This window comes from Peribacillus folii, assembly GCF_030271255.1.
Lineage (GTDB): Bacteria > Bacillota > Bacilli > Bacillales > DSM-1321 > Peribacillus.
On the sequence record NZ_JASJOM010000003.1, the window covers coordinates 1 to 230,686 of the forward strand.

The window sequence follows — 230,686 nt, forward strand, 5'->3', positions numbered from 1 at the left end:
ATGTTTTATTTTTGAATCTATTATATTTAACTAACATTCATGAAGACATATGCTTTAGAATTACATACGTTGTATACTCTACTCTATGTGTGTAGAATTTTCGCAGTTGGATAGTAGAGAATGTGTAGGTTAAATTTAAATTAAGTTGTCAAACCAACACTATTCTACTATAATATTAATATTGTTGATAAATAGGAGGTAGGTAAATGTACAATGAGTTCAAGCATATACATAACGATTTAACGGTGATATTTTGTACAGATACAATAGCAAAAAAGGATGTTAAGGTTTATATTGATACTAACATTTTCCATTATATCAATACATTTGACATAGAATGGAAAAGTTGGTCAAGTCCAAAGGTTAATGGTACTGTAGAAAAATTTATCGGTGGCACAGATAGAAAGACTGGAAAAGCTATTCGTCTTAGAAAAGTAATTGGTGATTACTTATTTGGAAGAGGAAAACAATACACAACAATCAATAAAAATTATTGTGACTTAAGACAATGTAATATTTTCGCTTTTAAAAAAGGAACATTAAAAAATCCATTAGTACAAGAAAAAATTGAAGCCATGAGAAAAAAATTATCAGAAATTAGTAAAAAAGAGGACAAAGCTACTACTGTGAATAGTAACTCTGTCCAAATAATTGAGTATGGTGAAATCATACTTATCTTAGACAATGAAAAAGTTGTTAGCGAATTAAAGAAAAGATTTTTAAATGTGATTTTGGTTAAGTATAATGATCAAATTAGTAAAGAAGAGGGCAAAGCTACTACTGTGAATAGTAACTCTGTCCAAATAATTGAATATGGTGAAATCATACTTATCTTAGACAATGAGAAAGTTGTTAGCGAATTAAAGAAAAGATACTTACACGTTATTTTGGATAAGTATCATACTCAATTAACTCTAGTATAAGAGGTAGAGCTTCTCTGTCAATATTAATTTCTCTACTCCATTCATACGGATCTCTACATCGTATAATTTCAAAGGACAATAGCGGTTTTTTTTCTGTTACTTTTGTGTTTTAAACATTATAAAAGTCTTTGAATTTGTTGGGAATTATGGATGTTTTTTTGGGGGTACTCTATGCTATTTAAATCATTTGGGAATATCCAAATTTGTGTTTAAAGGATATTTATATAATGAACATACCTTAATTTGTGTGTATGAAATACACCATAAAAATATTAGAGCCAGTGGGGCTTATTCCTCACTGGCTCTTTAACTTAGAAATTCAAATTGCATTACAGGAAACCCTTCACAAACAAAGTGTGAAATTTTTGGTCACTAATGCGGTCACTAAATGCCACAAATCACACGAAGTACTCCTTACCCTCTAACTATTCCTTCTGCCGAATCCTTTCCAAAATTGCCATCACATCATCAGGCTTATAAAATTCAATTGAGGATACGCCTTTTTCAAATACAATAGATTCTGCATCCACGAGCAAAACATAACGCCTATTAATTTTCCCTAAATGAACATTCTCCCCGAAATCAGAAAGCAATCCTTTCACAGAAGTATTGCCGATTGTCATCCGCCTCTTTGCATCAGGTGTATGTTCAACGATTTGTGCTGTGGCTTCAATCACTTGATGTGTGTCAAGACGTTCTTGAATCTCACGCTTTTCACTCGCTTCCCAAACTTCCATTGCCTGTTCAAATTGTTGTAGTTCTTCGCTGTTATCAGCGAATGTTTCGTGAACATGTTCCTGCACCATATTCATGACTTGTGCTTTCATAATTTCGGGCATGGATTCACCATAATCAACGAATTTCAAGAAGTCTTCGAAGTAGCGGGCATGTGAGGCTTGATGGATTTTTAGCTCTCCAGGTTCAATCATTCCATCTATCTGGCATGTAGGAATATTGAAAGGCAGTTATTAAGAAGAATGGTTGCAAGCTTGGATTGTAGTTCTGTTAAATTCTTATAGGATTATATAAAATACTACTAAGGGTAACTCTATTGGCTGTTGGGAAATCTAGGAGGTCTTTTAACAGTGAAAGGCAGTATCAAGAAAGACAAGAAAACAAGTAAGTATTTTTATGTAATCGATATGGGGGTTGACCCATTAACAGGAAAACGAACACAGAAAAGGAAAAGGGGGTTCAATAGTAAGAAGGAAGCGGAGCATGCTCTTAGTGAGTTTCTAAATGATGTTAGACTGGGTAACTATGTTGAACCAGTTAAAATGACACTAGGTGATTTCATTCAAGACTGGTTAAAGGAAATGAAACTGAATGTAGCGGTTAGTACCTATCAAAATTACATTAGCTTTAATAAGTGCCATATCAATCCCAGACTAGGTCATTTTAGAATGCAAAAAATTGAACCTTTGATAGTCCAAAGATTTATTTATGATTTGGTAGAAGAAACTGCTTTAAGTTCTAATACGATTAAAAAAATTACTGATATGTTAAAGGTTGTTTTTAGAAAGGCTGTTAGTTTAAAGCTTATAAATGAAAATCCAGTTTTAAAGGTGACATTGCCTAAGAGAAATAATCTTGAAATGACCGCTTGGGATACTGAACAAGTGGAATACTTCATACAGCACTCAAAAAAGCATCGGTTTTATACGGTCTTTTTAATTGCTCTATTAACTGGCATGAGAAAAGGTGAAATAACGGGATTGCGTTGGAAGGATATTGATTTTGAACAAAAAATCATTTATATCAGACAAATCTATGATATAAACGCAAAGCAGTTCAAAATTGGGGCTAAAACGAGTGCTGGTGTCCGGTCGATTCATATCCCTGACGTGTTGATTGAACAACTAAAAAAGGAGAGACTCGTGGTCGTTGGACATAAGCTCAAGCAAGGGCAAAATTTCAACGATTATGATTTAGTTGTTTGTACCCGCTACGGTAATCCGCTCGATTCTGCAACGCTTTCCAAACGTCTTAAAGCCCAAGCGATAAAGCTAGGGTTACCTACAATCCGCTTTCATGATTTAAGACATACACATGTTACCTTGCTAATCAAACAAAATGTGAATGTAAAAGTCATTTCAGAGCGAGTTGGGCATACATCCATTCAAATTACGCTAGACAAGTATAGCCACGTGCTTCCCAGTATGCAGAAACACGTGGCTGATGTTCTTGATGATTTGTTTTAAAATAATGAAATGTGACCATACCTATGACCACTCAAAGTTTTACTCCTTCAAAAACCTCACTTTACTTAAAACGCCCAATCTCCATTACGGAAGACAGGTTCGGAAGTGCCGTCCTGTTTGATGCCGTCGATGTTCATGTGTTCCGAGCCAATCATGAAATCGACATGTGCAAGGCTTTCATTCAGGCCATTTTCGGCAAGTTGTTCTTGACTCATGTCTTTCCCGCCTTCGATGCAGAACGCATAGGAGCTGCCGATAGCTAGGTGGTTTGATGCGTTTTCGTCGAACAGGGTATTGAAGAATAAGACATTGGATTGGGAAATGGGTGAGTTGAATGGAACCAGTGCCACTTCGCCTAGGTAGTGGGATCCTTCATCTGTTGCAACCAATTGCTTGAGGATTTCTTCCCCTTCTTCAGCTTGTACTTCGACGATCCGTCCTTCTTTGAAGGTGACGGAGAATTTATCGATGATATTTCCGCTATAACTAAGCGGTTTCGTACTGGAAACCTTTCCATTAACACCAGTTTTTAATGGAACCGTGAATACTTCTTCGGTTGGCATGTTGGCCATGAATTCATGTCCGTGTTGATTGACGCTTCCTGCACCGACCCAAAGGTGTTTGTCAGGCAGTTCGATGGTCAAGTCCGTTCCAGGTGCTGTGTAATGCAATTTTTGGTACCGTTTTTCATTTAGATAATCAACCTTTTCATGCAGGGTGTCGTCATGCTTTTTCCAGGCAGCGACCGGATCTTGCACATCCACGCGTACTGCTTGGAAGATGGCTTCCCATAGCTTGGCGACACGATTTCCTTCCGCTTCTTCCGGAAATACTTTGGCAGCCCAAGCCTCTGATGGTACGGCCACTATCGACCAGCTTACTTTGTCGGATTGCATATATTGGCGCCATTTTTTCAGGGCAGTGCCTGATGCTTTTTGGAAGTTTGCAATCCTTCCAGGCTGTACGCCCTTTAACAGGTCCGGGCTTGAAGAGATGACGGAAAGATAAGCAGCGCCGTTTTCGGCCAATTCAATCGTTTCTTCTGCCCGCCACTTCGGATACTCATTGAAAACCTCATCCGGCGCCATTTCGAATTTGGTGCGTGTAACGGTATCGTCATTCCAATTGACGATGACATTTCGGGCACCGCTTTCATATGCCTTTTTTACGATAAGACGAACAAGTTCCGCTCCTTCTAGCGTAGTGTTGACGACCAGCGTTTGATCTGGTTGGATATTAACGCCTACTTTAACGGCAAGTTCAGCGTATTTTTCTAAATTCGTTTGAAAGTCACTCATCACTTCAAAACCCCTTTTCCATTTTCTGTATTTATAATTGTGCTTATTGTCAGTAAAAAAAGAAAATTTTACGACATTCTGTGGGAAATTATGATGGTTAATCCCACAAGGGGCTCACGAAAACTGGCAGAAGTCAGATTCAATCAGCCGTTTATTGGAGCGGGATCATTTTTTCAAGGCATCAGGGTCCACATCACGTTCACCATTAATTGCACTGATGAGGTTAATGGCCACTCTGGCACCATCGCCGACAGTGACCATCGTATGCACTCTTACGCCGGCCCTTGCTTTTTTGTCCTGTATCTACCTTTCATTTTATCAAAATCAGAGAAGGAAAGACTATTGAAAAGAATCGAATAATCCAAATAATCTTAAAAAAAGAGGGGCCCATTCGGGACCCTCTTTTCTGCATAGGCGTCAAGGAATTCACTTACTCAAATTGATCCAGACGCTTTTGACTTCTGAGTAGTTCTCAAGTGCATACGACCCCATTTCACGTCCTATCCCGGATTGTTTGTAGCCTCCGAATGGGGAAGCGGCGTCAAATGCATTGTAACAGTTCACCCAAACCGTACCTGCACGGAGTTTTCCGGCAACATAGTGGGCATTGGCCAAGTCACTTGTCCACAAGCCTGCGGCCAAGCCATATTCACTGGCATTAGCACGATTGATGACATCGTCCAAATCCTCGAAAGGCATTGCGGCTATGACCGGTCCGAAAATCTCTTCTTTGGCAATGGTCATTTCCTCTTCAACTCCAGCGAATATGGTAGGGGAGACAAAGTAGCCCTGTTCCTCTGGTTTATGGCCGCCTACCAGAACTTCAGCACCTTCATTTTTCCCCTTTTCAATATATCCCATTACCCGATTCTGCTGCTCGGCGGATACGAGCGGTCCGATTTGTGTATTGGGATCAAGACCTGCGCCTTGTTTGATTTTCTTGGCGTGACTAGCCATATCGGCAACGACATTGTCATAATGCTTCTTTTGAATATAAACCCTTGAGCCTGCACAGCATACCTGTCCTTGGTTGAACATGACGCCATTTAGGGCACCGGGGATCGCTTTCGAGAAATCCGCATCGGGAAGGATGATGTTTGGCGATTTGCCTCCAAGCTCCAATGTGACCCGTTTCAAGGAATAAGATGCGGAACGCATGATCAATTTTCCAACCTCGGTCGATCCGGTAAAGGCAATTTTATTTACCAGAGGATGGTCGACAAGTGCTTGTCCGGCTGTTTCCCCAAAACCGGGAACGATATTGACGACTCCATCCGGGAACCCCGCTTCAGTGAACAGTTCAGCCAAGTAAAGGGCGGAGAGCGGTGTTTGCTCGGCTGGCTTCAAGACGACCGTACAGCCGGTAGCCAGTGCTGCCCCAAGCTTCCACATCGCCATCAAAAGCGGGAAGTTCCAAGGGATGATCTGGCCCACGACACCGACGGGCTCATGCTTCGTGTAATTAAAGTAGTTTCCGCTTACGGGAATGGTCTGACCGACAATCTTGGTGGACCAACCGGCGAAATATCTCATATGTTCAATCGCCAAAGGAATGTCAGCATTGGTGGTTTCACTGATTGGCTTCCCATTATCCAATGTTTCCAGTTGGGCGAGCTCGGTTTTATTTTCTTCCATTAGATCTGCTAGTTTATACATAAGCCTGCTGCGGGTGGCTGCGCTCATCCTTGACCAAGGACCTTCGTCGAATGCCTTGCGCGCAGCTTTGACGGCTAAATCAATGTCTTCTTTATCTGCTTCATATACATCGGCAAGTTTTTGGCCTGTGGCAGGATTTGGCGTGGAGAAGGTTTTTTTTGAAGCACTTTCTACAAACTGGCCATTAATATAGAGCTTTTTTGGCCCTGTTAAAAATTTTTGCAGCTTTCCACTTACTTCTAACGTTAGATTTGTCATTAATTACCCTCCTGAATTTGATTTCTTGGGCAAAGCATGATGACTTCTTGTTAACGCTATGATATATGCCAATTATTATCATAAAGGAAAAAGAAGGAATATTCAAACTTTATGTCGCGAAACTTTTTTGTCATGACAAGTGTATTTACTATAGCTAAAAAGAAAGTTAATAGGTAAAATGAAAAAGGATAAAATAATAGAAGATCTAACGGTGTTCAGGAGGATTATATGGGAAATGATGCGAAAACGATCTCGCAGCGGAAATTGCTTGGCGTTGCGGGGCTTGGTTGGATGTTTGATGCACTTGATGTCGGTATGCTTTCCTTCATCATTGTAGCCTTGAAGCAGGAATGGAGCTTGACCAGTGAACAGGTTGGCTGGATTGGAAGCATAAATTCCATCGGGATGGCTGTAGGGGCCGTTTTCTTTGGGATGATGGCCGATAGGGTCGGTAGGAAGAATGTCTTTATCATAACATTATTATTGTTTTCAATCGCAAGTGGTTTGTCTGCAGCAGTCAGTACACTCAGCTTGTTCTTGATTTTGCGATTTTTGATTGGAATGGGGTTAGGCGGGGAGCTCCCGGTGGCTTCGACATTGGTATCGGAAAGTGTTGAAGCAAGTAAGCGGGGGAGGATCGTCGTCCTGCTTGAAAGCTTTTGGGCGGTTGGCTGGATATTGGCGGCACTCATTTCCTTTTTCATCATTCCGGCCTATGGCTGGAGGGTTGCCCTGCTGTTAAGTGCCGCTCCTGCTTTATATGCCCTGTATTTGCGCTTGAAACTGCCGGATTCACCAAAATATAACGAGCTTGAAAAGAAGGCGAGGCCATCTGTATTCAGTAATGTAAAAGTTGTCTGGAAAAGGGAATATCTGCGCCAGACAGTCGTATTGTGGGTTTTGTGGTTTTGTGTGGTCTTTTCGTATTATGGAATGTTCTTGTGGCTGCCGAGTGTCATGGTCCTTAAGGGCTTCAGTATGATCCAAAGCTTTGAATATGTGTTGATCATGACACTTGCACAGCTTCCTGGCTATTTTTCAGCAGCGTGGCTGATAGAAAAGGCAGGACGTAAATTCGTCCTGATCACTTACTTGATCGGTACGGCCCTCAGTGCTTATTTCTTTGGCTCGGCTGAGGGGTTAGCTCTCCTAATCACATCAGGTATGTTTCTGTCATTCTTTAATCTGGGGGCATGGGGGGCGCTTTATGCATACTCACCTGAGCAGTATCCAACCGCGGTTCGTGGTACAGGCACTGGGCTGGCGGCAGGCATCGGCAGGATAGGCGGTGTACTCGGGCCATTGCTTGTCGGATATTTGGTTGCTTCAAGCACACCGATTTCCACGATTTTCACGATCTTTACAATCGCCATTCTCGTGGGCGCCATTGCGGTGGCCTTCGGAAAAGAAACGAAGAATACCGTTTTGACTTAAAGATGGAGGGGACTGAATTTCAGTCCCCTCTTTGGGTTATGTAAAATCCTTAATGTTATCCAAAAGAGATGCAGCGGCAAGCTTTGGATTTTTTGCATTCATGATGGCTGAAACGACAGCTGCGCCTGAAAGGCCTTTATCGGAAAGCGAGGAAATGTTATCGGCGTTGATACCCCCGATGGCTACGGCCGGTATCGATACGCTTCGGCAGATTTCCTCCAAGTCGCGAATCGCCATTGGCGTTGCATCTTGCTTTGTCTTCGTAGGGAAAATCGAACCTACGCCGATATAGTCGGCTCCATCTTGTTCCGCTTGAAGCGCTTCCCCTAGGTTGGATACCGACACACCGATAATCATTTCTTCTGGGACCATTTGTTTGATGACGGAAAGCGGGAGGTCATCCTGGCCGATATGTATCCCGTCCGCGCCAACAGCAAGCGCTATATCCACCCGGTCATTAATGATCAGTGGTGTGGACAATTCGTTCAATACCTGTTTGAGTGCAGCAGCTTTTTTATAAAAGGAGAGGGATGAATTATTTTTCTCCCTCAGCTGAACAGCCGAAACGCCTCCTGAAATCGATTCAGCGATGATCTTGGTCAAATTTTCAATGCCGATCGACTCTTCCGTCACTAAATATAGGCTTAAATCAATTTGCGATTTCTTCATTCAAATTCACCTCTTTCATCCACATTTCCTTATCCATTTTTGATATCGCATCCATTAAGCGTATCCGGAATGTTCCTGTTCCTTCATGATTTTTCTGGGTAGCAGCAGCGACCTCCCCTGCAATGCTCATCGTCGAGATGCCGGAGACTGCTGCAGCGTAATAGTCGTCCGTAATCCCGGAAAAAGCGCCGATCAGTGCGGTAGCCATGCAGCCTGTCCCTGTTACATCTGTTAATAGAACGTTTCCGTTATCAATGATGGATGTATGTTTCCCATTGCTGACGGCGTCGATTGCCCCGCTGACCACGACGATGCAATTCAAATGATTTGCCGCAGATGCAGCAAGTGCTGCATTGCTTATCGCAAGCTCCTCTGAGTCCACTCCTCGTGTAACGATATCGCCGCCGATCAAAAGGTGAATTTCGCTTGCATTACCGCGGATGATCTGAACGGAAACCTTTTTTAGAAGCTCACTGGCTTTCTCTGTTCGATATGGTGTGGCACCAACCCCCACCGGATCCAAAATGACAGGGATATTCAAGGAATTTGCCGTCCTGCCGGCTATCTCCATGGCTTCCAGTGATCTATCATCAATCGTACCGAAATTCAGGACCAAGGAATTTGCCAACCTCACCATGGCCTCCACCTCCTTTGGGCTGGAGGTCATCACAGGTGACCCGCCGATGGCCAGCGTGGCATTTGCACAATCATTGACCGTGACAAAGTTGGTAATCTGGTGAACAAGCGGTTTTCTTTCTCTGACTTTTTCAAACAAGGCAGCTGCCGAAAGCTTCATATTCATATGGATTCGCTCCGTTCTTTTTTTGAAAATGAATGAAAATGATGCACGGGCCCATGTCCCGCTCCTATAGAAAAACTATTGCGTATCGCTTCGGAGATATACAGCTTGGCCTGTTCAATCGACTCCTGCAGCGATAGTCCGTTCGCCAAATTGGATGCAATGGCGGAGGAGAGGGTACAGCCGGTCCCGTGTGTGTTCTTCGTATGGATCCTTTCTCCCTTGACCCAGTGAAAGCTTTTCCCATCATAAAAGAGGTCGTCTGGATTTCCTTCTGCGTGGCCTCCTTTAAGTAATACGGCTTTTGAGCCCAAATCAGCCAAGGATAGGCAGGCCTTATAAAAATCTTGCTCCGTACGAATCGTTAAACCTGTAAGTACTTCAGCCTCCGGTACATTTGGGGTGATGAGCGTTGCAAGCGGAAGCAATTTAGTCTTTAAGGCAGAAACGGCTTTTTCGTCAAGCAAATGGTGGCCGCTTTTGGAAATCATGACTGGATCAAGGATGACGATGGAAGGTACATACGTATAAAGAGCATCGGCTACTGTTTCGACGATTTCTTTTGAACCAAGCATCCCGATTTTTACTGCATCGACGTGTATATCTTCGAATACCGCAGCCATTTGATCATTGATGATAGCCGTTTCGATAGCTTGAACCGAACGAACTTCCATTGTGTTCTGTGCAGTGACGGCTGTAATGACGGACATGCCGAAGATCCCATGTGCAGCAAACGTTTTGATATCTGCTTGTATACCGGCACCGCCTCCTGAATCAGAGCCTGCGATGGTTAATGCTTTTTTCATGTAAAAACCCCTTCATATAAGTATTTTTTAATAATATGTTCAGTAACATGAAAGCGAGAAAGGCACCTGCCAATGAACTAAGCAGAAAAGCTGGCATGATCCCGAATAGAGCTGTTTTTTCTCCCAGGAGCAGGACTGCGATAGGATAACAGGCAAGCGATCCTAAAAGGCCTGTTCCCACCACCTCCCCTAAACAGGCGTATTTCAAGCTTTTTGTTTTGCGATAAAGGTATGCAGCCAATAATGCACCGATCATGCTGCCAGGAAAGGCGAAAATGGAGCCTGTTCCAGATAGGTTCCTAATCAAGGAAACCAGGAAAGCTTGGGTTACGGCATAAGCTGGACCTAGTAAAACAGCAGTCAGGACATTGGCCAGATGCTGGATGGGAAATGCTTTCGCGAATCCTGCCGGGATGAACAGAAAGGAACTGGTTAAAGTCGTAATGGCTGTAATCATTGCCGTCAAGGTCATTTTTCTGATAGGGTTGTTCATCTTGTCTTCGACCTACAGCGGCCAATCCTGCTCATTTTGTACCATATCCCAGAATAAATATTCATAGCGAGAAGTCACCAAGAAGTGTTTCTCCAATCTCTTCAGCTCTTTTTCAGGCATCCCTTCCGTCAATTCTTCCAATAAGCCAATCAGCCATTTATGTGCTTCACCGAATTCAGGAGAGGAATAGGATTCAATCCATTTTGCATAGCGATTATTACCCAGGTCCTTACCATTTCGTTCTTTCAAGATCAATCCAATTTCGTAATAGTCCCAAGCACATGGAAGCAGACAAACGATTAGATCTGCCAGCGTCCCATGCTGAGCTGCATTGAGCATGTAACCCGAATAGGCAAGGGTGGTCGGAGTAGGCTCCGTTTTTTCCAGCTGTGTGGATGTGATTCCGAATTCCAAGGCATAATGCCTATGGATATCCATTTCGACCTGCATTGTTTCATTCAAGATTTCCGCAAACCTTGCCATGGTTTCAACATTATGCGCTTTAATGACACCTAACGCGAAAAGCTTGGAATAATCCATCAAATAGATATAGTCCTGCTTTAAGTAATAAGCAAATTTATGCTCAGGAAGCGTGCCATTTCCGATTGCTTGGACGAAGGGGTGTGAATGGTTCCTTTCCCAAATATCCTTTGCGCGTTCATGAAGTCTGTCACTGAAGGCTCCTGTTTTGCTATTCTGCATGCTTCAACCTCCTAAAAATGAGTTCATTGTGTACATACAATAAAAAACCCCGCTCCTGAAAAACGGAACGGGGCAGATGGATATAGCCAAAAAGGACGATATCATCCACTTTCCTCCGCCGGTATGAGCCGGTTCAGGTTCAAAGGGTCCGGAAATACTTCCATCTCAGTCTTAACAAGACTCCCCTAGTGGTGTGCATTGTATGTAATTACTGCCATCATATCAGAAAGCCAAGAAAATGCAACCCGCCCTTGAAGGGATAAATGAAAAAGACAGGAATGAGTCAATTGACTTTTGTGAATTATTGGGATAAAATAAATTCACATCATTTATATAAATATATTCTTATCCAGAGAGGTGGAGGGACTTGGCCCTATGAAACCTCGGCAGCAGACCCATAATGGGAACTGTGCTAACTCCAACAAGCTTACGCTTGGAAGATAAGAAGAGCCGTCCGGACCCTGTCAGCCTCTTCTTTAATGGAAGAGGCTTTTATTTTTGTGAAATAGCGTTTAAGGACATAATAGAAAAGGTATATATAATTTGGTGAAATTGAAACTTGTGAAGATGGCTTAAGCTCTAAGCTGACAAGGAAAGGAGCCATTAACATGGCAGAAGTATTCAAGAGGATCGAACAGAGAAAGGCGTTGCTGATAGAAGAACTATTGGCGAAAGGAGTATACAAAACCTCTGATGAAAGGCACCTTTATGATGCCCCTTTACATGTATTGGAAGATGAATATAAGATTGTCATAAATAGGATCGAAAGCGAGTCTCCTACAGAATGGATGACCTAGCAAACGCAAACTATCATTTCGGAAGTGTAGCTGAAAATATATATTAGGATAGCATTCGCCGTGTGCATCGGTGAATGCTTTTTTTGTGTGTAAGAATGGGTGTCACAAAAAATACACATTTGAAGAAAAGTATAGTCGTTTTGTCACATTTACCCTTTGAAATAACATATTTTTACACAATAAAATAGTTGATTTTAACTATTATTTTCATTATGATGAAAGTGTAAAAAAATTGAATATCTGGGAGGTGTATATAAAGTGCTTTCCAATAAGGTAACCCCGGAAAGAATAGAAGAAAAAAGACGAGAAATGATTGAGTTGGCGGAAATTTTCGGCATAAATAGCCTTCTGACGATTCAAGCAAGTCAAGAATTGGATATCCTTTTAAATGCTTTAACCAAGAAAAGGAAAGCGGAATATATATGACATTGCGATTTGGTTCATGCATGATGATGTTTTTCCTTTAAAAGAAAAAAACTATTGCAAAAGGCAATAGTCTAAAAAATCATGCTTCAATTCGTTTACCAAGGATAACCAAGTCCCGTTCAATGCCATCGAGCTCGGCAACTTGCGGTAAGTGGGCCCATTCTTCAAAGCCAAACTTGGAGAATAGCTTCATGCTAGGTATATTGTGAGCAAATATGAAACCTAATAGATTCTTCACTCCTAATTTCGGGCTTACTTCAATTGCCTTTTGAATGGAAATCCTTCCAATTCCTTTTCCCCGGAAATAATCATCAATATAGATGCTGATTTCTGCCGTCGAATGATAGGCAGGACGTCCATAGAAAGATTGAAAGCTCATCCATCCCGCGGTTTTTCCTTCAACAGTAATGAGATATAGCGGTCTGTTTTCTGCATTATGCTCCTCAAACCATTTAACCCTCGATTGTACAGATATTGGATCCGTATCGGCGGTGACCATTCTTGAGGCAATTGTGGAATTGTAAATTTCCACAATCTCAGGCAAATCCGATAATTCAGCCTCTCTGAATTGTATGTATTCGTTCATCATTAACTCCCCAATCCATTACTTTTTTTCAACATCCAGAAGTGCCCATTTCATCGCTTGGTAATATCGTGGAATCATCTGAAAGTTTTATATTATCATACACTTTCTCCTCATTATTCTCCAATGCAAGTTTATTGTTACTTATGCTCATTTTTGGGTATGTAACATATAAAATGCTTCTAGAAAAAGGACAAAAGGAGAAAGAAATGAAAAAAATAACAGGAATTTTAATGATTGTCATCATTATATGTTTTATCGTATACCAATATCAGGAAGCGGAGTCGAACCGTGTAGAAAGGGTCATGGCCTTTGGCGACTCTTTGACATACGGTAAAGGAGATAAGCATGGAGAGGGCTATGTTAAAGGCTTAAGGGATGAACTGAACAGCCCTGAGTCGGATCTAAAGGTTAGTTTTTGGAATTATGGGATCAAAGGGCAGGAAACGGATGGCGTCATCAAACAGCTCAGTGAATACCGCATTCAAACAAAACTGGACAAAGCTGACGTATTCATCGTTTATATTGGCACGAATGACTTCATCAACAGTAATGGAGGTAAGTTGACGAAAATAAACGATCGGAAAATCAACGAAGGCAAGAAGGAATATATCAATCATCTGAATCAGATCACTTCAACACTTCTAAAGGAAAATGATAAGGCTGATATCCTGGTGGTTGGCCTGTATAACCCGATCATTGACAACCAGAACATTGAAGGGCACATCAAGGATTATAACCAATCCATCAAGGCTGTAGTGAAAAGGGATAAAAGGCTGATTTACATTCCCACCGATGATTTATTTAAAAAGAAAAAGAAAGCTGAATATTTCAGTGACGAGATTCATCCGAATGAAAAAGGGTATTCACTCATCACGAATCGTATTTTGGCCAGCTATGATTTTAAATGAAAGTCAAAGAATGCAGATACACTTTTTACAGTCTCTTGAAATTCAAACAACGCCCCAAACATTAAAGAGGTACTTGTTACCTATGTAGGTTTTCCCCATGTCATAAGTGTTATTATTTTACACATTACTATAGAACATGAAATAATTATTGGAGGTTAATCAGGCTTATAAGAGGAGATGCTAATCATGAATCAAAATGAAAAAATCAGGGAAGACGTTCTGAACGCAGTCAACGGGCTATCGGATGAACAGCTGAATGCCCATCCTGAAAAAGGCCGTTGGAGCATTATCCAAGTATTGGATCATTTATATTTGATGGAGCGAGCCATTACAAAGAGTATTGCTGATAAATTGAAAAGTGATGAGAGGATACCAGCAGCGGATAAGCCAATCGAGCTTACTGTGAATCGTGAAGTGAAGGTAGAAGCACCTTCATATGTTGTTCCCTCCGAATCATTCCAAACCTTGCAAGAGGTTAAGGGGAAGTTGGCCGAATCACGCAATGCATTGATTCAACTCGTCAAGAGTGCAGATGAAAATGATCTTGAGCAAAAGTCATTTCCTCATCCGTTATTCAAGGATCTAAGCTTGAAGCAATGGATCCCGTTCGTGGGCTTACATGAAAAAAGGCATTTGCTGCAAATTGAAGAGCTAAAGTCTAAATTATAAAAGAAGGAAAACTCATCCCCCCGTGGTTGAGTTTTTCACTTTAGAGAAAGGGTGTACTGTGAAAGCTAACTGGGTAAAGGCAAGTCTGGTCTTGTTTTTTTTCGGACTGTTGGCGGTTGTCTTGTACAAGAATATGATTCCCCCTGATTTAGACGAAATTAAACTGGCTGATGAGCTGCATCCAATCGTCGCTGAAAAAAAGGAAGAGCTCATTCAACGGGCTAACGAAAAAGGAATCCCTATCATCATTACGGCAGGATATCGTTCTTTGGAAGAACAAAATGAATTGTATGAAAAGGGCCGATTAAGTAAGGGGAATATCGTAACATATGCAAAAGGCGGCGAGTCGCTTCACAATTTTGGCTTGGCGATAGATTTTGCCCTCCTTAACAAGAAAGGCGAGGCGATTTGGGACATGGACCATGACGGAAATGATAATGGGAGATCGGATTGGATGGAAGTCGTCACCATTGCTAAAGGTTTAGGTTTCGAATGGGGAGGGGATTGGCCAGGGTTCAAGGACTATCCACATCTGCAAATGACATTCGGCCTGAGTTTGAGAGAGCTGCAGCAGGGCAGTCAGCCTGAAGGGCAGTGAAGTTGATCAGCTCATTTTCCTCCTCGGATCGTGTGGACGCGAAGCGGGAAAATAAGCATGTATATTGCTTTACAGACGAGAATTAGATAAAGTGGACTAGTGAGAAATCAGACATGAATGAAGGAGTGCAGTCACCATGGAAGAAATAAAGCATTGCCGGGACTCTTTGGTCATTAAAACAAGCCTTGTCCTCCCTCCCGATACAAATAACATTGGTACGATGTTCGGAGGCAAGCTAATGGCATATATTGATGATGTAGCGGCCATATCCGCCATGCGTCATGCAAGAAGCAACGTAGTTACCGCCTCTACTGATTCGGTTGATTTCCTGCACCCTATTCACGAAGGAAATGCAGTTTGTCTTGAAAGCTTCGTGACTTATACGGGCAGAACATCCATGGAAATCATCGTAAAGGTGATTGCTGAGGATTTAGTTACAGGAGACCGAAATTTATGTGTCATATCCTTTTTGACCTTTGTCGCCATCAATGAACAAGGGAAACCGATTCCTGTTCCGCATTTGGTTCCTGAAACCGAAATGGAAGTGAATCTGAATGAATCGGCAAAGCAACGGGCGCAAATAAGGAAAAAAAGAAGAGAAGATACACAGTTCATTGCCAGTACCTTTGGAGTGAAGCTGCCGTGGACCGAACAATCGAACCCAGGTTTATATAAAGATGATACCAATCATTGAATGATTTCTGCCCAATACGCAGACAAAAGGTTTCAGAGAGGTTCCCTCTTCCGAAACCTTTTTGATTTCATCGCACACATTAACCTTTGCCCCATTTTATAGGGTCGCTAAGCGGCGGCCGACGCTGGTAGACCAAATCAAAAGCGATTTGGTCTTTTTGTCCTGCGGTATATGCTATATCATAGTCGGGGATGAACGTAAAAAGACGCTTGGCTGCCACCAGGCGTCTTTGATCGGAACTAGTCATCACTTGCCAAAATACCAAAAAAGCGTAAAATATTTATGAACAGGTTAATGAAGTCAAGATAAAGATTCAAGGCCATGAGAGGAACTTCCTCGGCCGTTACACCGTAATGTTTCATTCGATTGAAATCATATAGGATATATCCACTGAAAACGAGTATCCCAATAAATGAAAAGACCAGCATGGCTGTCGAGCTTAATGGAAAGAAAATATTGAAAATGCCGATGACCACCAAGGCGAGCAAAGCGGCAAAGAGCATCCCGCCCAAGAAAGAAAGGTCCCTTTTGGTGGTCGTTGCATAAAGAGCCAGACCTCCGAATACCACTGTCGTCGTTACACCGGCTAAAATCACAACATTCGCACCTGCGGCAGCCAGGTAATGAGCGATGATCGGATAGGTGGTGATCCCGGAAATCAACGTGAAGCTATACAGAAAGGTGTATCCGATTGCTTTTTTCCTCCGCATGATGAATGCACCAATCAGCATGGCAATCTCCAAGATCGCTAATGGAAGGAACAAGGCTGGTGGTACAAAGGTGCCTATGGCCATTCCCAATACTGAAATGGCCAGTGATAAAGCGAACGTCCGCATCACGGATGGCATATAGGTTTGTACAGTTTGTGAATACATTTTTTTCACCTCATCAATTATCTTCTACAGTATCATACGAATCGTTTTTAAAAAGGTTTCATTTCCTCCAATGCCATTCAACACATTTTTATTGTCTTGAAATATATATGAAAGAATACTCGATATATGTCTATCCTACCTTCGGACTAATTTTTCTGAAATATTAAAATATTAAGTCGAGTTCTTTAGTCAGGGCCAATGGCCATAGTTTTTCAATCAATTCCATTATTTATCAATTTTTATATTTTGAAATAGTGATTTAGAATACATTTATTCCGAGCATCTTATCTAACTTCATAACTTTACTGTATAACAGCTATAAAGGAAATGATTTTTTATACCAGAAAATTATTCCTAAAGTTATAAAAAGATAAAAAAATGTAATTATTTTGCATAAAAGCTATTGTGTAAATGTAAAAAATTGATTAAAATCTTAACTAATTATCAGAAGATTAATTATTTTCCCGATAAAATAGTTTAGGGGGAGCACGGATGAATAAAGCTATTCTGAAAATAGAGAACCTGACAACCTCATTCCGGATCGGAAGCAACTATCATGCTGCTGTGGATGATGTTTCGTTTACGGTGAACGAAAATGAAATTGTAGCCGTTGTTGGAGAATCCGGTTGTGGTAAGAGTGCATTGGCCTTATCCATTATGCAGCTACATAATAAACAAAGGACTAAATCCGAAGGGACCATAAATTATAACGGGCAGAACCTGCTGACGTTGAATGATACACAAATGAATAAAGTCCGCGGCAAGGAATTAGGGATGATCTTCCAGGAACCTTTAACGGCTTTGAATCCGCTCATGACGATCGGGAAACAAATCGAGGAAAACCTTGATTACCATACAAGTCTTTCCAAGGATGGAAAAAAGAAACGAACGATCGAACTTTTAACCCAGGTGGGAATTCCTTATCCTGAACGGACGTACAAGCAATTTCCGCATGAGCTATCGGGCGGAATGCGGCAAAGGGCGATGATCTCAATTGCCATTGCTTGCAACCCTGCTCTTGTCATTGCCGATGAACCCACGACAGCGCTGGATGTCACGATTCAAGCGCAAATACTCGATTTGCTGAAGGATATCCAGAGCAGGACAAAGATGGGAATCATTTTGATTACACACGATTTGAGCGTCGTGGCAGAGGTTGCTGATAGGATCATTGTCATGTATGCGGGCCAGGTAGTGGAGACGGGGAGCGTTAAGGAAATATTCAACAATCCGCTTCATCCGTATACGAGGTCATTGCTGAATTCTATTCCTTCGGCAACACATGAGAAGAACCGTTTGCATGTTATTGAGGGAATCGTCCCATCCATTGCGAAAATGGACCGGGTTGGATGCCGTTTCCAAGACAGGATTCCTTGGATTCCTAAGATGGCACATGAACAGAGGCCTCAGCTTCACGAAGTGGCCGAGGGTCATTTCGTACGGTGCACCTGCTATCAAGATTTTTATTTCCAAGCTGAAGGAGATGAATCGACCCATGACATTACTCAAAGTAGATAATTTAAAAGTGCATTTCCCAATCAGGGGCGGATTTTTTCGAAGGGTGGTCGATCATGTAAAGGCAGTGGACGGTGTTTCCTTTGAATTGCAGCAAGGGGAAACATATGGTTTGGTCGGTGAATCGGGCAGCGGCAAGTCTACGACAGGTAAGGCGGTTGTTAAACTGAATGATGTGACATCGGGACAAATCCTGTTTGAAGGCAGGGATTTAGCAGGCTTAAGTAGAAAAGAGATTAAACCATTCCGAAAAGATATCCAAATGATCTTTCAAGACCCGTATTCATCATTGAATCCGAAGAAGCGGGTACTGGACATCATTGCCGAACCGCTGAGAAATTTCGAACGGCTATCACCGGCAGAGGAAAAAAAGATCGTTCAGGACTTTCTGGATAAGGTAGGGCTCAGTCCGGAATCAATCCATAAATATCCACATGAATTTTCTGGGGGGCAGCGCCAGCGGATCGGGATAGCCCGTTCTTTGACATTGAAACCTAAATTGATCATTGCGGATGAACCGGTATCGGCGCTGGATGTTTCCGTGCAAGCTCAAGTGCTGAATTTTCTTCAGGATCTTCAGCAGGAATTCAATTTGACATATTTATTCGTCGGCCATGATCTAGGTGTCATCCGGCATATGTGTGACCGGATGGGGGTCATGTATCGCGGTAGATTGGTAGAGGAAGGCAAAAGCGATGAAATCTATGAAAATCCCCAACATATCTATACGAAACGCCTGATTGCCGCCATTCCTGATTTAGAGCCGGAAGTTCGCGGGGAAAAGGTGAAGCTCAGAAGAAAACTTACGGCGGAATACGAGTCATCTTATTCAACATTTTTCGATGAGAATGGCAGGGCCTATGATTTGAAGCCGATCTCTTCGACCCATAGAGTCGCATTACTATAAGGAGGCGGAAGGAATATGTGGAAGTTTATCCTCAGACGTTTTTTAGTTATGATCCCGCAGCTGTTTTTATTGAGCCTCATCGTTTTCATGATGGCAAAGGCCATGCCGGGAGATGCGCTCTCAGGTCAGGAAATTAACCCTAGGGCCAATCCTGCGGAGCTTGACAGAATCAGGGAAGAGCTGGGATTGAATGATCCTTGGTATCAACAATATGCAAGGTGGGCGACGAATGCTGTACAAGGGGACTTTGGTATTTCCTATACGCATAAAACACCGGTGACGGATGTTATCGAGGACAGGCTATGGAACACGGTATTCCTGGCGTTTGTCACGCTGATCTTTACATATATGCTGGCGATCCCGTTAGGCATACTGAGCGGCAGGTATAACGATACCTGGATCGACAAATCGGTTACCGGCTATAGTTATCTTGGCTTCGGCACACCGATTTTCATCTTTGCTTTGATCATGTTATTCATTTTCGGTTTTGCCCTGGATTGGTTCCCATCTGGAGGCAGTGTCGACTCCAAGGTGGAGGAAGGGACATTGGCCTATTTCGTAAGTAAAATCAATCATGTGATTTTGCCTGCATTAAGTACGGCATTGATTGCCACGACGAGCACAATCCAATACCTACGAAATGAAATCATCGATAACAAAATCAAGGATTATGTCAGGACAGCCCGTTCTAAGGGAGTGCCTGAATCTAACGTATATTCACGGCATATCCTGAGAAATTCCTTTTTGCCGATTGCGGCATTTTTAGGATATGAAATTACCGGTTTAATCGGCGGCTCTGTCATAATCGAGACCATTTTCAGTTATCCGGGTCTTGGCCAGCTTTTCCTCAGTTCAGTGAGTCTGCGTGATTTCAGCGTCGTCACGGCAATCGTCATGATGACGGGATTTGCCACGCTGCTTGGCACACTTCTTTCGGACATCATACTTAGTGCGGTCGATCCGCGCATACGGATAGAATAGGAGCGGGGTGAGTCGTATGGAATTAAAGGTAGAAACAGGAAAGAACATACAAGTCCAGGATGCGAGCCCCTCAGGCATGAAAATCATCTGGCAGGAAATCAAGAAAGACAAGCTTGCCATGGGCTCATTGATTATATTGGCAGCTATCTTGATTTTTGTTTATGGTGCAGCTTTCTTCATGGATGCCAAGGAAATTGCCAAGGTCGACTTCCTCTCCATTTATATGGAGCCGTCTTCCGATTATTGGCTTGGAACCGATTATGGCGGACGTGATGTATTCGGGCAGCTAATTGTAGGTACAAGAAATTCATTCACGATTAGCTTGTTCATCACTTTATTCACGGCGATCATCGGGTTGTCATTTGGACTGCTTGCCGGATACTTCGGCGGTGCGACCGATAATGTGATCATGCGTGTCATCGATTTCGTGATTGCCCTGCCGCAATTGATGTTCATCATTGTGGTAGTGACGATTGTACCGGTATTCAATGTGTATGTGTTCATCTTGATCATGACGCTGTTTTTATGGACAGGAAAGGCGAGGCTGATCCGTTCCAAGGCATTGTCAGAACGTGAGCTGGACTATATCCATGCCTCACAGACTCTGGGCACGCCGCATTGGAAGATCATCCTTTTTCAGCTTCTGCCCAATGTCAGTTCACTAATCATCGTGAATTTCATTTTGAACCTGGCAGGCAATATTGGCCTGGAATCGAGTTTGACTTTCTTGGGGTTCGGCCTTCCGGAGAGCACACCGAGTCTTGGGACGCTCATCAGTTATGCTCGAAATCCGGATGTTCTGGAAAACAAATGGTGGATTTGGGTACCCGCATCACTCATGATTTTAGTGCTGATGCTGAGTATAAATTTTGTTGGCCAAGCGCTAAAGCGCGCCGCCGATGCAAGACAAAGAAGAGGATAAAAAAGGGGAGTGTTTGATATGAAGATCAAAGGCTATGTTAAAGTATTAAGTGCATTGGCTATTTCATCTCTACTGCTTGCTGCATGTTCGGATGATACCGAGAAATCGTCTACGAATGAGAAAAAGGGGAGAACGGTCGAACAGGTTGATGCTTCTAAATTCCCGACAAAGACGACTAATCAGGGAGAGCCTATCAAAGGCGGGCATCTGACATATGGGTTGGTATCCGATACACCGTTCGAAGGGATCTTGAATAAAGTTTTCTATCAAGGCGACCCCGATAATCAAGTTATCACTTTTTTTGACGAAGATTTATTGGATACGGATGAAAACTACGTATTCACGAATGACGGTGCCGCTTCCTATGAAATTTCAGACGATAAAAAAACGGTAACTCTGACGATTAAAGATAACGTCAATTGGCAGGATGGCAAGCCTGTGACTGGAGCCGATCTAGAATATGCATACCTTGTGATGGGCAGCAAGGATTATAAAGGTGTGCGCTATGATGAACAAATGGCTTTAATTGAAGGTATGGAAGAATACCATGCCGGAAAAGCGGATAGCATTTCAGGTATAAAAGCAGATGGTAAGAAAATCACCTTCACATTCAAGAAAGCCAATCCATCCGTAACGACAGGCCTATGGACATATCCGCTCCATAAAGAATACTTAAAAGATGTTCCGATTGCCGATTTGGAATCATCGGATAAAATCCGGAAAAACCCAATCGGGTTTGGCCCATTCAAAGTGAAGAAAATCGTTCAAGGCGAAGCAGTTGAGTTCGAAGCGTTTGAAGGATACCACCGAGGAGCGCCTAAGCTGGACAGTGTTACGTTAAAGGTCGTGAATCCGTCTGTAGCTGTTAAGTCACTGGAAAATGGGGATATTGATGTAGCTAGTATTTCTGCTGACCAATATGACCAGGCTAAAGCATTGGACAACGTGGAACTATTAGGCAAAGTCGATCTAGCTTATACCTATATCGGTTTCAAGTTCGGTCATTATGATGCGAAAAAATCAGAAAATATTATGGACAATCCTAAATTCGAAGATAAACGCCTTCGTCAGGCAATGGCATATGCCATCAATAATAAAGAAGTCGGCGAGAAGATGTATAAAGGTCTTCGGTTCCCGGCCAATTCAGTTATTACGCCTAACTTCAAGTACAACAATAAAGACGTTAAGCCATATGAATATAACGCTAAAAAAGCAAAAGAACTTTTGGATGAAGCAGGATTCGTGGATACGAATAATGACGGTCTTCGTGAAGACAAAGATGGAAAAGAGTTCAAAATCAACTTCGCTTCCATGAGCGGCGGGGATATTGCTGAACCGCTTGCCAGGTATTACATTCAACAATGGCGGGATGTTGGATTAGACGTTGAATTGCTTGACGGACGTCTTCATGAGTTCAATTCATTCTACGATCTATTGAAGAAGGATAACGAAGATGTGGATATTTATCAAGCTGCATGGGGTGTCGCTTCCGATCCAGATCCATCCGGCCTTTGGTCAAGATCTGCCGCATTCAATTATACCCGCTGGGTGAATGATAAAAATGACGAGCTTCTGGCGAAAGGGATTTCAGAGGATGCCTTTGATGATCAATATCGTATTGATACGTACAATGAGTGGCAAGAATTGATCCATGAAGAAGTCCCAATTATCCCAACCTTGTTCCGCTACACTACAACGGGCGTGAATAAACGTGTCTCTGGGTATGATTACCTTGCGGAGCGCCAATATAAATGGTTCAATGTCGGTGTCACGGAAGAAGCAAAATAATATCCAATCGGCTGCCTTTATTGGCGGCCGATTTTTTTGCGTTTCGAGGAGCTGCATTACGGTTATATAGATAATAGTAATTAATTGGAAGGGTGATTTGGATGGAAGTGAGAAATCCTAATGAAACAAAGAGAGAGTTAGAAATATTGTTTACTGAATCGGTAGGCAGAATATTGAAGCCACTCGAAGACGAAATCATTGCCGACATCGTTGCTTATCCGGATGAAAAGCGAATAGCCTTCTTGGAATTTATGAAGGAAATGTCCAACAAGCAAAGACCGTTAAAATAGTAGACGAACTTTCATCATCGAGGAGGGTTCTTATGAGCAGTGAAGATATGAGCAGATATAGAGTTTGGCGGGATAATCGGAAAAGGCAAATGAATATGGAGAATACCGCTTTATACGGGATTACGACAGTGGTACTGGCAATCATGCCGGTGCTGGCCCATATGTAGGTGAAGTGATCGGACCGTCCTTTGACGGTCCTTTGTATGTTAAAAGCTGGCAGGGAAAGCTATAATATATAGGAAGGGAGAGATATACATGATCAACGAAAAAGAAATCGTATCATACATAAAAGAGTTAGTGACGATACCAAGCCCCTCCGGGTATACGGAGGAAGCGATCAAATACGCGGCCGAATTCATGGAAAAAAGGAAGGTTCCATTCGAGATCACCAATAAAGGGGCATTACTTGCCTCCATAAAGGGCGAGGATGACAGCAGACATCGCTTGTTGACGGCACATGTCGATACGTTGGGAGCGATGGTTAAGGAAATCAAGCCGAATGGCCGCCTTAAATTGACGCTGATTGGCGGCTTCCGCTGGAATTCAGTGGAGGGGGAATATTGTAAAATCCATACGGCTGACGGGACAATCATCACAGGGACGATATTGATCAATCAAACCTCCGTACACGTTTATAAAAATGCCGGGGATGCCAAGCGCGATGAGGAGACAATGGAAGTCCGGGTAGATGCTGTCGTGAAAACGAAAGCGGAAATGGAAGCGATGGGGATTTCCGTTGGTGATTTTGTTTCCTTCGACCCAAGAGTGGAAGTCACAGAATCAGGATTTTTGAAATCAAGGCATCTGGATGATAAAGCAAGCGTCGGCATCCTGCTTCATATCGTTGACCTCATTTCTGAGCACAAAATAAAATTGGCCTGCACGACCCATTTCCTGATATCAAACAACGAAGAAATCGGTTATGGCGGTAATTCCAATATCCCTGAGCAGACAGTTGAATATCTGGCGGTCGATATGGGAGCGATCGGTGATGGACAAGCGACGGATGAATTCAGTGTTTCAATTTGCGCAAAAGATTCTTCAGGTCCATATCATTATCGATTGCGCCAGTATCTTGTCGCACTTGCCCAGGCAAATGCGATCGACTACCGTGTCGATATATATCCTTATTATGGTTCTGATGCTTCCGCTGCAATCCGCGCCGGCCATGATGTCGTCCACGGCTTGATTGGACCGGGCATCGATGCATCCCATGCCTTTGAGCGGACTCACCTTTCATCATTAAAACATACGGCCAACCTGATTTTGCATTATGTGGAATCAGAAATGATGTAAACATTAAAAACCCCGCACTCCGTGGATAAGAGTGTGGGGTTTTTAGGTGGCCAAAATAAATCGGTGAAGATTATTCCATTTTATAAGGATAGTTCTTGAGGCGGCTCGCCATTGTTATTCATCAATCGGATGCTTTCAGGCTTGATTTGCAAAATGATATAGTTGGGATCATTCGGCCCTTCAAACCAATGTTCAAATGACTCATTCCATAATTTATCTTTCAGTTCCTGTGAATCGCTCACTTTCGATGTGCCTGAAATTTCTAAGTAAGAATCCCCTAACCCTTCATTTTCATAGCCGATCAGGATATGGACATTAGGGTTTTTTTCGATTTCATCAATTTTTTCAGTTTCGGAACTCGATGGTGTGTATAAAGTCAAATCGTCGTTAAAAAATGTCATATAGCGTGAATGTGGTTTGTTATTTTCTACAGATGATAAAACTCCTGTCTTGGAATCACTGAGGATATTCAATACTTTTTCTTTTAATTGGCTTTGGCTCATCTTCGCACACTCCTTTTATTTTTTACTCTAATACTTTTCCTCTTTTTTCATTAAGTTAAACAAAATTCTGCAGTTTGCCAATTTAATGAATGAATATTGACTCAAGATGCCATACTAGTCATTATGTGTTTTGAAAAGAGTAATTAATGAAGTAAGGGTGAGTATAAAGAATGAATTGTGGTGAATTGCTTATCATTGGCGGTGCCGAGGATAAGTGCCTTGAAGGTGAAGTGTTGAATAAATTTGTCGAGCTTGCTCTCCGTCGTTCCGATGGCGGGATTGGGATACTGCCTACTGCAAGTGAAATTCCTGAAGAGATGAGCAATCAGTATATCAAGATCTTTAGTGCATTAGGAGTAGACAGGGTGGAAGTGATCAAGCTGGATTCGAGGGAGGATGCAGATGATCCCTTCATTTGCGGACAGCTGAAATCTCTTTCCGCCCTTTTCATAACTGGAGGCAACCAGAGCCGCCTGTCTGAACGGATCGGGCAATCCAAGTTTCACAAAGCCCTTTCCAAGGCATGGCACCAAGGAATGGTGATAGCCGGGACAAGTGCGGGTGCCTCCATCATTGGTAAGCATATGATTGTCGCTGCCGACACGATGCTCAATGATGATAAGTTAAAGGTCGAGATTGGAATCGGTTTCGGCTTCCTTGATGGTTTGCTGATCGATCAGCATTTTTCCCAGCGCGGACGCTTCGACCGCCTTTTAAGTGCCATAGCGGTAAACAAGGAGTTGCTTGGGATCGGCATTGATGAAAATACCGCCATTTTAGTTAAGGACGGGCTTTTTGAAGTCTTCGGGCAACATGAAGTCTTGGTGCTTGATGGCAGTGAAAGTGATTATATCCATGTCACGACCTCCGAAAATGGAAGTGAAGAGCTGACTCTTTCGGGATTCTGCCTTCATGCACTTACAAGGGGCTATCGTTTTGACCTGGCAACCAGGAAAATGTTGATGAAAAAGGGGATCCAACCATGATAATCAATCGAGTCCGTTACTTAAAAGGACCCAATTATTTTGCATATACACCGACGATCTGCATTGAATTGGATTTGGAGGGACTGGAAGAAAGACCTTCCGATACGATTCCAGGATTCAATGAAAAATTGTTGGAAACGCTCCCGAATATCGGGTGCCATACTTGCTCCAAAGGGTATAAGGGAGGCTTTGCCGAGAGGCTGCACCGAGGTACGTGGATGGGTCATATTTTGGAGCATATGGCGATCGAGCTTCAAAACTTGGCAGGAATTGATGTCATCCGCGGAAAAACGATCATGATGGGAAAGAAGGGACATTATCAGGTCACCTTTGACTACAAAGAGCCCCAATCGGGTCTTCAAGCTTTCTTGGCTGCAAAGGAAATCGCGGAAGCCATCCTGAATGAAGACGAAGAGATAGATGTCCAAGTCTATGTAAAACAAATAGAGGATCTATATTATCAAAATAAATTGGGACCAAGTACAGAAGCGATATTTAAGGCAGCACAGGAAAAGAACATCCCTGTCGAGCGAATTGGCGATGATAGTTTACTGAGATTAGGAACTGGTTCAAGGCAGAAGTATGTCCAGGCGACCATTTCAAGCCAAACTTCGAATATAGCCGTCGAAAATGCTTGTGACAAATCTTTAACCAAATCGATCTTGCAAGGATGCGGCCTGCCGGTTCCTGAAGGGGTAATGGCAGACTCGATCGAGGGCATATTCGACGCGGCAGACAGGATTGGTTTTCCGCTCGTCATAAAACCTTATAACGGGAGGCAGGGACAGGGTGTCATCACCCATATCAAGAATAAGGATGAACTTTTCAATGTCATCAATTGTCTGGAAGCGTATGTAAAGAAGTATATCGTCGAACGGCATATTGAAGGCCATGATTATCGTATGCTCATCGTTAATGGAAAGCTTATTGCGACCAGTCTCAGGCTTCCGCCATATGTAATTGGAAACGGAAAAGAAACGATACGCAGATTGATAGAAAAGGAAAACGGTAATCCCTTGCGGGGCGAAGGACATGAAAAGCCAATGTCTAAAATTCCGTTGACACATACCGTGACATGCTACTTGGAAAAAACGAATCGGACACTTGATTCGATCCCAAAGCAAGGGGAGCTGGTCCAAGTTGCCGGCAACGCGAATCTCTCGACTGGCGGTAAAGCGATTGATGTAACGGAACAGGTGCATCCCACCATTAAGAAGATGGCGATTGGAGCTGCAAAGGCGATTGGATTGGATATTGCCGGAATCGATTTTATTTGTGAGGATATTTCAATGCCGCTCGATCATTCACGGACGGCGATCATTGAAGTGAATGCCGCCCCGGGAATCCGGATGCATCATTACCCGAGTGAAGGGGAAAAAAGGGATGTAGGCAAAGCGATTATCGATTATTTATTCCCGTCCAGGGAAGATGCAGCCATACCGATCATCGCAGTGACGGGAACGAATGGAAAAACGACGACCACAAGAATGATCCATTATTTCCTTTCAACTGATAAAACCAAGGTTGGTATGACGAATTCCGATGGCGTTTATATAGGGGAAGAGGTATTGGATCAAGGTGATTGCAGCGGCCCTATCAGTGCAAGGATGGTTTTGGCCCATCCGGAAGTGGACGCAGCGGTTTTGGAGACGGCACGAGGAGGAATATTGCGTGAAGGCCTGGCCTTTCGCCAATGTGATGTGGGAGTCATTACGAATGTGAGTGAAGACCACCTTGGCAGTGATGGAATGGATACGATGGAGGATCTTGTGAAATTAAAACGACTGATAGCCGAAGTCGTTCTGAAGACGGGGTATTGTATCCTGAATGCCGATGATCCCAAGGTGGCCGCAATGGAAGCATATACCGATGGGGAAGTCATTTATACTTCGACGGACGCTAAGCAGCCAATTGTGGAGGAAGCGATTAAGCGCGGACAAACGGTTTGGTTCGTTAATGGACAAGGCATGATTTTTCATTCATCAGCTGGTGTCACGCAGCCGTTCATGGAATGCTCCTTGATTCCGATCACGATTTCAGGGATGGCCCGACATAATATCGCCAATTTGCTTCAGGCACTGGCTGCAGCCCATTCACAAGGAGTTTCCATGGAAGTGCTACGAAAGAAGGCTGTCACATTTATGCCAGATGCCAACTTGTCAAAAGGACGCTTTAACCTAAAGAAATTGAACGAGCGAACGATCATCATCGACTATGCCCATAATGAAGCGGGATTGAAGGCCATATACGAAACGGTGAATGCCTACCACAGAAATCGGCTGATTACCGTTTTGGCCGGCCCTGGAGATCGTGTTGATGAAGAGCTTATCAGGCTTGCCAAGGTGGCGGCCGTGCATTCGGATCTTTTCATCATTAAGGAAGACGATGATTTACGGGGAAGGAAGCAGTATGAAGTAGCCGAGCTGCTTCAAGAAGCGGCCGTAAAAGCAGGGCTGCAGAAAGATAGGGCCAAGGTAGTTCTGAATGAGTTGGATGCATTCGTGAACGCTTGGGAGGCTTCAAAGCCTGGGGACCTGTTACTTTTCTTCTACACGGATTTCGAATATGTAGAGCAGTTTTTTCAAAGAGTTTCCAGCAATCGCTTATCAAAAAAATAAAAGAACGTGCACTTCGCCCTGCGGAGTGCACGTTCTTTTATTTACGCTGATTATAGGGAAACGTACCCCGCAAAACAGCTTATACTTGAGCGGCCGCTCGAGGGTACGGTTTTCCGTGGATCAGCTTTTTTTGATGACCGTCTTGTTCCCGGCAGGGACATTGACATGGTCTTTTTTATAAACGCGTTGCAGGACAATCGTCTGAGCGATCATGAATAATCCGCCGATTGACCAATATAATGGCAAGGCGGCAGGGGCGGAAAAAGAAATGAACAAAATCATCACTGGCGAGAGCAGGCTCATCAGCTTCATTTGTTTCTGCTGTTCCTCGGGCATTTGTCTCATGGAAATGACCGATTGGAAATAATAGATGACACCAGCGATAATCGCCATGGCAATATTCGGCTGGCCAAGGCTGAACCAAAGGAAGTTATGTGTAGCAATTTCATGGGATCCTTTTATTGCATAATAAAAGCCCATCAAGATCGGCATTTGAATTAAAAGTGGCAGACAGCCCATGTTTAACGGATTGACTCCGTGCTTTTGGTAAAGCTGCATCATTTCCTGCTGCAGCTCCTTTTGTTTAGCCGGGTCTTTCGTTTCTTTTATTTTTTGTTGAATGGCTGTCATTTCAGGTTTTAGCCCATTCATCTTCGTTTTCATGCTGAGCTGTGTTTTATATTGCTTGGCAGTCAACGGAAGCAGGACAAGACGGATGAAAAAGGTCATCATGATGATGCTCAATCCATAGTTACCATCGAATAAATTTGCATTGAATTCAAGCATTTTTGTCATAGGATTGACCAGACCTGTATGGAATGGCCCGCTTGCAGCTGCAGAACAGCCAGACAAAAGAACCGTTGCCAGGATCAGTACCGAAATGAGTAACGCGCTTTTCTTCTTCAAAATAATTCCTCCTCGAATTGTTATTATTTAAACAATGAGTAGGAGGCTTGGCTCATCGGAATCATCAGGTGAATCCTTCTGCCGGATAAATGTGAAAAAGCGCTGTGCACCGCGCCAATCAAACGAGCTGCCTATATTGACAGGGGATTTACTTTGATTGGAGTGGGCGGAAGCTTGATATTTATCATTCAAGTGAGCTTGTTTTTTATTTAAGAAGTAAAACGCCGCCAGTGGAAAGACAAAGGTCAACAAGTAACCTGCCCATACCGCATGACGAACGGTTTGATAATCGAATTCTAATAATAATTCCCACATAGGAATCCCTCGTTTTTTCTAGGATAAGAAAATGTCGTAATAGCTGACCGTTAAATTTTAATCTGGTCATACTGAGTGTAATTCATTAAGAACACTATATCAAATTCTAATGCAATGATGTCAAAAAATATAGGGATATTTTCAAAAAATAAACAGGGAATTTTTTCACTCCGATGAAGTTGATGAGAAAGTCACATGGATATTCCAGAAGTATGAATGATTGGAGGCTCCCCTTGCACATACAATCATTCAACTACATAAGAATAAAAAGAAGTTCAATCATGAGGTGAAGATGGATGAAACCGTACGATTCGTTCGAGCAGCATCAACACTATGACCAATCTGGAAATGATGTTTATCAGGATGTACACCCGCAGCACAACGAAAAGTACTCATATCCAGTTGGGGACAAATGGGAGAAAAGGATGCCTGGCCCCCCTGGTCCGTCTGAATCATATCATGGCGGAGGGCAGCCAAAACCGCCACAGGGGGGAGGGGGACCGCCATATATGGCGCCGCCTTTATTCACTCCAAAGCTTACTGGAGGGATGCTTAATGCCATAGATCCAGGTTCAATGAAAGGGTGCCTTTATCAAAATACTTATGTGTGGTTAAGAAATGGCCGCTCGTTTTGGTTTTACCCCACGTATGTAGGCTATAATTCCGTTGCGGGCTACCGATGGAGAAATAGTCAGCAGAGATGGTCTTATTATGGAACCGATGCAAGTGAAATACAGGCCTTTCAATGCTTTTAGTAAAACATACCGCATCGGGCGGCATGTGTAAGGTAAGCGAATGGCTCCGAAAGTGTTAGACGTTTACGAGGTGTTTGTTTTTTATCGAAAGGTCTGTAGGATGAGCATTCCATTGCACCCCTTGCCCTCTCCTTTCCGCGGGCTCACGTAGAGGGAAACCAATTCTAGGCATTGGGCAACAATTTTAATCTGAAATCAAAAAAGGTTACGGAGGGCGTTTCCGTAACCTTTTGTTTACTAACCGAACAATGGATAGGTTGATTCCTTCAAGTGTTTCAATCCGAGAAATAATCGGGGAAATCGGAAATGATGCCATCCACCTTCATCTTCTCGAATAAACGCAGCCGTTGTTTATTGTTGACTGTCCAAGTAAATACTTTCATCCCATGTTTTTGGATACGCAGCTGAAGCTTTGGATTCAGGATCGTTTGCTTTGGATTTAAAAATGCAGCAAACTTTGCTATTTCCTTTAATGCTTCGTCATCGATCTTTCGCTTTATCAATACTCCGACTTGAATATCCGGCATCAGCAGGTGAAATCTTTTCATGGATTCCGCATCGAATGAATGAACCATGACCGGAGTATGAACCGAGGTAATTTCGGTGAACTTCCTTAGCTCTTCTGCAAGCCTTGCTTCAATGCCGGGATAGAGTGATGGATGTTTTATTTCGATCAAGAAACCAGCTTCTGACTGGAATCTTTCCAATACTTCACTCAATAAAGGAATCCGCTCGTTTTTGAAACGAGAATGATACCAGCTCCCGGCATCCAATTTCTTTAATTCGTCAGCTGTGTAATCACGGACGTTTCCTTTACCGCTTGTCGTCCGATTCAGCGTGGGATCATGATGAACCACAAGTACATCATCCTTACTGAGATGAATATCCACCTCAAGCACGTCAGCTCCCAATTCGATCGCCTTCTCATAAGAAGCGATTGTATTTTCAGGACAATATCCGGCAGCACCGCGATGTCCAATTTTGAGGGGGGCAGGCTGAAAATGGGAGTTCTCATGGCAAGGATCCTTCGAACCGTTCAGCTTAAAGTAAACGAGAAAAAGTATGATCAACACTATTATCAAGAAAAATCCAATCACCTTTGACACTCCTTTTAGTAAGAAAAATAAACTTCCCCGTTATCCTTTACCCAAGTGCTACAGAAAATAAAATAAGTTTGACCATCTTCGTCATTTTACCTACTTTGTACGGGAAAAGCAGGTATTTTCTGCAGGGATATTATCCAATGCCATAGAACGAAAAGGATTTATTGGCAAGTTATGGAATACATATAAAAGAATAATAAGGGGGGAAGCAGATGAAACTCAAACCTGAAAAGTGGAAAGGGAATCTTGGATTATATTTTTCGGTTCCGGTTCTCTCTTGGGCCTTATACGATTTTGCCAATACGATATTTTCTTCTAATATCAATACGATTTTCTTTCCGTTTTTCCTTCAGGAGCAAATAGGGGATAACGCCGTTCTCGACCAGATTGCCAGTACCTTCATTTCCTACGCAAATGCAATGGCCAGTTTATTTCTTGTTTTGTTTTCACCGCTGTTTGGCGTCATGATCGATCGGACCGGAAAGATGAAAAAATATATTGTGATTTTCACGCTCATTTCCGTTTTGAGCACTTTTTTTATGGGAGTTTTTGGGGGATTATCATTTGATTCGTTGTTTCTTGGCATTCCGACTTCCTTGGCAATCGTCATTTTATTATTTGTCATCGCTAAATTTTTTTATCATTCCAGCCTCGTTTTCTATGATACGATGATGAGCGATTTAGGTACAAAACAGCAAATGCCGCTTATATCAGGATTTGGGGTGGCCGTTGGCTACATGGGAACGCTTGTGGGGCTGTCCATCTATCCATTCATCAGTAAAGGAAGCTCACATGAAGCCTTCATGCCCACCGCGGTTTTATTTCTCGTTTTTTCCCTTCCCTTGTTCTTTTTCGTGAAGGAGACGCCAAAACCGCAAATAGCGAAACAACCGTTCATATCCGGATATAAGGAAATCACGGCAACATTCAAGGAGATGAGATCTTATCGCTCTATTTTCACTTTCATGATCGCCTATTTCTTTTTAAACGACGCCATTGCGACAACGATTGGAATGATGGCTGTATATGCCAAGACAGTGGTGGGATTTTCGTCAAGCGGGTTCATTTTGCTCTACTTGGTATCGACCATATCGAGTATCGCCGGATCGTTCCTTTTTGGATATATCACGCAGTCCAAGGGACCTCGGCTTGCCGTGACATATGTGGGGCTGTTGCTATTGGCCGCATTATTGATCGCGGTATTCGCACAAACCGCTCTTTGGTTTTGGATTGCTGGGAGTATGTTTGGCGTTTCTCTTGGTGCGATGTGGGTGACATCAAGGACGTATATCATTGAACTGACACCTGAGAAGAAGAGAGGCCAGTTTTTTGGATTATTTGCATTCTCAGGAAAGGTTTCTTCCATAATTGGGCCCTTATTATATGGGACGATTACGTTGGTTTTTCATGACTTGGGAACGTTGGCGAGCAGGCTGGCATTGGGGTCATTGATCATCATGGCTGTATTGGGGCTGGTCTTTTTGTTTAAATTAAAAAAAATGGAAGTGGTCAGATGAAAAGAGGGAATGTCCCCTTTTAACCGGGGGCATTCCCTCCTTCTGTATTCAGAGCTTATACCAAAATAAGGGTAACGTCGACATTCCCGCGTGTCGCTTTTGAGTACGGGCAGGTCGCGTGAGCCTTTTTGACAAAGTCTTGAGCTTCTTCCTTGCTCAGGTCAGGGATGGAAATATCCAGCCTTACTGCCAATTTAAAGCCCCCATCTTCCTCATCTTTACCGATTGTGACATTTGATGTAACGGAAGTATCGACTTTTTTCTTTTCCTTTTGCAGAACAAGATTCAAGGCGCTATCAAAACAGGCAGCATAGCCAGCTGCAAATAATTGTTCAGGATTCGTTGCCTTCTCACCGGAACCGCCTAGCTCCTTAGGTGACCTGACATCGAAGTCGAGGATCCCATCCTCTGACTTAACATGTCCCTCGCGTCCTCCATGTACGGTAACTGTAGCTGTATATAATGGTTTCAAAGAAAACATCTCCTTTTTTGATTGTTACTACCATTAGTTCCCCACTATCCGTCAGATTAAACAAAAACAATGGGAATTTATGAATATCAGACCCAGTGGGTAATGGAAAAATGGTTTTAAATTGGAAGATAATGTTTTATAATGAACTGTATGAGAACGTGTAATACACCACTATAAGAGGGAGGCTGCTGATGATTGAGTTGGATGTCCAAAGCCGGAAACCCCTATATGAGCAATTGATGGACAAGTTCAAGGAACTAATGATTCATGAGGTGTTACAGGAACATAATCAACTTCCGTCGATTCGGATATTGGCCCAGGAATTGACCATCAATCCAAATACCATTCAGAAAGCCTACAAACAGCTTGAATCTGACGGATATATCTATACAGTGCCAGGCAAAGGGAATTTCGTCGCCCCTCCAAGATCCATCAAGAATTCCTTGAAAGAAGCGAAAATCAGGAACGAGCTTGAAAAGGTGCTTGCTGAAGCCATGTATATCGGGATCGAGAAACATGAAATCCATCGATTGGTAAAGGATATCAGTCCATTGGCAAAGGAGGGAGCCCATGATCGAAATAAAGCAGGTGAGTAAATTATATGAAGGGAAGGAGGCAATCAAGAGCTGCTCCTTGACTATCGGAAAAGGTACCATTTTTGGTTTGCTAGGTTCCAATGGGGCAGGGAAAACGACTCTGTTAAAAATGCTATCTGGCAATCTGGTTCAGGATGCCGGCGAGGTACTGATTGATCGATCACCTGTATTCGAAAACCGTGAAGTGAAAAACCGTTGTTTCTTTCTACCTGATACGCCTTATTTCTTGGCAAACTATACGATTTTGCAGATGGCCGTTTTTTACAGCTGTGTATATGGGAAGTGGGATGAAGAACGCTTCTATCAGTTACAGGAAATATTTCCGATTCCCCTCCAGTATAAAATACATAAACTTTCGAAGGGGATGCAAAGACAGGTTGCTTTTTGGCTCGCCCTTTCTACGATGCCTGAAGTCCTGATATTGGACGAACCTTTTGATGGCCTTGATCCGGTCATGCGTAAAAATGTGAGGCAGCTATTGGTTCAGGATGTGGCGGAAAGGGATATGACGATCTTGATTTCCTCCCATAATCTCCGGGAAATAGAAGATTTGGCCGATCATGTAGGAATCTTGCATAATGGTGAGCTTGTCATCCAAAAGGATCTGGCTGATTTGAAGGCGGATGTACACAAAGTCCAAATTGCTTTTAAACATAAAATTCCTCACGGGATTTACCGCGGAATCCAAATCCTTGACAAACAAAGGCAAGGAAGTGTGATCGTCTGCATCGTTAAAGGAAAAGAAACGAGTATCAAGGCGCATTTCAATCAGTTTCAACCTGACATTTTGGATATGCTCCCCCTTACCTTAGAGGAGATATTCATTTATGAAATGGGGGATATAGGTTATGTCATCCAGAATAACCTGGCTTAATAGGGAACTGATTATCTATATTTTCAGGAGCACTGGCTGGATTGGCTTTCTCTACACCATTGGCCTCATGTTTGCCCTGCCGTTGGAAATATTGACTCTTATTTTGAATGAAAATCATTATGTGGAATTCGAAAACCTTTTTTCCAGTCAGCAAATGATTCAATTTGTCTTGGTCATCGTCATTCCAGTCTTACTTGCTATCTTTCTCTTCCGTTTTTTGCAGATTAAACAAGCATCGGACTTTATCCATAGTTTACCCATCACCAGGCGTACCGTTTTTATTCATATGGTGGGGATGGGGCTTTCGTTCTTAGCCTTGCCCATAATATGTACTGGTTCAATTTTAATCTTGTTTCAATCTGCCATTGATATCGAAAGACTTTATACGCTGGCTGATATTTGGTCCTGGATGGGAATCACTTTTATTTTGGAATCGGTCATTTTTTCTGTTGCCGTTTTTATAGGGATGATAACGGGGTTATCGGCTTTGCAAGGCTTGCTCACTTATATATTCTTGGCACTGCCTGTGGGCCTATTTGTGTTGTTTACAGCAAATTTGAAGTTTTTATTAACAGGATTTTCCGCAGATTATTATTTAAACGCCAACCTGAATGGAATTTCGCCTTTATTGGCTGCAACAGAGATGGAGAATATCACATTTTTCTCCTCTCAAACATTATTCTTTGCATTGTTGACCTTGCTTTTTTTGTCCCTATCGTTAGTGATTTATCACAGAAGGAAGATGGAGCATGTTTCGCAGGCCTTTGTTTTCCCGTGGATCAAGCCATTATTCAAATTTGGCTTGACGACATGCATGCTGCTGTTTTCAGGATTTTATTTTAGTGAAACGACAGGGAAAATGGGCTGGATTTTCTTCGGATACGTGATCGGCTCTTTATTAGGGTATTATATAGGGGAAATCGTCCTGCAGAAGACTTGGCGAATCAAGTTTAAATGGAAAGGTTATTTAGTATTTACGATGATTATCCTTTCGCTTGCGCTCATATTGAAAATAGATCCGATTCAGTATGAGTCCAACATACCTGACAAAAAGGAAATCAGCCAAATTTATATTGGCAATTCCCCTTTGTATTTTGAAGATGAAATCACGCATATCGGCCCAACATTCCTTAAAGAGAAGGAAAACGTGGAAGCGATCACGTTATTGCATCAGCAAATCATCGAAAAGGGAAATACGGTTTCCGTTGGTGAATGGAATGACGGCCACTCCGTATTCATCATGTATCAACTCAAGGATGGAAAACGATTAGCGAGAGAGTACCATTTGCAAAATTACGGATCGTACCTGCAGCTATTGGCCAAGATTTATGAGTCGAGTGAATATAAAAAAATGGTGAATGAATTGTTGAATGTGACAGCTAAAGATGTTTCTAAAATAACAATAAAAGCGAGCGGGCAGGTCGATAAATCCGTAACGATCAATGACGGACCTCAGCTCCAAGAAGCCTTCCAGGCTCTGTCCGAGGACCTCAATGATCAATCCTTCGCTCAAATGACGAATTCTATCGGCGATTTTGCTACGATTGATATTTATTTGGGAAAAAACAAAATCATTTATATGAATTGGGACTCCTCTTTCACTCAGTTTTCAAAATGGATGGAACAAACTGGGAGATCGGAAGAAGCTCGGCTAATGGCTAGCGACATCTCTGTTGTCATGATCGCCAAACCAGAATCAGAAATTGTCAATTCATTTTCAGCAGAGGAGATCGCCCAACAAATCGAACAAAATCCGAATAATCTGAAAATAAACACCCCGTCAGAAATCGATTCGCTCATCGATAATGCTCAAGTTGGTTGGAACGGGGAGTACGTAGCAGCTTTTCATTATAAAGCTAGCAAAGAGGTCGATATCAAGAGTTTTTCCGGTGAACATGTTCCCGATTTCATCTTGAATCATTTCAACTGAAAGAAGGGCTAAGGAACCGAAAGTTATTCGAGAAGGAACTAACGCTTAAGCTGTTCCAAAAAAAAAGGTAAAACAAAGTTGGTTGGAACGTAAGGTACGAGACTCCTGCGGGAAGTGCGAGTCACAGGAGACACCGGAGGCTGAAAGCCGAGGAGTCTCCCGGACCGCCCGCGGAAAGCGAGTGCCTGGAGAGGAAACCAACGGCCATATTGTATAACCCAAAAAAATAGACAAACTCGATTCTTATCGAGTTTGTCTACAGTCTGAGAGGATGCGCCCAATAAAGGGCGGCATCCTCTTCTTGCATTTGACCTATGTTGTTGTTTCCATACATTACAGTTTTACGACGTTTATCGCTTGAGGCCCTCGGCTGCCTTCTTCAATCTCGAATTCGACTTCTTGTCCTTCATCAAGCGTTTTGAAACCATCACCCTGAATTGCAGAAAAATGTACGAATACATCATCCTCATTCGGGACTTCAATGAAACCAAACCCTTTGTCGCTATTGAACCATTTCACCTTTCCAGTTACTGTCATTCGTTGAATCCTCCTAAAAATGTAAAAAATTAATGGTGAGGATTTTTCCTTGGGCGGAAGAATCCATTTCACACATTATCAAAAATCCTCTGTTAAGATGCTTGATAATAGGTAAATGGCCCAGGAAATTTCCGCTGGATATATTTCTACAGGTTTTTAATGTATACCCTGCTTTAATAAGGATAAAACAAATTGAAGTATTTTATACCCTTTTTAAGGGAATTAATATAACAACGAAATAACGCCAATGTCCATGGCCGGCCATAACTTGAAGGATAAAAAGGTACCCAATGCCGCAGTTTCAAAAAAAAAGAATAGCTCAAATACGTTTCCATCAGGAAGCAAGCGGGTAAAGGTTAAGGAAGAAAGGACTGATGAATAATGAAAAAACTTCTAAAAAGAGCCATCATTTTTGCTGCGCCAATCATATTCAAAGAGGTCAAGAAGCGCTGGAAAAATAAACGAAACCAAAAAGCGATGAAAACCGCGAGATAAATCTTAAAACCATAGAAATGGTTAAAAGGGGCGCTGATCGGGCGTCTTTTGTTTTGCCTTCCGAACAAATCCTCATCCAATGATTCATTCACCTCTACATCTTTCCTTCATATCGTGTTAAAATAGTAAGGTTGATTGAAATGAACGCTACGTGGCCAAGGCCTTGGCCTTATGATATATTCTTCGAACATATCTCGTGTATGATCAGAGTTTTACATACAAAGAAAGGTTGCCATTCCAATGTGAAAATACAATCAGATCACTTATAAATCATTAAGGACTCCACTAACGAAAGGAACATTTTATGACTACATTAAAAGATGAGGTCCAATCGCGTCGGACCTTCGCAATCATCTCTCACCCGGATGCCGGGAAAACGACTTTGACCGAAAAATTATTGCTGTTTGGCGGTGCGATTCGCGATGCCGGAACAGTTAAAGCGAGAAAAACTGGCAAGTATGCAACAAGTGACTGGATGGAGATTGAAAAACAACGTGGAATTTCCGTTACATCCTCCGTCATGCAATTCGATTATGATGATTTCCGTGTGAATATTCTTGATACACCAGGTCACCAAGACTTCAGTGAAGACACCTACCGTACACTGATGGCTGTTGATAGCGCCGTGATGATCATCGATTCGGCAAAGGGAATCGAGGATCAGACCGTTAAATTATTCAAGGTGTGCAAAATGAGGGGAATCCCGATTTTCACGTTTATCAACAAAATGGACCGTCAAGGTAAAATGCCACTCGAGTTGCTTGCCGAACTTGAGGAGGTATTGGGTATCGAAACGTACCCAATGAACTGGCCAATCGGGATGGGAAAAGACTTTGTAGGCATTTACGATAGGTTCAACAATCGGATTGAACAGTTCAAGACAGAAGGCGAGGATCGCTTCCTCCCTTTGAATGCCGAAGGTGAACTTGAAATCGATCATGCACTGAAGGATTCCCAGTTATATGAGCAAACTTTGGAAGAAATCATGCTATTGACTGAAGCAGGCAACCAATTCTCTGAAGAAAGCATCGCCAATGGCAAGCTTAGTCCGGTATTCTTCGGAAGTGCCTTGACGACTTTTGGTGTCCAGACGTTTTTGGATGCTTATCTGCAATTTGCACCTGCTCCTCAAGCGCGGATGACAACGTCTGGAGAAATGAGTCCCTTCAGTAATGATTTTTCCGGCTTCATTTTCAAGATCCAAGCGAATATGAATCCAAAGCATCGTGATCGGATTGCTTTCCTGCGCATCTGCTCCGGTAAATTCGAGCGAGGAATGAGTGTCAACTTGAGCAGGACGGGAAAACCAATCAACCTTTCTTCTTCAACCCAATTCATGGCTGATGATCGGAATACGGTAAACGAGGCGGTAAGCGGGGATATAATTGGTTTATATGATACGGGGAATTACCAAATCGGCGACACGATTACGACGAGCAAAGACATGTTCCAATTCGAAAGGTTACCACAATTTACTCCGGAACTATTCATGCGTGTAACAGCTAAAAACGTCATGAAACAGAAACATTTCCATAAAGGAATTAATCAACTTGTACAAGAAGGGGCGATACAGCTTTTTAAAACGGTCCGCATGGAAGAATACCTGCTTGGTGCCGTTGGGCAGCTTCAATTTGAAGTGTTCGAGCACCGGATGAGGAACGAGTACAATGTCGAAGTCCTGATGGAGCGCATGGGCAGTAAAATCACACGCTGGGCCGAAGATGAAAAGCTTGATGAAAATCTTCATAGCTCAAGAAGCATACTTGTTAAAGACCGTTTTGACAAATACGCATTCCTATTTGAAAATGAGTTTGCTCTACGTTGGTTCCAAGATAAGAATCCTGACGTGGAATTATATAATCCAATGGATCTGAAATAATGTGAAAGCCCGTGTCATTCATGTACACGGGCTTTTTCAGCGCACTCAAATGATCCTATTCACCCCAAGAACTCACTTTTCCAGGGGAGGACAGCATTGCACAACTCCAATATCTTCAACATGGCCCATTATTAACGAAACCGTCATGGCTTGCATTTATAGTATTGGTGTCTGCAGGCAAGCCCATGTTAGAGGCTTTTCTTGTTTTTATTTCAAATTTGTCAGTTGGATTGGAAATACATAAAAAATCATGTGGACGACAAAGTAATTCAAGCACAGAGGATGATTGGCGAGACGTCCCTCCTAAATTATACCTTTGACAAACGTCAGTAACTCCTTTATATTTAGCTGGTACTTTAACGCTTAAAAGCATATCAGTAGATAATAATAGTTTCATTACTTCATGGAACATACAAAATGAAAGCGGGGAAAATTCATCATGCGTCTTGAAGATGCCAAGCTAAAACTCTCTTTACTTGAAGCAATTTCTGTTTTAGCGATTCTGTTCTTAATCATTGCAATAGGAATCATACATTATGAACTCGTTCCTCATATTCCGATCATTGCAGCTATCTTATTTTTATTTGTTTATGGAAAAATCAAGAAGCTGCCATTTTCTATTATGGAGACTGCTATCGTCAAAGGGGCAGTTTCAGGTATGGGAGCGATTTATATATTCTTTTTCATAGGAATGCTCATCTCGATCTGGATGGCAAGCGGTACGATCCCCACCCTCATGTACTATGGCTTTGACTGGATTTCCGGTAAGTATTTCTATGCGGTAACATTTTTGGTATGTTCGCTGATCGGGCTCTGTATCGGGAGTTCACTTACAACATCAGCCACAGTCGGGGTCGCTTTCATAGGGATGGCGTCGGCGATGGATTTCTCGCTCGCGATAACAGCAGGTGCAATCATTTCCGGAGCATTTCTTGGAGATAAAATGTCTCCATTATCCGACTCGACAAACCTTGCTTCTGGAACGGTTGGAGTGCCGCTATTCGAACATATAAATAATATGCAGTGGACAACGATTCCTGGTTTTTTACTATCACTTATTCTATTTTACTTCCTATCACCGGATGTCAAACTGGCTCGTGTTGAGGAAATAGAAGCCATGACCAATGCCTTGCAAACGGAAACGAACATCAGCTTATGGAGCTTGATACCGTTTGTCATCGTTCTGGTCATGGCGTTGAAAAAGATGGCGGCAATTCCGACATTGTCAGCAGGAATCGTGTCAGCGGCGGTCATTGCCTTCATGCAAACGCCAAGTATGACCGTTGCAAAAATGGCGGATAACTTATATAGCGGTTTTGTACTGAAGAGCGGGATGGAACAACTTGACTCCATCCTATCGCGGGGCGGCATAGAAAGCATGATGTTCTCCGTTTCCATGGTGTTGCTGGCACTGGCGATGGGTGGTCTTTTGTTTGAATTGGGAGTCATCCCTTCCATCCTAAATGCGGTCCAGGGTTCATTGACGAGTGTAGCGAAAGTGATTTCAGCTACCGTATTTGCAGGTATAAGCGTGAACTTCCTAGTGGGGGAACAGTATTTGTCAGTTATATTGCCTGGGAAAGCCTTTCAGCAGAAATATGAAGCTCTAGGCTTGCAGCCAAAGACGCTTGGAAGGGTACTTGAAGACGCGGGAACAGTTGTCAATCCACTTGTTCCTTGGGGGGTATGCGGGGTATTCCTGACGCAGGTATTGGGAGTTCCAACCCTTGAGTATGCGCCTTTTGCATTCTTTTGCTTGATTTGCCCTTTGCTTAGTTTGATTTCTGGCTTTACGAAAATAGGTATCCATTATAAATGAAAAAACAGGCGGTCGGTCTCGACTGCCTGTTTTTTCACGTGAATCACTTATTTCATTGAAGCAATCTCATCCTTTGGAATGGAAATGACCTTTTCCTTCTGTTCCAATAAATTCATCCGCATGACGACATTTTGGAATATGCCCATGGAAAGCATCAGCAGCAATAAGGATGAACCGCCGTAGCTGATGAAGGGGAGCGTGATCCCTGTGATGGGAATGAGTCCAGTAGCACCGCCAATATTGATGCCAACCTGAATGCCGATCATGGATGAGATCCCGATCAATAGCAGGCTGCCGAAGGGGTCCTTACACCTTGCTGAGAGTATGAATCCCCTAAGGACGATAAAACCTAAAGATAGTAATACGAAGCCTACCCCGAATATTCCAAGTTCTTCTGCAATGACGGAAATGATGAAATCCGTATGTGATTCAGGGAGATAGCCGTATTTTTGTACACTGTCACCAAGCCCGACACCGGTAAGGCCGCCTGATCCAATCGCATACAATGAATTCACGAGCTGATACCCATTACCGCCCTCTTGACCGAAAGGATCTGCAAATCCCGTGAAACGGGACACTTTATTTTCAGAGAAAACCGATGACATATTTCCTGTCAGAAGGATCCCCAGTGCAAATATGGCAACGAATATCGAGGTGATCAGAGAGAGTTTGAATATACTCTTAAAGGACATGCCAGATGAAATGATCATGGTACTTGAAATTAGGAAAATGACAGCGGCCGTCCCATAGTCAGGTTGTATCCCGATTAAAAAGCAAATGAATACAAGAAAGAAAATCGGGGGGATGACGGCTTTATCAATACTGTTGATTCGATCCTGCCTTTTTCCATAAATGGCTGCAAGATAAATGATGATGGCAAGTTTCGAAAATTCGGCTGGCTGGATCGATTTTGTTCCTACCTTGAACCAGCTTGTGGCATTTCCTGCTGTATGTCCAAAGATAAACAGCAACAAAAGGATACCGGCCATTCCTAACATCATAAGCATTAAAAAGTTTTTGTTTTTGTACATCTTATAAGGTAGGATCATCGTAACGATCATTGCCAGGAATGAGATGATAAAGGCCACTTTTTGTTTCTCGAAGAAGAAATCCATGGGCTCCTTGTATCGAGCGACAGCCGTGACCATGCTCGAACTATAAATCATCACTAAACCAAACAAACATAGTAGTACGACAGCGATGAAAATCGGAAAGTCGTATGCTTTAATTATTCTTTTCACTTGTGCGCTCACCTCAAATATGTATGCGCGAAAAAATCGCCTTCTTCTATAGTACCGGAAAATCTGTTATTTAGATAATAATTTTTATTGTGTAACATGAATTTATCCTCCAAGAAACAATAGTAAACACTTAATCCGTTAATTTGACAGTAATTGGTCTTTTCATCCTTCGCGGAACATCAATTCTTATATCATTACGTTCGATAGTGAAAGAGGAAATCCTTTTAAAAAAAATTTTTTTTACTATATATTCCATTGAGATAGTACTATTATGACGAGGAGATAAAAGTCAAAGGTGGATGTGAGGGAGGATTACATGGAGCACATTTATTTTTTTACCGGGTTCCCAGGTTTCATCAGCAACCAATTGATCATGGAGCTAATAAGGCGTGATGAAGCGATCAACAAGATATACTTGCTTGTTTTACCCCAGCAAACGGCAAAAGCGGAAGTGGAAATCAAAAGGCTTGAAGAGTCGTCTGGAAAGAAAGTCGCCTTTGAGATTGTAATAGGGGATATTACAAAAGAGCACCTTGCCTGTTCATTGGATGTATACCATGAACTTCAGCAGCAAGTCACGCACCTTTTCCATCTTGCAGCGATATATGATCTGGCTGTACCGGAAAGATTGGCTAGGCTTATCAATGTAATGGGGACGAAGCAAGTGAACGAATGGGCCAAAGGGGTGACTGCACTCAAGAGGTATACGTATTTCAGCACGGCTTATGTAGCGGGGATGAGGGAAGGGTGTTTATATGAACATGAATTGACGCGGCCGAAGAGCTTTAAGAACCATTACGAACAAACGAAGTATGAAGCTGAATTATTGGTCGAAGAGCTTAAAAAAGAAATTCCCATCACGATAATCAGGCCAGGTATCGTAAAAGGTCATTCTCGGACAGGGGAAACGATTAAATTCGATGGCCCTTATTTTATCCTTAATTTTCTTGATCGCCTGAGTTTCCTTCCTTTTTTTCCATACATCTCAACGGAGAGAGAAACGGTCGTGAATCTTGTTCCCATCGATTATATTATACAGGCAACTGCATTTCTGGCATTATATAAGGAAGGGGCAGGTAAGACCTATCACCTGACCGATCCCAACCCGTGTACGGCTAGGGAAATATATGAGCTCTTCGTAGCGGAATTGCATAATCAAAAACCAAGGGGGCATGTACCTCTGTCACTGAGTAAGGCGTTTTTATCCATACCGTCATTACGTAGATATTTAGGTGTGGAAAAAGAGGCCCTTGATTATTTCACTTGGAAGGGGCGTTTCGACTGCTCTTTGGCGCAAGGAGATCTAAAAGCTTCAGGCATCATGTGCCCAGACTTCAGAGAAGGCGTCCCTGCCATGGTCGATTATTATATAACACACAAACATGAGAAAGAATATCAACTCAAAATAAGATGAAGCAAGGGGAGTATTTATGGAAGAAAAACATGACAAGTGGGAAGTGTTTTCCCCGGCTACAGGCGAAAAGATTGCCGAGCTGAAACCGACGCCACTGTCATCCATTCCTGATGTATATACAAAATCAAGACATTCCTTCCAATCATGGTCGAAGCTTTCCGTAAGTGAGCGGCTGAGGTATTTACGACAGCTTCGCCTGCTCATGGTTGAAAAAATGGATGAAATAGCTGAAGCCATCTCAAAAGATACGGGAAAAGTGAAAATAGAAGCATTGGTTGCGGATATCATGCCAACGATCGATGCAATCAAGCATATAGAAAAGCACGCGATTAAATCCCTATCCGGGAAAAAGGTCGCAACACCGCTCATGTTGGTCGGAAAGAAATCTTATATTGAGTATATGCCTAGAGGTATTGTGCTTGTCATCTCGCCGTGGAATTATCCGCTGCAATTGGCGATGGTGCCCATTCTTAATGCGCTTGCAGCCGGAAATACTGTCATTGCCAAGCCATCGGAGGTAACGCCGTTGGTTGGTGTATGCATGGAAAATCTATTTGTTGAAGCGGGGTTTCCTAAGGATACGATTCAATTTGCGCATGGTGGGAAAGAATTGGGCGCTGCGTTAACGCAGCAAAAACCAGATTATATCTTTTTTACTGGATCTGTAAGGACAGGAAAAATGATTGGTGAAGTGGCTGCAAAACAATTGATTCCGACCACCCTCGAGCTTGGAGGAAAGGATCCGATGATCGTCTTTCGTGATGCGAACCTGGAACGGGCTGCGAACGCAGCGCTATGGGGGGCGTTCACGAATAGCGGGCAGGTTTGCATGAGTGTCGAAAGGGTGTATGTGGAACGGCCGGTTTTTCGGGAATTCCTGGAGCTGCTTAAAGAAAAAACGAAGGCCATGAGGCAAGGCACTCATTTAAAGGATGATATCGGCTCGATGACGTTTCCGGCCCAGGTGGATATTGTCGCTGCACACTTGGAGGATGCCCTTGAAAAGGGGGCGATACTTGAAGCTGGTATACGGCCAAAAGACTGGAAAAAGGGGGAGACCCATTTCATTGCTCCGACGATTCTGTCCAATGTCGACCATTCCATGAAAATCTTGAATGAAGAAACGTTCGGCCCCGTGTTGCCTATCGTACCGTTCGACTCCGAGGAAGAAGTGGTCTTCTTGGCAAATGAAAGTGATTACGGCCTGAATTCAAGTGTATGGACAAATGATAAGGAAAAAGCAAGGCGAATTGCATCACAGTTAGTGACAGGAGCGGTGACCATTAATGATGTGCTCGTTACTGTCGCCAATCACCATTTGCCTTTTGGCGGTACAAAACAAAGTGGCATCGGCCGTTACCACGGTGAGCAGGGACTGAAGATTTTTTGCCATGAAAAAGCGATCATGATAGACAATGGTCGTAAAAATACGGAAATACAATGGTATCCATATGATGGGAAATATACGAGCTTCTTATCTTTGTTCCAAAATTACTTTTCCGGTAAAACGAACTGGATTAGCTTCAGCAAAGATTATTTGAAATTGATCAAGCTATCCAAAATGAAACGGAAAGATTGATCCAATCATAAAAAAGATTGTTATTTTCATATCAATGGCGTATACTAGTAATATACTTAATAACTGATTTTCCTTTTCAAAGGGGAGTAGCGTTAGGGTTCGCCCTAAAACAAAGTCGTCATTACGTGAATGGAAACATTCATCGGCTTTGTTGACATGTTATCATGTTCAGCAAGACCTTTGCCTATATGGCAAAGGTCTTTTTATTTATTTTGACGATGCCGATAGGAAGGAAATACAAACTATTGGAGGTTGAATGGATGGAAGCATCAATACTGTTGGAATATGGCTGGGTCCTTCTCATTTTGGTCGGGTTGGAAGGAATACTCGCTGCGGATAATGCAGTCGTCATGGCGGTCATGGTTAAACATTTACCAAAGGAGCAACAACGCAAGGCACTGTTTTATGGTCTCATGGGAGCTTTCGTTTTCCGATTTGCAAGCCTGTTCCTTATTTCCTTTCTGGTTGACGTGTGGCAGGTTCAAGCAATTGGGGCCATTTACTTATTGTTCATTGCTTTTCAGCACATTTACAAAAAGTACGCTGGCACAAATGAAAAGGAAGTCACTAAACCGAAAAAGCAATCCGGCTTCTGGATGACCGTGCTGAAAGTGGAAGCTGCAGATATCGCTTTCGCCATCGATTCCATGCTGGCTGCAGTTGCGTTGGCTGTTACGCTACCGGCAACAGGGTGGATGAAGGTTGGCGGCATTGACGGCGGACAATTCACGGTCATGTTCCTTGGCGGCATAATTGGATTGGTCATCATGCGATTTGCAGCAAATGGCTTTGTAAAATTGCTTCATCAGCGCCCATCCCTGGAAACGGCAGCATTCTTGATCGTAGGTTGGGTAGGGGTGAAATTAGCCGTATATACACTTGCTCACCCATCATTAGCCATCATCGACCATCATTTCCCGGAATCTACACTATGGAAATCGATCTTCTGGGTGGTTCTGATCGGCATAGCGGCAGGTGCCTGGATCATCTCAAGCAAAAAAGAGAACAAAGAGAAAAAAGAAAAACAAATACGTGAAGCATAAAAAACAGCAAGCCCCGGCTTGAAGGTGAAAGGGTTTTGGAATGGTCACATTCCAAAACCCTTTTTATTGTCCAGCATACATGCAGTCGATTCTAAAGATGCACTCTTTGGCATCCTTTGTCCTCATTTAAAGTGGAGAGTAACGAAAAGAAACGGTATTTTTCAAACACCAAATGGATTTATGGGCATTACCCACATAACGCGTGGAACATTTTCGAATGATATGTAAAAGCTGTAAATATTAAATTATGATTAGAAAAATGACAATTGTCCCATTCGTTTGGACTTGAAAGACGAAAAAAGATATTGTAATGTAATTGCACTGTAATAAATGAGAAAAAACTAAGTATTTTGTCATGTTACTTAATGATGTGATTTTAATAAAACGGCAAAAATAGTTCTTTTGGTACTGTCATTTAGACTTGCTCCGCTTAAGATAAGTATGTTGATTCCTATTTTTTATCAACAGGAGCGAGGTGAGCAAATGCTTGGATTGTTGTTTACAGCATTCAAAAAAAAGCGTTCTTTAGAAGAAACCGTATTGAAAATTCAGCGGGGCGACTTAAGCCTTCGTAATGATACCATAGAGTCATTCAAACCTTTTATCGCAAAAACCGTCTCGTCAGTGTGCAGACGTTACATATATGAATCAGATGATGAGTTCAGTATTGGCTTGATTGCGTTTAACGAAGCAATTGACAAATACTCACCTGACAAAGGCCGATCGTTATTGGCATTTGCTGAAACCCTTGTTAAAAGAAGGGTTATAGATTATTTAAGAAGCCAGTCAAAGCGGAAAGAAATCCTTCTGGATCTATCGCTTAATGATGATGATGATCAAAGCCATATATACATCGATAATGAAAATTCCATCCATGAATTTGAAAAGCAAAAGGAAACTGAAAAAAGAAGAGAAGAAATTCACCTATATATTACCCATTTACAGGATTTCGGGCTGTCGTTTGAAGACCTTGTTGAAAACTCTCCCAAACACGCTGATGCCAGGAGGGGAGCTATCCAGATCGCCAAGCGGTTAATGGATGATGATGAACTGAAAGAAATCCTGTTTGCAAAAAAGCGGCTGCCAGTGAAGCAGCTTGAGGGGAAAGTGGAAGTAAGCAGAAAAACAATTGAACGGAACCGAAAGTACATCATTGCTGTGGCAATCATAATAAACGGAGATTTCTTGTACTTGAATGATTATATAAAAGGGGCTATCAATGGATGAAAAAGGGAGTTATTCTGTCAGTTAATAAGCGTTTTGTTACCCTATTGACCCCCGAGGGTGAATTCCTGAAAACGAAAAGAGACGAAAGGATATATGAAGTCGGTGAGGAGATCACTTTTTCCCCGGTCATACAAAAGACAGCCTACACCATGTTCAGCTTCCAATCGACTTTCAAGAAAAAGGCCGTGTTAAGCATCGCCACCACCTTCTTGATCCTCTTTTCAATCCTTCCGTCTTATTTTACTGGGCATGTTTCGGCTTACATGACGATTGATGTGAACCCGAGTATTGAATTGGAGCTTGATGACCATTTGGAAGTGCTCAAGCTTACCGGCTTGAACGAAGACGGCAAGCTTGTCATCGGTCAGCTTAAAGATTGGAAAGGCAAGGGAATAAAGACGGTTACAAACCGAATTGTCGAAACGACAAAGCAACTTGGATATTTGAAAGGCCAAAAACAAATAGTCGTGTCAACAACGCTCTTGGATAAAGATAAAAAGCTGGATCGTAATTTGAAAGAAGAAATAAAAGAAATATCCGAGCAGGAAAACGTTTCAAAAACAAAGATGAAGGTGATCCAGGCAACGAAAAGTGATCGGGAGCAAGCCAAGGCAAAAGGCATCTCGACTGGTAAATATATCGAAAATAAATTGAAAAGTGATCAAGATAACGAAAAAGTCAACAAGAGGGACAATAAACAAGATAAACAGCCGGAAGAGAAAAAGGGCGCTTCCCAAAAGCAGGGCAACATTCCAGAAACGGATCCGGAAAATGAAAAAGTGAGCATTACGAATGACAGCAAACAAAAGATCTCATCTGAGTCCAAACTGCAAAAACCTGAAAATTCGGGGACAAAGCCAAACCAAAAGAAAGAAAAAATTATCCCGGATGATACTGGTAACAAACGCATGGAGAGCAATCGCGATCAGGAAAAGAGAAAAGAAGCGGAAAATCAACAAGCAAACGTCAGAAGCATTCAAAAAAAAGGTGGCAATCATGCAAATCGAAACAGCCAAACCATTCAATATAATCGGAACGATCAAAGTAAACGAAGCTTTCATGGCAAGCAAAGCAACCGTGATAAACGAAGTAACTATGCAAGAGATGAGCGGAAACAGGAAAAGGTCAGTCATGAAGGAAAAGGACGACCATCATTCCAAGAAAAGGGGGAGGGACGAGAAAAGGATCATATAGATCATGAAAGGCACAATCAAAAAAAAGGTAACCGGGAGATGGAGAAACGGGAACGGGATAATGATCATGAGGAAAACCGGCATAAATGGAATCATTAAAAAGAGTCCAGCAGGAAGCTGGACTCTTAGCCATGGATATTCAATTGTGATAAATTATTATTGTCCTTTAAGTTGTGATTGAGCTTGTTGTACAAGGCGTTTGGTTATTTCTCCACCAACTGAACCATTGGCACGTGCTGAAGTATCGGAACCTAGTTGTACACCGAATTCTGATGCGATTTCATATTTGATTTGATCCAGTGCTTGTTCGATTCCAGGAACAAGAAGGTTGTTGCTGCTGTTAGCCATTTGAATCTCCCCTTTACATTTTCAACGGCTTCTGCCGCTGTAATGATAGTATAAGTAGAATGAGGAGTTTTACTTATGGTGGCACCATCAAACTTTTTGGAAAAGCTGGCTTAATGTTGCAAGTAAGTCAGTTTCACAAGAGAATGGAAAAAAGAAAGAAAAAAGGGTAAACTATATATTTAATGGGTATGGGGTCCAAATAGTTATAAAGGAGTAAGAAAGGAAACTCTTAATGGTTGCTATCAAAAAAATATTATCAAAGTTAACACCTGCTCAGCTTATTGTCGGTTATTATTTTTTAGCTGTCAGCATTTCCACAATCCTACTAAGCCTGCCGGTTGCCCTGAAGCCTGGTGTGGAGTGGGAATTCATGGACGCGCTATTTACTGCTGTCAGTGCTGTAAGCGTAACTGGCTTGACGGTGGTCAGTACGCCTGATGTGTTCAGTGAAGCTGGCTACTTCATCCTGATGTTCGTTCTCCAATTCGGCGGAATCGGCATCATGACGCTTGGAACTTTTTTTTGGCTGATCCTGGGGAAAAAGATCGGTTTGAAGGAAAGGCAATTGATCATGACAGATCAAAACCAATCGAACCTTTCAGGGCTTGTGAAATTATTGATACAAATCATCCAAATATTTGTCGTAATTGAAATGATCGGTGCACTGGTTTTAGGGGTGTATTTCTTGAATTACTACCCAAACCCGAAGGATGCGTTCATTAACGGGCTGTTTTTGGCGATCAGTTCTACCACAAATGCTGGTTTCGATATAACCGGCATTTCAATGATTCCATTTAAAGATGACTACTTCGTCCAATTCATCACGATTATCTTACTTACCCTTGGTGCCATCGGATTTCCGGTCTTGATTGAGTTGAAAGAATTTCTATCCAATCGTGCCCGTACTTATAAGTTTCATTTTTCTTTATTCACAAAGCTGACATCAGTCACATTCTTTTCGCTTATCATCGGCGGCACGATCATGATTTTTTTGCTGGAAGTGAACGGATTCTTCAAAGACAAGAACTGGCATGAATCATTCTTTTATTCTTTATTCATGTCTTCCAATACACGCAGCGGTGGATTGGCAACGATGAATGTGAGCGACTTTTCGGAGCCGACGCTTTTATTGTTGAGCATCCTGATGTTCATTGGTGCTTCCCCGAGTTCAGTAGGAGGGGGTATCCGCACGACCACTCTTGCCATCATGATTCTTTTCTTATGGAATTTCATGCGTGGAAGACGTTCCATTAAAGTATTTAAACGGGAGATCCACCCCGATGATTTAAGGAAGGCAACAGCCGTCATGATCATGGGTTCGCTTCTATGCATAATCGCGATCTTCATCTTGACAATCACAGAGAATTTCACTTTAACCCAAATCATTTTTGAAGTATGTTCTGCTTTTGGGTCAGTAGGTCTTTCGATGGGAATCACACCTGATCTTAGCCATACGGGTAAGATTGTCATTATGATCATCATGTTTATTGGCCGTGTAGGGATAACCTCCCTGTTGTATATCATAGGCCACAAAGAAATTACGGAAATTTATCATTATCCAAAAGAACGTGTCATCATTGGCTAAACCGCTGGCTGAGCGTGGACCTTTCCTTCCAGGAAAGGTTTTTTGTGTTGGCTGCAGGAATCAATGATTAAATGTTGAAATTTACCTACCATAAAGTTATTTTTCATTTATATATACGTGCCTGACTAGCTTGTTATTGTGTTTACCTGTTTCGTAAAGGAGGTGGAGGAAATGAAGAAATATACTGGAAGGATCATGGTTCCCGTTCTGCTCTTCTTTTTAATTTCGCCGATGATAGGATGGATCGTCCTGAAAGAAGATGAAGTCTCTGCGTTAATGGGAATTTATTTATCCGTCTTTTTAGCCTTGGCCTGGTGTTTAGGTGCAATTTATGATGATAGAAGGAGGACAATTGCTCTATTGCAGGATAGCGAAGGACGTTATCGTATTTTCTCCAAGTACTCCAAGGAATTGATCAATAGCTTCAATGAGGTCATTTTCCAAACGGACCATAAAGGAAAATGGTTGTATTTAAATCCGGCTTGGAAGTCGATGAGCGGTGCAACCGTTAATGAATCACTTGGCCTGCATTTTTCGAAACATATGGATAATGCTTCGTATCAAGACGTATTAAAAGCCTTTGCGGAATCCTTTCAGCAAGGAAATAAATATTTTCGTGTTGACATTAAGTTACGTGACGGGAAAAAAGGAAGCAGCTGGGTCGAAGCATTCGTTAAGTTGATATATGATGAAGCAGGGAAATTTATTGGAACTGCAGGAATATTATCCGAAATCAATGAACGGAAGCATGCCGAAGAAAAGCTAGTAAGCCTGAACGAACATTTGGCAATCACGTCAAGCAAGCTATCCACGGCTGCCCAACTTGCCGCGGGCATAGCGCATGAAGTGAGAAACCCGATGACGGCAATATTGGGGTTCGTCAAATTAATCAGGGATGGAGGGGCAGACAAACAGGAATATTTTGATATCATTTTTTCGGAAATCAATCGGATCGAGCAAGTCTTGAATGAACTCCTCCTGCTTTCCAAACCGAGCGGAGCACTATTCCTTGAAAAGGATTTGAAAAAAAGCTGCAATCATGTCGTAACACTGCTTGAGACGAACGCCGTCTTGAACAATATCCAAATTCATAAAAATTATGACGAAGATCCGGTTTTCATGAACTTTGATGAAAACCAAATCAAGCAAGTGTTGATCAATATGATAAAAAACTCGATAGAGTCGATGCCGAATGGCGGAAATATATTTTTGGCCATATTTGAAAAAAACGGAGAAGTATTTGTGAGCATTGTGGATGAGGGGGAAGGCATCCCGGAAAATTCCCTTCAGAAAGTGGGAGAACCATTTTATACGACGAAAGCATATGGTACTGGTTTGGGATTATCGGTTTGTTTCAAGATTATCGAAAAGCATGGCGGCAAGGTTTTCATAACAAGTGAAATGAAAAAAGGTACGAAAATCGTCTGTGTATTTCCTGCTGTCCAGCCAAAGGAGAAAAGCGGCAGCGAAAAAGGGAAAAGGAAGAATGGTTAGGCTAAGAAAATAAGCGAATGAAATTGGTTGAAAAAATCTGAAAATTATGTATATACTGTAAAAGTGAGAACATACTAACCGGTCAGTTGGTAGAGGAGGAAATCAATTTGAACTTCGAACATACTCAAAAGGTGAAAGCTCTGGAAACCAAGTTAACTGAATTCATGGAAAAGTACGTCTACCCAAATGAAGCTGTATACCAAAAACAGCTCGAAAATCAGAAAAGCCGTTGGAGCGATATACCGCCGATACTATTGGAATTGACGGCAAAAGCAAAGGAAGAAGGATTGTGGAATTTATTCTTACCTGATAGCAGTTTTGGGGCTGGTTTGACGAATCTGGAATATGCACCGCTTTGCGAGATAATGGGAAGGTCGATGATAGGACCCGAAATCTTCAACTGCAATGCACCTGATACAGGCAATATGGAAGTTTTGGTAAGGTACGGTTCCGCTGACCATAAGGAAAGATGGCTGAAGCCGCTGCTTGCAGGGGAAATCCGCTCATGCTTCTCGATGACGGAGCCTGATGTAGCGTCATCCGATGCAACCAATATCGAGTGCAGGATTGAAAGGTCCGGTAATGAGTATGTCATAAATGGCCGGAAATGGTGGTCTTCAGGGGCGGGAGATCCGCGCTGCAAGATTGCCATCGTAATGGGAAAGACGGATCCTGAAGCATCGAGGTATGAGCAACAGTCCATGATTCTTGTACCGCTTGATACACCAGGTGTCAAAATCGAAAGAATGCTTCCTGTATTCGGCTATGACCACGCTCCGCATGGGCATGCCGAGATCAATTTTGAGGATGTGAGGGTTCCGGCAGAGAATATATTATGGGGGGAAGGAAAGGGGTTCGCAATTGCGCAAGGGAGATTAGGGCCTGGCAGGATCCATCATTGCATGAGGCTGATCGGCGCTGCCGAAAGGGCGCTTGAAGAATTATGTAAGCGCATTCAAGGTCGTGTCGCTTTTGGGAAGCCGTTATCGGGACAAGGCGTGATCATGGAATGGGTCGCCGATTCGCGAATTGAAATCGAGCAGGCGAGGCTGCTGACGTTAAAAGCTGCCTATATGATGGATACGGTCGGGAACAAGGAGGCGAAGTCGGAAATTGCGATGATAAAAGTGGTTGCGCCGAATATGGCATTGAAGGTGCTTGATCGGGCCATTCAAGGATTTGGCGCTGCAGGAATTTCCGATGATTTCCCTTTTGCGGCACATTGGGCCAATGCCCGGACGCTGAGGCTTGCTGACGGACCGGATGAAGTGCACCGGTCACAAGTGGCGAAAATCGAACTACGGAAATATCAACAAAAGCATGAGCTGAAAATATGAACGTTAAGGACCTATTCGATCTGACTGGAAAAACGGCCATCATAACTGGCGGCGGCAGGGGACTGGGTGAACAAATAGCGACCGGTTTTGCAGAAGCGGGAGCCAATGTCGTCCTTTGTTCGAGAAAGAAGGAGGCATGCGATGAAGTCGCTTCAAAAATCGAACGGCTTGGAGTCAGGGCGCTTTCCTTCAAGTGCGATATCACCAACCCTTCAGATGTACAGGAAGTGGTTAATGAAACGTTCCGTACATTCGGCTCCATCGATATTCTCGTCAACAATAGCGGCGCATCCTGGGGGGCGCCAGCAATCGACATGCCGCTTGAAGCCTGGCATAAGGTGATGAATGTCAATGTAACAGGAACCTTCATCATGAGCCAGACTGCAGCCAGGGTCATGATCGGCCAGGGATATGGAAAAATTATTAACATCGCCTCTGTTGCCGGATTAGGGGGGACGGACCCCAGGGTGCTCGATACGGTCGGATACAATACGAGCAAAGGGGCGGTGATTACGTTAACGAAGGACTTAGCCGTTAAATGGGGTCAGCACAATATTCATGTGAATGCGATCGCACCTGGCTTCTTTCCGACGAAAATGACGAAAGAGGTACTGGAGCAAGGACAAAATCCAATCTTGGATTCCACCCCGCTTAAAAGGTTAGGCAGTGAGGATGATTTAAAAGGTGCAGCCGTTTTCCTTGCATCAAAGGCATCTGATTATGTGACAGGAAACATCCTGATAGTCGACGGTGGTTCACACGCAAAATAAGGACAAGTAAATACATGGCTGGAGGGAATGGAATGATGAATGAAAAAAAATGGCTCTCGATGTATCCCGAATCAATTTCAAAGGAAATAATGGTGCCTGATTTCCCGATGCATAAAATTCTTCAGAATGCGTGTCAATCCTATCCAGACAATACAGCCATCACCTTTTATAATCAAAAAATCACCTATCAGGAGCTTTTTCTGGCATCGCAGGCTTTTGCTTCCTCGCTTCAGAAAAAAGGGGTCAAAAAGGGCGATCGTGCCGCAATCATGCTGCCCAACTGCCCGCAATATGTCATTGCATATTATGGGTGCTTGACAGCTGGTGCGATCATCACCCAAATCAATCCTATGCTGGTTGAAAGGGAATTGCAGCATATCTTGCAGGACTCGGGAGCCGAAACAATCGTTGTGTTGGATGGATTATATCCGAAAGTGAAGACTGTGCAGCGGCATACGAGTCTGAAAAATATCATAGCGGTGAGCTTGCAGCCATCGCAGGCCGCTTTCTCACCTGATACTTCATTTGATGCATTCATGGAGACTGGAGACGGCAGCATCGAGCCTGTATTGATCGATCCTGAACATGATATCGCCGTCCTTCAATACACAGGAGGGACGACGGGACGTTCAAAAGGGGCCATGCTGACCCATCGTAATATTTTGGCCAATGTCGTGCAGTGCTATGAGTTCTTTAAGCATGAATTAAAGGTTGGTTCACAAAGAACGCTGTCAATCATCCCGCTATTCCATGTTTTTGGAATGACATCCGCCATGAATTTATCCATTTATATAGCTGGTGATTCAATCATGCTGCCTCGGTTCGAAATCGATGAGGTGCTTGAAACGATAAAACGTGAACAGCCGACGACTTTTCCGGGTGTGCCGACCATGTATGTGGCACTGACGAATCACCCTAAAGCCGAAGAATACGGTATGGGTTCCATCAGCCTGTGCAATAGCGGAAGTGCGCCTATGCCTGTCGAGCTACTACGGGAGTTCGAGCGAAAATCAGGTGCGATGATCTTGGAAGGATATGGGCTTACGGAAGCTTCGCCAACCACGCATTGCAACCCGGCATTTGCCCAAAGAAAACCTGGAAGTGTCGGGATCGGTGTACCTTCGACCGAATATAAAGTCATGGACCTGGGTGATGGGACGAAAGAGGTGGCACCAGGAGAAATGGGTGAACTCGTCGTCAAAGGTCCACAAGTGATGAAAGGCTACTGGAACATGCCGGAGGAAACGGCAGTCACCCTTAGGGATGGCTGGCTATATACCGGTGATATCGCCAAAGTTGATGAAGAGGGATACCTGTATATCGTGGATAGGAAAAAGGACTTGATTATCGCAAGCGGCTATAACATTTATCCGCGTGATGTGGAGGAAGTGCTCTATGAACATCCGGCGGTCCGGGAAGCGGTAGTCATTGGAGTTCCGGATGCCTACAGAGGAGAGTCGGTCAAGGCGGTGCTCGTGCTGAAGGATGGAAAAATGGCGAGTGACCGGGAAATCATCGATTACTGCCGTGCAAACCTGGCTGCCTATAAGGTTCCGCATTACGTCGAATTTCGTGAGGAATTGCCGAAAACGAATGTCGGAAAGATTTTGAGGCGGGCCTTAAGGGAAGAACTTTCCAATAAATAATAGGATACGAGAGTACGACAGCGTATGATATTGATCAACTGAAATTTTAACAGATTGCGAGGGTGCATACATGAAGGAAAAAATGACAGAACATAGCATACGCTTATTCGAAAAGAAGGGCTTCAGTGCAACGTCGATTACGGATATCGTCGAATCGATTGGTGTTACGAAAGGTACATTTTATTATTACTTTACGAGCAAAGAGCAATTGCTGATGGATATTCACCTAGCATATATAGACGAGTTGCTCAATGAGCAGGCAAAAATCATTTCGACTCCGGGGAAAACCTGCAAGGATATCCTTTTCGATATCGTCCTAATGCTATTAAAGAGTATCAAAACGAAAAAATCGAGCGCAACGGTTTTTTTTCGGGAAATGAAAAATTTAAGTGATGAAAAATTGGCACAAATCCTCCCGAAACGAGATGAGTTCCGCAGCAAAATCGAGCAGGTGCTGATTAGTGGCATCGCAAGCGGAGAAATGCGTGGCAATCTCGATGCTTCCATCATCTCCTTTGCCATTTTGGGGGTGGCCAATTGGAGCTATCACTGGTTCGATCCCGAGGGTGAGAAAAATGAACAGGAAGTGGCCGACATTTTCATGGGGATGATCCTCCATGGAATTGAAGCATGATGTATGTTCGGCATACTGACTAGTTAGTAGAAGGGAGATTGAAGACATGACAAATGAGCAAATTCAATCGATAACCGTGATCGGGGCAGGCCAGATGGGGCACCAAATCGCGATGCTTGCCGCATTGGCAGGGTATGAGACGATCCTACAGGATATTCAGGAACGAGCATTGAATGAGGCCAAGGTAAAATTGGAAGCGATCATGACCAAATGGGTCCAAAAAGGTAAATTGTCTGAAGACCGGAAATTGGCGGCTTTTAGCCGGCTTCAATACACTACTGACTTGGAAAAGGCGGCTAAAGAAGCTGATTTGATCATTGAAGCGATTGTGGAAAAGCTTGATGTGAAGCAGAACCTTTTCGCTAATTTGGATAAGCTGGCACCAGCTGAAACCATCTTTGCCACCAATAGTTCCACGATTGTCAATAGCTTGCTCTCAAGCGTGACAAAACGTCCGGACAAGTTCATAAATATGCATTTCTTTTTCCCCCCTCTGGTAATGGACTGTGTGGAAGTGGTCATGAGTGATCAAACATCTGAAGAAACAGCGAAACAAGCGATGCTCGTCACACAGAAAATGAATAGGACCGGCGTTTTATTAAGGAAAGAAATATCGGGATTCGTAGCCAATCGGATTTTGGGTGCGCTTCAGCGTGAGGCCCTTCATTTGTATGAAGAAGGAATAGCCGATTATAAGGATATCGATTTAATTTGCCGAAAAGCGCTTAGCCATCCCATCGGTCCGTTTGAATTGATGGATTTATCGGGAATTGATGTGGGCTATTTCGTCATGCAGCAGCGATACAATGAAACTGGAAACCCTGAGGACAAGCCAAACGCCTGTATCGAAGAGAAGGTAAAGCAGGGACATTTGGGAAGAAAATCGGGTAAGGGCTGGTATGAATATCCAAATCAAGGGGTGAAGAATTGATGACAAGGTTCATTAAAGTGGAAAAGGGTAACAAACTTGCAATCATCACCATTGATAATCCGCCGTTAAACGTCATTAGCAAGCACGTATTCGAAGAATTGGGAGAAACCTTCACGGAACTTTCCCACGACAATGAAACGGTAGCAGTGCTTGTAACGGGCGCTGGGGATATGGCGTTTGCAGCCGGTGCCGATATAAAGGAATTCCCCAGCCTGATGGGAAATCCAAATATGAAAGAGACGGTCAAGGAAGGGCATGCTGTATTGACAATGATCGACCAGTTCCCTAAACCGACGATAGCTGTATTGAACGGCCTTACTTTAGGAGGAGGATGTGAACTCGCTTTGGCCTGTGACTTGCGTGTTGCCGAGGCTCAAGCTCAGATCGGCCTTCCAGAGGTAAAATTAGGCCTATTTCCTGGAGGCGGCGGGACACAACGCCTGTCCAGACTTGTTGGACAGGCAAAAGCGAAGGAAATGATATTTACCGGTGATCCGCTTAATGCCACAGAAGCGGAAAAGATTGGGCTCGTCAATAAAGTCGTCGAACAGGGCAGCGGTTTGGCCGAGGCGAAAATGCTAGCCTCAAGGATGACCAGGCACTCCCTGCAGGCACTTTCGAGAATCAAAAAGGCGATCGATGATGGCAGTGAGGTGACGCTTGAAGAAGGGCTGGAGCTAGAAACAAATCTATTCGTGGAAATCTTTCAAACTGAAGATGTCAAAGAGGGGGTTTCCGCTTTCTTGGATAAGCGTAAACCGTCCTTCGTACACCGTTAATCAAGGAGGGATCTTATGCATGAATTCGAAGTAAACGTCCGTTTTTCCGAAACGGATGCCTTTGGTCCGATCAATAACACCAGTTACTTCATCTATCTGGAAGAAGCGCGAATGAAGTTCTTTGAAGCTCTCGGTCTGGCGACCGATGATCAGCCATGGAGTTTTTTATTAGCCTCAACAAACTGTAATTTTATTGGTCAAGGATACTTCAATCAACTGTTGACCATTAAGACTTTTTTGACAAAGGTGGGGACAAAAAGCTGTGATATCAGGCACGAAGTCCTTTGTTCACAAACGGGTGAGATGATTGCGGAAGGGCATGCGGTTTTGGTCTGTTATAATTTTGCCACTCAAAAAAGTGAACCGATACCAGAAAATATGAAAGAAAAGCTCATTTCTGAGATTGTACTTCATTAGCTTGAAAATAATTCGAAAGGATTGAAGCATATATGGTGGACGATACGATACCGGTTCGGCCTGGCGAGGAGCTGGATAGTAGCGTTTTAGAAAATTTCATCAGGAAAAATGTCAAGGGTCTTCCTGATGAGCCGTTGAATCTGAAACAATTTTCGACCGGTTATTCCAACTTGACCTATCAGCTGAAAATCGGGGAATGGGAAGCTGTACTGAGAAGACCGCCGCTTGGACCTGTTGCTCCCAAGGCACACGACATGAAGCGTGAACATCATATCCTATCATCCATCCATCCCTATTTCCAAGCGGCACCTGAGCCTATCTTGTTCTCGGATGATGAATCGATTGTAGGGGCCCCGTTTTTCCTGATGGAAAGGAAGCATGGATTGGTCATGGATGGTGCATTCCCGGAAGGATTGATTCCGACTGAGGGGCACTGCCGCAATCTTTCGCATGTCATGGTCAATCGGCTCGCCGATCTTCATTCAATTCCATTTGCGAAGACGGGATTAGTGGAAATCTCGAGACCAGATGGATTCATGGAAAGGCAAGTGCACGGGTGGATTTCCCGATATGAGAGAGCAAAGACGAATGAAATCAAAGAATTGAAGCCGCTGATTTCTTATTTAAAGAAAACTATCCCAAAATTCAGCCAAACTTCGATCATCCATTATGACTACAAGATCAACAATGCAATGTTCAATCAAGACCTTACGGAAATGGTGGGGTTATTCGATTGGGAGATGGCGACCATTGGCGATCCGCTAGCCGACCTGGGGGTGGCATTAAGCTACTGGACGGAAAGAAATGACCCCGAGTTGATCAAAATTGGCCTGGGGCATGCTTCGCTTACGACCATCAAAGGTTTTTTTACAAGAGAGGAATTTATCCAGGAGTATGCAACCAGAAGCGGCAGGGATGTAGCGAACATCGATTTTTATGTAACATTCGGTTACTTTAAATTGGCCGTCATCCTTCAGCAAATCTATTCGAGATATAAAAAGGGACAGACCAATGATCCGCGTTTCTCGCAACTTGGACAAACGGTAAAAAGCTTAGTTACCCATGCAGCGAATGTTGCAGCGAAGGAAGTATAAAGGCATGGGGCATGTACAAAACATTCATTTACTTTTAAAAAAAGAAGAGATCCGGAGGGATAAGCTTTCCGAAGGAGAGAAAGTGGCGGTCGTTCTTGATGTGCTGTTAGCGACCACCACGATCATATCGGCACTTCATAGCGGAGCTCGCCGGGTGATACCCGTCATGGACCCAGCTGAGGGCTTGTTAATCAGCAAGGAGGAACAGGGTGAGTATGTATTGGCAGGAGAGCTTAATGCGGCGCCTGTTGATGATTTGATCTATCCAAGTCCGACGCTGTTGAAGAAGATGGTACGCGATAAGACGCTCATCCTGTCCACAACCAACGGAACGGTTGCTTTGAGAAATTCCGCCGCTGCCAAAAAGGTGTATATCGCTTCTTTGCTGAATAACCCGGCAGTTGCAGAAAATATCATACGGCAGCACCAGACCGAAACGATCATCATTGTGTGCTCGGGAAATTCGGGTGAATTCAGCCTGGAGGATTTTTACGGGGCAGGACATTTGATCGATTGCCTGATGCTTGGCTCACGGGGGAGCTACAGCCTTAATGATGCCGCAAGGGCTGCAAGCGCGCTCTACCGCACGAATATCGAAAATGCCTTCGATATCCTGCAATCATCATATGTCGGACAGCTGTTCGATAGTCACAAATGGATCGACGATTTGAAATTGGCTGCGGATAAAGGTTCAATCGATCTTGTTCCCGAGCTGGTCGAGGGAATAATCGAAACAGCTTCCAGCAGACAGGAAATGCAGCATCAAAATCCGGATACGAGGTGAAAGGGATGAGATTCTCACAGTCAATTGCCGTAGTGACAGGCGCCGGTTCGGGGATTGGGAGGGCCACTGCGCAACGCTTATCCGATGAAGGGGCAAACGTATTGCTGGTAGGGCGAACGAAGGCGAAGCTGAAGGAGGCTGCAGCTGAAATCAATGCCCGGCACACCAGGCCGGTCGCCGATGTTTTCCCGGCAGATGTGACGGACGAAGAAGATGTCATGGAGCTTGCGATGTATGTGAAGGAACAATATCGCGATCTTCATATTTTAATCAATAACGCGGGCGGATCAAGATCCTCTAAGCTTTTGGACACCTCAGAGGATGATTGGGACATGGTTCAGCATGTCAACTTGAAAAGTGTATTCCTTGTGTCCAAGCATTTGGGGAAAGTGATGGTGGAAGGAGCGAGCGCTGAAGTGGGCGACCGTGTAAATCGGGCAATCGTGAATGTCGCTTCACTATCCGGACATCAAGCAGGAGCGGTCATTCCGCATTACAGTTCAGCTAAAGCAGGAGTCATCAGCTTAACGAAATCCTTGGCATTGGAACTGGGCCATGCAGGCATCCGGGTCAATTCTGTTTCGCCGGGATTCATCGAAACACCATTGACGGAGAATGGACTCCAAAATGAAAAATTCGTGCAGTCCATCCAGCGAAACACAGTATTGGAACGAGTGGGGAAGGCCGAGGAAATCAGCCATGTCATTGCATTTGCTGCATCAAGTGAGGCCTCGTATATGACGGGGACCGACATTCTAGTCGACGGCGGCTGGTTGATCAAATAACGAAGGAGATGGAGAAATGATAAAAGAACATTTAATGACAGAGGTAGCAGGCAATGTATTGGTTTTGACTTTGAATCGGCCTGAAAGCTTGAATGCCTTCAGTCCGGAGATGATTTCCAACTTAACGAAGGAAATCAAGGAGATTAAAGAAAAGCCCCATATAAGAGCAGTCGTCATCAAAGGGGCGGGAAGGTCATTCACTGCTGGCGGCGACGTGAAATCGATGGGAAAAGCCTCTGCAGGCCAATTATATGACCATGTCGGGAGGATGAATGATTGCATATTGGCTCTTGATGCTGCCGAGGTTCCCGTGATTGCGGCTGTCCATGGATTCGCGGCAGGTGCTGGCTTCAACTTGGCCCTTGCCTGTGATCTGATCATCGCCTCCGAGGATAGTCAATTTGCCATGAGTTTTTCACAGGTTGGCTTAATTTCGGATGGCGGCGGTTCGTATTTTTTACCGAAGTTGGTCGGCCCCCATCTTGCAAAGCAACTCTTCTTCTCGGCTGAACCGATTTCAGCTGAGCGCTTATATCAGTTGGGCATCATAAATTATCTATGTCCGATGAGTCAGCTTGAGGAGGAATCTTTCAAGCTTGCGAATAAATTGGCAAATGGTCCGACGAAAGCATATGGAATGATGAAAAAGCTTGTCAGCCATTCATTTACAGCCACCCTTGATGAAATGCTTGAGCATGAGCGTATTACGCAAACGTTGATGGCCTCTACGGAAGATCATGTAGAGGGAGTCGCTGCTTTCAAGGAGAAACGAAAACCGGAATTCACCGGTAATTGAGGGGGTATCATGATGAGGGCGATACAATTTAAGGAATATGGCGGGCCGGATGTATTAAAAATGACAGATATGGAAAGACCGGTCCCAACTGGCCATGAGGTGCTTATTGAAATCGATTGTGTCGGCGTCAATTATGCAGATACAGCCAGAAGGGAAGGGCAATATGTTGTGCCAACGCCGCTCCCGTTCATCCCGGGTGCGGAAGTAGCTGGAGTTGTGGTCGAGGTTGGCGGGAAAGTGACGAAAATCATGCCAGGTACAAGGGTGGTGAGCCTGATTGAATCGGGGGGCTATTCCGAATATGCCTTATCCGACGAGTACTCTGTGATTCCGCTGCCGGATGAGATTTCATTCCATGAAGCTGCAGCATTGCCCCTTCAAGGGCTGAGTGCTTATCATATTTTAAAGACGATGGGACGATTGCAGCAAGGAGAAACGGTCTTGGTACATGCCGCAGCAGGTGGAGTGGGAACGATTGCGGTCCAGCTTGCGAAAATATTCGGTGCAGCTAAAGTGATTGCAACTGCCAGCACCAAGGAAAAGTTGGAATTGGCAAAAAAACTGGGCGCTGATGTACTGATCGATTACACGGAGGAAGGCTGGGAACTGAAGGTTCGTGAGGCTACAGGAGGGACGGGAGTTGACGTGGCGTTGGAGATGGCTGGGGGGGACATATTCAATAAAACGCTGAAGTGCCTGGCTCCGTTCGGACGCCTTGTTGTTTTTGGCAATGCCAGCCGTGAAGGCTATACAATGAATCCGCAGCAACTAATGAGACGCAATCAATCCGTTGTAGGCTTCTTCCTGCCGCAAATCATGAAAAATCCGGATTTGCTGTTGCCCAGCATCGGCGACCTTTTTTCCTATGTCGCATCAGGAAAGCTTAAGCTGACAATCGGGGGCATCTATCCGTTTGAAAAGGCTGCGAATGTTCATGAAGAATTGAATACACGTCAAACGACAGGGAAACTGATTTTGCAGGTTAAATGAAAGAAAGGGGTGGATTACCGGAGAGCGGTACACCCCTTTTTTTGATGTAATCCCTCAATCCGTTTCGTTGCCGACATCTTTCTCGGGATGCATGAAGGGTGGATTTGGAGCTTTTTTCGCTTCTAACAGTTCACGGTTTTCCGCTGAATTCCAGCCTATATCATTTGTAGGATGGATCCATTCATCCCCAGCCATGATTTCGGGATCGGTATCTTCACTCCAGTTTTCGAGGGGGGAGTTATCTGATGCATATTTACTGTCCCCGATCACCACCCCGTAATCATTAACAAATGGAGCTTGTGTTTTGATGCCCGTTCCTTTAAAGCTTGGGGCGTTGATTTGGTGCGGCTGTGTTTCATTGATGATGGGTGAATCCAATTTCTTTTTCTTTTTCATATCCTATCTCCCTTTTAATGTTTCAATTATTTTTCTCGTCTGTCCCTATATTATCCCTGAATAATTTCGGTCCGATTTACCCCATCATAAACCGAACACTTTATTGAAAAGGATGGATGAAAATGAAACGGAAAGCCAATGTGGATGGTGCTGTCAAAGCCAGTAAAACGCCAAAAAGAAATCAGGCTGAAAATGAATTCTCAAATGAGTTCGCGGCAGAGGAAAACCCAATGAAGGGTGCCAACCGCAATTCGAAGCAAGGCAGCAAAGGGAAAAATTAATGGAAAAAGATAAACAAGTTCCAGAGGAAAAACAACTGGGGGAACATGTGCGGACTGAATTTGGAATCGAATTCAGCGGTGACATGAATGCAACCAAAATTTATGAAATATTGGCGAAGGAAAATAAAAAGCGAGAGAAAGAGTAATAAACAAGGGCGTATCCATGTTATGGAAACGCCCTTGTTTTTAATATACGGAATTTCTTGATTTCGGCATTGCGAAGATCGTCGAGCCATTGCCGCCCGGATCGAAATAAGCGAGCATGATCGAAGGGGCTTCAATAATGCTTCCCCCAGCTAAATATGTTTCCAGATCAAAAGGAAGTTCCTCGATTAATGTGTGTTTGTGAATTTCCTTTTCATTAAGTTCAAGGGCTTTGAAGGAGTGTCCAATTAGCTCAGGCTGAGCTAAGATGGCATCATAAATCTCTTTCCGGCGTTGTTTATCCATCGATGATCCCCACCATGGTTTCCGCGGCTTGTATTTTTGGTTGTTGAAATAATCCAACTTCATCAGACCTGTAATGGTTTCCAGCTGACTCGACTCACGGGAAGCAAGAAACTGCTGCAGACGTTTGAATAAGTCTTCCAGTTGATGTCCGATGCGTGACCAGCCCTGTTGATCCCAATACGTACCGAAATCTTGAAAAAAGTCGAAAGGCGATTGAAAGATTGTGTTAACCAGATATTCAGTCGTATAATCCATCCTATGATCATTCCAGTACTTTTCAAGGACGTCCTCAACTTGCTTGATCCTCACGATATCATCAAATGATAAAACATTATTCCCAAGTATTTCATAAGGAGCATGTTCACTGTAAATATACTGGTGTTCATCGGCACGTATCCGCAACCCAGTTCCACGGAGCATTTTCAGGAAGCCTAGCTGCATTTCTTCGGGCCTGAGTGCAAAAACATCATTGAAGGTCTTTTTGAAGGTGAGATAATCTTCTTCAGGTAAACCGGCAATCAAATCCAGATGCTGATCAATTTTCTTGCCATCTTTCACCATCGTAACCGTCCTTGTCAGCTTTTCGAAGTTTTGCCTTCTCATGACAAGGTCATTTGTGTGGTCATTCGTTGATTGTACACCGATTTCGAATCGGAACAAGCCTGCTGGAGCATTGTCGTTCAAGAATTGAATAACCTCCGGGCGCATGATGTCTGCGGTGATTTCAAACTGGAAAACGACTCCCGGCAGATGCTCATCAATCAAGAATTGGAACATCTCCATCGCATAGCTTCGGCTGATATTAAAGGTCCTGTCAACAAATTTAATGGTTTTTGCACCATTTTTCATCAAGTACCTGATATCTTCTTTGATCTTTTCCCGATCAAAGTACCTGACACCCACTTCGATGGAGGAAAGGCAAAATTGGCAGCTGAACGGGCAGCCACGGCTCGTTTCGATATAGGTGACCCGCTTGGATAAGTCAAGGCGATCTTCGTCCAATCGATAGGGGGTAGGAAGCGATTTAAGGTCAACCTTTCCGTTCTGTGGCTGAATTATATTCTTTCCGTCCTCCCGGTAGGCAATGCCGCCTATCCGCTTATAGTCCTGTGATCCTTCAATCTCGGATAGAAGTGACTTGAAAGTGACTTCGCCTTCCCCAATCACGATAAAATCAGCTCCGGGAATTTGGTCAAGCCAGTCGGTAACATCATACGTAACTTCAGGCCCTCCGAGAATGATCACTAATTCTGGATTGATTTTTTTAAGCATGGCCACGACCTTCATGGTTTCCTCGATATTCCAGATATAGCAGCTGAACCCGATGATATCAGGTTTCTTGGAATGAAGGTCACCGACTATGTTCATGATGGGATCTTTTATCGTGTATTCCGCCAGCTGCACCTCATAATCGGGTTGTGCATATGCCTTTAAGTAGCGTATTGATAGAGATGTATGGATATATTTTGCGTTTAAGGTACTAATGATGATATTCATATAAAAAAACGCCTGTCTCCTTTCATGTTCAATTTAAGACAGTAAACACTAACGAGTAATTTTACCATAGCGTGCTCCATTTGAAAAACGGTAGTAGGAAGAACCGATTTCATTGACTTGATGATCATGAAATGGAGGGGGCTCATATCACCCAGACACGAATATCATTTTACTTGGAAAAGGGTATGAAAAAACTGCAGATGAACTCGAGTACCTTTGAGTTCACCTACAGCCGGAAAAGGGGGCATGCTTTTAAAATGCCTGTTTAATATATTCTTTGGTTCTGGACATGAGCCGTTTTGTTTTAGTGGCCTTCAATTCGATGATCGGCTGTGCCATAGTGGCGATCATCTCGCTTGATAATAAGACAGTGATCAAGAATGATAGGCAGGCGAGCATGATGAAACTTTCTGTATTGCTGAAGTAGTCCTGAAACGTGCTCTCACGGAAAAATCGAATGAAGAATCCATGCAGCAGGTATACATATAAAGTTTGCTTGCCCCAATTGGTAAAGAAATATTGTCCCCGGGGAATGAAGGAGAGGAAGCTGAAAACGGAAATCAGGCTCAATCCATAAAACCCAAGGCGTTTGAACATGGACACGATCGTCGCATCTTCCAGCTCGGCATATGGCTTGGAGCCGAGCAGCCATTTATAGTTGATATCAGTATTTAAATAAAAGCCGATGAAGATCACTATCATCACACCAAGGGAAGCGATACGGACCTTTGGAGTGAATAATTTTTTTAAATGGTCCTTGCTTAAATGATATCCGATCAAGAACATCGGGAAAAAAACGAAAGTCCTTGAAAGACTAAGATAATTGGAAATATGGTCCGCATACCCAACCAATAAAGCGATCATGATCGACAGACCTATCCCGGTCGATGGCTTTAGCTTTGAAAATCCAAGCAGCATGATGTTCCAGCAGAATAGACTGATCAAGAACCAAAGAGACCATTGCGGATCAAGCAAGTCTACTGTGAGAGCAGAGCGTTTATATAAGAAATAATAATAAACGGCATATATCAGTTGGAAAATGACGTATGGTAAAATCAATTTTTTTGTAATTTTGGCCAAGTACCCTTTTTGATAGAACCCTTTTGCAAAGAATCCCGAAACAAGGATAAAGGCTGGCATGTGGAACGAATAAATGGTTTTATATAAGGCGTAAATCGTTTCATTGTCATGTATATACGTATTGAGCAAATGTCCAAAGACGACGAATGCCATAAGTATGAACTTGGCATTATCGAAGAAAAAATCACGTTGTTTCATAGTTGCCTCCATTTAAGAGAATTTTAAGGTAGCTAGAAAGCATTGTTATTTTTATACCCTAATTTTGCCGTGCGGAATCATGATTTAACGAATTAATTTTATGATTTCAATCTTAAATTAAGCTTAACGTTAAATTTTATAGGATTCAACATACGATAATTTGACATTTAGGTAAAAAATGGATTTAAATAATTGCAGTATTTTTAAAAAAAATTGCGAGGAAATTCAATATGTATGTCGAATAAAGTTTGGTAAGTATGGGTTTTGATAAGGGGTGTGGATAATTATGAACATCGGTTTGGAAAATGAAACGGAATATAAACAAGAACTCGAAAAATTGAAAATAGAGCTTGAAGGTTTTCAAAACATTTTCAATTCAATGTCGGAGCCTTATGTCAGGATCGACCAAGAACTACGGTTTTCTTATGTCAATGATGCCGCCTGTGCCCTGCTGGGGACCCCTGCAGAAAAGCTTTGCACCATGAAGATTACGGATTTTCTCGACGTCATCCCTTTAAGTAATCAGGAAGAGTCCAGCTTACGAGGAAAACCGAAAGATGGAGAGAGGCAAATGATCCAGCTCCATACAGGAGATCTTAAACAAATTGAATTTATTCCTGTCGGTGCAGCTACCAATGACGAGCAAATGTATCGACTGGAAGATGTGACGTTGGAAGTGTCTGCATCCCGGGAAAAAAATACGTCAAGACAGATGTTTTTGGACATATTCGATACTTCGATTGAAAGCATCGTCCTTTTTGACAGTTCGGGAATAATTATGGAAGTAAATCATGCTTTCATCCAGGTATTGGGCATTCCGAAAAGGGAAATCGTCGGAAAGAATATGCTGGATTTCATTTCTCCCGATTATAAGAAATATTGGGTTCAATCTCTAGGTAAAGTCTTTGAAGTATCTACCTTCAAGGGGGAGGTAGAAATGATCATCAGGGATGAGCCGTATCACTTCACTTTTTCGATTAGTCCCACGGTAGCAAATAATTTATACATGTCCGTATTTCGGAGGCTTACGGAATCCAATCTGATAGAAAAAAGGTTGGAGACAAGCGAACGGATTTTTGCCGAATTATTTGACCAATCCATGGATGCAATCATATTCTGGAATGATGACGGAATCATCTTTCGAGTCAATCACTCCGCATGTAAAATATTCGAATCAACAAGGAAGGAAATGATCGGAAGTTATATCTGGAAATATGTATACAGCAATAATCAGCATTTTGAGCAGATGATGGAAACCTTTGAAAGGGACACGCAAGTGAGGGGTGAGCTGCTGTATAAAATGCCGAATGATCAAATTAAATTACTTGAATTGACGGCAAAAAAACATGAGGGTGATGGGTACAACGTCACGATTTTCCGGAATGTCAGTGAGCGCTGGCTGATTGAAAAGGAATTGAGGGATAGCGAGAAGAAATTCAGGAAAATTTTTGAGGGAACGTTGGACGGATTGATATTATGGAAACACGAGGGGTTCAAGGATATTAATGAAGCGGGACAGGAAATTTTGGAAATATCGAAGGATAGACTGCTTTCTTTTACAGTAAAGGAATTCATCGAGAAGATTCCTGGAAACGCCATTGACTTGAATGCACACATTGAGAATGTATACAAGCATGAGGTCTTCTCATCCATCATCCCGATAAAATTCGAAGATGGCCGTGTTAAGCATATTGAATTTTTAACGAGGAAAAATGTTTACTCGGGTCTGAACCTAAGTATATTTCGTGATGTGAGTAAGAACCTGGAAATGCAAGCGCAAATCCGCAAATCGGACACGTTGAATGTCGTCGGTGAATTGGCGGCAGGGATTGCTCACGAAATCAGGAATCCGATGACGGCTTTAAAAGGTTTTATCCAATTGCTTGAGGATGGAGTGGAAGGGGATTTCTCAACATATTTTCATGTCATCACATCCGAAATCAAACGAATTGAAACCATTATCACTGAATTCTTGGTATTGGCGAAACCGCAGGCGCTCAAAATTGTCAAACAAGATGTGCATACCATTTTGCGTGAAACACTTGAATTGCTTGCAGCGCAGGCTTTATTGGAAAATATTCAATTCGATACGTACTTCGAACAAGCTGAGCTGCCTGTCTTATGTGAAGCGAACCAGTTAAAGCAGGTTTTCATTAACATCGTGAAAAATGCTTTGGAAGTCATGCCTGATGGCGGATCTGTGCGAATTCAAACTAGACGATGCTCAGGGCAATACGTTTGTATATCAATTACTGACCAAGGAATGGGAATTTCATCGGAAAAACTTAAAAAATTGGGTGAGCCCTTTTATACGACGAAAGATCGGGGAACAGGGCTTGGGCTTATGGTCAGTTATAAAATAATTGAAGAACATAAAGGCTATATAGATGTCGAAAGTGTAGTCGATAGGGGAACGAGCTTTCATATATATTTGCCGTCGGAACCGTGAAGCCGAGAAGAGGCTTGCAACCATCCCTTTAAATGAAACTGAATAAACCATGAAAGGGAATCGGGAAATGGGTTCCTTTTTTTTTGCCTTTAGGGTTTCTATAAGACTCGATAGGGGGTCTGAATTCTCGTCATTTCCTGTCTGCTTGTGGGATATGCTTTATCGCAATTTAAGAAGTTTTGTCTTTTTTTGCGAATCTATTTACATATAAGGCATATTTTGTAATACTTCTTAAATATGATGTAACTATAAAAGGTCAGGAGTAGTGAATGAAGCTATGAATTCTAGGGGTGCAATGGAAATTTGTTCTGAGATTCGCATGAAGCGTTGGGAAATGATGGAGTTGGCAAAGGCATATGGGCTAGGTCATGAGTATACCCTTCGCCAGAGCGAGCAGCTTGATATACTGATAAATGAATATTTAATCCTTCAACACCATTCATCGGTGGAAGTGAGGAATAAGCGAGAAGACATGGTCGTCATTGTACAGAAGCCATTTTCCGATGACTTTGCATTGTGAATGGAGCAGCATGTTATCTCACCTATATAAGTTGGAAAAATATCTTTGTGCATGTGGGAATATCTAGGGAAGGCACCATGAGGTGTGCTGTCAGATGTTGAAGAAGCCAAATCGACAATTAGGCAGCGGAATTATAGATTATGATGACTAACGATACTTTGGAAGAAGCTGTATGGAACCGGTTAGATGAATTTACATGAAGAGCTGACCCAGGCGAGCCAGCCAATGCATCACAATATCTCCAATAATAGGACCATGAACAAAAGGCCTATAATGAAAGAATAGGTGGAGGTTCGTTCATTGCCATCTCCATGACTTTCCGGAATCAATTCCTTATAAACAATGAAAAGCATGGCCCCGGCCGCAAACGCCAGGCCGTATGGAACGAGGAACCCGATGTATGAGGTTAAGTAAAATCCTAATAATCCGGTAAATATTTCAATGGCGCCAGTTAAGGTGGCAATGATGAACGCAGTGAATTTACCGATTTTTTGATTGATTAGAAACAGGGCGACCAGCAAGCCTTCCGGGGCATTCTGCAGCCCGATGGCAAATGCGATCAGGTTACCCGTATCCGCTGTAGCCGATGCGTAACTCACCCCGACGGAAAGCCCCTCAGGAATATTGTGAAGTGTGATGGCAGTAATGATAAGCAGGGCCTTTTCATCAAATTGAATGCCGCTTTTCGTATGGCTGAGATCGATATGCGGGATGTTCTTTTCCATCATCGTCAATGTCATGACCCCGAGGAAAACTCCAATGACAAGCTGAATATAGCCTCCCGTGGCAAGAGCCTCAGGTATCAGGCTCAATAATGAAGCTGCCATCATGATACCAGCGGTGAATGCCAGAAGCGTGTCCCTGAACCGGTGTGTGATCGAGCCTTGAATGAACAAGATAGGTAACGCACCGAGCCCTGTAGACATAGCAGATAGGATACTGCCTAATAAAACTCCACTCATGAATGTCTCCTTTGCATGGTACTTATCGATTCGTATTCGTAAACAAAATGGTGAAACAATAATGTATTGTATTGAGCGGATGAGAAATAGGTTCCAGATAAAAGGGCAGTCCCATCAAGTTTGCGATCACTCTGCAGCGTACCATTTTTTTAATGTCGAATCCGTCGGCAGCAGCAAGCTGATGAGGCCTAGCAATGGCAAGAATCCGACAAGCTTGATCATGGATTCGATTCCGATTATATCCGCGATGGCTCCCAGTGATACCGACCCGATTGCGCCCATCCCGAAAGCCAAACCTACAGTCAAGCCAGCCATCGTTCCCACTTTGCCAGGGACCAATTCCTGAGCATATATGACGGTGACCGAAAAGCTGCTCATGATGATGAAGCCTCCCGCCAATAGCAGGACGAAAGCGACAGCTGGAGGCACGAATGGCAAAAGGGCGGTGATGGGTGTGCTTGCAGCGAAAGAAAGAAAAATCACATTCTTACGCCCGAATCTATCCGCAAGCGGACCGCCAAAAAAGGTCCCTACCGCTCCAGCTGCCAAAAAGGCGAACAAGAATATTTGAGCGGATTTTATCGTGAATGAATTCTGTTCGATTAAATAGAAACTATAGAAGTTGGTCATACAGGATACATACCAGGAACGGGCAAAAATAATGAATAAAATCAAGATCAATGCTTTTGCCACTTTATGGGAACGTTCTTTATTGATTACCTTTGCAGCTAGCTTTTTCGGTTGAAAGGAAACGAGTTTTTGTGAATACCACTTGGCGATATAGAGCAACAAGATTACGGCTGCCAAGGCAACGAGGGCAAACCAGAGTGCACCTTTTTGGCCAAAAGGGACAAGCACGATCGCTGTGATGAGCGGCGCTAGGGCCTGCCCGCTATTTCCTCCAACCTGATAAATCGATTGTGCCAAACCTCTCTTGGTGCCTCCGGCCATATAGGCGACCCTGGATCCTTCAGGGTGGAAAATGGCTGAACCGAAGCCCATCAGGATTACTGCCCCAAGGATGATGGTGTAGTTAGGTGCAAGGGCAAGTATGGTTACCCCGATCAGAGTACTTGTCAATCCAATGGGCAATGCATAGGGAATGGGCTTTTTATCCGTATAGAAGCCGACGGCAGGCTGAAGAAGCGATGAGACAATATTCAAGCAGAATGCGATCATTCCAAGCTGGGTATACGTCAGCGACATGGATTTTTCAAGAATGGGGAACATGGCCGGTACGACGGCCTGAAGAGAATCATTCATCAGATGGCAAATGCCGATGATGATCATGATTTTCAAAGTCATATCCTGTTTTTGTGATTTTGTTTTCACGGCGGTGATACTTCCCATTTGTATATTTCCTTCTTCCTGATTTAAGAATTTGACTATTCCATATATATGTAAAATGCAGATGCCTTATTAATGGGCGTCGTTCAACGATCGAGGATGTTTGGTAACTAGAGGCAAACTGATTGTAACGGTTGTCCCGATTAGCGGTTTGCTAGTAAGCTCAATTTTTCCATTAAATGATTCGATGATCCGTTTGCATACAAACAGCCCTAATCCGGTTCCTTCCTTTTTCGATGTGTAAAAAGGATCAAACACTTTACCGATTTCCTTTTCATTCAACCCTTGTCCCATGTCAATGATGTCAATTTTCGCATATTCATTTTCATGATATACCCGTATGCTTAATTTTTCGCCATCCTTCATGGCCTCGAATCCATTTTTGACAGTGTTGAGAATGATTTGTTTAAGCTGATCCTTCGTGCATTGGACCCAAATTGGCTCCTTCATGATATTCCATGCCACATCCATATTGAAATGCCGTGCTTCTGATTCTATTATTGGTCTTAATTCGGCAATGATACTGCGTACATCATAGATGGATAAATTCCTTGCCAAAGGTTTCCCTAAAATCAGAAACTCGCTGACGATGCTATTGATCCGCTCGATTTCCTTCATGATGACAGAGTAATAAAACTGATCTTGTTCTTCAGGATGCTTTTCAACCAGCAGTTGTATGAGCCCTTTTATGCCAGTAAGGGGGTTTTTGATTTCATGGGCGGTACTGGCGGCCAACGTTCCGACAAAATCTATTTTTTGCCTTTCGGTCAGTTCCTTTTGCCTTTTCGCCTCTCTGCGAACGAGTAGCTCCTCCACGGCCGTATAGATCATGTGAGTAAAAAAGAAGGTAAAAAAGACAAGCATTAAAAAAACATTCATGGTATTTGTGTTAAGCGTGTCGGGCTTTTGGACGGAAAGGGTCCAATCGACTTCTGACAAAGGGAAATCCACCCATTTCGAATGTCCGGAAGTGTTGTCGGCATTTATACTTAAGACGCGAATATGATCGCTCGTTTCAAGTTTCAAGGCTTGATCAGGGATCAGGATATTTAATATTTTTTCCATGCGGTCGATTGTGATTTGTGCCAATAAAAACCCGTGAGCTTTTTTCTCATGGTCGAGGATGGGGGCGAAAATGGAAAAATGATTAATTCCAGAATTATTCAACGCCTTCCCCTCTGCAACAACGGCTCTTTGCGTTATGATTGCTTTGTTAATATCAGCTTGTTCGATTAAATAGTAATGGTAAAATGCCTTATTCGTCCCCGACAAAGAGATTCCGTCCATATTGACCCAATAAACATCGGCATATCTCGGATCCGTGTCCAAAATCCATTTCATAAGGTGTTCGGTCTTTTTATCATCCATATAAAGAACTGAACTGCTAAGGCTTAGCAGTTCAAGCTTTTTTTTTGTTTCACCGATAACTTGGTCAATGTATTCCTGATAAACAGATCCGGCCCATTCTGCTTGCTCCTGCCTTTCCTTTTGGATGGACCTGTCTAAATGCCGCCAATAAATGATGGACATAATAATTAATGGTAAAATAACAATGAGAAGGTAGGTCGTGAATTTATGCCTCTTTTTCATGTTCGTCACTACTTTAACTTTTTTTTTCAAGTATAACAAACTGTTTGATTAAACAATACATTCTCGAGTCGTAAATTGACAAAGAAGTCAAAATGCCATATAATAACTTTTAATTCAAGATATTTTAATTAAAAATACTTTAAGGTTGTGAGTTTATGGAGAATAATAACATCCAACAGTCATTGAAACTGTTTATTGTGATGTCTAGAGCTCATCGCTCCATTAATGATGTTGTGAATAAATATATAGCAGAGGAAGGTTTGAATCCAACTGAGTTTGCGGTACTTGAATTACTTTATCACAAAGGCGATCAGCCTCTCCAGCAAATTGGCGGAAAAATCCTGCTGGCTAGCGGCAGCATCACATATGTCGTGGACAAACTTGAGCAGAAGGAATATCTTCAGCGGATTGCTTGTAAAGAAGACCGCCGTGTAACCTTTGCCAAGATAACGGATAAAGGAAAAGATTTTATTGAAGGGGTATTTCCCGAGCATGAAAAGAGAATCGATGACATCATGAGCGTACTTACCCAAGAAGAAAAAGCTACAGCTATTGAGCTGCTTAAAAAGATTGGTTATTCCGCTCAAAGCTAGCTTAAAAGCCAGCGCCCTTTGTTTAATGGGTGCTGGTTTTTTTATCGGAAGGTGCAATGCCGCAAATGAAAAGCTTCTTGTCAAGACTTGAAGGTTTTTAATATCATTTCGGCGAATGTAATGAATGTATGACAATACCCGCATCGGAATTTTGTGTAGCAGCAATATAGGGTTAGTAGGATAAGCGGGTGAAATGGGAAAAGGAGCGTGTACATATGAAATTTAACGAGTATGAATATAAACGTCCGGAAATGGATGAGATAAAGGCGAGGTTCATGAAATCCTTGGATAAGTTAACGGGAGCAAAGGATGCAACTGCCCAAATGGTGGCCATTGATGAAATAAATGAAATTCGAAATTATGTGGGCACGATGTTCAACTTGGTCCATATTCGCCATTCCATTGATACGAATGATCAATTCTATAAAGCGGAGAATGATTATTTGGATGACTTTTCCCCAGAAATGGAAGAGTTGACTTCAAAATTTTACAAGGAACTTGTTTTTTCGGCGCATCGGCAGGAGCTTGAGTCGAGGTGGGGCAGTCAATTATTTGATTTGGCCGAGGCCCAGCTTAAAACCTTCTCACCAGATATCATTCCTCAGCTTCAAAAGGAAAATAAATTATCCAGTCAATACTCGCAATTGATTGCATCCGCCAAAATCCAATTTGACGGCAGGGAGCTAACACTTGCTCAGCTACAACCTTTTATGGAGTCAGCGGATCGTGAGGAAAGAAGGAAATCAAGCAAGGCATATTATGGATTTTTCGAAGACAATCAGGCGGAATTGGATCGTATATTCGATGAACTTGTCAAGGTGAGGCATGAGATTGCGCTTGCGCTTGGTTATCGAAATTTTGTCGAACTCGGATATTATCGAATGAACAGGACTGATTATGATGCCAAAATGGCCGCTTCCTTCCGAAAGCAGATAAAGGATGAAGTCGTTCCGCTTGTCACCAGGCTGAAGGAACGGCAGCGTGAGCGTCTAGTCTTGGATACCCTGAATTACTATGATGAGGATTTTCATTTCAGGACGGGGAATGCGGTTCCTAAAGGTGACCCGGAGTGGATAATCGCGAATGGGAAAAAGATGTATCATGAGCTGTCGCCTGAAACGGATGAGTTCTTCAATTTTATGATCGACAATGACTTGATGGATCTCGTGGCCAAGAAAGGAAAAGAAAGCGGTGGCTACTGCACTTTCATTGAAGATTATAAGGCACCTTTCATCTTTTCCAATTTCAACGGAACCTCAGGGGATATCGATGTTTTAACGCATGAAGCAGGCCATGCCTTCCAAGTGTATCGCAGCCGTAACCTCGATATACCTGAGTATTACTGGCCTACCTATGAAGCGTGTGAAATCCATTCGATGAGCATGGAGTTTCTTACATGGCCATGGATGGAACTGTTTTTCAAAGAAGATACGGAAAAGTATAAGTATGCCCATTTGAGCGGGGCACTCATCTTCCTGCCGTACGGGGTGGCTGTTGATGAATTCCAGCATTTCGTTTATGAAAATCCCGAAGCCTCTCCACATGAAAGAAAACTGGCTTGGCGTAAAATCGAGCGGGAGTATTTACCGCATCGTGAATATGAGGAAAATGAATATTTAGAGAATGGCGGATTTTGGCAGCGGCAAAGCCATATCTATCAAGCGCCTTTTTATTATATCGATTATACACTGGCCCAAATATGTGCATTTCAATTCTGGAAGAGATCTGTTGAAAAAGATGAGACGGCCTGGCAGGATTATTTACACCTGTGCCGACTTGGGGGCAGCCAATCCTTCCTTGGTCTCGTTGAATCCGCGAATTTGAAATCCCCGTTTGTTGATGGCACTGTCGAGTCTGTCGTGAGGGTGATCGACGAATGGCTTTCCACCGTTGATGATAAAACACTATAATTACTAGAAATTACAAATTGCGCCAAAACAACGCTTGAGGATTTATCCTTGGGCGTTGTTTTATGTTAAAGAAACATTGAATTTAACAGGGCTGGCAGCCATACGACTCTGTGCACAGAAAAAAACCTGTCGCAAGGAATATCACTTGGCTTGTCTTAAAAGTATCTTCCTTACATATAGATGTAGGGAGGAGGGGAGCGCATGCTTTCAAGGTGGACAGGGGTCTTTCAGATTGCAGCCGTGTATGTGGGCACAGTGGTGGGGGCAGGGTTTGCAACTGGAAAAGAAATTGTTGAGTTTTTTACCCGTTATGGCTTTTATGGCTTTATTGGGATTTTAATAGCAGGGTATATTTTCATATTTAGCGGTACGAAAATCATGCTCATTTCTTCAAGAATCAACGCATCTTCCTATGAGGAGTTCAATCAGTTCCTTTTCGGGAAGAAAATAGCCGGCATCATCAATACCTTTTTCCTCATCATGTTATTGGGCGTGACAGCTGTCATGATCTCCGGAGCTGGTGCGGTGTTTGAAGAACAACTGGGCATACCGAAAAGTATCGGAAGCTGGTCGACAATCATCCTTGCATCGCTTGTGTTGATGATGGGGATGCGCGGGGTATTCACGGTTAATTCCTTTGTCGTGCCGATCATGATATGTTTTAGCATCATCCTCTTTTGCTCGACATTGGGAAACGGGGAGTTTGTAAGGAATCTTACCAAGATTCCGGATGAAGTGATCACCTTGAAAACGATTTTATCACCATTTGCCTATACAGCCTTCAATCTTGCATTGGCACAGGCAGTCCTTGTGCCCGTTGCATATGAAGTCCGGGATGAGAAGGTCATCAAGCATGGTGCGATTCTTGGCGGTGTTTTTCTGACGGTCATCTTGTTGACTGGGCATTTTTCACTCATGACACTTCCTCACGTGAATCGTTTTGAAATCCCTTCGGCGGTAATCATGAGGACAGCTGCATCCCAATTGTATTGGATGTTCATTTTGGTGATTTACGGGGAAATATTCACCTCGGTGATTGGCAATATATATGGATTACAGAGACAAATCAGCCGATATATTAAACTGCCAAGCATCTTGATCATTGCTTTGATTTTTTTTATTGCGTTAGGGATAGGTGAACTTGGATATGGCAGGTTACTAGGCTATATTTATCCGGTTTTTGGATATATCAGCCTGCTTTTTTTAATGTTGGTGTGGAAAAGCAAGGGAGGAAAGGGATAAGGAAGAACAGGGACGTGGCTTTCGCCTCCGTCCCAAGACAAGATGGTCATTCTTTCGAAATCGTTTGGGCCATTTTTAAAAAAGCATCCCTGTAATCCTTATCCTTCTTCGTGAAGAGGGTGAGGCGAAGGGGCTCATTTACATTTTTGATCAATATGGAGGTAATGACTTCATCCTCGTTCTTCACTTCAAATCCCGTTCCATTTCCGATATCAAGCCCTGGGTCCGTTATCGTTCCGGTAAGGCTTTTCAGTTGTACTTGAACATTTCTTTCTGCTTCGTCCCAATCGACATCACCTGTCAGCAGTTCAATACGCATAAAGACAGAGTCATCTGCATTTAAGGCTACTACATCTTTTCCGGGATCTTCGGCACTGAACTTAAACTGCTGAAGTACATAGAGACTAAATGGCTGGTTGTCACTTCTTTTTAGAAAGGCCGTTTTTTCTATCGTTCTGCCGTTATTCACATATTGCAAATTCTTTTCCATCAGCCTAATTTTGTTGCTCTTCCCCGTATCGCCATGTTCTCGATGAGCTGAATGGTTTTCATTATGTCCTTTCCCAGCATGTTCCTTGGGCGCGACCTGGCTATCGTCTTTAACCGTTCCACAGCCAGTTAACAAAATGCCAGCCAATGTGGCACAGCCCGTATAAATTCTCCAATTGGTCATGTTTGGCACCTCATTCTTCTGATTTGCGATGCGGAGGATAAAATTTCCGATATATGAATAGACGGTATGGACAGGAAAAAGTTACAAAGGATACTGTGAAATGAAAGCGGAATGGTCTGTTTAGTGACCATTCCGCTTAGCTATGATGAAGTTATCCGATAATTTTATAGTTTTTATGATTGACGACGGTTTTTTGTTCAAGTTCCAAATCACGATAATTCTCCATATACGTGACGTCCACGATTACGGAATTCTCGTTCACTTTCTCGACGATTCCTTTCAGGCCTTCTCTAAATTCAATGATATTTCCAACTTCCGCTTTCTTCATGGTAATCATCCTTTCTCATTTCGTTTCCAATGATTAAAAAGTAACTATGGAGTAATTGGATTATTCGAACATCTTGCCGTTTAGATTTTGACGTGGGGAGTGCAAGTAAGAGAAATGGATATCTTCTCTGTCAATACAGTAAGCTGAACCTTCAAAGGGAGGGCCTTTCTTGTCATGAATCAATTGTGATGATAAGGTATCATTTGGTAGATCTTGTATTTGGAGGTGCGCTGACCAGTATGTATTCCTATGTACAAAAAATGCCAAACATTTTACATTATGATATTTTACTATACAGTTTGCACTATTTTAAAGCATACGTAAAGAATAATGTAGCGAGTATGGGCAAAAAAATCAGATTTAAATGCAGTGCCCAGCTTATGATAGAATGGAAACGGAATTTCTCCTGTCCGATGGATGGAAGCTGATTGAGAAAAAGGGGGATCATATGATGAATGCAGAAGATGCCAAAGAAGTGCTGAATAAACTGGCAAATCGTGAAATGGATGAATACAGGATATCGAAGGAAGATTTCTTAGGGTTTCGTAAGGTGCTTGTGAACAGGGAAGATTTTAGGCATTTCCGCGGCAATGCACAGCATAACGGTGTGATCATCTATACGTATCTAGATGAAGCTAGAAGCTGATAACAGGAACAAGGGGAGGGTGGCTCACTATTTGAGCCACCCTCCCATCATTTACAGCCAACATTCATTTGCCTTCTTAATTTGACTAAAGCCGACCTTCGCCAAGATTTGACGGCGGAGGGGGATACTTCGTAAATCTCGGCGATTTCGGTCACTGTTCTATTATGCAAGTAGGTCTGCAAAAGCCATCTTTGCTGATTTAAGGTCAATCCTTCCGTGTAGGCGAATATATTTTCACTCTTGAAGGCCTCTTCGTGTAGGGAAAGGGGGGCCATGATTTCAAGTTTGAGGGCATCTGTTGGTTTGGTGTTGGCATCATATTTATGATGCTTCTTCAATTCATTCATGATCCGGCCCTTGATGACAGTATAGGCATAGTTATGGAATTTTCCGTGGTCCGCATTGAAATTCCGATAAGACTCCCAGAGGGCGATCAACCCTACTTGGAAATATTCTTCCTTATTTTTATAAATGGAAAGAGACTGGATGATGTGATGAATCATCGGGGTGAATTTTTCCGTTATCGCCGAAAAATCGGTCATAAAGCACAACTGCCTTTGGAAAGTGCACTTTCAAGTATTCCCGGGTGCTTTTACCATATACGATTAAAATTTTTTTAGCGAAAGGGCATATCCGAAGAATGAAAGCTCTAATGAGTAGGCTTGGATCCGGTTGAAGGCGATTTTCATCCCAGTAACTGGCCGTATCGTGATCAATTGGGAGTGAAATCCTACTCATGTTCCTTTCGATAGGCTTTTAGCTCCTGAACGATGATCTCTTCCAGTTCTTCCTCTGCATTCATGGAAAAACCGTAAACAAACGAAGAAGGGCCTTGCTGTTTCCAAAGGATTTTCCCCCGCAATCCAAGGTGATGGTCATTTAGTTTTAACGTAAGCATTAATTCGAAGTCAGCGTCTTCATGTAGATTTAGCGGGGTCTGGAATTTTACTCCCCTAGGGCTGATGTCGAGAACGGACATGGGCCCGATTCGGCTTTCATGTTCTAAGTTGGCAACCTTTGTAATGCTGAAAAAACCAGGAAGCGGTGGGGAGAAACTGAATCGAAATGCTTCATTCCGGTTATATTTCATTATGTATCCCCTTCAAATATTTCTACAGTACGTGCAGATGCTTCAGAAATCGCCCGTCTCAAGAAAACAGTGCGCATTACCTCTGCGATTTTCGGAATCCGGCATCTTGTGCTTCTTGTTCGGTACAAAACATTTCTTCCGCTTTGGTTATATCGTAGAATTGGCCGGAGGGAATGTGATAGAGTTTATCGCCTTTAGAATTTATATTCCCTTTAATCTCAGGTTTCGTGCATGTCAAGGCCTCGGCGGTTTCAGGTTTAGGTTTTGAGGTTTCGATGGTCTTCGAGTCATCGAAGCCTTTTGAAGTGGCGTAGTCTTCAAGAGACCAAATGCCGATTCTCTCTTTTTGGGCCTGTTTTTGAATCGATTGTAATTCATCCAGATATTTAGTATTTGGAGCATATACATAGGCCACTCTTGCAAGGCCTTTTTCAAGCAGGAGTTTATTCACCATTTTACCATCCACATAAAAATAGGCGAGCAGGCGACCATATTTATCTCTTTCGCCAATACCTGTTTCCACTTCAACTGTAGACCCCGCAGGCATTAGATTCTTGGTGAACTTGCTTGCTTCCGGACCAAACGGCTGTACTGGCTTGGAAGGGTGGACAGTTTCCGGTGTGTCGATCAACAAAAGCCTGACCGTTTCTTCATTGCCATTCGCCAGTTTGATTTTTACCGTATCGCCGTCAACAACCCTGACGATCTTGGCTGGGAAGGTCTTGCCCTTTTCTTCTTTGACAGGAGAATCTGTATGGGGGTGGAAGTCTTCATTGGACTTCGAAATTTCTTGTTTCGATCCGTCTTCCAGGCTATCTAATGTTTCCTGGCAGCCAGTCAAGAAGAATATGCAGAACGCACTCATGAGAATTGCGTGCAGGCAAGTTTGGAAAAAGGAATTTCCGTTCATTGGTAGTCCTCCATTTCAAAGGTGTTTTTCGTGATTCATGAATCTATATGGCAGGAATAATACTAACCTATAAAAAAGCGAATGAAAATGATAAAACCTGTAAATTTGCGTTTCTTTGCTACCCTAAAGTCTGATAGTTTCTTATAATGGAAAAGTGGAATAGAGGAGGAAGGCTTGAATCATGATATTTAGGCTCGAAAAAATCAGGTATAAAGGGATTCTGCATATCGATGAACTGAAAATAACAGCTGGTGCGGTTACCTGCTTGACTGGAGAAAGCGGAGCGGGAAAGACTTCTTTGCTCCGGCTGTTGAACAGGATGAATGATCCGGATAGCGGTTCGATCTTTTATCAAGGGCAGTTGCTAGAGAGTTTCAACCCGATCGAGCTGCGGCGTAAAGTCACGATGCTATCGCAAACGCCCTTCACCTTACCGGGAACGATTGAAGAGAATCTCCAGGCTGGCCTGGAAATGACGGAACGGAAAAAGAAGGATGAGGCAGAATTGTTTAACGTGCTGGAAACGGTTCAATTGCAAAAGTCTTTATCAGAAGGGGCGGAGAATCTTTCAGGCGGGGAGAAGCAAAGGCTTGCGCTTGCTAGATTGCTGTTATTGAAGCCTGAAGTGTATTTATTGGATGAGCCGACAGCTGCGCTTGATGAGGAAACCGAGCTGAGGGTGATGAGTTGTTTTTTGGAAGCAGTGAAACGGGATAAGGGAACGGTCATCATGATCACCCACTCCAAACAGCTTGCTGCAATATGCGCCCAAGAGACGATCACATTGAAAAAGACGAAAGAAGGTGAGTAGTTATGGATGAGAATGGAATAATAAATATTGAGTTCTGGCGTCTTTGTGCAGCTTATATCTTTGTTGTAGTCCTGCTAATCATCGTGAAATGGCGGGGGATTTCAAGGGAGAAGCAAATCATCCTCGCTACGGTGCGGATGACGGTACAACTTATCCTTGCCGGGTATGTTTTGACATATATCTTTGAAAATCCCCATCCATTGCTCTCCTTGGCTTTTTTATGCGTGATGGCCCTGTTCTCCATCCATAATATTTTTAAGCAAGTTCCATTTACGCCCAATAAGCAAATCAAAAGGATGGTCATCTTAAGCATGTTGACTGGCCCCATGGCTGCCTTGTTTTATTTTAATTTAGTCGTGATTCATTTCACCCCTTGGTACGAGCCAAGATATTTCATTCCAATCGCAGGAATGATTGTCGGGAATGCGATGACTGGTGTGACCTTGGCGCTTAAAAACCTTCATGGCGGGATTGTCGATAATCGGGACAAAGTCGAAGCGATGCTAATGCTGGGAGCCACTCCTGCGAGGGCTGTAAAAAGCTATGTGGATGCAGCTTTCGACTCGGCAGTGCTCCCGACACTGAACAATATGCTGGGTATGGGAATCATTTTCCTTCCCGGTATGATGACGGGGCAGATCATGTCGGGGATAAGCCCGCTCATTGCCATTGAATACCAGATTGCCATCCTTATCGGGATTCTCGGTAGTGTCTCACTGACGGTTGTTCTCTTCATCATGCTGAGCTTTAGGGCCTTTTTTACCAAAAATGCGCAGCTTTGCATTTAATCATTGAAAAATTCTAATAAGTAATAGTTGCAGTTCCATCTATATTTTTGTACTATTTTTAGGTACTGAATAGTTTTGGTTTGTTTGTTGGGTATGATAATGCTATTCTGATAAGGAAAAGGGCATTTCTTTTTTCATTTCTTTCCTGATTGGATCGAGAAACCCCCTTACATAACCTATTTTGTTAATTTATCTTAAAGGAGATTGATTCATATGGTAGAAAAAACATTTACGGTAACGGCAGAAACAGGAATTCACGCTCGTCCAGCTACATTGCTTGTACAAGCTGCAGGAAAATTCGATTCGGATATTAACCTTGCTTATAAAGAGAAAAAAGTGAACCTGAAGTCGATCATGGGCGTAATGTCCTTAGGGATTGGCAAAGATGCAGTAATCACGATTTCTGCTGAAGGAAGCGATGAAAACGATGCCCTAAATACACTGGCTGATACATTGAACAGAGAAGGATTAGCAGAATAATGTCCACTTTGATTAGTGGAATAGCAGCTTCAAACGGGATAGCCATCGCTAAAGCCTATCGTCTTACAGAGCCAGATTTAACGATTGAAAAAAGAAGCATTGAAGACGTTCAGGCAGAAATATCCCGTTTTAAGGAAGCTATTCAAAAGTCAACGGTTGAGTTAGAGGTAATCAGGGATAAAGCTGAAAAAGATTTAGGGGCCGACAAGGCTGCTATTTTTGATGCGCATCTGCTCGTATTGGCAGATCCGGAGCTTATTAATCCGATCTCCGACAAAATACAATCGGAAAAAGTCAATGCTGAGTTTTCTCTGAACGAGACAGCAAGCATGTTCATCACGATGTTTGAGCAAATGGATAATGAATACATGAAGGAACGTGCAGCGGATATCCGCGACGTTACGAAGAGGGTACTTTCCCATCTGTTAGGTGTCCATATTCCAAATCCGAGCTTGATTGCCGAAGAAGTGATCATCGTTGCCGAGGATTTGACACCTTCGGATACAGCTCAGCTGAATCCAGTTTACGTGAAAGGGTTTACGACTGACATTGGCGGCCGTACATCTCATTCAGCCATTATGGCACGTTCATTGGAGATTCCAGCTATCGTTGGCGCCAAAACAGTTACATCTTCCATTGAAAATGGAGATTTGGTCATCATAGACGGATTAAAGGGTGAGGTGCATATCAATCCTACTCCTGAATTGGTGAAACGCTACGAAGAGCAACAAGTTGCCTATGCTAACCAAAAGGCTGAGTGGGCCAAGCTGGTTCATGAAAAAACGGTTACGAAAGATGGCCATCATGTTGAATTGGCTGCCAACATCGGGACGCCGAAAGATTTGGAAGGCGTACATCAAAACGGCGGTGAAGGAATTGGGTTATACCGTACAGAGTTCCTTTATATGGGCAGAAATGACTTCCCTAGTGAGGAAGAACAGTTCGAGGCTTATAAAGCGGTACTGGAAGGAATGGCAGGAAAGCCTGTGGTAGTCCGCACCCTGGATATTGGCGGAGATAAGGAACTGCCTTACCTACAGCTTCCGAAGGAAATGAATCCCTTCCTTGGATACCGTGCAATCCGTCTTTGCCTTAATGAACAGCAGATATTCCGGACACAGCTCCGTGCGCTTCTTCGTGCCAGCGTTTATGGAGATTTGAAAATCATGTTCCCGATGATCGCCACATTGGCCGAGTTCCGCGAAGCGAAGGCCGTTATGGCCGAAGTCAGACAGGAATTGCTTGATGGCGGTGTTCAAGTTGCCGAGAACATTCAAGTCGGCATCATGGTCGAGATTCCGTCTACAGCCGTTATGGCAGACGTTTTTGCCAAGGAAGTCGATTTCTTCAGCATCGGCACCAACGATTTGATTCAATATACGATGGCTGCCGATAGAATGAATGAGAGAGTATCTTATTTATATCAACCATATAACCCAGCAATTTTACGTCTGGTCAAAATGGTCATCGATGCTGCTCATAAAGAAGGAAAATGGGCTGGAATGTGCGGTGAAATGGCTGGAGATGAAGTAGCCATCCCGATCCTGATCGGTCTTGGACTTGATGAATTTTCGATGAGCGCCACTTCGATCCTGAAAGCACGGTCATTGATCAGCCAACTTTCGCTTGAAGATATGAAAAAACTATCTCAGGACGTTTTAGAGCTGGATACGAACGATAACGTGAAAGAAGCGGTTATCAATGCTTTGAAGTGATAAATAGTGGCGAATAGGCTCCCTTTTCATGACTCGTTAGGAGGGGGGGCCGAGCCATCACTTATTTCTTTCAATTTTCGGAAATATGTTTATTGCAAAAAAAACGGGGTATATAAGAATCAAGCACAGTTGTTAGCTCTAAGTGGAACAGCTGACATTCTCATTTCCCCCTTTGACGCCGGTTGGATTATCCAGCCGGTCGTTTTTTTTGAGTCTATATTCATATGGAAGTACTAAAAAAACGCATCAAAATGATTATTCAGATTTTTCACTTTTCGTTTATAACGCTATAATGGAGTTATATTTGCTATATGGAGAATGGAGGATTTGAAATGGAATTAAACTTGCAACAGAAAAATGCTTTGATCTTAGCATCAAGTCAAGGGTTGGGGAAAGCGATAGCGGCAGAGCTGGTTAAAGAAGGAGCAAATGTTATGCTGGCCAGCCGCGATGAACAAAAGCTCGCTGCGGTTCAAAAGGAATTATCACTGCTTGGCGGCGGCAAAGTAGCATATGTAGCAACGGATCTTACGGATGCCGAAGCTATCAAAAGCTTGGTAAACCAAACTGCTGCAGAGTTTGGTGGCATAGACATCCTTATAAATAACGCTGGAGGCCCACCAGGGGGAAGCTTTACCGATTTCAATGATGAGGATTGGCAGCAGTCTTTCGAACTTAATTTACTGAGCTTCATCAGGACCATCCGTGAAAGCCTGCCGCATCTAAAAAAACAGGGTGGCAAAATCGTCAATATCGCATCTTCATCCATCAAGGAGCCCATTCCAGGACTGATATTATCGAATACCTTCAGGACTGCAATCGTCGGGTTGTCCAAGACATTGGCAACCGAATTGGCACCAGACAAGATCCTAATCAACACAGTTGGCCCCGGCAGGATCGCCACGGATCGTGTTCAGCACCTCGACAAAATGAATGCAGAGAAGCTGGGGGTCACACAGGAGAAGATTACAGAACAATCCATCGGAAAAATCCCCCTTGGCCGCTATGGGCAGCCCGAGGAATTCGCGAAGTTCGTGACATTTCTTGTTTCGGGTGCCAATACATATTTAACCGGCCAATCTTATTTAGTTGACGGGGGAATGGTGAAATCCATTTAAACGTATCATGTAACAAAAAGATTTGGAGGAATCGATAGTGACGCAATTGAAAAAGACAATAGGATTCATAGGTTTAGGAGTCATGGGCAAAAGCATGGCTGGAAATCTGCTTAAAGCAGGATATGAGGTTCGTGTATACACAAGGACAAAGGAAAAGGCGGATGAGGTGATTTCTCAGGGCGCCACATGGGACGCAGCGCCTAAGGAAATTGCACGGAAGGCCGATGTGATCATTTCCATGGTAGGTTACCCACGTGATGTGGAAGAAATTTATTTTGGAGAAGACGGGCTTATCGAACATGGCAGGGAAGGAACATATCTAATCGATATGACTACCTCGACCCCATCTTTGGCGATGGAAATCGCCGAGAAAGCCAAGAAAAAAGGCATGGCTGCATTGGATGCACCTGTTTCCGGAGGCGATATCGGTGCACGTGATGCAAAGCTTACCATCATGGTAGGCGGGGAAAGTGCCGCATTCGAAGCAGTTAAGCCCATTTTTGATCAGCTGGGCAGTAATGTTGTCCATCAAGGTCCTGCCGGATCTGGACAGCATACCAAAATGTGCAATCAAATTGCGATTGCTTCCAATATGATCGGAGTAACTGAAGCGATCTCTTATGCCAAGAAGGCTGGGCTTGACCCGGAACGCGTCCTGCAAAGCATTTCATCTGGTTCTGCCGGAAGCTGGTCGCTGTCTAATTTGGTGCCTCGGATGGTCAAAGGAGATTTTGAACCAGGTTTTTATATCAAGCATTTTATAAAAGATATGAAGATTGCCCTTGATGAAGCGGAAAGAATGGGAATGGACGCTCCGGGATTAAGCTTGAGTAAATCCCTTTATGAAGATCTTGCGGAAGCTGGCGAGGAAAATAGCGGGACACAGGCATTATATAAACACTATAATTAAGTGCTAGCTTTTCTTATTTTTGAATAAGCTGATAGCGACAGCCTTTACAATGAGGAGTGATCGTTATGGGCGAATTCGATGATATTCATATGAAATTCCAGGAATTAGAGGATGGTCGATATATTGTCAGGATTGAAGGGTTTAAGCGTGAAAAAACCATTCATCAAACAAAGCCCATTCGCTGGGACCTGAAATTGATGAATGAAAGTCCTCTGATCCTGCCGGTCAAGTTCAGTCATATTGAAACGAATGCCGGATTCCAGATCTTAATGCGGGAATTGAAAAACTTAGGCTTTTCAAAACCGCGCTCTGCAAAGGAATTCGAAGAAGTGATGGCTGATCTGCTCGGATCGATCGTTGAAGTGAGCCTTACGACGACGAACAAAGAAGAAGGATACCGGGAGATCCGTTTTTTACGGAGATTATATTGACCGCCATCTGGCATTCACTCAAAAAAATGCTTGAGATTGGCATACATCCGAATAATAGGGGCCTTCAATCACTGATCCGATTGAAGGCCTCTTTTTTGTATACCGTTAACTTAAAAAAGCCTCCAAACGGTCCAATGCCTTTTCCAGCGTGTCCATGGAATAGGCATAAGATAACCTGAAATACCCTTCGCCTAGAGGAGAGAATGCATCTCCCGGAACTACAGCCACCTTTTCCTGCTTAACCAGGCTGAGGCAAAAATCAAGCGAGGAGGAATACCCTCCAGGAAGTTTAATGAAGAAGTAAAACGCCCCATTAGGCTTCACTATTTCCAGCTTCATTGATTGCAATCGGCTGTATACATATTCCCTTCTCCTTGCGTATTCCTCCTTCATCGGAATGGCATCATCCTTGCCTGCGGTCAAGGCTTCCAGGGCCGCCCTCTGCGATATGGAAGAGGCACAGGTCACATTGTATTGATGAACCTTCAGGATATGCTTGGAGATGGACATGGGGGCAAAAAGAAGCCCTATCCTCCATCCTGTCATGGAATGGGACTTGGACAATCCATTCAAGACGATTGTTTGTTCCTTAAGGAATGCGGCAATCGAAACATGCTCCTGATCGAATACGAGTTCACTGTATATCTCATCGGCCAATATGAAAATATCCTTACCGCGAACTAGATCGGCAATGTCCTGGAGTTCACTGGCAGACAATGTCACCCCGGTTGGATTCGATGGGTAGGGTAAAACGATGCAGCGAGTGCGGTCGGTTATGTACGCTTCGATAATATCAGCTGTCAGACGGAACCCGTTATTGGTTGTATCGGCATAAATGGGGGACGCACCGCACATTTTGATGATTGGTTCGTATCCTGGATATACCGGTCCCGGCAAGATCACTTCATTTCCTGGGGTGAGGATCGTCCGGAATGTAATGTCGATGCCCTCACTGGCACCAGAAGTGACGATGACTTCATTCCCCGGATCATAGGTAAGCTTGTATTTTTCCATAACATAAGCAGCTGCAGCTTCACGTAATTCAAGATAACCAGCATTATGGGTATAAACCGTATGATCCTGATCGATAGCTTGTTTGGCCGCCTCTTTAATATGCAATGGGGTGGGGAAATCAGGCTGTCCTATCGTTAAAGAAATGGTCCCTTCGATTTCAGCGACCATATTGTAGAATTTTCGGATTCCTGATATTTGAACGTCTCTTACTAAAGGGTTAACCAAGTGTTCCATCTATGTATCCTCCCTTTTCATACTTCATGAAATACTGTACTTCGTTTCACTGTTCCATCCTATTTTAACATTTAGTTTGGAAGGGGGATAAATACTTTTTGAGATTCATGAAATAAAGGTATAATGAAAAATAAGAAAAAAATTGAGGGCTGATACATATGATAAGAACTTGCTCAATAATGACCAACCAAGAAGTGAATGTTGATTTACCGCTATCAGATTTGAATGATTCGAATATAGAGTGGTATTGGGTGGATTTTTCCAATCCCACAAAGGAGGAAATCGAGTTATTATCGAAGCACTTCCATTTTCATCCGCTGGCAATCGAAGATTGCCTCGATGACTTTAATCAACGTCCCAAGATGGATTTTTATGAAAACTATCAATTTCTTGTGCTTCATGCTCTGAGACAGAAGGTATTCAAGGCTGTTGAATTGGATATGTTTGTCGGGGAAAAATGGATCGTCACTTTCCATAAGGAAGAAATGCTTGAGCTAGAAAGGGTATGGGAAGAAATTTCTGGTAATAAAATGCTGAAGCAAGGCCCGTTTTTTTTGATGCACAGAATCATCGATAGGATCGTCGATGAATTTTTCCCTCCCGTTTATAAAATTGAAAGCGAGTTAGGGATCATTGAAGACAACACGGAAAATGAAACGATTAACGATCTGATGGATCAGCTATTCGATTTGCGGACGGATATGTCCAGGCTCCGGCGGACCATTTTACCGATGCGTGACTTATTATACAGGATGATTTCATCTGAGCGACTGAATTATTTGAAGGATCAGCATCTGTATTTCAATGATGTATATGATCACCTTTTGAAGTTAACCGAAATGCTGGAATCCTATCGGGATTTTTCCTCTGATATCAGGGATAGTTATTTATCGGTGAACTCCAATAACATGAATTCGACGATGATGACCTTGACCGTCATCACGACCATTTTCATGCCGTTAACCTTCATAGTGGGTATATATGGGATGAACTTTGAAAATATGCCTGAATTGACCTGGCACTATGGCTATTTCCTCATCCTTGGAATAATGGGTGGAATTGCTTTGATGATGTTTTTATATTTTGTCAAAAAAGGCTGGCTGAACCCAAGGAAAAAATAACGCATATCAGGGGGCTAAGGGAACACTCCTGCATTAGAATGTACGGAGGAAAATTGTAAGGAGTTTCATCAACGGGAGAGTGCGAATTCAAGGAAGGCCAACAAGCGCAAAAGCGACGAGGGGGCTTCCTACGGACTGCCCCTGAATTAGCGAGTGACAGCTGTGAAAGGAAATGATAAAAGGACAAAATCCTCCAAACTGGAGGGATTCGTCCTTTTATTTCATTTTCAGGTAAAGCGCCGCATCGTTGACCGTCCGCTTAAAAGCAAGCATCTTGTCTTCCATATAAGTCCATTTAATGAACCAATATGACTCTCTCCGCCAACACCGATTATCTACAAATTTGGAATGCTCAAGTTAAGTTTTTTTGTTTGGCTCGATTGAAAAATCCCCTGCGGATTCTTTTTTTTGTTGTTTCCTCTAAACAATAGCCATAATCAACCGAATTATTAGGTAAGAAAGCATTGATGAAAATCATGATCGACCCGGTTGAAAAGACGTTTTTTACTGCTTGGCCAAAGGATCGGATTCATGAATCGATAAAATGAAATGCAAGAGAAAGGCGAGATGAACAATTGGAAGCAAATAAAGGGATATTACTGGAAAGCGGTACGAATGAGCTGGAGATAGTGGAATTCGGCATCGGCAATAATAAATTCGGCATTAACGTAATCAAGGTGAAGGAAATCATTAATCCAGTACCAATCACTGTCGTTCCCCACTCCCATGTAAATGTGGAGGGAATCATTGAACTTCGGGGAGAGGTGCTGCCAGTCGTGAACGTGGCTGACGCGCTCGGGTTCCCGCCATCTGCAACTCCTGAACAGGACAAATTCATAGTAGCGGAATTCAATCAGCAAAAAGTCGTATTCCATGTACATACCGTGACTCAGATACACCGAATTTCCTGGTCACAAATCGAGAAGCCGTCGGATATGTATCAGGGCCTTGAAAGTCAGATTATCGGGGTCATTAAACTAAATAGCGAAATGCTATTATTACTCGACTTTGAAAAGATAGTGGTTGAAATCAATCCGGAATCAGGAATTAACGTCCAGCAGGTCAAGAAGCTAGGCATACGCCAAAACTCAGACAAGAGAATCCTGATCGCGGAAGATTCCCCACTACTAAGAAAGCTATTGTTCGATACATTATCAGAGGCTGGATTCAAATATCTGGAGTTTTATGAAAATGGACTTGATGCCATCGGGTATTTAGAAAGCTTGATTGAATCAGGAAAAGACGTAACGGAAGAAGTGCAATTGGTGATTACGGATATCGAAATGCCCCAAATGGATGGCCATCACTTGACCAGAAGAATAAAGGAAAACAGTGAACTCGCTGTATTGCCGGTAATTATTTTCTCTTCATTGATAACGGATAGCCTGCGCCATAAAGGGCAGATGGTAGGAGCCGACGCCCAAATCAGCAAACCGGAAATAGCCGAGCTTGTAAAATTGATAGACAGATTCGTCATATAACCATGAAAAACGGGCCTGTGAGGCATCACCTCACGGCCCGTTTATTTTATCCAAGATGTTCCCTTAATACTTGGAGCCTTTTCCTAAAAAGGAGGAGGGGAATGGATTGTGAAAAGGCTGCTTGACCGACCCTCGGCCGTATGCCTTTTTCTCGGTAGTGAGGCTAGGTTGTTTGTCACCGGCTTGTCCAACATAAGCTTGCAGGATTTGTTTTGCCTTGGATAAGGACAAGGCGGCTTTGGGATTGCGTATGGATGCTGCCCGGCTGCCAAGGTGGGGGAGTTTTTTCAAGTCTTCCTTAGTGGGAGGCAAATGAAAAACATACGATCCGCATTCCACGATGACATCAGATTGCTGCGCTGCAAAGCGGGGATTATCAGAAAAGTGCAGGCCGACCTTTTTCGCTTTGCCTTCTTGCATAAGCTTGCTTAATGCGATCCGTTTTAAATGATATAAATTCTTAGGCTCCAAGGCGGTCTTTGCATGCTTGTTAACGATAAACACGGCTTGGGCAAGGGAGTTAATCGAAAACTCATCCCTTTCAGAATGTCCTTTCGGTTGGTTCATTATGGAAACTCCTTTTCTTAATAAGGTCAGAAGGTATAGTGCACGGTTCCTTCAATAAAATACCTGTTTTTATATTGAATGCAATAAAGATGCGGTGCGATTTGGGCCTCTAGCCGATTAAAAATGAGGCATGTACATTTTTCGGGCTGGATAAATTTTTCCAACACTTTACCATCTATGCATTTCATATTATACCACTTCAAAATAGATAAGGAAGTAAAATTCAAACAGACGCGGTTTTGCCAAAGAAAAAGAAGGCGTTTCATGACGCCTTCTGTAAAATCCTTATTGTGTGTATATGTTGATATTTTCAGAAACGCCTGCCTGTGCACCGAATTGTTGCGGGTAACCCTGAAAACCTTGATAAGCTGGATAAGGAGGGTAAGCGTAAGCTGGCGGGTAGGGTGGATACGGAGGAGGATATGGCGGATAGGCTGGCGGGCGATTATTGAATAACAATGGCCCTACTGCCAATCCTGCAACAAAAGCAACAGGTGCTAATAGAGGAAAGAAAGGAAAAAATCGTTCATCATTCCAATATTCCGGTCCATATTCATTCCCATATCCACTCCTGAAATCGTTTTGCAGTGTGAAGGATTGAGGATAGTAGTGGTAAGGCAAATACTGTGCTTGCATAATTGGCCTCCTTTCCTATAATTCTATACATAGTATGGATTTTTTTTAGAAAAGAGCCTGTTTCACCTCAATCTGTTATAATGAATCTACTTATGAAAACAATTAGAGGTGACTGCAATGGATTTCTTTAAAAGCATTTTAGCTGTAGGATTTGGCGGGGCCGCAGGAGCTTTGTTGCGTTATTGCGTAATCTTGTCGACCGCACATACCTTCCTTCCGTTGGGAACCCTCTTAATAAATATAGTAGGCAGCTTTTTGCTTGGGGCGATTAATGGTTATTTCGCCTCGAAAAAGAAGTCGCTCGTTTTTTTAGCATTGGGCAGCGGGGTTTGTGGCGGCTTCACGACGATGTCCACCTTTTCACAAGAAACGGTTGAATTCCTGCAAACATCGGTGTTATATGCGGGAGTGTATGTGGGAGCCAGTGTTTCATTAAGCTTGCTTGCCGGTTTTTTCGGTCTGGTCCTTTTCAACAGACAAAGAGGTGAAATGCGATGATTCACGTTCTTTCCGTTTTTATCGGAGGTTTTTTCGGTTCAGCCTTAAGATACCTTTTGCAGTCGATTTTTAATAGAATATTGCCAGCTGGCACAATCCCTTTCAGTATTTTACTGATTAACCTGCTAGGTTCTTTCGGGTTGGGGTTTGCATTTCCGCAGAAAGAAGGGTGGGATCCATCCGTTCAAGTTTTCCTGACAATAGGTTTCTTGGGCTCTTTCACTACATTTTCCACATTTAGCTTGGAAACACTTGAGCTTATAAGAAAATACCGTTACATAGATGGCATCATCTATGTAACGGTATCGATTTTAGGGTGTATCGGCTCTTTCCTATGTGGATATTTACTATCTTTATAACCTATAAAGTGTTTGCCGATGCAGCTGGTAAAAAAAACTAAGTTTTCTCATTTATATTTCTAATGCTATAATTCATAAGAATCCATTAAAAATGATGATGGCTATTCTTGTCGCGCAGGTTTTGTTAATAAGTCTGGCGGCTTTCCCCTGTGATTCTTTCTATTTCTTCTCGACCTTGAATTCGTATACCGTAAGCTCAGGGCGTGAAAGAAAACGATAGGGAAGCCGGGTAGTGCCAAGCCCCCTATTGACATGCAAGGTAAGTGAATCGAGTTCATACGTGCCTTCCCGATACTTTTCAGCAAACGGAGGAGTGACAAGGGCACCGGCAAATGGAATCTGGACTTGGCCTCCATGGCTGTGACCGCTAATTTGATACTGGATATCATACGTGCGTGAGGTATCCGCCAGGTCAGGTGCATGCGAGAGCATGATGGTGAATGCTTCGTCTGGTATGCCTGAAAGAGCCTTTTCAAAATCCGGTTTTCCCAGCATGGCATCATCAACGCCAGAAATGAATATCTCTTCACCCGTCAATAAGGAAAGTTTGGTGGAGGTGTTTTGCAGCATGGTAAAATGCGATTCCTTCATGATGTTGCTGTAAATCGTCGAGCCGTAGCCGCCATGGTCATGATTACCGTAAATGCTGAATTTTCCAAGCGGAGCTTTGAGCTGATTCAAGACTGAGGGTATTTCCTGACGGGACCTATACTTATTGGGCTGGTCCATTAAATCCCCAGTAAATAAAATAACATCAGGGTTTAGTTGATTTATCTTATTGACAACTGCTTGAAGATCCTTAAGCTGAAATTGAAAGCCTAAATGCGTGTCACTGAATTGGACCATTTTCATCCCATCGAATCCTTTTGGGATAAGAGGGTGGCTAATGACCATATACTGCGTTTCTAACCACTTTGGCTCCAAATTGTGGGCATAATAGTTTCCGCCAATGCCTATACCGGTCAAGGCAGCCAATGTACCAATGCTTTTCTTTAAAAAAGTTCTTCTGGATATGGGTTTATTCAAATTAATCAACCTATCTGATTTAAAAATGTTACTTCCTCATACTAACAAACAAAATACAAAATATGAAGAAAATATCTTCTGTACGACTTTGAAATATGTAACCCTATACGGTTTGAAATTGAACATCTATACGGAGGTAACATGATGACCGAACCATTGTTTTTAACACTGATTATACTTCTATGCGCAATTGCGCTTTTTATACAAGGCAAATTTCGCGCGGATTTAATTGCGCTTAGTGCACTTTCCTTACTCGGTCTCCTGGGGATACTTACATTGGATGAACTTATCGCAGGTTTTGCCAATCAAGTGGTGATCATGCTGGCTGGGCTATTCATAGTCGGTGCAGGCCTCTTTAGTACAGGTATCGTGGAGAAGGCAGGAAACAGGCTATTAGGATTATGTGGGGGAAGTGAGTGGAAATCGCTGCTGATCGTCATGCTGACCGCTGGAATTTTGAGTGCGTTCTTAAGTGGCGCGGGCATCGTTTCCATATTGCTTCCGCTCGTTATGAGCATGGCATTGCAACAAAAGACCAGTCCGACAAGATATTTATTGCCTCTTGCCTATGCGAGCAGCATTGGCGGTCTGCTAACTCTTACCGGTACGCCTGCCAATATGATCGCCGCTGATGTCCTGCAGCAAAACGGATTGGAGACATTATCCTTTTTTGACTTTACACCGATTGGCTTAATCGCATTTGTTGCTGGCTTATTCTTCATGCTGACGCTTGGGCGAATGCTGCTTCCGGAAAAAACGATTGCTGCCAACAATAGTGTCAAGGGGTTGTCCGCAGGTGAGCTTGCCGGCATGTACAAAGTGTATGATCGATTGCATTATCTGCATATACCCCCGACATCGGATATTGTTGGTGAAAGGCTTTCAGACCTGCAGCTTCCGATTCAATACGAATTGACCTTGATTGAAATCCAGCGGAAGCCAAAGGATAAGCAATTACCGCTTTTACAAAGGCAGCTTACCATATCGGCGCGGGCGGATGAGGTGCTTCACCCGGACGATATCATATTGGTGTTCGGTGAAGAAGAAGCGGTTGAGAGGTTGGCACTTAACTATGAACTCGAATTTAAACACTTCAATACGGAACAAATAAAAAAGCATTTTCTTAGCAGCAGATTTGGTTTGACGGAAATTTTGATCGTTCCGAATTCCGATTATGAAAACCAAACATTGATCGATGTTCATTTCCGTGAGAAATACCAATGCAATGTGCTGGCCATCAATCGCAATGGTGAATATATTCAAGCGGATGTCGGAACGGAGCGCTTAAAACCGGGAGATGCCATACTCATACATGGAGAATGGGAAAACATCGAAAGGATTTCCACGGATTTGCAGGACGTCATCGTTATCGGGAGTACCTCGGAAGACGGCTCGCATGTATACTCCAAGGGCAAGGCCTGGATTTCCTTGGGCATCACGGCGCTGATGGTCATTCTTTTGTCAGTGGAGTCGATTCCCCCAGTGCTCTCTGTATTGACGGCTGCCTTGCTGATGATCATTACCGGCTGTGTCCGATCGATGGAAGATGCTTATCAAAAGATTAATTGGGAGCCTATCCTTTTGATTGCCGCGATGTTTGGCATAACGACTGCATTGGATAATACCGGCGGTGTGAGAATGATTAGCGATTGGCTGTCCGTACTATTCAGCAATATAGGTCCACATGGCATACTGGCGGTATTTTACCTCTTGACATTGATGCTCAGTCAATTCATCCCGTATGGAGCGGCTGTCGTGATCATGACGCCCATTGCATTGACATCTTCCGTTAATCAAGGGATCGACCCCATTCCGGTCTTCATCTGCCTAGCTGTAGCAGGGAGTTTGGCATTATCCACACCAAGGGTTGCCACTACAAACGCACTTGTCATGACTGCAGGCGATTACAAATATAAAGATTTCATCTTAATCGGGATTTCAATACAAATATTCATCGGCGTCATCATGGTGATCACGATTCCATGGATCTTCCCATTTTGATGGGGAAGGAGGCATTGTTCAATATAAGGACAATGCCTTTTTCATATGGTTTTGAACAAAATCGGGGATATAATTGGCTGAAATTGGATTTATGCTTATGTAATTAAAATTATTTATTATCAATATTAGAAACTAATGGTATAATTTTTGCATATTGGTGTTTTCGTAATTAGGGGGAAGATGCATCTTGGATACAGAAAAAATATTGAAAAATTTGGACAGGGTGACACCATTCTTTCAACCGATTTTCAGCGCAGATCAACATCAGGTAATCGGATATGAAATATTAGGGCGTTATGAGGAACAGTCGGAATATAAAAGTTTGGGCTCATTTTTTCATGACCCTGCAGTGCCTAAAGAGTATAGGGTGGAAGTGGATAACTACGTCCTTGAAATAGCCCTGGAACGAATAAAAGACTATGGGGAAGATTTCCTGATTTTCATTAACAGAGACCCGAATTTGCTCATGCTCGATCATGGGGAAGAGTTCATGGAGATCCTCCACCGTCATTTTCAGCCTGAGGAAATGCATAGGATTGTACTTGAACTATCAGACACGATCAGCCCTGAGAATTTTGATCCTTTACAGCATGTTCTAGCTTATTTTAAAACATACGGGATTAAAATAGCTTTCGATCATCTAGGTCAGGATACTAAATTAGATCAAATTGCTCAAATTTCACCGAATATTTTAAAAGTTAATCTGGACCAGCTTCGCATATCAGGTGGGGATGCTTATCAGGTCATCCTGTTTTCACTGAGTATGCTTGCACGTAAGATCGGTGCCAATTTATTATTTGAGAGCATTGAGTCGGAATACCAGCTCCGCTTTGCATGGAAGAACGGCGGACGATATTATCAAGGGTATTTCCTGGCGAAGCCAGAAGGTGAGTTCATCAATAAAGATTTACTGCGGGAAAAATTCCATCAGGAGTGTCAGTCCTTCATCTCACTTGAAACGAAGAAGCTGGAAGCGGTATATAAAAAGACCTTGCAATTCAATGAAAATATGCAAACCTTTTTAAAGCAGCAAAAGCGATATGGATCTCATGAAGAATTTCTCGGGACCATCGCGAAAAAGCTGGATTCCATCTGTTTTCGGCTTTATATTTGTGATGAAGAGGGGTATCAAAGATCTGCAAATATTCTCCAAAAGGACGGGCAGTGGATCGTCCAGCCGAATTACCTGAACAAAAACTGGAGCTGGCGCCCTTATTTTCTTGAAAACATTGTAAAGATGCGCAATGAGAAAAAGGGGATTTTATCCGATTTATATAGTGATATCGAAACAGGGGAAACCATCAGGACCTTTTCCTATCCGCTTAATAATAAGGAGTACATTTTCTTCGATCTTTCTTATAGTTACTTATATGAAAATGATGCTCTTTTATAATACGATCGATGTATATAAAAGCTTGAAATGAGTAAACCTAAGCAAAACGATGCGCTTGGAGGAGACAAATTTTGAGCACGTACATCTGGATTCTACTCATAGTCGTTACAGTGATGGCGCTATATCTTCTGTTTTATACATATTCTGTAGCCCGGGCACAGAAAGTGAAAGCGAAGTATGATTCGACAATCGATGATGCAGTCAAAGAACATCCATATTTGAAGAACCCAATATTCGTTTCCCTTATCGTTGGGACGCTCTTGGTTGCAGGGTTTATTTTCTACTATGCCTTTCAATGGTTATGAGAAGGAGATTTCATCATATGAAATCTTCTTTTTTATTGTTGAGGAAGCAATTGTACTTCATGACAATTTGTAGTTTCGCTTTGTCCTTGGAGGGTATTGATAGAATATAGGCAGTAATCGGAACCAAATTATTCTTTAGTGAGGGGATGATAGGAATGAGTAAATATGTAATAGCATGTTTCGCCAGTGTCCTTCTTCTTTTAGGTGGAGGATTCACAGCCTCAGCAGAGGGTTTACATAGGGAGGAAGCACTTAATTTAGTGAAGGCTGCCTCAGAGAGCCAAGGATCGATAAGCGGGGAGGTACGCACGAAAGAGGCGATTGAAGCAAAGCTGGAAAAGCACTTCACGGATGATTTCATCAGGTCGTTTGAAAAAGCGAATGTAGTGAAGGTCGATGGTGGGTATACTGCATTTGGATCTGACTTCGCACCTTATTATATCCCATTTTTCAGCTACGATGAAAATACTGAAGTTGTATATGGCGACAACGGTGATCTCATGTATGTGCAGGAGGAATTCGAGGACACAGAGGATGGGCCGGTATCAAGCTCGACACATGTAGAATCAGTAATATTGACAAAAGAAAATGGGACTTGGAAGGTAAAGGATGTAGAATACGAAAGCGATCATTAAAAAGAAAAAAAGTCTGGAGGGGACTGAACCTTCCAGACTTTTTGTTATATATTCAGTTCTTTTTTGATTGCATCCAGTTCAAAGCCAATGATGGCCTTCCCGTCGATGACGACCGTAGGTGTGGAATACGCACCATATTTATTCGTTAATTCTTTACGTGCATGTCCGTCTGCTTTAATATCTTTTTCATTATATACGACATCATGATCATCAAAAAACATTTTCATGATTTTGCAGGGAGGGCAATCAGGTTGGGTGTACAGCGTGACGTCTTTCATTACATTCCTCCATCTATATGCTTTAGGTAAGTTTCACTCTTTCATTATAGGCAAAGGTGCGCCATTTGGATAGAAAAAACTTAAAGAATCTACTTATTCCGCTCCTGCTTCATCAGGTAGTCTATCAATCCCATGGAACTGACATTCAGGTCCAAAGCTATGATATCAAAAACAGGATGATGTATGCTTATTCCCTTTTCTTCCAAATGAGCTGCCACTTCCTTAAAAATATGTTTACTGGTTGCAGCAACTCGTTCATCAAAGGCAGCATGTACCTTGAATGCCTTTTTTGCCGTCTCGACAAATATTGGCAGCCAGAATTGAAGTTGCCTATATACTTCCTTAGGGTTTTCCGAGACGCCGTAATGGCCGAAATATATTCGCTCGACGCCTATGCTTTCATACAATTCAGCTGCAGCAAGCATGGCTTCGGGGTTAAATTGATTGGGTGATGTCGACGGCAGGTAAAATTCCAAACCAGCCTCATCAAGTTCACGATAATAGATGCCGATGGTGTCACCAGAAAACATCCCTTTCGACTTCGAATCGAAAATGCTCAAGTGGTGGTTTGCATGGCCTGGCGTGTCATAAAAGGTAAGCGTGGAGTGATCGCCGATTTGCAGGGCTTCCCTATCATGCTTACATATCATTCTTTCAGGGGGAATAGGCAGGATCGGATCGAAAAGCTTGTTGAAATCATCCCCGTAAACCGCTTTAGCTCCAGCTATCAAACGGGTGGGATCTTCTAAGTGCCGTGCACCTTTTGGGTGAACGATCACTTTGGCGTTCGGGCAATGTTGCAAAAAAAGTCCGGCTCCGCCTGCATGGTCCAAATGAATATGGGTAAGAATGATATATGTAATATCCTCGGGGGCTATTCCAAGTTCTGCGAGCCCCTTTAGCAAATGGGGAATGGAAGGGCTGGCGGAGGTTTCTACTATAGTCATATCCTTATCGGCAATTACGTATGTTCCCGTTCGATTTCTTCTATCCAGATCGTAACCATCAATTAAAGAAATGCGATAACCAAGCTCACTAATGTTCTGCAATCGAATCAACCTCCAGAAAAATTTTTCATGTACAAAATCCATTCCTTATTTTATGCTGTTAATAGTGCCGTGTAAAGAATGAAGGTTTAAATTATTCTGAATTTATTTCAGCGTGGCTACTGCATAGAAAAGTATGGTATAGTGGAACCTATCGAAAAGGTTTTATTCAGAAAGGAGAGGAAGTATGTCTCAATTACAGGGCATCCTTACCAGATTGAAAAGTCTTCAAGAGCAAGCGAAGGAATCCGAATCTGCTCAACGTTTTTTTGAAATAGATGGTGTGAAAAAGTGCCAAGTTACATATTTCAGCAAAACAGAAATGTTCGAGCTTGAAGTATACAGTGATAAAGGGAAATCATCGAAATATCAGTTCGATAATATTGATATGATTACCATTGAAATCTTTGATCTTCTTCAATCTTAAAAAACATGAAAAAGCTGGCCTCCATTTGGGAAAGGCTTTCAGACCGTGGACAAACTCAGGTAATATGGAGTTTGTCCACGGTTTTTTAGATTTTCAATGGATCGCTTCATCCGATTTGCTTCGTGGAAAAAGATAGGATCGATGCCTCATTTTAAATGAACTCCAAGTTAAAACATAGCAGGACATTTGGCATTTTGAATGAAGAAGTGATTTTATCGACATCCTACCAATTGGAGGGATGAAAATGAAAAATCCAATCGTAATATGCCCTGCTTGCGGCGGGGAACGGGAAATGGGTCATGTATTGACGGCACAGTCCAATCAGAATGTGATTTATCAATGTCCTGAATGCGGTTACAAACAGGTTAACATCAAAACCAGCAAGGGCTAAGGACTTCACGTGAAAAACCCGCAGTTTGGGATTTTATTGGTCTGGGAATGAGCCTTTTCTGCTTACATATGTTAAACTATAAGGAGAGCTGTATATAAAAACATATGGTAAGGGGTTTTAACATGATCGGTACTCATGATGGGGATTTATTGGAATCCAGCGTTAAAGATTTGATGATTTCTTCTGAACGCGTGGCCCACGTGCAGGTAACCAATAATTTAGAACATGCACTTTTGGTATTGACAAAGAGCGGTTATACGGCCATTCCTGTGTTAGATCCGATGTATAAGCTGCATGGCTTGATTAGCACACCAGTCATTCTAGATTCGATTTTGGGTCTGGAACGAATTGAATTTGATAATCTTGAGAATAAAAAAGTTTCAGAAATAATGAATATAGACATACCTCGCCTGCATATTGAGGATACACTGACCAAGGGTGTGGAATTATTAATAGATCATCCGTTTGTCTGTGTGGAAAATGACGAACATGTATTTGAAGGGATTTTGACAAGAAGGGCGATCTTGAAAAAGGTATTTAAACAAAATCCACCTGAATAATAGGTTTGGCTGCGCATTATGTTTCCATCTGGACTCGCCAATTGGCGAGTTTTTATTGTTTAAACCGGATGATTTGGGCAAATCAATACGTAGTCGGAAAGGAGGGGAAAATGGCAGTACATTCAAAAGAGCAGCATGAAAAATTGAAACGGCCTTTCATTTTGACTGCCATCATGCTGGCCATGTTCATGAATGCCATTGAAGGGACGATCGTGTCGACGGCAATGCCGGCCATTGTAAGTGATTTAGGCGGTTTTTCCTTATACAGCTGGGTGTTTTCAGGTTATTTGTTAATGAATGCCGTGACGGTCTTGATATATGGTAAGCTATCCGACATCCTCGGGAGAAAACCGGTTTTATTATTTGGAATTGCTGTTTTCTTAATTGGCTCGCTCCTTTGCGGCTTTGCCGATAGTATGACTGAACTCATCATTTACCGGTTTATACAAGGATTTGGTGCGGGAGCTGTGGCTCCGGTGGCGTCTACGATCATTGGGGATATTTATAAAAATGAAGAGCGGGCACGTGTTCAAGGGTATCTTTCCAGTGTATGGGGCATTTCTGCGGTGATGGGCCCTGCCTTAGGAGGCTTGCTTGTTGAGAACCTAACGTGGAAGCTTGTATTCTGGGTGAATATCCCTCTTGGAATATTATCGTTTATCGGGATATGGTTTTTCCTTCATGAAAATATCGAAAAGAAAAAACGGGATATCGACTACTTGGGAGCCTCCTTATTGACATTATCAATCTCCACCCTCATGCTGATCCTGGTAGAAGGGGGAGTGAAGTGGTCATGGGCATCGGTACCGATCATTACCCTCATCCTTGTGGCCTTGCTTGCCTTTATCTTATTCATCCTTCAGGAAAAGCGGGCAGCCGAACCGATGATGCCATTTGAAATCTGGCAGGAGCGTTCCATCTTGATTGCGAACCTTGTGTCGCTTACGACAGGGGTCATGATGATTGGTTTGTCGAGTTTTCTTCCTACCTTCGTTCAAGGTGTAATGGAACGTTCGCCAACGGTGGCCGGTTTTACCCTGACTGCCATGTCGATTGGCTGGCCAATTGCATCAATGGTTTCAGGTCGGCTCTTGATGAAGATAGGATTCAAGGCGACTTCTCTCCTTGGAGGGGGTTCCTTGATCATGGGGAGTTTGATCTTGGTCTGGATGAAGCCAGAAGCCGGACCGCTTTTGGCAGCGATTGGATCTTTCTTTGTCGGGGTTGGGATGGGGCTTACATCGACCTCATTCATCGTGGTCATCCAAAAAACAGTCAGCTGGGAACGGCGCGGAATAGCTACGGCATCCAATATGTTCATGCGCAATTTAGGAAATACAGTAGGAGCTGCCTTACTTGGAGGAGTCATGAATACCAGGCTTCATTCGTATTTAAGCGAGCATGCACCAAAAGGGGCGGAAGTGACGATCGATACCGCGAATAAGTTATTGAACAGTGAAGAAAGGGAGTTGCTTCCTGACGCTGTCGTGAAGGTCCTGCAGGAGGGACTCACCTTATCGCTGCATACGATTTACCTCATTGTTCTCGCCTTTTCTGTAGTTAGCCTCATATTGCTTACAAGACTAAGGAAGGATGGATAAATAGGCATATATCAGTAAAGGCGGTCTCATTCATGGGGCGGCCTTTGCTTTTTTTGTTAAGGAAAGGCAACGCAGGAGATCATTTGAAGCAACAGGGCGATTGTGACTCCATGTAAAATGAACGCCAGCTGCCGATATTTTTTGCGCGACACGAATGGCTAGCTGCGAGCCAATCAGGGAACCGATCGTATAATAAAGGGCAATCTCCCAGGAGATGTTATCTGCGTGGAAATAAGTGATGAAGGCAGCTGTACAGCTTATGAAAGTCTGGAATCTGGTAAAGGCGAGTGATTGAAGATACGTGGCACCATTTCTTAAAAAGGTGTACATAAGCATGGTTGCCTGTCCGGGTCCGAACATGCCATCATAAACACTGATCCCGAATAAGGATGGGTACGCTTTTTTAGGCAGATGCCAAGCTGATCCTGAATCCGGATTTGTCCTCTTTACGACATTCATCAACATGGCAATCATCAATAGGCCGATGGCCAATAAGTTCATCATCTTTTCAGAGAAGGAATTAGCGAGCAGGCCGCCACAGAAGCCGCCAAATAAGGCAAAAGGAATCAACTTGAGTGCATTCGCCACATCCAGCTGTTTTTTCTTCAATAAAATATAAAAACTTGAAAATGAAGAAAACATATTAGAAAATTTGACTGAGCCGATCACCTGGTGAATCGGGAAGCCTATCAAAAGAAGGGAAGGCATGCAGATAAGGCCTCCGCTGCCAGCCAAGGTGCCGACAAAGGACGCGGCAAAACTGATGACCAGCAATCAAATGATCATCAATGGATATCACCCCGTTTCTTTTCCCTTGTATTATAAGCCGACTTTGTTGATAATAAAATGTAAATTAATTTAATCATCATGATAAGAAACAATTATCAAGAGGTTGGTGTGTATGTCTTTTTCAGAATTCCATCTATTATCCGTACTTGCTCAGGAAATGAATATGAGAAAAGCGGCTGAGCGGCTGTTTGTTTCCCAGCCGGCCTTATCTCAGCGTTTACAATCAATAGAAAAGGATTGGGGGTCGAAACTGTTCCTCCGTTCTCAAAAGGGGTTATCGATGACTCCTGCAGGAGAAGCGGTGATTCGATTGGCCAATGAAGTGATTGAAAAAGAAGAAAAGGTCAGGGAAAGTATCCAGGCAATGGATCATGAAGTGTATGGCACTTTGAAAATAGCATGTGCCTCGATCGTCGGCCAAAATTGGCTGCCGCAGGTCTTGAAGAAATTCGTCCAAAAATATCCCTATGCCAAAATTTCGCTGATCACCGGCTGGAGCAGTGAGATTTTAAAGTCTTTATATGAGGGGCAGGTACATATTGGCATCATAAGGGGAGCACCTGACTGGAAAGGGATCAAACAGCATTTATTTACCGATATGCTTTATTTGGTGGATACAGAAATGAAGGAACTGAATCAAGTATTCGAAACGGACCGTCCGTTCATTCAGTTTAAAAGTGATTCCAATTATTATCAGGAGATTCAGGACTGGTGGCATCGCCAATTTAAAACGACCCCAAAAAACACCATAGTCGTCGACCAAATTGAAACGTGCAAGCAAATGGTGTTCAATGGCATTGGATATGCCATTCTGCCGGCCATCACGTTACATGATAAGGATACGAATGTGTTCAAGATCCCGCTTCTTGATGGCCATAACCATTCAATTGAAAGAGATACATGGCTTTGCGGATATGAATCTGCATTCCAGCTTAAGCAGGTCCAGGCATTCACTGAAGTGGTGAAGGAACATATTCGTGAACAAGGCATGATATGAAGCGGCCAACGATCATGGAAGATAGCGCAGAATAATAAAATGGAGTGACATTCAACTTGTCTTGCCAGCAGTTGTCTGGTAAATTTAAGACGAGTAATGATACATAATTAGGAGGTTTTATCCGGAATGAATAAAATGGATGCAAACGAAATTATTTCTTTTATCTCAAATAGCACGAAATCCACACCAGTCAAGGTATATGTCAAAGGTGATTTAGAAGGCATGGATTTTGGCTCAGCTTCAAAAACTTTCATTACTGGCAATACCGGGGTCGTATTCGGTGAATGGTCTGAAGTGGAAGAGGCAATCAAAGCGGCCGGAACGAAAATCGAGGATTATGTAGTCGAAAATGATCGCCGTAATTCCGCCATTCCTTTACTGGATCTAAAAGGAATCAAGGCCCGTATCGAACCAGGTGCAATTATCCGTGATCAAGTGTCAATCGGGGACAACGCGGTCATCATGATGGGGGCATCGATCAATATTGGCTCCGTCATTGGCGAGGGTACAATGATTGACATGAATGCGATCCTTGGAGGTCGTGCAACAGTGGGGAAAAACTGCCACGTTGGTGCCGGTGCTGTATTAGCAGGCGTCATCGAGCCTCCTTCTGCACAGCCTGTCATATTGGAAGATGATGTGTTGATCGGAGCCAATGCAGTCGTTCTTGAGGGCGTTAAAATCGGCGAGGGCTCAGTGGTGGCCGCTGGCGCCGTTGTAACGAAAGATGTTCCTCCATACTCTGTTGCTGCTGGGATTCCGGCAAGGGTCATCAAGCAAATTGATGAAAAAACGAAATCAAAAACAGAGATCATGCAAGAGCTTCGTCAGCTTTGATTTCTTAAGAGAATATTGTTTAAAGCGTGGATAATTTTATCCACGCTTTCTGTATAGGGAGGAAAATCATGTGAAAATAAATGCTTTTGTCAGGATCCGGCGCGAATTGCATCAAATTCCGGAGATTGGCTTCAAGGAATTCAAGACCCAACAATATTTGTTGAATTACATATCTGGTTTACCCCCCGAGCGAATGGAAATCAAAATCTGGAAAACCGGGATATTCGTGAAATTGAAGGGAAGAAACCCGCGAAAAATGATTGGCTACAGGGCCGATATAGACGGATTGCCGATAAAAGAAAAGACTGACTTGCCCTTTGCCTCTGAACATGAAGGATATATGCATGCATGCGGTCATGATTTTCATATGAGCATCGGTTTGGGTTTATTGACTCATTTCAATGACAACCCGATCGATGATGACCTACTATTCATTTTTCAGCCTGCGGAAGAAGGGCCTGGCGGAGCGGAGCCGATGCTGAAATCGGAGGTGATGATGGAATGGAAGCCGGATATGATTCTTGCCCTGCATATTGCACCGGAATATCCAGTAGGGACAATCGCCGTTAAGGAAGGGCTGTTATTTGCCAACACATCCGAATTATTCATCGATTTAAAAGGGAAAGGCGGACATGCAGCGTACCCTCATGAAACGAGGGATATGGTCATTGCAGCCTGTTCGCTTGTCGGGCAATTGCAAACGATTGTTTCCCGGAATGTAAATCCACTTGATTCAGCTGTCATTACAGTAGGAAAGATTACCGGTGGCACCGTTCAAAATGTGATTGCGGAGACAGCTCGCCTGGAAGGCACGATACGCACGCTGAATCCTGAAACGATGATTAAGGTCAAGGCGAGGATAGAATCGCTTGTAGAGGGCTTGAAGGTTGGCTATGAATGCCTTGCAGAGATAGATTATGGTGCGATGTACCATCAAGTATATAATGATGAGCAATTGACCAGGGAATTCATGAAGTTCACGGAGGCTGCAGCCGGTGTTCATTTGCATTGTTGTACGGAAGCGATGACTGGTGAGGATTTTGGTTATATGTTAAAGGAGATCCCTGGTTTCATGTTTTGGCTGGGCGTTTCATCGGAATTTGGATTGCACCATTCTCAGTTGAATCCTGATGAAAGGGCGATAGAATTTGCCATCGATCATATTGGCGATTATTTAACGTTTAAAGGGAATGAAGCGTAAAGGGAATACGAAACACGGAGCGAATGAATGATGTTGGAGGGCTTATAGTGAAAAAAGAATTTGCAGTGATCGGACTTGGTCGTTTTGGCGGCAGTATTGTGAGAACATTAGCTGAAGAAGGACTGGGAGTGCTCGCCATCGATGCCGACGAAGATCGGGTGAATGAATTTGCGAGGATCGCTTCACATGCCGTAGTTGGAGATACGACAGATGAAAATGTGCTCAGGAACTTAGGGATTCGCAATTTCGATCACGTCATTGTAGCAATAGGTGAGAATATTCAGGCGAGTATACTGACGACACTCATGCTGAAGGAGCTGGGGGTCGGCAATGTTACGGTGAAAGCGCAAAATGATTACCATGAGAAGGTCCTTCGGAAAATCGGTGCCGATTTTGTCGTGCATCCCGAACGTGACATGGGGAGAAGGATCGCCCATAATATCGTTTCCAATAATATTCTCGATTATTTGGAACTGTCTGATGAACATTCCATCGTCGAAATAGTTGCAAGCCAAAAGATGAACGGAAACTCCATATTTGACCTTGATATCCGCGCCCGATATGGACTGAATATCGTCGCGATAAAAAGCGGTAATGAAATAAACGTCTCCCCGCAGGCGAATGATTTGATTCACAAAGGCGACATATTGATCGTAATCGGCGCCGATTCCGATATCAATCGTTTTGAAAAGAAGATTGTGGAATAAGATAGACTCTTGCGTCCGATTCAAAGGTGAAAAAAACCCCAAGCCATTTGAAATGGCTTGGGGTTTTTTGTTTATTGAACCTCCATGATGATCGGCAAGATCATCGGACGGCGTTTCGTTTTTTCATAAAGGAATGGAGACAATGTATCGGTGATTTCATTTTTAATTTCAGACCATTGTGTAGTTTTGCGGTCCATCACTTTATTCAAATGCTTTGTGATCAAGGATTGGGCATCACTGATCAGATCCCCCGATTCTCTCATATAAACAAACCCTCGTGAGATGATGTCAGGTCCTGAAGCAATTTTAAATTCCTTCATATTGATGCTGACTACGACAACCACAAGGCCTTCTTCAGAAAGGATGCGACGGTCACGTAAAACGATGTTACCGATATCCCCGATTCCGCTTCCATCGATGTAAACAGAGCCGGAAGGGATTTTACCAGCGATTTGTGCAGTATTTTCACTTAATGAAAGCACTTCACCGTTATCCATGATAAAGCAGTTTTCCTCGAGCACTCCGCAATCGACGGCATGGCGTGCGTGAAGTTTTTGCATTCGGTATTCGCCATGAATCGGCATGAAGAATTTAGGCTTGATTAAACGCAGCATAAGCTTTTGTTCCTGCTGACCGCCGTGTCCCGAAGTATGGATATCACTCAATGGACCGGAAATAACTTCTGCACCAGCGCGATACAATTGATTGATCGTTCTGGAAACACTGATCGTGTTGCCTGGAATTGGTGAAGAAGAAAATACGACCGTATCCCCCGGAATGATCTGGATTTGACGATGTGTTCCATTGGCAATCCTCGAAAGGGCTGCCATCGGTTCACCTTGGCTGCCTGTACATAGGATGGTAACTTTGTTCGCAGGCATACGATTTAATTGCTGTACATCAATGAATGTATCTTTCGGTGCCACGATATAGCCTAGGTCTTGACCAATTGAAATGGCAGAATCCATACTACGGCCAAAAACGGCAATCTTACGGCCATTTGCCACCGCTGCCTCGACCACTTGCTGAAGACGGTGGATGTTTGATGCGAATGTTGCGAATATGATCCTGCCATCGACCTTACGGAAAATGTCCTGGATCGTATCGCCGACACGGCTTTCGGACATAGTGAAATTCTGGACCTCACTATTCGTGCTGTCCGAAAGCAGGCACAATACGCCTTCTTTCCCGATTTCAGCCATCTTGGTCAAATTGGCTGGTTCCCCAACCGGTGTGAAATCGAATTTAAAGTCCCCAGTATGAACGATCTGTCCTGGCGGAGTCTTTACCACGATACCATAAGAATCCGGGATACTGTGGGTTGTCCGGAAGAAAGAAACGGAAGTCTTACGGAACTTAATCACTTCATCTTCGCTGATCTCGATCATCGTCGTCTGACGTAAAAGGCCGTGCTCTTCCAATTTATTGCGAAGCAATCCAAGTGCCAGTTTCCCGCCGTAAACAGGGACATTCACTTTTCTAAGTAAATATGGAATCCCGCCGATGTGGTCTTCATGGCCATGCGTGATGAAAACGCCTTTAATTTTATCTACATTTTTCTCTAAGTAGCTGTAGTCTGGAATCACATAGTCAATACCGAGAAGTTCATCTTCCGGAAATTTAATACCAGCATCAATGACGATGATCTCATCTTGAAACTGAACCGCATATGTGTTCTTACCGATTTCGCCTAAACCGCCCAGGGCGAATACAGCTGTTTGATCATTTTTTACGAATTTCATAAATTATAGCTCCAATACTTTGTAATCTTCATTTTGTTTTTCATAGTCTAAATAGGCTCCGGTTACAGGAAGTACGATTTCTACGTTGTAGGGTTCTTGCTTTAATTTTAAACGAACGTCGCGAACGGACTCTCCTTCGACGAACATTGTTTTAGTATTCTCCCGGATGGGAACCTCTGATATGGTTACTTGATAGTATACCTTAAAAACCATTTTAATCTCTCCTCACTTGTGTGCATTGCTTTTTTCATTATATATAAAAACAACAATTTTTACATGTTTTTCAACATCATGTAAAAATAAACCCAGTTCCGCCTTTAAAATGGAAGGGGTTTTGCTGAACTAAATATACTAATGTCTGACAAAGTATATAAAAAATCAATCGCCCGTTCATTTAGTCCTCTATCCTCTATCCTATCCGTTTTTACTTGGTGTAAAACTTAAATCGGCAAAGAAAGTTTCGGACAGCTCGTTTTCTGGCAATTTCAGCTCATCTTAATTACTGGAATCATTAACGCGTGATTCCTTATTGGAATAGTGCCACATGCAGCGTTTCAAAGGAAGACTAACCGCTCATATTCAAAACGAAATATGTATGATAGCCCATCGACTGATACATGGCCAATGGAAAGAATGCTTAACAAGAACTTTACAACAAGGAAGAAGCCCTCCGCAAGTTTTTGAAGGGCTGTCCGAAAAAAATTCGCAAATGGATGACAGCCATGGCAAGACGTGAATGGCAGATCATGCGATGGATTTTTTTCTTAAAAGATCATTCCATTGTTTTACAAGCTTTTTACGAAGCTTTTTTAACATGGCGATCACACTCCCTTAGTATTATTGTATAGGATTATTCAATAATGTAAATATGTCTTTACAAGTACTTGGACCATTTTTGAAAAAAAGGCTCGAACGACGGGTAACTCGGTTTTCAGAAGGGGAAAATTAGGAATGGAGGAATGAGTAGAACTCTTTATGATAGTATATGCACGTTCCTGAATAAAAAACGTGGATTTAGCGTGGAATTCGGCACAGTTACTTGACTTATCTTAATGACAATTATTAAATGGGTACATATTAGTAAAGGAAAAATCGAATGAATTGGAAGTGAAGGATTAGTGAAAATCGTATTTTTTGATATTGACGGAACATTGCTCGATCATGAAAAAAAGTTACCTGCCTCAACGAAAAAGGCGATAAAGCAATTGCAGGATAGCGGGGTGTTTGTGGCGATTGCAACTGGAAGAGCTCCATTCATGTTTGAGGCATTGAGGGAAGAGCTTGGCATTGATACTTTCGTGAGTTTCAACGGACAGTATGTCGTGTTTGAAGGGAAAGTTGTTTATAAGAATCCATTGAGTACATCAGAGGTGAAAAAACTTCATGAACATGCCGATGAAAATGAAATCCCGATCGTCTTCATGAATGAAGAAACGATGAAATCTAGTGTGCCCCATCATGAACGAATCGAGGAAGCATTAAGCACCTTGAAATTTCCCCATCCGGAGCATGTGGCCCATTTTTATGAAGATCATGAAATTTATCAGGCATTATTATTTTGCTCCGAAGATGAAGAGGGGGCTTATGTAGGGAATTACGATGATTTCCATTTCATTAGGTGGCATACGTATTCCACGGACGTACTTCCGTTCGGAGGTTCAAAAGCGGAAGGTATAAAGATATTAATGGAAAAAGTCGGGTTTGCTCTCGAAGATGTCTATGCATTCGGAGATGGTCTGAATGATATCGAAATGCTGAAAGCAGTGGGCTATGGGGTGGCAATGGGGAATGCCGGTCAACTTGTGAAGCAGGAGGCAGACTTTGTAACGAAGGATGTCGATGAGGATGGCATATTTTTTGGCTTGAAGGAGCTCGAACTCATTTAAAAAATGAAAAACTCCCGTCGGTCAGCAGGCGGGAGTTTTTCACACGAAGGTACTTATCGTTCCACTGCGATGGAATTATCCGGCACGGCAAAAGGATCTTCCTGGTTGATGTGATCATAAAACATGATTCCGTTCAAATGGTCGATTTCATGCTGAAAACAAATGGCGGGAATGCCCTTCAGCCGAAGCTGGATCGAATTTCCGTCCAAATCCGTACCTACAACCGTTATTCTGGCATAACGCGGTACATATCCGGTAACAGGGCGATTAACGGAAAGACACCCTTCTCCTGTGGTCAAATATGCTTTTTCGACTGAATGGCTTAGGAGTCTGGGATTGAAAAGCGCATAGCTGTAAAGTTTATTATCTTTATCTTTTAAATGAACCGCAATCATCCTTTTTGGAACATTCACTTGTGGTGCGGCCAAGCCAATTCCTGCCCGCAGGCCATATAGGGCGGAAACATCTGGCTTCTGGCTGTTTTGGACATACTCCAGCAAACTGGCCAGAAGCTGCTTATCAGCTTCCGATGCCGGTAATGGAACCTCCATTGCGACTTTCCTTAAGACAGGATCATCTTCTTTAACAAAATCATCCATAGTAAGCATCGTTTTTCACCCCCATAATATAGTTAATGATATGTATAGGGTCATTTTAACAAAAAACATGTCAAAAGTTAATGAAATGAATGGAACAATTAAAGAGAGTGGGATAGGCGATAACTCGCATCCCACCCATTGTTTAATTTGCGTGTTTAGGTCAAAAGAAAAAAATGCATCTTTTTTTGTGAATCAGGGTAAATGGATAACGTTTTCGGGTAAAGGAAATAGTGATTATCTGTTTAGCACAAGCAAGCGCCGACGATGATGAGCAGGATGAAAAGGACGATGATCAGGGCAAAGCCGCTTCCAAAGCATCCGCCACCGCCACCACATTGCTCACCATAACCATAGCTAGGTGCAGCCGACACCGGATAACAACATTCCTGGTTGTAACCTCCATACATAATTTCATACCTCCGTATTTGTATTGTTTTTTTGTTGACCACTCGATTTGAAACGGTCCCTACAGCCTATGCAGTACGGTTTAAAGGGTGTAGGCTAACGCCCAGTAATGAAAAAATCATGTTGTGAATATGAATGGTACGAGGTCCGCAGCTTTAACGGGAAGTCAAAGGAAATGAAATCTTCAAAGAACGATCAGAAGGAGCTGTTTATATTGAAGCGTTTTGGCGCAATTGTAGTTTTACTTTTTTCCACTTTATTGATTATGACCGGTTGTTTTAATGGAACACCCGAGGAAAGAATCCATAAGATTTTAGAAAAAACGGCCGAAAAGGAAAATGATTTCAACGAACATCAGGAGCCGCTTAATGAATTGGAAAAAAAGGAAAAAGAGCAGTATGAGAAAATCATAAAACTTGGAATGGACGAATATGAACAAATCGTGGAGCTTTCAGATGAAGCGGCCAAGAATCTCGATAAACGGGAAGAAATAATCAAAAATGAACAAACCAGTATGCAGGCCTCGAAAGAAGAATTTGATAAGATAGACAAGCAAATCGGAAAGATCGAGGATGAAAAAGTAAAAAAAGAAGCGACTGAAATGAAAAAGGTCATGACTGAACGATATGATACATACGACGATTTATATGAAGCTTATAAGCAAAGTCTGGCTAATGATCGTGAATTATACGATTTGTTCAAGAAGGAAGATTTAAAAATGGATGAATTGCAAGGCCAAATCAAGAAAATCAACGTCTCGTATGCAGAAGTTTTGAAAGCCAACAAGCAATTTAACGCCTTAACGGAGAAATCAAATCAAAAAAAAGAACGTTTTTATGATAGTTCAGGCATAGAAATGGCAGATTCGACAAATGAATAAATATTGATGGGCTGTGAGTCTCACTCACAGCCTTTTTTTTTGCATCAGGGTGAATTGGAGACTGTATATATTCAGGAATAACGATGCGAGCAAACTGAGAATTGTGGATATTCCAATGCCTGTACTAAAAAAAATTAAATGCTAAAAATCTAACAGCAATTTAAAATGAAAGCGTTTGAAGATTTTTTCTGAATATTCACTTAAATAGTTAAGATGCCTTTAGTTCAAGGGAATTTTGGATGGCAGCGATTTGCGGGCGATGGGAAATGATACGCTTTGTCCGGACTTAAATGAAAGCTGGGGCAATTTTAGTGATACAGTTATAATTGCAAAACTAATACAGAGGGGCGGATTATTTGCTTTGAGTTCTATAGAATGAAATAATTAAGGAACTTCAAGACGTTGACTGATGTCCGTTCATCTTGTAAATTAATATTTAGATATTCCTTGTATCATTTTCCTTGATTTTTTTTATGGTACAGAATAAGATTGAAGCATATTAAGCGTATCCACGTTTGGGGGATTAGTCTTAAGGGAAAAATAATTCAATGGATTGTTGAAGAAGCTAAAAAGCAAACAGGTTTGCTTTATAGAAGAATAATCACAAACCTTTTTAATGAAAGGATGAGGTGCCAAATGGCTCAAAAAACTAAACAAGCTAAAATTAATGTTCAGGATCAGCTTAAGAAAGTGGAAGAACAATTTGAAACTTTTCAAATTATAAACGAAGAGGGAGAAGTCGTTAATGAAGCGGCAATGCCTGATTTAAGTGATGAACAGCTGCAAGAGCTAATGCGTCGCATGGTTTATACACGTATCTTGGATCAACGTTCAATCTCATTGAACCGCCAAGGACGCTTAGGATTCTATGCTCCGACTGCTGGTCAAGAGGCTTCTCAAATCGCATCGCAATATGCTTTGGAAAAAGAGGATTTCATTCTTCCTGGCTACCGTGATGTGCCGCAAATCGTTTGGCATGGTCTGCCGTTATGGCAAGCATTCTTATTCTCCCGCGGACATTTCAAAGGAAATCAAATTCCTGAGGATGTTAATGTCATTTCACCGCAAATCATTATCGGAGCTCAATATATCCAAGCCGCAGGCGTTGCGCTTGGACTGAAAAAACGCGGTAAAAAAGCGGTAGCGATCACTTATACAGGTGATGGTGGTACTTCACAAGGTGACTTCTATGAAGGAATCAACTTTGCGGGTGCATTTAAAGCACCAGCTATCTTCATCGTGCAAAATAACCGTTTCGCAATTTCAACTCCTGTCGATTTACAATCTGCGGCGAAAACATTAGCACAAAAAGGTGTGGCTGCAGGTATCCCTGGTATTCAAGTTGATGGGATGGATGCATTGGCCGTTTATACAGCCGTTAAGGAAGCGCGTGAACGTGCAGTTAATGGCGAAGGCCCTACACTGATTGAAACATTGACATACCGTTATGGACCTCACACGATGGCTGGAGATGATCCGACACGCTACCGTACTTCCGACATGGATAATGAATGGGAACTGAAAGATCCATTGGTTCGTTTCCGGAAGTTCTTGGAAAGCAAAAATCTTTGGAATGAAGAATTAGAGAACGAAACGATAGAAAAAGCAAAAGAAGATATCAAAGATGCAATCAAAAAGGCTGATGCAGAACCTAAGCAAAAAGTAACTGACCTTATTGAGAACATGTTTGAAGAAATGCCTTACAACCTAAAAGAACAATATGAAATTTATAAAGAGAAGGAGTCGAAGTAAGCCATGGCTCAATTGACGATGATCCAAGCAATTACAGAAGCATTACGTACAGAACTTAAAAATGACGAAAACGTACTCGTTTTTGGAGAAGATGTTGGTCTTAATGGTGGAGTATTCCGTGCAACGGAAAATCTTCAAAAAGAATTCGGCGAAGATCGTGTATTTGACACTCCTCTTGCTGAATCTGGAATCGGTGGATTAGCGGTCGGTCTTTCTTTACAAGGTTTCCGTCCTGTTCCTGAAATTCAATTCTTCGGATTTATATATGAAGTAATGGACTCAGTAAGCGGTCAGCTTGCCCGTATGCGCTACCGTTCAGGCGGACGTTACAGTGCGCCTGTTACGATTCGTTCACCATTCGGAGGCGGAGTGCATACTCCAGAAATGCATGCGGATAGCTTAGAGGGTTTAATGGCTCAGCAACCAGGCTTAAAAGTTGTCATCCCTTCAACTCCTTATGATGCAAAAGGCTTATTGATTTCAGCTATTCGTGACAACGATCCTGTCATTTTCCTTGAACATATGAAATTGTACCGCTCGTTCCGTCAGGAAGTGCCTGAAGAAGAGTACACAATTCCTCTCGGCAAAGCGGATGTGAAAAGAGAAGGTACGGATTTATCCATCATAACTTACGGTGCGATGGTACAGGAATCCATCAAGGCAGCGGAGGAATTGGCCAAGGATGGTCATTCGGTCGAAGTTGTCGATTTAAGGACTGTATCTCCACTTGATATTGATACAATCATTGCTTCAGTAGAAAAAACGGGACGTGCCATCGTGGTCCAAGAAGCACAAAAACAAGCAGGTATAGCAGCGAATGTCGTTGCAGAGATTAATGAACGTGCCATCTTGAGCCTGGATGCTCCAGTATTGCGAGTGGCGGCTGCAGATACGGTATTCCCGTTCTCTCAAGCTGAAACGGTATGGCTCCCTAATTATAAAGACATTATGGAAACGGCGACTAAAGTCTTAAAGTTTTAACTTATCTTAAGTAATGCGAATGAAAGTGCTTGCTTGAGAAAGAATTAGCATTAGTGAAATGCAAGATAAAGGACTTTATTCGAAGCACTAAGTATGATTTAATATAGGAGGTTGAACTCAGTGGCATTCCAATTTAGACTCCCAGATATCGGAGAAGGTATACACGAAGGTGAAATAGTGAAATGGTTTGTAAAACCAGGAGATAAGATTCAAGAAGATGACGTGCTTTGCGAGGTTCAAAACGATAAAGCCGTTGTAGAAATTCCATCACCTGTTGAAGGTACCGTGGAAGAAATCCTTGTTGAAGAAGGAACGGTAGCCGTTGTCGGTGATGTTCTTGTGAAATTCGATGCTCCAGGTTATGAAAATCTTCAATTCAAAGGGGATCATGGAGACGAAGAGAAGGCTGAAGGCGATAAGGATACGGAGGCTCAGGTTCAAGCTACTGCTGAAGCTGGACAAGAAGTCAAGAAAGAGGCTGCTCCGGATCAAGCCAATAGTGCAGAAACGGGCGCGGGAGCACAACCACAGGTTGAAGTGGATCCTTCACGACGTATCATTGCCATGCCTTCTGTCAGGAAATATGCACGCGAACAAGGGGTAAATATTCGCGAGATTTCTGGTTCTGGGGATAATGGACGCATCATGAAAGATGATATCGATGCTTTCAAAAATGGCAAATCCGCTCCGCAGCAGCCAGCAGCTCAAAGTGAAGCTTCACAACAGCAAACCGATAAGGAAACGACAGAAAAACCTAAAGTGTCAATTCCGGAAGGGCAATATCCTGAAACTCGCGAGAAAATGAGCGGCATGAGAAAAGCGATTGCCAAAGCGATGGTTAAATCCAAGCAGACAGCTCCACATGTAACTTTGATGGATGAAGTTGATGTAACGCTTCTCGTCGCTCACCGCAAGAAATTCAAAGATGTTGCCGCTGCAAAAGGAATCAAGCTTACATTCCTTCCTTATGTTGTTAAAGCGTTAACGAGTGCATTGCGTGAATTCCCTATGCTTAACACATCTTTTGATGATGAGGCTAGTGAGATTATCCATAAACACTATTACAATATCGGAATTGCGGCAGATACTGACAAAGGCTTGCTCGTTCCTGTTGTTAAAGATGCAGATCGTAAATCACCTTTTGCTATTTCACAAGAAATCAATGAATTAGCCACAAAAGCCCGTGATGGAAAATTAGCTCCTAACGAAATGAAAGGTGCTTCATGCTCGATCACGAATATCGGTTCCGCAGGCGGCCAATGGTTCACACCTGTAATCAATCACCCAGAAGTTGCCATTCTAGGTATAGGACGCATTGCCGAAAAAGCAATTGTACGCGACGGGGAAATTATCGCCGCTCCAGTTCTGGCATTATCACTGAGCTTTGATCACCGCATGATTGATGGAGCAACTGCTCAAAATGCATTGAATCATATCAAAAAGTTATTGAACGACCCAGAATTATTGTTAATGGAGGCGTAAATAATGGTTGTAGGAGATTTTCCAATCGAAACAGATACTTTAGTGATCGGTTCAGGCCCAGGGGGATATGTTGCAGCAATTCGTGCAGCACAGCTTGGACAAAAAGTAACGGTCGTAGAAAAAGGAACAATCGGCGGAGTTTGTTTGAATGTAGGCTGTATTCCATCGAAAGCTTTAATTTCGGCGGGACACCGTTTTCATGAAGCTCAGCATTCAGAAGACATGGGGATCTTTGCAGAAAAAGTTTCTGTTGATTTTTCTAAAGTACAAGCTTGGAAAGGTTCTGTTGTCAAAAAATTAACGGGCGGTGTCAGCGGCCTGCTAAAAGGAAATAACGTCGAAGTTGTAACAGGCGAAGCGTATTTCGTTGATGAAAACAGCATCCGGGTCATGAATGAAGATTCAGCCCAAACATATACATTTAAAAACGCGATCATCGCGACTGGTTCATCGCCAATCGAGATTCCGTCATTTAAATATACAAAACGCGTAATTAACTCCACTGGGGCACTTGCTTTGGATGAAGTTCCAAAATCGATGGTAGTAATCGGCGGAGGCTACATTGGCACTGAGCTTGGCGGAGCATTCGCAAGTTTTGGCACTAAAGTGACCATTCTTGAAGGTACGGAAGAAATCCTTTCAGCTGGTTTTGAAAAACAAATGGCAGCACTTGTTAAACGTAACCTTAAGAATAAAGGTGCTGAAATTGTTACTAAAGCAAATGCCAAAGGTGTGGAAGAAACCGAAACAGGCGTAACCGTTACGTATGAAGCAAAAGGCGAAGAGAAAAAAGTAGAAGCTGATTATGTATTGGTTACTGTCGGGCGCCGTCCAAACACTGCCGAAATCGGTCTTGAGCAAGTTGGAATCAAAATGACGGACCGCGGTTTGATTGAAACGGATAAACAATGCCGTACAAGCGTGAAAAACATCTATGCGATTGGTGATATCGTTTCTGGACCTCAATTGGCTCATAAAGCTTCTTACGAAGGTAAGATTGCAGCAGAAGCCATTGCGGGACATTCATCAGAAATCGACTACCTTGCCATTCCGGCTGTTGTATTCTCAGAACCGGAACTTGCATCTGTCGGTTATAATGAAAAAGAAGCGAAGGAAGCTGGAATTGAGGCTCTTGCTTCCAAGTTCCCATTCGCTGCAAATGGACGTGCTCTTTCTTTAAACAATACCGACGGATTTGTGAAGCTTATCACTCGCAAAGAAGATGGATTGGTTATTGGGGCACAAATCGCAGGCCCGAACGCTTCTGATATGATTGCGGAGCTAGGCTTGGCTATCGAAGCAGGAATGACTGCTGAAGATATCGCGATGACAATCCATGCGCATCCAACTTTAGGGGAAATTACAATGGAAGCTGCTGAAGTGGCCCTTGGAACTCCTATCCATATCATTAAATAATTTTTCACCCACAGAAGCGTGCTGCCCTTGCAGCACGCTTTTTTCATTGGAAAGGTCAACAAACAGAATGTTCACACGGTTCAAGATATTTCTGCACACTATTTAAATGAAAAGGACAAAATGAGCATAAGCTATACAAAGGGCTTTATAATTTTTTCTCCATAAGGTTTGAAGTTGGAAAAAGAGGATAAAAAATAAGATGGGCAACGTACTGACCTACAGGGTTATTGCTTATAACACCATCAGGCCTGATTTATTCATTTACAAATGGGGTGGATCACTTGAAAAATTATCTGGTAATCCTCTTTCAACTAATTGTATGGAGCGGCTATACACTGGTTGAATGGCTTTCCGTTAATGATCGATTTGTCTTCAAGGTTGTCATGTTCTTGGTTTTTTCATATTTGGCCATTTACATAGGTAAAATGATTTTGAAATCGAATAAGCGAACCATGCTTATAACTGTGATCAGCCTATTATGCTACGGGCTGCTGCAAATCCTCTTGGAGACGTTAGTACCCGTTTATTGAATTTTTCGCAAGGCCTGTAAAGACACAAAAAACCACGGAGGTATCATGTTCAACAAAGTATTAGTATTATTAGCAAGTGTAGCCATTTTATTGATTGCTTGTAATTCCCAAGAGTCCGAACATGTGGAAAAAGAAAAACATAAAAGCGTGGAAACGGCAGCATCCATTCCAGATGAAAGCCAGCAAGAGAAAGAACAAGATGAAGGAACACAGATGAATGTGCAAGAGAAAGTTAAGCCGGAATACCGGATCAATCAAGAAACTTGGTCATTTGACCCGATTGCGGATGCAGATCCGAAGGTTGTCTTGCTGACATTCGATGATGCTCCTGATAAATATTCGCTTGAAATTGCCAAAACCCTTCACCGACTTAAGGTTCCGGCGATATTTTTCGTCAATGGCCATTTTCTTGAAAATGATGAAAATAAAGCGATGCTGAAAGAAATTCATGAACTGGGTTTTCCAATCGGAAACCATACATATTCTCATGTTAATTTAAAAGAATTGCCTGAACAGGAACAAGATAGGGAAATCGTTAAACTGAATAATTTGGTTGAAGGCATTATCGGGGAACGCCCTAAGTTTTTCAGGGCGCCGTTTGGATCGAATACCGATCATTCGAAAAAAGTTGCGAAGGAAGAAAAAATGCTGGTGATGAATTGGACATATGGATATGATTGGGAAAAGGAATATCAGAACAAAAATGCCTTAACTGAAATCATGTTAAACAGTCCTTATTTGGGTAACGGTGCGAATCTTTTGATGCACGACAGAAAATGGACAAATGAAGCGATCGAGGATATCGTGAAAGGTTTTCAAAAGAAGGGCTATAAAATGCTTGATCCGCAATTGATTGAAACGCCTGCATGAGCTGACTCAGCTTTTGCGGTTTTTTTCATTTCCTTGGATAGAAGTACATCACTCGTTCATTAAAGAGATGGAGCTGCGCCTTTAATTTTTTTGCGAGGAACTTGCATAGTTCATTAGCTTTTCCTTTATCTCCGAAGGTTGCCGTTTCCGGAAGGGTGAATTGGATATATGATTGAATGCGCTCCAGACCATCTTCATCCTGGATGACTTCCTGGTCTACGCCAATCAAGATCATATGGTAACGATCATCTTTAGCCTGAAGATATATGGCCTTATCTTTCATTCTTTCGGGTTCCCTCATTTCATAAGGGAATGCTTTCTTATCGTAGTCCCAATCCAGCTGCTTTCCGGTTTTAGAGGTGATCATTTGATAGTAAGTCAGTAATTCCTTTACATCTTCGATGGTTACGGTAGCTTTAACTGATTCGGGTACGAGCTTGATATACGCATTTTCTGCCATTAGGATCCCCCTTATTTCATAGGTTTACCAATATATTAACATCTCATGGTTGATTTATACAGTTATCTATATGTATATTTATGGGTAAAATTACTTTTTTCCCGTTTCTAAGTTATGTGTGTAATTGCGCAATTGTCTTTGATTTTTATCTGCTCTTCAACCGCCGTCTTCTAATCGGAAAATTAATTATGACATACTTTTTAACTTGAAATTATAAATGTGTTATATTATAATTCATTTAAAGCGGTTACATTAATTGATTATTGCATACAATATAGAGGAAGGGGTTGTAAAAATGGGAACTATCGTATGTCAGACTTGCAATAGCACGATCGAACATTTTGAAGATGAAAAGGTAAGTGTACTATATACACACAATCACAACTGCCACAGCTGTGATACAGCTGCCTCTGAGAAATAATACCGAAAACTTTCAAAGAGATTAATAGAATTCAAGAGTGCTCCTCGACTTATTGGTCTGGAGCGCTTTTTTTACCCACAAACATTGGCTGCTGCTTCAGAATTCCCTGAATGCATATAAAAACCAGGGCGGTTGACCACCCTGGTTTTTATATGCATTCAGTTTTTAATGATGCGTAAATATTTAATCTCTGGATCCTCTGGACCTTGAACTGGCAGGCCAGCCTCGATGTTTTTTTGAATATAACTGATATTATCTTCCGTAATTAGTTCACCAGGAATGAAGATCGGGATCCCTGGCGGATATACCATGATGAATTCTGCACTGATTTTCCCAACGGATTTCTCGATTGGCACCACTTCGGTTTCCGCATAAAAAGCCTCCCTTGGCGAGAGGGCAAGGGGTGGAGTATCAGGGAGAAGAACTTCGATTTTTCCATGTTCGGCCGCCATTTCCTTAAACTCATCGGAAAGGTCCTTGAGCGCCGCGATAAGCAGGTCAGCTTCCGTTTTGGAGTCTCCGGGTGTAATCAGACAAAGAATATTATACAAATCTGATAGTTCCACTTCGATATTGTGCTTCTCACGGAGCCATTTCTCGACGTCGTATCCGGTAATATTCAATTCCTTGATGGATATGATCAGCTTTGTAGGATCATAGCTAAAGGCCGCCTTGCTTCCAAGGATTTCACTGCCGACACAGTATAGATAAGGGATCTCATTTACGGCCTCCCTGATGTATCCTGCAAGATTGATGGCGTCATCGATCATTTGCCTGCCCACTGTCGCCAGCTGCCTTCTAGCCGTATCCAGTGAGGCCAGAAGGATGTAGGAGGTTGACGTGGTTGTGAGCATGCTTAAAATCGCTTGAACGCGATTGGCCGAAACCAATCCATCTCTCACATTTAAAATTGAACTTCCTGTGAGCGAACCTCCAAGTTTATGAACACTCGTTGCCGCCATGTCGGCTCCAGCCTGCATGGCTGACATTGGCAAGTCTTCATGGAAGTGGATATGGACTCCATGAGCTTCATCAACAAGTACAGGGATTTCATAGGAATGGGCAATTTCGACGATTTTTTGCAAATCAGCTGATATGCCGAAATAGGTAGGATTGATTACAAGCAATCCTTTCGCATCACTATGCTCCTTTAATGTTTTTTCAACGGCATCAATGCTGATTCCATGTGATATGCCCAGATCTTTATCTATTTCAGGATTGATGAAAACGGGAACCGCCCCGGAAAAGACAATCGCAGACATGACGGATTTATGTACGTTCCTTGGTACGATGATTTTATCTCCAGGACCGCAGACCGTCATGACCATTGTCATGATCGCCCCGCTTGTTCCTTGCACGGAAAAGAACGTGTGATCGGCGCCGAAAGCTTGGGCAGCCAGTTCTTGTGCTTGTTTAATGATTCCTTTTGGCTGATGGAGATCATCAAGCGGGGCAATATTGATTAAATCTATAGATAATGCATTTTCTCCAATGAATTCACGGAAATCGGCGTCCATTCCTTTTCCTTTTTTATGACCAGGAATATGGAATTGAACGGGATTTTTTTTGGCATGCTGCAACAAGGCAGTGTATAAGGGTGTTTCATTCTGTGACAATTCTTTGTGGCCCCTTTTCAATATAGTAGGTTCGAAATGCGGGAGAAAATGACTCCCTTTCTATAATAAGCGGATGTTTATCCGATTTTGCAACCATATCAATGGTTAGTTAGCCTATCGAAAGACATAAAACAAATGAATTATAGCACGTCTTATCATAAATGCCTAGCATGATTTTTCTTTTCCATCCAGAAAAATCGCCTTATTCCAGGAATGAAGATGAAAGAAAGGGCCGCCAATATCGTTGATGAATTCAGTGTGAAGCGTTGTGACTGAAGATACTCTCCTTGTGAAGCCTGGTTTCGAGGAGTGTAAAAATTGAATGGGCAAACAATATTTGCCATAATGTAAAGTGTCCATATATCATACATAAAAAGGGAGTGGGGAGTTTGAAATGGAATACGCGCGTGACCGATTTACTAGGAATACAATACCCGGTCGTACAAGGGGGGCTGGCTCATTTAGCTTATGCGGAACTGGCAGCCGCCGTTTCGAATGCAGGGGGATTAGGGCAGGTAACGGCGATGTCCTTGGACGGTCCGGAGCAATTGGTCGATGAAATTAGGAAAACGAAGGCATTGACGGATAAACCATTTGGTGTGAACTTTGCAATTGGCCAGCACGGAAGACCTTATGAACATATGCTTGAAGCTGCCATGGAGGAGGGGATTGCTGCCGTTTCCGTGACGGGAGGAAACCCTGCACCGTTTCTAGATTACGTCAAGGACATGCAGGTGGCAAAACTTGTTCTTGTTGCTGCAACCAGACAGGCAGTGAAGGCTGAACAGCTTGGTGCGGATGCCGTTATGGTCGTTGGCCAGGAGGGAGGGGGACATTTAGGACGGGAAGATATCGGAACCTCCGTTTTGATTCCTCAAGTTGTGGATTCCGTTAAGATTCCGGTCATAGCCTCTGGTGGCTTTGGTGACGGACGCGGTTTAATGGCAGCGCTGGCACTTGGGGCGGAAGGTATCGAAATGGGAACCAGGTTCATTGCAGTCAAGGAGTGTGTACATGCTCATGAATTATATAAAAAAGCCTTGGTTTCCGGCACGGAAAATGATACCGTTGTCATTAAACGGTCCATCGGTTCGCCGGCCCGGGTTATTACAAATGGCTGGACGGATAAAATCCTTGAAATCGAAAAAGGGAACGGCGGATATGAGCAATTGAAGGATTACATAAGTGGAAAAGCGAATCAGCGGTATATCCATGATGGTGTTGAAGAAGAAGGATATGCCTGGGCTGGACAAGTGATGGGTCTGATCCATGATGTTCCGACGACAGCCGAGCTGTTCACCCGAATCATTGGCCAGGCTGAGAAGATTCGCTCGAAATGGGCAGACTGAAGGCGGAGGGTCTCCTGCACAACTTGAAAAAACAATCTAGAAGGAGCGTGTTTTAGTTATGGATTATCAGTATCCAATGGACCTTGATTGGTCAACGGATGAAATCGTCGATGTAATTAAATTTTTTGAAGCGGTGGAAAAAGCTTATGAAAACAAAATACAAAAGGAAGCTTTCATGACGGCATACAGAAGATTCAAAGAAATCGTGCCTGGGAAGGCGGATGAAAAAAAATATACAGATGAGTTCGAGTCAGTCAGTACTTATTCAGCCTATCAGGTTATCAAGAAGGCAAAGGGGCTTGAAGACGGCGACTGGCTAAAAATGAAATGAAGGACATATAATTATTTGAAAACATTATTGACTTACTGAAAAGATTGTTTTAACATAATAACCAAGAAGAAGATAAAGGCAGTGACGAAGAAGAGTACCTTAATGATGTTCTGTAGAGAGCCAGTGGTTGCTGAAAACTGGTGAACGAATTTAAGCGAATGGACTTCCGAGCCCCAAACCGAAACGGATTGACGAAGTAGGCTTTGGCGATTATCTCATCGTTATTGGAGATAGGCATGGATATCATGCCGTAAAGTGAGCTGAATTAGCTAATTAAGGTGGTACCACGGGTTCCTCGTCCTTTGGATGAGGGGCCTTTTTGCGTTTTTTAGAAAATGATAATCAAATCGATGAGTAAGAGTAGTAATCCTTTTAGATTCGTCACAGAGAACCGGAATAGGTGGAAACCGGTACGATATGGAAGGGTGAATGGACTTATGAGTGGTTTCTTGAAATAAGTAGGGAAACCCGGCTTCCGCCGTTAACGGGGTTGGCAGGAAAACTGATTTCCTGCTTGAGAGGGAAAAATGATTTGTTTTTCCAACTTGAGGTGGCACCGCGGTATACCGTCCTCTGCAGACACATATTTGTGTTTGCAGGGGATTTTTTTATGGGTTTTATTCGATTGAAGCAGAAGCGCTGGCATTTTTTTACCAAACAGGCACAGCAATCGAGTTCAAATGTTATAGGAATTTGGAGGGGATTTTAGATGAACGAATTGAATGAAAAAAAGATGCTTCGCTTCAAAATGGAAACCATTGAAGGTGATGTTCACACACCCATCGCCATATTTCAGAAAATGGCTGGGGAACAGAGGTTTTTATTGGAGAGCTCGAATTCCCATCATGATAATGGACGTTGCTCGTACTTAGGTTCGGATCCGTATTTGGAGGTAACGTCACTTGCTGGGAACGTACATGTGAAAGATCCTGGGACGGGTGGCCGAATCGTAAAGAACATCAACATCATTGAGTTCCTGAAAAGTGAATTGTTGGTGGAGCTAGTGGACGCCCCAGCTAACATTCCGCCATTTAATGGCGGAGCGGTCGGATATATGGGGTATGATATCATTCGTCTATTCGAAAACATTGGTCCTGTGCCTCCAGATACCTTGAAAATGCCGGATGCCCATTTTCTATTTTATAAGGAACTGTATATATTCGATCATGTGCTTCAGAAGATTCACTTGTTGACAGCTGAAGCAGACAGTGAAAAAAGCTTATTGCGCATGAAGGAAACAATCAATCAGGCCAACATACCGTCAAAGGAAATATCGTCGGAATATTTGGAATTCGAATCGAATTTCAGCCAGGAAGAGTTTGAGCGAATGGTGCAAGAGGTGAAAGAGGCAATAGTTGCAGGTGAGGTGTTTCAGGTGGTTTTATCGCAAAGGTTCAAAGCGGATTTCGCTGGAAAGCCTTTCGATGCATACCGTCGGCTGCGTTTAGCCAACCCCTCTCCGTATATGTTTTATATAGAATTCGGTGATTATACCATCTTAGGGTCTTCTCCGGAAAGCTTGATCAGCGTTTCGTCGGGAATGGTCCATGTTAACCCGATTGCCGGCACGAGGCCGAGAGGAAAAACGGATGAAGAAGATAAAGACTTTGAAAGGAGCCTGCTGAAGGATGAAAAGGAACTTGCCGAACATAGAATGCTTGTCGATTTAGGAAGAAACGATCTGGGGAGGGTGTGTGAAATAGGGTCGATCCACCTTACCGAGGAAATGGAAATTCAAAGATATCAACATGTGATGCATATTGCTTCGAAGGTCAGCGGAAAGCTTAGGGAAGGATACACGAGTTTGGATGCGCTATCTGTCTGTCTTCCTGCCGGGACTGTATCAGGGGCCCCGAAGATTCGGGCGATGGAGCTGATTAATGAATTGGAGAATTGCAAACGCGGGTTGTACTCAGGATCGATAGGTTTCATGGGCTTTGGAGGAGATCTGGATATGGCTTTGGCCATTCGGACGATGATCATCAAAGAAGGCAAGGCCTATGTGCAGGCAGGGGCGGGAATCGTTTATGATTCAGACCCCAAGACGGAGTATGAAGAAACACAAAATAAGGCACGTGCACTAATGGAGGTACACAGAAGATGATTTTATTAATCGATAACTATGACTCGTTCACATACAACCTTTATCAATATTTAGGTGAAGTGGAGAAAGACATCATCGTGAAAAGGAATGACGAAATTACCATTGCCGAAATCGAGGGATTGAATCCGATGGCGATCGTCATTTCCCCTGGTCCTGGAAGGCCGGAGGAGGCTGGTATCAGCATAGAGATCATCCGTCATTTTCATGAGAAGGTTCCGCTTTTGGGGATTTGCCTCGGGCACCAGGCCATTGGAGCTGCTTTTGGGGCGAATGTGGTTGGTGCACAACAAATCATGCACGGGAAAACCTCGGTTGTCGAACATGATGGAACAGGCGTATTTGCCAATCAGGACGGTCAATTTCCTGTCATGCGTTACCACTCCTTGGTGGTGGAGAAAGGGAGCTTGCCAAAAGAATTGATCGTTACGGCAGCGGCACTGGATGATGGGGAGGTCATGGCATTGCAGCATGAAAAATTCCCGTTATTCGGTCTGCAATTCCATCCTGAATCCATAGGGACGAAAACCGGCAAGGAATTATTGCATGAATTTTATAAGATTGCCGGAACATTTCAATCGGAAAAGGAACATTTCATTTTGTAATTTCAAAAAACGACTGGGGGAGTTAGCGGTGAAGGAATATTTAGCAAAGTTAGCAGAGCGTCAAGCATTGACGGAAGATGAGATGAGCAGAGCAGCCCAAGCGTTATTTTCAAAAGACATCACTGAAGGCGAAATGGCCGCTTTCATCATTGCCTTGAAAGCGAAAGGGGAAACGGCAGGTGAAATAGCGAGTCTGGTTAAAGTCATGAGAAAGGAAGCAAGGAGCTTTACAACAAGCTCTCTGAATGTAATGGACAATTGCGGTACTGGAGGGGACGGATCGCAAAGCTTCAATATAAGCACTGCTTCGGCCTTCGTGCTTGCTGGAGCGGGGGTCAAGGTTGCTAAACATGGCAATCGCAGCATTTCAAGCAGAACGGGCAGTGCGGATGTATTGGAAGAGCTGGGGGTCAATTTGTCTTTGGAGCCAGGAATGTTGAAGGAGCTATTGGAGGAAAACGGGATAGCATTTTTATTCGCTCCTTCCGTTCACCCCAATATGGCACGGATCATGAAAGTGCGAAAAGATTTGAAAATCCCGACAATCTTTAATCTGATTGGACCCTTGACAAATCCAGTTCAACTTGACACCCAATTATTAGGAATCAATCGTCGCGATATGCTCGAGCTATTTGCAGAAGTGCTCCATAAGTTGGGCAGAACTCGTGCGATCGTCATAAATGGCGCGGGATTCATGGATGAAGCAAGCCTTCAGGGGGAGAATTCACTTGTGCTGTTGGAGCAAGGGGATATCATTCCGTTTACGCTTCATCCCGAAGAGGTGGATCTGCCCGTTTGCGATAACGAAAACATCAGGGGCGGAGATGCCAAGCAGAATGCCGATATCATGCTGCGCCTGCTGAAGGGTGAAAAAGGGGCATATCGTGATACTGTTTTATTGAATGCCGGGTTGGGATTATATGCACATGGCACGGCGAAAACGATCAAAAAAGGAATTTCCTTGGCCAAGGAAAGTCTTGATAGTGGCTCCGCTCTTTCTAAATTGGAAAATCTGATTGCTTTCGGCAATAGAAATAAGGTGGTCTTGTAATGGGCAATATCTTAACGGAAATTATCGAACGAAAAAAAGAGGAAGTCGCTAAATTGAAGGAAGCCAGTTTAGGTGAATCAGTCATGATAGACGTTTCCAGGCCTTCCCTCGTGGAAAGGCTGAAAACAGCCAAAACCATCGCGGTCATTGCGGAAATCAAACGGGCTTCCCCTTCGAAAGGGAACATTAAAATGGATGTAAATCCGCTCGAGCAGGCGCTGACCTATGAAAAGTGCGGAGCGTCAGCGATATCCGTTTTGACGGATGAAGCATTCTTCAAAGGATCGATTGACGATTTAAGGAGGGTGAGCGAATCGGTGAAAGTCCCAAGGCTATGCAAAGATTTCATCATCGATGAAATTCAGATAGATCGTGCCCATCAAGCTGGTGCGACCATCATTCTATTAATTGTGGCGGCACTTTCCCAAGACCGGCTTCATGAATTATATCAATATGCAAAAAACAAAGGGCTGGATGTATTAACCGAGATTCATGATGAAGCTGAATTGGAACGAGCATTAGAACTGAAGGCAGAACTCATCGGGATTAACAATCGGAACTTAAAAACATTCAAAGTGGATTTGGCTGTAACCGAACGGCTGGCGAAGCTGCTTGATCCAAAGCATCATCTCATCATCAGCGAAAGTGGAATCAAGACAAAAGAAGACGTTTTGCGTGTTAAGAAGGCTGGGGCAGTGGGCATTCTGGTCGGCGAGACGCTGATGACCTCCGCTAATCTTCCCGATACTATGGCTGAGTTGCAAATGAGCATGTAAGGAGATTGCTATGATAGTGAAAATATGTGGGATAAAGACATTGGCTGCCGCTCAAGAAGCCGTAAAACACGGAGCGGATTTCATAGGGTTCATATTTGCAGAAAGCAGCAGGAAGGTAGCGCCTGAATTGGTCGGTGAAGTCGGATCGGCGCTTCCCGGTCATATAAAAAAAGTCGGAGTATTTGCCAACCAAACCGAGCAGGAAGTGATAAGAATTGCGGAAGTGGCCGGCTTGGATTTCATTCAGCTGCATGGGAATGAGTCCGTCAGCTTCGCTCGCAGGATGCCCCTCCCGGTGATCAAAGCTTTCTCCATCCGGTCAGAAGCAGATCTCGAAAAGCTTCAGGAGTACCCAGCCGAATTTTACTTGGTGGATCTTCCTAAGGGGTCATCAGGAAAAGGTCTGACTTTGGATTGGGATATGATCGGTAAAGCGAACTTGCCACGCAAGAAACTGATTCTAGCGGGCGGGCTGACGCCCCAAAATGTTAGGAGCGCGATAAGTGCTGTTTCACCAATCGCCGTGGATGTAGCAAGTGGAGTTGAAACAAATGGAGTAAAAGATTCGCTGAAAATGAAAGCATTTATTAATGAAGCGAAATATACAGCGGGAAAAGGGGAATGATTACATGACTACTTATACATTGCCAGATGGAACTGGACATTTTGGAGCTTATGGAGGCAGGTTCGTTCCGGAAACGTTAATGGCCGCCATTACGGAACTTGAGGAAGTATATGAACAATCTAAAAAAGATCCCGAATTTCAAGAGCAACTGCGCTATTACTTGAAGCAATATATAGGACGTGAAACACCTCTCTATTATGCGGAGAATCTAACGAAACTTGCTGGCGGTGCCGATATTTACCTGAAGCGAGAAGACTTGAACCATACCGGGGCACACAAAATCAATAATACGATCGGCCAGGCGTTACTGACTCAGAAAATGGGCAAGAAAAAAGTGATTGCCGAGACTGGGGCAGGGCAGCATGGGGTGGCGACGGCAACTGTGTGCGCTTTACTGAAGCTGGAATGCACCATCTTCATGGGAGAAGAAGATATCAGGAGGCAGAAACTGAATGTGTTTCGGATGGAGCTTTTAGGCGCCAAGGTCGTATCGGTTTCCCAAGGAAGCGGAACACTGAAGGATGCAGTTAATGAAGCGTTACGTTATTGGGTGGCTAATGTGGACGACACCCATTACATAATGGGTTCCGTTCTTGGGCCGCATCCTTTCCCCGTCATTGTTCGTGATTTTCAAAGCGTAATAGGCAAGGAAACGAAGGGCCAGTATTTGGAGGAAAACGATTCCCTTCCAGATGCCGTAGTCGCATGCATAGGCGGGGGCAGCAATGCGATGGGAATGTTTTATCCGTTCATTGAAGATGAACAGGTGAAATTGTATGGAGTGGAAGCGGCCGGTCATGGCTTGGATACACATTTACATGCTTCCAGCCTGACGAAAGGGAAACCGGGAGTTCTGCACGGAGCATTCATGTATGTTTTGCAGAACGATGACGGCCAAATACAGGAGGCGCATTCGATATCAGCCGGGCTGGATTATCCAGGGGTTGGACCGGAACATAGTTACTTAAAAGATGCCAAGCGAGTGGAATATACCTCCGTTACGGATGATGAAGCCTTGGAAGCCCTGATGCTGCTATCGAGGGAAGAAGGGATTATTCCTGCCTTGGAAAGTTCACATGCCATATCCTATGGTTTGAAACTTGCCAAGCAAATGGATAAAGGAACGGGATTGGTGATTTGCTTATCAGGCCGTGGTGATAAGGATGTTGAGACGGTCCAATCGGTAATAGGGGGTAGTGAACATGAATAAATTGACAATGGCGCTTAAAGAATGTCAGGCGAAGCAGGAAAAAGCATTTATTCCTTATATAATGGCAGGCGATGGCGGTCTTGAACGTTTAAAGAGCCAGCTTCTTTTCCTTGAAGATGGCGGAGCGACAGCGGTGGAGCTCGGTATACCATTCTCGGACCCTGTTGCTGATGGACCGGTTATCCAGCAGGCGGGCATCCGTTCCTTGGAGAATGGCACCACCTTAAAGGATGTACTGAATAAAGTAAAGGAAATCAAAGATGAGGTGAAGATCCCCATCATCTTGATGGGCTATTCAAATTCCATCATAGCCTATGGCCTTAAAGAGTTTACCGAAGATTGCCTTAGTGCGGGAATATCGGCATGTATCATTCCGGATGTGCCAATTGAAGAGGAAGCGATGTTTTCTTCTATAAAAACGGCAGGAATTGTACTTATCAGGCTTGTGACACTCACCTCTTCGAAGGAGCGCATCACAGAGATTACGGCAGGGGCAGAGGGCTTTATTTATGCAGTTACAATCAAAGGCATAACCGGAGCACGGGATGCTTTTGGAGGGGAATTGGGGGGATACCTGAAGAAGGTGAAAGAGCTTAGCCCCGTTCCTGTTCTTGCTGGCTTTGGCATATCGACGCCGGAACATGTGCGAGATACGATTCAGTCATGTGATGGTGTCATTGTCGGCAGCAAGATCATTGAATGCTTTGAAACAGGTAAGGAAGATCAAATTAATGAATTGATACAAGCGAGTAAGGGATTGGTTCGAAAATAAACATTCCGGCCCCCGACATATTACCTGAGTTCGGATTCTTTATCTGTAGGTAATCGGAATTCCGCCATAGTTATAGTCTGATTGGAGTTCCTTCTATACTGTGGTCAGTGGATCATGATCTTCGTATTGATACAGAGTGGTGTGAAAAGAAAGGTTAGTGTACAAACCACCCAAAACCAGAATCCCTTTTTCAATTCATTGAATGGCTACTGCAGTTGCTTTTCATGATACGTGGATACGAGACTCTCAAGGAGTGGCTCAATCAAAAAATGCCCCGTAATTGTTAGTTTGGTGTCTAACATTACGGGGCATTTTTTCATCGGTTTAGCCTATAGTCTGGCGGACAGGGACCGAACTTCTTTTCACTTGCACGAAGCGCGGTGAATGTTCCGGAATTCCATGTCGAATCCTGATTAAATGTGTTTAATTTAATTTATATAAGGGTAAAAGATGGTCAAACGCATCTTGAATGGTCTTCATGAACTCATCATCATTCATTTGAATGGCATCATCACGTGAAACACTTATGCCGCATAAGATTTCGGCTTTCTTGACAGTTTGCAGCCGGTGGAACATGGAGGTTAGATCTTCCTTGCCAAGACCTTCATTAGAGATGACTTCAGGTTTTGTATGATCCATCGACCAAACATAATTGGATGGGATGCTTTTCATCAATTGGTCCGTCTGTTGCTCCAGTTTCTTTCCGATTTCCATTTTATTCGGGGCTTCATAAATGACGGCGTACCAAATGAACATATGCGTTTCCCATAAACCAATTTGAAAATGCGGCATCATTTTATATCCCCTGCTGTTTGCAGCGAAAGCTACCCATGTATCTTTAGGAGGATTCACTGTTCGCCGGGCATGCTTTGCTACATGAGGATGCATTTCATCCCCCGTCATTACGGATAGTCGTTGGGAAAAATGCTCGCCAAGAGCTTGTAATTTTGGCTGAATCCTATCCTTTAAAGCATCCATGCGCTGTTCCAATCCATCAATCGTAAAAACGTTAAAATCATCTGCAGTAAATCTTGATATATTCATTATCATCTCTCCTACCGTGGATATCTGCACATATTGTAGCATAAGTAAAAGTAAAAATTAATTAATACGATTATGGGGCGGCACGGCGAAATTTACTTCTAGGTTAAAACACAAATTAGTTGCTATTTGTTGTAGGAAGACATATGATAAAATATAAATAAATTCAGAAAATTAGTATAATTGAAGGGAGAATGTTAATTATGAAACAAGTCATGAACCAAGCATTAAAGGCTAAAGAAGTTGAAAGACATAGAGCTGCAGTGTTAAGGATGGAAATGGACTATGAATTAGCAACCCTTTTTGAAGCGATTGGTGAAGAGAATGATCAAATGCGGTCACAATGCAAACAAAGGCTTGAACGAATCCGGTTGGAATTGTTGAAGCTGAAAGCATTGTAGGAAGTTTGTCCGCAGAAATCATGAAGGGGAATGACTGAAGGAAAATGAATCAATTTCAATACATGGAATTTCATTATAGATGAACGGACACTTATTTTATTAAAAAAATAACGTGTCCGTTTTTCATTCAATGTCCAAACTAGTTGTGTCGGAATACAGGAATACTCCAAATTGCAAGATGTTAAAAACTTGAAGGAGAGCCATATTTGCTTTAATCTTGATAAGAAGATCATTTTAATGTAGTTTCTGATCATAAAGGACGGGGATATTATAATGGCATCGGTAAAAGAAATGGATACATATGCGAAATTATGGATGAAGGAAGCGGGAGCGAGGCTAAGGGCGTCCTTCAATACCAAATTGGATATTGAAATGAAAACGAATCCTAATGATTTGGTTACGAATATGGATAAGGGGATAGAAAAGTTTTTTTGCGACAAGATTGGCGAAGTCTTCCCGGATCACCGGATATTTGGCGAAGAGGGAATGGGAAATGATATTAAGGATCTAACGGGAACAGTATGGATCATCGACCCGATTGACGGAACATTGAACTTCATTCATCAACAGAGGGATTTTGCGATTTCCCTAGGGGTTTATGTGGATGGGGTCGGGACAATCGGCATGGTCTATGACGTGGTTAGCGATGAGTTATACCATGTGATCAAGGGTCAGGGAGCATTCATGGATGATCAACGCCTTCCTTCACTTGAATCGGCAACGGTAAATCGATCCATTGTTTCGATTAATGCAAGCTGGGTGACGGAAAACCGCAGGATAGATCCGCGTCTTTTAGCACCGCTAGTCCGTGATGCACGAGGAACCCGCTCATATGGTTCTGCAGCATTGGAGCTTGCCTTCGTGGCTGCCGGAAGGATTGACGCGTATATTACGATGAGGCTTATGCCATGGGATTTTGCCGGAGGCGTGTTACTTGTAGAAGAAGTGGGCGGAGAAGTAAGCAATATTAAAGGAGACAGCTTGGATTTTATAGGCGGCGATTCGCTTTTCGTTTCCAAGCCGGGACTGCACAAAGAAGTTTTCGAAAAATACCTATCAGGTAACCCCGATCTATGATGCAGGGGTGGATTTATCGAAATGATTAACAAAAAACTCGCTGTTTGCCAGCGAGTTTTTTTTATTATAATTTTCCTGCTTCGCGTAGTTTTTTCTTCTGAGTGAATCCATATCCCATCAATCCGCAAAGTACAACGATTGCAGCCAGTATACCAATCAAGCTTTTTTCAGCAATGAAGATGCCGATGGAGCCAATACTTGATGTTGCCAATATCGCTAATATTAAGAAATTCCATTTAATATTCATTAATATCACCCCTAATATATCTATTGTACATAATTTCTGTATTTGTTTCTAGTATGTTTGTGATATAATATGTAAGTTAATACTAGTGATACGTTATACACAAACTTTTTTAGGAGTGAATTTTTTGAAATTAAGAGAAAATATTCGTAATATAGCCATCATTGCCCACGTTGACCATGGTAAAACGACGTTAGTGGATCAGTTGCTTAAGCAATCTGGTACTTTCCGTGAGAACGAACATGTGGAAGAACGTGCGATGGACTCGAATGCGATTGAAAAGGAACGCGGAATCACGATTCTCGCGAAAAATACAGCAGTACAATACCAAGATACAAGGATTAACATTTTGGATACTCCAGGCCATGCCGACTTTGGCGGTGAAGTGGAACGGATCATGAAAATGGTTGACGGTGTTCTGCTTGTTGTTGACGCTTATGAAGGTTGCATGCCGCAAACGCGTTTTGTGTTGAAAAAAGCCTTGGAACAAAAAATCACGCCAATCGTTGTCGTGAACAAAATCGATAAAGATTCTGCGCGTCCAGATGAAGTGGTCGATGAAGTAATCGACTTATTCATCGAACTGGGAGCCGAAGAAGAACAATTGGAATTCCCTGTTGTCTTCACTTCTGGTATCGCTGGTACAGCAAGCATGGATTCAGATCCTGCCAAACAGGAAAAGGACATGACACCATTGTTCGAAACGATCGTTGAAACGATCCCTGCCCCAATTGATAACTCAGATGAACCGCTTCAATTCCAAGTGGCTTTACTTGACTATAATGATTATGTAGGCCGTATCGGTGTTGGCCGTGTTTTCCGCGGTAAAATGCATGTAGGTCAACAAGTTTCATTAATGAAACTTGATGGAAAGGTAAAACAATTCCGTGTAACGAAAATCTTTGGTTATATCGGCTTGAAGAAAGTTGAAATCCAAGAGGCCGTTGCTGGTGATTTGATTGCCGTTTCCGGTATGGAAGACATTAACGTAGGGGAAACGGTTTGCCCTACTGAACATCCCGATGCCCTGCCGATCCTTCGTATTGATGAGCCGACTTTACAAATGACTTTCCTAGTGAATAACAGCCCATTTGCAGGACGCGAAGGTAAATTCGTTACGGCGCGTAAAATCGAAGAACGCTTGAGAAGCCAATTGCAGACGGATGTCAGCTTAAGAGTAGAAAACACTGATTCTCCTGATGTCTGGATCGTGTCAGGCCGTGGAGAGCTTCACCTTTCGATCCTGATTGAAAACATGAGACGTGAAGGATACGAGCTGCAGGTTTCCAAACCGGAAGTTATCGTTCGCTTGATTGATGGCGTGCGTTGTGAGCCGGTAGAACGCGTTCAAATCGATGTACCAGAAGAACACACAGGCTCGATCATGGAATCGATGGGAGCACGTAAAGGTGAATTGTTGGATATGATCAATAGCGGAAGCGGTCAAGTCCGTTTGCTGTTCACGATTCCAGCGCGCGGATTGATTGGCTACTCAACGGAGTTCTTAACAATCACTCGCGGTTACGGTATCATGAACCATTCGTTCGACAGCTACCAACCAATGGCACAGGGTCAAGTCGGCGGAAGACGTCAAGGCGTGCTTGTATCCATGGAATCAGGAAAGACTACCCAATATGGTATCATGCAAGTAGAGGACCGCGGTGTGATTTTCGTTGAGCCAGGTACGGATATTTATGAAGGCATGATCGTCGGGGAACATAACCGTGATAGCGATTTGACAGTCAATATCGTGAAAGCGAAACAAATGACGAATATGCGTTCAGCGAATAAAGACCAAACTTCTTCCATGAAAAAACCAAGAATCATGTCTCTTGAAGAAGCGCTTGAATATTTAAACGATGATGAGTACTGCGAAGTGACTCCGGAGTCCATCCGCCTTCGTAAAAAGATTCTTGACAAAAATGAGCGTGAAAGAGCAGCTAAAAGGAAAAAAGTAGCCCTTGAAGAAAAATAAATAGCAAGAGGAGGAGTACAGATTGGATATCCAAGAGCGCTTATCATTTTTTGCAGCATTGTACAAAGTGGACGAAAACCCTGAAGCGGGAATGTGGTATTTATATTTAACGGTCTTTGGATTATGCATCCTTGTCTATCAGTTAGGATTTGCCAAAAAGTTACCTTTGCTAAAAAATGTGGTCATATATGCAGTAATGGCACTTGGATGTACCCTTCTTTCTTTCTTTGCTGTGTTTCTTCCAATGGGGGAAGCATTAGTCATCGCAGCATTTGTTCTGGGGATATATAGGATCCGCCTTCGCAACTCGAGGAAGGAAGAACGGGCATAAGATGATGAAATCATTACAGGATGCTTTATACAATTGGCTGACGATCAAAGTTGTCTGTGATGCAAGGCCCGAGGATACCGCGGCCAGGGATACTGAATCGTTTTTCAAGCAGTTGTTGAAAGATGATCATCGAGTGGTCATTGATTCGGTTTCACGTGCAGAGCCTTTTTACTTCGTCGAGTATACCTTGGATGAAGAAACAAAAAAGCAACGTTTCCCGATCGAATTGATTGATATCATGTTAGATCAAATTCAACTGGAACCAGAAAAGTATAAAAATATCAAGTAATGATAAAAAGAACCGTGCGAAAACTCGTACGGTTCTTTTTATATGGCTTTTGGGAGGGAAAGTGCATAAAACAGGTGCAGGCAGGCCCATACACTGAAGGCGCTAATATCAGAAGGAAGGGGAGTCCCCGCCTTGGACCATGCCGATAATGGAAAGTATAGGAGAACCGCTGGCGTGATCGTCAGGAATGCAAGTACGTATTCATTCCGGCCCCTGAAGTCTTTAAACGGAATGATAATATGAGCGTAACTGTAAGTAATCGCTATCGAGAGAAGCAAATGGAATAAGAACAGTGTTTTCTCGCCCCAGGGAAACGACCCGATTACGGGAAGGAAGTCCACCTCCAATAAAAGCGTGTATACTTTCATTCCAAAAAACATTTCCACCAACTTCATTGCCAATCCAAGCATGATCCCATTGATGATACCAATCACCATGGTTTTATAAATGCCTTTACCTTTACCACTCATCTTCTGTTTTGATCGTTCGGTAAAGCCTGAAGTTTCCCGTTGCTATCCGTTCATTCGTACGTTCTTCTATGCGTTGATTGCAAGCATTGCACATATAGGTATGTATAGGTCGGTTACGGAGCTTCTTTGCTTCTGGACTATCGTCAGGAATCGATTCAATTTTATCGCATATTACACATTTAACCTTCATATTATTTGAACCTCACTTCAATTTGAATATGCTCTTAAGTATACCAATATTTTAATGGTAAAACGAGGATAAAGTGCAGCGGTGACATGAACTTGAAAGGTTTTTTGAGTACAGCCATAAGCAAAAACCCGAAGTAGCACTTCGGGCCAGGGGGAACTATTCCATATGGTGGTTGGATTGATCATTTTGCTCCTTATTCAGCTCTTCTCTTTCCTGATTATCATCAAGCTTGTTCTTTTCCCTATCAATCGTTTTGGAGGGGGTCGGTTTCAATATATCACCCGGAACCTCAGGCATGACCCGGCTTGTGATGTCAGCCAGTTCATTTAGGATCCCTCTTACAGGTTTCCCATTTTTTATATCCTTCGCCACTTCCCGGATTCGTTCGTTTAAATCCGGATCAGCGACGATGATGGCACTTGCACCCTCAGGGTCATGCTTTAACGTTTCACCGACCGAATATTTAATCGACCCTACCTGGGAACGTTCAATATCCTGGTCAATATCTATCCCTACAATTGCATACTTGCCAAGAACGACTGCAGTGGCATCATTCACCTCAGGAATGGCTTTGGCCAAACCGGTAAGTCTTTTGGCCGTTTGCTGCCCGGTATCTCTGTCCGCCTCCTGGATGGTCGAGTTATTGACTTTCGTTATATGGTTTTTTTCATGATCTTCCGATGCTTGATCGTTATTATTCATTGAACAGCCCGCCATCAATAGCATGGCAGTGAGTGATAATATAATCTTTTGCAAAGTATGGCCCCCTTAATGTATTTCATTAGTTACAGCCTGTCCACACCGACTATTTCTGATGCATTTAAGCATGAAATTCAGCAGGCAATGTCATGTTCCATCTCAGGTGAAGGTATCTTTACAGGAAGTTTTCTTTATAGTCTGTAATTGTTCTTCTATCTTTATGCAAAGGAACATATATTTTATCAACAGTCTCGTCCGCTACATAACTGCTGAGTGTAGTTAATGGTAAGGCATATCCTAAAGAGCAGGCAGGAGGCGTCATATTGGGAAAAAAAATCTATGTTCTAGATACGAATGTCCTATTGCAGGATCCGTATTCGATTTACTCATTTGAAGATAATGAAGTGGTCATTCCTGCAGTCGTCTTGGAGGAATTGGATTCGAAAAAAAGGTATATGGATGAAATCGGGAGGAATGCCAGACAAGTTTCAAAGCTGATCGATAGCTTCCGCGAAAAAGGGAAGCTTCATCTTAGCATCCCGCTTCATAATGGAGGGAGTTTAAGAATTGAACTCAATCACCGTTCATTCCATGAGCTTCAAGAAATCTTTGTGGAGAAGACGAACGATAACAGAATATTGGCCGTTGCCAAAAACTTATCATTGGAAGAGGAAACGAAAGAAGATGGTAAAACCGTCATCCTTGTAAGCAAAGATACCCTTGTAAGGGTGAAAGCAGATGCGATCGGGCTTGAGGCAGAGGATTTCTTGAATGATCGCGTCGTTGAATTGGACCATATATATGCTGGGCATAAAGAAGTGTTCGTATCGATCGACAATCTGAATAAGTTTTACGAGAAAAGTTTTCTGCCGCTTCAGGAACTAACAAAAGATTCGTATTATCCCAACCAGTTCCTGCTAATGAGGGACACGCTAGGGAGTTCGGCTTCCGCGATCGGCATAGTCGATGAGAACGCCAGGTTCGTAAAGAAATTGGTCTATGAAGGAGAGCATATTTGGGGAATCAAGCCAAGGAACGTGCAGCAGACAATGGCCCTTGATTTGTTGCTTCGGTCCGATATACAGCTGGTGACGCTGATCGGGAAGGCGGGGACAGGGAAGACATTATTGGCATTGGCAACGGGCCTGATGCAGACGGAAGATTTATCCCAATATAAGAAACTTTTGGTTGCCAGGCCTATTGTGCCTGTCGGCAAAGATATTGGATATCTGCCTGGGGAAAAAGAAGAGAAGCTCCGGCCTTGGATGCAGCCCATTTTTGATAATCTGCAGTATTTGTTCAACACGAAAAAACCCGGTGAATTGGATGCCATTTTAGCAGGCATGAGTTCGATTGAAGTCGAGGCCCTGACGTATATAAGGGGGAGAAGCATTCCGGATCAATTCATCATTATCGACGAAGCGCAAAATTTAACGAAGCATGAGGTTAAGACAATATTGACGAGGGTAGGGGAAAGAAGCAAAATTGTGTTGATGGGGGATCCAGAGCAAATAGATCATCCTTATTTAGATGAATATAACAATGGCTTGACCTATGTGGTGGAAAAATTCAAGACGGAGCGCATTGCGGGACATGTAAAATTGATAAAAGGAGAAAGGTCCGGATTAGCCCAACTCGCCGCTACGTTATTATAAGGGAATCGGCAAGCGGGAATACCCCTTGCCGATTCCTTTTAAATATTTAAATCTCTATATTCCCTATCTTAAGGTGAAGGACCGTACATTCTTGATTGGATCATCGAGGTTTGTCGCATCTCCAAAATAAATCTCCAAAGGACCGCCCTCGGCTACTTTAAGCGGTTTTCCATTCTTGGAAAAACCAAGGAAAAATTGCAGGGCCGCTTCAAGCGGGAATGTAAGTTCTTTATCAGCGGTTGTAACGATGACTTCCGTTACCCCGTTTTTAGGTTCGGCATTTTTTAAAAAAGGCTCGAAGGGGATGCCGAAAGTCCCTTCCATCAATCTTTGCTTCTCGAATTTTCGTTCCGTTTTCAATGTAGGAGGCATGGTTGCTCCTTCTTGTATTTCTTTTTGCCAATGCTTGGAAGCAGCGATCGTATACTCTTCCAATTCATTGGTTTCTTCTCTTTCAGCGTGGAAGTATGTATCGATTTCAATTTTACGGTCATCAAAAATCCAGACACCGGGATCTAGCGTAATAGGATATTTCACCTTTCCATTAATAAACACGATGGGTTCCAAATATCTCATTCCTTTCTGTTGCACTTAAGTAATTATAATCAATTATAAATGAAATGTCACATCATCAAGGATGTCGGTTAAGATCGACGGCTGCCCATAGCTGACGCAGATGTGATTGTGGCAATCCAGCAGGAAATTGTTTGTCAATGTCCTTGCTTTTTCACAAAACTAAAGGTAGAATTTAAAGATAAGATATAATCGCTCTGAGCGGGGGGATTTAACATGGCATCTGATATGCTTGTCAATCATCGAGAAAAAGCTTATGCTTTATTAAAAGCAGATGCTGACAAGATTCTAAAACTGATAAAAGTTCAAATGGAGAATCTCACTATGCCTCAATGTCCTTTATATGAAGAGGTACTGGATACTCAAATGTTCGGTCTATCACGGGAAATCGATTTTGCCGTACGATTGGGCTTAATAGAGGATACGGAGGGTAAATCCCTTTTGGAAACACTTGAACAGGAATTGTCAGCTTTACATGAAGCATCATTGAAAAAATAATAGATAAAACATACTAACTCAAACAAATCTCGATGATTGTTTGAGTTTTTTATTTGTATACAACAATAGTCCATAGTGTTATACTATATTTAATAGTGACATACTAATTGGTGCGTTTAAAGCTCATATGGGGCTTTTTTTTACGGCCGTGAGAAATTATATCTAAGCATTCGTGTGCTATAAAATTTTCGAATGGCAGCTCTTGCGATATTTGACCAGGAAAAAAATCACGCCTAATTCCTTGTTTTTATATGCGAATATACATAATTTTTTATTTTTTTATTGTATTCAGTTTATTTTAGTATTATGGTTATATTAATTGATTCTCATTCCAACTGCTTATTAAAGATAATATATTATAATAGCTTAATATTCTGTTACTAAATGCTAGGGGTTATTTATCATTTGTGATAAGATACGTGAAAATAAAATCTAAAAATATATCGAAATAATTACAATGACGATTATATAGGCATTATCTGATCGTTCTCCCCCACATAGAGGGAATAACTTTGTGAATAAAAAGCGCTGTATCCATCACGCTTTTTTTCTATATATTCTATAAAAATACATATTGATTAGGGTGGTAGCAATGGGTAAACGTATAGAAAAGGTACTAGCGGCAAATCGTGGAGAAATTGCGATTCGGATTTTCAGGGCATGTACGGAATTGGATATTCATACAGTTGCAATCTATTCAAAGGAAGATTACGGTTCATATCATCGCTATAAAGCGGATGAAGCATATCTGGTCGGGGAAGGCAAAAAACCAATCGATGCATACTTGGATATTGAAGGCATCATTGCAATCGCCAAAATGAGCGGAGTGGACGCGATCCATCCTGGCTATGGTTTCCTGTCGGAAAACATCCAGTTTGCTAAACGCTGTGAAGAAGAGGGCATCATCTTCATTGGACCCGAATCGAGACATCTTGATATGTTTGGTGACAAAGTTAAAGCCAGAACACAGGCGGAGCTGGCAGATATACCGGTCATTCCTGGCAGTGACGGACCAGTGACCAGTGTTGAAGAAGTCAAGACATTTGGCGAACAATACGGTTTTCCGATTATAATAAAAGCATCTTTGGGCGGCGGCGGACGCGGCATGCGGATTGTCGGGAAGATCGAAGAAGTGGAAGAAGCATATGATCGCGCAAAATCAGAAGCGAAGGCAGCCTTTGGAAATGATGAAGTTTATGTAGAGAGATTCATCCAGAATCCAAAGCACATCGAGGTCCAAATCCTCGCTGATACGCATGGGAATATCGTCCATTTGTATGAACGTGACTGTTCGGTTCAAAGGCGGCATCAAAAAGTTGTCGAAGTGGCACCTTCTGTTTCCCTTTCCGATGAATTAAGGGAGCGAATTTGCGATGCAGCTGTCAAATTGGCGAAAAATGTTGATTATGTGAATGCCGGCACGGTCGAATTCCTTGTCGCCAATGGAGAATTTTATTTCATTGAGGTGAATCCAAGGGTTCAGGTTGAACATACGATCACGGAAATGATTACCGGTATAGATATCGTCCAATCGCAAATCATGATTGCCGAGGGACATGACCTTCATGGCAAAAAGATCGGGATTCCCGAACAAGCAGGGATAAAAACGCATGGATATGCCATCCAATCACGGGTAACGACCGAGGACCCCTTGAATAACTTCATGCCCGATACCGGGAAAATGATGGTATACCGTTCAGGTGGGGGCTTTGGGGTCCGTCTGGATGCCGGGAATGGATTCCAGGGAGCGGTGATCACACCTTATTACGATTCCCTTCTTGTTAAACTTTCGACACATGCGCTTTCATTCGAGCAAGCAGCCTCTAAAATGATTCGTAATCTTAAGGAGTTCAGGATCCGCGGAATTAAAACGAATATTCCCTTCCTTGAAAATGTTGTAAAACATGAAAAATTCATGACTGGCGAATACGATACATCCTTCATTGATTCGACTCCGGAGCTGTTCAGCTTTCCGGTCAGGAAAGACCGCGGGACAAAAATGCTTTCGTATATCGGAAATGTGACCGTAAATGGTTTCCCGGGCGTTGAGAAAAAGAAAAAGCCGGTTTTCGATCCAGCACCGATTCCCAATGTTGCCGGTTTGCCGCTGATTTCGGGTACAAAAAACATCCTTGAACAAAAAGGCGCAGATGGCCTCGTTAACTGGATTAAAGAGCAAAATGAGGTATTGATTACTGATACGACGTTCCGGGATGCGCATCAATCCTTGCTGGCGACGAGAGTCAGGTCCAAAGACATCCTTGATATCGCGGAGCCTACATCCAAACTACTGCCTGAATTGTTTTCAATGGAAATGTGGGGCGGGGCAACATTCGATGTAGCTTATCGATTCCTGAAAGAAGATCCATGGGACAGACTGTTAAGCTTCAGGAAAAAAGCGCCGAATGTCCTTTTGCAGATGCTATTGAGGGCTTCGAATGCAGTCGGTTATAAGAACTACCCTGATAATGTCATTCGTGAATTCGTGGAAAAATCCGCGGATGCAGGGATCGATGTTTTCCGGATTTTCGATAGCTTAAATTGGGTCAAAGGTATGGAAGTGGCGATAGATGCCGTCCGTGAATCAGGTAAAATTGCGGAAGCGGCGATTTGTTATACCGGCGACTTGAATGACCCATCGCGCAGTAAATACAATATCGAATATTATAAAAACATGGCAAGGGAATTGGAACTTGCTGGTGCCCATATCCTGGCAATCAAGGACATGGCCGGTCTCCTGAAACCGGATGCTGCCTACCGCCTTGTATCGGAATTGAAGGCAACGACATCCCTGCCAATTCACCTGCACACTCATGATACAAGCGGAAACGGGATATACATGTATGCAAAAGCGATTGAAGCGGGCGTGGATATCGTCGATACGGCAATTGGTTCTTTAGCTGGCCTGACATCACAGCCAAGTGTTCAAACCCTTCATTATGCACTGGAAGGATCAAGCAGACAGCCTAAACTGGAAGTGGATGCTCTAGAGCGTTTAGGGGATTACTGGGGTGAAGTGAGGAAGTACTATCATGATTTCGAAAGCGGCATGAATGCCCCTCATACAGAAGTTTACAAACATGAAATGCCCGGAGGCCAGTACAGTAACCTGCAGCAACAGGCTAAAGCTGTGGGACTTGGAGAACGCTGGCATGAAGTGAAAGAGATGTATCAGCGTGTGAATGCAATGTTCGGTGATATCGTCAAGGTTACACCATCTTCCAAAGTGGTAGGGGACATGGCCTTATTCATGGTGCAAAATAACCTATCGGAAGAAGATGTCCTGACGAAAGGCAAATCGATTGATTTCCCTGATTCGGTTATCGAGTTATTCGAGGGCTACTTGGGTCAGCCGGCTGGAGGATTTCCGAAGGAGCTTCAGGAAGTTATCCTGAAAGGGAAGAAACCTATAACGGTAAGACCTGGAGAATTATTGGAAGAAGTGGACTTCGGCGCCCTGAAAGAAGAGCTATTCAAGGAATTGGGAAGAGCTGTCACTGATCAGGACGTGCTGGCATATGCCTTATATCCAAAAGTGTTCTTAGATTATAATAAAACCATCGAGCTGTTTGGCGATGTTTCCAATCTTGATACCGCGACTTTCTTATATGGGATGCGGTTAGGGGAAGAAATCGAAGTCGAAATTGAAAAGGGAAAAACGCTTATCGTTAAATTGGTTTCCATTGGCCAACCATTGGCTGACGGGACACGGGTTGTGTATTTCGAATTGAACGGCCAATCTCGTGAAGTGGTCATCAAGGATGAGAATATAAAATCGTCCGTCATTTCAAAAATGAAGGCTGATCCAAAAAATAAAGAACAAATCGGTGCGACGATGCCAGGTACGGTAATTCGTGCCGTCGTAGAAAAAGGCGATCAAGTCAAGCAAGGGGATCACCTGATCATTACGGAAGCGATGAAAATGGAAACGACCGTCCAGGCTCCATTCTCTGGAACGGTTAAAGATATCTATGTAAAAGATGGAGAAGCGATCAGCACAGGGGATTTATTGATAGAAATAACCAAGTAATATCGCTTGCTCAGGTGTTGTGGGCGGTGGGGGTATATATGGGTATGCTTGGGCTTTCAAGCTGCCCTACACCCCTTCGTATACAACGTACGGTCATCTACAAACGTAAGTTAACTATGAAATTACCAATCTTTTTAATATTGATTGGTGGTTTATGCAGCAGACACTCTCGTGAAGGGTGCCTGCATTTTTTTTATCGTTAGAATCCGCATCACTATTGGCCCGGTCGGATACTCACTAAAGACCAAGTACCATAAAATAAGCGAAGGAGGGGAATGCTTTCATATTCCCCTCCTTCGCTTGTCTCTCACTATAGTAAATTATTAATTGAACAATCAGATATTAACGAACAGGTAGCGTTGGCGTCAGCTCATGATCATTCTGACCATTGACTGTGTGTGCGGAGGTCCCTTCCAATTTGGCGATGGCATTTTTTTTGCTTCTGGAAGTCAGCAGCATCAAATAGCTCATTACACCAAAAAAGCAAGCGATGAACAAGGCATGTGATAATGCGATGTAAAGGTTCTGCCTTGAGAAAATAATGAATGCACCTGCAGTAACCTGCAGAAAGACGAGAATGAATGCCGCGATCCATCCGCCGTAAATCACTTTTTGGTTTTTGTAATATTTATGTGCAATATACGTCACATAAGATACCCAAAGGAATATCATGCCTGCAAGTGCGCGGTGCCCCATTTGCACCCATTCATATAGGTTTGAAGGGAGCGCCGGGCTGTCATTAACACATAAAGGCCAATCCTTACAGATGAGGCTGGATTCTGTATGCCTTACAAGGGCGCCCGTATATACGACGATTAGACTGAAAATCAATATGCCGATGATATGGAACTTCATACGATTATCAACGATGAGTTTTTCAGCTTCGAACTTCTTGTCTACTTCAAAAATCAGCAGCGTCAATAAAAAAACGGCTGCGAAGGAAATCAGCGAGATGCCAAAATGAAGGGCGAGAACAAAATCGGATTGCGACCATAGGACGGCTGCGGCCCCTATCAACCCTTGCAATAACAGGAAGCCAAATGAAAGGACGGATAAAAATCGCGCTTCACGAATATGGCCAATTTCCCGCCATGACCTATACGATAATAATAATACCAAGAAACCTCCTGCACCTGAAACGAGTCGATGGGAAAGCTCAATGACCAATTCAAGCGTGATTTTATCAGGAATCAGTTGTCCATTGCACAATGGCCAGGACCTGCCGCATCCCATTCCGGAATCCGTCTTGGTGACCAGAGCTCCGCCCAGTAAGATGAATAGCATTACAATCGTAGTTAAAACAGCAAACCATTTAAGAGACGATTTCACTAGTAGCCCCACCTTTTTCTCTGTAGCCAAGTATTTTGTTTCATAATATTAATAATAGCATATGTTATTTCACAAATATTCGTAGAACTTCCTCGATATTACACAAAATAGAATGATTTTACAAGTTCGGATAATATTATATGACGGCAATTAAAATGCCTCAAATAGTTGAAAGTTACATAAGACTTTGATAGAAATAAAGGGAGTGTAAACCTTCAAGTAGGTGCAAAATAGAGATAGAGCCTAGGGGATGATGATAAGGACGTACAATTCGGATATTAAAGGAAAATTTGGCAGTGTTTTCGGCTGCAGTGAAAGTTATCGAGACACAAATTGGTCAAAAAATATCCGAAAATTTTTCACAAAAGCTTCCAAAAATGTGTTTTAATATATTGGAGAAATGATTTTACTAAATTTTACTGTTTGGAAACATGATATAAGAATAATAGCTCTCGATGCATTCCATTGACTACAGTCACTTGGTAAATAATTTACTTTTTGTTTTACGCTTCCTTGGTTACAAATGTCGAAAAGTATGAAATAATGTTCCTATAGCATATGCAAGTATTTTTTTTGCATTTGCGTCTGTGTTGAATGATTTAAAGGAGGAAAACAAATGTCAGAAACAAGGGGTTTGTCAGAAGCTGTCATGAAGGACAGTAAAGCCGCCCTTCAATCGGATATACCGGAAACAACAGCTTGGAAGGACTTTCTCGCTCTTATTAAAGTGGGGATTGTCAATTCAAATATCATAACAGCCTTTACCGGCGTATGGTTAGCCCTTCATTTTTCGGGCCTAAGCTTTTTAACTAATCTTGACGTAGTATTTTATACACTTGCCGGATCCGCGCTCATCATGGCGGGATCGTGCAGTTTCAATAATTATTATGACCGGGATATAGACCATTTAATGGAAAGAACGAAGAACCGGCCGACGGTAACCGGAAAAGTCCAGCCTTCAAAGGTTTTGGCGTTAAGCTTCGGCTTGATTGCTGCAGGGTTGATTTTACTTGCCTTGACCAATATGACAACGGCTTTGCTTGGTGCATTCGGCGTCTTCGCATATGTTGTTTTATATACAATGGTCTTCAAACGTAGATTCGTTTCGAATACGATCATTGGCAGCATATCCGGAGCGATGCCTCCGCTTATTGGCTGGGCTGCCGTCAATCCGAGCCTGGATATGATCGCTTGGGTGTTGTTTGCAATCATGTTCCTCTGGCAGCCGCCCCATTTTTATGCACTTGCAATGAGGCGGGTCGAAGAATACCGTGCAGCCGGTGTTCCGATGCTACCGGTCGTAAAAGGGTTCAAGGCAGCCAAACGATCCATCATGCTATGGATCATCTGTTTAATGTTCATTCCTTTCTTCCTGATTCCATTAGGAACTCCATTGGTGATCTTGGCCGCTTTATTAAGTACAGGCTGGCTTATTTTGGGAATCAATGGGTATAGAAAGAAAGACGACGTTAAATGGGCCACATCTATGTTTGTCTATTCTTTAAATTATATGACCATTTTATTTGTAGCGATGGTTATTGTCACACTCATCTAATTTCATTAAAGAAGCTGCAGCCTGTTCATTGTGCAGGCTGCAGCTTACCTATAAATAATGCATAACCGCCATACATACATATTAAAGTAATATCTTTTCACCACGGTCTTTCATAATAGCGGTTACATGAACCATCTAAAAAAATCCTTACACTAGGGATTCTTTCTTTTTAGAAATTGACATAGAGAGAATATTCGCAATTGCGCCCATTTTTATTTTTGTGAGAAAATTTTGACGAAAGAGGGGGTTTCTGAAGCTATGAAAAAAAGGCTGCACAAATGGCGCCTGTTTGCTCTGCTGGGTATTGTAGGGCTTGTCCTTTCGGGCTGCGGCGAACCATATCTATCCGCACTGAGGCCAGCTGGCGATGTTGCGCAATCTCAGTTCGACTTACTGATATTGAGTACACTAATCATGGTTTTGGTTATTATTGTCGTGATTGTTTTGTTCGTTGTAGTTTTACTGCGCTTCCGTCGGAAGAAAGGCGATGAATCAGTACCGAAGCAAATTGAAGGAAGTCATAAACTCGAAATTATCTGGACTGTCATTCCTATTCTTCTTTTAATTGTTTTGGCTGTACCGACCGTCGTCACAACTTTTGACCTCGCTGATACAAAAGCGATGGATAAGAAAGGCAAGGACGGCAAAACGAAGGATGCACTTGTGGTGAATGTCAGGGCGAACTTATACTGGTGGGAGTTTGAATATCCAGACCTGGGCATTGTAACAAGCCAGGATTTGGTGGTGCCAACCGATCAAAAAGTATATTTCAATCTGACTGCTTCAGATGTAAAGCATTCATTCTGGATACCGGCTGCCGGTGGAAAGATGGATACGAATACGGATGGAGTCAATAAGTTTTACTTAGAATTCGATAGTAAAAAGGCGGAAGATTCGAACAACTTATTTTACGGGAAATGCGCCGAGCTTTGCGGTCCTTCCCATGCCTTGATGGATTTTAAGGTTGTTCCGAAATCAAAAAGCGACTTTGATGCATGGGCAAAGGATATGAAATCCGTAAAAGAGCCTGTCGTTGCAGGTGATGCTGCCAAGCAGGGAGTAGCTGTGTTCAACAAAAGCTGCATTGGCTGCCATGCAGTGACGCCAAATGATAGCAGACCTGAAGCTGCCCGACAGGCTCCCAATCTGGCTACTTTCGGCGAACGTCAGAAAATTGCCGGGGTTTTGGATCACACGGAAGCAAATGTGAAGAATTGGATCAAAGATCCTGAGAAGTATAAACCGGGCAACACGATGACCGGTACTTACGGCGAACTTTCAGATTCAGATATAGATGCGCTTGCAGCTTATCTCTTACAGCTCAAGGTGGAAGAAAAATAGAAGTTTGACTAAGGAGGTTAAATCGTGAGTACGTACGCTAATAAAAAAGGATTTGGCGCTACGATATGGGATTATTTGACGACGGTGGATCATAAGAAAATCGCCATTTTATATCTTATTTCTGGCGGGTTATTCTTTGTAATCGGCGGTTTGGAAGCGATGTTTATCCGTATCCAGCTGGCAATCCCAAATAATGATTTCGTGAGTGCCGGTTTTTATAATGAAATCTTGACCATGCACGGTACAACCATGATATTCCTGGCGGCGATGCCCTTGGTATTCGCTGTAATGAATGCGGTCGTACCGTTACAGATAGGGGCCCGCGATGTCGCGTTCCCATTTTTGAACTCTTTAGGATTCTGGTTATTCTTCTTCGGGGGGGTCTTTTTGAACCTTTCCTGGTTTTTGGGAGGGGCTCCTGATGCAGGCTGGACGTCATATGCGTCGCTATCCCTGCACTCTGCTGGGCATGGCGTGGATTTTTATGTCCTCGGATTACAAATATCAGGTTTTGGAACACTAATGGCAGGGATCAATTTCCTTGTAACGATCATAAATATGCGTGCTCCAGGCATGACATATATGCGCATGCCGCTGTTTACCTGGTCGACTTTCGTCGTTTCTGCATTGATTTTGTTCGCTTTTCCTCCGCTTACAGTAGGATTGGTGCTAATGATGTTCGATCGAATGTTCGGTGCAAACTTTTTCGATGTTGCAGCAGGGGGGAATACCATCATATGGGAGCATTTATTCTGGATATTCGGTCACCCTGAAGTGTATATCCTGATTCTACCTGCGTTCGGGATTTTTTCGGAAATTTTTGCTACATTTTCCAGGAAAAGATTGTTCGGTTACTCTTCGATGGTATTTGCAACCGTTTTAATCGGTTTCTTAGGTTTCATGGTTTGGGCTCACCATATGTTCACCACTGGTTTGGGACCTATCGCAAATGCGATCTTTGCAGTGGCTACCATGGCCATCGCCGTACCAACAGGAATCAAGATCTTCAACTGGATCTTTACAATGTGGGGCGGAAGCGTCAAGTTTACGGTACCGATGCTTTATGCAGTCGCCTTTATCCCTACTTTCACAATGGGTGGCGTGACAGGCATCATGCTCGCATCAGCGCCGGCGGATTATCAGTATCATGATAGCTATTTCGTTGTTGCCCATTTCCATTATGTCATTGTCGGTGGGGTTGTATTGGGTTTACTAGCAGGAATCAATTTTTATTGGCCGAAAATGTTTGGAACGATATTAAATGAGAAATTGGGACAGATCACATTTTGGACGTTCTTGATTGGTTTCCATTTAACCTTCTTCATTCAGCATTTCCTAGGTCTGATGGGGATGCCTCGACGCGTATTCACGTTCATGGATAATCAAGGCCTCAATACTGGTAATATGATCAGTACTGTGGGAGCCTTCTTAATGGCCTTTGGCGTTTTGGTCATGGTGATCAACATCATCATCACATCCGTGAAAAATGAAAAAGTCGGTAACGATCCATGGGGAGATGGCCGTACGCTTGAATGGGCCATTCCATCACCGCCGCCATTTTATAATTTCAAGCAACTGCCGCTTGTTCGCGGTTTAGATGCTTACTGGGTTGAAAAGATGGAAGGTAAAAAGGAAATGACCCCTGCAGAACCCTTAGGGGATATCCATATGCCGAATTCGTCCTTCCTGCCCGTTACGATTGCTTTCGGTTTATTCGTAGCCGCATTCGGCGCCCTTTATCATATGGATGACAAGTCTTGGACATTGCCCATTATCATTCTCGGGCTTTTGATCACATTTGGATCGATGTTAATCCGTTCCATTAAAGATGATCATGGATACCATATCCATAAAGAAGACCTGATGGACGATACTGACAAGGGAGGTAAGGCATAATGCACGCAGATGAAAAATTCACGGATGCCACTTGGCCTGCTTCTCCCGAGAAAGCAACTTTGGAAGGGAAAAATAAGTATTTGGGTTTCTGGTTGTTTCTTGGCGGAGAGACAGTCTTGTTCGCCTCACTATTTGCCACTTACCTTGCCTTAAAGGATAAAGTGCCGAACGGTGAAGCGGCCTTGGCAAAAGATTTATTTGAATTGCCACTGACATTTGTTGCGACGATGCTATTATTGACAAGTTCATTGACAAGCGTGTATGCGATGTACCATATGAAAAATAACCATTTCAAACAAATGCAGGCATGGCTTGTTATCACAATCGCGCTTGGCTTCGGCTTCCTGGGGCTTGAGATTTATGAATTCAATCACTATGTTCATAAATTTCATCATACATTTACAAGCAGTGCTTTCGGATCCGCTTTTTATACACTAGTCGGATTTCACGGAGGGCATGTTGCGTTCGGATTGATGTGGTTCATCTCCCTAATGGTACGTAATGCCAGAAGGGGACTGAACTTGTACAATGCCCCTAAGTTTTATATTGCGAGTCTATATTGGCATTTCATTGATGTAGTTTGGGTGTTTATCTTTACAGTCGTTTACTTAATGGGAATGGTGGGATAACTGATGGCGAATGAACAATCAAATTCAGCGAACCCGAATGTAGATTTAAAATATCGCCGCAAGAAAAATGCCGAAGAGATGAAGCAACAAGTGATTACATTTGTCATGATGATTTTCTTTACAGTCATTTCATTCGTTGCAGTAGCAATGGAGGATTTTTCACATTGGTTCATCAAACCGGTCATATTATTGCTGGCAGTCATTCAGGTGATTTTCCAATTGTATTACTTCATGCATATGAAGCATAAAGGCCATGGTACGATAGCCTTGTTCTTGTTCTCCGGACTTGCAGTGGGGTTAATAACCGTGCTCACTTTCTTGACGATCGTTTGGTTATAAACCTTAAAGGAAATCGGCTATTGAAGGATAGCCGGTTTTTCTTTTTGTACCAATGATCCAAGTTTATCTATATTTGTTACTAAGTTTCATTTTAGGTATAATGGAGCAAGGGAAAAGTTGAGGAACGAGGTGGTTTTTTGTCTATTGATATTTTCGGATTTCGTGCTTTATGGAGTCCTTATTATTTTTGTGCACTCGTACTAATAACGGCAGGTTATTTTTGGATCCTGACAAAAAAAAGGGGACAGGTTTCGGGCGGGACATCGCTTTCCGGACGGCAAATCACGTATTTTTTATTGGCTATGATCCTTCTTTATATCGTGAAAGGCTCGCCGCTTGATTTACTGAGCCATATCATGTTCAGCGCCCATATGTTTCAAATGGCTCTGCTTTATCTTGTGATTCCCCCTTTATTCATCATTGCGATCCCAGCATGGCTGTGGAGATCTTTCATCAATTCAAGGGGGGTGCGTGGTTTCTTTCACTTCTTGACCAAACCTCTTTTTGCGCTTTTACTATTCAATGTCCTGTTCTCGTTATATCATATTCCGTTAGTATTCGACTTCATTAAGACGGGAATGTGGATACATGCAGGGTACACGGTACTTTTATTCACGACTGCCATTTTGATGTGGTTCCCGCTTGTCAATCAGCTGGCAGAGCACGAAAGCCTGTCAGGTGTAAAAAAGGTGGCATATATTTTCGGGAGTGGAATTTTGATGACGCCGGCTTGCGCCTTGATCATTTTTGCTAATGCACCGCTGTATGATACGTTTACGAACGCGGAATCCTGGGCGAGCGCGATGGAGCTTTGCGTACCTGCATCAGCATTGGCCAACTTAACGCTCAGCGGTCCGGAAATGTTCAATGGCTTGCCCTTGCTCGAGGATCAACAGCTCGGCGGGGTTTTAATGAAGGTGATTCAAGAGATTGTGTTAGGCTATGTTTTAGGTGTCATTTTCTTTGCTTGGTTTAAAAAAGAGAATGGCGGGCAAAATGATATCGATCCGATCCCTGCAAATTTTCAGACTGTCAAATAGCTGATTCATGTAAAACTTGCCTGGGGGAGGCAAGTTTTTTATCTGTTTCCGTCCGAACCGGTTCTGGTAATGTGGGTGGACAAGGTGAGCCTAAATAGCCAGTGATTTGTCTCGGCTTTTCTGTAAAAGTGAGCATTCTGTTAATAATGCTTGATTTTATTGAATTTTATGATTGCCTCTTATAAAATGAAAGGTGATTAATAAATATAGAGAGGAATACAATTCTTATGTCTTTACCAATCCTTCCAACCATAAGTACAGCCTTCATTGTATTAAGTGCCATCACTGTTGCAATAGGGTGGTATCAAATTAAACAACGTAAAATCGAGACTCATAAAAAAACGATGATGGTAGCAGCCGTTTTTGCGGTGATCTTTTTCGCCATCTACCTTTCCAGAACGGTGTTTATCGGCAGTACGTCATTTGGCGGGCCAGATGACATAAAAATTTATTACACGATCTTTTTGATCTTTCACATCACGCTTGCCACAACTGGAGCTGTATTGGGAATCATCATGCTTACCACTGGATTTAAAGGGAATTTTGCCATTCATAAAAAAATCGGACCTACGACGAGTATCATTTGGTTTTTCACAGGAATTACGGGTGTGGCCGTTTACATCCTGCTTTATGTCATATATCATGGCGGAGAGACAACCTCTTTGATAAAGGCGATTTTAGGATTTTAAAATGACGAAAAAGCCTGGTGCAAAAAGCATCAGGCTTTTGTATTAAGTACATATAGGTAGACGGGATTAGCTAATTCGCACTGAGCTTTTCTTGAAAGCTATTACAGGCCGTTGAACTGTGTAAGTTCTTCCTTCACCTGTGCAAGGATTTTTTCACATTGTTTGACAAGGGATGGAGGGAAATCCTCACCTTCGCCATATTCGACTCCGTGCGGATAATAGTGCTTTCCCAGGAGCGGAACCATTAGTTTGATGACCGCCCTGTGGGCCCCGACATCGCCTTCTGTAGCATAGCCAAGTATTCGCAGGTAAAAGGTGCCTTCTTTTAATTCGAATTTACGATCGTAGCTCACTCTTTCGTAATCCCATTGTTCTGCACGAATTAAACCATATTGCGGCATCAGGTCATCTAATCGGTTTAGGTCGGCTGTGATATTTTCGATTCCAAAGCTTTCAAATTTCACGAGTAGTACCTCCCATGTTCAGTATTTGAGAATGAAAATGACATACCGGGACAATATTATGTAAAGAATATATAAAAAATCTCCAAGTATGTTTATAATATACCATTTTATCCTATATTTTATAATAGTACGAATTGCTGGAAGTTGCAATGAACAAACCGATGTAATCCAATCATTCGCAAATGTGCCGCTTGTGGATAAATTTAATGAAGCGTCAGCTTATCGTAAATTAGAAAATAATGATTGAACAGTGATATAATCAAGTTAGGTAAGAATGGCTTTAGCATAGGATACATAAAATAGATAGAGAGAGGGTGTGTTCCTCTGCGCAGATTAGGTAAGGTTTTGGTGTTGATCATTATTTTTTTCGTTATCGGTATTTATCTTAACATCGGCAATGAAGATGAAGGAAACCCTCTTATTGATGGTGACAAAGGTGTCAACCCCAATGAACATATAAATGAAAAGTCCACTATCTCGGAAAAGGCGAGGGCGCCTGAAGCAACTGAAGGTCTTGCTGTAACAATCGGGAAAAATGCAAACGAGATTGAAGAGAAATTCGGCGAGCCTGACCGAATTGATCTGTCGGCTTACGGATATGAATGGTGGGTCTATAAAAAGGATTATAGCCATTATTTTCAATTAGCGGTTGAAGCGGGGAAAGTGGTGTCTGTATACGTAATCGGTGAGAAGGTTAATGTGGCTCCTTTTAAAATCGGGCAAACCCTTGATGAGATCTATTCCAGCTTGTATGTGGAACCAACTGTTGATATTGAAGTCGATGACAGTTCCTATCGATTTGAATTGTCTGAGGAAGATATGAACATGAGGCCGTTGATCAAACTGGGGAACATTCATGTTCAGCTGTATCTGGATAAATTCACAGGTACCGTATCGAGCATCCGATTCTTGAATGATTCCGCCCTTTTAAAGCAGCAGCCCTACGAGTTGACCTATCATGGTAAACTGCCGAGTGCCGAGCTGCTATCTCAAGAAGACTTGGAGAAGGTGGAGGATGGAAATGAACAGCAAATTTTCGATATCACGAATATCATGCGCAGCAGATTCGGTTTGAAGCCCCTGGAATGGGATGTTCCTGCAGCGGAGGTTGCATATCTTCATAGCAGGGAGATGACAGACTCGACTGAGGGAACCCATGTTTCGGAAGCGAAAGGCGATTTGGAAAAACGCCTTGATGCTGGTCATGTTACGTATAAGGCAGCCGGTGAGAATATTGCCGCTAAATATGTAGACGCAGCAGCGGTGATGGAAGGCTGGCTCAATAGTAAGGGTCATCGTGATACGATGCTGAGTGAAGAATTTACCGGTCTTGGTGTTGGCGTTTATAAAAAGTATTACACCCAGAATTTCATAAAAAAATAATAAAACGGATCCGCTCTGGGTCCGTTTTATTATTTTCTCGTTTCTTTCATTTCCAAGATGAAAAAATTCCCTGTTGAAACAGCGCAAAGTTCCCCATCATCACGGTGAACCTTCCCCTCGATGATGATCGTTTTGCTTCCCATATGGATTAATTCGCATGTACAAGTCAATACTTCTCCAATCGAAGGTTTAACATATCTTACCTGGATATCCGTAGTAACGGTCGCATACCCTATCGGAACGGTCGAACCGGCAAGTGTGCCCATGGCCGTATCAATGAGCGTGGCCAGCATCCCGCCATGGGTGATGTTCAACTCATTATGTACAAGAGGTGTATTGGGCATGGTCATCGTAAGTTTCGTCCCCTCATTGCTTACATTCTTATTTAATTCAAGCAGGCTGGAAATATAGGAATATTTATTTTGCACCCTTCTTGCTTTCAATCCTGAGATTAATCCGGCTAATATGGATAATTCCTTTGTGTCCGCAGACTCTGCAAGCTCTTGAAATTCTTTGATCAAATCAATTGAATCCGTCATGTAAATCCCTCCTTTATTCCTGTTATTATACTATAAAGAAATGAATTACATCAGGAAATGAAGGGATGCACTTTTTATTTACCTGCTGCATATGGTGAAATAGGCGATGTCTAAGTGTGAGGTGAGAGTAATGGCAAAAAAAAAGCGCCCCTCCGTGGATAGATTTCGGGAGTTTGTCAAGGAACATCCTTATTTAGTGAACGAAGTGAGAAGCAAGCAAGCGACATGGCAGGAACTTTTTGAGGAATGGTATTTACTCGGTGAAGAACATCCACGCTGGCGGGCTGAAGGCAAATTGCAGGATCCGATAGTGAATGCAGGATCCCCATCACAGCCGATGGAAAAGGAAGAGAGTACGGAGCTGCTCGGTTCGATCATGAGTGCAGTCAAAAATATGGATATGGGGCAGATTCAGCAATATATCACGAATGCCAATCAGGCAATTGGAGCCATCCAAGGAGTTCTCTCGGCTTTTCAGGGGAATAAATCAGGTGATTCCCCCCCTCCTTCAAAAGAAAAGGAGCAAAGATCCAACCCTTTTATATTCACAAAAGACTAAGGAGGGATTGGCATGCGTCAGAACATATATGAATTCATTCAAACCAATGAAGATATGCGAAATTACCTGCGAATTCAACCCGCTTGGTACAAAAGATTGATGCGTAATCCACATGAAGTGGATGTATTTGAAACCGAGGCCAAATATTACTTCGAGAAGTCGATCCCCCATCGTGTTTCCAAATTTTCGGAAAGTGTTCAGGTTGCCTCGATGATGCTTCATATGTTTCAAGCAATGAATACTTCAAGTGAATGAAGAAAAAAAGAGTAAATTACTCCTTTTGGCTAACAATAAAGGCAAAAGGGGGAAGATGGGATGAAAAAAATAATTTTGGGTCTGGCAGTGTTGATGGCAGTGGCGGGTTGCGGCAAGAAAATACCCGAACCTGAAAATGCAAAAGTGGCTATACAGGATGTATCAACCCTAAAAGCTGCCACCACTGTATCAAGCATTCGAAATTCAGATGAGGATTTTCGGGTGAAAACGTTTGTAAAGGGCAATGCCGTTTATGTAGAGTGCTACTTGAAAAACTATGGTTTTTCAAACGAGAATGGTGAAAATGCGGCAACGGTGTCCGTATATATTGATAATGATAAAAAAGTCGATATGAAAACGGCAGCATTTATTGTAAAGGATGTCCCGAGTGGCATGCATAAAATGAAGCTTGAGATATTGGATGGTTCTGGAAAGAAAACGGGACTGCAAAAAGAGTTTGAGGTACATATCACTTCTTCGCTCTAATTAAACCATTAGCATCTGTAAGGGAGTAATGGTAAAATGAAGGTGGAGGTGAGCTTGTTCATGCTTGCTACTATGGAAATCATCGACATTCTGCAACAGGCTGATGGATTGGCTGAAATGATCCTTCATTCTGATATAGGGGAAGAATATCTCCTTAGTTTATATAAATTACAAAGTGACAAAGAGGCACAGCGGAAAATCTCGAAGTTTACTTCTTTAAAGGATCTTTTTGAGGATGTTCAAAGGTTCGGTAAGTATCACCCTGATTATAAGCGCATCAATTTGGAAACGAGGGAAGCTAAACGAGATATGGATATGCACGATACAGTTGCCGATTTTAAGAGGGCGGAGACAGAACTGCAGTCCGTTCTTGATGAAATAAGCGGAAGGATCGGCCGTGCGGTTTCCGAGCAGGTCAAAACGCCTGCGGGCAATCCATTTTTTGTATCTTCGGGTGGGTGTTCTACCGGAAGCTGTGGCACGGGCGGAAGCTGTGGGTGCTCCGCTTAAATTGCCCGCTTTGACAGCAGCGCAACAAAGCCGCCGGATCTTCGTATCCGGTGGCTTTTTGTGTGCGGAACTTATAAAACGCCGATCATGGTCAACTGCGAAAAAGGATACAATCCGGACATAGGTTACCGCAGCAAAACATCTTTTTCTGAGGAACAAAAAAACGATGGCGAAAAACATGGATATGCTCTTCCTGCCTAACGAAAATGGTTTCGCAATGGAGCTGTTTGCCGCGCATTGAATGGCTTGCCGCTTTTTTTATGAGATAAATAAGCAACCGTTCATCGCCAGAATGATAATGGATATAAAGGAAGGGAATACCTGTGAACTTCTTCACCGAAGCCTCCGTTATTTCATCATGTGACAGAAGGCGAGTAATAAATTGATGCCAAATTGGATCTAAATCCATCGTTTTGTGAGCTCCCTTCCGGCATGTATATTCTTAATTGTGAGAGAATTTCGTTTATAATCTTTTTTCTTGGTTGAAAGTGAAGATTCTGCTATGCTACACTTAGTTAAAACCTTTATAAAAGGGAGTTATCGAGATATGCTTGGAGCGAGACAAGGAATCATCGTCTATTTACATACATTAAAACAAGCAAAAATGCTTAGGAAATTCGGGAATATCCATTATGTATCGAAAAAATTGAAATATGTGGTCCTTTATACGAATATGGATGAAGTGGAGCCATTAGTGGAAAAACTGAACAATTATTCGTTCGTAAAAAAAGTGGACCTTTCGTATAAACCCTTCTTGAAGGTGGAATTCGAAAACTCCAAACCGGATAAGGCGAAGGAATACGATTATAAGATGGGGATTTGAAAAAACTGACTCAGCAGGAGTCAGTTTTTTTTTAGCCTAAAGGTGGAAGGTACCTATTCATGCGCAAAATGCCGATTAAATGTTGATAGTAAAGCTCGGTTTCTGCAAAAAGCACCGAGGGTTTAACATCGATTTCAATGATGGGCTTTTCCAGTTCTTCAGCCAGCCCTTCAAAAAGCTCATAACGTTTATTTTTGGTAATATGCGGGTTTGGTATCCCTTCACGGCAAATGTAAAGCGGTTGGAATTTTCCTGGGTCTGTAGGCTGTAAGACGATGACCGGGGAGGTCACCTTTTTATCGTTTATGGTTGTATTCAGCGCTAAAAGCCTGATGACACGATGTTTTTGGTTGCGTCCTACCTCAAGCAGTTCATAGATATCAGAATGTCCATGTCCAAGTTCAATAAAACGTTGAATCAATTAAACCTCTCCTAACTAGCTTATTATTCATTACTTTATCATTTTCCCCCTTAAAAGAGAAGGGGGCAACTTCATTTATGGCTGAATCTTGGCATGGGATAAAATTAAAAAAAGCCCTGCAAAAAATTTGCAGGGTCCTTCTATGTCTAACTATGGACCAGAAGGCAAAGGGAGAGGAGAAACCGGAGGAAGAACTTATGGGGAAACGTAAGCCTTCTCCGCGGTTGGCAACAACACCTAAAAAGGAATGTTGTTAATCTTATTATGGCCAAAATTTGTTATCTTATTCAAATTGAAAAAGATTTCTAAAGAATGAATGTATCTTGTCGCCAAAAGTTAAACCGTAAGCGTGGACCTATCACGCCATAAAGGAATCGGAATAAATATTGGTTTGCTTTTTCGAATATGTTAGGATAGGAAAGTAACAGAAATTTGTCATAAAATGTGGTGAGAATGATGAGGGTCGTTTCCGGAATATGTAAAGGGAGACCACTTAAGGCTGTACCGGGTATGGGAACCCGGCCTACTACGGATAAAGTGAAGGAATCCATTTTTAATATGATTGGACCTTATTTCGAAGGAGGATTGGTCCTCGACTTGTTTGCAGGCAGCGGCGGCCTTGGAATTGAAGCGTTAAGCAGGGGCATGGATAAAGCCATATTTGTTGATCGCGACTTTAAAGCAAATCAAACGGTTAAGGCCAATTTGGAGCTATGTAGGTTTACTGATCGTGCAGAAGTATACAAAAATGATTCAGAACGTGCTTTGAAAGCCTTGGCCAAGAGGGAAATGGCGTTTGAGTTGATTTTTCTTGATCCTCCGTATAAGAAACAAAAGCTTGTGGAAATTTTGGAAGAAATACATAAATACCGATTATTGAGCGATAGGGGATATATTGTTTGTGAGCATGGCCATGATGTTACGTTGCCTGATTGTGTTGCTGGCTTTACCGTTAAGCGGAAAGAGGTTTATGGGGTCATCGCGGTTACGATTTATCAATGGGGAAACGTACACGAACAGGGGGAACTATGAATGTCCAAAATAGCGATTTGTCCAGGAAGTTTTGATCCGATAACATTTGGTCATCTTGATATCATTCAAAGGGGAGCGAATGTTTTCGATGAGGTATATGTCGTCATTGTGAATAATTCAGCGAAGAATTCACTTTTTTCCGTGGAAGAGAGGCTGGAATTGATTACGGAAGCAACGAAACATATGCCGAATGTTAAAGTGGATTTTTATCAAGGATTGACCGTCGACTATGCTGAAAGTGTATCCGCCAACGCCATCATCAGGGGATTAAGGGCGACCTCCGACTTTGAATACGAAATGCAGGGAACTTCGATGAATCGCTTCCTAAACAGTAAAATTGAGTCATTCTTTATCATGACGAAAAATCAATATTCTTTCTTGAGTTCAAGTATCGTAAAAGAGGTCGCGAAATATGGTGGAGATATCTCCGAACTAGTTCCGCCTGTCGTCCAGGAAGCCTTGGCCAAAAAGAATGCACAACAGTAAGAATGAAAAAAGAGCATTGCTGCTGCGCAATGCTTTTTTTTGTTTATGATAAGCCTTTGAATAGCCTTTTTGTGAATATGATAATGTAAAGGACGAGAAACATAAGGGTGAGGAGTGGACCTAGATCCACCATATATTGGTAAAGTGAGTTTGCCTGTTCGCCTGTCCCGCTTACTGGAAAGGCATGAACCGGGCTGCCGCCCTCCTTCGTGCTTCTATAGAATGGTCCCCAAAGCAATACAGTGATCATGGATGCCATAAAACCATGCGCTACTCTGGCAAGGAAAAATGGCAAGAAACGGATATCGGTGGACGCTATTATACTGGCAACCTGTGCCTGAATGCTGAAACCGTTGAATGCCAGGATGAAGCTTGTCATCACTGTCTGCTGGAAAAGACTCGCATCTTCTACGGCACTGGTCAACTTTGAACCAAGGGTCATTTCAAACATGCCTGAAATGAACGGGAGGCTTAAGGAGTCCGGGAAATTAAAGGTGTATAAGATACCCCCGACCCAGGATGCAAGCAGTCCGGTTATATTCATGTGAAATAAAAGCTTGTTAACCACCGAAAAGAGAATGATGAATCCCCCGATCATCAATAGCGTTTGAATGGAAGATAAAACGGCGTCCCCTAGCAAACTCCCAAAGGGTCTTGTTTCCTTTATTCGCGTTCTGTGCATCTCGCTAAAGGCTTGTCTGAGGGAAGGGAGCTTGGTCATGGATTTTGCATGGGATTGTTCTTCTTTTCGCCGGTAAAAACGCATGATGATTCCTACTAAAAAATTCCCGATATAGTGGGAGAGAGCAAGGATGATCCCTAAATGAGGATTATGGAAAAAGCCTACGGCTACGGCAACGAACAGAAACAACGGATTGGATGAATTGGTGAAACAAACGAGTCTTTCCGCTTCAATTCGGGTCAATTGCTCCTCCTGGCGCAGCCTTACCGTGAATTTTGCACCTGCCGGGAAGCCTGATGCGAGTCCCATTGCCCAAACGAATCCCCCCACACCGGGTACACGGAACAAGGGGCGCATGAGGGGTTCGAGCATGACCCCGATGAACTTCACTACCCCGAAACTGATCAATAGCTCCGATAAGATCAAAAATGGAAGAAGGGAAGGGAAAACAATTTTCCACCACATATTCAGCCCGCCTGTGGAGGCTTCAAAGGATTCTTGGGGGAAAATGATCAAGCCGACTGCCAGCATCGTGAAGAAGGTGGCCAACAGTATTGTTTTCGATTTTGATTTAAGCAAAATTCAGCCTCCTTTTGAAGGTTACTAAATAAGGGCAGTCCGTTACGTATATAATAAAATATGACCTTTCATTTTCTCGAAAAGAAAGGGGCAGGATGCAATGTGATCTGCACTGCTCACGTCCAATCAGGCAACTTCGTGCAGTGCAATGCAGAGTCAATTACTTCATTAAACCACAAGGGACAAATATTTCTTCGCCAAGCTTGTTTCACTGTCAATATAAATAATATGCTTCTATAAATCCGTTTAAGACCATAACTTTGAATGAGTTGTATTTTTAATCTTTTTCAACAGGGGGGATATCTTTGTCGGAACCAAAGATCGGGCTCGCTCTTGGATCGGGAGGAGCGAGGGGATTTGCACATATTGGAGTGATAAAGGTATTGAAGCAGGAAGGAATTCCAATCGACATGATTGCCGGGAGCAGCATGGGAGCGATGGTAGCGGCCTTTTATGGGGCTGGTTCGGACATTGAACGGCTGTATAAGCTTTCTCGTGCTTTCAAACGAAAATACTATCTGGATTTTACCATACCCAAAATGGGGTTCATTTCAGGGAAACGAACCAAGGAATTGATCAGGGTATTTACATATGGTAAGAATTTTGAAGAACTCGATATTCCTATAGCTGTTGTCGCCACTGATATAAAAACGGGAGATAAGGTCATTTTTCAGGAAGGCCCCATCGCTCCTGCAGTCAGGGCAAGCATTTCGATTCCCGGGATATTCATCCCCGAGAGGATTGGAACAAGGCTTCTTGTGGATGGCGGGGTCGTTGACAGGGTTCCCGTTTCTGTCGTGAAGGAGATGGGTGCCGACATCATAATCGGCGTGGACGTCGCCCATGTGAAACAGGATATGGAGATAAACTCGATTTACGATGTTATCATGCAAAGCCTCGACATCCTGCAGATGGAGCTTGTTAAAAGCAGGGAATTTGCTTCGGATATCATGATACGCCCAAGGGTCGAGAAATACAGTTCTAAATCATTTACAAACGTACAGGAAATAATTAGTATTGGAGAAGAAGCGGCAAAAGGAAAGATTGATCAAATTAAACAAAGCATTGTTACTTGGAAGGAGTCCTTTGAAGATGAACCGTAAAATGTATGTGCGCACTTTCCTGGTGGTTGTTATACTTCTCATAGCGTCGGCACTTTATTCCCTACCTTTTTATGTATCAAAACCAGGAATGGCAAAAGAATTGGAGCCGATCATAGAGGTTTCAGGCGGGGATGAAGCAAAAGGGAGCTTTATGTTGACTACGGTTAGGATGGGCAGGGCGAATATTTATTCCTATTTGCTGGCGAAATGGAGCAAATATCAGGAGCTTTATCCGGAAACCTCGATCAGGAGCGCAGACGAAACGGATGAAGAATATAACATTAGGCAATTGCACTTAATGGATGGTTCAAAAAATAATGCAATTCAGATCGCATATGAAAAAGCAGGTAAAGAAGTCGATTATGAATATTTAGGTGTATATGTTTTGGACGTGCTTAAGGGGATGCCTGCTGCAAAGGAACTGAAGGCGGGCGACCAGATCATTCAGGTCGATGATCTTAAATTCAAGTCTGCACAAGAATTCATGGCTTATATTAACGGGAAGAAAGCCGGCGAAAAAGTGGAGTTGGTGTATAAGCGGGAAGAGACGGAGAAAAAAGCCATTTTAACCTTGCAGCGTTTTAAAGATGATCCCAACAGGGTTGGCATAGGCATTTCACTCGATGACAACCGGAAAGTGACAACAAAGCCGGCAATCGCCATAGATTCGGAACAAATAGGCGGTCCTTCTGCAGGATTGATGTTTTCCTTGGAAATATACAATCAATTGACGGAAGGAGACCTTACGAAAGGCTATGATATTGCCGGTACTGGAACGATGTCGGATGATGGGTCAGTCGGCCCGATTGGCGGGATCCAGCAAAAAATCGTGGCTGCCGATAAGTCCGGAGCGGAAATTTTCTTTGCACCAAATGAAAACGGAGCATCGGGATCGAATTATGAAGATGCACTTATGGCAGCGAAGGATATCGGTACCGAGATGAAAATTGTCCCTGTCGATACCTTTGATGATGCTATAGTCTATTTGAAAAAGTTAAAAGAAAAATGAAAAAAAGCGCAGGCAGGTCATCTGTTTGCGCTTTTTTTCACATCCCGGTTTATGGGGAATGTTCGAATTCGTTTTGCATCATTAAATGATGATGGGTGCGGCATATTCCCTTTCCATCAGGCTGGCTTGAGAATGCCCGGATAATCCAAGTGCATATACCTGTGCTGCCCGTACGTCCATTTCAATGTCCTCCTTTTGATGGGCAGACAATTTCGATATGAGTGGGAGCGGCAAGTTCTTCTTGACGGTGTGCAAATACTCCCGTCCCCTGCCATTCATGCCAAGGAGCCTGAAATAGGTCGGGAGGTGAGTATCAGCCATTTGTTCTTTTAAAGTATGTGTTAATATATGGACACACATCCGTTGGAGCCGTGTCCATGTATAGCGTTTCGTTTTTAGCGCCGTCATGAACTGGGAAAAGGTAACAGCGGTTTTAGCCATCTGCTTGATTCGATGTTCTATCCCTTCCTCGATTTCATAAACCGTTGCCAATTCGGCTAAAGAAGTAGAAAGGATCCGGTACTTCAATAGCGGCCAATACATCTCCCAATCGTGCAATGAACGGTAGCTGGTTAGGTATTGCTCCAGCCCGCTTCTTGTCGGGTGGGGAACATAGCTTGAAACGGAATCCAAGCCTTTGCCCTGGTTTTCGTGGATCGCTTTACGAATCCCTGTCGCGCTGGCAATGGAATCATTCGATAAATCAGTATCATGGAACCCGGCAGCAACCCTTTGAATCGTATAGGGACGGATCGAAAAACCGTTAGTGAAGGCAGCACTTACATATTCCTTACCAAGGATGTTATTGGGCTTCGTTAAATCCAGGGCCCCCTCCTCCTTGATAATTGCTTGATAAGCCATGGCAGCACTTGCCGGATAGCTATTTCCGGCTTCCATGGCCAGCTTGACCGCATCATTGAATGGTGCCGATCGATCCGAAATGATTTTATGCGCGGTGATGAATGGATCAATCCTGCCATCCTCACTCCCGAAACAAAAAGAGCCGCAGCCAATATACTCGAGAAGGGCTATGGAACCTCTAGCAAAAATCTCCGCCTTCTGCGTTGCGAAAGCGTAAGGGAGTTCGATGACAAGATCGATGCCGCCTTGCAGGGCCATGGCGGCACGGGCCCATTTGCTGACCAAGGCAGGCTCGCCTCGTTGTAAAAAGGGCCCGCTCATGACGGCAACCACGATATCCGCCCCCGTCTCTTCCCTGCTTTTTCTTGCATGTAAAACATGTCCATTATGAAAAGGGTTATATTCGACTACTAATCCGCAAGCTTTCATTGATTCACCTCAGAGAAAAACTTTGTATTTTTTCAACTTAGTGCTAAAATAGTATTTCAAGTAAGATTCTATGATGTTTCATCGTGATTTTTCGTTCAAAAAGGAATCCGGAATTTTGGATAATCAGTTAGGATGACTACATTATAGTGTAAAGAAAAAATATTGACAAACTTATAATTGAAAGCTATAATTATTTTTGTTGCCTTGAGGTGATTTCATTTGAAATGGACGATTAGTCAACTTCAAAAAATTCGGGACAAAGATTTACGGTTTGATGAACTGGTGGATGTCTTAGACATTAGAGAAAGAGACCCGCAAATTCGCGATGTTTCTCCGATCAGAGTAGCAGGAAGGGCTGATATCAGCTCGACCGAGATTACTTTTCACTTGCATCTTACAGGTGAATTGACATTACCTTGCTCCCGTACACTGGTAGACGTAAAATATCCGATTGATATTGATACAAAGGAAACCTTCCTTTTGAATGCAGATGGCGCTGATTTCTTCGGAGATGATGTCACTGTTGTGGAAGGTGACGTTGTAGACCTAATACCGGTAATTAAAGAAAATTTATTGCTAGAAATTCCGATGCAGGTTTTTTGTGAGGATGTCGATTCAAATGAAGCTGCTCCTCAATCCGGAAAAGACTGGGCCGTTATTTCAGAAGAGGATAATGCGCATAAGGTTGATCCGAGATTTGCAAAGCTTGCCGACTTTTTTGACAACAATAAAGAATCTTGATTGGAACGAAAAATCGTTAATCCGATTTTTCCAGCTTTTTTATATTTTTTAAGGAGGTGGGAATAATGGCTGTACCTTTTAGAAGAACGTCGAAAACTGTAAAAAGAAAACGTCGTACACACTTCAAGCTTCAAGTACCTGGTATGGTAGAATGCCCAAGCTGTGGTGGAATGACTCTTTCACATCACGTTTGTAAAGAATGTGGAACATACAAAGGAAAAGAAGTTGTCGCAAAATAATTTCTTTTTCTTCTTGAAAGCTTTGCTTTCTTGATGCAACACGCTAATCAAAGCGCAGAGATTTTCTCTGGGCTTTTTTTATAAGCACATTTGGCGGAATATTCGGAACTGTATTGTCGGGACGATGCAGCTTAAGGAGGTGTTTATGTGAATCGGACGATTGAGGTCGAAAAGGATAGGCGCGGCTTTATGAAGGTCATATTTAATAGACCGGAGAAAAGGAATGCCGTTAATTATCGACTGATGGACGAACTGGAAACCGTATTGGCGGAAGCGGCCGATGATGACGAGGTTAAAATGCTAGTACTGACAGGAGCGGGTAACCAAGCCTTCTGCTCAGGTGGGGATTTGAGTGAGTTTCAAGATTTATATACGGAAGAAGCGGCCTTTACTATGTTATCTAGAATGGGCCGGATTCTGCATACACTAGCAGTTTTTCCAAAACCGACACTTGCCTTCATTAATGGCAGCGCTATTGGCGGGGGATGCGAAATAGCGACTGCCTGTGATTTCCGGTTAGCGAAAAGCGGTGTCAAGCTAGGCTTTGTACAAGGGACGCTAGGAATCACTACGGGCTGGGGCGGCGGTTCGCTTTTAGTTGAAAAAATACCAGGGCAAAAGGCGCTGAAGCTATTGATGGATGCAAACATACATAATGCGGAGGAAGCCCAACGATTCGGTTTCATAGATGAGATAGTCGGGGAAGAGGATTGGGCAGATTTTGCAGAGAATTTACTCCGCCGTGAAACAGGGGTATTGGCGGCTTATAAGAAATTGTTGGTCAATAAATGGCTGGAAAGCGGTCTTAAAGGAAGAATGGAGGCTGAGATCCGTGAGTGTGCCAAACTTTGGGCAAGTGATGCACATCATGCTGCGGTCAGCCGTTTCTTAAGCAAGAAAAAATAAAAAATTACTGCCTCTATATTTCTTCTATCTTTCCTAGCAGGTGCATATTATGAATTAAAACTTGCTTAGGAGGTAGAGAGATGTCGATTGCAAGACAAGATGCATGGACCCATGATGAGGATTTGCTGCTGGCTGAAGTGGTATTAAGGCATATACGAGAAGGCAGTACACAATTGAAGGCGTTTGAGGAAGTTGGGAAGCAATTATCAAGAACTTCGGCAGCTTGTGGGTTTCGTTGGAATTCTTGTGTAAGGAAGCAATATAAATCCGGAATCGAGTTGGCGAAGAAACAAAGGAAGGAACAGGCTGTCCCTGAGCCGGAAGCAGAGCAGGTTCCTGTTGCAGCAGCGGAAAATAGCAGGGTTGAACAAGAGGAGTCCCGAGAGGAAGTACAAGATTCTATTACGCTTCAGAAGGTAATAATGTATTTAACTAAAATGGATGAATTCTTCCAGATCGATAATGAGGAGAAGGAGAAAATCTCCAATCAATCCCAATATCTTGAACAGGAAAATTGCCGTTTGCAGGAAGAGAATACGCTATTGAGAGAAAACCTGAGAGCTGTGGAAGAAGATTATCGTGCGCTTATGCAAATCATGGAGCGTGCCAGGAAGCTTAGTGTACAAGAGGACGAAAAAACGAACCCGAAAGTGAGATTCCAGATGGATAAGAACGGGAATTTGGAAAGGGTCAACAAATAAAAAAGGCGGGTGGAATAATCCGCCCGCATTTCGTTATTTATTCTTTTGTATCTGTTTCCGTCGAAGCTTGGGTCTCAAATGGGCTCCAGATCAGCGGGTTTTCTCCAAGATCCCGGTCCATATCATAGGAAACGGCAGAAAATCCCATTTTCTTCCAAAAGTCCTGTGAGTGTACTCTTGGATTGGTTTTAATAGGCATGTTCAGGCTTTTGGCGAATTCGACCAAAGCTTTTCCGTAGCCTTTTTTCTGATAGTTAGGGAGGACTTCAAGTTTCCAAAGAACAAGGAAGTCCCTTGCTTGGTCAAAATACTGATCAAATTTAGCGCTTCTTTTGTACAGGCTCATCCTTGCTACAAGTTTGTCGCCGTAAAAGATTCCGTAAAAAGGTGATTGGCTGTCATTTTCAATGATGTTACCCTCTAAATCATCTAGCATTGACAGTTCTTGAATCCCGTATTCTTTGAATTTTTTGAATTCCTCAAGCGTTTTAAAATTTACAAGTAAGCGTTCCACCTTGTATTCCATAAAAAAGCTCCCCCTTAATTCTGATAAACCTCTTCGATAGTGACCTTCGAAAGTCATCCCGCCGCCAGGAACCCATTGGAAACCCGACTGAAGGCTAAATCGAGCATGACATCGATCAATCCATCGTGCTGACTCTTGCATGCAGCCATAGCCATCCATCCCCTCCTCTAGCCTTCGATTGCCTGGCTGGTTTTAGGCTGGAGGTGTTTGCATCCCCTAAAGAGTAAAGAATGGCTAAGCTTTTCGTATCTAATATACCATTAATTCTACGCTTAAAGAAGGAAATAAATCGCCAGTCGTTCAATTAGGGCACTTTCAATTGGATTATTTTCCAGGCTGGGCGCACCAAAGCTTTTTCATATGCCGGTTCCCTGATTTTCGAAGCGAATGGTATGATATTCGATGCAGGTTAAAAAAGAAAATGTGTTAAAATAGTAAATATATTTCAGAAAAGTAAGGAATGGTGACATGCGAATTGGAATCATTGGAGGAGGGGCGATCGGACTGCTATTTGCAGCTCAGTTGAGCGGCAAGCATCGCGTAACGCTCTACACCCGCACGACACATCAGGCTTCGATCATCAATCATGACGGTCTCAGGCTTATTGAAAAGGGTGAGTGCAGGGTACTGGATAACATCATTTCGAAAAACTTGGATGAAGGGATAACCGATCACGACCTTCTTATAGTGACGGTCAAACAATACCAGCTTCCGGACATCATGCATGCAATCGAACACCTTGAGCTACCATTGCTATTCTTGCAGAACGGTTACGGCCATATTGCCCATTTAACGCAGCTGAAATCTCAGGAGATTTATGTGGGGGTGGTGGAGCACGGTGCCTTAAGACATAATGAGAATACAGTGGAGCATACCGGACTTGGCCTTACCAGGGTTGCTTCCTTTAAAGGAGATTTGGATAGGCTCTCATTAGTGAGTGAAAAGAAGGAACGTTTTCCTTTTACGAAGAGCACGGACTATCAATCGATGCTTCTTGATAAACTTGTAGTCAATGCAGTCATCAATCCATTAACTGCTATCCTGCAAGTGGAAAATGGCGGCTTGATCGCCAATGCTTTTTATTATCAATTGTTTCAAGAGCTTTTCGATGAAATCTCCGCGATTCTTGAATTGGACAATAAAGCGGAGTCATTTGAACACGTTAAATCCGTTTGCATGGCAACTGCAGGGAATCGGTCATCGATGCTCAAGGATTTGGAAAAGGGCAGCCAAACGGAAATTGATGCTATATTGGGTCATATACTTTCCGTGGCAAAGGGCAAGGGGAAAGCTGATGGCCTGGCGTCTTCTCTATATAAGATGATCAAGGGGAAAGAGACTCAGGGAGGATGATGATGTGCCGTACGTTGTTTCAAGTCTAGCCGCGATTTTTATTACATTGCCTTTTGTAGGATATATACTTTTTTTTATAGGAGCCAAACAATTCACGAAGAACCATAGACGATCCGTTCAATTTGCGATGGACATGAGTGCGCTGCTTTTCGTAATATCCGTCCATTATTTAATCATAGCCATTTGGGATAAACAAATCCTTTGGGTAATCATGCTGATCATGATCGTCAACGCATTCGTGGTGGTCATGGTTCATTACAAGGTAAAAGAAGAAATCATTTTCCATAAGGTGGTAAAGGGATTTTGGAGGGTGAATTTCGCCTTCTTTTTCGTTGCGTATATTCTATTATTTTCAATCGGATTAATTACAAGTATTACAAAGATCTTTACTACATAAAATAGAATGCACATCAATTTTCTGCTGCTGGGCAACTTCTTTTGTTTTATTAAACCTGAATGTTATACTCTAAAAAGAATTGTAGTTGCAGAGAAAGGGAGAACAGAAATGGAGATGAAAGATCTCGCGTTACCATCTTTAAACCGTTTTGCATCGGACTATTTACAAAACCGTCTTGAAGCGGAGGATTATTTTCATTATGACTTGTCTAAGCAGGATATGTATCGTGATAGATATAATGAACTGATGAGCCGTGTTTTTTCACGTCATGAATTATCCGATTACATACAGCGATACATGTCCCGTCTTTCAAGCAGTGAGGCAGTTAACCGAAATATCGAAAGGTTGCGCAAGAATGATTCCGTTGTGGTGATTGGCGGACAGCAGGCTGGATTGTTATCAGGTCCCCTGTATACCATCCATAAAGTGATTTCGATCATCAAGCTTGCAAAAGAACAGGAGAAAGAGCTTGGAAGCCCTGTGATACCGGTTTTTTGGATAGCTGGCGAAGACCATGATTTGGCTGAGGTCAACCATGTGTATGTCATGAAAAACGGAAAGCCTCACAAAAAAACATATCCCTCCTATCAGCCTTATAAAACGATGGTTTCGGATGTGGAACTTGAAACGGAAAAGGCAGAGAAGTGGTTTGAGGAAATCATCGAAACATATGGAGAAACGGCCTTTACGAATAAACTTCTTTTCGATATGAAAGGAATGATCAAGGAATCGAATACCTTTACCGACTTTTTTGCCCGGCTTATTCATGAATGGTTTCGCGAATATGGTCTCCTGCTCGTCGATGCTGGAGATCCGGAATTAAGGCAAATTGAAAAGGGCCACTTTGCATCGATGATTGAAAAAAGTGAGCGAATCGCTGCAGTGGTCGAGGATCAACAATCTTTCATGCAGGCAAAAGGGTATCCGAAAATGATAGAAATGGATAAACAAGCCGCGAATTTATTTTATTATGATCCCGACAAAAAAGATCGATGTTTACTGGAACGTGTGGAAGGCGGCTTCAGCGGCAAAAACTCGGAGGCATCGTTTTCCGAGGCCGAATTGCTGGCGATTGCCAACGATCATCCTGAGCGGCTAAGCAATAATGTCATCACGCGTCCGCTCATGCAGGAAATGCTTTTCCCTGTATTGGCTTTCATATCCGGACCAGGGGAGATTGCCTACTGGGCAGAATTAAAGCGTGCCTTTGAGCTGTTTTCAATGAAGATGCCGCCAATCATCCCTAGGCTGAACATCACGCTTGTAGAGCGGGGAGTCCAAACGGATATAGAAGACATGGAACTTACTTTGGAAACTGTTCTGACTGAAGGTACCGCCAAGGCTGTGAAACGATTCCTGGATTCGGTTGAAGATGAGACGATTGCTGATCTGTTCCGGAAGCTGAAATCACAGCTTGAAGAGAACCATAAAAAGCTGGCGGACCATGCAGTTTCTTTAGATGGCGGCCTTGAGCCAATGCTGAAAAAGAATATTGAATTCATCCAAAAGCAATTGGAATTTATGTATGGGAAAATTGGTGACCGCACAAAGGAACGGCATGCGGTTATCTTGAAAAAATATGAACGGATCGCCCATTCACTTTATCCGCTTGAATCCCCTCAAGAGAGGATCTGGAATGCTTTTTATTACTTGAATCAATATGGGCCGGAATTCATCCGTGATATCATGAAGCTGGATTACCAATTCAATAACCAGCATAAATTGATTTTCATTTAGAAAGACCAGCCGTTTTTGACGGAAATTTAACGTGGAAAAAAGACTGGTGCTAAAGCTTGAATGTTTGTAGAAAAAGGGGCCCGGATTCATTAATTCCGGGCCCCTTTTAAAATTTGATTTGGCTCCGCAATTTTTACCCGCTCCCATTACATACAGGCACGGGAGTACGGTACCCCAGCAACGGAAATCACCGTTCAAGGAACGGATAATATACAGACGAATTTGGGACAGGAGCTAAAGCCTGTCTTTTTTTGTTTCCTGGCTCTTGTCGCGTATTGCTTCGACAGGAAATGCGTGACTGTGTCCTAGTGTGAGTCCATTCGCGTGAAATCCAAGTTTCTTGAATAATTTGGCTAAATAAAACTTGTAAAGAAAAGGAGGGAATTTTTACTTGGAAGGAGAAAGTAAAAACAAGTGGAGAAAGGTGGGGGATTGTGGTACATTGAGATTAGAATGTGGGGGTAATGGGTATGTTCATGGGAGAGTACCATCATAACATCGATATAAAGGGCCGTTTGATCGTCCCCGTGAAATTCAGGGACAATCTCGGGGAGCAATTTGTTCTGACCCGCGGACTCGATCAATGTTTATTTGGTTACCCTATGGAAGAGTGGAAGCTGCTTGAAGAAAAGCTGAAAGCCCTGCCGTTGACAAAAAAAGATGCCCGAGCCTTTACCCGTTTTTTCTTTTCTGCAGCTACAGAATGCGAAATTGATAAACAAGGGCGAATTAATATCCCCACGCCGCTTACTTCATATGGCCAATTGGAAAAAGAATGTGTAATTCTTGGTGTTACCAATCGTATTGAGATTTGGAGCAAATCCCTTTGGGAAAACTATTTTTCAGCTTCGGAGGATTCTTTCGCTGAGATAGCAGAAAATATGATTGGCTTTGATATTTAAGGCTGCCCTCAGAAATAGAGTCACTCAATAACCGATTGGAAGGATGTCTAGCATGTTTCAACATACGACAGTGTTATTAAAAGAGACGGTTGATGGATTGAACATCAAACCTGATGGAATTTATGTGGATTGTACATTAGGAGGAGCCGGTCACAGCGAATACTTGCTTTCACAGCTCTCTGACAAGGGCAGGCTTTATGCTTTTGATCAGGATGAAACGGCAATTCGGAATGCTAAAAAAAAACTGGAAAGCTATGGTGAACGCATCGTCCTGGTTCCTAATAATTTTAAATACTTAAAAGAAGAGTTGAATGCCAGGGGGATCGAGAAAGTCGATGGAATCCTTTACGATTTAGGTGTGTCATCGCCCCAGTTGGATACACCTGAACGGGGATTCAGTTATAACCATGATGCACCTTTGGATATGAGGATGGATCAAAGCGCAGCCATCTCTGCCTATGATGTCGTGAATACTTGGTCATTCCAAGATTTGATGAGGATTTTCTTTCAATATGGAGAAGAGAAGTTCTCCAAGCAAATTGCCCGGAAAATTGAAGCGGCACGCGAGATAAAACCGATTGAAACGACGTTCGAGTTAGTGGAGCTAATTAAAGATGGGATTCCTGCGCCTGCAAGGCGGAAGGGCGGACATCCTGCCAAACGGGTATTCCAAGCGATCAGGATTGCTGTGAACGATGAGCTTGGCGTCTTCGAAGATTCTCTGGAGCAAGCGATTTCGCTTTTGGATATGGAAGGCAGGATTTCAGTTATAACATTCCATTCGCTCGAGGATAGGATTTGCAAAACGGTATTCAAGCAAGCGAGCAGCATGCCTGATCTACCGCCTGGACTTCCTGTCATCCCGGAAGAATTCAAACCGACATTAAAAATTATTACGAGAAAACCGATATTACCTTCTGAGGATGAACTGGAAGGAAATAATCGTTCACGTTCGGCTAAGTTAAGAATTGCTGAAAAGCAAAAAATATAAAAAAAATCAGTAGGGGGGAACAGGAATGAGTTCCATAGCCAAAAAAATGCAAGAACAGCAATATGAAGACCAACATCAGCAACAGACACAACAAACCGTGGTCATCCGTAAAGCGAAGATATCCATTGGTGAAGTTTTCTTACTTTGTGCCCTTGCTATAATGGTTGCTTTCATGGGTGTGAAGATCGTTTCCAATCAAGCGGCCATCTATGAAACGAATAAAGAGATCCAGCTAGTTGAATCGAAAATCGACGAACAGGGCAAAGTGAATGACGATTTGAAAGTGCAAGTTGCCGAACTTAGTACATATGAAAGAATTTGGAAAAAAGCTGCAGCGCTTGGGTTCAAGTTAAATAAGAATAATGTGAAGGGTGTGCAGTGATAATGCAGAAACAAAAAAATATGAAGCATGGGGCAGCCGGATTATTCTTCTTATTCGGCCTGCTCTTTTTTGTTTTAATCTGCCGCTTCTTGTATATTCAGGTGACAGGAACGGCAGGCGGTGAAGTGCTCGCTTCGAAAATCGAAAAGAAATACGAAAAAAAGCAAGTCATTGAGGCAAAAAGGGGGAGCATCCTCGATGCTAAGGGGGAAGTCATCGCCGAAGACACTTCCTCCTATATCTTAAGGGCTGTCCTTAGTAAAAAGGAACCTGAGCATGTCAAGGATGCAGAAATGACCGCGAGAAAGCTTGCAAAATATATTGACATGGATGAACAGGAAATTTATGAACGTCTTTCGAAAGAAGGGCCCTATCAGGTCGAGTTTGGCAGCGCAGGCAAGGATCTGACCCAGGTCGTCAAACAGAAAATTGAAAACTTGGAGCTGCCGGGCATCACCTTCGGGAGGACGAATAAACGATTTTACCCAAATGGAATCTTCGCATCGCATTTGATAGGCTATGTAGAAAAGGATGAGAAAACGGGCGAAATGGCCGGTAAGTTCGGCATTGAAAGATACCTCAATAAAGAATTGCAGGAAACGAACGGGAAGCTGACGTATGACAGTGACTCATGGGGACTGCTATTACCAAATGCGAAGGAAAAAGTGGTCGCTCCGGATAATGGCAATGATGTGATGCTGACCATCGACAAGAAGATCCAAACCTTCTTGGAAGATTCGTTGAGCAAAGTGCAGGCCAAATATGATCCCGAACAAGTCATAGCGATCGTATCCAATCCTAAAACGGGAGAGATTGTGGCGATGGGACAAAGGCCCACCTTTCACCCGACTACGAAGGTAGGGCTAACCGATACATGGCGTAACCTAGCCATTGAAGAAACGTTTGAGCCGGGATCGACGATGAAGACCTTTACGCTTGCAGCAGCTGTCGAGGAAGGTGTCTTCAATCCTAATGACAGTTTTGTAGCGGGAACCTATAAAGCCGGTTCAGGGGAAATCCATGATCATAGTGGAATCGAAAGAGGAAAGAGCATGACATTCCTTGAAGGGGTTCAACGTTCTTCCAACGTCGCTTTTGCAACACTTGCCATGGACAAGATCGGGGCGGATACCTTCAGGGAGTACCTGACTAAATTCGGTTTCGATAACAAAACGGGGATCGATTTGCCGAATGAAATAACCGGTAAAATTCAATATAAATACAAGCTTGAAAAAGTGACGACCGCCTTCGGACAAGGATCGACCGTCACCCCAATCCAACAGATCCAGGCTGCTTCCGCGATAGCGAATGACGGAAAGATGATGCAGCCCTATGTGATCAAAAGCATCTCCGATCAGGATACAGGCAAGGTTTTGAAAACAACGAAGCCGAAAGTCACAGGGAACCCAATTTCTGCAGAGACTGCCAAGCAGGTGCGTGACTATCTGGAGACGGTCATATCCGCGAAAAAGGGAACAGGGAGCAAATATGCCATCGATGGATATGAAGTCGCAGGAAAAACGGGAACTGCCCAAATTGCCGGTCCGACAGGAAGGTACCTGGAAGGGAAAAACAATTACGTATTTTCCTTTTTAGGAATGGCTCCGAAAGATGATCCGCAATTGGTCATGTATGTGGCAGTGAAGCAGCCCAAGCTGGGGGCTTCTTATGTCGGAGCAGACCCATTGTCAGAGATTTTCAATCCGGTCATGCAGAATAGCCTGCAATATTTAAACATCAAACCATCTGATGTGAAAAAACAAAATGCAATTGAAATCGCCGATTATACGAACCAGCCTGAAAGTTCCGCCGCCAAGGAGCTGAAGGAACAAGGTTATGATGTCAACACGATTGGGAGCGGGCGTAAGGTTCTCGAGCAATCCCCGAAGGCTGGAAGCACGCTTCTGCAGGGTGAAAAAATCATTTTGAGAACGGAAGGCGAGATGAAGCTTCCTGATATGAAGGGGTGGTCCTTACGGGACGTCATGAAATTGGCTAAGGTTGCAAAACTAGACCTGAAAACGACTGGAACAGGATATGTGAGCAAACAGAATCTCGAAGCAGGGAAAAAGGTGAAGGAAGGAGATTCCTTCCATATTGAATTATCGCAGCCAGAAGGAGCTAGTGAAGAAATCTCTGCTGATGATAAAACCGAATGAGCGCTGAAGAGGGGAATCCATATTGGATCCCCTCTTTTTTTAATGGTTTCATAGTCTAGCTTCGAGTAGACAAGCATATATTGAAGCATGTATGAAATGGAGGTGCCTGTTTTTGCGTGTTTCGAATGTTACTGTCCGAAAACGGCTGGCAATCGCATTGGCAGTAGGTATCGTTGTTTTTTTTATCATTGATATCCGCTTGGGAATTGTACAGTTCTATCTAGGTGATAAGCTGACGGGTCTTGCTAAAGATTCCTGGAGCAGGAATATTCCTTTTGAGGCTAAGCGGGGAGAGATTTTGGATCGCAATGGTGTGGAGCTGGCTACGAATATATCCGCCCCTACGGTCTATGTCATCCCAAGGCAGATTGAAGATCCCGATCAGACAGCGGGACAGCTTGCTTCAATTTTGGATATGACCAAGGAAAAGGCTTATCAATGGCTGACGAAACAAGCGATGAGTGTCAGGATTCCCGAAGGCAGAAAAATATCCCATGAAAAGGCGAAGGAAATTAAAGCATTGGGGTTAAAGGGCGTGTATATCGCTGAAGATTCAAAGCGCCATTACCCATTTGGCGAATACCTTTCACATGTACTCGGTTTTACGGGATCGGATAACCAGGGGCTGATGGGGATTGAATTGTCTTATGATAAAGAGCTAAGCGGAAAGAAAGGGTTTGTTAAATTTTATTCGGATGCGAAAGGGAAAAGGCTAGAGAACATGGCCGATGACTATAAGCCTCCCGTTGATGGAGATAACTTGAAGCTGACGATCGATAGCAAAATCCAGACAATCGTGGAGAGGGAGCTCGATAATGCGGAGGCAACTTATGACCCTGATGGTCTTATCGCCATTGCCATGGACCCCAATACCGGCGAAATTCTAGCCATGTCGAGCAGGCCGACATTCGACCCTGCCAATTTCCAAAATGTACCATCTGAAGTGTATAATCGCAACTTACCGGTTTGGAGTATATATGAACCGGGATCTACATTCAAGATCATCACCCTGGCTGCAGCGCTGGAGGAAGGGAAGGTGGATTTACAGCATGAACATTTTTATGACTCCGGGCATGTTGAGGTGGCTGGAACCGATCTCCATTGTTGGAAAAGGGGGGGACATGGCGATCAAACCTTCCTTGAAGTCGTCGAAAACTCGTGTAACCCTGGCTTTGTGGAATTGGGCAACAGGCTCGGCAAAGATAAATTATTTAAATATATCAATGACTTCGGATTTGGACAAAAAACAGGGATTGATTTAACCGGGGAAGGAAGAGGGATCATGTTCAATATGGATCGAGTGGGTCCTGTTGAGCAAGCAACGACAGCATTCGGACAAGGTGTTGCCGTAACGCCGATTCAGCAGGTGACAGCGGTCTCGGCTGCCGTGAATGGGGGGACTTTGTATACACCATATATCGCAAAGGAATTGGTTGACCCCAAAACGGGTGAGGTGCTTATGAGAAAGACCCCGCAGGCCAAGAAAAAGGTGATTTCCGAAGCGACTTCGAAAAAGGTTCGTGAAGCACTTGAATCGGTTGTAGCGCAAGGCAGCGGTAAAGGGGCATTCGTCGAATCATACCGGGTTGGCGGGAAGACTGGTACGGCGCAAAAAGCGGAAAATGGCCGATACCTTGAAAATAATTATATTCTCTCATTCATTGGTGTCGCTCCAGCCGATGACCCGCAAATCGTCGTCTATATCGCCGTCGATAATCCGAAGGGGACGGTGCAATTCGGCGGTGTCGTTGCCGCTCCGATCGTTGGCAATATCATGGAGGATTCCCTCAGGGCGATGGGCGTCAAACCAAGGAAAAACCAAATTGAAAAGGAAACGGTCTGGACCGATCCCGTCATGGTCGAGGTGCCGGATGTAGTGGGGCTAAGCAGAAAAGAGCTGCAAACCCAGCAGGTCGATTTGAAGCTGGATATTGCCGGCAATGGGGACAAAGTCATAAATCAGGCACCAGACGCAGGTGTTAAGTTAAAAGAAGGCTCTACGATAAGAATTTATCTTGGCGAAAATAAAGATTAAGTATAATATAATAGATGAATAGTTAAAGCGGCTGAAGAATCATCAGCCGCTTTGTTTACGGAGGCGCGATAACCCCGTATAATAAAAATTGGTTTCTCGACAAGCCAAGGTTAATCACATATAATGAATCCTCAAATTAAGTTGAGAGGGATGGAAAAATGAAGCTTCAAAAATTACTATCTTATTTACACTCCTTATTTAGCCATGAAGGAGAAAATCCTGAAATCACCTCCATTGAAAATGATAACCGTAAAGTCAAGGACGGAAGTTTATTTGTTTGCATAAATGGTTATACAGTCGATGGTCATGATTTTGCCCAATCCGCTGTTGAAAATGGAGCTGCGGCGATCATTGCCGAAAGAGAGCTTGATCTTCCTGTACCCGTGATCGTCGTCAGGGATTCCAGCAGGGCGATGGCGGTCCTGGCAGATGCATTCTACGGTCATCCGACGCAAAAGCTGCGCTTGATCGGAATCACCGGCACGAACGGAAAGACGACAACCAGTCACCTCCTTGAAAAGATCTTCGAGGATAGGCATGAAAAAACCGGCTTGATCGGCACAATGTATACAAAGATAGCCGATAAGGTTTATGAAACAAAGAATACGACACCTGATAGCGTTACACTGCAAAAGGCTTTTCATGAAATGACCGAAGCATTGGTGTCTACGGCCATAATGGAAGTATCTTCCCATGCACTTGAACTTGGTCGCGTCCATGGCTGTGACTATGATATTGCCGTATTCACGAACCTCACGCAAGATCACCTGGATTTCCATAAAACGATGGACAGATACAAGCAGGCAAAATCCTTGTTTTTCTCGCAGCTCGGAAATGCTTACATAGAAAATCGTCCTAAATATGCCGTGCTTAACGCTGATGATGAGGCAACTGTTGATTTCATTAAAGCGACGGCTGCTGCAGTCGTTACTTACGGAATAGACAATGAAGCCGATATCAGGGCAAAGGATTTAAAGATTGATGCAAATGGCACATCATTCATCTTGACAGCGGGGAAGGAAGAACGTTACATTCAGCTGAAACTGATTGGTAAATTCAGCGTATATAATGTGCTCTCCGCCATCGCGGCTTCCTTATGCGCAGGGAACGATTTAGATGACACCATTAAATCGATCGAGGGGATAAAAGGTGTGGCGGGCCGTTTTGAATTGGTATCGGCGAATCAAGCATTCCCGGTCATCGTTGATTATGCCCACACTCCGGACAGCTTGGAGAATGTCCTCAAGACCGTCGCCGAGTTTGCTGAAGCGAAAATCTTTGTGATTGTCGGCTGCGGCGGGGACAGAGACAAGACGAAGCGCCCGATCATGGCTGAGATTGCCTGCAACCTGGCGACAGACCCCATTTTCACCTCCGATAATCCGCGCAGTGAGGATGCGGCCCAGATCCTTCGGGATATGGAAGCCGGAGTGGCAGGTAAAGAATACACGGTAATCGAAGACCGTAGGCAGGCAATAATCCATGCCGTTTCCAAGGCGGAAGAGGGCGACGTTATTTTAATAGCGGGGAAGGGCCATGAAACATACCAATTGGTTGGCGATGAAGTGCTGCACTTCGATGATCGTGAAGAAGCGGAAAAGGCGATTCTAAGCCGTTTCGGTAAAGCTTGAACCATCAAGCGTGAATGTGTCCGGTCTACAAACAAGAAAAGACATCATGCAGAATTTTATATTTGAATTGTGTTAGGAATGAGGGAGTAAGGAATGTTGGAACAAGTGATTTTTTATACGATTTTGGTGGCGTTTTTAGTAACTGTGCTTCTTTCGCCGATTTTCATCCCGTTTTTGAGAAGGCTGAAATTTGGGCAAAGCATCAGGGAAGAAGGCCCGCAATCGCATTTGAAGAAAACGGGAACGCCTACAATGGGCGGTTTGGTCATATTATTATCGGTTACCATCGCTACACTGGTGATGACTTTTAAATTTTCGGTGCCTTCCACCGAAACCTATTTATTATTATTCGTTACACTAGGGTTTGGATTGCTTGGTTTCCTCGATGATTTCATCAAGGTGGTAATGAAGCGTAACCTTGGCTTGACCTCAAGGCAGAAACTGCTTGGGCAGATTGTGATTGCGGTCATCTTTTACTTCGTTTTCAAGCAGACAGATCGTTTCAATCCGGAATTGACGATTCCAGGTACTGACTTTTCCGTCGATTTTGGCTGGTTTTACCTATTTATCGTGATTTTCTGGCTTGTCGGTTTTTCGAATGCCGTCAATTTGACGGATGGCCTTGACGGGCTTGTCTCAGGTACTTCAGCCATTGCCTTTGGTGCCTTTGCGATTTTGGCATGGAGTCAGTCACAATATGATGTTTCAATATTTTCAGTGGCAGTCGTAGGTTCTGTTCTTGGATTTTTGGTATTCAATGCACACCCTGCAAAGGTCTTCATGGGTGATACAGGATCCTTGGCTCTGGGAGGAGCCATCGCAACGATAGCCTTACTGACGAAGCTTGAAATCCTGTTAGTGATCATTGGCGGAGTTTTTGTCATTGAGACGCTCTCTGTCATCCTGCAAGTAGGATCTTTTAAAATGACTGGTAAACGTATTTTTAAAATGAGTCCGCTCCACCACCATTATGAACTGTCTGGGTGGTCCGAATGGCGCGTAGTCGTGACTTTTTGGACAGTGGGCTTGCTGTGTGCGGTACTCGGAATCTATTTAGAGGTGTGGATATAATTGAAAGAGACTGCAAGGTATTCAGAGAAAAAAGTATTGGTATTGGGCTTGGCAAAGAGCGGAGTGATGGCAGCATCGCTTCTACATAAATTAGGCGCCTTCGTGACGGTCAATGACATGAAACCATTATCGGAAAACCCTGAGGCTCAAGGGTTGCTGGAGCAGGGTATCAAAGTCATCTGCGGCAGCCATCCGATTGAACTGCTTGATGAAGGTTTTGAATTGATCGTAAAAAACCCTGGGATACCCTATCGTAACCCGATCGTTAAAGGAGCGTTGGAAAAGGGAATTCCGGTTATCACGGAAGTTGAGCTTGCTTATCAAATCAGCGAAGCACCATTCATAGGAATCACGGGCACAAATGGGAAGACGACCACGACAACTTTGATATTTGAAATGCTGAAGGCCGGTGAAAAGTCACCGCTCATCGCCGGGAATATCGGGACAGTGGCATCCGGTGTAGCTGAAAAGGCAACTGCGGATGACTCGATTGTCATTGAATTATCATCTTTCCAGCTAATGGGGATAGAGGAGTTTCGTCCTGAAATTTCCATTCTAACGAATTTGTATGATGCTCATCTGGATTATCATAGTTCCAAACAAGAATATGCAGAAGCAAAAGCGGCAATTGCAAAAAATCAGCTGGCCTCCGATTTCTTGATTTATAATGCAGATCAAGATGCCGTTGTTTCCATGGCCGAAAAGACCAAGGCTCAGCTTGTTCCTTTCTCGGCTGAAAGGAAACATGAAAGTGGTGCCTATGTTGAGGATGGGGCCGTGTTCTTCCGCGGTGAAAGAATCATTGGCATTGCCGATATAGCTCTTCCTGGTAAACATAATTTGGAGAATGTGCTCGCAGCGATTTCAGCGGCGAAGCTGAAGGGGGTTGCGAATGAAGCGATCCAGACAGTGCTGAAGACATTTTATGGTGTGGAACATCGCCTGCAGTTCGTAGCCATGATTGAAAACCGGAAATTTTATAATGATTCGAAGGCGACGAACATTCTTGCTGCCTCAAAAGCACTTACATCCTTTACGGAACCTGTCATCCTTTTGGCGGGCGGGTTGGACCGGGGAAATGAATTCGATGAGTTAAAACCGGCCATGAAAAATGTCAAAGCCGTGATAACATTTGGCGAAACGGCAGAAAAAATTGAGCGGATAGCCAAGGAAATAGGAATAACGAATATAAAACGTGTCGATAATGTAGAAAAGGCCGTACCGGCTGCATTTGAGTTATCAAATGAAGGCGACTGCATACTTCTCTCACCAGCTTGTGCAAGCTGGGATCAATATAAAACTTTTGAGCAAAGAGGAGACATGTTTATGGAGGCCGTGCATAAACTTAAGTAACAGCTTTCGCAGAAAGAAGTGACTCTGCTTCTACGTCGACACCTTGGAAAAAAGCGATAATGAGCCGTTATCGCTTTTTTTTTGGCTATAGTGCAGCATTGATCTTCAAATTCGTACAGGCTCGAAAAACTTCCTCGAGGTGGATGTCCGTGCCATTAAAAAAATCGAATCCTGATCTCATTCTCATTATCGTCACCTTAACTCTACTGACCGTTGGTTTAATCATGGTTTACAGTGCAAGTGCCATTTGGGCAACATATAAATTTGATGATTCCTTTTATTTCGCAAAACGGCAGCTGCTGTTTGCCTGCGTCGGGGTCGTCGCCATGTTCTTCATCATGAATGTCGATTACTGGACGTGGAGGACTTGGGCAAAGATCTTGATCATCATTTGTTTCATCTTGTTGCTGGCAGTATTGGTGCCTGGAATAGGGATGGCAAGAAATGGTTCACGGAGCTGGATTGGGGTCGGTGCCTTTTCAGTCCAGCCTTCCGAGTTCATGAAGCTGGCGATGATCGCTTTTTTAGCCAAGTTTTTATCCGAACGTCAAAAGCTCATCACCTCCTTTAAAAAGGGGATGCTTCCATCCCTGGGACTCGTATTCTTGGCATTTGGATTAATCATGCTACAGCCCGATCTTGGAACGGGAACGGTCATGGTGGGAACGTGTATCGTCATGATTTTTATTTCCGGAGCAAGAATCAGCCATTTTGTTGGCTTGGGGCTGATCGGTGTAGCGGGCTTCATCGGGTTGATTTTGTCAGCGCCCTACAGGATAAAAAGGATCACATCTTTCTTGGACCCGTGGGAAGACCCTTTGGGAAGCGGTTTTCAAATGATTCAGTCCTTTTATGCGATCGGTCCGGGGGGGCTGTTCGGCCTTGGCCTCGGGCAAAGCCGGCAGAAATTTTTCTATTTACCAGAACCGCAGACGGATTTCATTTTTGCGATCCTTTCCGAGGAACTGGGTTTCATCGGCGGTTCTCTCGTCATTCTGTTATTTGCGCTAATGCTTTGGCGGGGCATCAGGATTGCGCTTGGGGCACCTGACTTATACGGCAGCCTAGTTGCAGTGGGGATCATTGCAATGGTTGCCATCCAGGTGATGATCAATATCGGGGTCGTGACGGGCTTGATGCCAGTAACCGGCATCACCCTGCCCTTGTTAAGTTATGGCGGATCATCGCTGACCCTCATGCTCATGGCAATTGGGGTATTGTTGAACATTAGCCGCTATTCAAGGTTTTGAAAGAACTTTAAAAAAAGGGAGGCCCTTCCACATGCGGGGCTTCCCTTTTTAGGTTGAAAGCCTTTGCAGGAAACGAAGGGTGAAAGAAGCTTGGCCCGAATTAGAAATTTATGAAATGCCAATTAAATATTACCATGTACGAATGTTTGCGAATCCACAATAAATATTGGCAATACAGCTTTGTTTAGACTATAGTATAAGAGGGTTAGGCCGCATAGGCGCTTGCTTCTGTTCATTTTTTATGTTTTTTACATGCAAGATGTTATCATTCTTGGAAAATCAGTGACCTCATGAAAGAGGAAATGAAAATCATCAATTTGGAATTTTGGGAACAACAAGGAGGTTTATCATGGATAAAGTGATAAAGCAATTAACTGAAATGAAAATCGGCAAGGTTCTTGAACAAGAACCACTTGCGAACCATACAACTATGAAAATAGGAGGGCCGGCTGATTTATTCATCGTGCCATCTTCCATTGAAAATATAGAAAAAACGATGCAGGTCATCAAAGAAAATGATATACCTTGGCGAGCGATTGGCAGGGGCTCCAACCTTCTTGTAAGTGATGGGGGAATTGAGGGTGCCGTGCTTAAGTTGGGAAGAGGTCTTGATCACATCGAGATGAATGGAACGGAAATCAAAGCAGGAGCTGGTGTATCACTTGTCAGCTTATCCGTTCAAATCAGTAAAAAAGGCTATGCAGGGCTGGAATTCGCCAGTGGAATCCCTGGTTCCGTCGGCGGTGCTGTCTATATGAACGCTGGGGCGCATGGCTCCGATATGAGTGAGATTCTCAAGGAAGCGCATGTTCTGTTTGAGGATGGTTCGTTAGCCTGGCTTTCGAAGGAGGAAATGGATTTTTCTTATCGAACCTCCGTACTTCAAAAGAAAAGGCCAGGTATCGTGCTTGAAGCGGTTTTTCAATTGACCGAGGGCGATAAAACCGAAATCGTTGGAAGAATGCAGGATAACAAAAATTACCGTAAGGATACACAGCCGTATAACCTGCCGTGTGCAGGCAGCATATTCAGGAATCCACTTCCGCATCATGCCGGTAAATTGGTGGAAAATGCCGGTTTGAAGGGGCATTCGATTGGCGGAGCGCAAATTTCCCCGATGCACGGTAACTTTATCGTTAACACAGGCAATGGAAGTGCAGCGGATGTGCAGGCATTGATACAGCATGTGAAAGATACGGTGTATGATCAATTCGAAATTGAAATGGAAACAGAAGTAGAAATCATCGGCCGTAAATAAGAGGATTCAATATATCCAAATTTTGTGTTATAATGTGTTTCCTTTCAAAGTTTCATATAAACGGACTAAGCGTGTGTCCTGATGTCGTATTATATATAAACCATCCATTTTTTCAGGAAGAGGTGAAAGGGATGGAAAAGGGAAAAATCGTTTCCATTGAGGACCGCATCCCGAAATTAAAACAATTAAGAAAAAGCAAAGCAAACAAGCGACTGGTTCTTTTGCTTTCCCTTTTCTTCATTCTGGTTGCATGCGTGCTATATTTTTTATCGCCTTTAAGCTATGTGCAAAACGTGCAGGTGGAAGGGAATCGGTATATCACTTCCAAGCAAATCATTGAGTTGAGTAAGGTGAAGAAGGATCGAAGCATTTGGAAGATCGATACAGGGAAAGCGGCAGCCAACATTAAAAGGAACGAGGAAATAAAAAACGCCAAGGTAACGCCAGTATTTCCTAACTCGATTAAAATTACGGTATCCGAACATAACAGAATGGCCTATCTGTCTAATGACGGGAAGTATGCACCGATTTTGGAGAACGGGACCGTCCTTGAGGAGTTAGCTACAGGTGAAATTCCAGTATATGCCCCGGTTTTAATTGGTTTCAAAGAGGGTAAAGCATTAAAGTTGCTCTTGGAACAGCTGGATAAGCTTCCTGTCGAGATTCAAAATGCCATTTCGGAAATCCATTATGCCCCTACCAAAACCGATGGATATCATATCGTCATGTTCATGAATGATGGGTTTGAAGTGAGTGCGACAAGCAGGACGTTATTCGAGAAAATGATTCACTACCCCTCAATCGTCAGTCAGTTGGACCCAAAGGTAAAGGGAGTCATCGACCTGGAAGTGGGTTCTTATTTTAAAGCGTATAAAAACGCGGAACAAAAGGAAGACACGAATGGGCAAAATTGATGGCAGACGGGTGCTCTTATCCTTCGTTTGCGTCGTGCTTGGATTTATGATTGCCTTCTCTTACAACCTGACCAAGGATAATCGGGGAGTAAGGGAGGACAAGGCATGGAATGAAGAATACATGCTTAGGCAGCAATTGATCGAACAGGAGAAGCAGAACCGGCAATTTCAGAAGGAGCTGCTTCAAAAGCAGGAAGCCGTATCCAAAATAGAACAAGATCTTGCCCAGGAAAAACAGCTGTTTTTCAAGTTGGCCAAAGATACGGAAAAATTTCGGATGTATCTAGGTAAAGTGAAGGTGAAAGGCAAAGGCCTTCAGGTGACCCTTGAAGATGGTACGAATTCGGACCCGGAAGCCAATGTCAATAACTACTTGGTTCATGAACAGCATGTCTTCAAGGTCGTAAATGAATTATACATATCAGGTGCAGAGGCTGTTGCAATCAACGGCCAAAGATTGAACCATGATTCCTATATTATTTGTAATGGACCAGTCATCACGGTAGATGGGCACCAGCATCCAGCTCCATTCATCATCTCTGCAATCGGGGATGCGGATGTACTGGGGGATTCCCTCGACCTGCCTGGAGGCATAAAGGAACAGTTGGTTAACGAGAATATCATTTTTACCATGGAAAAGAAAAAGAACATCATTTTTGATCCCATTATTGGAGGATGATCAAATTCCTGTCCGATGAAAGATTGGTGAGAGACTGGAAATGAAAAAAAAGCTTTCTTTTAGTTTGCTTACTTTGATTGCGGGCTTCATGCTCGCTATTCAATTCAATTTGGTGAATAAACCTGTCGTTTCCGATACAAGGGATATGTGGGAACTGAAAAATGATTTATTGAAGGAACAACAGGCACAGGTTGAATTAATAGACGGCATCAGTAAGCTCGAGGGGAAAATTGCCTCCTATGAAACCGAGAGAAATGAAAGTAAGGAAGAATTGCTGCGGGAAACGCTTAATGAATTAAAGGCTGAGGCGGGTTTGACCGAAATAAAAGGTAATGGTGTCACCGTGTCGATACAACCGATAAAGGAGGGGATCCTCCTTGGTGAGCGAATTGAATACATTTCACCCGTATTGTTAATTCGGCTCCTTAATGAAATGCATAGATTTGGGGCGGGTGACATCTCCATTGCCGGACAAAGGTATATATCAACTTCAGTCATCCGTGACATAAATGGACAGCCGAAAATGGACGGATACCCTTTGATTGATTACCCGGTCGAACTGCAGGCCATAACGGATGATCCAAAGAAATTAAAGCAGCGTATTGAGGGCTCTGAATTAATGGACGATTTCTTCATCGACAATTTCGAATTACAAATAAAGTTCCCTTCTGGTGAATTGACATTGCCTGCCTACCAAAATGATGTAGTGGTTGAACGCATGATACCCATCATGGATGGGGGGAACTTGTAATGTGGCTGCCAGTTTTTGGGCTTTTGATCGGAATCGCCCTTGGCTTTTTGGTAGATTTGGATATTCCCCACGAATATTCAAATTACCTTTCCATTGCGGTGCTCGCGGCTTTTGATACCTTATTTGGGGGCATCAGGGCCCATTTGCAAAATCTTTATGATGAGGTTGTATTTGTATCGGGATTCTTCTTTAATATTGTTCTTGCCGCAGGTTTGGCTTTTCTAGGTGTACATCTTGGTGTAGACTTATATTTAGCCGCGATCTTTGTATTCGGGGTAAGACTGTTTCAAAATATTGCGATGATCAGAAGAATTCTGATTGAAAAATGGTCCATTTCCCGGAAAAAGCAGAAAAAAAATCAATAATTTTAAAGGGAATCACATCATAAATGACGAATAGTTTATGGCAGTATCTAGTTTAGCAGATTTCTCCATTAAGAAGAGAAACGAACGATATTTAGCTTTTAGGGAGAAATCTACGAGTTTTGCTTGAGAAATGCGAAATGTACCACTTATTATGACATTCATGAGTTGTTGAAATCAGTTCAGTTATTCTATAATGAATAGGTCTTTCGATATAAAAAAATGTTATTCTACTAAAACATGTATAAAACTGAAGGAGGTGCCATGGAGAATGAACAGCAATGAAATATACGTAAGTCTTGACATCGGTACATCCAGTGTAAAAGTTATCATTGGGGAAATGGTCAATGACACATTAAATATAATCGGCGTGGGAAATGTTAAATCAGAGGGGCTCAAAAAGGGCTCGATCGTCGGTATAGATGAAACCGTCCAATCCATCCAAAAGGCTGTGGAGCAAGCCGAACGGATGATAGGGATGGAGATTAAAAATGTAATCGTCGGAATAAGTGCAAATCACGTGACGCTACAGCCTTGTCACGGGGTGGTAGCAGTATCCAGCGACAATAAAGAAATTACGGAACATGACGTTTTCCGGGTTCGGGAAGCAGCGGAGCTAATTACGATCCCATCCGACAGGGAGATTATCGACGTGGTGCCGATCCATTATAAAGTTGACGAGCTTGATGAAATCAGTGATCCGAGAGGCATGATTGGTGTTCGCTTGGAAATGAGAGGGATCTTAATCACAGGTCTTCGGACAATCTTACATAATACGCTGCGGTGCGTGGAAAGGGCTGGGTTAGAAATAACCGATATCGCCCTACAGCCTTTGGCGGCAGGTTCCCTTGTTTTATCCAAGGATGAAAAAGAACTTGGTGTGGCGCTTGTCGATATTGGCGGAGGTTCCACTACACTGGCAATATTCGAACAAGGCTATTTACAATATACGTCTGTGATACCTATAGGCGGGGAAACCCTTACGAAAGACCTTTCCATAGTGCTAAGGACGACGATGGAAGAAGCTGAGAAAATAAAAGTAAAGCATGGCCATGCCTTTTATGATGATGCGTCTGAAGACGAGGTATTCCAGATTCCGATCATCGGCAGCGACCAGCAGCAGCCCTGCAATCAATTGATGCTTTCGGATATCATCGAAGCGAGATTGACCGAAATTTTCGAGTTGATTCAAGATGACTTGAGGAGACTCGGGTTCCAAGATATACCAGGAGGTTTCGTCCTGACCGGTGGCGTTGTCAAAATGCCGGGAGTCCTGGAGCTCGCCCAATATGTGTTCCAAAACCGCGTAAGGACGGCTGAACCGAATTACATTGGTGTCAGGGAACCTCAGTACACGACTGCAGTCGGCTTGATTAAACACGCTTGCAAGAAAGAGAGAATGCAAAAAAACACCGCTAATAAAACTCCTGTAGCAGTTGGTCAAACGCAGGAAGAGAATGACCAGCGCAGCCAAAAGGTTTCTCAGAAAAACAAAGAGAGCATACCGGCTAAAAAACAAGGTGAAAAAGGTGAATCTAAATTCAAAAAAATCCTAGGTTACTTTTTTGAATAACAATCATTAAGAATCGGGAATTTGGTCAAAATAGGAGGATTGTCATGTTGGAGTTTGATTCTAATCTAGAACAATTAGCAACGATAAAAGTAATAGGTGTTGGCGGCGGCGGAAACAATGCGGTAAACAGAATGATCGAGCATGGCGTACAAGGTGTTGAATTCATTTCCGTCAATACTGACGCACAAGCTCTTAACCTATCAAAAGCGGAAGTGAAAATGCAAATCGGCGGAAAGCTTACGCGTGGATTGGGTGCTGGCGCCAACCCTGAAGTAGGGAAAAAGGCTGCTGAAGAAAGCAAGGAACAGATTGAAGAAGCGCTCAAGGGTGCCGATATGGTTTTCGTAACCGCAGGTATGGGCGGCGGAACGGGTACAGGTGCTGCTCCTGTCATTGCCGGGATCGCTAAAGATTTAGGTGCACTTACCGTTGGTGTAGTCACCCGTCCATTCACTTTTGAAGGCAGAAAACGGGCAACCCAAGCTCAAGGCGGGATTTCATCCATGAAGGAATCGGTCGATACACTGATCGTCATTCCGAACGACAGACTCCTTGAAATCGTCGATAAAAGCACGCCGATGCTTGAAGCATTCCGTGAGGCCGATAACGTACTTCGTCAGGGTGTACAGGGGATTTCCGATTTAATTGCGGTGCCGGGTCTGATTAACTTGGACTTTGCCGATGTTAAGACCATCATGTCCAACAAAGGTTCGGCGCTTATGGGCATCGGGATTTCCTCAGGGGAAAACCGTGCGGCAGAAGCGGCGAAGAAAGCCATTTCCAGCCCATTGCTCGAAACATCGATTGATGGCGCCCAAGGTGTACTGATGAATATCACAGGCGGAACGAACTTAAGCCTCTTCGAAGTTCAGGAAGCAGCAGATATCGTCGCCACTGCATCCGATCAGGATGTAAACATGATTTTTGGTTCGGTCATCAACGAAAACCTTAAAGATGAAATTGTCGTGACGGTAATTGCAACGGGCTTTAACGAAGTGGAAGCTTCAATACGGCCTACTGGACGTCCAACACTTGGACAGCAGCAATCAAGGCCGCAGACACAGCAAGCGCCACAGACCAATGTGAAGCGTGAAGTGAAGAGGGAAGAAGTCAATGAGCAGCCTACGCGCAATGCGAACCAAGGTGAAGAGGCTCTGGATATTCCTACTTTTCTCCGTAACCGCAATAGACGCCGTTAATATGATCTTCAAAACCGTTCCCGATGGGAACGGTTTTTTTATTGGCCGTTAGATGGGAGGCTTATTTCAGGCATCCTTACATATCATTTGGATTAGATGATTAAATGATTCCTGCACGTCAGCCTTTTCCATGGACGGGAGCTTTAATAATATATAGAAAAAGGAAGAGGTCCCGAGAAAATCATAAACTTTTAAAACATAAATCGACAGTAGTAAAAGGGAGCAGGATAGTATATCCGGAGATATTGAAAATATCAAGAGCTGTTTTTCTACAAAAAGGGTAAAAATGACTGAAAAACTCTTACGTTTTCTGAACAAAAAGTGACACACTTTCTAGGGCTGGGTACGCTATACTTTTTGCTAGTGGAAGGTTAGTTCCTAAAGGGAGGGGAGGGTGTTTGACCTTATATTTAGATGTGATCTGGATGTTGAATTGGTTATTTGACTGCCTCCTTTTATATTGGACCGCAATCATTCTTAAACGAAGGGTCGCTCTTTGGCGGGTGTGTATCGGCGGCCTTATCGGTTCCTTCATTATCGTATTGGCATTCACACCTTTTTATGCCCTGGCGGACCAAGTGTACATGAAAATTCTTGTATCCCTGGTCATGGTGCTGGTCACCTTTGGATTTAAACGGTTGAAACTTTTCTTGAAATCGGTGGCCACTTTATACTTTGTGACGTTTTTATCCGGGGGGATCCTCTTGGGCCTCCACTATTTATTCGAATTTCAGATTGTAGCCAAGGACCCAGGGCATTATGCTGGAATCAATCGTTATGGTGACCCTGTCAGCTGGATATTCGTAATGATTGGGTTTCCCATCGCTTGGCAATTTTCCAGGCGGACACTTGAAGGGATGGAAATGACGAAGCTGACACATGAACAAATGGTTTTGGTCACAGTCAAGATTTCTGACTTTGAAGGAACATTTCATGGACTGGTGGATACCGGGAATCAGTTGTATGATCCCATCTCACGCTCGCCGGTGATGATCATTTCTCTTTCAGGAAGGGAAACGGGAATTCCGGATGATATGTTAGAGCTTTTCAAAAACCCTGATAACCTGATCAAGCAGGAAGAACAACCTGAGTATTCATGGACGGGACGAATGCGGGTCATCCCGTATAAGGTCGTAGGGCATGAACATCAGCTTTTGACCGCCATCAAGCCGGATTCCATTAAAATCATTCAAGGGGAAAATGAATATCACGTGAAGCAAGGGCTCGTTTCTTTCACCTTTTCCCAACTCTCTCCCGACAATAGCTATCAATCTATTGTTCACCCGAAAATGTTAACCGGCATCCCGGTGCAAAATGCCTCCTAAACCATTGAGTCACACTTGAAATTTGACCCATAATCCATTTATTTAGAAGGGAGAATTATTTTGAAGAAACTCATTCTTCGGCTCACTTACTTTTGGTACAAACTATTGTTCAAGCTTGGATTGAAGACGGACGAAATATTTTACATTGGAGGAAGTGAGGCGCTGCCACCGCCCCTTTCGAAGGAAGAAGAGGCAATCTTGATCAATAAATTGCCGAAGGGCGACGAAGCAGCACGATCGATATTGATCGAACGAAATTTGCGATTGGTCGTTTATATTGCAAGGAAATTCGAAAATACGGGAATCAATATCGAAGACCTCATCAGCATAGGCACCATTGGTTTGATAAAGGCCGTGAATACATTCAATCCAGAGAAGAAAATCAAATTGGCTACATATGCCTCTAGATGCATCGAGAATGAGATCTTGATGTATTTACGGAGGAATAACAAAATCCGTTCTGAAGTTTCGTTTGATGAACCGCTGAATATCGATTGGGATGGAAATGAGCTTCTCTTATCGGATGTCCTTGGCACTGACGATGACATCATCACGAAAGATCTTGAAGCCAATGTGGACCGCAAGCTGCTGACGAAGGCACTTACGCAGTTATCGGAGCGTGAAAAGCAGATAATGGAACTGCGATTTGGTCTCGCAGGCGGAGAGGAAAAAACGCAAAAGGATGTTGCCGATATGCTGGGAATTTCCCAGTCATATATTTCGCGTTTGGAAAAACGGATCATCAAGAGGCTTCGTAAGGAATTTAATAAGATGGTGTAAAAAAAATAAGTGCCCGAATGCCAAGCAAATCAATACTTTGACAACGGTATAAAAAATAATGGCGATTTTCTGTTCTGGCCAAGTGCATATTTTTCCCTCCCTCGGAAATACTGTTTTTTGTACAGCGCTCCTGTGAGGAGGGAATAATTTTGTCTCGTAATAAGGTTGAAATCTGCGGTGTGGATACATCAAAATTACCGGTTTTAAAGAATGAGGAAATGAGAAAACTCTTTAAAGAATTGCAAGATGGCGATATTTCAGCAAGAGAGAAACTGGTAAACGGGAATCTTCGACTCGTTCTAAGCGTCATTCAGCGCTTTAACAATCGGGGAGAGTATGTGGATGATCTATTTCAGGTAGGCTGTATAGGATTGATGAAGTCGATAGACAACTTTGACTTAGGTCAAAATGTTAAGTTTTCAACATATGCTGTACCGATGATTATTGGGGAAATCAGAAGATATCTTCGTGACAATAATCCGATTCGGGTTTCCCGTTCTTTAAGAGACATCGCTTACAAAGCTTTGCAGGTTAAAGAAAAGCTCATAAGCCAGACCCTTCGTGAGCCGACAGCTGAAGAAATCGCCAAGGTGTTGGAAGTAACTCATGAAGAAATCGTTTTTGCACTTGATGCGATACAAGATCCAGTTTCACTTTTTGAACCGATTTATAATGATGGCGGGGACCCGATTTATGTACTCGACCAACTGAGTGATGAAAAAAATAAAGACAGTACGTGGATTGATGAAATAGCAATAAATGAAGGCATGAGACGGTTGAATGACCGCGAAAAAATGATTCTTCGCAAACGGTTTTTCCAAGGGAAGACGCAAATGGAGGTAGCCGAGGAAATTGGCATTTCACAGGCGCAGGTGTCCAGGCTGGAAAAAGCGGCAATAAAGCAAATGAATAAAAATATCCAACAGTAGAAGCTGAGCATGAGAAAAGGTAGCTTAAGCGGGTAATGCAAATTACCATTATCCGCCTAAAGCCGCCTATCCGTAGCCGCTTTTTTATTTTGTCTAAAACTCACGCTTCTTGCAGGGAGGAATCGATGAGGGTAACGTTTATTTACCGTATCCTTCATCCTTGAGTCAATCATGTCATATACATATGAATAAGACCTTCATCTATGATGAAATTATGAGGAGCTGAGTGAGATGACCAGAATTTCCGAATTTCAAATCAAAGATATCGTCAACATAGCGGATGGTAAGAAGCTTGGGAATATGTCGGATCTTGAAATCAATACGGCTACAGGGAAGATTGAGGCAATCGTCGTTTCAAATGGCGCCAGGTTAATGGGTTTATTCGGCAGGGAGCAAGATATTGTGATTCCATGGCAAAAAATAAAAAAAATTGGTGCGGATGTCATTCTTGTCGAACATCAGACAGTATTTCAAGCAGAACTGAAAGATGAACGGTTTTAAAGGTGCAGTGAACAAATATATGATACACTAGACTAAAAATGAAGAGGTTAAAAGCATGAAAGAGCCATTTGTTTTAGTAGATGATCAATATATGCTCATTGACAGCTGGAGACAGCAAAATCTCCAGCTTGTAGCGGGCTTCACCACAAAGAATGGGGGAGTCAGCTCAGGGGATTTTCAAACATTGAATACCGGTTTCCATGTTGGTGATCGCCTGGGGGATGTCCAGGAAAATCGCAGGATTTTGGCAGAAAAGCTTTCTTTTCCACTGGATCGCTGGGTAGGTGCGGAACAGACGCATGAAACGCAAATCCTGCAAGTGACCAGCCTAGATGGCGGAAGAGGCGCAACGGATTATGATACTGCCTTCAAATCAACGGACGGATTTTATGCAAAGGATCGAAATGTTCTTTTGACAATGTGCTATGCAGACTGTGTTCCCCTCTACTTTGCGGCTCCGGCACATGGTATGATCGGTGTTGTGCATGCCGGCTGGAAGGGCAGCGTAAACGGAATAGCAAGAAGAATGGTTGAGGCGTGGCGGGGGAAGGGTATAAAGGAAACGGAGATCTTTGCCGTAATCGGCCCGTCCATTTGCCCGAAGTGCTATGCAGTTGATGACAAAGTGATAGATTTAGTGCAGAATTTGCTGGAAGATAATGACGAAAAGCCATATAATTTAATCAGTGAAGGACAATATCAGCTAGATCTTAAGCGACTCAATGCATTGGTTCTTCAGAAGACTGGGATTCCAAACAGTCAGATTGGCATTACGTCTTACTGTACAAGCTGCGATTCCGACCTGTTTTTTTCACATCGACGGGATAAAGGGAATACAGGCAGGTTAATGAGCTTTATCGGTTGGAAGGAGGATGTAAGGTAATAGTGAAAGTAATCGACAATTTAAATAACATCGAAGAAAAGATAAATTTGGCATGTGAAAATAGCGGCAGGCGCCGTGAAGATATAAAGTTGATCGCCGTGACGAAGTATGTTTCGGTCGAGAGGGCCAAGGAAGCTTTGGAAGCGGGAATCAGCGACTTAGGTGAAAACCGGGATGAAGGTCTCCTGAACAAGTACGAGGTGCTGAAGGACAAGCCAAACTGGCATTATATCGGCTCCTTACAGACACGGAAAGTAAAGAATGTCATCGATAAAGTCACCTATATCCATTCATTGGATCGCATTTCTTTGGCAGAAGAAATTCAAAAACGCGCAAAAGAACCGATAAACTGTTTAGTGCAGGTGAATGTTTCGGGTGAGGAATCCAAACATGGCCTGGACCCAGAAGCAGCAATGGGCTTCATAGAAGAGCTAGCTGCTTTTGATAAGGTGAATGTTGCAGGATTGATGACGATGGCTCCTTTGACGGATGATGGACAAGTCTTACGTCAGTGCTTCCGGAAACTGAAAAATTTGCAGTCGGAGATTCAAGATGCCGGGCTTAAGCATGCGCCGTGCACGGAATTATCCATGGGAATGTCCAATGATTTCATGATTGCCATCGAGGAAGGCGCTACAATGATCAGGATTGGTACAGCACTTGTAGGCGAATAATTTTAAGGAGGTACGCTAAAGATGTCGTTCGTATCAAAATTTAAATCTTATTTCGCACTGGATGACGAGTATGAGTACAAGGATGAAGTGACGGAAGAAGAGGAGGCTGAACGAAAGATCGTGAAGTCAGCAAAACAGCAGCAGCCAGCTTCAGCAGGGAATAATGCCAATCAGAATATCGTAAGTTTGCAAAGCGTCCAGAAATCTTCTAAAGTAGTATTATTGGAGCCTCGTGCCTACGCAGAAGCCCAGGAGGTAGCCGACCATCTTAAGAATAGGCGGGCTGTTGTCGTGAACCTTCAACGGATCCAGCATGATCAAGGCAAGCGGATCATCGATTTTCTGAGCGGGACTGTCTATGCAATCAGCGGGGATATCCAAAAAATCGGAACAGATATATTCTTATGTACTCCTGACAACGTCGATGTTTCTGGTAATATTACCGGCTTCGCCGTCGATGAGGATTATGAAGAAGCGAGGTGGTAATGATTAATGAGTTCAGTGCTTCAAGGTTTATATTACTTAATTGAAATTTATTCAATGGCATTAATCGTATACATATTGATGTCATGGTTTCCAAATGCAAGGGAGACATCCATCGGTCAATTCCTGGAAAGAATTTGCGAACCATATTTAGAGCCTTTCAGAAAGTTCGTACCACCGCTTGGCATGATTGACCTTTCGCCGCTAGTTGCCCTTCTGGTGCTTAACTTTGCGAGTGGCTATGGCATTCATTACCTTCAGACGCTGGTGGGTTAAACCGGATTCTGTGCTACACAGCCGGAAGGTCCTCCGCTGTGTAGTGGCAACAGAGGAATAAAGAAGAACGTCCATTAACTTGATACTTAAGGAGAAATTATACAATCATGAGTATTTATCAGCATTTCAGGCCGGAGGAAAAAGATTTCATCGACCAGGCAATGAATTGGATCGAGCAGGTGAAAAATTCTTACGCTCCGAAATTATCTGATTTTCTTGATCCGCGACAGCAGGAAATCCTTATTTCCTTATTGGGGAATGATCTGGATGCCAAACTGCAGTTTAATGGCGGGAGCGAATTCGTTGAGCGAAAACGTGCGCTCATTTACCCTGATTATTACTCTCCTGAACCATCGGATTTCAATATCTCCTTATACGATATTTCCTATCCAAAAAAATTTGTAACGCTTGAACATAGGCAAATACTTGGGACATTGATGTCACTTGGGGTAAAACGTGAAAAATTCGGTGATATAATCGTGACGGAGGAGCATATTCAGTTCATTGCGGCCGGGGAGATGGATGCTTATCTCACAGGAAATCTCGAGAGGATCGGCAAAGCTTCCGTTGCCATCAAGCAGCTTCCCATCGGAAATATCATCCAGGTCCAAGATAAATGGGAAGAGCTTGTCACCACCGTCAGTTCCCTAAGATTGGATAGCGTGCTTTCCGCCGTGCTTAATATGTCACGGCAAAAAACGCAATCCTTGATAACGTCAGGTAAAGTAAAGGTCAATTTCAAGCAGACGGAAAATGTTTCTGAAGAATGCCGCGAGGGCGATGCCTTATCCATCAGGGGATTTGGCAGATGCAAAATAATGTCGATAGATGGAAAAACCAAGAAGGATAAGTGGAGAATCTCGTTAGGCAGGCAAAAATAATTAAAGATTATGCAGGATTTAAACATTTAATGTCGAATATAGAGTGTTAATATACTAGAGTAGAAACCGTTTTGGAGGTGCCGTAATGCCCTTAACCCCGATAGATATACATAACAAGGAATTCAATAAAGTATTTCGAGGGTATGATGAAGATGAAGTCAATGAGTTCCTCGACCAGGTCATTAAAGATTATGAACTGATTTTGAGGGAGAAAAAAGAACTTGAAGATAAACTGAACGAAACGTATGATCGTTTGGGACATTTTACGACAATAGAGGGCACACTTAATAAGTCGATTGTTGTCGCACAGGAAGCAGCCGAGGAATTAAGGCGCAATGCCCAAAAAGAAGCGAAGCTTATCATTAAGGAAGCCGAGAAAAATGCTGACCGGATCGTCAATGAGTCGCTTGTGAAGGCAAGGAAAATAGCGATGGACATCGAAGATTTGAAAAAACAGTCCAAAGTGTTCCGGACCCGTTTTAAAATGCTTGTCGCTGCACAGCTGGATTTGCTGGACAATGATGATTGGGACCATCTTCTTGACTACGAAGTCGATGCGACTGAAATAGAATTAAATGAAAGAGTGGAAGAGGAAATTTAAACGATTCCTTGACTTTCAACACTTTTTTCGCATATAATTTTTTAACAATACAATTCATGATGACATTAGACGATGACAGGGAAAGTAAATTCTTCACAAACTTATTAATAGCGACCGGGGATGGTGAAAGCCTGGAATAAGCGAAGGATTGAAGATCACCCTCGAGTTCTGAGTTGAACCTGCTTTTGCAGTAAGTAGACGATGCGTTTCATTCACGTTACGAATGCTCAAGAGGTTGGATTCACTTGTGAATCCTTCTAGCAGGGTGGTACCGCGGGAAGCAAAGCTTTCTCGTCCCTTTTTTAGGGATGAGAAGGCTTTTTATTTTGCCTGGATGAGTCTGGGGTTCCTATGAATTTGTGTAAAGACGGATGGAGGATGTAATGATGGAATACAAAGATACCCTATTGATGCCAAAAACGGAATTTCCAATGCGCGGAAATCTACCAAAACGAGAGCCGGAGATCCAGGATAAATGGAAAGAAATGAATATCTATAAGAAAGTTCAAGAGCAAACGGAAGGACGCCCTTTATTCATTTTACATGATGGACCGCCATACGCTAACGGTGACATCCACATGGGTCACGCAATGAATAAGGTTCTAAAAGATTTCATTGTCCGCTTCAAATCAATGAGCGGCTTTCAAGCACCGTACGTTCCTGGCTGGGATACCCATGGCCTTCCAATCGAAACGGCCCTGACGAAAAAAGGTGTAAAGCGGAAAGAAATGAGCGTTGCTGAATTCAGGAAGCTATGTGAAGAGTATGCTTATGGCCAGATCGACAATCAACGCGAGCAGTTTAAAAGAATTGGGGTTCGCGGAGATTGGGATAACCCTTACATCACATTAAAGCCTGAATATGAAGCCCAGCAAATCAAGGTCTTCGGTGATATGGCGAAAAAAGGCTATATTTATAAAGGGAAAAAACCTGTTTACTGGTCTCCTTCCAGTGAATCAGCTCTGGCAGAAGCTGAAATCGAATACCAAGATAAACGTTCTGCATCCATTTATGTAGCTTTTGAAGTGACGGATGGCAAAGGTGTAATCGAAGAGGGCGTTAAAATCATCATTTGGACGACAACTCCATGGACGATTCCTGCCAACCTTGGCATTTCCTTGCATCCTCAATTAAATTACGTTGTAGTTGCAGTCGAGAATGAGAAGTTTTTGATTGCAGAAGCGCTTCTTGAGTCAGTTGCGGAAACGCTAGGCTGGGATAACCCAGCCATCGTGAAAACGGTAAAAGGGAGCGAGTTGGATCGCGCTGTTGCCAAACACCCTCTTTACGGTCGCGAATCTTTAGTGATGCTTGGTGAACACGTTACGACAGAAGCTGGCACAGGCTGTGTGCATACCGCTCCAGGGCATGGTGAAGATGACTTTATCATCGGACAAAAATACGGCCTGGATGTACTTTGCCCTGTGGATGAAAAAGGGGTCATGACAGAAGAGGCAGGGGAATTTGCTGGATTATTCTATGATCAAGCGAATAAACCGATTACAGAAGCATTAACGGAAGCTGGAGCGTTATTGAACTTGACGTTCATCACCCACTCTTATCCACATGACTGGCGGACGAAGAAACCGACGATTTTCCGAGCAACGGCACAATGGTTCGCGTCAATCAAAGACTTCCGCAGTGAACTCCTTGAAGCCATTGAAGAAACGAAATGGGTTCCAGCTTGGGGCGAAACGCGGTTATTCAATATGGTCCGTGACCGCGGAGATTGGTGTATATCCCGTCAACGTGCATGGGGCGTCCCTATTCCTGTCCTTTATGCAGAAAATGGCGAGCCGATCATCACGGATGAAACGATCACCCACATTTCAAACCTGTTCCGTGAACACGGTTCAAACATCTGGTTCGAGCGGGAAGCGAAAGATCTGCTTCCGGAAGGGTTTACCCATGAAGGCAGCCCAAATGGCAACTTCACAAAAGAAACGGATATCATGGACGTATGGTTTGACTCCGGCTCCTCCCATCAGGCTGTCCTTGAAGAACGAGAGGAGCTGCAGCGGCCTGCCGATCTTTATCTGGAAGGTTCCGATCAATACCGCGGCTGGTTCAACTCCTCACTATCAACAAGCGTTGCCGTTACAGGAAAAGCACCATACAAAGGCGTGCTGAGCCACGGATTCGCTTTGGATGGAGAAGGTCGCAAAATGAGTAAATCGATCGGGAATGTTGTCCTGCCATCCAAGGTGATGAATCAGCTTGGTGCAGATATTCTACGCCTTTGGGTCGCTTCTGTCGATTACCAATCAGATGTCAGGGTTTCAGATCCAATCCTTAAACAAGTCTCGGAGGTGTATCGTAAAATCCGCAATACCTTCCGCTTCCTATTAGGGAATTTGGATGGATTCAATCCAAAAACCGATAAAGTGGCAATCGAGGAACTGCCTGAAGTCGATCGATACATGCTCGTTAAATTGAATAAGCTAATCACTCAGTCCAAATCAAGTTATGAAAATTATGAGTTTGCGACCATTTATAATATGGTCAATAATTTCTGTACTCAGGATTTGAGCTCGTTTTATCTTGATTATGCGAAAGACATTTTATATTGTGAAGCACCAAACGGCAAAGAACGTATGGCGATTCAAACTGTCCTATACGAATCATTGGTTAGCTTGACGAAATTGGTGTCGCCAATCCTATCGCATACGGCTGATGAAGTATGGGCGTTCATTCCTGGTGTCACGGAAGAAAGTGTCCAATTGACATTGATGCCTGAGGAAATTTCCGTTGATGATGCACAAGCCATTGAAGAAAAATGGACGGCATTCATGAACGTGCGTGACAATGTACTAAAAGCATTAGAAGAAGCGCGCAATCAAAAAATCATCGGTAAATCGCTGAACGCGAAAGTGATGGTTTACGTGAATGAAGAAACGAAAAACCTGCTCGATAGCATCAGGGAGAGCTTTGAACAATTATTCATCGTTTCAGAATTTGAACTTGCTGGAGATGTGTCAAGTGCACCATCAGAAGCAGTTAAGCTTGAAGACATCGCAATCGTGGTCACAAAAGCTGAAGGTGAAACATGTGAGCGTTGCTGGAATGTTTCCAAGCAAGTTGGCCAAGTGAAAGAGCATCCAACCCTCTGCCCGCGTTGTGCAACAGTTGTCAAAGAGCATTATGTGAATCAATGATTCCAAGTGAAACACGGGACCCTTTATGAAGGGTTCCGGTCAGTTTGCCTACAAAAAGGCTTCGAAATGAACATATTTCGAAGCCTTTTTGATTTATCATTGGAATTTGGGTCAGGTAAGCCCATTCCAGGTTTAATGCATACATGTCATTTTTGCGAAAGGATTCTTTTGTTAGTAAACATGTATAAGATTAATCTCTTTACAATTTCCTTGTTTAAGTGGAAAGCGGCGTGCGAAGTCGAAACTCAAAACTGTCGGCAATTAAGGAAACTGGCTTTTGTTCAAATGCAGATAGAATGGACAAAGTACCGATTGTCCAATATGTGGCAATCACAATTTTCACTTGTTTACGTGAGGCACTTCAGGCAAAAAGCCGAGAAGGCTCACGGACCGCCCGCGGAAAGGGAGGCCTACCGTGGTGTGGAACGATCTAAGGTATAAACTGCAAAACTGTAGACAAACTCCATTATTACAACTTTTTCTACCATGTTGTTGTTCCCTATAAATACGATATGGAATTTCATGTTAATTTAATGGTGAGAATGAAAATAAGGCGCACCCTATAACAGATAATGCTATGCTTTATACTTTTCGTATTAGTCATTATTTCTAGTTTATGCTACAATTCAAAAGTGAAGATTTGATTAGTTTGGGGGAAAAAATGTGTTTTATTATTTAATTGCCCTTTTGGTCATTGCTCTCGATCAGCTGACAAAATGGATGATTGTGAAAAAAATGGAGTACGGAGAAAGCATTGAAATTATTGAAAACCTTCTATATATTACCTCGCATCGTAATCGTGGGGCAGCATGGGGAATTCTACAAGGACAAATGTGGTTTTTCTACATCATCACCATCGCTGTCATTATTGGACTTGTCTACTATATTCAGAAAATGGCAAAGCAAAGCCGTTTGCTTGGAGCGGCCCTTGCCCTCATGCTAGGGGGCGCAATCGGTAACTTCATCGATCGCATCGCTCGCCAGGAAGTGGTGGATTTCGTTCATACCTATATTTTCAGCTACAGTTTTCCGGTATTTAACGTTGCCGATGCATCGCTTTCGGTTGGAGTCGGACTGCTCGTGATTCATATGTTTTTAGAAGAAAAAAACGCTAAGGAGAAAAATAATGGATAAAAGGTTATACAGCATCGATGAAACACTAAAAGGTGTCAGGATTGATAAGGCACTTTCCACTTTGAACGAGGAATGGTCGCGCACGCAAGTCCAGCAATGGATTAAAGATGACCTCGTATTAGTGAATGGCCTGGCCATAAAAACGAATTACAAATCAATCCCTGGAGATACGATCGAAGTGACGATTCCCGACCTTGAGGAATTGGATGCAGTGGCAGAGGAAATGGACCTGGATATCTATTATGAAGATGCAGATGTCCTTGTAGTCAACAAACCGAGCGGAATGGTCGTCCACCCCGCACCTGGACATGTAACAGGTACGTTGGTAAATGGTTTGATGGCCCATTGTAAAGACCTGTCGGGCATTAACGGCGTGATGCGTCCCGGCATCGTCCATCGAATTGATAAAGATACATCCGGTCTATTGATGGTTGCCAAAAACGACATGGCGCATGAAAAACTTGTCCAGCAGCTTGTTGACAAGACGGTCACCCGTAAGTACCAAGCAGTTGTCCATGGCGTGATTCCGCATGATTTCGGAACGATCGACGCACCGATCGGCAGGGATAAAAAGGATCGTCAAAGCATGACCGTGACGGACTCGAATTCCAAAAATGCCGTCACACATTTCCGTGTCATCGAACGCTTTAATGCTTTCACTTTGGTGGAATGTCAATTGGAGACAGGAAGGACACATCAGATCCGTGTTCACATGAAATACATTGGCTTCCCGCTTGCAGGGGATCCTAAATATGGACCGAAGAAGACATTGAAGCTGGATGGACAAGCGTTGCACGCCGGCCTTCTGGGATTCATCCATCCCCGGACAAATGAATATATGGAATTCGAAGCCCCGGTTCCGGAAGAGTTCGAACAGTTAATTCAACAGTTACGCAGAAGTAAGGATTGACAAATCCTCCTTTATGATATATTATAATAACAACTTAACAAGAACCTTTAACACAGTTCAGAGAGACTGAGAAGGAAACGGATACGCGAGTGGGATAATTATACCTACTTCGTCAAAAATCCTCATGCCTTCTTGGCATGAGGATTTTTTGTTGAAGGAACCTATCAGGAAAAAGGACCGAGGTGGCCGAGATGTTGAATGAGAAAGCGATAGTACTTGATGAACAGGCCATTGGCAGAGCCTTGACGAGAATTGCCCACGAGATTATCGAGAAAAACAAGGGAATTGAAGATTGCGTATTAATCGGGATTCGTACCCGCGGGATTTTCCTTGCCGATCGGCTGGCCAGGCGCATCAATCAAATAGAAGGTAAGGCTATCCAGCTCGGTGAACTTGATATTACGCTATATCGCGATGACCTTTCCAAAAAAACGAATGATGGCGATCCCGTCGTAAATGGATCCGACATTCCGGTCAACATCAGCGACAAGAAAGTGATTTTGGTTGATGATGTCCTTTTCACCGGCAGGACCGTCAGAGCGGCAATGGATGCATTGGTGGACCTTGGAAGACCTTCGCAGATCCAACTAGCCGTATTAGTTGACCGAGGGCATAGGGAACTTCCGATACGTGCTGATTTCGTCGGGAAAAACGTTCCTACATCACAGTCCGAGAAAATAACCGTAACACTGACTGAAGTGGATGAAGTAGACCAAGTCACTATATTAGAAAAATAAATAAGCTGAAAATTTCATATAACCCTTTTAAAGACAGTCCAGAGAGGCTGGCAAAGGGGAGTCAATCGGGAAAATGTGTGCCTATCTATGGGTATGCACATTCCGTGAAGCCCTCTTTGTCTAAACAAAGAGGGTTTTTGCCGTTTTAATGCATCATGAGGAGGATACGGAAATGGGAGAAGAGAAACGGGACATCGTACTTGATGTCGAGGATGTGCCAAAGGTTGGTCAATGGATTACACTAAGCATCCAGCATCTGTTCGCCATGTTCGGCGCGACGGTGCTTGTGCCATTCTTGGTAGGATTAAGCCCGGCGGTTGCATTGGTTTCGAGCGGGTTGGGGACATTATCTTACTTACTGATAACGAAGGGGCAGATACCTGCTTATCTTGGCTCATCCTTCGCTTTCATTACGCCGATCATCGCTGCAAAGGCGTTGGGCGGACCTGAGGCCGCGATGATTGGCTGTTTTGCAGCAGGATTCATATATGGGATAGTAGCCTTGGTCATCCAAAAGGCCGGCTTGCGCTGGTTAATGAACATACTTCCTCCAGTCGTGGTAGGTCCGGTCATCATCGTAATCGGGCTAAGCCTTGCCGGAACGGCCGTAGACATGGCCATGTATGATCCGAAGCATGAATACAGCGTGACGTATATAGTAATAGCGCTTATTACATTGGCGGTAACCATCATTTGCAACGTATTCTTTAAAGGGTTCCTTAACTTGATTCCAATATTAATGGGGATCATAGTCGGCTACGGCTGTTCGGCCATTGCGGGAATTATCGATTACGCGCCCATCCAGAAAGCGAAATGGTTTGAAATGCCTGATTTCATGCTCCCATATGTCACCTATACTCCGACCTTCTCATGGGAAGTCATTGCCATCATGGTGCCCGTTGCCATCGTCACCTTATCCGAGCACATCGGACACCAGATGGTTTTAAGTAAGGTAGTCGGCAGAAACTTCTTGGAAAAGCCCGGCTTGCATCGCTCGATCCTGGGTGATGGGGCTGGTATCATGATAGGGTCCTTCATTGGAGGACCGCCGCTGACATCATATGGTGAAAATATCGGAGTTCTGACGATGACAAAGGCATACAGCGTGTATATCATCGGCGGGGCAGCGCTGGCTGCAATCTTCTTTGGCTTCAACGGTAAGATTTCAGCGGTCATCAGTTCGATACCTACAGCGGTTATGGGAGGAATTTCAATCCTGCTCTTCGGGATCATCGCTTCAAGCGGACTGAGGATGCTGGTTGATAATAAAGTAGATTTTGACAAAAAAAGAAACCTGATGATCGCTTCAGTCATTCTGGTATTGGGAATCGGGGGAGCATTCGTGCAGCTTTCGGAAACGGTATCGCTTTCCGGAATGGCACTTTCGGCAATCGTCGGAATCGTTCTCAACCTGATCTTACCCGACCGGAAGAAAATTCCGGAGGATATCTTTGGAAAATAACTAAACCGAATAAAAATAGATCACCTTTTAAAAGAAGTCCAGAGAGGCTTAAAAGGGTGTTGCTGTAAAGATGAATGAGAACGGGATAAAGCTATAGTCACATGCCCTTGTTCTCGCTCGTCTCTATGACCTACACCCTGTCCTTGAAAGGCGGGGTGTTTTATTATGCCCCGCAGCACGATTGTGAAAGGAGCAGGAGTAATGAAAAAATTATTCACAATGAATGAGCTGACCGTAACGGAAATTGAAGGAATTCTCCATGAAGCAGAAACTTTTGCCAACGGGTCGAGCTGGAATCCTAAGCTGCAAACGATGGTTGCCAATCTTTTCTTTGAACCAAGCACACGGACCAAATCAAGTTTTGAAATGGCGGAAAGGAAACTGGGCCTGGAGGTCATCCCTTTTGATGCCGGCACATCATCGGTATTAAAAGGAGAAACCTTGTATGACACGGTCAAAACGCTTGAGGCAATAGGCGTCCATGCCTTGATCATCAGGCATGAACAGGATAATTTTTTTGACGAATTGAAAGAGAAGGTAAGGATCCCGATAATCAATGCCGGAGATGGATGCGGTAATCACCCAACCCAGTCATTGCTCGACTTATTGACGATAAAGCAAGAGTTTGATAGTTTCAAAGGTCTGAAGATTGCGATAATCGGCGATGTGAGGCATAGCCGTGTTGCCAAATCCAATGCTGAAGCATTAACACGTTTAGGGGCAGAGGTCGTATTCTCAGGTCCGCCTGAGTGGTTTGACGGAGACAATGGCTTGGGCAGGTATGAAGACATCGATCAAGCGATAGCGACTTCGGATGTGGTCATGTTGCTCAGGATCCAGCATGAAAGGCATAGTGAACAATACGAGCACGCAAATGGAAACTATCTCAAACGCTATGGCCTGACGAAGAAACGTGAAAAAAATATGAAACAGGATGCAATCATCATGCATCCTGCACCAATAAACCGCGGTGTCGAAATTGACAGTGATTTAGTCGAATGCAGCCGCTCAAGAATTTTCAAACAAATGGAAAATGGCGTGTTCATCAGAATGGCCGTATTGAAAAATGTGCTCGAACAAACCGAAGGGGGAATGTACCATGAAAACTGTCATCAAAAATGGAGTATTGCTAGATAACCATAATTCATTCAAAAAAGCGGACATTGAAATGGAAGGTAAGGTCATCACGAAAATCGGCGAGGATTTGGCAACGGATAATTGCAGCGTAGTGGATGCAAAAGGGATGCTCATTACAGCAGGGTTCATTGACCTCCACGTCCATTTACGCGAACCGGGCGGCGAGCATAAGGAAACGATCGAAAGCGGTACGCTTGCAGCAGCAAGGGGCGGTTTCACGACGGTTGCTGCGATGCCTAACACAAGGCCGGTCCCGGATACGGTGGAGCACTTAGAAGCGCTTAATCGGAAAATCGAAGAAACGGCACATGTACGGGTCCTTCCTTATGCATCGATTACGATAAGGGAAGCGGGCAAAGAATTGACGGACTTTGCTTCCTTGAAACAAACGGGTGCCTTCGCTTTTACGGACGACGGCGTAGGGATTCAAGAAGCGGGGATGATGCTTGAGGCGATGAAACGGGCTGCCGCCCAAGATATGGCGATTGTCGCTCATTGTGAAGATAATAGCTTGATCAACAAAGGCTCCGTCCATGAAGGAAGATTCTCCAAAGAACAGGGAATCAATGGAATTCCGTCTGTTTGCGAAGCTGTACATATTGCCAGGGATATCCTCCTTGCGGAAGCGGCAGACTGCCATTACCACGTTTGCCACATTTCGACGAAGGAATCGGTCAGAATCGTACGCGATGCAAAACGTGCAGGCATTCGGGTCACCGCCGAGGTTACCCCGCATCACTTATTATTGTGTGAGGATGATATACCGGGGCTTGATGCCAATTATAAAATGAACCCTCCATTAAGAGGGCGTGAAGATCGAGACGCATTGATTGAAGGGCTGCTTGACGGAACCATCGATTTCATTGCAACGGACCATGCTCCACATGGAGCCGAGGAAAAAGCACAAGGAATGCAGCTGGCTCCTTTTGGCATAGTAGGGTTGGAAACAGCCTTTCCGCTGTTATATACCGAATTGGTCATAAAGGAAGTTTTGACTTTAAAGCAATTGGTCGACTTCTTGACGATCAAGCCATCTGAAAGCTTCTCCCTTCCATATGGGGAACTGAAGGAAGGTGCTATAGCCGATATCGTGCTCATCGACCTGGAAGTTGAAAAAGAAATTAATGCAGAAGAGTTTGCATCAAAAGGTAAAAATACACCTTTCAATGATAAGAAATGCTATGGCTGGCCGGTCATGACGATTTCTGAAGGAAAAATAGCTTGGGAAAAAGGACGTGTTCAACAATGAAAAGACAGCTAATTTTGGAAGATGGAACGATTTTCCTTGGAGAAGCATTCGGCGGGGACGTGGAAAAAATCGGCGAGGTCGTGTTTAACACAGGAATGACCGGATACCAGGAAATACTTTCCGATCCATCATATTGTGGCCAAATCGTCACACTGACATACCCATTAATTGGTAATTACGGGATCAATCGAGACGACTTTGAATCAATAAACCCAGCGATAGCAGGCTTTATCGTCAAAGAGGCGGCAGACCATCCTTCCAACTGGCGCAGCCAAACATCACTAGATGAATTTTTGAGAATGAAGAACATACCTGGAATAAGCGGAATCGATACAAGGAAGCTGACAAGGATCATCAGGAAATCAGGTGCCCTGAAAGGTGCGATCTGCAACATTAACAAAGATGCCCAAGAAGTCATTTCCCAGTTGAAAGCAACCGTGATCCCAACGAACCAAGTGAAGCAGGTTTCTACGAAAGCGCCATATTCAAGCCCAGGCAGGGGGCACAGGGTCGTTCTTGTTGACTATGGCATGAAGCATGGAATATTACGGGAACTGACGAAGCGCGGCTGTGATGTAGTCGTCGTCCCTTATAACGTCACGGCTGAGGAAGTGTTGCAATACCACCCGGACGGCGTGATGCTTTCTAACGGACCTGGAGATCCGAAAAGTGTACAAGAGACGATTGAAATGATACGCACGATCCAAACAAAAGTGCCGTTATTCGGAATCTGTTTGGGCCATCAACTTTTCGCCCTTGCAAATGGAGCAGATACGGAAAAACTAAAATTCGGCCATCGCGGCTCGAACCATCCAGTAAAGGATCTTCGTACCGGAAAGGTATCCATCACTTCCCAAAATCATGGATATACGGTTGAACCGCTTTCCATCGAGCGGACGGAGCTTATGGTGACCCATAAGGCATTGAATGACGATACAATCGAAGGCCTGCGACATAAGAAATATCCAGCCTTCACGGTACAGTACCATCCTGAAGCTTCACCTGGACCGGAAGACGCCAACTACCTATTTAATGAATTTATACAAATGATCGAGACTGCAACTACCAAGGGGGAAAAAACATGCCAAAACGCAATGATATAAAAAGCATCCTAGTGATCGGCTCGGGTCCGATTGTCATCGGGCAGGCCGCCGAATTCGATTATGCAGGAACGCAAGCATGCATGGCCTTGAAGGAAGAAGGATACCGAGTAATCCTGATTAACTCCAACCCTGCTACGATCATGACAGACAGTGAAATGGCTGATGCGGTTTATATCGAACCGATCACATTGGAATTTGTCAGCAAAATCATTCGTAAAGAGCGTCCTGATGCACTGTTACCTACGCTTGGCGGACAGACCGGGCTGAATATGGCGGTTGAACTGTCAGAAGCGGGAATCCTGGAAGAATGCAATGTGCAGATTCTTGGGACGAAGCTTTCCGCGATTCAGCAAGCGGAAGACCGGGACCTTTTCCGAACTTTGATGAACGATCTTGGGGAACCGGTTCCTGACAGTGACATCATTCATAACCTGGAAGAAGCGTATAAGTTTGTTGAACGGGTAGGTTATCCGGTCATCGTTCGCCCGGCCTTTACGCTTGGCGGAACGGGCGGCGGGATTTGCGATGACGAAGAGCAACTGATCGAGATCGTGGAGGGCGGCCTGAAAAGCAGTCCCGTTCACCAGTGTCTGCTCGAGAAAAGCATTGCCGGTTTCAAAGAGGTGGAATATGAAGTGATGCGTGATTCGAACGATAATGCCATTGTCGTTTGTAATATGGAGAACTTCGACCCTGTCGGCGTCCATACGGGGGATTCAATTGTTGCGGCACCAAGCCAAACATTAAGTGATAGAGAGTACCAAATGCTTAGAAATACATCCTTGAAAATTATCCGTGCCCTGAAAATTGAAGGAGGATGCAATGTTCAGCTAGCCCTGGATCCAAATAGCTATCAATACTACGTTATTGAAGTGAACCCGAGGGTGAGCCGTTCGTCAGCGCTTGCTTCAAAGGCAACCGGGTATCCGATTGCCAAGCTTGCAGCAAAAATCGCGGTTGGCTTGACACTTGATGAAATGATGAACCCGGTCACGGGCAAAACCTATGCGAATTTTGAACCGGCATTGGATTATGTTGTAACGAAAATCCCGCGCTGGCCATTCGATAAGTTCGAAAGTGCCAATCGCAGGCTCGGTACCCAAATGAAGGCGACGGGAGAAGTCATGGCCATAGGCCGTACCTTCGAAGAATCGATCCTGAAAGCTGTGCGTTCCCTTGAAGCCGGCATATATCATCTCGAATTGAATGACGAGTTTGAGGATGAAAAAATTGAAAAACGGATCCGTAAAGCTGGAGATGAGCGGTTATTCTATATCGGCGAAGCGCTAAGAAGGGGCAAAACGATCGAAACCATTCATGAATGGAGCCAAATTGATTTATTCTTCCTCCATAAGCTGAAAAAAATCATTGACTTTGAAAAGGAGCTGCTGGAGCATTCCTTTGATTGTGACGTGCTGCAAAAAGCCAAAGAACTTGGTTTTTCTGACAAAACGATTGCAGAAATCTGGAACGTTCCCGAAATTGAAGTATATGAATATCGGAAACAACGAGGAATCGTCCCGGTATACAAAATGGTCGATACTTGTGCTGCGGAATTCGAATCGGAAACACCGTATTTCTATGGAACATACGAAGATGAAAATGAATCCATCGTAACTGATAAGAAAAGCGTCATCGTCCTTGGTTCAGGTCCGATCCGGATCGGCCAAGGCGTTGAATTCGATTATGCGACTGTACATTCCGTCTGGGCCATCAAAGAAGCAGGCTATGAAGCAATCATCGTCAACAATAATCCAGAGACGGTTTCAACGGATTTCAGCATCTCCGACAAACTTTATTTTGAACCTTTAACATTGGAAGATGTGATGCATGTCATCGATTTGGAAAAACCGGAAGGAGTCATCGTCCAATTTGGAGGACAAACGGCCATCAACCTTGCGGAGGGATTGGTTGAAAGAGGCGTGAAGATACTCGGCACTTCATTGGAAGATCTCGACAGAGCGGAAAACCGCAATAAATTCGAGAGGGCCCTAAAGGATTTGGGCATACCGCAGCCTAAGGGCAAAACCGCTACATCCGTTGCCGAAGCAATCGTCATTGCGGAAGATATCGGCTATCCCGTCTTGGTCAGGCCGTCATATGTACTCGGCGGAAGAGCGATGGAAATCGTCTATAAGCAAGAAGAATTGCTGCATTACATGAAAAATGCCGTGAAAATCAATCCGGACCATCCCGTTCTGATCGATCGCTACTTGACGGGTAAAGAAGTCGAAGTCGATGGGATATCTGATGGAAAAACGGTCGTCATACCAGGGATTATGGAACATATCGAGCGTGCGGGCGTCCACTCGGGAGATTCAATTGCCGTCTATCCGCCACAGAATTTAACGGAAAAACAAAAAGAAGTGATCATCGACTATACAACAAGACTGGCAAAAGGCTTGAATATCATTGGTCTTCTGAACATTCAATATGTCATCAGCAACGATGAAGTATATGTCATTGAAGTCAATCCGCGTTCAAGCAGGACGGTCCCATTCTTAAGTAAAATTACGAATGTGCCAATGGCAAATTTAGCCACGAAGGTAATCCTTGGCCACTCGCTGGAAAGACAAGGTTACCAATCCGGATTAGTGACAGAACAATCGGGGGTTTACGTAAAAGTGCCGGTCTTCTCTTTTGCAAAATTAAGAGGTGTAGATATTTCCCTCGGACCTGAAATGAAATCGACCGGTGAAGTGATGGGAAAAGATAGCACGCTTGAAAAAGCCTTATATAAAGGGCTGGTCGCCTCCGGGTTCAAAATTAAAGGACATGGCTCGGTCTTATTAACAATATCGGATAAGGATAAGCAAGAGGCACTGCTATTGGCAAGACGGTTCCATAATATTGGCTTTAAGCTGATTGCCACAAGCGGTACTGCGTCGCATTTGAAGCAATCGGGCATCCCTGCTGCGATTGTCGGTAAAATCGGCGAAGAAGGCAGAAACCTGCTTGATGTCATCAGAAACGGGGAAGCTCAGTTCGTCATCAATACTTTGACAAAAGGAAAACAGCCTGAACGTGATGGATTCCGGATTCGCCGTGAATCGGTTGAAAATGGAGTGACATGCCTAACATCACTCGATACGGCCGAAGCGATTTTAAGAGTGATCGAATCCATGACCTTCTCTGCAGAAGCGATGGGCAAAATGGAAAAAAGCCGTGAGGTGAGCTATATATGATCAAGAAGGAAAGAATGAAGGTGTTAACTCATAAAGAACTGGCCCCATCCATCTTTGAACTTACCCTGCAAGGTGAACTGGTAGCAGAAATGTACCAGCCTGGCCAGTTTGTCCAAGTCAAGACAACAGAAGGCACAGAGCCATTGTTACGACGCCCGATTTCCATTTCTTCTTATGACAGCAATGAAAAACGGTTTACGATGATATACCGGGCTGAAGGAAAAGGAACGACCCTGTTATCGCAGCGTAAACAGGCTGAAGCGGTCGATATCCTTGGTCCGCTTGGCAATGGGTTCCCCCTTCATGAAGCGAAAGAAGGGGAAACGGTGTTATTGGTAGGAGGCGGGATTGGGGTTCCCCCCCTTTATCAACTATCACAAATGCTCGTCGCCAACGGGGTGAAGGTCATCCATGTATTGGGCTTTCAAACGAAGTCGGCGATCTTTTACGAAAAAGAGTTTAGTGAATTGGGTGATACGTATATTGCCACAGTGGATGGTTCATATGGAACGGCAGGGTTCGTTACGACTGTGATAGACAAGCTCGAGCAGGTATTCACTACGATCTATTCTTGCGGGCCGACGCCGATGCTGAAAGCTTTGGAAGCAGGCTATCGCGAGAAAAAGCTATACCTGTCCCTTGAGGAAAGAATGGGCTGCGGAATAGGCGCCTGCTTTGCCTGTGTGTGCCATACAGGAGATGATCCAGCTGGATTCAGTTATAAAAAAGTGTGCAGTGATGGACCCGTGTTCCGGGCAGGAGAGGTGGTATTATGAGCAGACTTTCAGTTGAGCTACCCGGCTTGCATTTGAAAAATCCGATCATGCCTGCCTCTGGCTGCTTTGGATTCGGTCGTGAATACAGCCAGTTCTTCGATTTGGATGTTCTAGGGGCCATCATGATTAAAGCGACAACACCGGAGCCTAGGTTCGGAAATCCGACCCCGCGTGTTGCGGAAACCTCATCGGGCATGCTGAACGCCATCGGCCTGCAAAATCCAGGCCTCGACAAGGTAATCCATGGAGAGCTGGCTTGGCTTGGAGGGTACGAGGTCCCAATCATCGCTAACGTTGCAGGGTCACAAATAGCTGACTATGTAAAGGTCGCCCGTGAAATCAGTAAGGTTGGGAATGTCAAAGCACTCGAATTGAATATTTCCTGTCCTAACGTAAAGGAAGGTGGCATCGCTTTCGGTACGGTACCAGAAGTTGCCAAAGAGGTTACCAAGGCCGTCAAGGAGGTATCATCTGTGCCAGTATATGTGAAGCTTTCCCCGAATGTCAGTGATATCGTGGAAATGGCCAAAGCGGTAGAACAAGGCGGTGCCGATGGGCTGACAATGATCAATACCTTGGTCGGCATGAGGTTGGATTTAAAAACGGGTAAGCCGATCCTTTCGAACAGGACGGGCGGGTTATCAGGTCCTGCTATAAAACCCGTTGCCCTCCGGATGATTTATGAGGTGAGCCAACAAGTGTCGATTCCGATTATCGGCATGGGCGGAATCGCTACAGCGGAAGATGTCATCGAGTTTTTCTATGCTGGTGCCAGTGCGGTAGCTGTCGGAACAGCGAACTTCGTCGATCCTTTTGTATGCCCGACCATCATCGATGAATTGCCGAAATTGCTGGACGAGCTCGGATATGACCATATTTCACAATGCACAGGAAGGAGCTGGAAGCAGAATGAAGCAGTCGCTAATTATCGCCCTTGATTTTCCTGATATCATCGAAACGGAACGATTCCTGAGTCAGTTCCCGGCGGAAAAACTGGCACTTAAAGTAGGGATGGAACTATTTTATCAAAATGGACCGTCCATCATTTCCTCGATTAAGGAACGGGGCCATGATGTATTTCTTGATTTGAAGCTGCATGACATTCCCAATACGGTCAAAATGGCCATGGCAGGTTTGGCCACTTTAGGTGCCGATATGGTTAATGTACATGCAGCGGGTGGCCAAAAAATGATGGAAGCAGCTTTGGAGGGTCTTGATAAGGGGACTCCTGCAGGGAAAGAACGTCCGTTATGCATAGCGGTAACACAGCTGACGAGCACTTCCGAGGAACAAATGAACATGGAACAAAACATCGCCGGTTCTCTTTCGGAGTCTGTCCTCCGTTATGCAAGGCTTACGCAGCAGGCTGGCTTGGATGGCGTTGTATGCTCCACTCATGAAGTGAAGGAAATCCACGATCGCATCGGCCAAGGATTTCTAACCATTACACCTGGAATCAGAAGTGCCGGCGCCAAGGTGCATGACCAAACTAGAATTGCCACACCTGAACAGGCAAGGGGCTTTGGAGCGGATGCCATCGTCGTAGGTAGAGCGATAACAAAGGCACATGATCCATTGAAGGCGTATTTGGAAATGAAAGCAGCTTGGGAGGGAATAACATGTTAAACGAAACGATTGCCGAACATCTATTGGAAATAAAAGCAGTGTACCTGCAGCCGAATGACCCTTTCACTTGGGCATCAGGAATTCAATCACCGATTTATTGTGATAACCGCTTAACCCTTTCTTACCCAACGGTGCGTACGGAAATCGCGGAAGGATTAAAGGGTTTGATTGAGCAGCATTTCCCGGAAGCTGATCTGATTGCAGGTACCGCTACTGCCGGCATTCCGCATGCAGCCTGGGTGAGCGAAAAATTAAATGCACCGATGTGCTATGTCCGCTCTAAAGCGAAGGGGCATGGAAAGGGAAATCAAATCGAGGGCAGAGCCGTTCCGGGACAAAAAGTGGTGGTCGTGGAAGATTTGATATCAACCGGAGGCAGTGTGATCACCGCTGTAAATGCACTGAAAGAAGCGGGATGCGAGGTTCTTGGAGTCGTTTCGATCTTTACCTACGAATTGGAAAAGGGAAAAGAAAAGTTAAGTGCGGAAGGCATCACGAACCATTCATTGAGCGACTATTCAACATTGATCAAAGTCGCTAATGAAAAAGGATACATCACGGCGGATGAATTGGAAAAGCTTAAAAAATGGCGCGAGAATCCAGCGGATACAGCTTGGATTTCCGCATGAAAATGAAGGCGTCCCAATCACTCATGATTGGGACGCCTCCATTTTTTTACTGTTTTATCGCTTCCTTTAAGCGGATGACAGTATCGGCATCCGGAGTGATGTATACGGTTTGCTGCTGTTCATAGATTACGAAACCGGGCTTGGAGCCATTCGGTTTCTTGACATGGCGGACTTGAGTGAAGTCAACGGGAACAGAGCTCGATTGTTTGGCTTTACTGAAGAAAGCTGCCAAAACGGCTGCCTCTTTTATCGTTTCTTCGCTGGGTGATTCATTTCGGATCACGACATGTGATCCCGGGATGTCTTTCGTATGAAGCCAGATTTCATCCCGGCGTGCAAATTTGTTCGTTAAATAGTCATTTTGTTTATTATTCTTTCCGACAAAAATGAGATCCCCATCTGTAGCATGATAGGTTTCAAGCTGCGGTTTGGCATTGGCAGGCTTTTTCATGCCTTTTTTCTTTTTTTGGCGTATGTAGCCTTCTTCCTGGAGCTCCTCGCGTATTTCCTCTATATCCCTGGGCGAAGCTGATTGAAGTTGCTGGTGCAGGGCTTCGAAGTAGGATAATTCCAATTTCGTCTTTTCGATTTGTTCTTGGACCACTCCGACCGCATTTTTGGACTTTTGGTATTTGGAGAAGTATTTTTGGGCATTATCGGACGGGTTTTTTAACGGGTCAAGCGGAATCGTAATCGTACCTTGCTCCTCATCATAATAATTGGAAACCTCAATCTCCTTCATGCCTTTTTGCATTTGATAAAGATTAGCTGTAAGCAGCTCACCGAACAATTGATACTGTTCACCGCGTTCCGTATCTTTTAACGTACGTTCGAGCTTGCCGATTTTTTTTGAATTCTTTTCGATTTCATTTGAAATGAACCGTTCCACATCCTGGCTCTTCTGTTTAACTCGATCTCGTTCAGCCTTGCCGAAGTAATATCTGTCCAGCATTTCGCTTAATGAAGGAAACGTCCGTTGTGTTTCACCCAGGTGTTCAAGTGGAAGCATATAAAAAACTTCTTTATTGCCATCTTTTTTAATCGTCGCCGTATATTTTTGTGCCGATATTTCTTCAATAAGGCTTGAAAAAGCGGCAGGAAGGGTGATGCTGTTGGCCAAATCAGCACGGTAGACGGCTTCCTTTGCTACTAAAGGTGAAATTCCTGAAAAGCTGGCGACAAGCTGTCTGTCAAGCCTCCCTGCATTGAAATCCAGTTTTTTTCTGATATCGTCTTCCGTGGCCTCGAAGGGATTAATCTTCTCTTGGGCTGGAGGCACTTTATATTCCTGACCTGGCAATATGGCACGGTAACTGTTCACCGCATATGAGACATGCTTAATGCTGTCCAATATCATGTTCCGTTCTTTATCAACTAGTACAATGTTGCTGTGACGTCCCATAATTTCAATGATCAGTTGCTTTTGCGAAATATCCCCAAGCTCATTACGGCCCTTCACTTCCAAAATGATCATCCGATCGAGTTCATATTGATAAACATCTTCTATTGTATAGCCTTCAAGATGTTTTCGCAGAAGCATGCAGAACATGGGTGCTTCTTTTGGATTTTCATAGCTTTCTTCCGTCAATTGCACTCTTGAATAGCTTGGATGTGCTGATAAGAGGAGCTTATGGTTCTTCCCTCCTGCACGAACCACCAATATCACTTCATTTTTGTATGGCTGATGTACCTTGTTGATCCGACCGCCTTTTAATATAGAAGCGATTTCTTCGGTCATCGCTTTTGTAAATAATCCATCGAATGACATTCTATTTTTACTTCCTTTACATAAGATTTTCTATGATACTCCATTTTCTAAATGTGCTAGCATGGTCCGGCAATATTTCTTAATCCTAATTACCGCGTTACTGGAGTTATCAGGCTTGATGCCCTTGCTACTTGCAAGGGTTCGAATAAGCCATAATTATGGGGACCATTCTTCTTTCCGCAATTCTGTTTAATTATAGCATTATTTTGGACGAGTCTGAATAATCATGGAAGAAGAGCAGGTTGTTTTATGTATCGATAAGCGGGCAGGTGTTTGGTGAGTAAAGAAAAAGCGCCTGTTTAAGATGTATACAGGGGCCTATATCATTCTACTCAAAGGGATGTGTGATACTTGATGGAGTTCAAGGAAATGAATAATCAAGAGATGGAAAAAGCGCTTCAAACAAACGTTACACACGGTTTGGACGATGATGAAGTAAAGGACAGGCTGCATAAGCATGGGTACAATGAATTGAAGGAGGGCGAAAAACAGTCAGCCATCCTATTGTTTTTTGCACAATTCAAGGATTTCATGGTCATCGTTTTACTTGCCGCTACCTTAGTATCCGGGATCTTGGGAGAATATATTGATGCGATTGCCATCATGGCGATTGTTTTTTTAAATGGATTGCTCGGTTTCTTCCAAGAACGGAAGGCTGAAAAATCTCTCGATGCCCTTAAGGAAATGGCGGCGCCGCAAGTGAATGTACTACGGGACGGCAGTTGGCTGAAGGTACCTTCAAGAGAGGTTGTCGTGGGGGATATCCTGAAATTTTCAAGCGGTGATAGGATAGGGGCGGATTTACGGATCGTCGGCCATTCAAGCCTTGAAATTGAGGAATCGGCACTTACTGGGGAATCGCTTCCTGCCGTTAAATGCTCCGAACCATTGCTGAATGAGGATGAAGGTATCGGAGATCAGGAGAACATGGCTTTTATGGGGACGATGGTCACAAGGGGGAATGGAGTGGGAATTGTCATCGCTACGGGGATGGACACGGCGATGGGCAAGATTGCCGACTTGCTGCAGACTGCAGAAACGAAAGAAACGCCACTGCAACGCCGGCTGGAGCAATTGGGGAAAATATTGATCATCACCGCCTTGATATTGACGGTCATTGTCGTACTCACAGGCGTCATTCAAGGACATGACCTTTATACGATGTTTTTAGCTGGGGTATCCCTTGCCGTTGCCGCAATTCCGGAAGGCTTGCCTGCCATCGTTACTGTAGCCTTGTCCTTGGGCGTTCAGCGCATGATCAAACAAAAAGCGATTGTCCGCAAACTTCCTGCTGTTGAAACGCTTGGGTGCGCCACCGTGATTTGCTCGGACAAGACGGGGACACTTACGCAAAACAAGATGACGGTTACGAAAGTCTGGAGCGGGGGGAAAACATGGGATGTCAGCGGGACTGGATACAATCCGGTCGGCGAGTTTTCCTTAAGGGGTGTTTCTGTTGCGCCGAAAAACCATAATGCCCTGCTTCAGATCATCACGTTCGGGATGCTCTGTAACAAAGCCGAGTTGAATGAGAAGGGAAAACGGCATGTATTGGACGGAGATCCGACAGAAGGGGCCATGTTGGTCGCGGCGATGAAAGCAGGCTTGACGAGGGAGCACCTCTCCAAAAGGTTTACGATCGTGAAGGAGTTCCCGTTTGATTCAAGCCGTAAAATGATGAGTGTGATTGTGAAGGATGAAAAAGACAATCATTTCGTCATCGTAAAAGGAGCGCCTGATGTTTTGATGGCAAAGTGCGACACGATTCTTTGGGAAGACAGGTCGGAAATATTCAACCGTGAAAATAAGGAAAGGGTGCAGCAGGACATGAATGAGCTTGCTTCACAGGCACTTCGGATGATTGCGGTCGGTTATAAGCCTCTTCCGAAAGGGACGATCCTGCTTCATGAAACGGAAGCTGAGCGTAATTTGACCTTCATGGGACTTCAGGGCATGATTGATCCGCCGCGTCCGGAAGTGAAGCAGGCTGTCAAGGAATGCCGGGAAGCGGGAATCAAAACCGTCATGATCACTGGCGACCATGTCATCACCGCAAAGGCAATAGCTAAAGAATTGGGCATATTAAAAGGAAAAGACCTTGTCCTTGAAGGACGGCAATTGGCCGACATGGATGTAGGGGAGCTTGAGGAAATAGTCGAAAGTGTTTCGGTATTTGCCCGTGTCTCTCCGGAGCATAAATTGAAAATCGTAAAGGCGCTCCAAAATAAAGGACATGTCGTGGCGATGACAGGAGATGGAGTCAATGATGCTCCTGCGATCAAATCGGCGGATATCGGCATATCGATGGGTATAACCGGGACTGATGTTGCCAAGGAGGCTTCTTCCTTGATATTGGTGGATGATAACTTTGCTACGATCAAATCGGCCATTAACGAAGGTCGGAATATATATGAGAACATCCGGAAGTTCATCCGTTATCTGCTTGCTTCCAATGTAGGTGAAATATTGGTCATGTTTTTTGCCATGCTATGTGCCTTGCCCCTTCCGTTGATTCCAATCCAGATCTTGTTCGTGAATCTTGTTACGGACGGCCTTCCTGCCATGGCATTGGGACTGGATTCAGCTGAAGAGGATGTAATGAAACGAAACCCGAGAAATGCCAACGAAGGAGTTTTTGGCAGAGGACTTGGATGGAAGATCATCTCACGCGGCTTCCTAATAGGAATTTCAACACTGATCGCTTTTTATGTCGTATATCGGGCAAACCCGGAAAACCTGGCATATGCACAAACGATTGCGTTCGCCACCCTAGTCCTTGCCCAGCTTATTCATGTTTTTGATTGCCGGAGTGAACGGTCGATTTTCTCTAGAAACCCGTTCGGTAACATGTACCTGGTGGGTGCGGTCCTTTCGTCGCTGTTGCTGATGCTTGCAGTCATGTATGTGCAGCCCTTGCAAACGATCTTCCATACAGTGCCGATTTCAGGAAGGGATTGGCTATTGGTGATAGGAATGGCCTCCATCCCAACTTTTTTATTGGCCGGAACTTTTTTAGCAAGAAAAGCACAGTGAAATATGTTATAATCTTTAAGGTGGTAGAGTCTTGCTCTATTGCCTTTTTATTTTTGCAGTCCTTATTTGCAGGCTAAACTTATGATGCAGCAGCTGATATATAATCAATGTAAGGCGAAATCACTACAATAAGCTTGAATGGAAGTGGAACCATGGTTACCAGTATGACGGGCTATGGAAGAGAAGAAGCGGGAAACGGACAGGTCAATGTCTTTGCCGAGATTAAGACGGTGAATCATCGTTTTTGCGAATATACGATTAGAATGCCGCGCCAGCTTTTGGTTTTGGAAGAAAAAGTGAAGAAAAAAGCGAATCAATACATAAGAAGGGGACGGGTGGAAATCTTCATTACAGTCGAAGGTGGAAGCCTCATTTCCAAAAAAGTGAAGGTCGATTGGGATCTTGCCGATCAGTATGTAGGTTTGATGGCTGAAGTCAAGGACAAATACAAACTGGAAAGCTCCATTACATTACAGGATATGCTCCAGCTTGAATCGATTTTCATGACGGAAGAAGTGCCCATGGTTCCTCAAGACTTGGAAGCCTTATTATTGAAGGCAGTTTCGGGTGCCTTGGGGAACCTAATAAAAATGCGGGCTCAAGAAGGGCAGGAGCTGGCCCTGGACATGATCAGCCAGCTTAATAGGTTTGAGGAAATTGTAGCAGGCGTCAAAAACCATGCGCCTAGTGTTGTCGAGAAATACAAAGCCCGTCTGGAAACCAAACTGGCTGAGTTAACGGATGGACTGATTGAAGATGGCCGGATTGTGACAGAAGCGGCCATTTTCGCTGATAGATGTGATATAAATGAAGAGTTGACGAGGCTTGAAAGCCATGTCCAGCAATTCTCAGGGACGCTTTCAGAGAATGAAACGATCGGCAGGAAACTCGATTTCCTTGTTCAGGAAATGAATAGGGAAGTCAATACGATTGGTTCGAAGGCTAATGATTCTTACATTACCAAAGACGTGGTGGAAATGAAAAGCCTGCTTGAAAAATTAAAGGAACAGGTTCAAAATATCGAGTAGTCGGTTTATGATGAACGTAAAAAGGTGACAATAGAATAGGATTGGGGGACTAAAATGTCAATTAAGCTCATTAATATTGGATTTGGGAATATCGTATCCGCAAACCGGATCGTATCCATCGTGAGCCCTGAATCGGCTCCGATAAAAAGGATTATCCAAGATGCCCGGGACCGCGGATCCTTAATAGATGCTACATACGGAAGAAGAACCAGGGCCGTTATAATTACAGACAGCGACCATGTCATCTTATCCGCCGTCCAACCGGAAACGGTTGCTGCACGGCTTCAGGATAAAGATGACAGCGTAGAAGAGGGGTAACTGAAACAATATGAGAGAAAAAGGTTTATTAATCGTTTTGTCCGGACCATCCGGTGTTGGTAAAGGTACAGTAAGGAAGGCAATTTTTTCTCAGCCTGGAACGGCTTTTGAATATTCCATTTCGATGACGACAAGGCTGCCTCGCCAAGGTGAAGTCGATGGAGTGGATTATTTCTTCAAGAAACGCGAGGAATTCGAAGCATTGATCCAGGAAGGCAAACTGCTTGAATATGCTGAATTCGTCGGTAATTATTATGGGACGCCAGTGGATTATGTTCGTGAGACGATCGATTCCGGAAAAGATGTTTTTCTGGAAATTGAAGTTCAAGGCGCAAAACAAGTCCGCGAGAAGTTTCCTGAAGGGCTATTCATTTTCCTTGCCCCTCCAAGCTTGACTGAACTGGAAAGCCGGATCGTCACACGCGGTACCGAGACGGAGGAAGCAATAAAAGGGCGGATGAAAGTGGCCAAGGAAGAGATAGAACTTATGGATCTTTATGATTATGTCGTTGAAAATGATCATGTGGATGCAGCATGTGCTAGAATTAATGCAATAGTGATTGCCGAGCATTGCCGTCGGGAAAGAGTTGCTATTTTATATAAAAAAATGTTGGAGGCGGAATAAACTATGTTATATCCATCAATTGATTCCTTATTGTTGAAAATCGATTCTAAATACTCGCTTGTATCTGTGGCAGCCAAACGTGCCCGGGAAATGCAAATCAAAGATAATTGCCTTATCACCAAACCAGTTTCCCATAAAGCGGTGGGCCGCGCCCTTGAAGAAATTCATTCTGGCAAATTGACCTACGACAATGCTTACGAGGAAAACTAAGCGAGAACACATAAGCTTGACCTATCGGGCCTGACACCCTAAAGCAAACAGGATGCGTTACATGTGAAAGTTGCTTCCTTCCTGCGGCCAAGGTGTCAGGCCTGTTTGTTTTGATTTTTCCAATAAATGAAGCAGCGGGTGTGATGAAGGTGGGGAACCCTATATTTATTGCGCATATCAAATGATTTTTCTACAGTTTTCCTTCATAATTAAGAAATCTAGAATGTATAGTTAGGGGAAGTTTGCATGCTTATCGAGAAAAAAGTACTTCTTTGCGTCACTGGCGGTATTGCTGTATATAAGGCTGCTGCCCTGACCAGTAAATTAACACAGGAGGGTGCGCACGTAAAAGTGATCATGAGTGAATCGGCACGTCAATTCGTGACGCCCCTCACTTTCCAAGCGCTTTCGAGAAATGATGTGTACACGGATACGTTTGATGAAAAGGATTCTTCCGTAATTGCCCACATCGACCTGGCTGATTGGGCGGATATCATCCTTGTTGCCCCGGCAACGGCGAATGTCATTGGAAAGGTGGCTAATGGAATCGCCGACGATATGATCACGACCACGCTGCTGGCAACGGAAGCGCCCGTTTGGATAGCACCTGCCATGAATGTTCATATGTATGCCCATCCTGCCGTGCAGAAAAACATGGAGACACTTCGTACGTTCGGATATCAATTCATTGAACCTGGGGAAGGGTATCTGGCATGCGGGTATGTAGGCAAAGGGCGGTTGGAGGAACCGGAAACGATCGTCGAACACCTGAGGAGTCACTTTGCAGCAAGGAAACCGCAGCTTCTTGGAGGAAAGAAAGTCCTGATAACAGCAGGTCCAACCCGCGAAGCAATTGATCCTGTACGATACGTCACCAATCATTCCAGCGGAAAAATGGGCTATGCTTTAGCTGAACAGGCGATTGAAATGGGTGCTGAGGTGACATTGGTAACGGGGCCGGTGAATTTGATGCCGCCTTTGAAGGCAAATGTCATTCCTGTGGAATCGGCAGCGGACATGCATGATGCTGTTCTCAATCGCTACGATTCAAGTGATATTGTCATCATGACCGCTGCCGTCGCTGATTATAAACCGAAGTTCTATCATGTTCAGAAAATGAAAAAGCAGCCAGGGGAAAATGTGATTGAATTTGAAAGGACCAAGGATATCCTCAAGGAACTCGGTGACAATAAAGCGCATCAAACCTTGGTGGGCTTTGCTGCCGAAACGAACAATGTCGAAGAATACGCAAGAGGGAAATTAGTGAAAAAGAATGCGGATATGATCGTTGCCAATAACGTGACCATTGCAGGGGCTGGTTTTGGGACGGATACGAATATAGTGACCATTTACAAAAAAGACGGAAGTGCAATCGAGCTTCCCAAAATGAGTAAAGCGGATATTGCTAAAAGCATTCTGGCTGAAATATCCCGCAACCAAAAGGAATGATGTGTTATGGACATTGCATCCGTGATTGTGGATGTACCCGCCAAACAAACCGATCGTGAATTCGATTACCGCATACCGGAAAAGTGGAAACAAGTCATCATGCCTGGCATGCGGGTCATTGTGCCATTCGGTCCGAGAATGGTTCAAGGATTCGTCATTCGACTTAAAGACGAAAGCGAATTTTCGAAATTACGTTATATAAAAGAACCAATGGATTTGGAGCCGATCCTCAATGATGAATTGCTTCAGCTGGGGAACTGGCTGACCAAGGAAGCCATGTGCTTTAAAATTTCAGCGCTCCAAGCCATGCTTCCAGCAGCAATGAAGGCGAAATATGAAAAAGTCATCCATGTCATCGAAGATAGAAAGGATCGGCTACCGCCGATCATTCAACCATTTTTCGCAAGAAACGCTTCATTGTCCTGGAAAGAGGTGATCGATGGAGAGCATGCGTCCCTTTTTCAAAAAGAACTCCAAAATCGCAATCTGGAGCTTGTATATAATGTGAAAAACCGTCTTAATAAGAAAACGGTCCGTGTCATACAATCGCTGCTTTCAATCGATGAACTAAAAGCAATGGCATCAGGGCTTTCCGCTCAAGCAAAAAAACAACAGGAACTCCTTCAATATTTCATGGAACATCAAGAGCTGATCCCATTAAAAGAGCTGCTTGAAGTGACCCATGCATCCAGCAGCACCGTCAAATCACTCGTTTCGAAGGGGGCATTGGCGGAGCTAGATCAGGAAATTTATCGTGATCCTTATGAAAACCGTGTGTTCGAACCATCCAACCCCTTTACCCTAACGGATGAACAAGCAGCTGCCTTGAAGCCAATCCAAGAGAAAATACATCTTGATGAACATGATGTTTTCCTATTATACGGCGTTACCGGAAGCGGAAAAACGGAGGTATATTTGCAAGCGATCGCCTCCGTTATCGAAAAGGGAGAGGAAGCCATCATGCTGGTGCCTGAAATCTCCTTAACACCGCAAACGGTAAAAAGATTCAAGGAGCGTTTTGGCGAACAGGTCGCTGTCATGCACAGCGGTTTATCCGTTGGGGAAAAATATGATGAATGGCGGAAAATCCACCGGAAAGAAGTGAAAGTGGTAGTTGGCGCGCGTTCTGCCGTGTTCGCTCCGTTTGAAAACCTGGGACTGATCATCATTGATGAAGAGCATGAATCCAGCTATAAGCAAGAAGAAACGCCACGGTACCATGCGAGGGATGTCGCCATTGAACGGGCGAAATCCTATCGATGCCCTGTTATTCTGGGCAGTGCTACCCCTACACTTGAATCGTTTGCACGTGCCAAGAAGAACGTCTATAAACTGTTGACACTTAGCAGGAGGATGAATGAAAAGGCATTGCCGGCAGTGGATATTGTCGATATGAGGGAAGAGCTAAGAACGGGAAATCGTTCGATGTTCTCGGAGCTGCTTTTTAGCAAGCTGAAAGATAGGCTTGAACGGGGGCAGCAAACGGTCTTGATGCTGAACAAACGGGGACATTCCTCCTTTGTCATGTGCCGAAGCTGTGGATTGGTCATCAATTGCCCCAATTGTGACATCTCCCTCACCTATCATCGCTTTAATGATATAATGAAATGCCATTATTGTGGATTCGAAGAGGGGATGCCTCCCGTTTGCCCGGAATGCGAAAGTGAACATATACGATTCTTCGGTACGGGCACGCAAAAGGTTGAGGAAGAGCTCGCAAAAATTCTCCCTGAGGCGCGGGTGATTCGGATGGACGTTGATACGACGAGCAAAAAGGGCTCACATGAGCGGCTGCTCAATGCCTTTGGCGAAGGAAAGGCTGATATTTTGCTAGGAACACAGATGATTGCCAAGGGGCTGGATTTCCCCAACATCACCCTCGTGGGCGTTCTTTCGGCTGATACAATGCTGCATCTCCCTGATTTCCGCTCTTCGGAAAAGACTTTCCAATTGCTGACACAAGTCAGCGGCAGGGCCGGACGTCATCAGCTTCCGGGAGAAGTGGTCATCCAAACCTATACACCGGAGCATTACAGCATCGAGCTTTCTGCCCTGCAGGATTATGAAGCTTTTTATGAACGGGAGATGGATCTTCGCAGGAAAAGCCATTATCCGCCGTACTTTTACGTTGTCCTTATCACGGTTTCTCATGAGGATTTGATGAAGGCAGTGAGTGTCACTGAAAAAATCACCCATTATTTAGGTTCACGATTGAATCGAGACTCCATCATTCTAGGTCCTGTCGCTTCGCCTATCAGCCGAATCAACAATAGATATCGATACCAATGTCTGATAAAATACAAACGAGAGCCGGACCTTAATCGGCATTTGCGAACACTTTTAGAGCATTACCAAAAAGAAACGGCTCAAAACCACCTGCAGATAACGATCGATTTGAATCCGCAGATCATGATGTAATGATTGTTGAGTAGAATTGCCGCGAGCTGTTTCGAGCTTGCGTTTTTATATGATGCAGTGTTGTTTTTTATATTTAGGAGGGTACAGTGAATTTTGGCTATTTTACCGATCGTTTTGTTTCCAGAAAAAATTTTACAACAAAAATGTGATAAAGTAACAAGTTTTGATAAAAAATTGGCAAAGCTGTTAAATAATATGTATGAAACGATGGTGGAAGCGGATGGCGTAGGTCTGGCTGCACCGCAAGTCGGCGTTAAAAAGCAAGTGGCGGTCGTCGAACTGGATGAAGAGTCGGGCCACCTTGAACTGATCAATCCAGAAGTGCTGGAAATGGAAGGTGAACAGACGGGTGTGGAGGGCTGCCTTAGCTTCCCAAGTTTATATGGCGAAGTATCCCGTCCTTACCGCATCAAAGTGAAGGCACAAGACCGAAAAGGCAGCTTTTTCGAGATAGAGGCCGAGGATTTCCTCGCAAGGGCACTGCTTCACGAAATTGACCATTTGCAAGGGATATTATTTACAAGTAAGGTTTCGCGCTATATATCAGAAGAAGAGTTGGAAGGGTATGAAGAAGAATGACAAAAATTATCTTTATGGGGACACCGGATTTCTCCGTGCCAGTCTTGAAAAGGATCATTGACGAAGGTTTTGACGTGATTGCCGTCGTCACGCAGCCGGATCGTCCCGTTGGCCGTAAAAAGGTGCTTACGCCACCGCCAGTTAAAGTAGAGGCGGAAAAACAGGGGATCCCGGTTTACCAGCCTGAAAAAATCCGTGAAAAAGAAGAGCTCGAAAGGATTCTTGCATTGAATGCCGACCTGGTGGTGACCGCCGCATTCGGACAAATCCTCCCGAATGAATTGTTGGAAGCTCCTAAATACGGATGCATCAATGTACATGCATCCTTGCTTCCTGAACTTCGAGGAGGCGCGCCCATCCATTATTCAATTTTGCAAGGGAAAGAGAAAACGGGAATCACCATCATGTATATGGCGGAGAAATTAGATGCCGGAGATATATTGACGCAAGCTGAAGTGGTCATCGCGGAAGAAGATAATGTGGGAACACTGCATGATAAGTTAAGCAAGGTAGGTTCGGATTTGCTTGCGGAAACATTGCCGAAGCTTATCAATGGTGAATTGCAGGCAATCAAGCAAGATGAAGGCAAAGCGACCTTCGCACCGAACATCAAACGATCCGAGGAAAAAATCGATTGGTCCAAAACAGGGGAAAATATCTATAACCATGTACGCGGGCTGAACCCATGGCCAGTCGCCTACACAACCTTAAACGGATCGGTCTTGAAAATTTGGCAAGCTAGAAAGCTCGAATATGCCCATAAGGAAGCACCCGGGATGATCATTGAAGTGCAAAATGATGGTTTCATCGTTTCGACAGGCAATGAAACGGCGATACTGGTTACGGAATTGCAGCCTTCAGGCAAGAAAAAAATGCCGGCAAAAGATTACTTGCGCGGGGCAGGGTCATTCATTAAAGAAGGCATGAAGTTAGGAGAACAGAATGAAGCAAACTAAAAAGGGAGTACGTGAAATTGCTCTCGATATTTTGGAATCTGTAGAGAAAAACCAATCCTACAGTAACCTCTTACTGAACAACTTGATCAAAAAGCATCAATTATCCGCTGTTGACAGCGGTTTGCTTACGGAAATAAGCTATGGAACGATACAGCGTAAGCTAACATTGGATTACTTTTTGAGTCCGTATATTAAACAACCGAAAAAAACGCAAAGCTGGGTCATCAATTTGCTTAGGCTGTCTGTTTACCAAATGGTCTATCTAGATAAAGTTCCGGACCATGCGATCATTTTCGAGGCAGTTGAAATTTCCAAAAAACGCGGACATAAAGGTACATCCTCCATGGTTAATGGTGTGCTTCGCAACATCCAGAGAAATGGCGTTCCTTCGCTTGAGGCAATTAAAGATGATCTTGAACGGCTTTCCATCGAAGTGAGTCATCCAGTTTGGCTGATCAAACGCTGGGTGGAACAATTCGGTTACGATAAAACCAAGGAAATGTGCGAAGTGAACTTATCGGCACCGTTGCAGACGGGACGGGTCAATTTAAAGAAGATTTCTCGCAGTGAATTAATGAGCATATTAAGGGAAGAAGGATATGACGTCGAAGCAAGTGAAGTCGTCCCCGAGGCCATCATCAGTTATAAAGGCAATCTTGCCCATTCAGAAAGTTATAAATTGGGGTACTTATCGATTCAAGATGAAAGCTCAATGCTTGTTGCCCATGCGCTGGGAGCTAATGATAATGATGCCGTTCTCGATTGCTGTGCTGCTCCTGGAGGTAAAACGACCCATATCGCAGAAGGTCTGACGACAGGACAGGTATATGCGCTTGATCTCCATGAACATAAGGTCAAGCTCATTAAAGAGCAGGCTGAGAGGCTGAAGCTGAGGAGCAACATCAAGACCATGGCACTCGATAGCAGGAAAGTCCAGGAACATTTCAACAAAGAAGGGTTTGACCGGGTCTTGATCGATGCGCCATGTTCAGGATTGGGAGTCATGCGCCGGAAGCCTGATGTAAAGTATACAAAAACAAAAGATGATATAATGAAGCTCTCAAGTATTCAAAAGCAATTATTGGAAGCTGCTGCACCGCTTGTAAAGCAAGGCGGACGGTTAGTATATAGTACATGCACGGTCGACATGGAAGAAAATGACCAAGTGGCCATGGCGTTTTTGAAAGACCACCCGGATTTTGAGAGCGACCCATCCCTGTCCGAAAGAATGCCCGAAAGCGTTCAGCCGTTTATCGAGGGCAATACGCTGCAAGTTTTTCCGCAATATTTTAGCAGTGATGGATTCTTTATTGCGAGTTTTAGAAAGAAGGTGCTGTAATGGCAGAAATAACTAAATCATCCAGAGTAAGAAAAGACACAACGCCAGAAAAACCATCCATCTATTCACTGGAACTTCACCAAATTAAAGAATGGATCATTCGAAATGGCGAGAAGGCTTTTCGGGCCGATCAAGTTTACGATTGGCTATATAAAAAGCGGGTCTCCAGCTTTGAAGATATGTCCAACCTTTCAAAATCTTTACGCGATAAACTGGAATCACATTTCACATTCACTACGTTGAAAACGCTGATTCAGCAAACGTCAAATGATGGAACGATGAAGTTTTTATTTGAACTTCATGATGGATATTCGATTGAAACCGTGTTGATGCGCCATGAATATGGAAATTCCATTTGCGTGACAACACAGGTTGGTTGTAGAATTGGTTGTACCTTCTGTGCATCGACATTAGGTGGATTGAAGCGGAATCTTGAAGCAGGCGAAATAGTTGCACAGGTCGTTAAAGTCCAGCAAGCACTTGATGAAGTGGAGGAACGTGTCAGCTCCGTCGTCATCATGGGGATTGGGGAGCCGTTCGACAACTACGATAATATGATGTCATTCTTGAAGAATATAAATCATGAAAAAGGCTTGAATATCGGAGCCCGTCATATTACCGTCTCCACAAGCGGGATCATTCCAAAAATCTACAAATTTGCAGAGGAGAGCATGCAAATCAACTTTGCTGTTTCACTTCATGCACCGAACACGGAATTGAGAAGTAAATTGATGCCGATCAACAAGGCCTACAAACTACCTGACTTGATCGAAGCCATCAAATACTATACAGAAAAAACAGGACGTCGTGTAAGTTTTGAATATGGACTATTCGGCGGCGAAAACGATACAGTCGAACACGCCGAAGAATTAGCCAGTTTGATAAGCGGGATAAAATGCCATGTCAATCTTATACCGGTTAATTATGTACCGGAACGCAACTATGTACGTACACCTCGGGATCAGATTTTTGAGTTTGAAAAAACATTGAAAAAGCGCGGTATCAATGTGACGATCCGAAGGGAACAAGGCAGTGATATCGACGCAGCCTGCGGCCAGCTTCGGGCCAAGGAGCGCAAAGAAGAGACGAGGTGACCCTATTGAGGGCGATATTTAAAACAGACCGTGGTAAAGTCCGGCAGCATAATGAAGATAATGGCGGAATCTTTAAAAACTCGGAGGGCGTTCGCCTTGCCATCGTTGCAGATGGCATGGGCGGCCACCGTGCCGGTGATGTAGCAAGT

Annotated in this window: 233 protein-coding genes, 2 pseudogenes, 2 riboswitches and 3 other annotated features (1 of these 240 cut by a window edge); of the genes and pseudogenes, 177 read left to right on the forward strand and 58 right to left on the reverse strand. The window is 43.4% G+C overall.

Annotation, left to right across the window (positions count from 1 at the left end):
- Positions 1-206: 206 nt before the first annotated feature.
- On the forward strand, positions 207-923 hold the full coding sequence (locus QNI08_RS05015) for a hypothetical protein (protein WP_285766347.1): 717 nt from the start codon (positions 207-209) through the stop codon (positions 921-923).
- A gap of 425 nt (positions 924-1,348) precedes the next feature.
- Here the strand turns inward: QNI08_RS05015 and QNI08_RS05020 are convergent.
- Positions 1,349-1,886: pseudogene (locus QNI08_RS05020) on the reverse strand (DUF3898 domain-containing protein); the annotation flags it as partial.
- A gap of 122 nt (positions 1,887-2,008) precedes the next feature.
- Here QNI08_RS05020 and QNI08_RS05025 point away from each other — a divergent pair.
- Positions 2,009-3,124: a site-specific integrase gene (locus tag QNI08_RS05025; protein ID WP_285766348.1), complete on the forward strand. Its 1,116-nt coding sequence runs from the start codon at positions 2,009-2,011 to the stop codon at positions 3,122-3,124.
- A gap of 65 nt (positions 3,125-3,189) precedes the next feature.
- Here QNI08_RS05025 and QNI08_RS05030 read toward each other — a convergent pair whose 3' ends face one another.
- The 3 genes and pseudogenes from QNI08_RS05030 to QNI08_RS05040 all read right to left on the reverse strand — a co-directional run bounded on the left by QNI08_RS05030 (position 3,190) and on the right by QNI08_RS05040 (position 6,336).
- Positions 3,190-4,422 carry an aminopeptidase gene (locus QNI08_RS05030; RefSeq protein WP_285766349.1) on the reverse strand — a complete coding sequence of 411 codons (1,233 nt, stop codon included), beginning with the start codon at positions 4,420-4,422 and terminating at the stop codon, positions 3,190-3,192.
- 165 nt (positions 4,423-4,587) lie between these two features.
- Positions 4,588-4,704: pseudogene (locus QNI08_RS05035) on the reverse strand (pyridine nucleotide-disulfide oxidoreductase); the annotation flags it as partial.
- A 144-nt stretch (positions 4,705-4,848) separates the two neighbouring features.
- Positions 4,849-6,336, reverse strand: a complete 1,488-nt coding sequence (locus tag QNI08_RS05040; RefSeq protein WP_285766350.1) for an aldehyde dehydrogenase family protein — start codon at positions 6,334-6,336, stop codon at positions 4,849-4,851.
- A gap of 228 nt (positions 6,337-6,564) precedes the next feature.
- On the opposite strand from QNI08_RS05040, the gene QNI08_RS05045 reads away from it, so the two are divergent.
- On the forward strand, positions 6,565-7,770 hold the full coding sequence (locus tag QNI08_RS05045; protein ID WP_285766351.1) for an MFS transporter: 1,206 nt from the start codon (positions 6,565-6,567) through the stop codon (positions 7,768-7,770).
- Between the two features lie 36 nt (positions 7,771-7,806).
- Here QNI08_RS05045 and thiE read toward each other — a convergent pair whose 3' ends face one another.
- The 5 genes from thiE to tenA are packed head-to-tail and all read right to left on the reverse strand — an operon-like array spanning position 7,807 to position 11,239.
- Positions 7,807-8,439, reverse strand: coding sequence for a thiamine phosphate synthase (gene thiE, locus QNI08_RS05050; RefSeq protein ID WP_285766352.1), 633 nt, complete (start codon positions 8,437-8,439; stop codon positions 7,807-7,809).
- Positions 8,420-9,241: a hydroxyethylthiazole kinase gene (gene thiM, locus QNI08_RS05055; protein WP_285766353.1), complete on the reverse strand. Its 822-nt coding sequence runs from the start codon at positions 9,239-9,241 to the stop codon at positions 8,420-8,422. The genes thiE and thiM overlap by 20 nt, the downstream gene beginning before the upstream one ends.
- The gene (gene thiD, locus QNI08_RS05060; RefSeq protein ID WP_285766354.1) at positions 9,238-10,044 is read right to left on the reverse strand and encodes a bifunctional hydroxymethylpyrimidine kinase/phosphomethylpyrimidine kinase; all 807 of its coding nucleotides are present in this window, start codon (positions 10,042-10,044) and stop codon (positions 9,238-9,240) included. The genes thiM and thiD overlap by 4 nt, the downstream gene beginning before the upstream one ends.
- Positions 10,013-10,537: an energy coupling factor transporter S component ThiW gene (gene thiW, locus QNI08_RS05065; RefSeq protein ID WP_285766355.1), complete on the reverse strand. Its 525-nt coding sequence runs from the start codon at positions 10,535-10,537 to the stop codon at positions 10,013-10,015. The genes thiD and thiW overlap by 32 nt, the downstream gene beginning before the upstream one ends.
- 12 nt (positions 10,538-10,549) lie before the next feature.
- A complete protein-coding gene (tenA, locus tag QNI08_RS05070; RefSeq protein ID WP_285766356.1) occupies positions 10,550-11,239 on the reverse strand; it encodes a thiaminase II in 690 nt (229 codons plus the stop codon).
- Between the two features lie 93 nt (positions 11,240-11,332).
- Positions 11,333-11,436: riboswitch (TPP riboswitch) on the reverse strand.
- Between the two features lie 145 nt (positions 11,437-11,581).
- Positions 11,582-11,686: riboswitch (SAM riboswitch) on the forward strand.
- 161 nt (positions 11,687-11,847) lie between these two features.
- On the opposite strand from tenA, the gene QNI08_RS05075 reads away from it, so the two are divergent.
- On the forward strand, positions 11,848-12,036 hold the full coding sequence (locus QNI08_RS05075) for a Fur-regulated basic protein FbpA (protein ID WP_285766357.1): 189 nt from the start codon (positions 11,848-11,850) through the stop codon (positions 12,034-12,036).
- A gap of 258 nt (positions 12,037-12,294) precedes the next feature.
- Positions 12,295-12,462, forward strand: coding sequence for an aspartyl-phosphate phosphatase Spo0E family protein (locus QNI08_RS05080; protein ID WP_285766358.1), 168 nt, complete (start codon positions 12,295-12,297; stop codon positions 12,460-12,462).
- A 79-nt stretch (positions 12,463-12,541) separates the two neighbouring features.
- Here QNI08_RS05080 and QNI08_RS05085 read toward each other — a convergent pair whose 3' ends face one another.
- Entirely contained in the window at positions 12,542-13,048 is a 507-nt protein-coding gene (locus QNI08_RS05085; RefSeq protein ID WP_285766359.1) for a GNAT family N-acetyltransferase, read from the reverse strand.
- A gap of 206 nt (positions 13,049-13,254) precedes the next feature.
- On the opposite strand from QNI08_RS05085, the gene QNI08_RS05090 reads away from it, so the two are divergent.
- The 4 genes from QNI08_RS05090 (at position 13,255) to QNI08_RS05105 (ending at position 15,917) form a co-directional block, all read left to right on the forward strand.
- Positions 13,255-13,956 carry a DUF459 domain-containing protein gene (locus tag QNI08_RS05090; protein ID WP_285766360.1) on the forward strand — a complete coding sequence of 234 codons (702 nt, stop codon included), beginning with the start codon at positions 13,255-13,257 and terminating at the stop codon, positions 13,954-13,956.
- 186 nt (positions 13,957-14,142) lie between these two features.
- Complete coding sequence (locus QNI08_RS05095; protein ID WP_285766361.1) at positions 14,143-14,625, forward strand: DinB family protein; 483 nt, start codon at positions 14,143-14,145, stop codon at positions 14,623-14,625.
- A gap of 58 nt (positions 14,626-14,683) precedes the next feature.
- Complete coding sequence (locus QNI08_RS05100) at positions 14,684-15,223, forward strand: M15 family metallopeptidase (RefSeq protein WP_483313745.1); 540 nt, start codon at positions 14,684-14,686, stop codon at positions 15,221-15,223.
- A gap of 136 nt (positions 15,224-15,359) precedes the next feature.
- Positions 15,360-15,917: an acyl-CoA thioesterase gene (locus QNI08_RS05105; protein ID WP_285766362.1), complete on the forward strand. Its 558-nt coding sequence runs from the start codon at positions 15,360-15,362 to the stop codon at positions 15,915-15,917.
- A 239-nt stretch (positions 15,918-16,156) separates the two neighbouring features.
- On the opposite strand, the gene QNI08_RS05110 is transcribed toward QNI08_RS05105, so the two are convergent.
- Positions 16,157-16,792: a Bax inhibitor-1/YccA family protein gene (locus tag QNI08_RS05110; RefSeq protein ID WP_285766363.1), complete on the reverse strand. Its 636-nt coding sequence runs from the start codon at positions 16,790-16,792 to the stop codon at positions 16,157-16,159.
- 492 nt (positions 16,793-17,284) lie between these two features.
- On the opposite strand from QNI08_RS05110, the gene QNI08_RS05115 reads away from it, so the two are divergent.
- The 8 genes from QNI08_RS05115 to QNI08_RS05150 all read left to right on the forward strand — a co-directional run bounded on the left by QNI08_RS05115 (position 17,285) and on the right by QNI08_RS05150 (position 24,491).
- Positions 17,285-18,310, forward strand: coding sequence for an ABC transporter ATP-binding protein (locus QNI08_RS05115; RefSeq protein WP_285766364.1), 1,026 nt, complete (start codon positions 17,285-17,287; stop codon positions 18,308-18,310).
- Positions 18,288-19,214, forward strand: coding sequence for an ABC transporter ATP-binding protein (locus tag QNI08_RS05120; protein WP_285766365.1), 927 nt, complete (start codon positions 18,288-18,290; stop codon positions 19,212-19,214). The genes QNI08_RS05115 and QNI08_RS05120 overlap by 23 nt, the downstream gene beginning before the upstream one ends.
- 15 nt (positions 19,215-19,229) lie before the next feature.
- Positions 19,230-20,195 (forward strand): oligopeptide ABC transporter permease, encoded by a 966-nt coding sequence (gene opp4B / locus QNI08_RS05125; RefSeq protein WP_285766366.1) that lies wholly within the window; start codon positions 19,230-19,232, stop codon positions 20,193-20,195.
- A 16-nt stretch (positions 20,196-20,211) separates the two neighbouring features.
- Positions 20,212-21,117 (forward strand): ABC transporter permease, encoded by a 906-nt coding sequence (locus QNI08_RS05130; RefSeq protein ID WP_285766367.1) that lies wholly within the window; start codon positions 20,212-20,214, stop codon positions 21,115-21,117.
- Positions 21,118-21,135: 18 nt separating this feature from the next.
- Positions 21,136-22,905, forward strand: a complete 1,770-nt coding sequence (opp4A, locus tag QNI08_RS05135; RefSeq protein WP_285766368.1) for an oligopeptide ABC transporter substrate-binding protein — start codon at positions 21,136-21,138, stop codon at positions 22,903-22,905.
- A 101-nt stretch (positions 22,906-23,006) separates the two neighbouring features.
- Entirely contained in the window at positions 23,007-23,195 is a 189-nt protein-coding gene (locus QNI08_RS05140) for a hypothetical protein (RefSeq protein WP_285766369.1), read from the forward strand.
- A 32-nt stretch (positions 23,196-23,227) separates the two neighbouring features.
- On the forward strand, positions 23,228-23,362 hold the full coding sequence (locus QNI08_RS05145) for a hypothetical protein (protein WP_285766370.1): 135 nt from the start codon (positions 23,228-23,230) through the stop codon (positions 23,360-23,362).
- A gap of 88 nt (positions 23,363-23,450) precedes the next feature.
- A complete protein-coding gene (locus QNI08_RS05150; protein WP_285766371.1) occupies positions 23,451-24,491 on the forward strand; it encodes a M42 family metallopeptidase in 1,041 nt (346 codons plus the stop codon).
- Between the two features lie 80 nt (positions 24,492-24,571).
- Here the strand turns inward: QNI08_RS05150 and QNI08_RS05155 are convergent, their stop codons facing one another.
- Positions 24,572-24,994 carry a pyridoxamine 5'-phosphate oxidase family protein gene (locus QNI08_RS05155; protein WP_285766372.1) on the reverse strand — a complete coding sequence of 141 codons (423 nt, stop codon included), beginning with the start codon at positions 24,992-24,994 and terminating at the stop codon, positions 24,572-24,574.
- Between the two features lie 170 nt (positions 24,995-25,164).
- Between QNI08_RS05155 and QNI08_RS05160 the strand changes: the two genes are divergently transcribed.
- On the forward strand, positions 25,165-25,980 hold the full coding sequence (locus tag QNI08_RS05160) for a cyanophycinase (RefSeq protein WP_285766373.1): 816 nt from the start codon (positions 25,165-25,167) through the stop codon (positions 25,978-25,980).
- On the forward strand, positions 25,977-28,598 hold the full coding sequence (gene cphA, locus QNI08_RS05165; RefSeq protein WP_285766374.1) for a cyanophycin synthetase: 2,622 nt from the start codon (positions 25,977-25,979) through the stop codon (positions 28,596-28,598). Before QNI08_RS05160 ends, cphA begins: the two co-directional genes overlap by 4 nt.
- A 120-nt stretch (positions 28,599-28,718) precedes the next feature.
- Here the strand turns inward: cphA and yidC are convergent, their stop codons facing one another.
- Together yidC and QNI08_RS05175 are read right to left on the reverse strand one after the other, a co-directional pair.
- Complete coding sequence (yidC, locus tag QNI08_RS05170) at positions 28,719-29,504, reverse strand: membrane protein insertase YidC (RefSeq protein WP_285766375.1); 786 nt, start codon at positions 29,502-29,504, stop codon at positions 28,719-28,721.
- Positions 29,505-29,531: 27 nt separating this feature from the next.
- The gene (locus QNI08_RS05175; RefSeq protein WP_285766376.1) at positions 29,532-29,819 is read right to left on the reverse strand and encodes a hypothetical protein; all 288 of its coding nucleotides are present in this window, start codon (positions 29,817-29,819) and stop codon (positions 29,532-29,534) included.
- Positions 29,820-30,115: 296 nt separating this feature from the next.
- Here QNI08_RS05175 and QNI08_RS05180 point away from each other — a divergent pair, with 296 nt between their 5' ends.
- Positions 30,116-30,574 carry a transporter gene (locus QNI08_RS05180; RefSeq protein WP_285766377.1) on the forward strand — a complete coding sequence of 153 codons (459 nt, stop codon included), beginning with the start codon at positions 30,116-30,118 and terminating at the stop codon, positions 30,572-30,574.
- Positions 30,575-30,849: 275 nt separating this feature from the next.
- On the opposite strand, the gene QNI08_RS05185 is transcribed toward QNI08_RS05180, so the two are convergent.
- Positions 30,850-31,671, reverse strand: a complete 822-nt coding sequence (locus QNI08_RS05185; protein WP_285766378.1) for a glycerophosphodiester phosphodiesterase — start codon at positions 31,669-31,671, stop codon at positions 30,850-30,852.
- Between the two features lie 218 nt (positions 31,672-31,889).
- Between QNI08_RS05185 and QNI08_RS05190 the strand changes: the two genes are divergently transcribed.
- Positions 31,890-33,194: an MFS transporter gene (locus QNI08_RS05190; protein WP_285766379.1), complete on the forward strand. Its 1,305-nt coding sequence runs from the start codon at positions 31,890-31,892 to the stop codon at positions 33,192-33,194.
- 55 nt (positions 33,195-33,249) lie between these two features.
- Here the strand turns inward: QNI08_RS05190 and QNI08_RS05195 are convergent, their stop codons facing one another.
- Positions 33,250-33,666, reverse strand: coding sequence for an organic hydroperoxide resistance protein (locus tag QNI08_RS05195; RefSeq protein ID WP_285766380.1), 417 nt, complete (start codon positions 33,664-33,666; stop codon positions 33,250-33,252).
- A gap of 191 nt (positions 33,667-33,857) precedes the next feature.
- Between QNI08_RS05195 and QNI08_RS05200 the strand changes: the two genes are divergently transcribed.
- From QNI08_RS05200 to QNI08_RS05210, 3 genes are read left to right on the forward strand one after another with little or no spacing between them, the layout of a single operon-like run.
- A complete protein-coding gene (locus tag QNI08_RS05200) occupies positions 33,858-34,262 on the forward strand; it encodes a GntR family transcriptional regulator (RefSeq protein ID WP_285766381.1) in 405 nt (134 codons plus the stop codon).
- A complete protein-coding gene (locus tag QNI08_RS05205) occupies positions 34,237-35,136 on the forward strand; it encodes an ABC transporter ATP-binding protein (protein ID WP_285766382.1) in 900 nt (299 codons plus the stop codon). The genes QNI08_RS05200 and QNI08_RS05205 overlap by 26 nt, the downstream gene beginning before the upstream one ends.
- Positions 35,111-37,066 carry a DUF6449 domain-containing protein gene (locus QNI08_RS05210; RefSeq protein ID WP_285766383.1) on the forward strand — a complete coding sequence of 652 codons (1,956 nt, stop codon included), beginning with the start codon at positions 35,111-35,113 and terminating at the stop codon, positions 37,064-37,066. The genes QNI08_RS05205 and QNI08_RS05210 overlap by 26 nt, the downstream gene beginning before the upstream one ends.
- Before the next feature lie 333 nt (positions 37,067-37,399).
- On the opposite strand, the gene QNI08_RS05215 is transcribed toward QNI08_RS05210, so the two are convergent.
- Positions 37,400-37,603 carry a cold-shock protein gene (locus QNI08_RS05215; RefSeq protein ID WP_285766384.1) on the reverse strand — a complete coding sequence of 68 codons (204 nt, stop codon included), beginning with the start codon at positions 37,601-37,603 and terminating at the stop codon, positions 37,400-37,402.
- Between the two features lie 799 nt (positions 37,604-38,402).
- On the opposite strand from QNI08_RS05215, the gene QNI08_RS05220 reads away from it, so the two are divergent.
- Positions 38,403-39,977 carry a peptide chain release factor 3 gene (locus tag QNI08_RS05220; RefSeq protein ID WP_285766385.1) on the forward strand — a complete coding sequence of 525 codons (1,575 nt, stop codon included), beginning with the start codon at positions 38,403-38,405 and terminating at the stop codon, positions 39,975-39,977.
- Positions 39,978-40,416: 439 nt separating this feature from the next.
- Entirely contained in the window at positions 40,417-41,796 is a 1,380-nt protein-coding gene (gene nhaC, locus QNI08_RS05225; protein WP_285766386.1) for a Na+/H+ antiporter NhaC, read from the forward strand.
- Between the two features lie 47 nt (positions 41,797-41,843).
- On the opposite strand, the gene QNI08_RS05230 is transcribed toward nhaC, so the two are convergent.
- Complete coding sequence (locus QNI08_RS05230; RefSeq protein WP_285766387.1) at positions 41,844-43,037, reverse strand: FtsW/RodA/SpoVE family cell cycle protein; 1,194 nt, start codon at positions 43,035-43,037, stop codon at positions 41,844-41,846.
- Between the two features lie 316 nt (positions 43,038-43,353).
- Between QNI08_RS05230 and QNI08_RS05235 the strand changes: the two genes are divergently transcribed.
- From QNI08_RS05235 to QNI08_RS05255, 5 genes are all read left to right on the forward strand, one after another.
- Positions 43,354-44,451 carry an SDR family oxidoreductase gene (locus QNI08_RS05235; protein WP_285766388.1) on the forward strand — a complete coding sequence of 366 codons (1,098 nt, stop codon included), beginning with the start codon at positions 43,354-43,356 and terminating at the stop codon, positions 44,449-44,451.
- Between the two features lie 16 nt (positions 44,452-44,467).
- Entirely contained in the window at positions 44,468-46,030 is a 1,563-nt protein-coding gene (locus tag QNI08_RS05240; protein WP_285766389.1) for an aldehyde dehydrogenase family protein, read from the forward strand.
- A gap of 260 nt (positions 46,031-46,290) precedes the next feature.
- Positions 46,291-47,073, forward strand: coding sequence for a TerC family protein (locus QNI08_RS05245; protein WP_285766390.1), 783 nt, complete (start codon positions 46,291-46,293; stop codon positions 47,071-47,073).
- Positions 47,074-47,556: 483 nt separating this feature from the next.
- Positions 47,557-48,300 (forward strand): RNA polymerase sigma factor SigI, encoded by a 744-nt coding sequence (gene sigI, locus QNI08_RS05250; protein ID WP_285766391.1) that lies wholly within the window; start codon positions 47,557-47,559, stop codon positions 48,298-48,300.
- A complete protein-coding gene (locus tag QNI08_RS05255; protein ID WP_285766392.1) occupies positions 48,297-49,592 on the forward strand; it encodes an anti-sigma-I factor RsgI family protein in 1,296 nt (431 codons plus the stop codon). Before sigI ends, QNI08_RS05255 begins: the two co-directional genes overlap by 4 nt.
- A 57-nt stretch (positions 49,593-49,649) precedes the next feature.
- Here QNI08_RS05255 and QNI08_RS05260 read toward each other — a convergent pair whose 3' ends face one another.
- The gene (locus QNI08_RS05260; RefSeq protein ID WP_061144489.1) at positions 49,650-49,841 is read right to left on the reverse strand and encodes an alpha/beta-type small acid-soluble spore protein; all 192 of its coding nucleotides are present in this window, start codon (positions 49,839-49,841) and stop codon (positions 49,650-49,652) included.
- A gap of 232 nt (positions 49,842-50,073) precedes the next feature.
- On the opposite strand from QNI08_RS05260, the gene QNI08_RS05265 reads away from it, so the two are divergent.
- The 14 genes from QNI08_RS05265 to QNI08_RS05330 all read left to right on the forward strand — a co-directional run bounded on the left by QNI08_RS05265 (position 50,074) and on the right by QNI08_RS05330 (position 63,883).
- Positions 50,074-51,426, forward strand: coding sequence for a TrkH family potassium uptake protein (locus QNI08_RS05265; RefSeq protein WP_285766393.1), 1,353 nt, complete (start codon positions 50,074-50,076; stop codon positions 51,424-51,426).
- Between the two features lie 171 nt (positions 51,427-51,597).
- Positions 51,598-52,920, forward strand: a complete 1,323-nt coding sequence (locus tag QNI08_RS05270) for an ATP-binding protein (RefSeq protein WP_285766394.1) — start codon at positions 51,598-51,600, stop codon at positions 52,918-52,920.
- 107 nt (positions 52,921-53,027) lie between these two features.
- Positions 53,028-54,257 carry an acyl-CoA dehydrogenase family protein gene (locus tag QNI08_RS05275; protein WP_285766395.1) on the forward strand — a complete coding sequence of 410 codons (1,230 nt, stop codon included), beginning with the start codon at positions 53,028-53,030 and terminating at the stop codon, positions 54,255-54,257.
- The gene (locus QNI08_RS05280) at positions 54,254-55,027 is read left to right on the forward strand and encodes an SDR family oxidoreductase (protein ID WP_285766396.1); all 774 of its coding nucleotides are present in this window, start codon (positions 54,254-54,256) and stop codon (positions 55,025-55,027) included. The genes QNI08_RS05275 and QNI08_RS05280 overlap by 4 nt, the downstream gene beginning before the upstream one ends.
- Before the next feature lie 35 nt (positions 55,028-55,062).
- Complete coding sequence (locus tag QNI08_RS05285) at positions 55,063-56,673, forward strand: long-chain-fatty-acid--CoA ligase (protein WP_285766733.1); 1,611 nt, start codon at positions 55,063-55,065, stop codon at positions 56,671-56,673.
- A 70-nt stretch (positions 56,674-56,743) separates the two neighbouring features.
- Positions 56,744-57,307 carry a TetR/AcrR family transcriptional regulator gene (locus QNI08_RS05290; RefSeq protein WP_285766397.1) on the forward strand — a complete coding sequence of 188 codons (564 nt, stop codon included), beginning with the start codon at positions 56,744-56,746 and terminating at the stop codon, positions 57,305-57,307.
- Positions 57,308-57,353: 46 nt separating this feature from the next.
- Entirely contained in the window at positions 57,354-58,238 is an 885-nt protein-coding gene (locus QNI08_RS05295) for a 3-hydroxyacyl-CoA dehydrogenase family protein (RefSeq protein WP_285766398.1), read from the forward strand.
- Complete coding sequence (locus tag QNI08_RS05300; RefSeq protein ID WP_285766399.1) at positions 58,238-59,017, forward strand: enoyl-CoA hydratase/isomerase family protein; 780 nt, start codon at positions 58,238-58,240, stop codon at positions 59,015-59,017. The genes QNI08_RS05295 and QNI08_RS05300 overlap by 1 nt, the downstream gene beginning before the upstream one ends.
- Positions 59,018-59,032: 15 nt before the next feature.
- Positions 59,033-59,434 (forward strand): acyl-CoA thioesterase, encoded by a 402-nt coding sequence (locus QNI08_RS05305; protein ID WP_285766400.1) that lies wholly within the window; start codon positions 59,033-59,035, stop codon positions 59,432-59,434.
- Between the two features lie 32 nt (positions 59,435-59,466).
- A complete protein-coding gene (locus QNI08_RS05310; RefSeq protein WP_285766401.1) occupies positions 59,467-60,528 on the forward strand; it encodes a phosphotransferase family protein in 1,062 nt (353 codons plus the stop codon).
- Positions 60,529-60,532: 4 nt separating this feature from the next.
- Positions 60,533-61,312, forward strand: a complete 780-nt coding sequence (locus tag QNI08_RS05315) for a 2-phosphosulfolactate phosphatase (protein WP_285766402.1) — start codon at positions 60,533-60,535, stop codon at positions 61,310-61,312.
- Between the two features lie 5 nt (positions 61,313-61,317).
- Positions 61,318-62,097: an SDR family NAD(P)-dependent oxidoreductase gene (locus tag QNI08_RS05320; RefSeq protein WP_285766403.1), complete on the forward strand. Its 780-nt coding sequence runs from the start codon at positions 61,318-61,320 to the stop codon at positions 62,095-62,097.
- A gap of 16 nt (positions 62,098-62,113) precedes the next feature.
- Complete coding sequence (locus QNI08_RS05325; RefSeq protein ID WP_285766404.1) at positions 62,114-62,893, forward strand: enoyl-CoA hydratase/isomerase family protein; 780 nt, start codon at positions 62,114-62,116, stop codon at positions 62,891-62,893.
- Positions 62,894-62,905: 12 nt separating this feature from the next.
- A complete protein-coding gene (locus QNI08_RS05330; RefSeq protein WP_285766734.1) occupies positions 62,906-63,883 on the forward strand; it encodes a quinone oxidoreductase family protein in 978 nt (325 codons plus the stop codon).
- Positions 63,884-63,937: 54 nt separating this feature from the next.
- Here QNI08_RS05330 and QNI08_RS05335 read toward each other — a convergent pair whose 3' ends face one another.
- The gene (locus tag QNI08_RS05335) at positions 63,938-64,279 is read right to left on the reverse strand and encodes a DUF3905 domain-containing protein (RefSeq protein ID WP_285766405.1); all 342 of its coding nucleotides are present in this window, start codon (positions 64,277-64,279) and stop codon (positions 63,938-63,940) included.
- A gap of 122 nt (positions 64,280-64,401) precedes the next feature.
- Here QNI08_RS05335 and QNI08_RS05340 point away from each other — a divergent pair, with 122 nt between their 5' ends.
- Complete coding sequence (locus QNI08_RS05340) at positions 64,402-64,560, forward strand: hypothetical protein (RefSeq protein WP_285766406.1); 159 nt, start codon at positions 64,402-64,404, stop codon at positions 64,558-64,560.
- Positions 64,560-64,706 (forward strand): hypothetical protein, encoded by a 147-nt coding sequence (locus QNI08_RS05345; protein ID WP_285766407.1) that lies wholly within the window; start codon positions 64,560-64,562, stop codon positions 64,704-64,706. The genes QNI08_RS05340 and QNI08_RS05345 overlap by 1 nt, the downstream gene beginning before the upstream one ends.
- Positions 64,707-64,746: 40 nt before the next feature.
- Here QNI08_RS05345 and QNI08_RS05350 read toward each other — a convergent pair whose 3' ends face one another.
- Together QNI08_RS05350 and QNI08_RS05355 are read right to left on the reverse strand one after the other, a co-directional pair.
- Entirely contained in the window at positions 64,747-66,507 is a 1,761-nt protein-coding gene (locus tag QNI08_RS05350) for a B12-binding domain-containing radical SAM protein (RefSeq protein ID WP_285766408.1), read from the reverse strand.
- A 252-nt stretch (positions 66,508-66,759) separates the two neighbouring features.
- Positions 66,760-67,785 carry an acyltransferase family protein gene (locus QNI08_RS05355; protein WP_285766409.1) on the reverse strand — a complete coding sequence of 342 codons (1,026 nt, stop codon included), beginning with the start codon at positions 67,783-67,785 and terminating at the stop codon, positions 66,760-66,762.
- Between the two features lie 286 nt (positions 67,786-68,071).
- Between QNI08_RS05355 and QNI08_RS05360 the strand changes: the two genes are divergently transcribed.
- Positions 68,072-70,234 carry a PAS domain-containing sensor histidine kinase gene (locus QNI08_RS05360; protein WP_285766410.1) on the forward strand — a complete coding sequence of 721 codons (2,163 nt, stop codon included), beginning with the start codon at positions 68,072-68,074 and terminating at the stop codon, positions 70,232-70,234.
- Positions 70,235-70,529: 295 nt separating this feature from the next.
- Positions 70,530-70,754, forward strand: coding sequence for an aspartyl-phosphate phosphatase Spo0E family protein (locus QNI08_RS05365; RefSeq protein ID WP_285766411.1), 225 nt, complete (start codon positions 70,530-70,532; stop codon positions 70,752-70,754).
- Between the two features lie 230 nt (positions 70,755-70,984).
- Here the strand turns inward: QNI08_RS05365 and QNI08_RS05370 are convergent, their stop codons facing one another.
- The 3 genes from QNI08_RS05370 to QNI08_RS05380 form a co-directional block, all read right to left on the reverse strand.
- On the reverse strand, positions 70,985-71,716 hold the full coding sequence (locus QNI08_RS05370) for a ZIP family metal transporter (protein WP_285766412.1): 732 nt from the start codon (positions 71,714-71,716) through the stop codon (positions 70,985-70,987).
- 126 nt (positions 71,717-71,842) lie between these two features.
- Positions 71,843-73,066: an MFS transporter gene (locus QNI08_RS05375; RefSeq protein ID WP_285766413.1), complete on the reverse strand. Its 1,224-nt coding sequence runs from the start codon at positions 73,064-73,066 to the stop codon at positions 71,843-71,845.
- Between the two features lie 69 nt (positions 73,067-73,135).
- The gene (locus QNI08_RS05380; protein ID WP_285766414.1) at positions 73,136-74,653 is read right to left on the reverse strand and encodes a PAS domain-containing sensor histidine kinase; all 1,518 of its coding nucleotides are present in this window, start codon (positions 74,651-74,653) and stop codon (positions 73,136-73,138) included.
- A 155-nt stretch (positions 74,654-74,808) separates the two neighbouring features.
- On the opposite strand from QNI08_RS05380, the gene QNI08_RS05385 reads away from it, so the two are divergent.
- The 3 genes from QNI08_RS05385 to QNI08_RS05395 all read left to right on the forward strand — a co-directional run bounded on the left by QNI08_RS05385 (position 74,809) and on the right by QNI08_RS05395 (position 78,398).
- Positions 74,809-75,246 (forward strand): MarR family winged helix-turn-helix transcriptional regulator, encoded by a 438-nt coding sequence (locus QNI08_RS05385; RefSeq protein ID WP_285766415.1) that lies wholly within the window; start codon positions 74,809-74,811, stop codon positions 75,244-75,246.
- 215 nt (positions 75,247-75,461) lie between these two features.
- Positions 75,462-77,156, forward strand: coding sequence for a M3 family oligoendopeptidase (locus QNI08_RS05390; protein WP_285766416.1), 1,695 nt, complete (start codon positions 75,462-75,464; stop codon positions 77,154-77,156).
- Between the two features lie 201 nt (positions 77,157-77,357).
- Positions 77,358-78,398: a YkvI family membrane protein gene (locus QNI08_RS05395; RefSeq protein ID WP_285766417.1), complete on the forward strand. Its 1,041-nt coding sequence runs from the start codon at positions 77,358-77,360 to the stop codon at positions 78,396-78,398.
- A gap of 46 nt (positions 78,399-78,444) precedes the next feature.
- On the opposite strand, the gene QNI08_RS05400 is transcribed toward QNI08_RS05395, so the two are convergent.
- Entirely contained in the window at positions 78,445-79,071 is a 627-nt protein-coding gene (locus tag QNI08_RS05400) for a hypothetical protein (protein WP_285766418.1), read from the reverse strand.
- Positions 79,072-79,222: 151 nt separating this feature from the next.
- A complete protein-coding gene (locus QNI08_RS05405; RefSeq protein WP_064505160.1) occupies positions 79,223-79,399 on the reverse strand; it encodes a YkvS family protein in 177 nt (58 codons plus the stop codon).
- A gap of 448 nt (positions 79,400-79,847) precedes the next feature.
- Here QNI08_RS05405 and QNI08_RS05410 point away from each other — a divergent pair, with 448 nt between their 5' ends.
- Positions 79,848-80,045, forward strand: a complete 198-nt coding sequence (locus QNI08_RS05410) for a hypothetical protein (protein WP_483313746.1) — start codon at positions 79,848-79,850, stop codon at positions 80,043-80,045.
- Between the two features lie 47 nt (positions 80,046-80,092).
- Here QNI08_RS05410 and QNI08_RS05415 read toward each other — a convergent pair whose 3' ends face one another.
- The 3 genes from QNI08_RS05415 to QNI08_RS05425 form a co-directional block, all read right to left on the reverse strand.
- Complete coding sequence (locus QNI08_RS05415; protein WP_285766419.1) at positions 80,093-80,587, reverse strand: sigma-70 family RNA polymerase sigma factor; 495 nt, start codon at positions 80,585-80,587, stop codon at positions 80,093-80,095.
- A gap of 188 nt (positions 80,588-80,775) precedes the next feature.
- The gene (locus tag QNI08_RS05420) at positions 80,776-81,135 is read right to left on the reverse strand and encodes a PilZ domain-containing protein (RefSeq protein ID WP_285766420.1); all 360 of its coding nucleotides are present in this window, start codon (positions 81,133-81,135) and stop codon (positions 80,776-80,778) included.
- 76 nt (positions 81,136-81,211) lie between these two features.
- Complete coding sequence (locus tag QNI08_RS05425; protein ID WP_285766421.1) at positions 81,212-82,045, reverse strand: thermonuclease family protein; 834 nt, start codon at positions 82,043-82,045, stop codon at positions 81,212-81,214.
- A 181-nt stretch (positions 82,046-82,226) separates the two neighbouring features.
- On the opposite strand from QNI08_RS05425, the gene QNI08_RS05430 reads away from it, so the two are divergent.
- From QNI08_RS05430 to QNI08_RS05460, 7 genes are all read left to right on the forward strand, one after another.
- A complete protein-coding gene (locus tag QNI08_RS05430) occupies positions 82,227-82,856 on the forward strand; it encodes an ABC transporter ATP-binding protein (RefSeq protein ID WP_285766422.1) in 630 nt (209 codons plus the stop codon).
- A 2-nt stretch (positions 82,857-82,858) separates the two neighbouring features.
- Positions 82,859-83,644 (forward strand): ABC transporter permease, encoded by a 786-nt coding sequence (locus tag QNI08_RS05435; RefSeq protein ID WP_285766423.1) that lies wholly within the window; start codon positions 82,859-82,861, stop codon positions 83,642-83,644.
- A 213-nt stretch (positions 83,645-83,857) separates the two neighbouring features.
- Positions 83,858-84,124, forward strand: a complete 267-nt coding sequence (locus QNI08_RS05440) for a phosphocarrier protein HPr (protein ID WP_285766424.1) — start codon at positions 83,858-83,860, stop codon at positions 84,122-84,124.
- Positions 84,124-85,839 carry a phosphoenolpyruvate--protein phosphotransferase gene (gene ptsP, locus QNI08_RS05445; protein WP_285766425.1) on the forward strand — a complete coding sequence of 572 codons (1,716 nt, stop codon included), beginning with the start codon at positions 84,124-84,126 and terminating at the stop codon, positions 85,837-85,839. Before QNI08_RS05440 ends, ptsP begins: the two co-directional genes overlap by 1 nt.
- A gap of 332 nt (positions 85,840-86,171) precedes the next feature.
- Positions 86,172-86,957, forward strand: coding sequence for an SDR family oxidoreductase (locus QNI08_RS05450; protein WP_285766426.1), 786 nt, complete (start codon positions 86,172-86,174; stop codon positions 86,955-86,957).
- Positions 86,958-86,994: 37 nt separating this feature from the next.
- On the forward strand, positions 86,995-87,867 hold the full coding sequence (locus QNI08_RS05455) for an NAD(P)-dependent oxidoreductase (protein ID WP_285766427.1): 873 nt from the start codon (positions 86,995-86,997) through the stop codon (positions 87,865-87,867).
- A 65-nt stretch (positions 87,868-87,932) separates the two neighbouring features.
- Positions 87,933-88,298, forward strand: a complete 366-nt coding sequence (locus tag QNI08_RS05460) for a hypothetical protein (protein ID WP_285766428.1) — start codon at positions 87,933-87,935, stop codon at positions 88,296-88,298.
- A 105-nt stretch (positions 88,299-88,403) separates the two neighbouring features.
- On the opposite strand, the gene QNI08_RS05465 is transcribed toward QNI08_RS05460, so the two are convergent.
- On the reverse strand, positions 88,404-89,546 hold the full coding sequence (locus QNI08_RS05465; protein WP_285766429.1) for an aminotransferase A: 1,143 nt from the start codon (positions 89,544-89,546) through the stop codon (positions 88,404-88,406).
- A 179-nt stretch (positions 89,547-89,725) separates the two neighbouring features.
- Here QNI08_RS05465 and corA point away from each other — a divergent pair, with 179 nt between their 5' ends.
- Together corA and QNI08_RS05475 are read left to right on the forward strand one after the other, a co-directional pair.
- Entirely contained in the window at positions 89,726-90,667 is a 942-nt protein-coding gene (gene corA, locus QNI08_RS05470; protein WP_285766430.1) for a magnesium/cobalt transporter CorA, read from the forward strand.
- A 575-nt stretch (positions 90,668-91,242) separates the two neighbouring features.
- Positions 91,243-92,148 carry a chemotaxis protein gene (locus tag QNI08_RS05475; RefSeq protein ID WP_285766431.1) on the forward strand — a complete coding sequence of 302 codons (906 nt, stop codon included), beginning with the start codon at positions 91,243-91,245 and terminating at the stop codon, positions 92,146-92,148.
- A gap of 63 nt (positions 92,149-92,211) precedes the next feature.
- Here QNI08_RS05475 and QNI08_RS05480 read toward each other — a convergent pair whose 3' ends face one another.
- Both QNI08_RS05480 and QNI08_RS05485 read right to left on the reverse strand, forming a co-directional pair.
- Positions 92,212-92,715, reverse strand: a complete 504-nt coding sequence (locus QNI08_RS05480) for a YkyB family protein (protein ID WP_285766432.1) — start codon at positions 92,713-92,715, stop codon at positions 92,212-92,214.
- Between the two features lie 285 nt (positions 92,716-93,000).
- Positions 93,001-93,303, reverse strand: a complete 303-nt coding sequence (locus tag QNI08_RS05485) for a hypothetical protein (RefSeq protein ID WP_483313749.1) — start codon at positions 93,301-93,303, stop codon at positions 93,001-93,003.
- Between the two features lie 165 nt (positions 93,304-93,468).
- On the opposite strand from QNI08_RS05485, the gene QNI08_RS05490 reads away from it, so the two are divergent.
- Together QNI08_RS05490 and crcB are read left to right on the forward strand one after the other, a co-directional pair.
- Entirely contained in the window at positions 93,469-93,849 is a 381-nt protein-coding gene (locus QNI08_RS05490; protein WP_285766434.1) for a fluoride efflux transporter FluC, read from the forward strand.
- The gene (crcB, locus tag QNI08_RS05495) at positions 93,846-94,208 is read left to right on the forward strand and encodes a fluoride efflux transporter CrcB (RefSeq protein WP_285766435.1); all 363 of its coding nucleotides are present in this window, start codon (positions 93,846-93,848) and stop codon (positions 94,206-94,208) included. The genes QNI08_RS05490 and crcB overlap by 4 nt, the downstream gene beginning before the upstream one ends.
- Positions 94,209-94,367: 159 nt before the next feature.
- Here crcB and QNI08_RS05500 read toward each other — a convergent pair whose 3' ends face one another.
- Positions 94,368-95,234: a metallophosphoesterase gene (locus tag QNI08_RS05500; RefSeq protein WP_285766436.1), complete on the reverse strand. Its 867-nt coding sequence runs from the start codon at positions 95,232-95,234 to the stop codon at positions 94,368-94,370.
- A 141-nt stretch (positions 95,235-95,375) separates the two neighbouring features.
- Between QNI08_RS05500 and QNI08_RS05505 the strand changes: the two genes are divergently transcribed.
- From QNI08_RS05505 to QNI08_RS05520, 4 genes are all read left to right on the forward strand, one after another.
- On the forward strand, positions 95,376-97,235 hold the full coding sequence (locus tag QNI08_RS05505) for an SLC13 family permease (RefSeq protein WP_285766437.1): 1,860 nt from the start codon (positions 95,376-95,378) through the stop codon (positions 97,233-97,235).
- Between the two features lie 184 nt (positions 97,236-97,419).
- Positions 97,420-98,628: an EAL domain-containing protein gene (locus QNI08_RS05510; protein WP_285766736.1), complete on the forward strand. Its 1,209-nt coding sequence runs from the start codon at positions 97,420-97,422 to the stop codon at positions 98,626-98,628.
- Positions 98,629-98,699: 71 nt separating this feature from the next.
- Positions 98,700-98,933, forward strand: coding sequence for a hypothetical protein (locus QNI08_RS05515; protein ID WP_285766438.1), 234 nt, complete (start codon positions 98,700-98,702; stop codon positions 98,931-98,933).
- A gap of 155 nt (positions 98,934-99,088) precedes the next feature.
- A complete protein-coding gene (locus tag QNI08_RS05520; RefSeq protein WP_285766439.1) occupies positions 99,089-99,568 on the forward strand; it encodes a DUF3993 domain-containing protein in 480 nt (159 codons plus the stop codon).
- A gap of 44 nt (positions 99,569-99,612) precedes the next feature.
- Here QNI08_RS05520 and QNI08_RS05525 read toward each other — a convergent pair whose 3' ends face one another.
- Both QNI08_RS05525 and QNI08_RS05530 read right to left on the reverse strand, forming a co-directional pair.
- Positions 99,613-99,846, reverse strand: coding sequence for a glutaredoxin family protein (locus QNI08_RS05525; RefSeq protein ID WP_285766440.1), 234 nt, complete (start codon positions 99,844-99,846; stop codon positions 99,613-99,615).
- Between the two features lie 89 nt (positions 99,847-99,935).
- Positions 99,936-100,895 carry an MBL fold metallo-hydrolase gene (locus tag QNI08_RS05530; protein ID WP_285766441.1) on the reverse strand — a complete coding sequence of 320 codons (960 nt, stop codon included), beginning with the start codon at positions 100,893-100,895 and terminating at the stop codon, positions 99,936-99,938.
- A 184-nt stretch (positions 100,896-101,079) separates the two neighbouring features.
- Here QNI08_RS05530 and QNI08_RS05535 point away from each other — a divergent pair, with 184 nt between their 5' ends.
- From QNI08_RS05535 to QNI08_RS05550, 4 genes are all read left to right on the forward strand, one after another.
- Positions 101,080-101,319: a YkuJ family protein gene (locus tag QNI08_RS05535; RefSeq protein ID WP_034314086.1), complete on the forward strand. Its 240-nt coding sequence runs from the start codon at positions 101,080-101,082 to the stop codon at positions 101,317-101,319.
- 244 nt (positions 101,320-101,563) lie between these two features.
- Positions 101,564-101,710 carry a hypothetical protein gene (locus tag QNI08_RS05540; protein ID WP_285766442.1) on the forward strand — a complete coding sequence of 49 codons (147 nt, stop codon included), beginning with the start codon at positions 101,564-101,566 and terminating at the stop codon, positions 101,708-101,710.
- A 122-nt stretch (positions 101,711-101,832) separates the two neighbouring features.
- Positions 101,833-102,270 (forward strand): cyclic-di-AMP-binding protein CbpB, encoded by a 438-nt coding sequence (gene cbpB, locus QNI08_RS05545; protein ID WP_285766443.1) that lies wholly within the window; start codon positions 101,833-101,835, stop codon positions 102,268-102,270.
- A gap of 110 nt (positions 102,271-102,380) precedes the next feature.
- The gene (locus QNI08_RS05550) at positions 102,381-103,871 is read left to right on the forward strand and encodes an MDR family MFS transporter (protein ID WP_285766444.1); all 1,491 of its coding nucleotides are present in this window, start codon (positions 102,381-102,383) and stop codon (positions 103,869-103,871) included.
- Positions 103,872-103,901: 30 nt separating this feature from the next.
- Here QNI08_RS05550 and QNI08_RS05555 read toward each other — a convergent pair whose 3' ends face one another.
- Positions 103,902-104,645, reverse strand: coding sequence for a sulfite exporter TauE/SafE family protein (locus tag QNI08_RS05555; RefSeq protein ID WP_285766445.1), 744 nt, complete (start codon positions 104,643-104,645; stop codon positions 103,902-103,904).
- A 127-nt stretch (positions 104,646-104,772) separates the two neighbouring features.
- On the opposite strand from QNI08_RS05555, the gene QNI08_RS05560 reads away from it, so the two are divergent.
- From QNI08_RS05560 to QNI08_RS05575, 4 genes are all read left to right on the forward strand, one after another.
- Complete coding sequence (locus QNI08_RS05560; protein WP_100533989.1) at positions 104,773-105,657, forward strand: transcriptional regulator CcpC; 885 nt, start codon at positions 104,773-104,775, stop codon at positions 105,655-105,657.
- Positions 105,658-105,783: 126 nt separating this feature from the next.
- Entirely contained in the window at positions 105,784-106,494 is a 711-nt protein-coding gene (dapD, locus tag QNI08_RS05565; RefSeq protein WP_285766446.1) for a 2,3,4,5-tetrahydropyridine-2,6-dicarboxylate N-acetyltransferase, read from the forward strand.
- 70 nt (positions 106,495-106,564) lie between these two features.
- On the forward strand, positions 106,565-107,695 hold the full coding sequence (locus QNI08_RS05570; RefSeq protein ID WP_285766447.1) for an N-acetyldiaminopimelate deacetylase: 1,131 nt from the start codon (positions 106,565-106,567) through the stop codon (positions 107,693-107,695).
- Positions 107,696-107,739: 44 nt separating this feature from the next.
- Positions 107,740-108,402 carry a potassium channel family protein gene (locus QNI08_RS05575; protein WP_285766737.1) on the forward strand — a complete coding sequence of 221 codons (663 nt, stop codon included), beginning with the start codon at positions 107,740-107,742 and terminating at the stop codon, positions 108,400-108,402.
- Between the two features lie 71 nt (positions 108,403-108,473).
- Here the strand turns inward: QNI08_RS05575 and rnjA are convergent, their stop codons facing one another.
- Entirely contained in the window at positions 108,474-110,144 is a 1,671-nt protein-coding gene (rnjA, locus tag QNI08_RS05580) for a ribonuclease J1 (RefSeq protein ID WP_061144118.1), read from the reverse strand.
- A 3-nt stretch (positions 110,145-110,147) separates the two neighbouring features.
- A complete protein-coding gene (locus tag QNI08_RS05585) occupies positions 110,148-110,357 on the reverse strand; it encodes a DNA-dependent RNA polymerase subunit epsilon (protein WP_285766448.1) in 210 nt (69 codons plus the stop codon).
- A gap of 905 nt (positions 110,358-111,262) precedes the next feature.
- On the opposite strand from QNI08_RS05585, the gene QNI08_RS05590 reads away from it, so the two are divergent.
- Positions 111,263-112,030 carry a Cof-type HAD-IIB family hydrolase gene (locus QNI08_RS05590; RefSeq protein ID WP_285766449.1) on the forward strand — a complete coding sequence of 256 codons (768 nt, stop codon included), beginning with the start codon at positions 111,263-111,265 and terminating at the stop codon, positions 112,028-112,030.
- A gap of 53 nt (positions 112,031-112,083) precedes the next feature.
- On the opposite strand, the gene def (QNI08_RS05595) is transcribed toward QNI08_RS05590, so the two are convergent.
- Together def (QNI08_RS05595) and QNI08_RS05600 are read right to left on the reverse strand one after the other, a co-directional pair.
- On the reverse strand, positions 112,084-112,638 hold the full coding sequence (gene def, locus QNI08_RS05595; RefSeq protein WP_285766450.1) for a peptide deformylase: 555 nt from the start codon (positions 112,636-112,638) through the stop codon (positions 112,084-112,086).
- A 233-nt stretch (positions 112,639-112,871) separates the two neighbouring features.
- Positions 112,872-113,036 (reverse strand): YjcZ family sporulation protein, encoded by a 165-nt coding sequence (locus QNI08_RS05600; protein WP_285766451.1) that lies wholly within the window; start codon positions 113,034-113,036, stop codon positions 112,872-112,874.
- A gap of 173 nt (positions 113,037-113,209) precedes the next feature.
- Between QNI08_RS05600 and QNI08_RS05605 the strand changes: the two genes are divergently transcribed.
- From QNI08_RS05605 to QNI08_RS05635, 7 genes are all read left to right on the forward strand, one after another.
- Positions 113,210-113,914 (forward strand): YkyA family protein, encoded by a 705-nt coding sequence (locus QNI08_RS05605; RefSeq protein WP_285766452.1) that lies wholly within the window; start codon positions 113,210-113,212, stop codon positions 113,912-113,914.
- A 636-nt stretch (positions 113,915-114,550) separates the two neighbouring features.
- On the forward strand, positions 114,551-115,666 hold the full coding sequence (gene pdhA, locus QNI08_RS05610; RefSeq protein ID WP_285766738.1) for a pyruvate dehydrogenase (acetyl-transferring) E1 component subunit alpha: 1,116 nt from the start codon (positions 114,551-114,553) through the stop codon (positions 115,664-115,666).
- 3 nt (positions 115,667-115,669) lie between these two features.
- On the forward strand, positions 115,670-116,647 hold the full coding sequence (locus QNI08_RS05615) for an alpha-ketoacid dehydrogenase subunit beta (RefSeq protein WP_285766453.1): 978 nt from the start codon (positions 115,670-115,672) through the stop codon (positions 116,645-116,647).
- Positions 116,648-116,767: 120 nt separating this feature from the next.
- Entirely contained in the window at positions 116,768-118,129 is a 1,362-nt protein-coding gene (locus QNI08_RS05620) for a dihydrolipoamide acetyltransferase family protein (protein ID WP_285766454.1), read from the forward strand.
- Positions 118,130-118,132: 3 nt separating this feature from the next.
- Positions 118,133-119,545 carry a dihydrolipoyl dehydrogenase gene (gene lpdA, locus QNI08_RS05625; protein ID WP_285766455.1) on the forward strand — a complete coding sequence of 471 codons (1,413 nt, stop codon included), beginning with the start codon at positions 118,133-118,135 and terminating at the stop codon, positions 119,543-119,545.
- A 272-nt stretch (positions 119,546-119,817) separates the two neighbouring features.
- Complete coding sequence (locus tag QNI08_RS05630) at positions 119,818-120,075, forward strand: hypothetical protein (protein ID WP_352231200.1); 258 nt, start codon at positions 119,818-119,820, stop codon at positions 120,073-120,075.
- A 45-nt stretch (positions 120,076-120,120) separates the two neighbouring features.
- Positions 120,121-120,945 carry a polysaccharide deacetylase family protein gene (locus QNI08_RS05635; RefSeq protein WP_285766457.1) on the forward strand — a complete coding sequence of 275 codons (825 nt, stop codon included), beginning with the start codon at positions 120,121-120,123 and terminating at the stop codon, positions 120,943-120,945.
- Between the two features lie 25 nt (positions 120,946-120,970).
- On the opposite strand, the gene QNI08_RS05640 is transcribed toward QNI08_RS05635, so the two are convergent.
- On the reverse strand, positions 120,971-121,405 hold the full coding sequence (locus QNI08_RS05640; RefSeq protein WP_285766458.1) for a DUF1885 family protein: 435 nt from the start codon (positions 121,403-121,405) through the stop codon (positions 120,971-120,973).
- A 295-nt stretch (positions 121,406-121,700) separates the two neighbouring features.
- Between QNI08_RS05640 and QNI08_RS05645 the strand changes: the two genes are divergently transcribed.
- Positions 121,701-121,826, forward strand: coding sequence for a GapA-binding peptide SR1P (locus tag QNI08_RS05645; RefSeq protein WP_098175446.1), 126 nt, complete (start codon positions 121,701-121,703; stop codon positions 121,824-121,826).
- A 158-nt stretch (positions 121,827-121,984) separates the two neighbouring features.
- On the opposite strand, the gene QNI08_RS05650 is transcribed toward QNI08_RS05645, so the two are convergent.
- Positions 121,985-123,442, reverse strand: coding sequence for an aminotransferase class I/II-fold pyridoxal phosphate-dependent enzyme (locus QNI08_RS05650; RefSeq protein ID WP_285766459.1), 1,458 nt, complete (start codon positions 123,440-123,442; stop codon positions 121,985-121,987).
- Between the two features lie 389 nt (positions 123,443-123,831).
- Here QNI08_RS05650 and QNI08_RS05655 point away from each other — a divergent pair, with 389 nt between their 5' ends.
- The 9 genes from QNI08_RS05655 (at position 123,832) to trpA (ending at position 132,262) form a co-directional block, all read left to right on the forward strand.
- Positions 123,832-124,791: an NAD(P)H-dependent flavin oxidoreductase gene (locus QNI08_RS05655; protein WP_285766460.1), complete on the forward strand. Its 960-nt coding sequence runs from the start codon at positions 123,832-123,834 to the stop codon at positions 124,789-124,791.
- Positions 124,792-124,849: 58 nt separating this feature from the next.
- The gene (locus QNI08_RS05660) at positions 124,850-125,122 is read left to right on the forward strand and encodes a UPF0223 family protein (protein ID WP_285766461.1); all 273 of its coding nucleotides are present in this window, start codon (positions 124,850-124,852) and stop codon (positions 125,120-125,122) included.
- A gap of 72 nt (positions 125,123-125,194) precedes the next feature.
- Positions 125,195-125,428: a binding site (T-box leader), on the forward strand.
- A 35-nt stretch (positions 125,429-125,463) separates the two neighbouring features.
- Positions 125,464-125,699: a binding site (T-box leader), on the forward strand.
- 132 nt (positions 125,700-125,831) lie between these two features.
- On the forward strand, positions 125,832-127,226 hold the full coding sequence (trpE, locus tag QNI08_RS05665) for an anthranilate synthase component I (RefSeq protein WP_285766462.1): 1,395 nt from the start codon (positions 125,832-125,834) through the stop codon (positions 127,224-127,226).
- Positions 127,223-127,828 carry an anthranilate synthase component II gene (locus QNI08_RS05670; RefSeq protein ID WP_285766463.1) on the forward strand — a complete coding sequence of 202 codons (606 nt, stop codon included), beginning with the start codon at positions 127,223-127,225 and terminating at the stop codon, positions 127,826-127,828. The genes trpE and QNI08_RS05670 overlap by 4 nt, the downstream gene beginning before the upstream one ends.
- A 28-nt stretch (positions 127,829-127,856) precedes the next feature.
- Positions 127,857-128,879, forward strand: a complete 1,023-nt coding sequence (gene trpD / locus QNI08_RS05675; RefSeq protein WP_285766464.1) for an anthranilate phosphoribosyltransferase — start codon at positions 127,857-127,859, stop codon at positions 128,877-128,879.
- Entirely contained in the window at positions 128,879-129,655 is a 777-nt protein-coding gene (gene trpC / locus QNI08_RS05680; protein ID WP_285766465.1) for an indole-3-glycerol phosphate synthase TrpC, read from the forward strand. The genes trpD and trpC overlap by 1 nt, the downstream gene beginning before the upstream one ends.
- 10 nt (positions 129,656-129,665) lie before the next feature.
- Entirely contained in the window at positions 129,666-130,280 is a 615-nt protein-coding gene (locus tag QNI08_RS05685; protein WP_285766466.1) for a phosphoribosylanthranilate isomerase, read from the forward strand.
- Positions 130,281-130,284: 4 nt separating this feature from the next.
- Positions 130,285-131,490, forward strand: a complete 1,206-nt coding sequence (gene trpB / locus QNI08_RS05690; protein WP_285766467.1) for a tryptophan synthase subunit beta — start codon at positions 130,285-130,287, stop codon at positions 131,488-131,490.
- Entirely contained in the window at positions 131,483-132,262 is a 780-nt protein-coding gene (gene trpA, locus QNI08_RS05695) for a tryptophan synthase subunit alpha (protein ID WP_285766468.1), read from the forward strand. The genes trpB and trpA overlap by 8 nt, the downstream gene beginning before the upstream one ends.
- A 423-nt stretch (positions 132,263-132,685) precedes the next feature.
- On the opposite strand, the gene QNI08_RS05700 is transcribed toward trpA, so the two are convergent.
- Positions 132,686-133,306: a YktB family protein gene (locus QNI08_RS05700; RefSeq protein WP_285766469.1), complete on the reverse strand. Its 621-nt coding sequence runs from the start codon at positions 133,304-133,306 to the stop codon at positions 132,686-132,688.
- A 200-nt stretch (positions 133,307-133,506) separates the two neighbouring features.
- Between QNI08_RS05700 and QNI08_RS05705 the strand changes: the two genes are divergently transcribed.
- Positions 133,507-133,704 carry a hypothetical protein gene (locus tag QNI08_RS05705; RefSeq protein ID WP_061144096.1) on the forward strand — a complete coding sequence of 66 codons (198 nt, stop codon included), beginning with the start codon at positions 133,507-133,509 and terminating at the stop codon, positions 133,702-133,704.
- 273 nt (positions 133,705-133,977) lie between these two features.
- Entirely contained in the window at positions 133,978-134,781 is an 804-nt protein-coding gene (locus QNI08_RS05710) for an inositol monophosphatase family protein (protein ID WP_285766470.1), read from the forward strand.
- A 64-nt stretch (positions 134,782-134,845) separates the two neighbouring features.
- Here the strand turns inward: QNI08_RS05710 and QNI08_RS05715 are convergent, their stop codons facing one another.
- The gene (locus QNI08_RS05715) at positions 134,846-135,028 is read right to left on the reverse strand and encodes a YlaF family protein (protein WP_285766471.1); all 183 of its coding nucleotides are present in this window, start codon (positions 135,026-135,028) and stop codon (positions 134,846-134,848) included.
- Between the two features lie 124 nt (positions 135,029-135,152).
- On the opposite strand from QNI08_RS05715, the gene typA reads away from it, so the two are divergent.
- The 3 genes from typA to QNI08_RS05730 are packed head-to-tail and all read left to right on the forward strand — an operon-like array spanning position 135,153 to position 137,620.
- Positions 135,153-137,000: a translational GTPase TypA gene (gene typA / locus QNI08_RS05720; protein ID WP_285766472.1), complete on the forward strand. Its 1,848-nt coding sequence runs from the start codon at positions 135,153-135,155 to the stop codon at positions 136,998-137,000.
- Between the two features lie 22 nt (positions 137,001-137,022).
- A complete protein-coding gene (locus tag QNI08_RS05725) occupies positions 137,023-137,331 on the forward strand; it encodes a YlaH-like family protein (protein ID WP_285766473.1) in 309 nt (102 codons plus the stop codon).
- A gap of 4 nt (positions 137,332-137,335) precedes the next feature.
- A complete protein-coding gene (locus tag QNI08_RS05730) occupies positions 137,336-137,620 on the forward strand; it encodes a hypothetical protein (protein WP_285766739.1) in 285 nt (94 codons plus the stop codon).
- 38 nt (positions 137,621-137,658) lie between these two features.
- On the opposite strand, the gene QNI08_RS05735 is transcribed toward QNI08_RS05730, so the two are convergent.
- From QNI08_RS05735 to QNI08_RS05745, 3 genes are all read right to left on the reverse strand, one after another.
- Positions 137,659-138,090, reverse strand: a complete 432-nt coding sequence (locus QNI08_RS05735; protein WP_285766474.1) for a hypothetical protein — start codon at positions 138,088-138,090, stop codon at positions 137,659-137,661.
- The gene (locus QNI08_RS05740; protein WP_285766475.1) at positions 138,080-138,280 is read right to left on the reverse strand and encodes a YlaI family protein; all 201 of its coding nucleotides are present in this window, start codon (positions 138,278-138,280) and stop codon (positions 138,080-138,082) included. Before QNI08_RS05740 ends, QNI08_RS05735 begins: the two co-directional genes overlap by 11 nt.
- A gap of 156 nt (positions 138,281-138,436) precedes the next feature.
- Entirely contained in the window at positions 138,437-139,036 is a 600-nt protein-coding gene (locus QNI08_RS05745) for a YhcN/YlaJ family sporulation lipoprotein (protein WP_285766476.1), read from the reverse strand.
- A gap of 266 nt (positions 139,037-139,302) precedes the next feature.
- Between QNI08_RS05745 and QNI08_RS05750 the strand changes: the two genes are divergently transcribed.
- A complete protein-coding gene (locus QNI08_RS05750; RefSeq protein WP_285766477.1) occupies positions 139,303-140,634 on the forward strand; it encodes a PhoH family protein in 1,332 nt (443 codons plus the stop codon).
- 63 nt (positions 140,635-140,697) lie between these two features.
- Here QNI08_RS05750 and QNI08_RS05755 read toward each other — a convergent pair whose 3' ends face one another.
- Positions 140,698-141,201, reverse strand: coding sequence for a peptidyl-prolyl cis-trans isomerase (locus QNI08_RS05755; RefSeq protein WP_285766478.1), 504 nt, complete (start codon positions 141,199-141,201; stop codon positions 140,698-140,700).
- A 222-nt stretch (positions 141,202-141,423) separates the two neighbouring features.
- On the opposite strand from QNI08_RS05755, the gene QNI08_RS05760 reads away from it, so the two are divergent.
- Both QNI08_RS05760 and pyc read left to right on the forward strand, forming a co-directional pair.
- Positions 141,424-141,705, forward strand: a complete 282-nt coding sequence (locus QNI08_RS05760; protein ID WP_285766479.1) for an Fpa/YlaN family protein — start codon at positions 141,424-141,426, stop codon at positions 141,703-141,705.
- Between the two features lie 592 nt (positions 141,706-142,297).
- Positions 142,298-145,735 carry a pyruvate carboxylase gene (gene pyc, locus QNI08_RS05765; protein WP_285766480.1) on the forward strand — a complete coding sequence of 1,146 codons (3,438 nt, stop codon included), beginning with the start codon at positions 142,298-142,300 and terminating at the stop codon, positions 145,733-145,735.
- 342 nt (positions 145,736-146,077) lie between these two features.
- On the opposite strand, the gene QNI08_RS05770 is transcribed toward pyc, so the two are convergent.
- Positions 146,078-147,064 carry a COX15/CtaA family protein gene (locus tag QNI08_RS05770; protein ID WP_285766481.1) on the reverse strand — a complete coding sequence of 329 codons (987 nt, stop codon included), beginning with the start codon at positions 147,062-147,064 and terminating at the stop codon, positions 146,078-146,080.
- Between the two features lie 616 nt (positions 147,065-147,680).
- Between QNI08_RS05770 and cyoE the strand changes: the two genes are divergently transcribed.
- The 7 genes from cyoE (at position 147,681) to QNI08_RS05805 (ending at position 154,553) form a co-directional block, all read left to right on the forward strand.
- Positions 147,681-148,619: a heme o synthase gene (gene cyoE / locus QNI08_RS05775; protein WP_285766482.1), complete on the forward strand. Its 939-nt coding sequence runs from the start codon at positions 147,681-147,683 to the stop codon at positions 148,617-148,619.
- A gap of 258 nt (positions 148,620-148,877) precedes the next feature.
- Entirely contained in the window at positions 148,878-149,960 is a 1,083-nt protein-coding gene (gene coxB, locus QNI08_RS05780) for a cytochrome c oxidase subunit II (RefSeq protein WP_285766483.1), read from the forward strand.
- Positions 149,961-149,984: 24 nt separating this feature from the next.
- Complete coding sequence (gene ctaD / locus QNI08_RS05785; RefSeq protein WP_285766484.1) at positions 149,985-151,856, forward strand: cytochrome c oxidase subunit I; 1,872 nt, start codon at positions 149,985-149,987, stop codon at positions 151,854-151,856.
- On the forward strand, positions 151,856-152,485 hold the full coding sequence (locus tag QNI08_RS05790) for a cytochrome (ubi)quinol oxidase subunit III (RefSeq protein ID WP_285766485.1): 630 nt from the start codon (positions 151,856-151,858) through the stop codon (positions 152,483-152,485). Before ctaD ends, QNI08_RS05790 begins: the two co-directional genes overlap by 1 nt.
- Before the next feature lie 3 nt (positions 152,486-152,488).
- A complete protein-coding gene (gene ctaF / locus QNI08_RS05795) occupies positions 152,489-152,824 on the forward strand; it encodes a cytochrome c oxidase subunit IVB (RefSeq protein ID WP_285766486.1) in 336 nt (111 codons plus the stop codon).
- A 137-nt stretch (positions 152,825-152,961) separates the two neighbouring features.
- Positions 152,962-153,864 (forward strand): cytochrome c oxidase assembly factor CtaG, encoded by a 903-nt coding sequence (gene ctaG, locus QNI08_RS05800; protein WP_285766487.1) that lies wholly within the window; start codon positions 152,962-152,964, stop codon positions 153,862-153,864.
- A gap of 227 nt (positions 153,865-154,091) precedes the next feature.
- Complete coding sequence (locus QNI08_RS05805; RefSeq protein ID WP_061144079.1) at positions 154,092-154,553, forward strand: DUF420 domain-containing protein; 462 nt, start codon at positions 154,092-154,094, stop codon at positions 154,551-154,553.
- A gap of 101 nt (positions 154,554-154,654) precedes the next feature.
- Here the strand turns inward: QNI08_RS05805 and QNI08_RS05810 are convergent, their stop codons facing one another.
- Positions 154,655-155,017 (reverse strand): YugN family protein, encoded by a 363-nt coding sequence (locus QNI08_RS05810; RefSeq protein WP_285766488.1) that lies wholly within the window; start codon positions 155,015-155,017, stop codon positions 154,655-154,657.
- Between the two features lie 348 nt (positions 155,018-155,365).
- Here QNI08_RS05810 and QNI08_RS05815 point away from each other — a divergent pair, with 348 nt between their 5' ends.
- Entirely contained in the window at positions 155,366-156,400 is a 1,035-nt protein-coding gene (locus tag QNI08_RS05815; protein ID WP_285766489.1) for a CAP domain-containing protein, read from the forward strand.
- Positions 156,401-156,429: 29 nt separating this feature from the next.
- Here QNI08_RS05815 and QNI08_RS05820 read toward each other — a convergent pair whose 3' ends face one another.
- Entirely contained in the window at positions 156,430-156,939 is a 510-nt protein-coding gene (locus QNI08_RS05820; RefSeq protein WP_285766490.1) for a PaaI family thioesterase, read from the reverse strand.
- 130 nt (positions 156,940-157,069) lie between these two features.
- Between QNI08_RS05820 and QNI08_RS05825 the strand changes: the two genes are divergently transcribed.
- The 4 genes from QNI08_RS05825 to QNI08_RS05840 are packed head-to-tail and all read left to right on the forward strand — an operon-like array spanning position 157,070 to position 158,749.
- Positions 157,070-157,498: a YlbD family protein gene (locus tag QNI08_RS05825; RefSeq protein WP_285766491.1), complete on the forward strand. Its 429-nt coding sequence runs from the start codon at positions 157,070-157,072 to the stop codon at positions 157,496-157,498.
- A gap of 12 nt (positions 157,499-157,510) precedes the next feature.
- Positions 157,511-157,753: a YlbE-like family protein gene (locus tag QNI08_RS05830; protein ID WP_285766492.1), complete on the forward strand. Its 243-nt coding sequence runs from the start codon at positions 157,511-157,513 to the stop codon at positions 157,751-157,753.
- Positions 157,754-157,813: 60 nt separating this feature from the next.
- Positions 157,814-158,239, forward strand: coding sequence for a hypothetical protein (locus tag QNI08_RS05835; protein WP_285766493.1), 426 nt, complete (start codon positions 157,814-157,816; stop codon positions 158,237-158,239).
- Positions 158,240-158,299: 60 nt separating this feature from the next.
- Positions 158,300-158,749: a YlbF/YmcA family competence regulator gene (locus QNI08_RS05840; RefSeq protein WP_285766740.1), complete on the forward strand. Its 450-nt coding sequence runs from the start codon at positions 158,300-158,302 to the stop codon at positions 158,747-158,749.
- A 91-nt stretch (positions 158,750-158,840) separates the two neighbouring features.
- Here QNI08_RS05840 and QNI08_RS05845 read toward each other — a convergent pair whose 3' ends face one another.
- Positions 158,841-159,158 carry a hypothetical protein gene (locus QNI08_RS05845; protein ID WP_285766494.1) on the reverse strand — a complete coding sequence of 106 codons (318 nt, stop codon included), beginning with the start codon at positions 159,156-159,158 and terminating at the stop codon, positions 158,841-158,843.
- Between the two features lie 138 nt (positions 159,159-159,296).
- Here QNI08_RS05845 and QNI08_RS05850 point away from each other — a divergent pair, with 138 nt between their 5' ends.
- Complete coding sequence (locus tag QNI08_RS05850; protein ID WP_048684554.1) at positions 159,297-159,572, forward strand: YlbG family protein; 276 nt, start codon at positions 159,297-159,299, stop codon at positions 159,570-159,572.
- 31 nt (positions 159,573-159,603) lie between these two features.
- Here QNI08_RS05850 and QNI08_RS05855 read toward each other — a convergent pair whose 3' ends face one another.
- Entirely contained in the window at positions 159,604-159,993 is a 390-nt protein-coding gene (locus QNI08_RS05855) for a DUF7147 family protein (RefSeq protein WP_285766495.1), read from the reverse strand.
- A 456-nt stretch (positions 159,994-160,449) separates the two neighbouring features.
- On the opposite strand from QNI08_RS05855, the gene rsmD reads away from it, so the two are divergent.
- Together rsmD and coaD are read left to right on the forward strand one after the other, a co-directional pair.
- Positions 160,450-161,025: a 16S rRNA (guanine(966)-N(2))-methyltransferase RsmD gene (rsmD, locus tag QNI08_RS05860; protein WP_285766741.1), complete on the forward strand. Its 576-nt coding sequence runs from the start codon at positions 160,450-160,452 to the stop codon at positions 161,023-161,025.
- The gene (coaD, locus tag QNI08_RS05865; protein WP_285766496.1) at positions 161,026-161,511 is read left to right on the forward strand and encodes a pantetheine-phosphate adenylyltransferase; all 486 of its coding nucleotides are present in this window, start codon (positions 161,026-161,028) and stop codon (positions 161,509-161,511) included.
- Positions 161,512-161,554: 43 nt separating this feature from the next.
- On the opposite strand, the gene ylbJ is transcribed toward coaD, so the two are convergent.
- Complete coding sequence (gene ylbJ, locus QNI08_RS05870) at positions 161,555-162,772, reverse strand: sporulation integral membrane protein YlbJ (RefSeq protein WP_285766497.1); 1,218 nt, start codon at positions 162,770-162,772, stop codon at positions 161,555-161,557.
- Between the two features lie 305 nt (positions 162,773-163,077).
- Between ylbJ and QNI08_RS05875 the strand changes: the two genes are divergently transcribed.
- Together QNI08_RS05875 and QNI08_RS05880 are read left to right on the forward strand one after the other, a co-directional pair.
- A complete protein-coding gene (locus QNI08_RS05875; RefSeq protein ID WP_285766498.1) occupies positions 163,078-163,875 on the forward strand; it encodes a patatin-like phospholipase family protein in 798 nt (265 codons plus the stop codon).
- Positions 163,865-164,884, forward strand: a complete 1,020-nt coding sequence (locus QNI08_RS05880; RefSeq protein ID WP_285766499.1) for a SepM family pheromone-processing serine protease — start codon at positions 163,865-163,867, stop codon at positions 164,882-164,884. The genes QNI08_RS05875 and QNI08_RS05880 overlap by 11 nt, the downstream gene beginning before the upstream one ends.
- A gap of 81 nt (positions 164,885-164,965) precedes the next feature.
- Here the strand turns inward: QNI08_RS05880 and QNI08_RS05885 are convergent, their stop codons facing one another.
- On the reverse strand, positions 164,966-166,174 hold the full coding sequence (locus QNI08_RS05885; RefSeq protein ID WP_285766500.1) for a nucleotidyltransferase: 1,209 nt from the start codon (positions 166,172-166,174) through the stop codon (positions 164,966-164,968).
- A 219-nt stretch (positions 166,175-166,393) separates the two neighbouring features.
- Here QNI08_RS05885 and QNI08_RS05890 point away from each other — a divergent pair, with 219 nt between their 5' ends.
- The 4 genes from QNI08_RS05890 to QNI08_RS05905 all read left to right on the forward strand — a co-directional run bounded on the left by QNI08_RS05890 (position 166,394) and on the right by QNI08_RS05905 (position 168,761).
- Positions 166,394-166,915, forward strand: coding sequence for a YceD family protein (locus QNI08_RS05890; RefSeq protein WP_285766501.1), 522 nt, complete (start codon positions 166,394-166,396; stop codon positions 166,913-166,915).
- 65 nt (positions 166,916-166,980) lie between these two features.
- The gene (gene rpmF / locus QNI08_RS05895) at positions 166,981-167,154 is read left to right on the forward strand and encodes a 50S ribosomal protein L32 (protein ID WP_034313929.1); all 174 of its coding nucleotides are present in this window, start codon (positions 166,981-166,983) and stop codon (positions 167,152-167,154) included.
- A gap of 147 nt (positions 167,155-167,301) precedes the next feature.
- Complete coding sequence (locus QNI08_RS05900) at positions 167,302-168,060, forward strand: enoyl-CoA hydratase/isomerase family protein (RefSeq protein ID WP_285766502.1); 759 nt, start codon at positions 167,302-167,304, stop codon at positions 168,058-168,060.
- 80 nt (positions 168,061-168,140) lie between these two features.
- Complete coding sequence (locus QNI08_RS05905; RefSeq protein WP_285766503.1) at positions 168,141-168,761, forward strand: RsfA family transcriptional regulator; 621 nt, start codon at positions 168,141-168,143, stop codon at positions 168,759-168,761.
- A 37-nt stretch (positions 168,762-168,798) separates the two neighbouring features.
- Here the strand turns inward: QNI08_RS05905 and QNI08_RS05910 are convergent, their stop codons facing one another.
- Positions 168,799-169,287, reverse strand: coding sequence for an N-acetyltransferase (locus QNI08_RS05910; RefSeq protein ID WP_285766504.1), 489 nt, complete (start codon positions 169,285-169,287; stop codon positions 168,799-168,801).
- A 468-nt stretch (positions 169,288-169,755) separates the two neighbouring features.
- Here QNI08_RS05910 and QNI08_RS05915 point away from each other — a divergent pair, with 468 nt between their 5' ends.
- The 42 genes from QNI08_RS05915 to pyrE all read left to right on the forward strand — a co-directional run bounded on the left by QNI08_RS05915 (position 169,756) and on the right by pyrE (position 215,720).
- On the forward strand, positions 169,756-170,640 hold the full coding sequence (locus tag QNI08_RS05915; RefSeq protein ID WP_285766505.1) for a 2-dehydropantoate 2-reductase: 885 nt from the start codon (positions 169,756-169,758) through the stop codon (positions 170,638-170,640).
- A gap of 4 nt (positions 170,641-170,644) precedes the next feature.
- A complete protein-coding gene (locus QNI08_RS05920) occupies positions 170,645-171,037 on the forward strand; it encodes a DUF3397 domain-containing protein (protein WP_285766506.1) in 393 nt (130 codons plus the stop codon).
- Positions 171,038-171,145: 108 nt separating this feature from the next.
- Complete coding sequence (bshC, locus tag QNI08_RS05925) at positions 171,146-172,774, forward strand: bacillithiol biosynthesis cysteine-adding enzyme BshC (RefSeq protein ID WP_285766507.1); 1,629 nt, start codon at positions 171,146-171,148, stop codon at positions 172,772-172,774.
- 470 nt (positions 172,775-173,244) lie between these two features.
- Entirely contained in the window at positions 173,245-173,676 is a 432-nt protein-coding gene (gene mraZ, locus QNI08_RS05930) for a division/cell wall cluster transcriptional repressor MraZ (protein ID WP_053345229.1), read from the forward strand.
- Between the two features lie 52 nt (positions 173,677-173,728).
- Positions 173,729-174,667 (forward strand): 16S rRNA (cytosine(1402)-N(4))-methyltransferase RsmH, encoded by a 939-nt coding sequence (gene rsmH / locus QNI08_RS05935; protein ID WP_285766508.1) that lies wholly within the window; start codon positions 173,729-173,731, stop codon positions 174,665-174,667.
- 25 nt (positions 174,668-174,692) lie between these two features.
- On the forward strand, positions 174,693-175,049 hold the full coding sequence (gene ftsL / locus QNI08_RS05940; protein WP_285766509.1) for a cell division protein FtsL: 357 nt from the start codon (positions 174,693-174,695) through the stop codon (positions 175,047-175,049).
- Positions 175,050-175,051: 2 nt separating this feature from the next.
- Positions 175,052-177,208 carry a penicillin-binding protein gene (locus QNI08_RS05945; RefSeq protein WP_285766510.1) on the forward strand — a complete coding sequence of 719 codons (2,157 nt, stop codon included), beginning with the start codon at positions 175,052-175,054 and terminating at the stop codon, positions 177,206-177,208.
- 112 nt (positions 177,209-177,320) lie between these two features.
- Positions 177,321-179,243, forward strand: a complete 1,923-nt coding sequence (locus QNI08_RS05950; RefSeq protein ID WP_285766511.1) for a stage V sporulation protein D — start codon at positions 177,321-177,323, stop codon at positions 179,241-179,243.
- Positions 179,244-179,401: 158 nt separating this feature from the next.
- Complete coding sequence (locus tag QNI08_RS05955) at positions 179,402-180,874, forward strand: UDP-N-acetylmuramoyl-L-alanyl-D-glutamate--2,6-diaminopimelate ligase (protein WP_285766512.1); 1,473 nt, start codon at positions 179,402-179,404, stop codon at positions 180,872-180,874.
- Between the two features lie 93 nt (positions 180,875-180,967).
- A complete protein-coding gene (gene mraY, locus QNI08_RS05960; RefSeq protein ID WP_285766513.1) occupies positions 180,968-181,945 on the forward strand; it encodes a phospho-N-acetylmuramoyl-pentapeptide-transferase in 978 nt (325 codons plus the stop codon).
- Entirely contained in the window at positions 181,946-183,298 is a 1,353-nt protein-coding gene (gene murD, locus QNI08_RS05965; RefSeq protein WP_285766514.1) for a UDP-N-acetylmuramoyl-L-alanine--D-glutamate ligase, read from the forward strand.
- Between the two features lie 143 nt (positions 183,299-183,441).
- Positions 183,442-184,548, forward strand: a complete 1,107-nt coding sequence (gene spoVE, locus QNI08_RS05970; protein ID WP_483313747.1) for a stage V sporulation protein E — start codon at positions 183,442-183,444, stop codon at positions 184,546-184,548.
- Between the two features lie 349 nt (positions 184,549-184,897).
- Positions 184,898-185,806, forward strand: a complete 909-nt coding sequence (gene murB, locus QNI08_RS05975; protein WP_285766516.1) for a UDP-N-acetylmuramate dehydrogenase — start codon at positions 184,898-184,900, stop codon at positions 185,804-185,806.
- 131 nt (positions 185,807-185,937) lie between these two features.
- Positions 185,938-186,720, forward strand: coding sequence for a cell division protein FtsQ/DivIB (locus QNI08_RS05980; protein ID WP_285766517.1), 783 nt, complete (start codon positions 185,938-185,940; stop codon positions 186,718-186,720).
- On the forward strand, positions 186,707-187,399 hold the full coding sequence (locus tag QNI08_RS05985) for a DUF881 domain-containing protein (protein WP_285766518.1): 693 nt from the start codon (positions 186,707-186,709) through the stop codon (positions 187,397-187,399). The genes QNI08_RS05980 and QNI08_RS05985 overlap by 14 nt, the downstream gene beginning before the upstream one ends.
- 40 nt (positions 187,400-187,439) lie before the next feature.
- The gene (locus QNI08_RS05990; RefSeq protein ID WP_285766519.1) at positions 187,440-188,150 is read left to right on the forward strand and encodes a DUF881 domain-containing protein; all 711 of its coding nucleotides are present in this window, start codon (positions 187,440-187,442) and stop codon (positions 188,148-188,150) included.
- A complete protein-coding gene (locus QNI08_RS05995; protein WP_285766520.1) occupies positions 188,150-188,515 on the forward strand; it encodes a small basic family protein in 366 nt (121 codons plus the stop codon). Before QNI08_RS05990 ends, QNI08_RS05995 begins: the two co-directional genes overlap by 1 nt.
- A gap of 268 nt (positions 188,516-188,783) precedes the next feature.
- A complete protein-coding gene (ftsA, locus tag QNI08_RS06000; RefSeq protein WP_285766521.1) occupies positions 188,784-190,085 on the forward strand; it encodes a cell division protein FtsA in 1,302 nt (433 codons plus the stop codon).
- 44 nt (positions 190,086-190,129) lie between these two features.
- A complete protein-coding gene (ftsZ, locus tag QNI08_RS06005; protein ID WP_285766522.1) occupies positions 190,130-191,284 on the forward strand; it encodes a cell division protein FtsZ in 1,155 nt (384 codons plus the stop codon).
- 398 nt (positions 191,285-191,682) lie between these two features.
- Entirely contained in the window at positions 191,683-192,609 is a 927-nt protein-coding gene (spoIIGA, locus tag QNI08_RS06010) for a sigma-E processing peptidase SpoIIGA (protein ID WP_285766523.1), read from the forward strand.
- Between the two features lie 60 nt (positions 192,610-192,669).
- Positions 192,670-193,389 carry an RNA polymerase sporulation sigma factor SigE gene (sigE, locus tag QNI08_RS06015; RefSeq protein ID WP_285766524.1) on the forward strand — a complete coding sequence of 240 codons (720 nt, stop codon included), beginning with the start codon at positions 192,670-192,672 and terminating at the stop codon, positions 193,387-193,389.
- A gap of 149 nt (positions 193,390-193,538) precedes the next feature.
- Complete coding sequence (gene sigG / locus QNI08_RS06020; RefSeq protein WP_285766525.1) at positions 193,539-194,318, forward strand: RNA polymerase sporulation sigma factor SigG; 780 nt, start codon at positions 193,539-193,541, stop codon at positions 194,316-194,318.
- 231 nt (positions 194,319-194,549) lie between these two features.
- Positions 194,550-194,819, forward strand: a complete 270-nt coding sequence (locus QNI08_RS06025) for a YlmC/YmxH family sporulation protein (protein ID WP_285766526.1) — start codon at positions 194,550-194,552, stop codon at positions 194,817-194,819.
- Positions 194,820-194,874: 55 nt separating this feature from the next.
- Positions 194,875-195,702 (forward strand): peptidoglycan editing factor PgeF, encoded by an 828-nt coding sequence (gene pgeF, locus QNI08_RS06030; RefSeq protein WP_285766527.1) that lies wholly within the window; start codon positions 194,875-194,877, stop codon positions 195,700-195,702.
- A gap of 2 nt (positions 195,703-195,704) precedes the next feature.
- The gene (locus tag QNI08_RS06035; protein WP_285766528.1) at positions 195,705-196,376 is read left to right on the forward strand and encodes a YggS family pyridoxal phosphate-dependent enzyme; all 672 of its coding nucleotides are present in this window, start codon (positions 195,705-195,707) and stop codon (positions 196,374-196,376) included.
- A gap of 21 nt (positions 196,377-196,397) precedes the next feature.
- Positions 196,398-196,862, forward strand: a complete 465-nt coding sequence (locus QNI08_RS06040) for a cell division protein SepF (RefSeq protein ID WP_285766529.1) — start codon at positions 196,398-196,400, stop codon at positions 196,860-196,862.
- A gap of 6 nt (positions 196,863-196,868) precedes the next feature.
- Positions 196,869-197,135, forward strand: a complete 267-nt coding sequence (locus QNI08_RS06045) for a YggT family protein (protein WP_285766530.1) — start codon at positions 196,869-196,871, stop codon at positions 197,133-197,135.
- A 107-nt stretch (positions 197,136-197,242) separates the two neighbouring features.
- A complete protein-coding gene (locus QNI08_RS06050; RefSeq protein WP_285766531.1) occupies positions 197,243-198,016 on the forward strand; it encodes a YlmH family RNA-binding protein in 774 nt (257 codons plus the stop codon).
- A gap of 85 nt (positions 198,017-198,101) precedes the next feature.
- Entirely contained in the window at positions 198,102-198,617 is a 516-nt protein-coding gene (locus QNI08_RS06055; RefSeq protein ID WP_285766532.1) for a DivIVA domain-containing protein, read from the forward strand.
- Positions 198,618-198,680: 63 nt separating this feature from the next.
- Positions 198,681-198,919: a binding site (T-box leader), on the forward strand.
- A gap of 84 nt (positions 198,920-199,003) precedes the next feature.
- The gene (ileS, locus tag QNI08_RS06060; RefSeq protein WP_285766742.1) at positions 199,004-201,772 is read left to right on the forward strand and encodes an isoleucine--tRNA ligase; all 2,769 of its coding nucleotides are present in this window, start codon (positions 199,004-199,006) and stop codon (positions 201,770-201,772) included.
- Positions 201,773-202,435: 663 nt separating this feature from the next.
- The gene (gene lspA, locus QNI08_RS06065) at positions 202,436-202,906 is read left to right on the forward strand and encodes a signal peptidase II (RefSeq protein WP_285766533.1); all 471 of its coding nucleotides are present in this window, start codon (positions 202,436-202,438) and stop codon (positions 202,904-202,906) included.
- Positions 202,899-203,816 carry an RluA family pseudouridine synthase gene (locus QNI08_RS06070; protein WP_285766534.1) on the forward strand — a complete coding sequence of 306 codons (918 nt, stop codon included), beginning with the start codon at positions 202,899-202,901 and terminating at the stop codon, positions 203,814-203,816. Before lspA ends, QNI08_RS06070 begins: the two co-directional genes overlap by 8 nt.
- Positions 203,817-204,007: 191 nt before the next feature.
- On the forward strand, positions 204,008-204,553 hold the full coding sequence (gene pyrR, locus QNI08_RS06075) for a bifunctional pyr operon transcriptional regulator/uracil phosphoribosyltransferase PyrR (RefSeq protein WP_285766535.1): 546 nt from the start codon (positions 204,008-204,010) through the stop codon (positions 204,551-204,553).
- A 172-nt stretch (positions 204,554-204,725) separates the two neighbouring features.
- Positions 204,726-206,015, forward strand: coding sequence for a solute carrier family 23 protein (locus tag QNI08_RS06080; RefSeq protein ID WP_285766536.1), 1,290 nt, complete (start codon positions 204,726-204,728; stop codon positions 206,013-206,015).
- 201 nt (positions 206,016-206,216) lie between these two features.
- Complete coding sequence (locus QNI08_RS06085; protein ID WP_285766537.1) at positions 206,217-207,152, forward strand: aspartate carbamoyltransferase catalytic subunit; 936 nt, start codon at positions 206,217-206,219, stop codon at positions 207,150-207,152.
- Complete coding sequence (locus QNI08_RS06090) at positions 207,115-208,401, forward strand: dihydroorotase (RefSeq protein WP_285766538.1); 1,287 nt, start codon at positions 207,115-207,117, stop codon at positions 208,399-208,401. The genes QNI08_RS06085 and QNI08_RS06090 overlap by 38 nt, the downstream gene beginning before the upstream one ends.
- Positions 208,398-209,504 carry a carbamoyl phosphate synthase small subunit gene (locus QNI08_RS06095; RefSeq protein WP_285766539.1) on the forward strand — a complete coding sequence of 369 codons (1,107 nt, stop codon included), beginning with the start codon at positions 208,398-208,400 and terminating at the stop codon, positions 209,502-209,504. Before QNI08_RS06090 ends, QNI08_RS06095 begins: the two co-directional genes overlap by 4 nt.
- Positions 209,483-212,689, forward strand: a complete 3,207-nt coding sequence (gene carB / locus QNI08_RS06100) for a carbamoyl-phosphate synthase large subunit (protein ID WP_285766540.1) — start codon at positions 209,483-209,485, stop codon at positions 212,687-212,689. The genes QNI08_RS06095 and carB overlap by 22 nt, the downstream gene beginning before the upstream one ends.
- Entirely contained in the window at positions 212,686-213,465 is a 780-nt protein-coding gene (locus tag QNI08_RS06105; protein WP_285766541.1) for a dihydroorotate dehydrogenase electron transfer subunit, read from the forward strand. Before carB ends, QNI08_RS06105 begins: the two co-directional genes overlap by 4 nt.
- Positions 213,462-214,403, forward strand: coding sequence for a dihydroorotate dehydrogenase (locus QNI08_RS06110; RefSeq protein WP_285766542.1), 942 nt, complete (start codon positions 213,462-213,464; stop codon positions 214,401-214,403). Before QNI08_RS06105 ends, QNI08_RS06110 begins: the two co-directional genes overlap by 4 nt.
- A complete protein-coding gene (gene pyrF / locus QNI08_RS06115) occupies positions 214,375-215,091 on the forward strand; it encodes an orotidine-5'-phosphate decarboxylase (RefSeq protein ID WP_285766543.1) in 717 nt (238 codons plus the stop codon). The genes QNI08_RS06110 and pyrF overlap by 29 nt, the downstream gene beginning before the upstream one ends.
- Positions 215,085-215,720, forward strand: coding sequence for an orotate phosphoribosyltransferase (pyrE, locus tag QNI08_RS06120; RefSeq protein ID WP_285766544.1), 636 nt, complete (start codon positions 215,085-215,087; stop codon positions 215,718-215,720). Before pyrF ends, pyrE begins: the two co-directional genes overlap by 7 nt.
- A 46-nt stretch (positions 215,721-215,766) precedes the next feature.
- Here the strand turns inward: pyrE and QNI08_RS06125 are convergent, their stop codons facing one another.
- Positions 215,767-217,488 (reverse strand): Rqc2 family fibronectin-binding protein, encoded by a 1,722-nt coding sequence (locus tag QNI08_RS06125; protein ID WP_285766545.1) that lies wholly within the window; start codon positions 217,486-217,488, stop codon positions 215,767-215,769.
- Between the two features lie 354 nt (positions 217,489-217,842).
- Here QNI08_RS06125 and QNI08_RS06130 point away from each other — a divergent pair, with 354 nt between their 5' ends.
- The 12 genes from QNI08_RS06130 to QNI08_RS06185 form a co-directional block, all read left to right on the forward strand.
- Entirely contained in the window at positions 217,843-220,521 is a 2,679-nt protein-coding gene (locus QNI08_RS06130; RefSeq protein WP_285766743.1) for a calcium-translocating P-type ATPase, SERCA-type, read from the forward strand.
- Positions 220,522-220,673: 152 nt separating this feature from the next.
- Entirely contained in the window at positions 220,674-221,549 is an 876-nt protein-coding gene (locus tag QNI08_RS06135; protein ID WP_285766546.1) for a YicC/YloC family endoribonuclease, read from the forward strand.
- 54 nt (positions 221,550-221,603) lie between these two features.
- Positions 221,604-221,867, forward strand: a complete 264-nt coding sequence (gene remA / locus QNI08_RS06140) for an extracellular matrix/biofilm regulator RemA (RefSeq protein ID WP_057913464.1) — start codon at positions 221,604-221,606, stop codon at positions 221,865-221,867.
- Positions 221,868-221,877: 10 nt separating this feature from the next.
- Complete coding sequence (gmk, locus tag QNI08_RS06145) at positions 221,878-222,492, forward strand: guanylate kinase (protein WP_285766547.1); 615 nt, start codon at positions 221,878-221,880, stop codon at positions 222,490-222,492.
- A 3-nt stretch (positions 222,493-222,495) separates the two neighbouring features.
- Positions 222,496-222,702 (forward strand): DNA-directed RNA polymerase subunit omega, encoded by a 207-nt coding sequence (gene rpoZ, locus QNI08_RS06150; protein ID WP_285766548.1) that lies wholly within the window; start codon positions 222,496-222,498, stop codon positions 222,700-222,702.
- Positions 222,703-222,948: 246 nt separating this feature from the next.
- Entirely contained in the window at positions 222,949-224,151 is a 1,203-nt protein-coding gene (gene coaBC / locus QNI08_RS06155) for a bifunctional phosphopantothenoylcysteine decarboxylase/phosphopantothenate--cysteine ligase CoaBC (RefSeq protein ID WP_285766549.1), read from the forward strand.
- Positions 224,152-224,157: 6 nt separating this feature from the next.
- Positions 224,158-226,569: a primosomal protein N' gene (priA, locus tag QNI08_RS06160; RefSeq protein ID WP_285766550.1), complete on the forward strand. Its 2,412-nt coding sequence runs from the start codon at positions 224,158-224,160 to the stop codon at positions 226,567-226,569.
- A 93-nt stretch (positions 226,570-226,662) separates the two neighbouring features.
- Positions 226,663-227,148 (forward strand): peptide deformylase, encoded by a 486-nt coding sequence (def, locus tag QNI08_RS06165; RefSeq protein WP_285766551.1) that lies wholly within the window; start codon positions 226,663-226,665, stop codon positions 227,146-227,148.
- Positions 227,145-228,104: a methionyl-tRNA formyltransferase gene (fmt, locus tag QNI08_RS06170; RefSeq protein ID WP_285766552.1), complete on the forward strand. Its 960-nt coding sequence runs from the start codon at positions 227,145-227,147 to the stop codon at positions 228,102-228,104. The genes def (QNI08_RS06165) and fmt overlap by 4 nt, the downstream gene beginning before the upstream one ends.
- Positions 228,091-229,443: a 16S rRNA (cytosine(967)-C(5))-methyltransferase RsmB gene (rsmB, locus tag QNI08_RS06175; RefSeq protein WP_285766553.1), complete on the forward strand. Its 1,353-nt coding sequence runs from the start codon at positions 228,091-228,093 to the stop codon at positions 229,441-229,443. Before fmt ends, rsmB begins: the two co-directional genes overlap by 14 nt.
- A complete protein-coding gene (gene rlmN, locus QNI08_RS06180) occupies positions 229,443-230,537 on the forward strand; it encodes a dual-specificity RNA methyltransferase RlmN (RefSeq protein WP_285766554.1) in 1,095 nt (364 codons plus the stop codon). The genes rsmB and rlmN overlap by 1 nt, the downstream gene beginning before the upstream one ends.
- A 5-nt stretch (positions 230,538-230,542) precedes the next feature.
- Positions 230,543-230,686 carry the start of a Stp1/IreP family PP2C-type Ser/Thr phosphatase gene (locus tag QNI08_RS06185; protein WP_285766555.1) on the forward strand. It continues 606 nt past the right edge of the window, so the window shows 144 of its 750 coding nt (coding positions 1-144); the start codon lies at positions 230,543-230,545; its stop codon lies beyond the right edge, outside the window.

What these genes read in the sequence shown, in the direction of transcription:
- QNI08_RS05160 (WP_285766373.1), top strand. Translation starts at nt 25,165, where the DNA reads ATGAATTGTGGTGAATTGCTTATCATTGGCGGTGCCGAGGATAAGTGC.
- ileS (WP_285766742.1), top strand. Translation starts at nt 199,004, where the DNA reads ATGGAATACAAAGATACCCTATTGATGCCAAAAACGGAATTTCCAATG.
- QNI08_RS05150 (WP_285766371.1), top strand. Translation starts at nt 23,451, where the DNA reads ATGATCAACGAAAAAGAAATCGTATCATACATAAAAGAGTTAGTGACG.
- QNI08_RS05295 (WP_285766398.1), top strand. Translation starts at nt 57,354, where the DNA reads ATGACAAATGAGCAAATTCAATCGATAACCGTGATCGGGGCAGGCCAG.
- QNI08_RS05265 (WP_285766393.1), top strand. Translation starts at nt 50,074, where the DNA reads ATGGTTGCTATCAAAAAAATATTATCAAAGTTAACACCTGCTCAGCTT.
- QNI08_RS05205 (WP_285766382.1), top strand. Translation starts at nt 34,237, where the DNA reads ATGATCGAAATAAAGCAGGTGAGTAAATTATATGAAGGGAAGGAGGCA.
- dapD (WP_285766446.1), top strand. Translation starts at nt 105,784, where the DNA reads ATGAATAAAATGGATGCAAACGAAATTATTTCTTTTATCTCAAATAGC.
- QNI08_RS05245 (WP_285766390.1), top strand. Translation starts at nt 46,291, where the DNA reads ATGGAAGCATCAATACTGTTGGAATATGGCTGGGTCCTTCTCATTTTG.
- QNI08_RS05730 (WP_285766739.1), top strand. Translation starts at nt 137,336, where the DNA reads ATGAAATCATTACAGGATGCTTTATACAATTGGCTGACGATCAAAGTT.
- QNI08_RS05340 (WP_285766406.1), top strand. Translation starts at nt 64,402, where the DNA reads ATGAAACGGAAAGCCAATGTGGATGGTGCTGTCAAAGCCAGTAAAACG.
- QNI08_RS05645 (WP_098175446.1), top strand. Translation starts at nt 121,701, where the DNA reads ATGGGAACTATCGTATGTCAGACTTGCAATAGCACGATCGAACATTTT.
- QNI08_RS05440 (WP_285766424.1), top strand. Translation starts at nt 83,858, where the DNA reads ATGGTAGAAAAAACATTTACGGTAACGGCAGAAACAGGAATTCACGCT.
- pgeF (WP_285766527.1), top strand. Translation starts at nt 194,875, where the DNA reads ATGAAAGAGCCATTTGTTTTAGTAGATGATCAATATATGCTCATTGAC.
- QNI08_RS05415 (WP_285766419.1), bottom strand. Translation starts at nt 80,587, where the DNA reads ATGACCGATTTTTCGGCGATAACGGAAAAATTCACCCCGATGATTCAT.
- crcB (WP_285766435.1), top strand. Translation starts at nt 93,846, where the DNA reads ATGATTCACGTTCTTTCCGTTTTTATCGGAGGTTTTTTCGGTTCAGCC.
- QNI08_RS05390 (WP_285766416.1), top strand. Translation starts at nt 75,462, where the DNA reads ATGAAATTTAACGAGTATGAATATAAACGTCCGGAAATGGATGAGATA.
- QNI08_RS05465 (WP_285766429.1), bottom strand. Translation starts at nt 89,546, where the DNA reads ATGGAACACTTGGTTAACCCTTTAGTAAGAGACGTTCAAATATCAGGA.
- corA (WP_285766430.1), top strand. Translation starts at nt 89,726, where the DNA reads ATGACCAACCAAGAAGTGAATGTTGATTTACCGCTATCAGATTTGAAT.
- QNI08_RS05095 (WP_285766361.1), top strand. Translation starts at nt 14,143, where the DNA reads ATGAATCAAAATGAAAAAATCAGGGAAGACGTTCTGAACGCAGTCAAC.
- QNI08_RS05505 (WP_285766437.1), top strand. Translation starts at nt 95,376, where the DNA reads ATGATGACCGAACCATTGTTTTTAACACTGATTATACTTCTATGCGCA.
- QNI08_RS05735 (WP_285766474.1), bottom strand. Translation starts at nt 138,090, where the DNA reads ATGAGTGGTAAAGGTAAAGGCATTTATAAAACCATGGTGATTGGTATC.
- QNI08_RS05600 (WP_285766451.1), bottom strand. Translation starts at nt 113,036, where the DNA reads ATGTATGGAGGTTACAACCAGGAATGTTGTTATCCGGTGTCGGCTGCA.
- QNI08_RS05190 (WP_285766379.1), top strand. Translation starts at nt 31,890, where the DNA reads ATGAAACTCAAACCTGAAAAGTGGAAAGGGAATCTTGGATTATATTTT.
- QNI08_RS05030 (WP_285766349.1), bottom strand. Translation starts at nt 4,422, where the DNA reads ATGAGTGACTTTCAAACGAATTTAGAAAAATACGCTGAACTTGCCGTT.
- QNI08_RS05525 (WP_285766440.1), bottom strand. Translation starts at nt 99,846, where the DNA reads ATGAAAGACGTCACGCTGTACACCCAACCTGATTGCCCTCCCTGCAAA.
- sigI (WP_285766391.1), top strand. Translation starts at nt 47,557, where the DNA reads ATGCTTGGATTGTTGTTTACAGCATTCAAAAAAAAGCGTTCTTTAGAA.
- spoVE (WP_483313747.1), top strand. Translation starts at nt 183,442, where the DNA reads ATGTCCGTGCCATTAAAAAAATCGAATCCTGATCTCATTCTCATTATC.
- bshC (WP_285766507.1), top strand. Translation starts at nt 171,146, where the DNA reads ATGGAGATGAAAGATCTCGCGTTACCATCTTTAAACCGTTTTGCATCG.
- rsmH (WP_285766508.1), top strand. Translation starts at nt 173,729, where the DNA reads ATGTTTCAACATACGACAGTGTTATTAAAAGAGACGGTTGATGGATTG.
- trpB (WP_285766467.1), top strand. Translation starts at nt 130,285, where the DNA reads ATGACTACTTATACATTGCCAGATGGAACTGGACATTTTGGAGCTTAT.
- QNI08_RS05280 (WP_285766396.1), top strand. Translation starts at nt 54,254, where the DNA reads ATGAACGTTAAGGACCTATTCGATCTGACTGGAAAAACGGCCATCATA.
- QNI08_RS05380 (WP_285766414.1), bottom strand. Translation starts at nt 74,653, where the DNA reads ATGAAAAAGAGGCATAAATTCACGACCTACCTTCTCATTGTTATTTTA.
- QNI08_RS05850 (WP_048684554.1), top strand. Translation starts at nt 159,297, where the DNA reads ATGCTTGGAGCGAGACAAGGAATCATCGTCTATTTACATACATTAAAA.
- ctaF (WP_285766486.1), top strand. Translation starts at nt 152,489, where the DNA reads ATGGCGAATGAACAATCAAATTCAGCGAACCCGAATGTAGATTTAAAA.
- QNI08_RS06105 (WP_285766541.1), top strand. Translation starts at nt 212,686, where the DNA reads ATGATCAAGAAGGAAAGAATGAAGGTGTTAACTCATAAAGAACTGGCC.
- QNI08_RS05430 (WP_285766422.1), top strand. Translation starts at nt 82,227, where the DNA reads ATGATATTTAGGCTCGAAAAAATCAGGTATAAAGGGATTCTGCATATC.
- ptsP (WP_285766425.1), top strand. Translation starts at nt 84,124, where the DNA reads ATGTCCACTTTGATTAGTGGAATAGCAGCTTCAAACGGGATAGCCATC.
- QNI08_RS05220 (WP_285766385.1), top strand. Translation starts at nt 38,403, where the DNA reads ATGACTACATTAAAAGATGAGGTCCAATCGCGTCGGACCTTCGCAATC.
- trpC (WP_285766465.1), top strand. Translation starts at nt 128,879, where the DNA reads ATGGGCAATATCTTAACGGAAATTATCGAACGAAAAAAAGAGGAAGTC.
- pdhA (WP_285766738.1), top strand. Translation starts at nt 114,551, where the DNA reads ATGGCTCAAAAAACTAAACAAGCTAAAATTAATGTTCAGGATCAGCTT.
- thiW (WP_285766355.1), bottom strand. Translation starts at nt 10,537, where the DNA reads ATGAACAACCCTATCAGAAAAATGACCTTGACGGCAATGATTACAGCC.
- QNI08_RS05130 (WP_285766367.1), top strand. Translation starts at nt 20,212, where the DNA reads ATGGAATTAAAGGTAGAAACAGGAAAGAACATACAAGTCCAGGATGCG.
- QNI08_RS05480 (WP_285766432.1), bottom strand. Translation starts at nt 92,715, where the DNA reads ATGAACCAACCGAAAGGACATTCTGAAAGGGATGAGTTTTCGATTAAC.
- opp4B (WP_285766366.1), top strand. Translation starts at nt 19,230, where the DNA reads ATGTGGAAGTTTATCCTCAGACGTTTTTTAGTTATGATCCCGCAGCTG.
- def (WP_285766450.1), bottom strand. Translation starts at nt 112,638, where the DNA reads ATGCTTACTATGGATGATTTTGTTAAAGAAGATGATCCTGTCTTAAGG.
- QNI08_RS05520 (WP_285766439.1), top strand. Translation starts at nt 99,089, where the DNA reads ATGAGTAAATATGTAATAGCATGTTTCGCCAGTGTCCTTCTTCTTTTA.
- QNI08_RS05715 (WP_285766471.1), bottom strand. Translation starts at nt 135,028, where the DNA reads ATGAATATTAAATGGAATTTCTTAATATTAGCGATATTGGCAACATCA.
- QNI08_RS05370 (WP_285766412.1), bottom strand. Translation starts at nt 71,716, where the DNA reads ATGAGTGGAGTTTTATTAGGCAGTATCCTATCTGCTATGTCTACAGGG.
- QNI08_RS05410 (WP_483313746.1), top strand. Translation starts at nt 79,848, where the DNA reads ATGATGAATGCAGAAGATGCCAAAGAAGTGCTGAATAAACTGGCAAAT.
- QNI08_RS05325 (WP_285766404.1), top strand. Translation starts at nt 62,114, where the DNA reads ATGATAAAAGAACATTTAATGACAGAGGTAGCAGGCAATGTATTGGTT.
- mraZ (WP_053345229.1), top strand. Translation starts at nt 173,245, where the DNA reads ATGTTCATGGGAGAGTACCATCATAACATCGATATAAAGGGCCGTTTG.
- ftsA (WP_285766521.1), top strand. Translation starts at nt 188,784, where the DNA reads ATGAACAGCAATGAAATATACGTAAGTCTTGACATCGGTACATCCAGT.
- QNI08_RS05840 (WP_285766740.1), top strand. Translation starts at nt 158,300, where the DNA reads ATGCTTGCTACTATGGAAATCATCGACATTCTGCAACAGGCTGATGGA.
- QNI08_RS06050 (WP_285766531.1), top strand. Translation starts at nt 197,243, where the DNA reads ATGAGTATTTATCAGCATTTCAGGCCGGAGGAAAAAGATTTCATCGAC.
- QNI08_RS05490 (WP_285766434.1), top strand. Translation starts at nt 93,469, where the DNA reads ATGGATTTCTTTAAAAGCATTTTAGCTGTAGGATTTGGCGGGGCCGCA.
- QNI08_RS05805 (WP_061144079.1), top strand. Translation starts at nt 154,092, where the DNA reads ATGTCTTTACCAATCCTTCCAACCATAAGTACAGCCTTCATTGTATTA.
- coaBC (WP_285766549.1), top strand. Translation starts at nt 222,949, where the DNA reads ATGCTTATCGAGAAAAAAGTACTTCTTTGCGTCACTGGCGGTATTGCT.
- QNI08_RS05550 (WP_285766444.1), top strand. Translation starts at nt 102,381, where the DNA reads ATGGCAGTACATTCAAAAGAGCAGCATGAAAAATTGAAACGGCCTTTC.
- QNI08_RS06070 (WP_285766534.1), top strand. Translation starts at nt 202,899, where the DNA reads ATGGATAAAAGGTTATACAGCATCGATGAAACACTAAAAGGTGTCAGG.
- rnjA (WP_061144118.1), bottom strand. Translation starts at nt 110,144, where the DNA reads ATGAAATTCGTAAAAAATGATCAAACAGCTGTATTCGCCCTGGGCGGT.
- QNI08_RS05180 (WP_285766377.1), top strand. Translation starts at nt 30,116, where the DNA reads ATGAAACCGTACGATTCGTTCGAGCAGCATCAACACTATGACCAATCT.
- QNI08_RS05790 (WP_285766485.1), top strand. Translation starts at nt 151,856, where the DNA reads ATGCACGCAGATGAAAAATTCACGGATGCCACTTGGCCTGCTTCTCCC.
- QNI08_RS05640 (WP_285766458.1), bottom strand. Translation starts at nt 121,405, where the DNA reads ATGGCAGAAAATGCGTATATCAAGCTCGTACCCGAATCAGTTAAAGCT.
- QNI08_RS06080 (WP_285766536.1), top strand. Translation starts at nt 204,726, where the DNA reads ATGGGAGAAGAGAAACGGGACATCGTACTTGATGTCGAGGATGTGCCA.
- murB (WP_285766516.1), top strand. Translation starts at nt 184,898, where the DNA reads ATGGATAAAGTGATAAAGCAATTAACTGAAATGAAAATCGGCAAGGTT.
- QNI08_RS05955 (WP_285766512.1), top strand. Translation starts at nt 179,402, where the DNA reads ATGAAGCTTCAAAAATTACTATCTTATTTACACTCCTTATTTAGCCAT.
- cyoE (WP_285766482.1), top strand. Translation starts at nt 147,681, where the DNA reads ATGTCAGAAACAAGGGGTTTGTCAGAAGCTGTCATGAAGGACAGTAAA.
- QNI08_RS05120 (WP_285766365.1), top strand. Translation starts at nt 18,288, where the DNA reads ATGACATTACTCAAAGTAGATAATTTAAAAGTGCATTTCCCAATCAGG.
- QNI08_RS05740 (WP_285766475.1), bottom strand. Translation starts at nt 138,280, where the DNA reads ATGAAGGTTAAATGTGTAATATGCGATAAAATTGAATCGATTCCTGAC.
- rlmN (WP_285766554.1), top strand. Translation starts at nt 229,443, where the DNA reads ATGGCAGAAATAACTAAATCATCCAGAGTAAGAAAAGACACAACGCCA.
- thiM (WP_285766353.1), bottom strand. Translation starts at nt 9,241, where the DNA reads ATGAATATGAAGCTTTCGGCAGCTGCCTTGTTTGAAAAAGTCAGAGAA.
- rsmB (WP_285766553.1), top strand. Translation starts at nt 228,091, where the DNA reads ATGAAGCAAACTAAAAAGGGAGTACGTGAAATTGCTCTCGATATTTTG.
- thiE (WP_285766352.1), bottom strand. Translation starts at nt 8,439, where the DNA reads ATGAAGAAATCGCAAATTGATTTAAGCCTATATTTAGTGACGGAAGAG.
- QNI08_RS05365 (WP_285766411.1), top strand. Translation starts at nt 70,530, where the DNA reads ATGGAAATTTGTTCTGAGATTCGCATGAAGCGTTGGGAAATGATGGAG.
- QNI08_RS06085 (WP_285766537.1), top strand. Translation starts at nt 206,217, where the DNA reads ATGAAAAAATTATTCACAATGAATGAGCTGACCGTAACGGAAATTGAA.
- QNI08_RS05090 (WP_285766360.1), top strand. Translation starts at nt 13,255, where the DNA reads ATGAAAAAAATAACAGGAATTTTAATGATTGTCATCATTATATGTTTT.
- QNI08_RS05660 (WP_285766461.1), top strand. Translation starts at nt 124,850, where the DNA reads ATGGATTATCAGTATCCAATGGACCTTGATTGGTCAACGGATGAAATC.
- QNI08_RS06090 (WP_285766538.1), top strand. Translation starts at nt 207,115, where the DNA reads ATGAAAACTGTCATCAAAAATGGAGTATTGCTAGATAACCATAATTCA.
- rpmF (WP_034313929.1), top strand. Translation starts at nt 166,981, where the DNA reads ATGGCTGTACCTTTTAGAAGAACGTCGAAAACTGTAAAAAGAAAACGT.
- QNI08_RS05995 (WP_285766520.1), top strand. Translation starts at nt 188,150, where the DNA reads ATGTGGCTGCCAGTTTTTGGGCTTTTGATCGGAATCGCCCTTGGCTTT.
- QNI08_RS05015 (WP_285766347.1), top strand. Translation starts at nt 207, where the DNA reads ATGTACAATGAGTTCAAGCATATACATAACGATTTAACGGTGATATTT.
- priA (WP_285766550.1), top strand. Translation starts at nt 224,158, where the DNA reads ATGGACATTGCATCCGTGATTGTGGATGTACCCGCCAAACAAACCGAT.
- trpE (WP_285766462.1), top strand. Translation starts at nt 125,832, where the DNA reads ATGAACGAATTGAATGAAAAAAAGATGCTTCGCTTCAAAATGGAAACC.
- QNI08_RS05835 (WP_285766493.1), top strand. Translation starts at nt 157,814, where the DNA reads ATGAAAAAAATAATTTTGGGTCTGGCAGTGTTGATGGCAGTGGCGGGT.
- QNI08_RS05605 (WP_285766452.1), top strand. Translation starts at nt 113,210, where the DNA reads ATGAAATCTTCAAAGAACGATCAGAAGGAGCTGTTTATATTGAAGCGT.
- QNI08_RS05105 (WP_285766362.1), top strand. Translation starts at nt 15,360, where the DNA reads ATGGAAGAAATAAAGCATTGCCGGGACTCTTTGGTCATTAAAACAAGC.
- QNI08_RS05235 (WP_285766388.1), top strand. Translation starts at nt 43,354, where the DNA reads ATGGAGCACATTTATTTTTTTACCGGGTTCCCAGGTTTCATCAGCAAC.
- pyrF (WP_285766543.1), top strand. Translation starts at nt 214,375, where the DNA reads ATGAAGCAGTCGCTAATTATCGCCCTTGATTTTCCTGATATCATCGAA.
- cphA (WP_285766374.1), top strand. Translation starts at nt 25,977, where the DNA reads ATGATAATCAATCGAGTCCGTTACTTAAAAGGACCCAATTATTTTGCA.
- QNI08_RS05705 (WP_061144096.1), top strand. Translation starts at nt 133,507, where the DNA reads ATGAAACAAGTCATGAACCAAGCATTAAAGGCTAAAGAAGTTGAAAGA.
- QNI08_RS05075 (WP_285766357.1), top strand. Translation starts at nt 11,848, where the DNA reads ATGGCAGAAGTATTCAAGAGGATCGAACAGAGAAAGGCGTTGCTGATA.
- QNI08_RS05990 (WP_285766519.1), top strand. Translation starts at nt 187,440, where the DNA reads ATGAAAAAAAAGCTTTCTTTTAGTTTGCTTACTTTGATTGCGGGCTTC.
- QNI08_RS05350 (WP_285766408.1), bottom strand. Translation starts at nt 66,507, where the DNA reads ATGAATATCATCATTAGTACCTTAAACGCAAAATATATCCATACATCT.
- QNI08_RS05270 (WP_285766394.1), top strand. Translation starts at nt 51,598, where the DNA reads ATGAAGAAATATACTGGAAGGATCATGGTTCCCGTTCTGCTCTTCTTT.
- rpoZ (WP_285766548.1), top strand. Translation starts at nt 222,496, where the DNA reads ATGTTATATCCATCAATTGATTCCTTATTGTTGAAAATCGATTCTAAA.
- QNI08_RS05085 (WP_285766359.1), bottom strand. Translation starts at nt 13,048, where the DNA reads ATGAACGAATACATACAATTCAGAGAGGCTGAATTATCGGATTTGCCT.
- QNI08_RS05310 (WP_285766401.1), top strand. Translation starts at nt 59,467, where the DNA reads ATGGTGGACGATACGATACCGGTTCGGCCTGGCGAGGAGCTGGATAGT.
- opp4A (WP_285766368.1), top strand. Translation starts at nt 21,136, where the DNA reads ATGAAGATCAAAGGCTATGTTAAAGTATTAAGTGCATTGGCTATTTCA.
- thiD (WP_285766354.1), bottom strand. Translation starts at nt 10,044, where the DNA reads ATGAAAAAAGCATTAACCATCGCAGGCTCTGATTCAGGAGGCGGTGCC.
- QNI08_RS05535 (WP_034314086.1), top strand. Translation starts at nt 101,080, where the DNA reads ATGTCTCAATTACAGGGCATCCTTACCAGATTGAAAAGTCTTCAAGAG.
- QNI08_RS05910 (WP_285766504.1), bottom strand. Translation starts at nt 169,287, where the DNA reads ATGGAATACAAGGTGGAACGCTTACTTGTAAATTTTAAAACGCTTGAG.
- QNI08_RS05345 (WP_285766407.1), top strand. Translation starts at nt 64,560, where the DNA reads ATGGAAAAAGATAAACAAGTTCCAGAGGAAAAACAACTGGGGGAACAT.
- QNI08_RS05980 (WP_285766517.1), top strand. Translation starts at nt 185,938, where the DNA reads ATGGAAAAGGGAAAAATCGTTTCCATTGAGGACCGCATCCCGAAATTA.
- QNI08_RS05320 (WP_285766403.1), top strand. Translation starts at nt 61,318, where the DNA reads ATGAGATTCTCACAGTCAATTGCCGTAGTGACAGGCGCCGGTTCGGGG.
- QNI08_RS05255 (WP_285766392.1), top strand. Translation starts at nt 48,297, where the DNA reads ATGAAAAAGGGAGTTATTCTGTCAGTTAATAAGCGTTTTGTTACCCTA.
- QNI08_RS05300 (WP_285766399.1), top strand. Translation starts at nt 58,238, where the DNA reads ATGACAAGGTTCATTAAAGTGGAAAAGGGTAACAAACTTGCAATCATC.
- gmk (WP_285766547.1), top strand. Translation starts at nt 221,878, where the DNA reads ATGAGAGAAAAAGGTTTATTAATCGTTTTGTCCGGACCATCCGGTGTT.
- QNI08_RS06125 (WP_285766545.1), bottom strand. Translation starts at nt 217,488, where the DNA reads ATGTCATTCGATGGATTATTTACAAAAGCGATGACCGAAGAAATCGCT.
- QNI08_RS06025 (WP_285766526.1), top strand. Translation starts at nt 194,550, where the DNA reads ATGACCAGAATTTCCGAATTTCAAATCAAAGATATCGTCAACATAGCG.
- QNI08_RS05360 (WP_285766410.1), top strand. Translation starts at nt 68,072, where the DNA reads ATGAACATCGGTTTGGAAAATGAAACGGAATATAAACAAGAACTCGAA.
- QNI08_RS06130 (WP_285766743.1), top strand. Translation starts at nt 217,843, where the DNA reads ATGGAGTTCAAGGAAATGAATAATCAAGAGATGGAAAAAGCGCTTCAA.
- rsmD (WP_285766741.1), top strand. Translation starts at nt 160,450, where the DNA reads ATGAGGGTCGTTTCCGGAATATGTAAAGGGAGACCACTTAAGGCTGTA.
- QNI08_RS05260 (WP_061144489.1), bottom strand. Translation starts at nt 49,841, where the DNA reads ATGGCTAACAGCAGCAACAACCTTCTTGTTCCTGGAATCGAACAAGCA.
- QNI08_RS06110 (WP_285766542.1), top strand. Translation starts at nt 213,462, where the DNA reads ATGAGCAGACTTTCAGTTGAGCTACCCGGCTTGCATTTGAAAAATCCG.
- fmt (WP_285766552.1), top strand. Translation starts at nt 227,145, where the DNA reads ATGACAAAAATTATCTTTATGGGGACACCGGATTTCTCCGTGCCAGTC.
- QNI08_RS05845 (WP_285766494.1), bottom strand. Translation starts at nt 159,158, where the DNA reads ATGGATTTAGATCCAATTTGGCATCAATTTATTACTCGCCTTCTGTCA.
- QNI08_RS06040 (WP_285766529.1), top strand. Translation starts at nt 196,398, where the DNA reads ATGTCGTTCGTATCAAAATTTAAATCTTATTTCGCACTGGATGACGAG.
- QNI08_RS05145 (WP_285766370.1), top strand. Translation starts at nt 23,228, where the DNA reads ATGAGCAGTGAAGATATGAGCAGATATAGAGTTTGGCGGGATAATCGG.
- QNI08_RS05315 (WP_285766402.1), top strand. Translation starts at nt 60,533, where the DNA reads ATGGGGCATGTACAAAACATTCATTTACTTTTAAAAAAAGAAGAGATC.
- ftsL (WP_285766509.1), top strand. Translation starts at nt 174,693, where the DNA reads ATGAGTTCCATAGCCAAAAAAATGCAAGAACAGCAATATGAAGACCAA.
- QNI08_RS05670 (WP_285766463.1), top strand. Translation starts at nt 127,223, where the DNA reads ATGATTTTATTAATCGATAACTATGACTCGTTCACATACAACCTTTAT.
- QNI08_RS05615 (WP_285766453.1), top strand. Translation starts at nt 115,670, where the DNA reads ATGGCTCAATTGACGATGATCCAAGCAATTACAGAAGCATTACGTACA.
- QNI08_RS05215 (WP_285766384.1), bottom strand. Translation starts at nt 37,603, where the DNA reads ATGACAGTAACTGGAAAGGTGAAATGGTTCAATAGCGACAAAGGGTTT.
- QNI08_RS05825 (WP_285766491.1), top strand. Translation starts at nt 157,070, where the DNA reads ATGGCAAAAAAAAAGCGCCCCTCCGTGGATAGATTTCGGGAGTTTGTC.
- tenA (WP_285766356.1), bottom strand. Translation starts at nt 11,239, where the DNA reads ATGCAGAATAGCAAAACAGGAGCCTTCAGTGACAGACTTCATGAACGC.
- QNI08_RS05210 (WP_285766383.1), top strand. Translation starts at nt 35,111, where the DNA reads ATGTCATCCAGAATAACCTGGCTTAATAGGGAACTGATTATCTATATT.
- cbpB (WP_285766443.1), top strand. Translation starts at nt 101,833, where the DNA reads ATGATCGGTACTCATGATGGGGATTTATTGGAATCCAGCGTTAAAGAT.
- QNI08_RS05820 (WP_285766490.1), bottom strand. Translation starts at nt 156,939, where the DNA reads ATGACGGATTCAATTGATTTGATCAAAGAATTTCAAGAGCTTGCAGAG.
- QNI08_RS05395 (WP_285766417.1), top strand. Translation starts at nt 77,358, where the DNA reads ATGCTTTCAAGGTGGACAGGGGTCTTTCAGATTGCAGCCGTGTATGTG.
- QNI08_RS05400 (WP_285766418.1), bottom strand. Translation starts at nt 79,071, where the DNA reads ATGACCAATTGGAGAATTTATACGGGCTGTGCCACATTGGCTGGCATT.
- QNI08_RS05560 (WP_100533989.1), top strand. Translation starts at nt 104,773, where the DNA reads ATGTCTTTTTCAGAATTCCATCTATTATCCGTACTTGCTCAGGAAATG.
- mraY (WP_285766513.1), top strand. Translation starts at nt 180,968, where the DNA reads ATGTTGGAACAAGTGATTTTTTATACGATTTTGGTGGCGTTTTTAGTA.
- QNI08_RS05200 (WP_285766381.1), top strand. Translation starts at nt 33,858, where the DNA reads ATGATTGAGTTGGATGTCCAAAGCCGGAAACCCCTATATGAGCAATTG.
- QNI08_RS05880 (WP_285766499.1), top strand. Translation starts at nt 163,865, where the DNA reads ATGAACCGTAAAATGTATGTGCGCACTTTCCTGGTGGTTGTTATACTT.
- QNI08_RS05110 (WP_285766363.1), bottom strand. Translation starts at nt 16,792, where the DNA reads ATGTATTCACAAACTGTACAAACCTATATGCCATCCGTGATGCGGACG.
- QNI08_RS05175 (WP_285766376.1), bottom strand. Translation starts at nt 29,819, where the DNA reads ATGTGGGAATTATTATTAGAATTCGATTATCAAACCGTTCGTCATGCG.
- QNI08_RS06045 (WP_285766530.1), top strand. Translation starts at nt 196,869, where the DNA reads ATGAGTTCAGTGCTTCAAGGTTTATATTACTTAATTGAAATTTATTCA.
- carB (WP_285766540.1), top strand. Translation starts at nt 209,483, where the DNA reads ATGCCAAAACGCAATGATATAAAAAGCATCCTAGTGATCGGCTCGGGT.
- QNI08_RS05335 (WP_285766405.1), bottom strand. Translation starts at nt 64,279, where the DNA reads ATGAAAAAGAAAAAGAAATTGGATTCACCCATCATCAATGAAACACAG.
- pyrR (WP_285766535.1), top strand. Translation starts at nt 204,008, where the DNA reads ATGTTGAATGAGAAAGCGATAGTACTTGATGAACAGGCCATTGGCAGA.
- QNI08_RS05115 (WP_285766364.1), top strand. Translation starts at nt 17,285, where the DNA reads ATGAATAAAGCTATTCTGAAAATAGAGAACCTGACAACCTCATTCCGG.
- QNI08_RS05585 (WP_285766448.1), bottom strand. Translation starts at nt 110,357, where the DNA reads ATGGTTTTTAAGGTATACTATCAAGTAACCATATCAGAGGTTCCCATC.
- QNI08_RS05420 (WP_285766420.1), bottom strand. Translation starts at nt 81,135, where the DNA reads ATGAAATATAACCGGAATGAAGCATTTCGATTCAGTTTCTCCCCACCG.
- QNI08_RS05450 (WP_285766426.1), top strand. Translation starts at nt 86,172, where the DNA reads ATGGAATTAAACTTGCAACAGAAAAATGCTTTGATCTTAGCATCAAGT.
- QNI08_RS05945 (WP_285766510.1), top strand. Translation starts at nt 175,052, where the DNA reads ATGCAGAAACAAAAAAATATGAAGCATGGGGCAGCCGGATTATTCTTC.
- QNI08_RS05375 (WP_285766413.1), bottom strand. Translation starts at nt 73,066, where the DNA reads ATGGGAAGTATCACCGCCGTGAAAACAAAATCACAAAAACAGGATATG.
- QNI08_RS05460 (WP_285766428.1), top strand. Translation starts at nt 87,933, where the DNA reads ATGGGCGAATTCGATGATATTCATATGAAATTCCAGGAATTAGAGGAT.
- QNI08_RS05905 (WP_285766503.1), top strand. Translation starts at nt 168,141, where the DNA reads ATGTCGATTGCAAGACAAGATGCATGGACCCATGATGAGGATTTGCTG.
- QNI08_RS05330 (WP_285766734.1), top strand. Translation starts at nt 62,906, where the DNA reads ATGAGGGCGATACAATTTAAGGAATATGGCGGGCCGGATGTATTAAAA.
- coaD (WP_285766496.1), top strand. Translation starts at nt 161,026, where the DNA reads ATGTCCAAAATAGCGATTTGTCCAGGAAGTTTTGATCCGATAACATTT.
- pyrE (WP_285766544.1), top strand. Translation starts at nt 215,085, where the DNA reads ATGTTAAACGAAACGATTGCCGAACATCTATTGGAAATAAAAGCAGTG.
- QNI08_RS05435 (WP_285766423.1), top strand. Translation starts at nt 82,859, where the DNA reads ATGGATGAGAATGGAATAATAAATATTGAGTTCTGGCGTCTTTGTGCA.
- QNI08_RS05155 (WP_285766372.1), bottom strand. Translation starts at nt 24,994, where the DNA reads ATGAGCCAAAGCCAATTAAAAGAAAAAGTATTGAATATCCTCAGTGAT.
- ftsZ (WP_285766522.1), top strand. Translation starts at nt 190,130, where the DNA reads ATGTTGGAGTTTGATTCTAATCTAGAACAATTAGCAACGATAAAAGTA.
- coxB (WP_285766483.1), top strand. Translation starts at nt 148,878, where the DNA reads ATGAAAAAAAGGCTGCACAAATGGCGCCTGTTTGCTCTGCTGGGTATT.
- QNI08_RS05915 (WP_285766505.1), top strand. Translation starts at nt 169,756, where the DNA reads ATGCGAATTGGAATCATTGGAGGAGGGGCGATCGGACTGCTATTTGCA.
- QNI08_RS05710 (WP_285766470.1), top strand. Translation starts at nt 133,978, where the DNA reads ATGGCATCGGTAAAAGAAATGGATACATATGCGAAATTATGGATGAAG.
- QNI08_RS05385 (WP_285766415.1), top strand. Translation starts at nt 74,809, where the DNA reads ATGGAGAATAATAACATCCAACAGTCATTGAAACTGTTTATTGTGATG.
- remA (WP_057913464.1), top strand. Translation starts at nt 221,604, where the DNA reads ATGTCAATTAAGCTCATTAATATTGGATTTGGGAATATCGTATCCGCA.
- QNI08_RS05305 (WP_285766400.1), top strand. Translation starts at nt 59,033, where the DNA reads ATGCATGAATTCGAAGTAAACGTCCGTTTTTCCGAAACGGATGCCTTT.
- QNI08_RS05425 (WP_285766421.1), bottom strand. Translation starts at nt 82,045, where the DNA reads ATGAACGGAAATTCCTTTTTCCAAACTTGCCTGCACGCAATTCTCATG.
- QNI08_RS05240 (WP_285766389.1), top strand. Translation starts at nt 44,468, where the DNA reads ATGGAAGAAAAACATGACAAGTGGGAAGTGTTTTCCCCGGCTACAGGC.
- QNI08_RS05290 (WP_285766397.1), top strand. Translation starts at nt 56,744, where the DNA reads ATGAAGGAAAAAATGACAGAACATAGCATACGCTTATTCGAAAAGAAG.
- QNI08_RS05140 (WP_285766369.1), top strand. Translation starts at nt 23,007, where the DNA reads ATGGAAGTGAGAAATCCTAATGAAACAAAGAGAGAGTTAGAAATATTG.
- lpdA (WP_285766455.1), top strand. Translation starts at nt 118,133, where the DNA reads ATGGTTGTAGGAGATTTTCCAATCGAAACAGATACTTTAGTGATCGGT.
- QNI08_RS06135 (WP_285766546.1), top strand. Translation starts at nt 220,674, where the DNA reads ATGGTTACCAGTATGACGGGCTATGGAAGAGAAGAAGCGGGAAACGGA.
- QNI08_RS06095 (WP_285766539.1), top strand. Translation starts at nt 208,398, where the DNA reads ATGAAAAGACAGCTAATTTTGGAAGATGGAACGATTTTCCTTGGAGAA.
- nhaC (WP_285766386.1), top strand. Translation starts at nt 40,417, where the DNA reads ATGCGTCTTGAAGATGCCAAGCTAAAACTCTCTTTACTTGAAGCAATT.
- QNI08_RS05285 (WP_285766733.1), top strand. Translation starts at nt 55,063, where the DNA reads ATGAATGAAAAAAAATGGCTCTCGATGTATCCCGAATCAATTTCAAAG.
- QNI08_RS05830 (WP_285766492.1), top strand. Translation starts at nt 157,511, where the DNA reads ATGCGTCAGAACATATATGAATTCATTCAAACCAATGAAGATATGCGA.
- QNI08_RS05885 (WP_285766500.1), bottom strand. Translation starts at nt 166,174, where the DNA reads ATGAAAGCTTGCGGATTAGTAGTCGAATATAACCCTTTTCATAATGGA.
- QNI08_RS05760 (WP_285766479.1), top strand. Translation starts at nt 141,424, where the DNA reads ATGGCATCTGATATGCTTGTCAATCATCGAGAAAAAGCTTATGCTTTA.
- QNI08_RS06055 (WP_285766532.1), top strand. Translation starts at nt 198,102, where the DNA reads ATGCCCTTAACCCCGATAGATATACATAACAAGGAATTCAATAAAGTA.
- QNI08_RS05355 (WP_285766409.1), bottom strand. Translation starts at nt 67,785, where the DNA reads ATGAAACAACGTGATTTTTTCTTCGATAATGCCAAGTTCATACTTATG.
- trpA (WP_285766468.1), top strand. Translation starts at nt 131,483, where the DNA reads ATGAATAAATTGACAATGGCGCTTAAAGAATGTCAGGCGAAGCAGGAA.
- QNI08_RS05985 (WP_285766518.1), top strand. Translation starts at nt 186,707, where the DNA reads ATGGGCAAAATTGATGGCAGACGGGTGCTCTTATCCTTCGTTTGCGTC.
- QNI08_RS05635 (WP_285766457.1), top strand. Translation starts at nt 120,121, where the DNA reads ATGTTCAACAAAGTATTAGTATTATTAGCAAGTGTAGCCATTTTATTG.
- QNI08_RS05045 (WP_285766351.1), top strand. Translation starts at nt 6,565, where the DNA reads ATGGGAAATGATGCGAAAACGATCTCGCAGCGGAAATTGCTTGGCGTT.
- QNI08_RS05700 (WP_285766469.1), bottom strand. Translation starts at nt 133,306, where the DNA reads ATGAATATATCAAGATTTACTGCAGATGATTTTAACGTTTTTACGATT.
- QNI08_RS05685 (WP_285766466.1), top strand. Translation starts at nt 129,666, where the DNA reads ATGATAGTGAAAATATGTGGGATAAAGACATTGGCTGCCGCTCAAGAA.
- QNI08_RS05540 (WP_285766442.1), top strand. Translation starts at nt 101,564, where the DNA reads ATGAAAAATCCAATCGTAATATGCCCTGCTTGCGGCGGGGAACGGGAA.
- pyc (WP_285766480.1), top strand. Translation starts at nt 142,298, where the DNA reads ATGGGTAAACGTATAGAAAAGGTACTAGCGGCAAATCGTGGAGAAATT.
- QNI08_RS05040 (WP_285766350.1), bottom strand. Translation starts at nt 6,336, where the DNA reads ATGACAAATCTAACGTTAGAAGTAAGTGGAAAGCTGCAAAAATTTTTA.
- QNI08_RS05405 (WP_064505160.1), bottom strand. Translation starts at nt 79,399, where the DNA reads ATGAAGAAAGCGGAAGTTGGAAATATCATTGAATTTAGAGAAGGCCTG.